General features: G+C 64.4%; 160 protein-coding genes, 1 tRNA gene and 1 pseudogene (1 of these 162 cut by a window edge). 77 read left to right on the top strand and 85 right to left on the bottom strand.

The features are described 5' to 3' along the window. Nucleotides 1-159: 159 nt before the first annotated feature. Entirely contained in the window at nucleotides 160-2391 is a 2232-nt protein-coding gene (locus ABIC03_RS30940; RefSeq protein WP_354063687.1) for a CHASE2 domain-containing protein, read from the bottom strand. Nucleotides 2392-2536: 145 nt separating this feature from the next. Next, complete coding sequence (locus tag ABIC03_RS30935; RefSeq protein WP_354063685.1) at nucleotides 2537-12130, bottom strand: VCBS domain-containing protein; 9594 nt, start codon at nucleotides 12128-12130, stop codon at nucleotides 2537-2539. Nucleotides 12131-12750: 620 nt separating this feature from the next. Here ABIC03_RS30935 and ABIC03_RS30930 point away from each other — a divergent pair. After that, the gene (locus ABIC03_RS30930; RefSeq protein WP_354063683.1) at nucleotides 12751-13482 is read left to right on the top strand and encodes a transglutaminase-like cysteine peptidase; all 732 of its coding nucleotides are present in this window, start codon (nucleotides 12751-12753) and stop codon (nucleotides 13480-13482) included. 214 nt (nucleotides 13483-13696) lie between these two features. Then, complete coding sequence (locus tag ABIC03_RS30925; protein ID WP_354063681.1) at nucleotides 13697-14821, top strand: lysozyme inhibitor LprI family protein; 1125 nt, start codon at nucleotides 13697-13699, stop codon at nucleotides 14819-14821. 160 nt (nucleotides 14822-14981) lie between these two features. Here the strand turns inward: ABIC03_RS30925 and ABIC03_RS30920 are convergent, their stop codons facing one another. The 6 genes from ABIC03_RS30920 to ABIC03_RS30895 form a co-directional block, all read right to left on the bottom strand. Then, complete coding sequence (locus ABIC03_RS30920) at nucleotides 14982-16181, bottom strand: ABC transporter substrate-binding protein (RefSeq protein WP_354063679.1); 1200 nt, start codon at nucleotides 16179-16181, stop codon at nucleotides 14982-14984. A 78-nt stretch (nucleotides 16182-16259) separates the two neighbouring features. Beyond that, nucleotides 16260-18098, bottom strand: a complete 1839-nt coding sequence (locus ABIC03_RS30915) for an AMP-dependent synthetase/ligase (RefSeq protein WP_354063677.1) — start codon at nucleotides 18096-18098, stop codon at nucleotides 16260-16262. A 131-nt stretch (nucleotides 18099-18229) separates the two neighbouring features. Next, nucleotides 18230-19018 (bottom strand): ABC transporter ATP-binding protein, encoded by a 789-nt coding sequence (locus tag ABIC03_RS30910; RefSeq protein ID WP_354063710.1) that lies wholly within the window; start codon nucleotides 19016-19018, stop codon nucleotides 18230-18232. A 4-nt stretch (nucleotides 19019-19022) separates the two neighbouring features. After that, nucleotides 19023-19781, bottom strand: coding sequence for an ABC transporter ATP-binding protein (locus ABIC03_RS30905; protein WP_275170769.1), 759 nt, complete (start codon nucleotides 19779-19781; stop codon nucleotides 19023-19025). Then, nucleotides 19778-20929 carry a branched-chain amino acid ABC transporter permease gene (locus ABIC03_RS30900; protein ID WP_275170767.1) on the bottom strand — a complete coding sequence of 384 codons (1152 nt, stop codon included), beginning with the start codon at nucleotides 20927-20929 and terminating at the stop codon, nucleotides 19778-19780. Before ABIC03_RS30900 ends, ABIC03_RS30905 begins: the two co-directional genes overlap by 4 nt. Before the next feature lie 4 nt (nucleotides 20930-20933). Beyond that, nucleotides 20934-21809, bottom strand: coding sequence for a branched-chain amino acid ABC transporter permease (locus ABIC03_RS30895; protein ID WP_007605146.1), 876 nt, complete (start codon nucleotides 21807-21809; stop codon nucleotides 20934-20936). Between the two features lie 263 nt (nucleotides 21810-22072). Between ABIC03_RS30895 and ABIC03_RS30890 the strand changes: the two genes are divergently transcribed. The 4 genes from ABIC03_RS30890 (at nucleotide 22073) to ABIC03_RS30875 (ending at nucleotide 25884) form a co-directional block, all read left to right on the top strand. After that, nucleotides 22073-22822 (top strand): ABC transporter ATP-binding protein, encoded by a 750-nt coding sequence (locus ABIC03_RS30890; protein WP_354063674.1) that lies wholly within the window; start codon nucleotides 22073-22075, stop codon nucleotides 22820-22822. Continuing rightward, a complete protein-coding gene (locus ABIC03_RS30885) occupies nucleotides 22819-24345 on the top strand; it encodes a permease (protein ID WP_354063672.1) in 1527 nt (508 codons plus the stop codon). The genes ABIC03_RS30890 and ABIC03_RS30885 overlap by 4 nt, the downstream gene beginning before the upstream one ends. A gap of 109 nt (nucleotides 24346-24454) precedes the next feature. Then, nucleotides 24455-25267, top strand: a complete 813-nt coding sequence (locus tag ABIC03_RS30880; RefSeq protein ID WP_354063670.1) for an MBL fold metallo-hydrolase — start codon at nucleotides 24455-24457, stop codon at nucleotides 25265-25267. Nucleotides 25268-25332: 65 nt separating this feature from the next. Then, nucleotides 25333-25884, top strand: coding sequence for a hypothetical protein (locus tag ABIC03_RS30875; RefSeq protein WP_354063668.1), 552 nt, complete (start codon nucleotides 25333-25335; stop codon nucleotides 25882-25884). Here ABIC03_RS30875 and ABIC03_RS30870 read toward each other — a convergent pair. Beyond that, entirely contained in the window at nucleotides 25847-26800 is a 954-nt protein-coding gene (locus ABIC03_RS30870) for a LysR family transcriptional regulator (RefSeq protein WP_354063666.1), read from the bottom strand. The genes ABIC03_RS30875 and ABIC03_RS30870 overlap by 38 nt on opposite strands. Nucleotides 26801-26926: 126 nt before the next feature. On the opposite strand from ABIC03_RS30870, the gene ABIC03_RS30865 reads away from it, so the two are divergent. Continuing rightward, complete coding sequence (locus ABIC03_RS30865; RefSeq protein WP_275170756.1) at nucleotides 26927-27886, top strand: Bug family tripartite tricarboxylate transporter substrate binding protein; 960 nt, start codon at nucleotides 26927-26929, stop codon at nucleotides 27884-27886. 114 nt (nucleotides 27887-28000) lie between these two features. Next, nucleotides 28001-29119 carry an amidohydrolase family protein gene (locus ABIC03_RS30860; protein WP_354063664.1) on the top strand — a complete coding sequence of 373 codons (1119 nt, stop codon included), beginning with the start codon at nucleotides 28001-28003 and terminating at the stop codon, nucleotides 29117-29119. A 13-nt stretch (nucleotides 29120-29132) separates the two neighbouring features. Here ABIC03_RS30860 and ABIC03_RS30855 read toward each other — a convergent pair whose 3' ends face one another. Next, nucleotides 29133-29588, bottom strand: coding sequence for a cupin domain-containing protein (locus ABIC03_RS30855; protein WP_275170752.1), 456 nt, complete (start codon nucleotides 29586-29588; stop codon nucleotides 29133-29135). A 235-nt stretch (nucleotides 29589-29823) separates the two neighbouring features. Between ABIC03_RS30855 and ABIC03_RS30850 the strand changes: the two genes are divergently transcribed. Then, nucleotides 29824-30378, top strand: coding sequence for a hypothetical protein (locus ABIC03_RS30850; protein WP_275170750.1), 555 nt, complete (start codon nucleotides 29824-29826; stop codon nucleotides 30376-30378). On the opposite strand, the gene ABIC03_RS30845 is transcribed toward ABIC03_RS30850, so the two are convergent. Then, on the bottom strand, nucleotides 30379-31635 hold the full coding sequence (locus ABIC03_RS30845; RefSeq protein ID WP_275170748.1) for an aminopeptidase: 1257 nt from the start codon (nucleotides 31633-31635) through the stop codon (nucleotides 30379-30381). Nucleotides 31636-31748: 113 nt separating this feature from the next. After that, on the bottom strand, nucleotides 31749-33110 hold the full coding sequence (locus ABIC03_RS30840; protein ID WP_354063661.1) for a class-II fumarase/aspartase family protein: 1362 nt from the start codon (nucleotides 33108-33110) through the stop codon (nucleotides 31749-31751). Between the two features lie 431 nt (nucleotides 33111-33541). Between ABIC03_RS30840 and ABIC03_RS30835 the strand changes: the two genes are divergently transcribed. Further along, nucleotides 33542-35101, top strand: a complete 1560-nt coding sequence (locus ABIC03_RS30835; RefSeq protein ID WP_275170744.1) for a winged helix-turn-helix domain-containing tetratricopeptide repeat protein — start codon at nucleotides 33542-33544, stop codon at nucleotides 35099-35101. Between the two features lie 43 nt (nucleotides 35102-35144). On the opposite strand, the gene ABIC03_RS30830 is transcribed toward ABIC03_RS30835, so the two are convergent. Beyond that, nucleotides 35145-35567, bottom strand: coding sequence for a GFA family protein (locus tag ABIC03_RS30830; RefSeq protein ID WP_275170742.1), 423 nt, complete (start codon nucleotides 35565-35567; stop codon nucleotides 35145-35147). Between the two features lie 229 nt (nucleotides 35568-35796). Then, complete coding sequence (gene mddA, locus ABIC03_RS30825; RefSeq protein WP_354063658.1) at nucleotides 35797-36582, bottom strand: methanethiol S-methyltransferase; 786 nt, start codon at nucleotides 36580-36582, stop codon at nucleotides 35797-35799. A 134-nt stretch (nucleotides 36583-36716) separates the two neighbouring features. On the opposite strand from mddA, the gene ABIC03_RS30820 reads away from it, so the two are divergent. Beyond that, nucleotides 36717-38267, top strand: a complete 1551-nt coding sequence (locus tag ABIC03_RS30820) for a winged helix-turn-helix domain-containing protein (RefSeq protein ID WP_354063656.1) — start codon at nucleotides 36717-36719, stop codon at nucleotides 38265-38267. Nucleotides 38268-38274: 7 nt separating this feature from the next. On the opposite strand, the gene irrA is transcribed toward ABIC03_RS30820, so the two are convergent. Then, nucleotides 38275-38757, bottom strand: coding sequence for an iron response transcriptional regulator IrrA (gene irrA, locus ABIC03_RS30815; RefSeq protein WP_354063654.1), 483 nt, complete (start codon nucleotides 38755-38757; stop codon nucleotides 38275-38277). 178 nt (nucleotides 38758-38935) lie between these two features. Here irrA and ABIC03_RS30810 point away from each other — a divergent pair, with 178 nt between their 5' ends. The 5 genes from ABIC03_RS30810 (at nucleotide 38936) to ABIC03_RS30790 (ending at nucleotide 44646) form a co-directional block, all read left to right on the top strand. After that, complete coding sequence (locus ABIC03_RS30810) at nucleotides 38936-39247, top strand: hypothetical protein (RefSeq protein WP_354063652.1); 312 nt, start codon at nucleotides 38936-38938, stop codon at nucleotides 39245-39247. Nucleotides 39248-39462: 215 nt separating this feature from the next. Next, nucleotides 39463-41013: an ABC transporter substrate-binding protein gene (locus tag ABIC03_RS30805; RefSeq protein ID WP_354063650.1), complete on the top strand. Its 1551-nt coding sequence runs from the start codon at nucleotides 39463-39465 to the stop codon at nucleotides 41011-41013. Nucleotides 41014-41216: 203 nt separating this feature from the next. Next, nucleotides 41217-42188: an ABC transporter permease gene (locus tag ABIC03_RS30800; RefSeq protein ID WP_354063648.1), complete on the top strand. Its 972-nt coding sequence runs from the start codon at nucleotides 41217-41219 to the stop codon at nucleotides 42186-42188. Further along, nucleotides 42185-43024, top strand: coding sequence for an ABC transporter permease (locus ABIC03_RS30795; protein ID WP_018458168.1), 840 nt, complete (start codon nucleotides 42185-42187; stop codon nucleotides 43022-43024). The genes ABIC03_RS30800 and ABIC03_RS30795 overlap by 4 nt, the downstream gene beginning before the upstream one ends. Before the next feature lie 2 nt (nucleotides 43025-43026). Then, on the top strand, nucleotides 43027-44646 hold the full coding sequence (locus ABIC03_RS30790) for an ABC transporter ATP-binding protein (RefSeq protein ID WP_354063645.1): 1620 nt from the start codon (nucleotides 43027-43029) through the stop codon (nucleotides 44644-44646). A 15-nt stretch (nucleotides 44647-44661) separates the two neighbouring features. Here ABIC03_RS30790 and ABIC03_RS30785 read toward each other — a convergent pair whose 3' ends face one another. After that, nucleotides 44662-44931: a hypothetical protein gene (locus ABIC03_RS30785; protein WP_354063643.1), complete on the bottom strand. Its 270-nt coding sequence runs from the start codon at nucleotides 44929-44931 to the stop codon at nucleotides 44662-44664. A gap of 332 nt (nucleotides 44932-45263) precedes the next feature. On the opposite strand from ABIC03_RS30785, the gene ABIC03_RS30780 reads away from it, so the two are divergent. Both ABIC03_RS30780 and ABIC03_RS30775 read left to right on the top strand, forming a co-directional pair. Further along, entirely contained in the window at nucleotides 45264-45440 is a 177-nt protein-coding gene (locus tag ABIC03_RS30780) for a hypothetical protein (RefSeq protein ID WP_354063712.1), read from the top strand. Continuing rightward, nucleotides 45437-45646, top strand: coding sequence for a hypothetical protein (locus tag ABIC03_RS30775; RefSeq protein WP_007605116.1), 210 nt, complete (start codon nucleotides 45437-45439; stop codon nucleotides 45644-45646). The genes ABIC03_RS30780 and ABIC03_RS30775 overlap by 4 nt, the downstream gene beginning before the upstream one ends. A 132-nt stretch (nucleotides 45647-45778) precedes the next feature. Here the strand turns inward: ABIC03_RS30775 and ABIC03_RS30770 are convergent, their stop codons facing one another. Together ABIC03_RS30770 and ABIC03_RS30765 are read right to left on the bottom strand one after the other, a co-directional pair. After that, entirely contained in the window at nucleotides 45779-46066 is a 288-nt protein-coding gene (locus ABIC03_RS30770) for a hypothetical protein (protein ID WP_354063641.1), read from the bottom strand. A 121-nt stretch (nucleotides 46067-46187) separates the two neighbouring features. After that, nucleotides 46188-46535 (bottom strand): hypothetical protein, encoded by a 348-nt coding sequence (locus tag ABIC03_RS30765; protein WP_354063639.1) that lies wholly within the window; start codon nucleotides 46533-46535, stop codon nucleotides 46188-46190. Between the two features lie 133 nt (nucleotides 46536-46668). On the opposite strand from ABIC03_RS30765, the gene ABIC03_RS30760 reads away from it, so the two are divergent. From ABIC03_RS30760 to ABIC03_RS30725, 8 genes are all read left to right on the top strand, one after another. Continuing rightward, on the top strand, nucleotides 46669-46989 hold the full coding sequence (locus tag ABIC03_RS30760; protein WP_007599476.1) for a hypothetical protein: 321 nt from the start codon (nucleotides 46669-46671) through the stop codon (nucleotides 46987-46989). Nucleotides 46990-47212: 223 nt separating this feature from the next. Further along, nucleotides 47213-47938, top strand: coding sequence for an outer membrane protein (locus tag ABIC03_RS30755; RefSeq protein ID WP_275170719.1), 726 nt, complete (start codon nucleotides 47213-47215; stop codon nucleotides 47936-47938). A 165-nt stretch (nucleotides 47939-48103) separates the two neighbouring features. After that, a complete protein-coding gene (locus ABIC03_RS30750; RefSeq protein ID WP_354063636.1) occupies nucleotides 48104-50257 on the top strand; it encodes a methyl-accepting chemotaxis protein in 2154 nt (717 codons plus the stop codon). A gap of 94 nt (nucleotides 50258-50351) precedes the next feature. Then, the gene (locus ABIC03_RS30745) at nucleotides 50352-51413 is read left to right on the top strand and encodes an MBL fold metallo-hydrolase (protein ID WP_354063634.1); all 1062 of its coding nucleotides are present in this window, start codon (nucleotides 50352-50354) and stop codon (nucleotides 51411-51413) included. 16 nt (nucleotides 51414-51429) lie between these two features. Beyond that, nucleotides 51430-51693, top strand: a complete 264-nt coding sequence (locus ABIC03_RS30740; protein ID WP_354063632.1) for a HEAT repeat domain-containing protein — start codon at nucleotides 51430-51432, stop codon at nucleotides 51691-51693. A 137-nt stretch (nucleotides 51694-51830) separates the two neighbouring features. Beyond that, the gene (locus ABIC03_RS30735; RefSeq protein WP_354063630.1) at nucleotides 51831-52046 is read left to right on the top strand and encodes a HEAT repeat domain-containing protein; all 216 of its coding nucleotides are present in this window, start codon (nucleotides 51831-51833) and stop codon (nucleotides 52044-52046) included. Nucleotides 52047-52236: 190 nt separating this feature from the next. Continuing rightward, nucleotides 52237-53466 carry a 5-aminolevulinate synthase gene (gene hemA, locus ABIC03_RS30730; protein WP_354063628.1) on the top strand — a complete coding sequence of 410 codons (1230 nt, stop codon included), beginning with the start codon at nucleotides 52237-52239 and terminating at the stop codon, nucleotides 53464-53466. Nucleotides 53467-53862: 396 nt separating this feature from the next. Next, a complete protein-coding gene (locus tag ABIC03_RS30725) occupies nucleotides 53863-57372 on the top strand; it encodes a PAS domain-containing hybrid sensor histidine kinase/response regulator (RefSeq protein WP_354063626.1) in 3510 nt (1169 codons plus the stop codon). A gap of 4 nt (nucleotides 57373-57376) precedes the next feature. Here ABIC03_RS30725 and ABIC03_RS30720 read toward each other — a convergent pair whose 3' ends face one another. From ABIC03_RS30720 to ABIC03_RS30705, 4 genes and pseudogenes are all read right to left on the bottom strand, one after another. Next, nucleotides 57377-58408, bottom strand: coding sequence for an alpha/beta fold hydrolase (locus tag ABIC03_RS30720; RefSeq protein ID WP_354063624.1), 1032 nt, complete (start codon nucleotides 58406-58408; stop codon nucleotides 57377-57379). A gap of 969 nt (nucleotides 58409-59377) precedes the next feature. Continuing rightward, nucleotides 59378-59551, bottom strand: a pseudogene (locus tag ABIC03_RS30715) (response regulator transcription factor); the annotation flags it as partial. Between the two features lie 26 nt (nucleotides 59552-59577). Continuing rightward, on the bottom strand, nucleotides 59578-61605 hold the full coding sequence (locus ABIC03_RS30710; protein ID WP_354063622.1) for a DUF3857 domain-containing transglutaminase family protein: 2028 nt from the start codon (nucleotides 61603-61605) through the stop codon (nucleotides 59578-59580). 162 nt (nucleotides 61606-61767) lie between these two features. Further along, nucleotides 61768-62439 carry a response regulator gene (locus tag ABIC03_RS30705; protein ID WP_354063620.1) on the bottom strand — a complete coding sequence of 224 codons (672 nt, stop codon included), beginning with the start codon at nucleotides 62437-62439 and terminating at the stop codon, nucleotides 61768-61770. 343 nt (nucleotides 62440-62782) lie between these two features. Between ABIC03_RS30705 and ABIC03_RS30700 the strand changes: the two genes are divergently transcribed. Then, on the top strand, nucleotides 62783-64408 hold the full coding sequence (locus tag ABIC03_RS30700) for an MFS transporter (protein WP_275174503.1): 1626 nt from the start codon (nucleotides 62783-62785) through the stop codon (nucleotides 64406-64408). An 81-nt stretch (nucleotides 64409-64489) separates the two neighbouring features. Here the strand turns inward: ABIC03_RS30700 and ABIC03_RS30695 are convergent, their stop codons facing one another. The 3 genes from ABIC03_RS30695 to ABIC03_RS30685 all read right to left on the bottom strand — a co-directional run bounded on the left by ABIC03_RS30695 (nucleotide 64490) and on the right by ABIC03_RS30685 (nucleotide 65959). Beyond that, nucleotides 64490-64963 (bottom strand): secondary thiamine-phosphate synthase enzyme YjbQ, encoded by a 474-nt coding sequence (locus tag ABIC03_RS30695; RefSeq protein ID WP_354063617.1) that lies wholly within the window; start codon nucleotides 64961-64963, stop codon nucleotides 64490-64492. A gap of 131 nt (nucleotides 64964-65094) precedes the next feature. Next, nucleotides 65095-65643 (bottom strand): hypothetical protein, encoded by a 549-nt coding sequence (locus ABIC03_RS30690; protein ID WP_354063615.1) that lies wholly within the window; start codon nucleotides 65641-65643, stop codon nucleotides 65095-65097. Nucleotides 65644-65716: 73 nt separating this feature from the next. After that, the gene (locus ABIC03_RS30685) at nucleotides 65717-65959 is read right to left on the bottom strand and encodes a hypothetical protein (protein WP_275174506.1); all 243 of its coding nucleotides are present in this window, start codon (nucleotides 65957-65959) and stop codon (nucleotides 65717-65719) included. Between the two features lie 75 nt (nucleotides 65960-66034). On the opposite strand from ABIC03_RS30685, the gene ABIC03_RS30680 reads away from it, so the two are divergent. From ABIC03_RS30680 to ABIC03_RS30660, 5 genes are all read left to right on the top strand, one after another. Then, nucleotides 66035-66409: an AtpZ/AtpI family protein gene (locus tag ABIC03_RS30680; protein WP_211395574.1), complete on the top strand. Its 375-nt coding sequence runs from the start codon at nucleotides 66035-66037 to the stop codon at nucleotides 66407-66409. A 114-nt stretch (nucleotides 66410-66523) separates the two neighbouring features. Beyond that, nucleotides 66524-67273, top strand: a complete 750-nt coding sequence (locus ABIC03_RS30675; RefSeq protein WP_275174507.1) for a F0F1 ATP synthase subunit A — start codon at nucleotides 66524-66526, stop codon at nucleotides 67271-67273. Nucleotides 67274-67326: 53 nt separating this feature from the next. After that, complete coding sequence (locus ABIC03_RS30670) at nucleotides 67327-67557, top strand: F0F1 ATP synthase subunit C (protein ID WP_007599451.1); 231 nt, start codon at nucleotides 67327-67329, stop codon at nucleotides 67555-67557. 60 nt (nucleotides 67558-67617) lie between these two features. Continuing rightward, nucleotides 67618-68181, top strand: a complete 564-nt coding sequence (locus ABIC03_RS30665) for a F0F1 ATP synthase subunit B family protein (RefSeq protein WP_275174508.1) — start codon at nucleotides 67618-67620, stop codon at nucleotides 68179-68181. A 5-nt stretch (nucleotides 68182-68186) separates the two neighbouring features. Then, nucleotides 68187-68672, top strand: coding sequence for a F0F1 ATP synthase subunit B family protein (locus ABIC03_RS30660; protein WP_027570043.1), 486 nt, complete (start codon nucleotides 68187-68189; stop codon nucleotides 68670-68672). Between the two features lie 182 nt (nucleotides 68673-68854). Here the strand turns inward: ABIC03_RS30660 and ABIC03_RS30655 are convergent, their stop codons facing one another. From ABIC03_RS30655 to ABIC03_RS30630, 6 genes are all read right to left on the bottom strand, one after another. After that, nucleotides 68855-69511 (bottom strand): hypothetical protein, encoded by a 657-nt coding sequence (locus ABIC03_RS30655; protein WP_354063708.1) that lies wholly within the window; start codon nucleotides 69509-69511, stop codon nucleotides 68855-68857. Nucleotides 69512-69633: 122 nt separating this feature from the next. Next, nucleotides 69634-70221 (bottom strand): GNAT family N-acetyltransferase, encoded by a 588-nt coding sequence (locus tag ABIC03_RS30650; protein ID WP_275174509.1) that lies wholly within the window; start codon nucleotides 70219-70221, stop codon nucleotides 69634-69636. 39 nt (nucleotides 70222-70260) lie between these two features. Further along, nucleotides 70261-71550 carry a M16 family metallopeptidase gene (locus ABIC03_RS30645; RefSeq protein WP_007599446.1) on the bottom strand — a complete coding sequence of 430 codons (1290 nt, stop codon included), beginning with the start codon at nucleotides 71548-71550 and terminating at the stop codon, nucleotides 70261-70263. Beyond that, nucleotides 71547-72965, bottom strand: coding sequence for a threonine synthase (gene thrC / locus ABIC03_RS30640; RefSeq protein WP_354063611.1), 1419 nt, complete (start codon nucleotides 72963-72965; stop codon nucleotides 71547-71549). Before thrC ends, ABIC03_RS30645 begins: the two co-directional genes overlap by 4 nt. Next, a complete protein-coding gene (locus tag ABIC03_RS30635) occupies nucleotides 72962-73324 on the bottom strand; it encodes a hypothetical protein (RefSeq protein ID WP_354063609.1) in 363 nt (120 codons plus the stop codon). Before ABIC03_RS30635 ends, thrC begins: the two co-directional genes overlap by 4 nt. A gap of 213 nt (nucleotides 73325-73537) precedes the next feature. Next, nucleotides 73538-74182: a response regulator transcription factor gene (locus ABIC03_RS30630; RefSeq protein ID WP_008541266.1), complete on the bottom strand. Its 645-nt coding sequence runs from the start codon at nucleotides 74180-74182 to the stop codon at nucleotides 73538-73540. Between the two features lie 85 nt (nucleotides 74183-74267). Between ABIC03_RS30630 and ABIC03_RS30625 the strand changes: the two genes are divergently transcribed. After that, nucleotides 74268-75608 carry a histidine kinase gene (locus ABIC03_RS30625; protein ID WP_354063607.1) on the top strand — a complete coding sequence of 447 codons (1341 nt, stop codon included), beginning with the start codon at nucleotides 74268-74270 and terminating at the stop codon, nucleotides 75606-75608. Here ABIC03_RS30625 and ABIC03_RS30620 read toward each other — a convergent pair. From ABIC03_RS30620 to coxB, 9 genes are all read right to left on the bottom strand, one after another. Continuing rightward, nucleotides 75605-75970: a nuclear transport factor 2 family protein gene (locus tag ABIC03_RS30620; RefSeq protein WP_354063605.1), complete on the bottom strand. Its 366-nt coding sequence runs from the start codon at nucleotides 75968-75970 to the stop codon at nucleotides 75605-75607. The genes ABIC03_RS30625 and ABIC03_RS30620 overlap by 4 nt on opposite strands. Before the next feature lie 114 nt (nucleotides 75971-76084). Next, nucleotides 76085-76837: an SURF1 family protein gene (locus ABIC03_RS30615; protein ID WP_354063603.1), complete on the bottom strand. Its 753-nt coding sequence runs from the start codon at nucleotides 76835-76837 to the stop codon at nucleotides 76085-76087. Next, the gene (locus ABIC03_RS30610) at nucleotides 76834-77235 is read right to left on the bottom strand and encodes a DUF983 domain-containing protein (protein ID WP_354063601.1); all 402 of its coding nucleotides are present in this window, start codon (nucleotides 77233-77235) and stop codon (nucleotides 76834-76836) included. The genes ABIC03_RS30615 and ABIC03_RS30610 overlap by 4 nt, the downstream gene beginning before the upstream one ends. Nucleotides 77236-77334: 99 nt before the next feature. Continuing rightward, nucleotides 77335-78231 (bottom strand): cytochrome c oxidase subunit 3, encoded by an 897-nt coding sequence (locus ABIC03_RS30605; RefSeq protein ID WP_275174514.1) that lies wholly within the window; start codon nucleotides 78229-78231, stop codon nucleotides 77335-77337. Nucleotides 78232-78310: 79 nt separating this feature from the next. After that, complete coding sequence (locus ABIC03_RS30600) at nucleotides 78311-78961, bottom strand: cytochrome c oxidase assembly protein (RefSeq protein ID WP_354063599.1); 651 nt, start codon at nucleotides 78959-78961, stop codon at nucleotides 78311-78313. Between the two features lie 5 nt (nucleotides 78962-78966). Then, the gene (locus ABIC03_RS30595; RefSeq protein ID WP_275174516.1) at nucleotides 78967-79143 is read right to left on the bottom strand and encodes a cytochrome c oxidase system small membrane protein; all 177 of its coding nucleotides are present in this window, start codon (nucleotides 79141-79143) and stop codon (nucleotides 78967-78969) included. Beyond that, nucleotides 79140-80084 carry a heme o synthase gene (locus tag ABIC03_RS30590; protein ID WP_354063597.1) on the bottom strand — a complete coding sequence of 315 codons (945 nt, stop codon included), beginning with the start codon at nucleotides 80082-80084 and terminating at the stop codon, nucleotides 79140-79142. Before ABIC03_RS30590 ends, ABIC03_RS30595 begins: the two co-directional genes overlap by 4 nt. Before the next feature lie 60 nt (nucleotides 80085-80144). Beyond that, nucleotides 80145-81770: a cytochrome c oxidase subunit I gene (gene ctaD / locus ABIC03_RS30585; RefSeq protein WP_354063595.1), complete on the bottom strand. Its 1626-nt coding sequence runs from the start codon at nucleotides 81768-81770 to the stop codon at nucleotides 80145-80147. Nucleotides 81771-81857: 87 nt separating this feature from the next. Beyond that, nucleotides 81858-82697, bottom strand: a complete 840-nt coding sequence (coxB, locus tag ABIC03_RS30580) for a cytochrome c oxidase subunit II (protein WP_275174519.1) — start codon at nucleotides 82695-82697, stop codon at nucleotides 81858-81860. Between the two features lie 448 nt (nucleotides 82698-83145). Between coxB and ABIC03_RS30575 the strand changes: the two genes are divergently transcribed. The 5 genes from ABIC03_RS30575 to ABIC03_RS30555 all read left to right on the top strand — a co-directional run bounded on the left by ABIC03_RS30575 (nucleotide 83146) and on the right by ABIC03_RS30555 (nucleotide 86934). After that, on the top strand, nucleotides 83146-83691 hold the full coding sequence (locus ABIC03_RS30575; RefSeq protein ID WP_275174520.1) for an invasion associated locus B family protein: 546 nt from the start codon (nucleotides 83146-83148) through the stop codon (nucleotides 83689-83691). Nucleotides 83692-83801: 110 nt separating this feature from the next. Then, entirely contained in the window at nucleotides 83802-85229 is a 1428-nt protein-coding gene (gene tldD, locus ABIC03_RS30570) for a metalloprotease TldD (protein WP_354063592.1), read from the top strand. Continuing rightward, nucleotides 85226-86002 (top strand): signal peptidase I, encoded by a 777-nt coding sequence (lepB, locus tag ABIC03_RS30565; RefSeq protein ID WP_354063590.1) that lies wholly within the window; start codon nucleotides 85226-85228, stop codon nucleotides 86000-86002. Before tldD ends, lepB begins: the two co-directional genes overlap by 4 nt. Nucleotides 86003-86011: 9 nt before the next feature. Further along, nucleotides 86012-86359 (top strand): MmcQ/YjbR family DNA-binding protein, encoded by a 348-nt coding sequence (locus ABIC03_RS30560; RefSeq protein WP_354063588.1) that lies wholly within the window; start codon nucleotides 86012-86014, stop codon nucleotides 86357-86359. An 8-nt stretch (nucleotides 86360-86367) separates the two neighbouring features. Further along, nucleotides 86368-86934 carry a nucleotidyltransferase family protein gene (locus tag ABIC03_RS30555; RefSeq protein WP_354063586.1) on the top strand — a complete coding sequence of 189 codons (567 nt, stop codon included), beginning with the start codon at nucleotides 86368-86370 and terminating at the stop codon, nucleotides 86932-86934. A gap of 124 nt (nucleotides 86935-87058) precedes the next feature. On the opposite strand, the gene ABIC03_RS30550 is transcribed toward ABIC03_RS30555, so the two are convergent. From ABIC03_RS30550 to ABIC03_RS30540, 3 genes are all read right to left on the bottom strand, one after another. Continuing rightward, complete coding sequence (locus ABIC03_RS30550) at nucleotides 87059-87631, bottom strand: PAN domain-containing protein (protein WP_354063584.1); 573 nt, start codon at nucleotides 87629-87631, stop codon at nucleotides 87059-87061. A gap of 112 nt (nucleotides 87632-87743) precedes the next feature. Further along, a complete protein-coding gene (locus tag ABIC03_RS30545; protein ID WP_354063582.1) occupies nucleotides 87744-89114 on the bottom strand; it encodes a glutamate--cysteine ligase in 1371 nt (456 codons plus the stop codon). Between the two features lie 99 nt (nucleotides 89115-89213). Then, nucleotides 89214-89711, bottom strand: coding sequence for a MarR family winged helix-turn-helix transcriptional regulator (locus ABIC03_RS30540; protein ID WP_354063580.1), 498 nt, complete (start codon nucleotides 89709-89711; stop codon nucleotides 89214-89216). A 126-nt stretch (nucleotides 89712-89837) separates the two neighbouring features. On the opposite strand from ABIC03_RS30540, the gene gstA reads away from it, so the two are divergent. After that, nucleotides 89838-90452 (top strand): glutathione transferase GstA, encoded by a 615-nt coding sequence (gstA, locus tag ABIC03_RS30535; RefSeq protein WP_354063578.1) that lies wholly within the window; start codon nucleotides 89838-89840, stop codon nucleotides 90450-90452. A gap of 74 nt (nucleotides 90453-90526) precedes the next feature. Here the strand turns inward: gstA and ABIC03_RS30530 are convergent, their stop codons facing one another. From ABIC03_RS30530 to ABIC03_RS30515, 4 genes are all read right to left on the bottom strand, one after another. Then, entirely contained in the window at nucleotides 90527-92740 is a 2214-nt protein-coding gene (locus ABIC03_RS30530; protein WP_354063576.1) for an FAD-dependent oxidoreductase, read from the bottom strand. An 18-nt stretch (nucleotides 92741-92758) separates the two neighbouring features. Further along, nucleotides 92759-93967 carry an acetyl-CoA C-acetyltransferase gene (locus tag ABIC03_RS30525; RefSeq protein WP_354063574.1) on the bottom strand — a complete coding sequence of 403 codons (1209 nt, stop codon included), beginning with the start codon at nucleotides 93965-93967 and terminating at the stop codon, nucleotides 92759-92761. A 69-nt stretch (nucleotides 93968-94036) separates the two neighbouring features. Continuing rightward, on the bottom strand, nucleotides 94037-95827 hold the full coding sequence (locus ABIC03_RS30520) for an acyl-CoA dehydrogenase C-terminal domain-containing protein (protein ID WP_354063572.1): 1791 nt from the start codon (nucleotides 95825-95827) through the stop codon (nucleotides 94037-94039). A 38-nt stretch (nucleotides 95828-95865) separates the two neighbouring features. Beyond that, nucleotides 95866-96252 carry a nuclear transport factor 2 family protein gene (locus tag ABIC03_RS30515; protein ID WP_354063570.1) on the bottom strand — a complete coding sequence of 129 codons (387 nt, stop codon included), beginning with the start codon at nucleotides 96250-96252 and terminating at the stop codon, nucleotides 95866-95868. Between the two features lie 216 nt (nucleotides 96253-96468). On the opposite strand from ABIC03_RS30515, the gene ABIC03_RS30510 reads away from it, so the two are divergent. The 4 genes from ABIC03_RS30510 to ABIC03_RS30495 all read left to right on the top strand — a co-directional run bounded on the left by ABIC03_RS30510 (nucleotide 96469) and on the right by ABIC03_RS30495 (nucleotide 102857). Beyond that, nucleotides 96469-97059: a PadR family transcriptional regulator gene (locus ABIC03_RS30510; protein WP_354063568.1), complete on the top strand. Its 591-nt coding sequence runs from the start codon at nucleotides 96469-96471 to the stop codon at nucleotides 97057-97059. Nucleotides 97060-97399: 340 nt separating this feature from the next. Beyond that, entirely contained in the window at nucleotides 97400-100855 is a 3456-nt protein-coding gene (locus ABIC03_RS30505) for a hypothetical protein (protein WP_354063566.1), read from the top strand. Between the two features lie 317 nt (nucleotides 100856-101172). Further along, the gene (locus ABIC03_RS30500) at nucleotides 101173-102090 is read left to right on the top strand and encodes a sulfite exporter TauE/SafE family protein (RefSeq protein ID WP_275174587.1); all 918 of its coding nucleotides are present in this window, start codon (nucleotides 101173-101175) and stop codon (nucleotides 102088-102090) included. Beyond that, nucleotides 102087-102857, top strand: a complete 771-nt coding sequence (locus ABIC03_RS30495) for a TIGR02186 family protein (RefSeq protein WP_354063564.1) — start codon at nucleotides 102087-102089, stop codon at nucleotides 102855-102857. The genes ABIC03_RS30500 and ABIC03_RS30495 overlap by 4 nt, the downstream gene beginning before the upstream one ends. A gap of 144 nt (nucleotides 102858-103001) precedes the next feature. Here ABIC03_RS30495 and ABIC03_RS30490 read toward each other — a convergent pair whose 3' ends face one another. Continuing rightward, nucleotides 103002-103775, bottom strand: a complete 774-nt coding sequence (locus ABIC03_RS30490) for an MBL fold metallo-hydrolase (RefSeq protein ID WP_354063562.1) — start codon at nucleotides 103773-103775, stop codon at nucleotides 103002-103004. A gap of 12 nt (nucleotides 103776-103787) precedes the next feature. Next, on the bottom strand, nucleotides 103788-104699 hold the full coding sequence (locus ABIC03_RS30485; protein WP_354063560.1) for a DMT family transporter: 912 nt from the start codon (nucleotides 104697-104699) through the stop codon (nucleotides 103788-103790). A gap of 98 nt (nucleotides 104700-104797) precedes the next feature. On the opposite strand from ABIC03_RS30485, the gene ABIC03_RS30480 reads away from it, so the two are divergent. Beyond that, nucleotides 104798-105661 (top strand): LysR family transcriptional regulator, encoded by an 864-nt coding sequence (locus ABIC03_RS30480; RefSeq protein WP_354063706.1) that lies wholly within the window; start codon nucleotides 104798-104800, stop codon nucleotides 105659-105661. 113 nt (nucleotides 105662-105774) lie between these two features. Here the strand turns inward: ABIC03_RS30480 and pdeM are convergent, their stop codons facing one another. The 4 genes from pdeM to ABIC03_RS30460 form a co-directional block, all read right to left on the bottom strand. Further along, entirely contained in the window at nucleotides 105775-106485 is a 711-nt protein-coding gene (pdeM, locus tag ABIC03_RS30475; RefSeq protein ID WP_354063558.1) for a ligase-associated DNA damage response endonuclease PdeM, read from the bottom strand. A 14-nt stretch (nucleotides 106486-106499) separates the two neighbouring features. After that, nucleotides 106500-109076 carry a ligase-associated DNA damage response DEXH box helicase gene (locus ABIC03_RS30470; RefSeq protein ID WP_354063556.1) on the bottom strand — a complete coding sequence of 859 codons (2577 nt, stop codon included), beginning with the start codon at nucleotides 109074-109076 and terminating at the stop codon, nucleotides 106500-106502. A 231-nt stretch (nucleotides 109077-109307) separates the two neighbouring features. Next, nucleotides 109308-110537, bottom strand: coding sequence for an ABC transporter substrate-binding protein (locus ABIC03_RS30465; protein WP_354063554.1), 1230 nt, complete (start codon nucleotides 110535-110537; stop codon nucleotides 109308-109310). A 114-nt stretch (nucleotides 110538-110651) separates the two neighbouring features. Continuing rightward, nucleotides 110652-111578, bottom strand: a complete 927-nt coding sequence (locus tag ABIC03_RS30460; protein ID WP_354063552.1) for a methyltransferase domain-containing protein — start codon at nucleotides 111576-111578, stop codon at nucleotides 110652-110654. A 66-nt stretch (nucleotides 111579-111644) separates the two neighbouring features. Here ABIC03_RS30460 and ABIC03_RS30455 point away from each other — a divergent pair, with 66 nt between their 5' ends. From ABIC03_RS30455 to ABIC03_RS30435, 5 genes are all read left to right on the top strand, one after another. Further along, nucleotides 111645-112682 (top strand): ligase-associated DNA damage response exonuclease, encoded by a 1038-nt coding sequence (locus ABIC03_RS30455; RefSeq protein ID WP_354063704.1) that lies wholly within the window; start codon nucleotides 111645-111647, stop codon nucleotides 112680-112682. Continuing rightward, nucleotides 112679-114556: a cisplatin damage response ATP-dependent DNA ligase gene (locus ABIC03_RS30450; RefSeq protein WP_354063550.1), complete on the top strand. Its 1878-nt coding sequence runs from the start codon at nucleotides 112679-112681 to the stop codon at nucleotides 114554-114556. The genes ABIC03_RS30455 and ABIC03_RS30450 overlap by 4 nt, the downstream gene beginning before the upstream one ends. Before the next feature lie 121 nt (nucleotides 114557-114677). Next, nucleotides 114678-114980, top strand: coding sequence for a DUF6460 domain-containing protein (locus ABIC03_RS30445; protein ID WP_275174596.1), 303 nt, complete (start codon nucleotides 114678-114680; stop codon nucleotides 114978-114980). Between the two features lie 78 nt (nucleotides 114981-115058). Beyond that, entirely contained in the window at nucleotides 115059-115793 is a 735-nt protein-coding gene (locus ABIC03_RS30440; protein WP_354063548.1) for an MBL fold metallo-hydrolase, read from the top strand. Between the two features lies 1 nt (nucleotide 115794). Further along, nucleotides 115795-117126 (top strand): MATE family efflux transporter, encoded by a 1332-nt coding sequence (locus ABIC03_RS30435; RefSeq protein ID WP_354063546.1) that lies wholly within the window; start codon nucleotides 115795-115797, stop codon nucleotides 117124-117126. A 99-nt stretch (nucleotides 117127-117225) separates the two neighbouring features. On the opposite strand, the gene ABIC03_RS30430 is transcribed toward ABIC03_RS30435, so the two are convergent. Together ABIC03_RS30430 and ABIC03_RS30425 are read right to left on the bottom strand one after the other, a co-directional pair. Then, nucleotides 117226-118323 (bottom strand): quinone-dependent dihydroorotate dehydrogenase, encoded by a 1098-nt coding sequence (locus ABIC03_RS30430; RefSeq protein ID WP_275174599.1) that lies wholly within the window; start codon nucleotides 118321-118323, stop codon nucleotides 117226-117228. After that, nucleotides 118320-118664 carry a DUF952 domain-containing protein gene (locus ABIC03_RS30425; RefSeq protein WP_275174600.1) on the bottom strand — a complete coding sequence of 115 codons (345 nt, stop codon included), beginning with the start codon at nucleotides 118662-118664 and terminating at the stop codon, nucleotides 118320-118322. The genes ABIC03_RS30430 and ABIC03_RS30425 overlap by 4 nt, the downstream gene beginning before the upstream one ends. Nucleotides 118665-118868: 204 nt before the next feature. On the opposite strand from ABIC03_RS30425, the gene ABIC03_RS30420 reads away from it, so the two are divergent. Next, the gene (locus ABIC03_RS30420; RefSeq protein WP_354063544.1) at nucleotides 118869-119522 is read left to right on the top strand and encodes a S24 family peptidase; all 654 of its coding nucleotides are present in this window, start codon (nucleotides 118869-118871) and stop codon (nucleotides 119520-119522) included. A 93-nt stretch (nucleotides 119523-119615) separates the two neighbouring features. Continuing rightward, nucleotides 119616-120362 (top strand): carbonic anhydrase, encoded by a 747-nt coding sequence (locus ABIC03_RS30415; RefSeq protein WP_275174606.1) that lies wholly within the window; start codon nucleotides 119616-119618, stop codon nucleotides 120360-120362. A 196-nt stretch (nucleotides 120363-120558) separates the two neighbouring features. On the opposite strand, the gene ABIC03_RS30410 is transcribed toward ABIC03_RS30415, so the two are convergent. The 5 genes from ABIC03_RS30410 to ABIC03_RS30390 form a co-directional block, all read right to left on the bottom strand. Then, nucleotides 120559-122202, bottom strand: coding sequence for a lysine--tRNA ligase (locus tag ABIC03_RS30410; RefSeq protein WP_027570003.1), 1644 nt, complete (start codon nucleotides 122200-122202; stop codon nucleotides 120559-120561). 216 nt (nucleotides 122203-122418) lie between these two features. Further along, nucleotides 122419-123354 carry a transporter substrate-binding domain-containing protein gene (locus ABIC03_RS30405; protein WP_354063541.1) on the bottom strand — a complete coding sequence of 312 codons (936 nt, stop codon included), beginning with the start codon at nucleotides 123352-123354 and terminating at the stop codon, nucleotides 122419-122421. Nucleotides 123355-123446: 92 nt separating this feature from the next. Continuing rightward, nucleotides 123447-124037: an SCO family protein gene (locus ABIC03_RS30400; protein ID WP_354063539.1), complete on the bottom strand. Its 591-nt coding sequence runs from the start codon at nucleotides 124035-124037 to the stop codon at nucleotides 123447-123449. A 24-nt stretch (nucleotides 124038-124061) separates the two neighbouring features. Beyond that, the gene (locus tag ABIC03_RS30395) at nucleotides 124062-124256 is read right to left on the bottom strand and encodes a hypothetical protein (protein ID WP_354063537.1); all 195 of its coding nucleotides are present in this window, start codon (nucleotides 124254-124256) and stop codon (nucleotides 124062-124064) included. A gap of 221 nt (nucleotides 124257-124477) precedes the next feature. Next, entirely contained in the window at nucleotides 124478-124948 is a 471-nt protein-coding gene (locus tag ABIC03_RS30390; RefSeq protein ID WP_027515230.1) for a Clp protease/crotonase-like domain-containing protein, read from the bottom strand. A 293-nt stretch (nucleotides 124949-125241) separates the two neighbouring features. Between ABIC03_RS30390 and ABIC03_RS30385 the strand changes: the two genes are divergently transcribed. The 4 genes from ABIC03_RS30385 to ABIC03_RS30370 all read left to right on the top strand — a co-directional run bounded on the left by ABIC03_RS30385 (nucleotide 125242) and on the right by ABIC03_RS30370 (nucleotide 128762). Then, complete coding sequence (locus ABIC03_RS30385) at nucleotides 125242-126900, top strand: FAD-binding dehydrogenase (protein WP_354063702.1); 1659 nt, start codon at nucleotides 125242-125244, stop codon at nucleotides 126898-126900. A 3-nt stretch (nucleotides 126901-126903) separates the two neighbouring features. Continuing rightward, nucleotides 126904-127821, top strand: coding sequence for an extracellular catalytic domain type 1 short-chain-length polyhydroxyalkanoate depolymerase (locus ABIC03_RS30380; RefSeq protein ID WP_354063534.1), 918 nt, complete (start codon nucleotides 126904-126906; stop codon nucleotides 127819-127821). A 115-nt stretch (nucleotides 127822-127936) separates the two neighbouring features. Beyond that, the gene (locus ABIC03_RS30375; protein WP_007599359.1) at nucleotides 127937-128287 is read left to right on the top strand and encodes a RidA family protein; all 351 of its coding nucleotides are present in this window, start codon (nucleotides 127937-127939) and stop codon (nucleotides 128285-128287) included. Nucleotides 128288-128396: 109 nt separating this feature from the next. Further along, nucleotides 128397-128762: a nuclear transport factor 2 family protein gene (locus ABIC03_RS30370; RefSeq protein ID WP_027569996.1), complete on the top strand. Its 366-nt coding sequence runs from the start codon at nucleotides 128397-128399 to the stop codon at nucleotides 128760-128762. Nucleotides 128763-128834: 72 nt separating this feature from the next. Here ABIC03_RS30370 and ABIC03_RS30365 read toward each other — a convergent pair whose 3' ends face one another. Together ABIC03_RS30365 and ABIC03_RS30360 are read right to left on the bottom strand one after the other, a co-directional pair. Beyond that, a complete protein-coding gene (locus tag ABIC03_RS30365) occupies nucleotides 128835-129755 on the bottom strand; it encodes an amino acid ABC transporter substrate-binding protein (protein ID WP_354063531.1) in 921 nt (306 codons plus the stop codon). A 12-nt stretch (nucleotides 129756-129767) separates the two neighbouring features. Continuing rightward, nucleotides 129768-131063 (bottom strand): dicarboxylate/amino acid:cation symporter, encoded by a 1296-nt coding sequence (locus ABIC03_RS30360; RefSeq protein ID WP_354063529.1) that lies wholly within the window; start codon nucleotides 131061-131063, stop codon nucleotides 129768-129770. Nucleotides 131064-131270: 207 nt separating this feature from the next. Between ABIC03_RS30360 and ABIC03_RS30355 the strand changes: the two genes are divergently transcribed. The 4 genes from ABIC03_RS30355 to ABIC03_RS30340 all read left to right on the top strand — a co-directional run bounded on the left by ABIC03_RS30355 (nucleotide 131271) and on the right by ABIC03_RS30340 (nucleotide 136300). Beyond that, nucleotides 131271-132272: an NADP-dependent oxidoreductase gene (locus ABIC03_RS30355; protein WP_354063527.1), complete on the top strand. Its 1002-nt coding sequence runs from the start codon at nucleotides 131271-131273 to the stop codon at nucleotides 132270-132272. A gap of 154 nt (nucleotides 132273-132426) precedes the next feature. Continuing rightward, a complete protein-coding gene (locus ABIC03_RS30350; protein WP_354063525.1) occupies nucleotides 132427-133287 on the top strand; it encodes a cysteine rich repeat-containing protein in 861 nt (286 codons plus the stop codon). A gap of 263 nt (nucleotides 133288-133550) precedes the next feature. Beyond that, nucleotides 133551-134690, top strand: coding sequence for an FAD-dependent monooxygenase (locus tag ABIC03_RS30345; RefSeq protein ID WP_219684556.1), 1140 nt, complete (start codon nucleotides 133551-133553; stop codon nucleotides 134688-134690). Continuing rightward, complete coding sequence (locus ABIC03_RS30340) at nucleotides 134687-136300, top strand: benzoate-CoA ligase family protein (RefSeq protein ID WP_354063523.1); 1614 nt, start codon at nucleotides 134687-134689, stop codon at nucleotides 136298-136300. The genes ABIC03_RS30345 and ABIC03_RS30340 overlap by 4 nt, the downstream gene beginning before the upstream one ends. Nucleotides 136301-136486: 186 nt before the next feature. On the opposite strand, the gene ABIC03_RS30335 is transcribed toward ABIC03_RS30340, so the two are convergent. Together ABIC03_RS30335 and maiA are read right to left on the bottom strand one after the other, a co-directional pair. Continuing rightward, nucleotides 136487-136996, bottom strand: coding sequence for a MarR family winged helix-turn-helix transcriptional regulator (locus ABIC03_RS30335; protein ID WP_354063521.1), 510 nt, complete (start codon nucleotides 136994-136996; stop codon nucleotides 136487-136489). Further along, nucleotides 136986-137618 (bottom strand): maleylacetoacetate isomerase, encoded by a 633-nt coding sequence (maiA, locus tag ABIC03_RS30330; RefSeq protein ID WP_354063519.1) that lies wholly within the window; start codon nucleotides 137616-137618, stop codon nucleotides 136986-136988. Before maiA ends, ABIC03_RS30335 begins: the two co-directional genes overlap by 11 nt. Nucleotides 137619-137796: 178 nt before the next feature. Here maiA and gtdA point away from each other — a divergent pair, with 178 nt between their 5' ends. Then, nucleotides 137797-138837 carry a gentisate 1,2-dioxygenase gene (gene gtdA / locus ABIC03_RS30325; protein WP_354063517.1) on the top strand — a complete coding sequence of 347 codons (1041 nt, stop codon included), beginning with the start codon at nucleotides 137797-137799 and terminating at the stop codon, nucleotides 138835-138837. A 176-nt stretch (nucleotides 138838-139013) separates the two neighbouring features. Here gtdA and ABIC03_RS30320 read toward each other — a convergent pair whose 3' ends face one another. The 4 genes from ABIC03_RS30320 to ABIC03_RS30305 form a co-directional block, all read right to left on the bottom strand. Next, nucleotides 139014-139838, bottom strand: a complete 825-nt coding sequence (locus ABIC03_RS30320) for an ABC transporter permease (RefSeq protein ID WP_354063515.1) — start codon at nucleotides 139836-139838, stop codon at nucleotides 139014-139016. Continuing rightward, a complete protein-coding gene (locus ABIC03_RS30315; RefSeq protein ID WP_354063513.1) occupies nucleotides 139831-140604 on the bottom strand; it encodes an ABC transporter ATP-binding protein in 774 nt (257 codons plus the stop codon). Before ABIC03_RS30315 ends, ABIC03_RS30320 begins: the two co-directional genes overlap by 8 nt. 270 nt (nucleotides 140605-140874) lie before the next feature. After that, a complete protein-coding gene (locus tag ABIC03_RS30310) occupies nucleotides 140875-141879 on the bottom strand; it encodes an ABC transporter substrate-binding protein (RefSeq protein WP_354063511.1) in 1005 nt (334 codons plus the stop codon). 34 nt (nucleotides 141880-141913) lie between these two features. Further along, nucleotides 141914-143278, bottom strand: coding sequence for an FAD-dependent oxidoreductase (locus ABIC03_RS30305; RefSeq protein ID WP_354063509.1), 1365 nt, complete (start codon nucleotides 143276-143278; stop codon nucleotides 141914-141916). Nucleotides 143279-143389: 111 nt separating this feature from the next. On the opposite strand from ABIC03_RS30305, the gene ABIC03_RS30300 reads away from it, so the two are divergent. Further along, nucleotides 143390-144274 carry a LysR family transcriptional regulator gene (locus ABIC03_RS30300; RefSeq protein ID WP_354063507.1) on the top strand — a complete coding sequence of 295 codons (885 nt, stop codon included), beginning with the start codon at nucleotides 143390-143392 and terminating at the stop codon, nucleotides 144272-144274. Between the two features lie 117 nt (nucleotides 144275-144391). Here ABIC03_RS30300 and ABIC03_RS30295 read toward each other — a convergent pair whose 3' ends face one another. After that, nucleotides 144392-145195 (bottom strand): enoyl-CoA hydratase-related protein, encoded by an 804-nt coding sequence (locus ABIC03_RS30295; RefSeq protein WP_354063505.1) that lies wholly within the window; start codon nucleotides 145193-145195, stop codon nucleotides 144392-144394. 154 nt (nucleotides 145196-145349) lie between these two features. Here ABIC03_RS30295 and ABIC03_RS30290 point away from each other — a divergent pair, with 154 nt between their 5' ends. Further along, nucleotides 145350-146324, top strand: coding sequence for a ketopantoate reductase family protein (locus ABIC03_RS30290; protein ID WP_354063503.1), 975 nt, complete (start codon nucleotides 145350-145352; stop codon nucleotides 146322-146324). A 4-nt stretch (nucleotides 146325-146328) separates the two neighbouring features. Here the strand turns inward: ABIC03_RS30290 and ABIC03_RS30285 are convergent, their stop codons facing one another. Then, nucleotides 146329-147006, bottom strand: a complete 678-nt coding sequence (locus ABIC03_RS30285) for an alpha/beta hydrolase family protein (protein ID WP_354063501.1) — start codon at nucleotides 147004-147006, stop codon at nucleotides 146329-146331. A gap of 126 nt (nucleotides 147007-147132) precedes the next feature. Between ABIC03_RS30285 and ABIC03_RS30280 the strand changes: the two genes are divergently transcribed. Next, complete coding sequence (locus tag ABIC03_RS30280) at nucleotides 147133-148278, top strand: acyl-CoA dehydrogenase family protein (protein ID WP_354063499.1); 1146 nt, start codon at nucleotides 147133-147135, stop codon at nucleotides 148276-148278. 40 nt (nucleotides 148279-148318) lie between these two features. Here the strand turns inward: ABIC03_RS30280 and ABIC03_RS30275 are convergent, their stop codons facing one another. The 8 genes from ABIC03_RS30275 to ABIC03_RS30240 all read right to left on the bottom strand — a co-directional run bounded on the left by ABIC03_RS30275 (nucleotide 148319) and on the right by ABIC03_RS30240 (nucleotide 155379). Further along, nucleotides 148319-149458, bottom strand: coding sequence for an amidohydrolase/deacetylase family metallohydrolase (locus ABIC03_RS30275; RefSeq protein ID WP_354063700.1), 1140 nt, complete (start codon nucleotides 149456-149458; stop codon nucleotides 148319-148321). A gap of 249 nt (nucleotides 149459-149707) precedes the next feature. Next, complete coding sequence (locus ABIC03_RS30270; RefSeq protein WP_275172779.1) at nucleotides 149708-150430, bottom strand: DUF2569 family protein; 723 nt, start codon at nucleotides 150428-150430, stop codon at nucleotides 149708-149710. A 118-nt stretch (nucleotides 150431-150548) separates the two neighbouring features. After that, a tRNA-Arg gene (locus ABIC03_RS30265) sits at nucleotides 150549-150625 on the bottom strand. Between the two features lie 97 nt (nucleotides 150626-150722). Then, entirely contained in the window at nucleotides 150723-151679 is a 957-nt protein-coding gene (locus tag ABIC03_RS30260; RefSeq protein ID WP_275172778.1) for a tripartite tricarboxylate transporter substrate-binding protein, read from the bottom strand. Nucleotides 151680-151725: 46 nt separating this feature from the next. Beyond that, on the bottom strand, nucleotides 151726-152097 hold the full coding sequence (locus tag ABIC03_RS30255; RefSeq protein ID WP_354063496.1) for a cupin domain-containing protein: 372 nt from the start codon (nucleotides 152095-152097) through the stop codon (nucleotides 151726-151728). A 20-nt stretch (nucleotides 152098-152117) separates the two neighbouring features. Continuing rightward, nucleotides 152118-153041 (bottom strand): hypothetical protein, encoded by a 924-nt coding sequence (locus ABIC03_RS30250; protein WP_354063494.1) that lies wholly within the window; start codon nucleotides 153039-153041, stop codon nucleotides 152118-152120. A gap of 137 nt (nucleotides 153042-153178) precedes the next feature. Further along, complete coding sequence (locus tag ABIC03_RS30245; RefSeq protein ID WP_354063492.1) at nucleotides 153179-153817, bottom strand: RraA family protein; 639 nt, start codon at nucleotides 153815-153817, stop codon at nucleotides 153179-153181. A 44-nt stretch (nucleotides 153818-153861) separates the two neighbouring features. Then, nucleotides 153862-155379, bottom strand: coding sequence for an AMP-binding protein (locus ABIC03_RS30240; protein WP_354063490.1), 1518 nt, complete (start codon nucleotides 155377-155379; stop codon nucleotides 153862-153864). A 208-nt stretch (nucleotides 155380-155587) separates the two neighbouring features. On the opposite strand from ABIC03_RS30240, the gene ABIC03_RS30235 reads away from it, so the two are divergent. Further along, nucleotides 155588-156220 carry a hypothetical protein gene (locus ABIC03_RS30235; protein ID WP_354063488.1) on the top strand — a complete coding sequence of 211 codons (633 nt, stop codon included), beginning with the start codon at nucleotides 155588-155590 and terminating at the stop codon, nucleotides 156218-156220. A 209-nt stretch (nucleotides 156221-156429) separates the two neighbouring features. Here ABIC03_RS30235 and ABIC03_RS30230 read toward each other — a convergent pair whose 3' ends face one another. Together ABIC03_RS30230 and ABIC03_RS30225 are read right to left on the bottom strand one after the other, a co-directional pair. Beyond that, nucleotides 156430-156645, bottom strand: coding sequence for a hypothetical protein (locus ABIC03_RS30230; RefSeq protein WP_354063486.1), 216 nt, complete (start codon nucleotides 156643-156645; stop codon nucleotides 156430-156432). A gap of 36 nt (nucleotides 156646-156681) precedes the next feature. Continuing rightward, entirely contained in the window at nucleotides 156682-157683 is a 1002-nt protein-coding gene (locus tag ABIC03_RS30225; RefSeq protein ID WP_354063484.1) for a 2-dehydropantoate 2-reductase, read from the bottom strand. 157 nt (nucleotides 157684-157840) lie between these two features. Here ABIC03_RS30225 and ABIC03_RS30220 point away from each other — a divergent pair, with 157 nt between their 5' ends. Together ABIC03_RS30220 and ABIC03_RS30215 are read left to right on the top strand one after the other, a co-directional pair. Then, on the top strand, nucleotides 157841-158422 hold the full coding sequence (locus ABIC03_RS30220; protein ID WP_354063482.1) for a YidB family protein: 582 nt from the start codon (nucleotides 157841-157843) through the stop codon (nucleotides 158420-158422). A gap of 31 nt (nucleotides 158423-158453) precedes the next feature. Further along, on the top strand, nucleotides 158454-158726 hold the full coding sequence (locus ABIC03_RS30215) for a GlsB/YeaQ/YmgE family stress response membrane protein (RefSeq protein WP_196236584.1): 273 nt from the start codon (nucleotides 158454-158456) through the stop codon (nucleotides 158724-158726). 143 nt (nucleotides 158727-158869) lie between these two features. Here the strand turns inward: ABIC03_RS30215 and ABIC03_RS30210 are convergent, their stop codons facing one another. After that, nucleotides 158870-159655 carry an SDR family NAD(P)-dependent oxidoreductase gene (locus ABIC03_RS30210; RefSeq protein ID WP_354063480.1) on the bottom strand — a complete coding sequence of 262 codons (786 nt, stop codon included), beginning with the start codon at nucleotides 159653-159655 and terminating at the stop codon, nucleotides 158870-158872. 236 nt (nucleotides 159656-159891) lie between these two features. Between ABIC03_RS30210 and ABIC03_RS30205 the strand changes: the two genes are divergently transcribed. The 3 genes from ABIC03_RS30205 to ABIC03_RS30195 are packed head-to-tail and all read left to right on the top strand — an operon-like array spanning nucleotide 159892 to nucleotide 162968. Next, entirely contained in the window at nucleotides 159892-160956 is a 1065-nt protein-coding gene (locus ABIC03_RS30205; RefSeq protein ID WP_354063478.1) for an acyl-CoA dehydrogenase family protein, read from the top strand. 17 nt (nucleotides 160957-160973) lie between these two features. Then, entirely contained in the window at nucleotides 160974-162134 is a 1161-nt protein-coding gene (locus ABIC03_RS30200; RefSeq protein WP_354063476.1) for an acyl-CoA dehydrogenase family protein, read from the top strand. 15 nt (nucleotides 162135-162149) lie between these two features. Then, entirely contained in the window at nucleotides 162150-162968 is an 819-nt protein-coding gene (locus tag ABIC03_RS30195; protein ID WP_018452966.1) for an enoyl-CoA hydratase/isomerase family protein, read from the top strand. Nucleotides 162969-163142: 174 nt separating this feature from the next. On the opposite strand, the gene ABIC03_RS30190 is transcribed toward ABIC03_RS30195, so the two are convergent. The 3 genes from ABIC03_RS30190 to ABIC03_RS30180 all read right to left on the bottom strand — a co-directional run bounded on the left by ABIC03_RS30190 (nucleotide 163143) and on the right by ABIC03_RS30180 (nucleotide 166019). Next, a complete protein-coding gene (locus tag ABIC03_RS30190) occupies nucleotides 163143-163895 on the bottom strand; it encodes a VOC family protein (RefSeq protein WP_275172764.1) in 753 nt (250 codons plus the stop codon). A 2-nt stretch (nucleotides 163896-163897) separates the two neighbouring features. Continuing rightward, on the bottom strand, nucleotides 163898-164689 hold the full coding sequence (locus tag ABIC03_RS30185; protein WP_354063474.1) for an enoyl-CoA hydratase: 792 nt from the start codon (nucleotides 164687-164689) through the stop codon (nucleotides 163898-163900). A gap of 124 nt (nucleotides 164690-164813) precedes the next feature. Next, entirely contained in the window at nucleotides 164814-166019 is a 1206-nt protein-coding gene (locus ABIC03_RS30180; RefSeq protein ID WP_354063472.1) for an ABC transporter substrate-binding protein, read from the bottom strand. 208 nt (nucleotides 166020-166227) lie between these two features. On the opposite strand from ABIC03_RS30180, the gene ABIC03_RS30175 reads away from it, so the two are divergent. Further along, nucleotides 166228-167073: a thermonuclease family protein gene (locus ABIC03_RS30175; RefSeq protein ID WP_354063470.1), complete on the top strand. Its 846-nt coding sequence runs from the start codon at nucleotides 166228-166230 to the stop codon at nucleotides 167071-167073. Between the two features lie 134 nt (nucleotides 167074-167207). Further along, the gene (locus ABIC03_RS30170; protein ID WP_275172804.1) at nucleotides 167208-168599 is read left to right on the top strand and encodes a M48 family metalloprotease; all 1392 of its coding nucleotides are present in this window, start codon (nucleotides 167208-167210) and stop codon (nucleotides 168597-168599) included. Nucleotides 168600-168721: 122 nt separating this feature from the next. Here the strand turns inward: ABIC03_RS30170 and ABIC03_RS30165 are convergent, their stop codons facing one another. Beyond that, nucleotides 168722-170047 (bottom strand): MFS transporter, encoded by a 1326-nt coding sequence (locus ABIC03_RS30165; protein ID WP_007599274.1) that lies wholly within the window; start codon nucleotides 170045-170047, stop codon nucleotides 168722-168724. Nucleotides 170048-170229: 182 nt separating this feature from the next. Here ABIC03_RS30165 and cyoA point away from each other — a divergent pair, with 182 nt between their 5' ends. The 6 genes in view from cyoA to ABIC03_RS30135 are tightly spaced (at most 11 nt apart) and all read left to right on the top strand, a layout consistent with a single transcriptional unit that may run on beyond the window. Then, nucleotides 170230-171390: a ubiquinol oxidase subunit II gene (gene cyoA, locus ABIC03_RS30160; RefSeq protein ID WP_354063468.1), complete on the top strand. Its 1161-nt coding sequence runs from the start codon at nucleotides 170230-170232 to the stop codon at nucleotides 171388-171390. Nucleotides 171391-171401: 11 nt separating this feature from the next. Continuing rightward, complete coding sequence (gene cyoB, locus ABIC03_RS30155) at nucleotides 171402-173399, top strand: cytochrome o ubiquinol oxidase subunit I (protein ID WP_354063466.1); 1998 nt, start codon at nucleotides 171402-171404, stop codon at nucleotides 173397-173399. Then, nucleotides 173400-174029, top strand: coding sequence for a cytochrome o ubiquinol oxidase subunit III (gene cyoC, locus ABIC03_RS30150; protein ID WP_354063464.1), 630 nt, complete (start codon nucleotides 173400-173402; stop codon nucleotides 174027-174029). After that, nucleotides 174026-174406 (top strand): cytochrome o ubiquinol oxidase subunit IV, encoded by a 381-nt coding sequence (gene cyoD / locus ABIC03_RS30145; protein WP_354063462.1) that lies wholly within the window; start codon nucleotides 174026-174028, stop codon nucleotides 174404-174406. The genes cyoC and cyoD overlap by 4 nt, the downstream gene beginning before the upstream one ends. Then, nucleotides 174403-175263 carry an SURF1 family protein gene (locus ABIC03_RS30140; protein ID WP_354063460.1) on the top strand — a complete coding sequence of 287 codons (861 nt, stop codon included), beginning with the start codon at nucleotides 174403-174405 and terminating at the stop codon, nucleotides 175261-175263. Before cyoD ends, ABIC03_RS30140 begins: the two co-directional genes overlap by 4 nt. Continuing rightward, nucleotides 175235-176583, top strand: partial view of an ATP-binding protein gene (locus ABIC03_RS30135; RefSeq protein ID WP_354063458.1) — the 5' portion only. Its footprint extends 31 nt past the window's final position; only the first 1349 of its 1380 coding nucleotides appear in the window; it begins with the start codon at nucleotides 175235-175237; its stop codon lies off the right edge, out of view. The genes ABIC03_RS30140 and ABIC03_RS30135 overlap by 29 nt, the downstream gene beginning before the upstream one ends.

Below are 176583 nucleotides of genomic sequence, written 5' to 3'. Positions count from 1 at the left end.
ACTCCCCCCCACCCCCCGACACCCACACACAACCCCCACCCCCCCCCCCCCCCCCCCGCCCCGCCCCCCCCCCCCCGCCCCCCCCCCGCCCCCGCCGCCCCCCCCCCCCCCCCCCCCCCCCCCCCCCCACGGAGGGTTTAGCAATTAGCAAACGCCCCCTCACTTCGTCAGCAGCGCATAGGCTCCGGTCCAACCCTCCGGCGGCGGATTGACCTGGAATTCCTTGATGCGCACTTCATAGAGCTTGAACAGCTTTTCCAGCGTGTCGGCATCCTCGCTCCTGCGCCCGCGTTCGATCGCGTCCAGCGCGCCCTGCCAGTCGCGGCTGCGATAGCAGGCGAGCATTTCGATGGTGACGTTGCGCAGGCGCTGGAAAGCGCCGGAATGCATCACGTCCGCGCGGCCGGCGATGGCGTAGATCACTTCCGGCTCGGTCTTGCCCTTGACCATGATGAAGTCGAGTTCGAGGATCGCGAACTTGTCCTTGGCGGCGAGCGCGGTCCTCGAGCCGACGATAATGGGAAAGCCGTACTCCTTCGACTGGCCTTCCAGGCGCGAGGCCAGGTTCACGCTGTCGCCGAGCACCGAATAGTTCTTCTTCAGGTCGGAGCCCATGTTGCCGACGACGCCGATGCCGGTGTTGAGACCGATACCGACATTGAGCGGGATGTAGACGTGGCCGCCATCAATGGCTTCCTGCTCGCGGTCCTTGTTCACCGCGTCGATCTTCTCCAACATCTGGATCGCCGCTTCACAGGCGTTGACCTCGTGCTCGGCATCGTCGAGCGGCGCGTTCCAGAACGCCATGATGGCGTCGCCCATATATTTGTCGATATAGCCCTTCTGATCGATGATCACGTCGGTCAGCGGGGTCAGGAAGCGGTTCATCAGCGCGATCAGGCCCTGCGGATCGTGCTTGTAGGTTTCCGATATGGTGGTGAAGCCGCGCACGTCGGAGAACATGATCGTCATCTCGCGCTCCTCGCCGCCGAGCACCAGCTTTTCCGGCGACTGCGCGAGCTGCTCGACCAGCACCGGCGACATGTACTGCGCGAACATGCCGCGGATCTGCACGCGCTGCCGCTGCTCGCGCACGAAGCTGGCAAAGATCAGCGTCAGATAGATCGCCGTGGTCGAGAGCAGAGGATAAGTGAAGTCGATCAGATAGCGGTGCTGCGCATAGAAGAACCAGGACACTCCGATCAGGATCGCGGCGAAGGTCGCGCCGGCAAGCACGAGGCGGACCGGTCCGAGGTTCGGCGTGAAGATGATGACGAGCAAGCCGATGACGAGCGCGGCGAGCAGCTCGACGCCGAGCGCATAATTCGGCTGGGAGATCACCGCGCCGCTCAGCACACTCTCCAGCACCTGGGCGTGGATCTCGACGCCTGGCATGGTCGAGGACACCGGCGTGGTCTTGATGTCGTTGAGCCCGACCGCGGAGGTGCCGACCAGCACCAGCTTGCCGGCGATCTTGTTCGGCGCAACGGTGTTGTCGAGCACGTCGGCCGCCGAGACGTAGATCGAGGGATCCTGCCGCGCATAATGCACCCAGAGCTGACCGTTCCTGTCGGTTGGGATCTCCGCGCCCTTGAGACGCACGGCCCGCACGCCGGTCTTGTCGGTCCGAACCAGCAGCGTTGGCGTGCCCGTGACGACGCGCAAAATCTCGAGGCTGAGCGAGGGCATGACCATGCCTTGGGCGCGCATGATCATCGGCACGCGCCGGATCAGGCCGTCGCGCTCGGTCTTTATCGAGAACAGACCGCGGCCGGCCGCGACCTTCTCGATCTCGGGCACGTTGCGCAACAGCCCGGGAAACTCGAACAGGAAGCGCTCAGCACCCTCTTCGCCGACCGTTGCGACGCCAGTAAAGGGCAGCGACTTGTCGACCTCGGACGAAATCGCCCGCTGCCCGGTCTCGCCCAAGATCACGCGCGAGCGCTTGATCGCTTCGGAGAGTATCTGGTCGTTGCTCGGCAGCTCGCGCAGCTTGGCGCGGGTGGCGTCGTCCAGGTAGCGCATCTGGCTCGCGACCAGATCCGGATTGAGCCGGTCGGCCTCCGAGAACACGATGTCGAAGCCGATCGCCACCGCGCCGTGACTGGTGAGATTCTGGATCAGGTCGGCGATCCGCGTCCGTGGCCACGGCCACTGGCCGAGCTTGGCGAGGCTCTTGTCGTCGATGTCGACGATGGTGACCGGCCGCGCCGTCTTGTGACGAGGATCGATCAGCTGAAACATGTCGAAGGTGCGCAGCCGCAGTTCCTGGATCGGCGGCGGATCCCAGAGGCGAGCGCCGGCAAATACGACCAGCAGCGCAAGGCACATCAGCCGCGCAAACCCCAACTTGCGCGCAAACCACCGCCGCAGGATCTTGAGACGTTTCATTTCAGTAGGACTTCCTGCCTCGCATCATGCCGTGCGCCGATCATGGAGCGCCGGCCCGCGATTGGCCATTCCTGAATGCTGAGGATTATGGATTTTTTGCCGCGGTCAAGCCGGGCGCCCGCCTCAGGCAAGACCCGGTCGAAGATCAGGTGATGTGGAAGATGAAATCGCTGCCCTTGAGGTTGGCGGCAATCACGCTCTTCAGCAGCAGCGACTCGTGCTCGGTGATCAGCGCCCCCTCCAGGGGGTTAACCTGCTGCTGCCAGGTGACCAGCGTGTCGTCGGAGTCCTGCTGCTGGATGATGGTGAGATTGTTGACGGAGCTGACACCCGAAAACTGCCGCAGGTCGATCTTGTCGAGGCCCTCGGTGAAGTCCGTGATGGTGTGCGAGAAGTCGGTGACGGGTTGCCCGTTCTCGTCGTACAGCACGCCCGGTGCGAACACGAACTGATCCTTGGCGTCGCCGCCGGTCAGCGTGTCGTTCGTATCGGTGCCGAAGATGACGTCCTTGCCGCTGGTGCCTTGCAGGCTGACGCCCTGGCTGGTGTCGCCGGCCTCGTTGAAGATGAAGTGGACGGTGTCGAACAGGCCCGTGGTCTTGTCCGTCACCGTCAGTGTGATCTGGTCGGTCGCGGGCGGGGTGGCTCCTGGAATGTAGGTGACCCCATCGGCGAGGGCGGAGTTGATATCGTCGAGGTTGCCGCAAGCCGCCCCCGGATCGACACTGCTGTCCGGGTCATGCCCGGTTACGGCCGTCATCTTGAAGTCGTCCGTCGCGGCACCGGAATCGGTGTCGACGACCGAGAGACCGGTGATGGAGTCGGTGTTCAGCTCGTTGCTGTGCGAGACCTGGAAGTGATCGGTGTTGATGACCGGGCCATTGTCGGGAGGCGCCGTCACTTCGGTATCGATAGTGGTGAGGTCGTGCGAGACAGGCGTCGTGCCGCCGGTGCCCGTCGCCGTGAGATCGATCGTCGCGGGCGACGAGGAATCGGTGATTGCACCGATATAGGTGTCGTCGAGGGCATGCACGCCCAACGCATCCGGCGTCCCGGTGAAGCCATCGGCTGGCACGAACCTGATCAGCGTATCCGTGCTCAGCACCAGTGCGCTCGTGTCGCTGACCAAACCGATGTCGACCCATTGATCGGTGCCGTGGAGCTCGTACTGCCAGACGCCCTGCGCAGCAGAGGCCGTGTCCGACGTCACCGCGACCGCGGTGAAGCTTGCACCGGTGTCGACGTCGTGGAATTTGTCCGTGAACAGGCTGACGATCGTAGCTCCGCCCGGATTGCTCTCGTTGCCCGTAACCGAGGCCAGCGTCGTGCTGTCGAGCGTCGGCGCGTCGTTGGTGCCGTTTATGTTAATGGTGACGACGCCGTTGCCGGTGCCGGTCGCCGTGTGCCCGTCGCTCGGCACGATCGTGTATTGCAGCGAGAGTGTCTGGCCGGCCGCGAGGAAGTCGAAGGCATGGCTGCCCGAATTGAATTCCCACGTGAACTGGGCGTGGTTGGCCGTGCCATTCAGGATTTCGCCAGAGGGCACGGTGAAATAGTTCAGCAGGTCCGAGGCCCACAACCCTTCGAACCCGTCCGCCTTTAGATCGCCCTGGAGATAAACGTCGACATGGTCATTGCGCGCGACGCTGACGTGATCGGCGGTGTCGAGATCGGACAGCGTCAGCGTGCCGGTCTTGTCCAGCCCCGCATCGGTCTCGCTCACGGTGGCGACGGCGCTGTCGCCGCTTGCGGCCGTGATCACCGGCGCGTCGTTGGCGCCTGTTACGTTCACCTCGAACGTCGCCGTGCCGACGGCGCCTTGCGCGTCCGTGGTCTTCACCGTGAACGTATCGATATGATTGCCTTCCGAAAGCGCGTTGATCGAAGCCGCGTCGGGAACGTAGGTGTAGGTGCCGTTTTCGTTGACCGTCAGCGAGCCGTACAGGCCAGCCGTCGTCCCGTGACTATCCGCGTTCAGAACGGCATAGGTCAGCCCCGCCGTCTCGCCATGGTCGGCGTCGGTTCCGACCAACGTTCCCGTGATGTCCGAGAAGCTGTCGGCGATCGCCGTATCGACGAGCGGATCCGTGGTGACCGCGGCCAGGGTCGGTGCGTCGTTCTTGCCGGTGACCGTGATCGTGACGTCGGTTGTGGCGGTCTCGCCGTAATCGTCCGTGATTGTGATGGTGGAAACGACCTTCGCGGTCTGGTCCTTGGCGAGGAAGTCCAGCGCTCCGTCGGCGATCGAATAGCTCCAGGTGACGGTGCCATTGTTCAGCCCGGCCTGCGGCAGAAGCGTCAGTCCGCTCTTGAGCGCCGCGATCTCGTCAAGCGTGAGCGACGAGGTGAGATTAGTGCTGTGATCGGCGCCAAGCGAGGTCACGACTTGGCCGGTGATCTGTGCCGTCGGAAGGTCGGTCAGGTCGATGTCGGTGAAGTCGATCGCGCCGGTCGCGGACGTTGACGTATCGGACGTGGCGAAGTCGCCGGTGGCATCCGCCTGCTCGGACACGCCCCCCGCCAGCACGCCGCCGGCGGTGAAGGCCGGCGCGTGGTCATCGGTCATCGTGATCAGCGTGTGGCCGGTGCCGTCGTCACTCCCGGCGAAATGGGCATTGCTGTAGTCGGCGCCGGCCAGGTCCAGGCTGATGTGATTGCCGTCCGCATCGGTTACCGTCAGCACGCCGCCGGTCGCAGGATTGGAATTGGCGACATAGACCGCGCTGGTGCCGAGCCCATATTTGATGGTCGACAGGTCGATTGTGTCGTTCGCGGACAACGCCGCGATCGATCCGCCGAAGGTCGACGCATCGATCTGAAGATGGGCGCCGTCGCCGTCGAGCGTGATCGTTTGCGTGGCCGTCACCGTGCCCTCGAGCTTCAGCCACGCGCCGACATCGACGGTGACCGAGCCGGCACCGGACAGCGAGCCGAACAGCGTCAGCGCCCCATTATGGACCTCGATGCTGCCGGCATTGGCGATGGTGCCCGTGATCGACGCCGTGCCCCAGCTGTCGATGGTCGCGCAATTCTCGACGCTCAGCCCGGTCCCTGAGATCGACGCGCCATGCAGATCGATGGCGCCGTGGTTGACGATGGACGACGCATTGCCGAAGACGCCCGTGCCGGCGACGGTCCAGGTGCCGCCCAGCTCATTGTTGAACGTCGCGGTGGCGACCGAGATATTGCCGTTGATGTGACCGGCATTGTTAATCGTGATGGCGCCGCCGGTCTCGACGATGGCGTAGGTCGCGGCGGTCACGGTCGAGGCGACGGCGGACCCGATCGTTCCGCTGGCAGAATTGTCGATCTGCGCGATGCCGGTCGCGTTCTCCTGGATGAAGATCGCCGCATGGGCGCTCGGGGCCACGATCGATCCGGTATTGATGATATGGGTCGAGCCGGTCGCACCGACTTCGTTCTGCGTCACGCTGATGCCGGCGAGGCTCGTGCTGGTGATAGCACCGTGATTGACGATGGTGACGTCGCCGCTGCCGTTGGCGATGGCAGACACGCCGACCGCGCCGGTAGCGGAGCCATTATTGGTGACGCTGACGTCGCCGCCACCGTGATCGAAGGCGCCGATCGCCGTACCCGCGGCGGCAATCGAGGATGTCGCGCCGGTCGTGACCGTGATGTTGCCGGCGGCCCAGGTGAATGCCTCGATGCCATAGCCCGCATCGGCGATAATCGTTGCATCGCTCGTGACGGTGACGTCGCCCTTGACCGCGCTTGAGAACACGCCGGTGCCGCCCGGCTTATAGCCGGCGATGATCCCGCCCGGAATGGTGCCGTCGTTGTTCGAGGTCGAGCCGGAGTGGATCGTGCCATGCGCCTCGACGGAGATCGTGCTCCCGATCCCGGCAGCGACCGCAGTGGCGTAGTTGACCGCCACGATACCGGTGCTGCCAGACGTGATACTGTCGCCGTTCGCCATGGTGACGCTGATGTCGCCCGCATCGATGCTGTAGGCCCTGATGCCGTAGCTCGTCGCACCCGAGATCGTGACATTCTGGCCGAGCACGACCGTCACGTCGCCGATGCCGCCGCTCAATGCCGCGGCGTTGATGCCGACGCTCTCGGAACCCGACACAGAGATCGTCGTCCCGGCAAAGCTGATCACCGTGACGTCGCCGTTCCCGTAATTATAGGCGTTGATGCCGTGACCGGCCAACGCGGTGATGTTGGCATGGTTGTTGACAACGACCGTGCCGTTGACCGCGGTGTTGGCGTTAGTGCCATTGGTGGCACCGGTGTAGCCGGCCTCGATGCCGCCTGGCGGATTGCCGCCGAGATTCAGGCTGCTGCCGGAATTGATCGTGCCGTAGGCATTGACGGTGATGGTGCTGGCGGATGCCGCGCCGAGCACGTTTGATCGGTTGACGGCGACGATCCCGGAACTGCCCGAGGTGACGACGCTGCCGACCTTGGTCGTGACGGTCTGGTCACCGGCGCCGTAACTGCGCGACCGGATACCATAGATCGAGCTGCCGGTGATCACGCCGCCGGCGTTGATCGTGATGTCGCCGCCGCCCTGCGTAACCGCGTCGATGCCGTATGCGCCACCAACAGCGCCGCCGAGCTGGGTGATCGAAATGCCGCCGGCGCTGGCGCTGTTCAAATTCTCGACAAGAACGCCGACCGAATTCGCGCCGGTGCCGGTCGCCTTGCCGGTGAGATTGTTGACGGTGATATCGCCCGCGCCGGTCGCGCTGTCGCGCAGCCACATGCCGTGGCCGGCGAGGCCCTTGATGTCGCCGGTCGCCGTGAACGAGATATCGCCGGTACCGTTCTGGGTGACCGCGACGCCGTTGGCCGCGCCAGTCAGTGCGCCGGTGGGCGTGAGAACGATGTCGGCGGGCGTTGCCGATGTGCCGCCCGATGCAGTGAAGTCGAGTGCATCGCCGCTCGCTGTCGTGATATCGGCCGCGCCCTTGATCGTGAACGTGCCGGCTTTCGTCGACTGACCGGCAATGGTGCCGGTGAAGCTCTGGCCCGCCACCTTGTCGAGTTGCAGCGTGTCGACGCCACCGGCGAAGGCAATGGTCTGCGCCGTCGCCCCCGCGAGCTCAAGCGTCGCACCATCGTCGATGATCACCGAGCCGACACCACTGAGGCCACCGGCGAGGTTGAGCGTGCCGGTCTGGACTTCGATAGCGCCGGTGTTGGTGACGCCAGCCGTGATCGTATTGAGGCCGGAGACGCTGTAGAGGTTACCCAAATTGCTCAGGCTGCCGCCGTTGATCGAGACATCCGACAGATAAAGCTTCGATGTGCCGTCGACCGCGATCGTTGCGCCGGTGTTGGTGACTGTGGCGGTCGTCAGCTTCAACGCGCCGCCGGTCACCGCCTCGATCAGGCCGTGATTGGTGATGGCGTGGAGAATGCCGGGATCGATCGTCAGCGCGCCGCTGGTGACGGAGATCGTGCCGCTGTTGGTGACATCCGCGCTGTCGACAACGCTCGTGCCGGTCGATTCCAGCGTGCCCGCGATCGTCACCGTACCGCCGTCGATGGTCGCGCCCGACAGGGTCAGGTTTTTGCTCGCATCTACCTTGACGGTGCCACCATTGCTGATCGTGGCTCCCGCAACTGTCGTATCGTCGAGCGTCAGCGTGACGCCGCTCCCGACCGTCACAGCGCCCTGGTTCAGCGTGGCATTGCCGCCGATCTTGCTGTCGCCCGTGACGTCGATCGTACCGCTGTGGTTATTGATGGTGCCGCCTGATACCTCGGTGCCAGACAGCGTCAGCGTCTGGCCGGCGTCGATCTTGACGATGTGGCCGGTGTTGGTGAGGACGTCGTTGAGCAGCGTCGCGGCACCCGCGATCTCGAGCATGCCGTTGTTGGTGATCGCGCCCTTGGATGCCGTCGAGGCACCCTTGATCGTGGCGCCGTCCTTGAGTTTGACGGTGTTATCGAGCGCAATACTGGACTTGTCAGTGATGACCGTGCCGGAGACGGTGACGCCATCCAGAGTCAACTCGGCGTCGGCGGTGACGGCGGCGACGCTGAGGATAGCTCCCCCGTCGATTTTGCTGGCGCCGGTAACATCGATCGTGCCGCCGCCCTTGACGGCACCGCCGCTGATCGTGGCGTCGTCCAGCCTCAGTGCGGCATTGCCATCGACGATGAGGTTGCCGCCGGAATTATCGACTGTCGAGCCCTGATCGATCGTCAAGGCGCCATTGGCAAGCACCTCGATCGTGCCGGTATTGGTGATAGTCTCGCCGTCCAGCGCATTGCCGGTGCCACTGACCTTGAAAGCCGCATTGTTGTTCAGGGTGCCGCCACTCAGCACCGCAGCGCCGGTGAGGTCGATCTCGCCATTGCCGGTGACAGTCCCGGCACCGTTGATCGTGGCCCCGTTCACCGTCAGCTTGCCGTTGGCATCGACCGTGATGTTGCCGGTGTTGGCAACGGTCGAACTCTGGTCGATCGTCAGCGCGCCGTTTGCCAGCACTTCGATCGTGCCAGTGGTCGCATTCGTGATCGTCTCGTGGTGGAGCGCGTTGCCGGTGCCGCTGACCTTGAACACTGCATTGTTGTTCAGGATGCCGCCGCTCAGCACCGCAGCGCCAGTCAGGTCGATCTCGCCGTTGCCGGTGACGGTCCCAGCACCGCTGATGGTGGCGCCGTTGACCGTCAGCTTGCCGCTGGCATCGACCGTGACGTTGCCGGCATTCGCGACGGTCGAACCCTGGTCGATCGTCAGCGCGCCGTTCGCCAGCACTTCGATCGTGCCGGTCGTCGCATTCGTGATGGTCTCATGGTCCAGCGCGTTGCCGGTGCCGCTGACCTTGAAGGCCGCATTGTTGTTCAGAGTGCCGCCACTCAGCACCGCAGCGCCGGTGAGATCAATCTCGCCGTTATCGGTGACCGTGCCGCCGCCGCTGATCGTGGCCCCGTTCACCGTCAGCTTGCCGGTCGCATCGACCGTGACGTTGCCGCTGTTGGCGACTGTCGAGCCCTGGTCGATCGTCAGCCAGCCATTCGCCAGCACCTTGATCGTGCCGCCGGAGGCGTTGGAGACGGTCTCGTGGGCGAACTCCGCTGTGCCCTTGACGTTGACTGCCCCTGAATTGTTCAGCGTGCCGTTCTCGATCAGGCTGGTGCCGTCGAGCTCCAGCGTGCCGAGAATCGTCACGGTGCCACCGTCGACCGTCGCGCTGTCGACAATCAGCGTCGTGCCGGCATCGGCCTTCAGCGTGCCGCCGGCATTGTGGATCGTGGCGAGCGTCGTCAGCGTGCCGCCGAACAGCTCGATCGTGCCGGAATTGGTTATCGTGGTACCGCTGGCGAAATCGCCGCCGCCCTTGAGCGTCAGATAGCCGGCATTGGCGAGGACGCTACTGTCCAGGAACTCGGCCTTGCCACCAACCGAGATCGTACTTGCCGTGAAATTTGTGAGCTTCGAATCGGCCTTGAGGCTGACCTCGCCCGCAATCGTCAACGCACTCTTGTTGATGACTTCCGGCGCCGTGTGGCCGACCGTGGTGTCGTAGTCGTTCATCGTGATCGACTTGGCGTAGGCCGCGGTGTCGATCGTCACCGGATAGGACGGCGTCAGCCCGTGCAACTGATCGGTGATGACGATGACGTCGTCATTGATGGTCGGGACCGTGCCGGTCGCCCAGTTCGCGGCGTCCTTCCAGAAGCCGCCGGAGGGAGCGCCGGGCTTGTCGGTCGCGATCCACACCACGGCGGGAGCATCGGTGCCGGTGATCGTAACGGTGATGGTCTGCTGCGAGGTGGCGCCTTGCGCGTCCCTGAGCGTCACGGTGTAGACCAGCGTCAGCACCTCACCCTTGGGGATGAAGTCGGCGAGATAGACCGGCAGGTCAGCCAGCGACCAGTTGATGGTGCCGGTACCGTCCCCGGTGCTGTCGGCGCCCGCCGCGATCGCGACTGACATCGCGCTCTGGAACGCCGCGAGCGGCCCCGGCGGAACGGTGCCATCCGGCAGGGTCGCGCTGGTCAACGCCACCGACACCGTATGCTTGTCGGTGAGATCGACGTCGTCGAAGCTCAGCGTGCCCGTCGTCGGAACATCGCTGGTGAGCGGGCCACCCGGCACGCTGGTGCCGCCTTCGAAGATGATGACCGGAACGCTGGTGGTGATCACCGGCTTGTCGTTGGTGCCCGTGATCGTGATGGTGATGTCGATGAACGACGTTTCGGGATTGACCGAGAAATTATTGTTGACACGGACCTTGTAGGTCAGCGTCAAAGTTTCGCCCGCCGCGAGGAAGTCGAAGACGTGGTCGGGAATCGTGTAGGTCCAGACCGCCGAGCCGTTGTTGTTGTTACCGGCGGCTGCGGCGACGCTGATCTGGATCTGCGTTGCCGCGATGTCCTGCTTCTGGAGTGCAGAGAGCGCGCCGGTGACATCCTGCTGGCCGGCGTTCTTGTAGACAAAGTTCGGCGCATCGCCGAGGTCTATGCTCACCGTCGGCCGGTCGCCCAGGTTCTGGTCGACGAAGGTGATCAGGCCGGAGATCGTGTCGGAATGAGTTGTGTCGCCGGTCGTGTCCGCGCGCTCGATCAGCTCGAACGCCGTCTTCACATTGCCGTTGAGATCGAGGCTTTGACGAACAGGCGGGCCGGGAATGCGGGTGCTGGTCGACGGATCATGGCCGGACGCCGGCGATGTCGGCTCAGGGAGATGCGTGAAGGTCGCGGTCGCGGTGGCACCGGTGTCCGTCTTGATGAAGACAATGTTGCCGGTCTGCGTGATCGAGTCGGTGAAGTTCTGCGTCAGCTTGGTGTTGCTGTTGTTGTCCGTGAACTTCAGCGTGAACACGTCCGTGATCAGCTTCTGGATGTCCGGTGACATCAGGGCATTGGAGATCGAGACGTTGCCGCCGCTGATCTGGATCATCTGGCCGGCCTGGTTGACCGTCGCGATCGGCAGCAGCGTGACCTTGTCGAACAGGATGTAGGAGCCCGTCGTGCCGTTCGGCTCGACCAGCACCTGGAAGCTCGCCTGCGGCTGCGGATCGCCGCCGCCGGCGGGAACAACGAAGTTGATCTGGGTCAGCACCGCCGTGCCGCGGATGCCCATGGTGGCGACCGGCGTGTCGATCTTCATGTCGCCGTGCTTGGCGGTCTCGCCGGCGACGAAGGTGATGGTGCCGGCGATCAAGCTCAGCAGCGAGGAGTTGCTCGACCCGTTGGGGTCGTAGACCATCTCGTTCAGCACCATCCGCGCATTGGAGGACAGGCCGAACACCGTGCCGTCGATGAACGTGATGCCGAGCGTCGAGTCGCCACCGGTCGAGACCACGTCGCCCTTCTCGACGTTGTCGCCGTTGTTCAGGATGACGGAGACGCCGTTACGGACCGCGGTCGCGCTGCCGGAGAGCTTGGTGACGTGGCCGATGACCTGAGCGGCGGCAATGCCGGAAGCGGCCTGCGCATATTGCACATGACCGGTGAGTGCGTTGATGACGTCCCCGGTGAGGTGCGCACCATCGGGCGAGGCGATCGCCGCGCGCTTGTCGCCCCTGAAATAATCGTGAACGACGAAATCGTGCCCATCATGGGACAGCACGAGATCGAGACCGGCGCGCTTGAAATCGCCGTTGAAGATCAGGTTCGGGTCGGGAACCACGAATGCGCCATCAGGCACGTGGCCGTGTGCCTTCGCGGTAAAGGAATCGACATGGCCATCGGCGGGCGATCGGGAACCCAAGCCGTCCAAGGAAATCGCGGCGTCAAATTTGCCAGCGTAATTCAATCCGGGCACCAAAAAAGGAGTTAAAATCTAAGTAAGTATCGCTCGCCTAAACTTGCATATCATTACCAAGTCCTTAGCGAAACCACCTATTGCTTGTGTGATTTAGCATCACCAAGCGGTCGATGCTCTCAGGCGGCCAGGCATCCGCAGAGAAGCAAAGTAATTTTTGAAATACTCATAAGTAAAGCAGCGTTTATTTCCGCTCATTTCCAGTCACCCTATGTATTCCATTGTAGAAATCCTACAATAGATACTTTTGTCATCTTTTGTTCGTGGTACCCCGGACCACCCTGCGGCAAATACCGAGCCAAATCTGTGATCCAAGTAACAGAACTCGTGAAATAGCGGGGCCGTTAGCCATAAGGCGCAGAATCAGTTCCACGACAACTTATGCATGCAATTGGTCCCTCTTCGCGGCAACCGCCGCCCTCCTAGCCGGCGAATCGTAAAATTTTACGCTATTTGAGCAGGCCCGTTTCAGCCTGTTGCCCGGTTTTGGGATCCCAGCCGGGCGCGTTAAGCAGAACAAAACCGCCTGCCTCGCACTATCTCCCCGAAAGCAACAAAGCCCGGCACGTACAGGTCGAGGGGGACCTGGCGAAGCTGGAAGGGGATGTCAGATGGAGACCGCTGCTCGTTCGCGCGCTTGGCGCGTAATCCTTGTGCTGTGCGGATTGATCCTGCTCGGATCGGCCGCCGAGCTTCGCGCTGGCACGCTGCTGTCGCCGGGAGCCGGCGTCCTCGTGCGCAAATCCGCCGAGCCGTTCGGCGTGTTCGCCTTCGCCATCTCCGCCGGCAGCCTGCAACAGAAATGGCTCGCGCTGAGGTCCAGGCTCGACGATGACATGGTGCAACTCGCGCTGTGCGACGGCGACCGGGACAATTGCGCCTCGCCCGCTGCGCTGAAACTGCTCGCCATCGTCGACCAGGCCCGCAGCCGTGACGGCCGCGCTCTGTTGGGCGAAACCAATCGCGCCATCAACCTCGCCATCCGTGCCGCCGATGACGGTTCTGAGGACGTCTGGAGCTCGCCGCTCGCGACTTTCGCGCGCGGCGCCGGGGATTGCGAGGACTATGCCATTGCCAAGCTCGCCGCCCTTAAGCTCGCGGGCGTCGCCACCGAAGATCTCCGCATCGTCGTGGTGCGCGACGTCAGGGCCGGCGAAGAGCATGCGGTTGTTGCCGCACGGCTCGACGGTCACTGGCTGATGCTCGACAACCGCCGCATGGCAATGGTCGAGGACGACGCTGCACGGAGCTACCAGCCGCTGTTCGTGCTCTACCGGTCGGCCGTGATGAAATATGTCGACGAACCCGTACGGTTCTCGATGATCGCCGTCGACGCGCATTGATTTTCTTGTAGCCCGGATGGAGCCACCGGGTCGGCGCACAGCGCCGCCCGATGACAGGCTCCGCGAAATCCGGGCCGCTGCCGCCTGTCGCACGAATCCCGGGTTGCGCTGCGCTCCATCCAGGCTACCAGCACAAAGTACGCTTACCCACAAAGCCATTCCACAGTGCGATCCGGGACGCTAGCATGGCCGCGGCTATGCGGGGGCGACTGGAATGCGGTTCATCGTGCTGACTGTGCTTGCGCTGCTGGCCTTGCCGGCGGCTCCAGGCTTCGCGCAATCCGGCCCGTCCGACCGCTCCGTCGCCGACAGGCTGCCGCTGTTCGCCAGGAACAACTGCCAGCAGATCCGCGATCCCGGCAATCAATTGTTCTGCGGTGATACCGAGCTTGCCGCCGCCGCCGAGAAGCTGAGCACGGGAATCGAGGCGCGGCTTGCCCGCCTGCCCGATCGCCTGCCCGGGATCGAGGAGAACGCGATCTGGATCCGCCAACGCAACCTCGGTTGCGGTATCGTCGGCCAGACCGCGATCCGCGCAGACGATTTCGACCGGGTGAAGGCATGTCTTCTCAAGGTGACCGATGAGCGCGCAGCGATCGTACGCGATCCGGATTTCGACTGTCTCGCCGCCAACACCGCTGCGGGCGCGCTGATCTGTGCGGACCCGTCGCTGGCGCTTGCCGAGACCGAGTTGAACAGCCATGTCCTCGGCCTGATCGGCAAGCTTGATCCGACCGCGGCGCGCTTTGCCTTCGCCGAATATGGCCGGTGGACGCGGGAGCGCGATCGCAGATGCGATCTGGTCGGCAAGGAGAACGTGCCGCTTGGGGAGCTCGAGTCCGCGGAGGACTGTCTCGCCGGCTATCTGAAGCACAAGGCCGACGAGATTGGCGCGGCGAAAGGCGATCCGAAGAAGGTGTTTGGCCGGCAGGTCGCAGCCCGCGCGCCCGACACCGATGCCGTCGACTTCTGCGCCGCGCGAATCCACGCGGCCAATTCCTGCGGCAACTTCCTCCGCATCAACCGCGTCTACGCGCTCGACAGCCAGGTGGGCGAGCAGGAGGCGCAAGTCACGGGCGAAATCGAGATGGCCGTTCTGGCGCCCTTCGCCACCTGCAGCAAGGTCGCCACGACGTGCACGGGCACCTGCTGGGACGCCAGAACGGGTCGTCCGCAGCCTGGCGTCGGCAACAAGGAGCGCTCCGCAGACTCCTTCAACGTCACACGCCGCCTCAGGATCCAGCGCACATTTGCGTTTGTGAAAGCCGCCGATGGCTGGCGCTGCCGGGAAGATGAACTGGCTCCGGTGAATTCAGGCACCGCGGGCGGGGGATCGTAGGGCTGTGTCCTCTCCCGCTTCCCGTTCTTATGGGGAGAGGGTTGGGGTGAGGGGCTGCTTCAGCGAATCCGGTGATAGTTAGACTCGCGGAGAGCCCCCTCACCCGGAATTTGCTGCGCATATTCCGGCCTCTCCCCGCAAGCGGGGCGAGGCGAAGAAATCAAAACATCAGATTGTCCTTCACCAGAACCCAGCGGCCGCCCTTGACCTGCTGCACCTGGGTGATGGTGCTGGCGAGGTGGTCGGTCTTGGAGAACTTCGTCGGAGGCGAGTTGAAGATGTCGACGAACTTGTCTCCGGATTCCAGCGCGTCGAGCATCTTCTGACCGGTCAGATCATTTCCCGCCTTCTGCGCATAGAAGGCGAAGGTCATGACCGCGTTGTAGCCGATGATGGCCTGAGTGTTGGCGTCCGTGCCGAACATCTTCTTGTAGGTGGCGAGCCAGTCCTTGACCTTTCCTTTGGCGGTGTCCTCGTAAGGAATCTCGAACAGAGCGGCGGCATAGAGGCCTTCCACGGCTTCCTTGCCGAGCATGGGCACCTCCATCACGTTGGTCGGCGTGGCGCCGAGGAAGGTGACGTCCCAGCCGAGCTTCTTGGCTTCCGTCATCGCGCCGATGGGCTCACGGAGCACAGCGCCGAGCACGACGAGGTCGCAGCTGTCGGACTTCATCTTGGCGATCTGCGCGCTGAAGTCGGACGCACCGCGCTTGTAGCTCGTGATCGAGGCCGGCTGGACCTTCATGGCAGTGAGCTGCTGGTTGAAGCCGTCGAGCACGTTCTTCCCGTACTCGTCATCCTGATGCATGATGCAGGGCTTCTTGAAGTTCTTCCACTCCATCATGTATTTCAGCGCCGCCCGCGTGCTCTCGACATAGGGCAGCAGATTGTTGAACTTCAGCCGCTCCTGCGGCTTGGCGGGGTCGAACTTGAACGTGAACTCCGCCGCCGTCAGCGGGAAGAGCTGAAGCACGCCGGCGTCGAGCAGGATATCCTGCGCCGCCAGGACAGTCGGCGAGCCCATTGCCCCCACCATCGCGAAGATCTTGTCGCGCTCGATCAGCTTCTGCGATGCGAGCACGGCCTTCTTCGGATCGTAGCCGCTGTCCTCGACGACAAGCCGAATCTTTCGTCCCTGGACGCCGCCGGCGGCGTTGATCTCCTCGACCGCCATCTTCATGCCGTTCGAGACTGGCACGCCCCAGCCCTTGATCGGCCCCGACAGATCCTGATGGGTGCCGATGACGATCTCGGAGGCCGAGATGCCCTCATTGGTGACCTTGGTCTGCGCCGAGGCGGGCAAACAGGTGAGCACCACCGCGCCTGCCGCAAAGCCGAACGTTCTCAACGATCTCGACATTGACGTCTCCTCTCTTGGGGCCCCTATGATGCGAAGGGTGGGGCCATCACTCCTTCGCTGTTATTCAAACAAGATTTTTCAAGCCACCGCCCGCGTCGGATACATCGCGTCGATCTCGGCGGCATAACGCTTGTTCACGAAGCCGCGCTTCAGCTTCATGGTCGGCGTCAGCTCCTCGTCCTCCGGAGTGAGCTGGCGTTCGATCAGATAGAACCTCTTGATGGTCTCGACGCGGGCGAAATTGGCATTCACCGCTTCGATCTCGCGCCAGATCAGGTCCTGGATCTCCGTCGCGCGGCACAGGCTGGCATAATTGGTGAAGGGAATGTCGTGGTCCTGCGCGAATTTCTCGACGTTCTCCTGGTCGATCATCACGAGGCAGGTGAGGTATGGCCGCTTGTCACCGATCACCACGGAATCCGAGATGTAGGGCGAGAATTTCAGCTGGTTTTCGATCTCGGACGGCGTGACGTTCTTGCCGCCGGAGGTGATGATGATATCCTTCATCCGGTCGGTGATGCGGACGAAGCCTTCATTGTCGATGGTGCCGACGTCGCCGGTATGCAGCCAGCCGCGATGGTCGATGGTCTCAGCTGTCCTCTCCGGCTGGTTCAGATAGCCCATGAACAGGAAGTCGCCCCTGATCAGGATCTCCCCGTCGGGCGACAGCGCCACTTCACCCCACGACACCGCCTTGCCGACCGAGCCGAGCTTGATCCGCTCCGCCGGCATCATGGTGGCGACACCGCAATTTTCGGTCTGGCCGTAGACCTCGTGAATGTCGATGCCGAGCGCGAGAAACCAGCGGATCAGCTCCGGTGCGATCGGCGCCGCGCCGGTGAAGGCGATGCTGCAACGGTCGAGCCCGATCATGCGGCGAATGTTGCGGAATGCGAGCCGATAAGCGATGCCGTTCGCGATACGCAACGACAGCGGCGGCGGTTTCCCTTCGATCCTGCAATCGACCATCCGATAGCCGATATCGATGGCGCGCCGGTAGACCCATCGCTGCAGCGGGGTCGCGTCCTTCAGCGCGATGGTGATGGCGGAATAGAATTTTTCCCAGATGCGCGGCACCGCAAGGAAGATGGTCGGCTGCACCTCGCGCAGGTTGTCCGGCACGGTCTCCGGACTCTCGGCAAAGTTCATCACCGAGCCGAGCGCGACCGAGATGTAATAGCCGCCGATCCGTTCGGCGACATGGCAGAGCGGCAGGAAGATGAGCCGGTCCTCATCCTCGCGCGCCGGAATGAAATCGTTGGCGTGCCGCATCTGGTGCGTGACGCTGCGATTGGCGTGCATGGCGCCCTTGGGCGGGCCCGTGGTGCCGGATGTATAGACGAGGACAGCGAGATCGCTCGCGCCGCGACTGTCGACCATCTCCTGCCACAGCGCCTCACGACCGGCCATGTGGTTGCGCCCGAGCGCACGGAACTCGTCGAGCGACATCACCATGTCGTCGGAGAAGCCGCTGAGGCCCTCCATGTCGAACACGATGACCTTTCGCAGAGACGGACAGCGCGCGCGGCAGGCCAGGATCTTGTCGAGTTGCTCCTCGTCCTCGGCGAAGATCACTTTCGTCCGGGAATCGTTGACGAGATATTCGACCTGGGATGAGGCATCGGTCGGATAGATGCCGGAAGAGACACCGCCGGCGCACAGAATGCCCATGTCGACATGGACCCATTCCGGCACGGCGTTCGCGATGATGGAAGCGACGTCGCCGGGCCTGAAGTCGATGGCGTGCAGCGCGTAGGCGACCTCCTTCGAGATCTCCAGCCATTCGCGCCAGCTGGTCGGCTGCCAGATCCCGAATTTCTTCTCGCGTATAGCCGGCCTGTCGCCCCGCGTTTCCGCGGCGCGCAAAAAGCTTTTCGCGATCGTGTCAGCGACCGTCAGCACCGCCGGTCGGGCCATGCACGTCTCCTCCTTGTCGCGTTCCCCTCCGCTGCCTGCCTTGCCGGCGGTCTATTTGGCGGATGGACTCTGGTATTTAAGGCTTCCTCTGACGCCAAATCTTAACGCCAAGTCTTCTAACGCCAAGTCTCCTAACGCCAGGTCTTCTTCTTTTTCCAGCGCCGCTCGCCTCGTGCGCCCGCTTCCTTGGCGCCAAGGTAGAATTCCTGGATGTCCTTCGAATGCATCAAGCGGTCGCAGCTGTCGTTCATCACGATCCGGCCGATCTCCAGCACATAGCCATAGTGGGCCGTCTCCAACGCCACCTTGGCGTTCTGCTCGACCAGCAGAATCGACATGCCCTGCTCCTCATTGACGCGACGAATGATGGCGAAGATCTCCTTCACCAGGATCGGCGACAGCCCGAGCGAGGGCTCGTCCAGCAGCAACAGCGTCGGCCGGTTCATCAGCGCGCGGCCGATCGCGAGCATCTGCTGCTCGCCGCCGGAGAGCTGTCCGGCCGGCTGGTTGATGCGCTCCTTCAGCCGCGGGAAATAGCCGTAGACGCGCTCCAGATCTTCCGCGATGCCGTTACGATCGTTGCGCGGATAGGCCCCCATCATCAGGTTCTCGCGCACGGAGAGGAACGGGAACACCTCGCGTCCCTCCGGCACATGGCTGAGGCCCAGCCGCACGATCCTGTCCGCCTCCATGCGCTGGATCGACTTGCCCATGAACTCGATGGCGCCCTTCTGCGGATCGAGAATGCCCGAGATCGTCTTCAGCACCGTGGTCTTGCCGGCGCCGTTGGCGCCCAGCAGCGTGACGATGCGGCCGCGCGGCACTTCGAGCGAGATGCCGCGGATCGCCATGATCGGCCCGTAATAGCTCTCGATGTTGGAGAGTTTCAGGATGATGTCTGGTGTCGCCACGGCATCCATTGCGTCAGGCTCCCAGATAGGCGGCGACAACATCGGGATGCTCTTGCACTTCGGCGGGCGAGCCCATGGCCAGCACCCGGCCGTAGTTCAGGGCAATGACGCGGTCGGAGACGCGGTTGACCAGCGCCATGTCGTGCTCGACCATGAGCACGGTGACGCCGAGCTCGCTCTTCAAGTCGCGGATCCAGAACGACATGTCGTCGGTCTCCTCCACGTTGAGGCCCGAGGACGGCTCATCGAGCAGGATCAGCTTCGGCTCCGAGCATAGTGCGCGCGCCAGCTCGATCACCTTGCGCACGCCGTAGGGCAGACCCGAGATCAGCTTGTCGCGGTAGGGCTCGAGATCGAGGAATTCGATGACCTGCTCGACCCTGCGGCGATGCACCTTCTCGTCGGCCCGTACGCCCGGCAGGAACAACAGCTCCTGCCAAAGCTGCGTTGTCGAATGCCGGTGGCGGCCGACCAACAGGTTCGACAACACCGTCGCATTCTCGAACAGCTCGATGTTCTGGAACGTGCGGGCGATGCCGAGCCTTGCGATGTCATGGGGCGGCTGCTCCGTGATGTCCTGATCCTCGAAAAAGATGCGACCCGAGGTCGGCCGGTAGATCCGCGAAATCAGGTTGAAAATCGAGCTCTTGCCGGCGCCGTTGGGCCCGATGATCGAGAGGATCTCGCCCTTTTCGACCGCGAACGACACCGCATCGACGGCCTTCAACCCGCCGAAATGCAGCGACAAGCTCTCGGCGCGAAAATAGCTCATCGGTTGCGCTCCGACTTCACGTAGATCTTCTGCCGCTTGAAGGTAGCGCGCTTGTAGAGCGGGAACAGCTGGAAGAAGAGTTTGATCTTCAGCCAGCGGCCGTAAAGCCCGAGCGGCTCGAAAAGTACGAACAATACGATGATGATGCCGTAGATCGCGCCTTTCAGGCCGTTGAGCGAGGCAAAAGCCGCAACCTTGGACTGGACGTTGGCGGCGGCTTGCGTGCCCGCTCCGAAGGTCGCTGCAATGCCGGCGATGATGCCGGGCATATCGTCCTTGAGGTAGGTCAGGAACGGATCGATCATCACAATGAAGATCGCCCCCAGCACCGCGCCGTGCAGGCTGAAGGTGCCGCCGATCAGGATCACGATGATGAACTCGATCGAGAGCTGGAGCGTGAACATCTCCGGCGAGATGAAGGAGAGCTTGTGGGCGAACAACACGCCGGCGAAGCCGGTGATCGCCGCGGAGATCGCAAAGGACTTCACCTTGTACAGCGCGACATTGACGCCCATGCTGCGCGCCGCGGTCTCGCTGTCGCGGATCGCGACGAAGGCGCGCCCGGTCGGCGAGCGCAGCAGGTTGAGCGTGCCGACGATAGTCAGCACCAGCACCGCGAGGCAGAGGAAATAGAAAGTGGGGCTGTCGCGCGAGACTGCGACCCCAAACAGCGACACCGCCTTGACCCGCATGCCCTCGTTGCCGTTGGTGACGCTCTCCCATCGCGCCAGGATCTCCTCGACGATGAAGGCGAAGGAGATGGTGGCGATGACGAGATAAATGCCTTGCAGCCGCAGCGCGGGGAAGCCGACCAGCGCACCGATCAGCCCGGTCAGGAGCCCGGCGGCGAGAAAGTAGACCGGGAACGGCACACCATATTTCTGCAAATAGGCCGCCGTATACGCACCGATCGCGAGAAACGCCGCATGCCCGAGCGAGGCCTGCCCGGTGAAACCCGTCAAGATCAGCAGCGCCACGCCGACGGTCGCGTAGATGCAGACGAAGACGAGCTGGCTCATCAGATAGCTGGAGAGCACATAGGGCGCGATCAGCAGCACGGCCAGCAGAAGACCGTATGAGACGTAATAGCCCGAATGCGGAAACAGCCGGATGTCGTCCTCGTAGTCGGTCTTGAACAGGAAGCGCATGCGTTCAGACCTTCTTGCGGACGTGAAGGCCGAACAGGCCTTCGGGCTTGAGCAAGAGCACGGCGAGCAGCACGATGTAGGGCGCGACGTCCTTCCAGCCCTCGGCCAGATAGAAGCCGGCCATGCTCTCGATGACGCCGATCAGGACGCCGCCGACGACGGCACCGGGGATCGAGCCGAAGCCGCCGAGTACGGCGGCCGGAAACGCTTTCAGCCCAAGCACCAGACCGACATTGGAATGGATGAAGGTGATCGGCGCCAGCAGCACGCCGGCGCAGGTCGCAACCGCCGCGCTGATCGCCCAGACGATCGAGACCACGCGCTTGACCGGGATGCCCATGTAATAGGCCGCCAGCATGTTCTCGGAACTGGCGCGCATCGCGGTGCCGAGCGTGGTCTTGTTGAAGAACAGCCAGAGCAACGCGCAGAGGATGACCGTCGCCGCGATCACCGAGAGCTTGTCATGGGCGAGCACCAGCGAACCGATCCGCAGCACGCCCTGACTGAATGGCGTGTCGATCTTGAAATCGTCGGTGCCCCAGATCATGCCGGAGACCGAGCGCAGGAAATAGCCGAGCCCGATGGTGGCCATGATGATGGAGAATTGCGGATAGCCGAGGATCGGCCGCACCACCACGCGCTCGGCCAGCATGCCGAACAGCGCCATCGCCGCCACCGCGCCGGCAAAGCCGACCCAGTAGTTCAGCCCCATCATGCCGATGAAGGTGAAGGCAAAGAAGCCGCCCAGCATCATCAAATCGCCCTGGGCGAAATTGACGACCTCGGTGGCCTTGTAGACGAGTACGAAGCCGAGCGCGATCAGGCCGTAGACGCAGCCGAGCGCAACACCGCTGACCAGCTGCTGAACGAAATCCAGCATCGTCGCGCATCCTCCCGATACAACCGGCGGTTCTTCCAGACCGCCTTGCCGCATCTTGTGTTCAGTCGCTACGCAGTCGTTTCGCTGCGTTCGCGCTATTCGTCCCTTCGCCAATTCAGCCTGAACCGCCAAGCGCTGTCAACAAACGGTGACTTGCCATTAGTCCAATCCGGATGACGGAATTTGCGGCAGCGCGATTCACCGTGCCGAAACATCTTCGGGGCATGGTCGCGAGCGATGCAAAACCGCAAGGTGTGGCCGTGATGAAGCGGGACGACTCGGCGCTCGAAGTCATGGGGTTAACGAAGCGTTTTGACCGTCTGGCGGTCGATAACCTCGATCTCACCATCCATGCCGGCGAATTCTATGCGCTGGTCGGCCCCAACGGCGCCGGCAAGACCACCACTTTGCGCATGGTTGCAGGCCTTTTGCGGCCCGATGCCGGCGCGGTCTCCATCTTCGGCATCGATGCGCTCGAAAACCCCGTCGCCGCCAAGCAGGTGATGGCGTGGGTCTCCGACGAGCCCATGATCTACGACAAGCTCACGCCGCTCGAATATCTCGAATTCGTGGCCGGTCTGTGGGGCATCGCACCATCGGCCTCGGAACCGGTCGCCGCCGAGCTCCTGAACTCGCTCGGGCTCGAGCCGCACCGGCACGAACGCTGCGAGGGTTTTTCCAAGGGCATGCGCCAGAAGGTCGCGCTCGCCGGCGCACTGGTGCACGATCCCCGCCTCATCATCCTCGACGAGCCGCTGACGGGACTGGACGCCGTCTCCGCCCGCCATGTCAAGGGACTCCTGAGCGAGCGCGTCCGCGCCGGCTGCACCGTCATCATGACCACGCATATCCTCGAGGTCGCCGAACGCATGGCCGACCGCATCGGCGTGATCGCAGCCGGCCGCCTGGTTGCCGAAGGCACGTTGACCGAGCTGCGCCAGCAAAACGGGCACGCCGATACCAGCCTGGAAGATCTGTTCATCGCGCTGGTGACGCTGCAGGAAGCCGCATGAGCTCGGCCACTGCGCTGTCCTGGTTCGCCCGCCACGAGCTCCGGCTCGCCTGGCGCGAATGGCTCGCCATGATGACCGGTGGGCGGCGCAAACGAACGCGCGCCGCGGTGATCGGCCTGCTGTGTTTCGCGGCGCTGCTGCACGTACCGGCCTGGGCGGTGATCGGCCGCTTCGCCGACCTGCAATTGCCGCTCGACAAATCCTCGCTGATCGTGATTTCGGCGACGATTTTTCTCGCCTGGACGTTGATGCTGTCACAGGCGATCGAATCGGTGACGCGGGTGTTTTACGCACGCGCCGATCTCGACCTCATCATGTCCTCACCTGCGACGCTGGCCAATCTGTTCTCGGTGCGCATCGCCGCGATCGCGCTCACCGTCACGGTGATGGCGCTGCTGTTCTCGACACCCTTCATCGACGTGCTGGTGTTCGGGGGCGGCGCGCGCTGGCTTGCAGCGTTCGGCGTCGTCGTTGCCATGGGCCTGTCGGCCGCAGCGATCGCGATCGCCGTCACGATCCTGCTGTTTCGCTTGATCGGTCCGGCGCGGACACGGTTCGTCGCACAGATCCTCGCCGCGATCATCGGCGCCGGCTTCGTGATCGCGCTCCAGGTCGCGGCGATCATGTCCTATGGGACGCTGTCGCGCTTCACCATCCTGACCTCGGGTAGCTTGGCCACTTATGCGCCCGATGCCGACAGCATCTGGTGGTGGCCGGCGCGGGCGGCGATGGGGGACGCCGAAGCACTGATGCTGCTCCTGGCGCTCGGGCTCGTGCTGCTCGGAAGCGTCATGGCGATCTTCTCGGGCCGCTTTGCAGATACGGCGATCGATGCCGCCGCCTATGGCACGTCCGGCCGTCGCAGCGCGAAGGAGCGCCCGTTCCGCGGCGGATCGCGGCAGCATGCCCTGCGGCGCAAGGAATTTTCGCTGCTCTGGCGCGATCCCTGGCTGATCTCGCAGACGCTGATGCAGCTGCTCTATCTGGTGCCGCCGGCGCTGCTGCTCTGGCGCAACTTTGCCGACAGCTCCGCGGCGCTGACGCTGATCACGCCGGTCATCGTCATGGCGGCGGGTCAACTCGCCGGCGGGCTTGCCTGGCTGACGATCTCGGGCGAGGACGCGCCCGACCTGGTTGCAACCGCGCCGCTGACGCCGTCCAGCGTCATCCGCGCCAAGATCGAGGTGGTGCTGATCGCGATCGCCGTCATCTTCTGCCCGCTGATCGCGGCGCTCGCGTTCGCCTCGCTGTTCCAGGCCGCGGTCAGCGCCGGTGCGGTCATCGTCAGCGCGGCCTCCGCCACCGCCATCCAGCTCTGGTTCCGGGTGCAGGCCCGGCGCAGCCAATTCCGCCGCCGCCAGACCTCGTCGCGGCTTGCGACCGTCGCCGAGGCGTTCTCCTCGATCGGCTGGGCTGCCAGCGCCGCGCTGGTGCTCACGCTCCCCATCGTCGGTCTCGTCAGCGGCCTGATCACCGCGAGCCTCGTCGCCATCACCTGGAAGTTCAGCCCGCGGCGGGAGTAAGAATGGGCGGCGTGAGGGTGCGACACTGGCGCGCTGTTGATCGCGCGCTGTTGGCCACGCGCTGCATTGCACGCTAGACTTTCCCCTGAAATTCATCGGGGATGGATACATGCGGCGACTGGTTTCGGCGGTTCTGGCGCTGTTCGGCGCATTCCTCTCACCTGCTCTCGCCCAGCAGCCCCAGCGCAGCGAATGCCTAGCGATGGCGAATGCGGCACCCCGCGTGACGGCGGTGGCGTTCCGGCAGGCCGCAGCCCCGGCTGAAGTCCAGATTACCTATGCGGGCCATTCGACCTATTTCATCGACACGCCCGGCGGCTTGCGCATCGCCACCGACTATAGCGGGGCCTACCAGGTGGGACGGCTGCCCGATGTTGTCACCATGAACCGGGCCCATAGCACGCATTACTCTTTATATCCCGACAAGCGCATTCCTCGTGTGCTGCATGGCTGGGGCGAGGACGGCAAGCCGGCGATCGTGTCGGAGCGCATCGGCGACACCTTCATCCGAAACGTCACCACCGACATCCGCCGCTATTTCGGCGACGATTCCGGCTCCGACATGATCCGTGACGGCAACTCTATCTTCATCTTCGAGGTCGCGGGTCTCTGCATCGGCCATCTCGGCCATCTTCACCACAAGCTCGACGACAGCCACTTTGCCCAGATCGGGCGGCTCGACATCGTGATGGTACCGATCGACGGCACCTACACCATGTCGCTCGACGGTGTCTCCGAGATCACCAAGCGGCTGCGGGCCTCGGTCGTGCTGCCGATGCACCGCTTCGCCACCCCGCTCGACGAGTTCATGCGCCTCATTGGCCAGCAGTTCGAGATCGACCAGCGCATAGAGCGAAGTTTCCGGATGTCCCGGGATGCGTTGCCGTCGAAGCCGACCGTGATCATCCTCGACGGGGTGTGACGCGCAATTTTCTCCAAGTCGGCTGCCGCCCGGTCGTGCTGATCTCCTGAGCATAGGAGATCGACATGACCGACTTTGCGAGATTATTGCACGCGGACGGACCGAACCCCGAGCACGCGGCGGCGCTCCAGCTTTATGGCCGCTTCGTCGGCGATTGGGATGCCGAGATCACCGCCCATGAACCCGATGGAACGAAACACTCCGCGCCCGGCGAAATCCATTTCGGCTGGGTGCTGGAGGGCCGCGCCGTGCAGGACGTCTGGATCATTCCGCGCCCGGCCGGCAGCCCGGCCTTGCCGATCGCTGGCAATTGGTACGGCACGACGCTGCGGGTCTACGATCCGACCATCGATGCATGGCGGATTTCCTGGTTCGATCCCGGCCGCTGCATATTCCGCCAGCAGATCGGCCGTCCACGCGATGCCGACATCGTGCAGGAAGGCACGACCGAAGCCGGCGACCTGACGCGCTGGAGTTTTACGGAGATCACCGAGGATTTCTTCCACTGGCTCGGCGAGGTCAAGCCGGCCACCGCAACCGATTGGCGGCTGGTGGTGGACGTGAGAGCGAAACGGCGGACTACTTGCGAACGGACCGCGATACTCGATTGGGCTTGATGCTCTGCACAACAGGCGCAACCGACTGTGCGAACAGCTGGGCCACCGGACTGAGCGACCGATCCTTCAGAGCGATCAGGCCGATTGCGCCGCGCGTGGTCGGCAGCCGGACATCAACGGCGGTCAATTGCGGGTGCTCGTTCGGTGTCGTCAACATCGCGCCGGGATGAATGCCGAGAAAATTGCCGTTGCCGACGAGGACGCTCAGTGAATAGGTGCACGCCGTCGTCACAGTCGCCCGCGGAAACTCCAGGCCTTGCTCCTCGAAGGCACTGCGCATGATTCCGGTGAGAAAGCCCGCCGGGGGCGGAAACACCCACGGTTCGTGGATGAGATCGGCCAAGGCAACGTTGCGCCGCCGAGCCCATTTGCTGCGTTTGCTGCAGAGGACAACCAGCTCGTCGTGGAACAGCGTTTCAACCCTGAGATCGTCGTTGCCGACCATCGATGCGAGCCGGCTGATGACGATCTCTACATCGCGCTGGCGCAGTTGGCGTAGCAGAACGTCGGTCGGGCCGACCGTCAGCTCGAATCTCATGCGAGGATAGCGCTGCACGAGCCGGTTAAACACGGCGGATGCAACTGCCGACATCGGCGGCGTCGTGCCGATCCGCAACTCACCCACTTCGGGATCTGCGAGTGATGCGATCTCGCTTATGCCGTGCCGCAGCTCGTTGAACACGACGGCGCTGCGCTCGAGCAGCGCCCGGCCGTAGACCGTCGGCGTCACACCTTGCGAAGACCGATCCAGCAGCGGCACGCCGACAACATGCTCGAGTTCCGAAATCGCGTACGAAACCGCAGGCTGGGTTATCGCCAGATGCGCGGCCGCCTTGGCCATGCTGCCGGTCTCGGCAGCCGCCTGAAACACGTGAAGGTCCCGCAGCTTGATCCGCTTGTCGGTGGTCCGGTCCACGCAAGACCCCCATCAATAGATTTTATTGCGTCATAAGGAGAACCAGAGTTCATTTATGCACCATTCTGGCGGACGGTCTATGGGGCAAGGCACCAAGCCAGCATCTCCATCAACCGGTGGCACTCCATGCGTGTAGTCCAAATTGCATTGGCAGCAGCTCTCAGCCTGATCCTGCCCAATGCCAACGCGCAAAACGGTGAGTCCACAATCAAGATTGTCTTGCCGTATCCGGCCGGAGGCGTGGGCGACGCAGCCGCAAGGATGATCGCCGAGTCCATGCGCACACGGCTCAATCGGCCGGTGATCGTTGAGAACAAGCCGGGCGCGGCGGGGCGCCTCGGCGTGCAATTGGTCAAAAATGCTCCTGCCGACGGTAGCGTCCTGCTGTTCACGCCGATTGCACCAATGGCCATTTTCCCTCACGTTTATGACCAGCTCGCTTACGATCCCGAGCGGGATTTCGAGCCTGTCTCCCAGGTCGCGACTTATGATCTCGCCATAGCGATTGGCGCGAACGTGCCTGCCAAAAGTCTCAAGGAGCTGGTTCAGTGGTTGAGGGGGCATCCTGATCAAGCCGCCTACGGAACTCCGGCCGCAGGATCATTGCCGCACTTCTTTGCCCTGCTGTTTGCAGGCCACACCGGCCTCGATCTTCGTCACGTCGTCTACAAGGGCAATCCGCAAGCGATCACCGATTTGATTGGAGGTCACTTGCCGATGTTCTTCACTTCGACGCAAGATCTCGTCGAGGCTCACAAGGCCGGGCGCATCACTGTTCTCGCTACGTCCGGCCGCGCACGTTCGACGGCCCTGCCCGACGTGCCTACGTTTTCGGAAAGCGGATATAGCATCCGAGGGGAGGGCTGGTACGGCATCTATGCACCTTCAAGGACGCCCCCTGAGGTCATCGCACGGCTGAATGGAGCGGTGGTCGAAGCTGTACGTTCTCCAGAGTTTAGCAAGGGGCTAACGCCTCTTGGGATCCAGCCCACCGGCACTTCGGCTCAGGAATTCTCGCGGATCCAAAAATCCGACTCCGACTTGTGGAGCCCCGTGATCAGGGCCTCGGGTTTCAAGCCGGAGTAGAAGTTCCAAGCCGCGCGCGTGGCTTCGGGAAGCGCGTTGCACGGAACGCGCTGCTGCGTGTGACAACCGGTGCTAAGCTCCTTGCACCAAAGCCAATGAGGGGAGCGCACGTCGATGGCTGCAAGCGGTCTGCTCGCCAACACGAGCGGGCTATTCGCCGAGCCGCGCGAGGACTGGCTCGCGTTGCATCAGGAGGAGATCATCGATCCCTTACGGCCGATCGTCGATCCCCATCACCATCTCTGGAATCGCGGGCACCGCTATCTGATCGAGGAGATGGCGGCCGATATCGCCTCCGGCCACAACGTCACCGCCACCGTCTATGTCGACTGCCGCTCGATGTATCGTGCGCACGGGCCCGAGGCGTTCCGGCCGGTCGGCGAGGTCGAGTTCGCCAATGGCGTCGCTGCGATGAGCGCGAGCGGCGGTTACGGCAAGGCCGCGATCTGCGCCGGCATCGTCAGCCACGTCAATCTGCTGCTCGGCGATGCCGCAAAACCGGTGCTGGAGGCCGAGATCGCGGCAGGCAACGGTCGCTTCCGCGGCATCCGGCATTCGTCGGCCTGGGACCAGGATCCTGCTGTCGCCGGCATGTATGCGAGCCGACCGCAGGGATTGCTGCAGGACCCGACCTTCCGCAAAGGCTTCGCCTGTCTGGCGCCGCTGAACCTGAGCTTCGACGCCTGGCTGTTCCATCCGCAGATCGGGGAGCTGACCGAGCTCGCCCGCGCATTTCCCGGCACCAGGATCGTGCTCGACCATTGCGGCGGCCCGGCCGGAATCGGCCGCTTTGCCGGGCGACGCGAGGAGGTGTTTCCGCAATGGCGCGCCTCGATCCAGGAGATCGCCAAATGCGAGAACGTGGTGGTGAAGCTCGGCGGGCTTGCGATGTGCCTGCTCGGCTACGACTTCCATTTGCGCGAGAGGCCGCCTTCATCCGAGGAGCTTGCCGCGGCCTGGCGGCCTTATGTCGAAACCTGCATCGAGGCGTTTGGACCCAAGCGCGCGATGTTCGAGAGCAATTTCCCGCCGGACAAAGGCCAGTGCAGCTACCAGGTGATCTTCAACGCCTTCAAGCGTATCGCGGCGCCGTTGAGCGAGACCGAGAAAACGGCGTTGTTCTCGCAGACCGCGACCGATGTCTACCGGCTCGAATGCCGTCATGACGAGAACAGGGGCCGGGATGTTGATCCCGGCCCCTGTTCCATCGTGACCGCTGGGAAGCGTCCTTGAAACTGATTGAACTCTAACCGGCCCCCATCAGCGAGGCCGGACGGCGCTCGCCGGTGGAGACGAAGATCTTCTTGAGCTTGTTGACGACCCGGATCAGGAAGCCGATCATCACGGGATTGGTCTTGCGGCAGAAGGCGATCTTCTTGACGTGGCCTTCGACATGCCATTTGGCATGCGCGCCGTCGCGGAAGAAGATGACGTCGCCCGGGCCGTAGCGCTTCGGCGGCATGCCGTCGCTTTCGAGCACGATCGATCCTTCCATGATCATGATCGTCTCGTCGATATCGTAGTACCAGTTGAAGCGCCCTTCGGTGCAAGCCCAGATGATGGTCGAAGCGGTGCCGTCGGCGCTGGTGGACAGGATGTGCGAGCGCGACACCGGATTGCCTTCGATAATCCAGGACGGCTCGATCGGCCGCAGCTCAAGCTCTACATTGCAACTACTGATTTCAATCAATGTGCGCGACATCTGTTTCCTTAGGGGATAAAATATGGCCTGCCCGGGTCTCGGCCCGGATTGTTCAAAGATGGCGGGAACGCTAGTAGCCGGTTTTTAATTCTTTCTTACGCGGGGCCAGACAATCAGCCGCAAGTTGCAGACGCGAAACGGTTAACGTCCCAATTTCCCTGCGATTTCGCGCACATGAACCCTTCTTTTCCGGGGTGCGACAAAGTGCGCGAAGCACCTGAAAGGAGTCATGCCGATGCCCCTCACCCCGGAGGTTCTCGCAACCCAAGGCGAGGTCGTCGCCTGGCTCGGCAGTCTCGATGTCTCCTTCGCAACCGACGAGGAGCCCTGGTTCACCGTCGACGGCATCGAGAGCCCCCGGCAGATCGGCAGTGACGGCTCCGGCGGCGCGTTCGTGCTGCTGCCTTCTCAGAATGTGCTCTACGTCTCATCGGAAGGCCGCGCGGGAATTATCGCGGAGAGTTTCGAGGCCTTCGTCAGGCTCGTCGTGGCGCGCCCCTACTGGCTCGACATCCTGAAATTTTCCGCCGGCGGTGACCTCCATGAGATGCGGCGGGCGGCCGACGCGCTGGAGGCGACACTCGAGGACGAGGACGACGTCAACGAGGCACGCGAGGAAATCCGCGGGGGTCTCGACCTGTCCGAGGCGAATGATCCGGTCGGTGCGCTCTACGACGCGGTTGCGGCCTCCGACGCCATCGTGCGAGCCACCGACGGCAGCCCGTTCACGACGCTGTTCAACCGCTTCAGCATCGACAACAGCCCGATGCTGCGCAACGCGGCGGCGTAGTTACTTCGCCCATTCGCCCTTGCGAAACACCGGCACTTTGCTGCCGTCGGCCAGAATGCCGTCGATGTCGGTCTCGGCCGAGCCGATCATCCAGTCGATATGGATCAGGCTCTGGTTGCCGCCTTGCGCTGCGATCTGCTGCGGCGTGAGCTGCGCGCCGTTGACGAAGCACTTCGAATAGCACTGGCCGAGAGCGATGTGCGACGCAGCGTTCTCGTCGAACAGCGTGTTGTAGAACAACAGCCCGCTCTGCGAGATTGGCGAGGAATGCGGCACCAGCGCCACTTCGCCGAGACGCCGCGCGCCCTCGTCGGTATCCAGCACCTTGTTCAGCACCTCCGCGCCGCGCGAGGCCTTGGCGTCGACGATCCTGCCGTCCTCGAAACGCACTGCGATGTTGTCGATCAGCGTGCCCTGATAGGACAGCGGCTTCGAGCTCACGACATGGCCGTAGACCCGCCGGCAATGCGGCGTGGTGAAGACCTCTTCGGTCGGGATATTGGCGTTGCAGCTGATGCCGTTCTTGGATAGCGAGGCGCCTCCCTCCCATTCATGGCCGTCGGCAAGCCCGATCGTGAGGTCGGTCCCCGGCCCTGAATACTGGAGCGCGCGGAAACGCTGGCCGTTGAGCCAGTTGGTGCGCTCGCGCAGCACCGCGTTGTGGCTCGCCCAATTGGCCGGCGAGTCGTCGCGATCGACGCGGGACGCCGCGAAGATCGCGTCCGCGAGCTTGCCGATCGCGACCTCTTCAGGATCGTTCGGAAAGACTTGCTTCGCCCAGGACGGGCTCGGATAGGCAATGATGTTCCAGTTGGTGTCGAAATTGACGATCTTTTCCAGCGCCGGCTGATAGGCCATGGAATTGGCCTTGCTGGCGCGCGCGACCTTGGAAGCATCTTCGCCCGACAGCAGCATCGGATTGTCGCCGACGATGGCAAGACGGGCGGTGTTGTTCGAGAACGCCTTGGCCATGCCCTCGTAGAGCCAGTTAGCGGCACGATCGAAGCTGTCGTCGTGGCCGTGGCGGTAGCGCGCCAGCGTCATCTCTTCGTCGGAGAGAATGGGCGTCACGATGCCGGCGCCGGCCTTGTAGGCATGCACGGCGATCCGCCGCACCAGCGGCAACGCGATCGCAGGTGCCGTCAAGAGCAGATCCTGGCCCGGCCGCAAGCCCAGGCCCACCTTCACCGCCACCTCGGCCAGCCGGTCGAGCTTCACGGGATCGATGGGAGTGGAGGTGATGCGTTGATCAGTCATGCCGGATCCTCTGCCGAACGTCTTTCGCTCAATTTAAGTCTAGCATCGCGAGACACAAGTGCGCGAGTGCCTTGCGACACCCCAAAGATACGGAGTTTCACGCATTTTGGTTTTCAACGTGTTGCCGATTTCAGCACCCGGTCGACCATGGCGGGAGCAAGGCCGAGGTAATTTTTCGGTGATGTCAGCGCCTCGATCGTGGCGCGGTCGATTCTGGCAGAGACGCGGGCGTCAGACGACAGCGCGTCCGCCAGTGTAAGACCATTCTCATTGGCGAGCCGGCAGGCGTCATAGACCACGTCGTGCGCCTCCTGCCGCCCGATCTGCGGCGCGAGCCCCATCATAACGGCTTCGGCCACGATCAGACCGCGGCTGACGGCGAGATTCTCGTTCATCTTGCTTTCGTCGACGATAAGGCCGGCGAGCGCGAACTTCGCCTGGTGCAACGCGCCGGCGGTCAGCACGAAGCTCTCGGGGATCGCCATCCATTCGGCGTGCCAGGGCCCGGTGGCGCGCTCGAAATCCTGCACCATGGCATCCAGCATGAGGCCGGCGTGCTGGCGCACCGCCTTGGACGCCGCGAGCATCAGTTCCGAGGAGATCGGGTTGCGCTTCTGAGGCATGGTCGAGGAAGCGCCGCGTCCCTTGACGAAGGGCTCGTAGACCTCGGCGAATTCGGTCGAGGCCATGATCATGATGTCGAGCGCGATCTTGCCGAGCGAGCCGGTGACGAGCGCCAGGAAATTCACGGCCTCGGCAAAACCGTCGCGTGCGACGTGCCAGGTCGAGGCGGGAACGCCGAGCCTCAGTTCGGCGCAGAGCGCCTCCTGCACCTCGAAGCCCTTGTTGCCGAGCGAGGCCAGCGTGCCGGCGGCGCCGGCGAACTGGCCGACCAGGACGCGCGGCTTCAACTCACTGATCCGCTCGGCGTGGCGGTCGAACATCGCGAGCCAGATCGCGGTCTTGTAGCCGAAGGTGACCGGCAGCGCCTGCTGGAGATGGGTGCGGCCCGCCATCGGCGTTTCGCGGTAGCGCCTGGAGAGGTCGGCGAGAACCCCGCGCAGTGCGGCGATGTCCTGCTCGACAATCTCGAGCCCGGCGCGCAGTTGCAGCACCACGGCGGTGTCCATGATGTCCTGCGTGGTCGCACCCCAATGCACATAGCGGCCGGCATCGCCGCATTGCTTCACCATCTGATGCACGAGCGGCAGGATCGGATAGCCGACGACATCAGTCTCCTGCCGTAACAGATCGAAATCGAGCGCGGCAACGTCGGTCCGCGCCGCGATCTGATCGGCGGCATCCTGCGGAATCACCCCGCACTTCGCTTCCGCCTTCGCCAATGCCACCTCGACCTCGGCATAGCGCGCGACAGTCGCGACATCGGAAAATACCTCCCGCATCTGCGGCGTGCCGAAGGCATCGCGGAACAGCATGGAATCGAGCACGGTGGTCGAGGCATGAAAAGCGGGCATGGGCGTTTCTTCGTGGTTTGTGTCGTGTGAAGGTCGCAGCTTACGCACACGGAGCTGTTCGGCAAATGGACATTCACCGCTCATCACACATTCGATGCCGTCGCGAAGGCCATGACAACGTGGGAAGCTGCCGCACGCCATTGCCTCAACACCGTCATTGCGAGGAGCCCTCGCGACGAAGCAATCCACGCTGTCTCCGCGGCGACAGGCTGGATTGCCTCGCTGCGCTCGCAATGACGTGAGGAGACCGCGACAATCCGGCCGAAACCGCCACATTCTAACCCAGGTTGCATTCCTCCCCGTAAATCGCATGGCTGCCATCACGCGATCGTGGTGAACCGGACAGGCCTCTCGGCGGACTTATAGAGATCAGCCGAAATCCATTTTGATTTCATCATTGCCCGATGTCGTCTTGAGGCCTGAGTTTCGACGTGCAGTTTCTGTTCCGGGATCACCTACTCGATACCGACTTGCGCGAGCTGAGCCGCGAGCAGGTTCCCGTTGCCGTGGAGCCGCAGGTTTTCGATCTCGTCGTCCACCTCATGGAGAACCGCGACCGGGTGGTCAGCAAGGACGAGCTGATCGACAAGATCTGGCACGGGCGCAGCGTCTCCGAATCCACCCTGACCAGCCGGATCAATGCGGCACGCAAGGCGGTCGGCGACAGCGGCGCGAGCCAGGCGCTGATCCGCACCATCTCGCGCAAGGGTTTTCGTTTTGTCGGCGACGTCGAGACCAAGCGTGGGGCGACCGCGCCGGAATCCGGTTTTGGAGCGAAGCTTCTGCAGGCCCCGCTGCCGCTACCGGACCGGCCGGCGATCGCGGTGCTGCCCTTCACCAACATGAGCGGCGACCGCGAGCAGGATTATTTCTCCGACGGGATCAGCGAAGACATCATCACCGCGCTGTCGAAGCTGCGCTGGTTCTTCGTCGTCGCGCGCAACTCCTCCTTCGTCTACAAGGGCCGCGCGGTGCTCATGAACGAGGTCGCGCGAGAGCTCGGCGTGCGCTACGTGCTCGAAGGCAGCGTGCGGCGGAGCGGCGATCGCGTGCGTATCTCCGCACAGCTCAACGACGTCTCGACCGGCAGCCATCTCTGGGCTGAACGCTACGACCGCGAGCTTGCCGACATCTTCGCTGTGCAGGACGAGATCACCGAGGCGATCGTCGCCGCGATCGAGCCGCAGCTCTATACCGCCGAGAGTTTTCGCGCCCAGCAGAAGCCGCCGGGAAGCCTGGATGCCTGGGACCTCGTAATGCGCGCATTGTCGCATTACTGGCGCATCACCCGCGACGACAACGCCGCCGCGCAGGGACTGCTCGAAAAGGCCGTCGCGCTCGATCCCGCCTATGGCAAGGCGCTCGGCCTGCTCGCGACCAGCCACATCTTCGGCGCGCATATGGGCTGGTCCGACATGGCCCCGACCGTGCCGGTCGCCGAGCGCGCCGCGCTCGCGGCCGTGGAGGCCGATCGGGAGGATGCCTGGGCCCATCATGGCCTCGCTTATACCTATCTATTCCGCCGCCGCTTCGACGATGCGTTGGCGGAATTCGAACTGGCGCTGAACCTCAATCCGAACTTCGCGATGGCGCACGCCTTCTACGGCGTGACGCTGTGCTACGCCGGACGATGGCAGAACGGCGATGTCGCCGCGCGCCGCGCGCTACGGCTGAGCCCCCGCGACCCGCTCGCGGCGATCTATTGCGGCGTCGCGGCCTATGCCCGGTTCATCGGCCGCGATTACGAAGGAGCCGCACAGATGGCGCGCGAGTCGATGCGGCAGCGCGCCGATTTCGTCGGCGCGCATCGCGTGCTGACCGCCGCCGCCGGCATGTCGGGGGATCCCGCGCGCGCGGCTTGCGCCCTGGAAGGCTTGCGCCGCGCCCAACCGGGCATCTCGCTCGCTTGGATCACGCGCGAGCTGCCGATGCTGCGGGACGAGGATCGCGAGCATTACCTCGAGGGATTGCGGCGCGCGGGGATGAGATAGCGAATTTCTCATCTCCCGCTTGCGGGAGAGGAGAAGAGGGTCGCTACTCCTGCATCATCTCGCCGCTGCCGCCGAACTCCGCCGGAAAATCCTTGAGCTTGGGCAGGCCATCGCGCATCGGCAGCACCGTCTCGGCGTAATTGACGTGGACGCCGGGCGCGAAGGCGAGCGTGGGGATGGTGGCGGTGAAGACGTCGACCAGGCCAAGCGGCGGATGGTTGGTCATGAGATGGCCACCGCACTTCTTGCAATATTTGCGCTGGCTGAGCGGCGTCTTGGTAAAGGTCTCGACATTCTCTGCACCTTCGGTGATGCGCACGGCTTCGGGCTTCCACAGGCTGAACGCGTTCACCGGACCGCCCGACCACGAGCGGCACGAGCGGCAATGGCAATAGCCCATCGCCTCCGGCGCGCCTGTGGCCTCGATCGTGACCGCGCCACAGAAGCAGTTTCCGACATGTTTCATTGGGTCGTCTCCGTTGATGAAGGTTTGAATTTCTCTCTCCCTGCGCCCGTTTGCCGATAGCTCGGCAAAACGGATTCGGGGGCGCGACGAGCTTCGCTCGCAAGGATAGCGTCGGGGTGAGGGGGATTCACCCCGAGATACGTTGCAGGCCGGGTCGGCAAGCTCCGATACGCGGCTCGGCGCCGCCGCGCGTCCTCCTTTCGGCGGACGCGACGGAAAGACGCGCAAGCTATACCGACTTGCGCCAGGGAATAAGCATCGAGACCCGTTGTTTGTACTGCCGGTACTCGTCGCCGAAGAGATCGATGAGGTCGTGCTCCTCCAGCGCGATGCCGACGAAGATGTAGAGCGTGGTCACGGCGGCGAACAGCAGATGGCCAGCGGTCATGACCGGCGCCGCCCAGAACGCGATGATGAAGCCGAGATAGATCGGATGACGGACGAACTTGTAGAGCAGCGGCGTCTTGAAGCGCGGCGGCGACGCTTCCTTGCCGACGAGATGATTGGTGACCTGATGCAATCCGAACAACTCGAAATGATTGATGATGAAGGTCGAGGTGAACACCAGGACCCAGCCCACCAACGACAGCGTGACGATCGTCACAGCAAGATCCGGGTTCGCGACCTCCCATATGACCGTGGGCAGCGGACGCCACTGCCAGAACAGGAGGAGCAATGACAGGCTCGCAAACAGCACATAGGTGCTGCGCTCGACCGGCTTGGGGACGTACTGCGTCCACCATACCTTGAACTGCCGGCGCGCCATCACGCTGTGCTGGACCGCAAACAGGGCCATCAGGAGCAGATTGATGATGACGGCCTCGGCGACGGGCGTGTCGGTCCCGGTGTCGATGGTCTTCGGCACCACCAGCCCCATGACGAAGCCGATGGCGTAGAGAATGGTGACGAAAAACACGAGATACGCCGCAATTCCGTACAGAAATGCGATGAACTTGAAAATGCGTGAGCCCGCAACCGGGCCGATAGGATGAACCTGATGATCAATTTGGGTCATAAACAGCTCCGTTGTGCCAAAACGCCGGCACTTCATTGGTCGCTGCACCATGCCGCACCGGAGGTCCCAAGACTTTCGCGGACGGTTGATTTTCGCCTGAGACGACTTTGATTTTTGCTTGAGACGAAAGAAACGTGCGATTTCGCTTTGAAAACAACGTGCTCGACGGCGACCTGCGGGAACTCACCTGCAGCGGGGCAGCCGTGCCGTTGCAGCCGCAGGTGTTCGATCTCCTGCTTTATCTGGTGGCGCAGCGCACGCGTGTGGTCAGCAAGGATGACCTGATCAGCCAGATCTGGAGCGATCGGATCATCTCGGATTCCGCCCTGAACAGCCGGATCAACGCCGCCCGCAAGGCGCTCGGCGACGACGGTGCGAGCCAGCGGCTGATCAAGACCATTCCGCGCAAGGGCTTTCGTTTCGTCGGCGAGGTCCGGGAAGAAGTGGCAGCCGCGACCGCCCCCACGCAACCCGTCGCTGCCCTGCCGCGCGCCCTGGCGGACCGTCCGGCGGTCGCGGTGCTCGCTTTCGAGAACATGAGCGGCGATCCCGCACAGGACTATTTCGGCGACGGCATCAGCGAGGACATCCTCACCGCGCTGTCGAAGCAGCGCTGGTTCATGGTGATCGCCCGCAACTCGTCCTTCACTTACAAGGGACGCGCGGTCCACATCCGGCAGATCGCCGAGGAACTCGGCGTCCGCTACATCGTCGAAGGCAGCGTGCGCAAGTCGGACAACAGGGTGCGAATCACCGCACAGCTCAACGACGCCACAACCGGCAGCCATCTCTGGGCCGAGCGCTACGACCGCGAGCTGATCGACGTGTTCGCCGTGCAGGACGAAATCACCAACGCGATCGCCGCGGCGATCGAGCCGCAGATTCATGCGGCGGAAAGTTTTCGCGCCCATCGCAAGCCGCCTGCTAGCCTGGATGCCTGGGATCTCCTGATGCGGGCGCTGTCACATTACTGGCGCGTGACGAGGCGGGATCACGAGACCGCACGGACGCTGCTGGAACGCGCGGTCGGCATCGACCCGAACTACGGCCAGGCGCTGTCGGTGCTCGCGGCGAACCACATGTTCGGCGTGCATCTCGGCTGGGCCGAGCTGGCCGTGGTGGCGCCGGTGGCTGAAGCCGCCGCGCTCGCCGCGGTGCGCTGCGACCATGAGGATGCCTGGGCGCACGCCGCGCTCGGCAGCGTCTACTTCTCCACGCGAAGGCTGGCGGATGCACTGTCCGAGTTCGAACAGGCGCTCGCGCTCAATCCGAACTTCTCGCTGGCGCAGGGCTATTACGCACTGGCACTGTCCTACGCCGGGCGGCCGAAGGATTCATTCGAGGCAGCGCAGAGGGCAATGCGGCTCTCGCCGCGCGATCCATCCCTGGCGATCTATCACGGCATCGCCGGCTATGCCCGCTTCACCGAGCGGCGCTATGGCGAAGCCATCGCGCTCGCGCGCGAGGCGATCCGCCACCGCGGCGATCTCACCGGCGCCTACCGCGTGCTGGCGGTTTCTGCCGGCATGACCGGCGATGGCGTGCTTGCGGAGATGGCGCTGGGCGAGCTCCGCCGCACCCAGCCCAACATCTCGCTGCACTGGATCGGGACACAATTGCCATGGGCCAACGAGGCCGACCGCGAGCACTATCTGGAAGGATTCCGGCGAGCGGGCTTGCGCTAGACGATCGTCACGCCGGGTCTGCGTCGCGTTTGCGGCGCAGATGGACGACGACGTCGAGCCGCGCGATCTCATGGCCCGGAAGCGCCTCGGGCATCCTGGTGAAGGTCAGGCCGTCGGTGACGTCGACCAGCACATCCTCGCCTTCGAGGTAGAAATGCGGATGCACGGACGTGTCGGTGTCGAAGAACGATTTGATGCCGTCGGCTGCGATCCGGCGCAACAGGCCGGCTTCGGTGAACTGGTTCAGCGTGTTGTAGACGGTCGCAAGCGACAGCCGCAGATTGGCAGCCGTCGCTTCTTCATAAAGCCCCTCCGCTGTCACATGACGATGGGGGCAGAGGAACAGTATTTGGCCGAGCGCCAGGCGGTGGCGCGTCAGCCTGAGGTCGGCGTCGCCGAGCAATTGCGCGCAACGTGCCGACGCCTCATCCGCGAGTGAGATGGCGATATCGTCTGAATCCGCTTCGGGTGGGGTAGAATGGACGTTCATCGTCGATGCACTCGCATTTGACCGGTCACGCGGAGCCTCACCGTGTCCTGCCATCAGATCGCAGAAGGGGCAGCCCGGCTTTGATCCCGATCAAATCCAGAACGAGCCCGCCCCTGACCTATCTCAAGTCGGCCGAGTTTATTCCCGGCCAGAATAGCCCCGCACAAATGAGGCTCACATGTCCAAGCCGGTTCCCGACAAGGCAGAGATCGCGCTCGAATATCCCGACAAGTTCTATGTCGGCACCTTCGGGCATTCATCGCGTTTCGAGGCGCGACTCGACGGCAGCGGCGTTGCGCTGGTGCTGCAGCAACCGGGCACGGCGGACGAACGCAAATCGGTGCACCTGCACCTCAATTTCGGCCTGCTCGCCGGGATCCTGCGCGAGCTCGCGGACAGTGTCGCGGCCATCCCCAAGGACGACATCGCGCACCGGGAGCAACTCGCGGATGCGATTGCCGAGTTGCAACGGGTGCTGCGGCCCTCCTGAAGCCGTGTGGCGCGGTGGCGCTGGCTAGGCCGCCAAACGCCATCACGGGACGCGCTGTACATTTTTTGGGCGAACACTGTCGAGACTTTCATCTTGCGGCGCCGAACGAGACTGTGTGAGCCTCGATCCCGGATGGGGACTGGGATGGGCTGGCCATAGCTTTGCGCGCCACGTGCGAAGCGTTTGCGGCTGGTCTCGCTTGAGAAAGATACGACATGTCAAAACGAGTGTTGCTTGGCGTCCTCCTGGCTTGCGGCCTCGCGGCCCCGGCGCTGGCGCAAGAGCCGAAAGCGGGTGGAGCGATCAATGCCGTGATTCAGCCCGAGCCGCCCGGCCTGATGCTGGCGATGGTCCAGAACGGCCCGGTGCAGATGGTGTCGGGCAACATTTTCGAAGGCCTGCTTCGCTACAACCCCAAGCTCGAACCACAGCCGGAGCTCGCCGAGAGCTGGAGCGTCAGCGAGGACGCAAAAACCTACACATTCAAGCTCAGGAAGGGCGTGACCTGGCACGACGGCAAGCCCTTCACCGCCGCCGACGTGCTATTCTCGCTGGATATGTTGAAGCAGACGCATGCGCGCGCTCGCAACAATCTCGCGCAGGTCGACAAGGTCGAGGCGCCCGACGACTACACCGTGGTGTTCACGCTGAAGCAGCCGTTCGGCCCGTTCCTCGGCATCTTCGAGGTCGGCTCGATGCCGATGGTACCGAAGCATCTCTATGAAGGCACCGACTGGAAGACCAATCCCTACAACAACGCCCCGGTCGGCACCGGCCCCTTCATGTTCAAGGAATGGCAGAAGGGCTCTTTCATCCGCCTGGTCAAGAACCCGAACTATTACGAGAAGGGCAAGCCCTATCTCGACGAGATCTACTGGCAGATCATTCCCGATGCCGCGGCCCGCTCGGTGGCATATGAGACCGGCAAGGTCGATGTGCTGCCCGGCGGCTCGGTCGAGAATTTCGACGTGCCGCGGCTCTCCAAGCTGAAGGACACCTGCGTCACCGGCGCCGGCTGGGAGTTCTTCTCGCCGCTGGCCTGGCTGTGGCTCAACAACCGCCAGGGTCCGCTCGCCGACAAGCGGGTGCGGCAGGCGGTCATGTTTGCGATCGACCGCGACTTCGCCAAGGACGTGATCTGGAACGGGCTCGGCAAGGTCGCGACCGGCCCGTCCGCATCGACCATCAAGTACTACACCGCCGACGTGCCGAAATACCCTTACGATCCCGCCAAGGCCAAGGCGCTGTTGAAGGAAGCCGGCTACAAGGGCGAGAAGATCCGCCTTCTGCCGCTCGCCTATGGCGAGACCTGGCAGCGCTGGGGTGAAGCCGTGAAGCAGAACCTCCAGGATGTCGGCATGAACATCGAGACCATCGCCACCGACGTTGCCGGCGGCAACCAGAAGATCGGCGACTGGGACTACGACATCGCCTTCACCTACCTCTACCAGTACGGCGATCCGGCCCTCGGCGTCGGCCGCAACTACGTTTCCAGCGCCATCGCCAAGGGCCAGGTGTTCAACAACGTCGAGGGTTACTCCAACCCGGAAATCGACAAGCTGTTCGCCGACGGCGCGGTGGCGACGCCCGACTCCAAGCGCAAGGAGATCTACGAGAAGGCGCAGAAAATCCTGGTCGAGGACGTGCCGGTGGCCTGGATGCTCGAGCTGCAATTCCCGACCATCATGCGCTGCAAGGTCAAGAACCTGATCACCACCGGGATCGGGGTGAATGACGGCTTCAAGGACGCATGGCTCGACAAGTGAGGGCGCGCCTTCCTTCACCTCTCCCCGCTTGCAGGGAGAGGTCGACGCGCTCGCAGAGCGCGGCGGGTGAGGGGGTACAGATCCATCGGCATTCTCGCGCGTGGAAAGAGGCCCCTCACCCCAACCCTCTCCCCGCAAGAGCGGGGCGAGGGAGCACACTGCCTCGGTGGATTCAGGTCACGCTACAAGATATGACCCTCTAGATGCTCTCTTTCGTCGCTCAGCGTATCATGAAGGGCGTGATCGTCCTGCTTGCGATCGTCGTCCTCAATTTCTTCCTGATCCGGCTCGCGCCCGGCGATCCCGCGGTCGTGATGGCGGGCGAGGCCGGCGCCAGCGACCAGATCTTCGTCCAGCAGCTCCGGGAGAAGTTCGGCCTGGACAAGCCGCTGCCCGAGCAGCTCTTCGTCTACGTCAAGGGCGTCGTGACGCTCGACCTCGGCTTCTCCTTCCGCCAGCAGGCGCCGGTGTCGAAGCTGATCCTGGAACGGCTGCCGGCGACGCTTCTACTCACGCTGACGGCGTTCGCGATCTCACTAGTGCTCGGCATCCTGTTCGGCACCTTCGCGGCGCGCTTCGCGGGGACTTGGCTCGACACCGCCATCACGATCTTCGCGCTGATCTTCTACGCCATGCCGATCTTCTGGGTGGCGCTGATGGGCATCCTGTTGTTCTCGGTCACTGTCGATTGGCTGCCGAGCTTCGGCTACGAGACGGTCGGCGCCAACCTCTTCGGCCCTGCCCATGTGGTCGACGTCGCAAGGCACCTGATCATGCCAGCGATGACGCTCGGCCTGTTCTTCATGGCGACCTACACCCGCATGACGCGCGCCTCGATGCTGGAGGTGAAACGTCTCGACTTCGTCAAGACAGCGCGCGCCAAAGGCCTGTCCGATGCCGTGATCCAGCGCCGACACGTCCTGCGCAACGCGCTCCTGCCAGTCGTGACGCTCGCCGGCGTCCACTCCGGCACCCTGATCGGCGGCGCCGTCATCACCGAGACCGTGTTCGCCTGGCCCGGCATCGGACGCCTGATGTACGACGCCCTGCTCCAGCGCGACTACAATCTGCTGCTCGGCGTCTTCGTGATCTGTTCCGCCATGGTCCTGACCTTCAACCTTATCACCGACCTGGTCTATCGCCTGGTCGACCCGCGCATCGAATTCACCACATGAAACAGTTCTGGAAATCGATGCTGAGGAGCCCGAGCGGCGTCATCGGGCTGATCATCCTGTTGCTTGCTATCTCGGTCGCCCTGTTCGGTCCGATGCTGTTCCCGAACTCGCCCTGGCGCATGGTGCAGCGGCCGTTCCTGCCGCCGTTCACGCTCGCAACCGTACCGCTCGGCACCGACGCGCTCGGCCGCGACGTGTTCGCCGGCATGATCTTTGGCGCACGCGTCTCGCTGCTCGTCGGCATGGTCTCCACCCTGGTGGCGCTGGTCGTGGGCGTGCCGATCGGCGCCATGGCCGGCTATTTCGGCGGCAGGGTCGACGACGCGCTGATGCGCTTCACCGAGTTCTTCCAGACCATTCCGAGCTTTGCGCTCGCGATCGTGCTGGTCGCGATCCTGCAGCCCTCGATCTATTCGATCGTCGCCTCGATCGCGTTGGTGAGCTGGCCGCCGGTAGCGCGCCTCGTCCGCGGCGAGGTGCTGTCGTTGCGCACGCGGGAGTACGTCCAGGCCGCGGTGGTCACGGGCCAGAGCAACACCTGGATCATCCTGCGCGAAATCCTGCCGAACACGCTGTCGCCGGTGATCGTGCTGGCCTCGCTGATGGTCGCGACCGCGATCCTGCTGGAATCCTCGCTGGCGTTCCTCGGCCTCGGCGATCCCAATCTGATCTCCTGGGGTTACATGGTCGGCGCCGGCCGCACCGTGATCCGCCAGGCCTGGTGGATTACCGTGTTTCCCGGCGTCGCGATCCTGATTTCGGTGCTCGGCCTCAATTTGATCGGCGAAGGCCTCAACGACGCGCTCAATCCGCGGCTGTCGCGGGAGGGCCGCTGATCATGACCGCCCCGCCCGCCGTCTCCATCAAGAATCTGCGGATCGCGCTGCCCAAGGGGGCGGAACGGCCGTTCGCGGTCGACGGCGTCTCGCTCGATTTGCGGCCCGGCAAGATCGTCTGCGTCGTCGGCGAATCCGGCTCCGGCAAATCGATGTGCGCGCATGCGCTGATGGGACTGTTGCCTGACACGGTCACCGTCACCTCCGGCGAGATCCAGTTCGAAGGCCGCGACGTGCTCAAACTCGACGACGATGGCTGGCGCGATCTGCGCGGCCGCCGGCTCGCGATGATCTTTCAGGAGCCGATGACCGCGCTCAATCCGTTGATGCGGATCGGCGATCAGATGGGAGAGATGTTCGAGGCGCACGGGCTGCTCACGCCGAAGGAGCGGCGCGCCAAGGCGCTGTCGCTGGCGCGCGAGGTCGGCCTCCCCGACCCCGAGCGCATCGTGCGCGCCTATCCGCACCAGCTATCCGGCGGCCAGCGCCAGCGCGCCATGATCGCGATGGCGCTCGCGCTCGAACCGGCGGTGCTGGTCGCGGACGAGCCGACCACCGCGCTCGACGTCACCACGCAAGCGCAGATCCTGAAGCTGATCCGCAACCTCCAGCGCAATCGCAACATGGCGGTGATGTTCATCACCCATGATTTCGGCGTCGTCGCCGACATCGCCGACCAGGTCGTCGTGTTGCGCCATGGCAAGGTGGTCGAGGAAGGCCCCGCCTCGGCCGTCTTCAACGCGCCGCAGCACGACTACACCAAGGCACTGCTCGCCGCCGTGCCCTCGATGGACCCGCCCGCTCGCAGCCCCCTCGACGACCAGGCCAAGGCGGTCGAGGTGATCGGACTGGACAAGACCTACGTCACCTCGGGCGGCTGGTTTCGCGAGGACCGCCGCGTCGATGCCGCGCGCGAAGTCAACTTCACGATTCTCAAGGGCGAGACGCTCGGCCTGGTCGGCGAATCCGGTTCCGGCAAATCGTCGGTGGCCCGGCTGGTGATGCGGCTGATCGAGGCCGACCGCGGCACCGTGCGGATCGGCGAGACCGATCTCACAAAGCTCGCAGGCAAGGCGCTACGCGCCGAGCGCCATCGCATCCAGATGATCTTCCAGGATCCGTTCGCTTCGCTCAATCCGCGCCGCAAGGTCGGTCACATCATTGCCGACGGCCCGATCGCGGCCGGCACCGATCCCAAAGTCGCGTTGGACCGCGCTCGCGATCTCCTCAAGATGGTCGGGCTCGATGCCGGCGCGCTCGAGCGCTATCCGCATGAATTCTCCGGCGGCCAGCGCCAGCGCATCGGCATTGCGCGCGCGCTCGCGCTCGAGCCCGAGATCATCGTCGCGGACGAGGCCGTCTCCGCGCTCGACGTCTCCGTGCAGGCGCAGGTCCTGAGGTTGCTCGAAGACCTCAAGGCTCGCCTCGGCCTCTCGATGCTGTTCATCACCCACGATCTGCGGGTTGCGGCGCAAATCTGCGACCGCATCGCCGTGATGCAGCGCGGCGCCATCGTCGAGCTGAAGCCCACCGCGCAGCTGTTCGCCGCGCCCGAGCATGCCTATACGCGCGAGCTACTCGCGGCGGTGCCGGGGCAGAGAGAGCGCGCACCGGCGGCGTAGGTCACCCGATCGCGGCTACTTCGTTCGAGGATTCGTGTTGTTCCAGGTGGGGACTGAGTTTGTTACGCCGACGGAGGGCTGGTTGGAGGTCCCGACCGACGGCGCTGTCACGGTCCCGACAGTCTGCCCGGAACTTCCAATAGTCCCTTGCTGTACCGGTGCTCCGGAGCGTCCGCTCGTGCCGCTTGGTGTCTTTGTCCCCGACGTTTGAGCGTTTACAGCGAGTGGCGCTGCGGCCAATCCGAGAGCGATAAGTGCGGCAGTGGAGCGTTTCGTTGTTGTCATGGCTGATCCTTTCGGGCGCGGTCCTTCGATCGCAATGCCGCTTGTCAGGCGCCCGTGCACTGAGTGACCTTACAACTCGATGCGCGAGAAAATGTGCCGCAATGCCATCACGCCGCCGGGCTCAACACTTCATCACGATGCTGCGAAGCGGGTCCGGCCGAACGGATGCGCCGTAAGTCGGCGTATCGCTGAAGGTATCACGCTCCACCTCAGGAACGGAATACTCACGGGCTTTTTATCCCTCGTGACCGCCCGCGGGGCTGCAAAGCCGAAGCCGGCACCCCACATCCGCATGGAATGATTCCCATCATGTGATGATGGATCGAGGATCTATGGGAGCCGACATGGGCCAGATTATTCAGTTTGTCTCGAAATCCGAGCGCGAGCGCATTCGCCTCATCCAGGAAGCGCGCGCGATCTACGACAGCATCTTCCCGCCGGCTGATCCGGTGAGCGAACGATCGGGCGGAGCCTCTGCGCATCGCAGCGACGGAGGCAACCTCGCGTGATCAAGATCATCGCCGTGCTCTGCAACCTCGCCTCTCCAGCGAACTGTCATGAGCAAACCGTCACCACATCCGACTTCGCCGACGTCTCGATGCAATCGTGCCTGATGGGTGCGCCGCAGCTCGCCGAATGGATGAACCAGCATCCAGCCGAGCGCCTCGCCGGATGGCGCTGCGTGATCGGCCAACAGGCCGGCCGGGGAATTTAGGATCGCGCGCGCGCTGTCCCTGAACGATCCGAAATGCCTGGTCCGCCACCATGACCATTGCTGGTCGCGCTCTATCTGCTGGCGTTGCGACCGGCACAGGGTGACCGGCATTGGCACGCAGTACAGGCGCGCCTACCTGACGGGCGGGTTGGTGTTGCTCCAGGTCGGGACTGCGTTGGTCACGCCGACCGACGGCCAATTATACGCGCCGATCGACGGCGCCGTGACCGTCCCGACCGACTGTCCAGACGACCCGTAGGCTCTGGGCTGCGCTGCCAACGATCCTGCGCTTCCATAGCCCGGAGCGACCACGCCGGTGCTGTAGGATCGGTTTGACCGGTGCTTTTTTGCTTCAGCCGCGAACGGCGCGGCAAGCAGCCCGATGGTGACAAGGGCGGCAACGGCGGATTTGATGCTCATGACAGATCCCTTCATTCTGCGGCCCCCTTGGCATCTGTTCATTCAACGGCGGATTTCCATAGGCACCCGTTCATAACTCCGTGCGCGGGCGAAGGTGCCGCGGAGCGGTCGCACGGCATGATCAGCGCCGCCGCGGACGACAGGCTTTGCGGTTGTGGCGCTCCTTGACGGTCGCGACCGAGTGCATCAGCTCCTTGAAAGCCGCGATGGCCTTGTCGTCGCCGAGTGCGCTGTCACCGAGCGCTTCCAGATGCTCAATGACCACGAGCAGCGCATCCGCGACCTGGCCGATCTGCTTGCCGTAACTGCCGACATCCGACAGCAGGTCCTTCTCGACGTCGGGCGCCGAGGATTGGCCCACCGTGATGTTCACGAGACCGAACTGGCCGCCGGCCGGACTGAAGAACGACGTGATCGGGTTGATGGATTGCACGACGTCCCCCGACAGTGGCAGCTTGAACACCGGCATGCGGTTATCCTTTCCTGGCTGAGCCCGGCGGGCGCGAGACTAGCACGCCCGCCCGCTACGCGTGCCTCGCCTTCGGATGGACCCGAATCAGCTCTAATGCATTCACCTCATCGACTTCGCGTATTGAGGCGACATGACCGGTCCCGAACTGAAGCAACTCCGCAACGATCTCTCGGACGTCCTCGAGCGCAAGCTCACCGCGGCCGACATGGCCCGGCTTTGCGGATTGCCGGAGAAGGGCGGCGCCGACACCATCCGGCGCTGGGAAGTGAGCGGCCCGACACCGTCCGCGACCAAGGTGCTACGCGTGCTCGCGATGGCGAGCGAGCGCTATCCGATCCTGGAGAAGTTCGACGTCTTCGATCGTCATGACGTTCGCGAGGAAGACCGGCCCGCGAAGCGCGCTGCATTCCGCGAACAGATGCGCGATGAGGCGCGGCGCCGTCTTGGTTAATGGGATGCGCGCGCAAGTTACCCTGATAGCGCCGAGTTAAGCCTTCCTTCACCACTTCTTAAGCCGACATTAAGCACGAAAATCATTTACAGCCCAATAAGTTAGGTTGGCTGCCGCTGTGCCACGGATGTGACAGCATTTTCGTCAAAAGCGAGCTATCTGCAAAACCAACGACGGCGCGGAAAGCGCGCCTGCCGGGGACCTAAGTGCTGGAGTTTGGACGATGAAGAAGATTCTGTTTGCGACCGTCGCGCTGCTCGTGGTGGGCGCTGCCGCGCCGGCGGTCGGTGCCGATCTCGGTAACCGCAACTACTACAAGACGCCCGCGCCCGCCTATGCCGCGCCGATCTACAACTGGACCGGCTTCTATATCGGCGGCCATGTCGGCGGCGCGTTCTCCAGCGACAACAATTTCAGCGGCCTCTCCACCGGCAATAACGGCAACGGCCGTTTCCTCGGCGGCCTGCAGGCCGGTGCGGACTGGCAGTTCAACCCGAACTTCGTGGTCGGCGTCGAAGGCCAGTATTCCTGGCTCTCCGGCAGCGTCGGCGCGGTGTTCCCGGGCGGCGTCGCCTACACCAACGACCAGCGCGGTCTCGGCTCGATCACCGGCCGCGTCGGCTACACCTGGGGTCCGGGCCTGCTCTACGTGAAGGGCGGCTACGCCTATTCGGACAACAACGAGAAGGTGACCGTCGGCGGCGTGCCGACCGGCTTCATCATCAGCGGTGACCACCGCAACGGCTACACCGTCGGCGCCGGCCTCGAATACATGTTCGCGCCGAACTGGTCGGCCAAGGCCGAGTACCAGTACTACAATTTCGGCGACGCGCACTTCACCGCGGGCCCGCTGGCGGGAACCGGCAACTTCACCACCGACGACCACACCATCAAGGCGGGCGTCAACTACCGCTTCAACTGGGCCAACTCGGCGGTTGCGCGCTACTGAACGGTTACCAAGACCTTATCGTGATGGAAGGGCCGGCATCGTTGCCGGCCCTTCTTTTTTCGCTGTGCGGAACGCACTCAACCGATTGAGCAACTTGCGATTTTTTAACCTGGCCCGAGGATACTGCGCGGCGAAAACATAAAGATCACGCGTGGGGGAATTTCGATGGCGATCCGTCTGGGCCTTGGCCGTCTGCTTGGTCGTATCCGGCCTCGTTTCAAAATGCCGACATGGGGCGTGCGCGGCAGCCTGTTCACGGCCTTCGCAGTCATCGCGGGCATGGGCCTCGTGATTGCAGCTGGCGCCGGCTTCGTCTTCAACCATCTCGGCAGCACCATGATGGACCTGAGCGGCCGCGACATCCCGCGTCTTTCCGCCAGCCTTCAACTCGCATCGCAAAGCGCAACGCTCGCGGCACAGGGGCCGGGCCTCCTGGCGTCGCCGTCCGACGAGGCGCTGAACGAACGCACCAAGAAGGTGCAGGAGATCCAGCAGCTCGCCATGGCCAAGCTCGGCGAGATCATCGAGCTCGGCGCCGACAAGCAGATCGCAACCGCGTTGCGCGACACCGCCAAGAGCATCGACGAGGCGACGCAGAGCCTGGTGTCGGCCGCGCGAGAGCGGCTCGATACCGGCGCGCTGCATGACAAGCAATATGAAGCACTCCGCAAGGCGCAGCTCACCTTCGTCGGTGCGGCCGGTCCTGCCATGCTGGATGCGCAAACGCGCCTGAACGCGATCCTCGGCGCGGCGGAAGTTTCCGCCGACGATGCCACCGAAGCCGCCCGCACCGTCTCCCAGGTCGCGACCATCTCCGCCAATGGCAATCTGATGGCCGCCGACATGATGGCGGCGCTGTCGGCCAACAACAGCGATACGCTGGAGGCGATCGAGAAGGAGTTCAAGACGACGCGCGACCGCGTCAAGTCGAACCTCGAGGACCTGCCGAACATGGCCTCGATGCAAGCGGTGCGCGACACCGTGCAAAAGCTGTTCGCCTTCGGTGAGGGCAAGACCGGCGTGTTCAAGATCCGCCAGAAGGAGCTCGACGCCATCGACTACGGCCAGACCATCCTGGACGAGACCCGCAAGCTCAATGTCGGCCTCGGCATCAGCGTGCAGCAGCTGGTCGAGGGTGTGCAGAAGGAGACCAATGCGTCCACCTTCCAGGCGCGGCATGAGATCTCGCTCGCGACCACCGCGATGCTGGCGCTCGGCGCACTGATGCTGGTCGGCTCGGCGCTGTTCGTCTGGCTCTATGTCGGCCGCAACATCCTGCGCCGCATTCGCGAGCTTCAACGCGCCATGCAGTTGCTCTCTGCCGGCGACCTCGACACCGAGATCGTCCGCTCCCGGCAGAACGACGAGATCGGCGCGATGAAGGAAACGCTGACGGTGTTCCGCGACAGCATGATCGAAGCCCGGGCGCTTGCGAGCGAGCAGGACAGGGATCGTGTTGCCAAGGCCGAGCGTGCGGCGCAGATGGAGGCGAAGATTGCAGACTTCGAGGGCGCGGTCCGCTCCGCACTCGACAATCTCGCGCAGTCAGCCAATTCGATGCAATCGACCGCGCAGAGCATGTCGAACACGGCAGACCAGTCCAATGCGCTGGTGAACGCAGTTGCATCCGCAGCCGAAGAGACCTCGGTCAACGTGCAGACCGTATCGTCAGGCACCGAGCAGCTCTCGTCCTCGATCGAGGAGATCAGCAAGCAGGTCGTCACCTCGGCCGCGATCGCCAGGAAGGCGGTCGACGAAGCCGGCGCGACCGACGCTACGGTGCAGAGCCTCGCCGACAGCGCGAGCCGCATCAGCGTGGTGGTCGACCTGATCCAGACCATTGCCTCGCAAACCAATCTGCTGGCGCTCAACGCCACCATCGAGGCGGCGCGCGCGGGCGAAGCCGGCCGCGGCTTCGCGGTGGTCGCCTCCGAGGTGAAGAGCCTCGCGAGCCAGACCGCCAAAGCGACGGAGGAGATCCGCAGCCAGATCGCCAGCATGCAGTCAGTGACGACTTCGGCGGTCGGCGCCATCCAGGGCATCGGCCGGATCATCGGCGAGATCAACGACGTCACCACGACGATCGCCGCCGCGGTCGAGGAACAGGGCGCGGCGACACGCGAGATCGCCCGCAACATCCAGCATGCAGCCGGCGGCACCAGCGAGGTCTCCAGCAACATCGTCGGCGTCTCCACGGCTTCGGCGGAAGCCGGCGCAGCGGCGAACGAAGTGCTCGGCGCCTCCGACGCGCTCCGCCGCGAGGCCGACATGCTGCGCGGAGAGATCGACGCGTTCCTCAACAACATGCGGGCGGCGTAGGCGCCGTTCCGTAACCCGGAATGACCGCTATGCGGGCCGCGCCAGCGTTCTTTTTCGGCTGGCGCGCCGTGACGAGCGGGTTTAAGCCGGTAGCATGAACGCAAAGACCGACACCGTGCAGTCCTCCGCCGACGCCCTGCGCTATCCCTGGGAACAGCATCCCGGCCCCGAACAGGTCGTCGAGGTGAAGCCCGGCGTGTTGTGGGCGCGGCTGACGCTGCCGTTCCGCCTCAACCATGTGAACATCTACCTGCTCGCCGATGGCGACGGCTATGCCATGATCGATGCCGGCTTCGGCAATGAGGAGACGATCGAGGCCTGGACGAAGTTGTTCGACGGGCCGCTGAAGGGCGTCAACATCACGCGCCTGATCGTGACCCATTCCCATCCCGATCATGTCGGTCTGGCCGGGTGGATCGTCGAGCGGTTCAACTGCCCGCTGGTGATGTCGCAGGTCGAATATCTGCAATCGGTCTATCACCAGAACCGCGGCACGGAGGAGCGGCAGGAGGCGCAGCGGCTGTTCTTCCGCCGCCACGGCATGGACGAGTCGCTCACGGAAAAGCTGCTCGGCCGCGGCCAGGACTATCTCAAGCGCGTCTCGGTGCTGCCGCCGTCCTACCGCCGCATCTCGCATGGCGAGGACGTCGTGATCGGCACCCGCCGCTTCAAGGTGATCACCGGCGGCGGTCACGCGCTCGACCAGGTGATGCTGTATTGCGCCGACGACAAGCTGTTCCTCTCGGCCGACCAGGTGCTGAGCAAGATCTCGCCGAACGTCAGCGTGTGGGCGGTCGAACCCGACCAGAACTCGCTCGGCGAATATCTGGCCTCGCTCGCCAGCCTCACCACGACTCTCCCCTATGACGTGCTGGTACTGCCGGGCCACGGCGTGCCGTTCTACGGGCTGAAGACCCGCATCAAGCAGCTCGCCGATCACCACGAGGAGCGCTGCCGCCTGATCGCGGAAGCCTGCCGCGAGGTACCGCAGACCTCGCGCGCATTGGTGCCCGTGGTGTTCAACAAGCACGTGCTGGACGAACACCAGATGGGTTTCGCCGCCGGCGAACTGGTCGCCCACGTCAACTACATGATCGTCGAGGGCCGGCTGACGGCGGAGATGAAAGACGGCGTGCTTCAGTTCAGGACGACGTGAGTTTCAGGGGCCGCCGATGACCCATGAGGCCATCCGCAACCTGCTAGCACGGGACGACGACGAAGCGCTGGGCGAGCTTCGGACACTGTCAACGGCGAGCGATGCCTTTGTGCGGCGAACCGCAATCGAGGTCATCGGACAACACAAGCGGGGGCATGAACTCCGCACGATTATTGCCGCTGCCTTTTCCGACACGTCAGATTACGTCAGGCGCACCGCCTGCGGCATCGTCGAGCAATGGAAGCTTGCCGAAGCTCATGATCTCGTGCTGCCCTTTTGAGGGCGCCCGAAGCATCGACGCGGGAGTGCGCGCTTCGCGCTCTCGCGGCGATCTGGCATGAGGCGGATTTCCATTCGATCTTTGATCTCTACAGGCGCGATCCGGAAATCGGAGTTCGGAAGGAAGCCTCGCGGACCTTGCGGCGAGGCGCCGCCGCGGGCAATTGGCGGCTGCTGTTCGATGCTTTTTCCAGGGATGAGCTTCCCCGGCATCGATTGTGGGCCTGCGAGATCGCCGAGACTTTCGGCGATCCGGACGTCCTACCCGCGCTGACCCCGCTGCTGAACGATGACGACGGACATGTGCGCAAGTCCGCCGCGCACGCACATCAGGCGATCGGGGCGCGCAGATAGCCCGGGCGCAATGGTGCAGAGCAACATTACGTCTCGCGCCAACTTGATCGGGATCAAGTTTCAAATCGCACGATAGGGCATTTTGCCCAAATGCCCCGCAGGTCCAAATGTGGGATAGCGCATAGACATTGGAGCTGGAATAGCTCTAAGGATATGCGGGTCTTTGGTCGGTTCCGCTGCAGGTTTGACGATGGATTACGCCCAGTTCTTCAATTCCGCTCTTGATCGTCTCCACACCGAGCGGCGCTACCGCGTGTTCGCCGATCTCGAGCGCATTGCCGGCCGGTTCCCGCATGCGCTCTGGCACTCGCCCAAGGGCAAGCGCGACGTCGTGATCTGGTGCTCCAACGATTATCTCGGCATGGGCCAGCACCCGAAGGTGGTGGGCGCGATGGTCGAGACCGCGACCCGCGTCGGCACCGGCGCCGGCGGCACCCGCAACATCGCCGGCACGCATCATCCGCTGGTACAGCTAGAGGCCGAGCTCGCCGATCTCCACGGCAAAGAAGCCTCGCTGCTCTTCACGTCCGGCTACGTCTCGAACCAGACCGGCATCGCGACCATCGCGAAGCTGATCCCGAACTGCCTCATCCTGTCCGACGAGCTCAACCACAATTCGATGATCGAGGGCATCCGCCAGTCCGGCTGCGAGCGGGTCGTGTTCCGCCACAACGACCTCGCCGATCTCGAAGCGCTGTTGAAGGCTGCGGGCCCGAGCCGACCCAAGCTGATCGCCTGCGAGAGCCTTTATTCGATGGACGGCGACATCGCCCCGCTCGCCAAGATCTGCGACCTCGCCGAGAGATACGGCGCGATGACCTATGTCGACGAGGTCCATGCCGTCGGCATGTACGGCCCGCGCGGCGGCGGCATCGCCGAGCGCGACGGCGTGATGCATCGCATCGACATACTCGAAGGCACGCTCGCCAAGGCGTTCGGCTGCCTCGGCGGCTACATCGCCGCCAACGGCCAGATCATCGACGCCGTGCGCTCCTATGCGCCGGGCTTCATCTTCACCACCGCGCTGCCGCCGGCGATCTGCTCGGCCGCGACCGCCGCCATCAAGCATCTGAAGACCTCGAGCTGGGAGCGCGAGCGTCACCAGGACCGCGCCGCCCGGGTCAAGGCGATACTCAACGCCGCCGGCCTGCCGGTGATGTCGAGCGACACCCACATTGTCCCGTTGTTCATCGGCGATGCCGAGAAGTGCAAGCAGGCCTCCGACCTTCTGCTTGAACAGCACGGCATCTACATCCAGCCGATCAACTATCCGACGGTCGCCAAGGGCTCCGAACGCCTGCGCATCACGCCCTCGCCCTATCACGACGACGGCCTGATCGATCAGCTCGCCGAAGCCCTGCTGCAAGTGTGGGACCGCCTCGGTCTGCCGCTTCGCGAGAAGTCGCTGGCGGCGGAGTAGGCTTCTTCGCCTTCTCTTCGATCTAAGTTTCACCGTCCCCGGAGCTACCCCCCTCCCCACCCTCCCCCACAAGGGGGGAGGGAGCGAGAGAGTTTCGCCTCCCTTACGTCGGGAGCCGCACAGTGTAAGGGTCGGTCTCGATTTCCTGCAACGCGGACGCTCTGTCCGTTCCCTCCCCCCTTGTGGGGGAGGGTCAGGGAGGGGGGTACCACGGGGGGCTCTCTCGGTGAGCCCGACGCAGCGCAGCATTTGGGGCAGCACACCGGGTAACGACAACCACAGTTCCCGCGCCCACACGGCATTTCGCTGTCGCCTGCGACGGTCCAACGCGCTAGATTTACAGGGAAAATGAGATCGGGCGCGGCCAGCGCGCGCCCCGGGAGAAGCACGCTCGCCATGCTGCACGATTGGGGCGTGATCGCCGCCGCCTTCGGCTATATCGGCTTTCTGTTCCTGGTGGCGAGCCATGGCGACCGCCGCTCGCCGGCTGGGCGCGGCCGCGCCTCGGGGCTGATCTATCCGCTGTCGCTGGCGATCTACTGCACTTCCTGGACCTTCTTCGGCTCGGTCGGCTTCGCCACCCGCACCTCCACCGACTTCCTCGCGATCTATGTCGGCCCGATCCTGATGATCGGGTTAGGGGCCGGCGTTCTCCGCCGCGTGATCCAGCTCGCCAAGGCCCACAACATCACCTCGATCGCCGACTTCATCGGCGCGCGCTACGGCAAGAGCCAGGCGGTGGCGGCAACCGTCGCGCTGATCGCGATCATCGGCTCGGTGCCCTACATCGCGCTCCAGCTCAAGGCGGTCGCCTCCTCGCTCGAAACCATCCTGAGCGAAGACCAGGCCTTCTCCCACATCCCGATCGTCGGCGACGTGGCGCTGATGGTGACGCTGGCGATGGCGGCCTTCGCGGTGCTGTTCGGCACGCGGCAGACGGACGCCACCGAGCACCAGCACGGCCTGATGCTGGCGGTCGCGACCGAATCGATCATCAAGCTGGTCGCCTTCCTCGCCGCGGGCATCTTCGTCACGTTCTGGATGTTCTCGCCGCACGAGCTGATCGAGCGCGCGATGAAGACGCCGGAGGCGGTGCGCGCCATCAACTATTCGCCCTCGATCGGCAACTTCCTGACCATGACGCTGCTGTCGCTGTGCGCGATCATGCTGCTGCCGCGCCAGTTCCACGTCAGCGTGGTGGAGAATTCCTCGGACGCCGAGGTCGGCCGCGCGCGCTGGCTGTTCCCGCTCTATCTCGTCGCCATCAATCTGTTCGTGATCCCGATCGCGCTCGCCGGCCTCGTCAGCTTCCCGTTCGGCGCCGCCGATCCGGATATGTACGTGCTGGCGCTGCCGATGGAGGGCGGCGCGGATCTGCTCAGCGTCGCCGTCTTCGTCGGTGGCCTGTCGGCGGCGACCGCGATGGTAATCGTCGAATGCGTCGCGCTCTCCATCATGGTCTCGAACGATCTCGTGGTGCCCCTGGTGCTGCAACGACGGCCCGAAGGGCGAACCGGCGGCGCCGATTTCAGCGACTTCCTGTTGCGCTCGCGCCGGCTCGCGATCTTCGCCATCATGGTGATGGCCTATTTCTACTACCGCGCGCTCGGCAACACCCAGCTCGCGGCGATCGGCCTGCTCTCTTTTGCCGCCATCGCCCAGCTTGCACCAAGCTTCTTCGGTGGACTGCTGTGGCGGCGCGCGACCGCGCGCGGCGCGATCGGCGGCATGCTGGTCGGCTTCGCGGTGTGGCTCTACACGCTGTTCATCCCGAGCTTCATGGACACTTCGACGGCGGGCATCCTGCTGCTCCAGCACGGCCCGTTCGGGATCGAGGCGCTGCGGCCGCAGGCGTTGTTCGGCGCCGATTTGCCGCCGCTGATGCATGGCGTCGTCTGGTCGCTGGCGCTCAACATCCTCACCTACGTGCTGCTGTCGCTGGCGCGCCGGCCGTCGTCGATCGAGCTGGTGCAGGCCGATCTGTTCGTCCCCAACACGCTGGCGCCGATCTCCCCGAACTTCCGCCGCTGGCGCACCACCGTCACGGTGCAGGACATCCAGACCACGGTGGCGCAATATCTCGGGCCTGACCGCGCGCGACATTCGTTCGAGGCATTCTCCGCGCGGCGCAACGTGCGGCTGGAGTCCGGGGCGCCCGCCGATTTCGAGCTGCTGCAGCACGCCGAGCACCTGATCGCCTCCTCGATCGGCGCGGCCTCCTCGCGTCTCGTGATGTCGCTGCTGCTGCGCAAGCGGACGGTCTCCGCCAAGGCTGCGCTAAAACTGCTCGACGATTCCCATGCGGCGCTGCATTTCAACCGCGAGATCCTCCAGACCGCGCTCAACCATGTGCGCCAGGGCATCGCGGTGTTCGATGCCGATCTGCAACTGATCTGCTCCAACCGGCAGTTCGGCGATCTCCTCAACGTTCCCCCGCATTTCATCCAGTTCGGCACGCCGCTGCGTGAAATCCTGGAATTCATGGGCGTGAGCGAGCCGGCCGATCCGATCGAGCGCGAGGCCATGCTGGAGCGCCGGCTGGTGGCTTACACCACCGACGGCGAGCCTTATCTCGAGCGCCTGCCCGACCGCCACATGGTGATCGAGATCTTGACCAACCGCATGCCCGGCGGCGGCTTCGTCATCACCTTCACCGACGTCACGCCCAGTTTCGAGGCGGCCGAAGCGCTGGAACGCGCCAATGCGACGCTGGAAAAGCGGGTGCGCGACCGCACCGAGGAGCTGACCCGGCTGAATTCCGAGCTGGCACTGGCCAAGAGCGCGGCCGAAGACGCCAGCATCTCCAAGACGCGCTTTCTCGCCGCCGCCAGCCACGACATTCTCCAGCCGCTGAACGCGGCGCGGCTCTATGTCACGAGCCTGGTCGAGCGCCAGCACAGCGGCGAGGAGACACGGCTGGTCGAGAACATCGACGAATCGCTCCAGGCGATCGAGGAGATCCTCGGCGCGCTGCTCGACATTTCCAGGCTCGACGCCGGCGCGATGACGACTTCGATCTCGAGCTTCAAGATGGCCGATCTGATGCGCTCGCTGGAGATCGAGTTCGCGCCGATCGCACGCGCCAAGAATCTGGCGCTCGTGTTCGTGCCGTGCTCGCTGCCCGTCGAATCGGATCGGCTCCTGCTGCGCCGGCTGCTGCAGAACCTGATCTCCAACGCGATCAAATATACCCCGCGCGGGCGCGTGCTGGTCGGCTGCCGCCGCCGCGGCGCCTCGCTCAAAATCTGCGTCTACGACACCGGCGTCGGCATCCCGACGGTCAAGCGCGGCGAGATCTTCAAGGAATTCCACCGCCTCGAGCAGGGCGCGCGGATCGCCCGCGGCCTCGGCCTTGGCCTGTCGATCGTGGAGCGGTTGGCGCGCGTGCTCAACCACGGCATCGCCATCGATTCCAATGTCGGCGGCGGCTCGGTGTTTTCCGTGACGGTGCCGACGGCGAAAGCGATCACCCACACCGCGGCCGTGACCAGCGCGACCCCGCTCGCACGCACCTCGATCTCGGGGACCCTGATCGTCTGCATCGAGAACGACGCCGCGATTCTCGACGGCATGCGCACGCTGCTGAAGGCTTGGGACGCCGAGGTGATCGCGGTCGCCGATCCCGAGGGCGCGATCGCCGCGATCGAAACTGCCGGCCGCCGCGTCACCGGCCTGCTGGTCGACTACCATCTCGACCGCGGCAACGGCATCGCTGCAATCCGCGACATCCGCCGCCGCTTCGGTGACGGCATCCCTGCGATCCTGATCACCGCCGACCGCAGCCCCGCCGTGCAAATGGCTGCGCGCGACGAAAAGGTCGCGGTGCTCAACAAGCCGGTCAAGCCGGCTTCGCTCCGCGCCCTCCTCGGTCAGTGGCGCACGCAGCAGATGGTTGCGGCGGAGTAGCGGGTCAGGCGCCGCCGTCGGCGTCGATGACGGCCTTGGCAAAGGCTTGCGGTGCTTCCTGCGGCAGATTGTGACCGACACCCCCGGTAATCAGGCGAAACTCGTAGCGGCCCGAGAACTTTTTGGCATAGGCGCTCGGGTCGGGATGCGGGGCGCCGTTGGCGTCGCCTTCCATCGTGATGGTCGGCACGTCGATGACCGGACCCGCGGCGAGCTTCTTTTCGAGATGTTCGTACTTCACTTCGCCCTGGGCAAGCCCGAGCCGCCAGCGGTAATTGTGAATGGTGATCGCGACGTGATCCTTGTTGTCCAGCGCCGCCGCGCTGCGGTCGAAGGTGGCGTCGTCGAACTTCCACTGCGGCGAGGCCAGCTTCCAGATCAGTTTTGCGAAATCATGCGTGTACTTCTCGTATCCGGCGCGGCCGCGCTCGGTCGAGAAATAGAACTGGTACCACCAGAGCAGCTCGGCCGACGGCGGCAGCGGTGCATTGCCCGCGGCCTGACTGGATATCAGATAGCCGCTGACCGACACCAGCGCGCGGCAGCGCTCCGGCCACAGCGCAGCGATGATGTCGGCGGTGCGCGCGCCCCAATCGAAACCGGCGACGACCGCCTTCTTGATGTCGAGCTTGTCCATCAGCGCGATGATGTCGGCGGCCATTGCTGCCGGCTCGCCGTTGCGCGGCGTTTCGGCGGAGAGGAAGTGCGTCGAGCCGTAGCCACGCAGGTAAGGGATGATGACGCGATAGCCGGCCTTTGCCAGGATCGGCGCGACGTCGACGAAGGCGTGAATGTCGTAGGGCCAGCCGTGCAGCAGGATCGCGACGGGACCGTTCGCAGGACCGGCCTCCACGTAGCCGACGTTGAGGACGCCGGCATCGATCTGCTTGATCGCGCCGAACGACGCGTTCGCCGCGGAGGAGCGCGGCGCTTCCGATTCGGCGCGGGCGAGGCCAATCACGCCGAGGCCCGCGGCGACAGTTCCCGCGGCGACGCCAAAAAACTGGCGCCGGTGCTGATCGATGATCTGTTTCATGGTGTTGCTTCCTCGTTGATCGGTCCTGCACTGACTAGCAGCGGCGACCGCGAGACACCCGTTTGGAGTTGTGAGAAGTTGTGAGGTTCCGGTTCCAGCATCTGCGGCCCAATCGCCGGGACACGAGAACGGAGTGTGGCGCACATTCTCTCCACATCGTCATTGCGAGCGTAGCGAAGCAATCCAGAATCTTTCCGCGGCGACAGACTGGATTGCTTCGCTGCGCTCGCAATGACGGAGCAAGGGCCAGCATCACCATCCTCCAATGCAGATTTCAAGTTGCAGACACGCCTTCGCATCCTCGCGGCGCGTTTCGCCCGAGCTTTGCTGCGTCGCTCCACCCTCTTATCCAAGAGGGCACAGGGAAGGCCGGGTGCCGGCTGGCACCCGCGGTCCGCTGCGCGAAAAGCACACGCAGAAAAACCGCACAGCAGCATACAGGTGTAGCCAATCACTCGGCCTTCCCTGCGCGATGGTTGGACGGCTTATGCCGTGCTCTCCCGGGAGCCGAGTTCCTGCTGGCCTCCCTCACTCTCACAGAAGTTGCCGACATCGCGCCGGTTGACGCGCATGCCGCATCCGCAAGAGCTTGACCGTAGCAACGACGGCCAGGACCACACGGTTTTGCCGTACGCACGGCTCGCCATTTCGCCACCGGTTTCGACGACGTTGTGCACGTTGCCGCCGACCTGATGACGAGACGAAGCCTGACAGCGCCGCTCGTCGGAACGAAGCCTTGGGCTCACGGAGAGCAATCCGCCCTGCCCACGCCTCTCGCACCCGAACGCTGCCGCGTCCCCCGCAAGCCCGGCTCGCGAACGTGACGACCACAAGATCGCCCCTCAAGAATGAGCCGGGATGAGCGACACATACGCCATCTCCGAATTTCGGTAAAGTGGAATATTTTTGCGCGCGCGGATTGACAGAGGGGCGACACAGGCGCGGTCGCGTAGCTCGCTCGCTACGGACTCACCCCGTTGGGGTGCCCTGCTTCCACTGGCCGCCGGCGATCTTTGCGGCGGCGGTCACGGCTTGGGTCCGGCTTTCGACGCCGAGCTTCTGCAGGATCGTCGAGACATGCGCCTTGATAGTGGCCTCGGAGACGCCGAGCTCATAGGCGATCTGGTTGTTGAGCAGCCCTTCTCACGACGCGTAACTGCATCCAACGATCACCGCCGCGCAAACAAGATGCTGATCAGGAAGATCAGCACCCAACCACCCCACGCGGCATACCAAATGACGCGCAGAGCCGACAGGAAACGCGCTTTCCAATTCAACCATTGACGAATTCTGCCGAACTGCTGGCGACCTGTGAGGATGAACAGGTTTTCCTGAAGCTTCTTCGCGATGTCGTTGTAGGCCTGTCGCTCGGCGGCGGCGAGCGACCAAGCATCGATCACCAGTTCCTGGGATGCCGTGACCGTTCGGCCATTGACCAACGATCGGTCGACGAAACTGACACCGGATGCTTGGAGGCGATACAACCAGCCATTGCCGCGCCAACGGCTCGGCATGTTCAACTGGAGGAATCCTGTCATCTTGCGAGGGCGGCCGAGCCCGATGTCGGTCTCACGGCGTTCGCCCGGAAGAGGCTGCAACTCCCCACTCACCCCACGGGCAACCACAAGCTTCAGCTGAGATTTGTCATCGTCGGCCTTCCAGCAGTCGCGAACCTGATAGTTCAAACTCAACGTGATCGTGTTGCGATCTTTGTCGTCCTGAACCACCATTGGAGCGGTCTCGACGGCGCCGGGCCAAACGTTCTGCAACTCCCGCAGCATTGCCTGGGCAAATACGCTTGGACCATCGTTGGCGAAGCGGCTCCGTATCGCGTCGGCGGCCCAGAAGGAATAATCGATCTTCCGCCTCATGATCGCCGGCGAGGTCACTTTCGGTCCGACCGTGACCTCGTCCTCCCAATGCAGGATGTGGAGAGCTGCGCCGCCCCCGAGTTCTTCCAGCCCGACCGTCTCCTGCGACAACACGAGCCCCCATCCGATATGGGTCTGGAAGACGTGCTTAAGACTGCCCGACTGCACGCTGGCTGTTGGGTCGAGCCAATAGCTCCTTTCATCAAATCGCACTCGAACGATGCAGTGATCGAACACGGCCGAGCTCGGGAGAAACCGGTTCAGCGAGTTACCATGCGTCGTCGAAACCAGCGCGGCGCAAGCGTCCAGCCCCATCCGCCGGGCCCCGGCAACATAAAGGATTGCCGCATCCTTGCAGTCACCGAAGCGCGTGCTCCAGATCGTATCCAGGGTGCGCGGCGTCAGTCCTCCCTCACCCAGAGAAAAGGCAAAATAGCGCAGTTCCCGTTGCACAAACCGCAGCCACTCGACGGCACGCTGATCAGGTTGTGAATACGCCGCCGCAAGGCGGTCGACCTCCTCAGCAAGCGCACGCGGAAGTTCACCCCCCTCATAGTACGGCGTAAGAAGAGTCGCGACATCGTTCCAGCTGTCGAACTCGCTGAACTGTAGTGTTGGCCGGAGCAGCACCCAAGAGGGCGTCAGCCCCTCGACGGTGCGACGCTCCTGCCCGGTCACCTGCCAGCGAACATCCTCCGTTTGTCCGGCGATGGCAACGAGTGGCGCAGGCGGATCGTTGTAGGCCTTGGCGACAATATTCCGCCCGAGCGGCCGCAAAAGCCTGTGCCGGTGCTCGAACCACGGATTGAAAGAATCGAAGACCACCCAGGCCGTGTGTCGCCGCTTCAGGACCGGAACGTTGCCATAGACGGTGACCGCGAGATCGACGATATCGCCGATCCGCACATCCGGAATCAGCAGCGACGCGGTCAAGCGCCCGTCGAAGACGAGCCGTTCCAGATTGGTCTCGCGCCGGAGCAATTGGAAAGCATCGGCATTGGCATGCTCGGCGACCTCGACACCACGCAGGACTCGCACATGGTGTACGTCGACGCGCTGATAGCCGGGATCGAATTCGACGACCACATGCGCGGCGCGTTCGGCGCCCTCCCGCGTCAGGACCCGCTGGACGGTGCGGTGGCACCAAGCCTGCTCGGAACTGCGCAGATCAATCTGTGAATCATAGAGCAGTCGGCAAAGGCCGCCGGAAACGCAGGAAACCTCCGTGTCAGGTATCGCGCTTTGGTAGGGCTGGTGATCAATCCAGTCGGGGGGCGGGACACAGCGGACGAGATCTTGCGCGGTCCGTTCTAACCTCAGATCCATGCCCCGAGAGTATCCTTGCAATCGACCACGCCAAGGTTGTAGCAAAAGGACTTCACTGTGCAAACCGCACAGGACGAAGGATTTGCGGCGGGGCGGCTGATCCAAAATTCCCGCCCGATGCTGACAGTCCTTCAAGGGGCGCGCAGCGCAGACCGCTGCGCCTCACACCGTTGGGGTGCCCTGCTTCCACTGGCCGCCGGCGATCTTTGCGGCGGCGATCACGGCTTGGGTCCGGCTTTCGACGCCGAGCTTCTGCAGGATCGCCGAGACATGCGCCTTGATGGTGGCCTCGGAGACGCCGAGCTCGTAGGCGATCTGCTTGTTGAGCAATCCCTCCGACAGCATCATCAGAACCCGGACCTGCTGCGGCGTCAGCGTCACCAGCCGGTCGCGCAGGCGCGTCATGTCGGGGTCCGCGACCGCCGACAGATCAGTGTCGGCGGGAACCCAGACCTCGCCCTCCATGACCTTGAGGATGGCGTCGCGCAGGGTCTCGACGCCGAAGCGCTTCGGAATGAAACCGGAAGCGCCGAAATCCAGCGAACGGCGAATCGTGGCGCTGTCGTCGGAGGCGGAGACGATCACCACCGGGATCGCCGGATATTGCGCGCGCAGATAGATCAGGCCTGAAAAGCCGGAGATCCCGGGCATCGAGAGGTCGAGCAGGATCAGGTCGACGTCGGAGGTCTGTTCCAAAAGCTTGGTCAGATCCTCGAACGATCCAGCCTCGTCGATCCTGGCCGAGCTCAGGACGCCCGCCACCGCCTGCCGCAGCGCGTCGCGGAACAGCGGGTGGTCATCGGCAATGACGAGATGGGTGGAGGGAGCGTTCATCGTTCTCTTGCTGGCAGTCGCACCGGGCCAGTAAGCCGGCGCAGGGCCTTGGTCAATTCTTTCCCGACCAGCCGTGGCATGCAAGTGGACATTATCCCTTTGCGCCAACGGGGTTAATCCACAGGCCGGCACTATGTTGCCGAATGGAACGCCCGCGGCGTCAGGTGAGCGTCAGTGCGAAAGGCCGAAAGTCGTATTGGGGCGGGTTTCACGCCAATGTTACCTTGGGGGTAAGGCTTGGGTTGATCCGGCAGGGCCGGGCATCCAGGGCGCGAGGAAACGATTTTTCGGGGAGCGACTCAACATGTCGACAATGGCTGTGTCTCAAGCAGGCGCGGGAGGGATGACGAAGGACGAACGGTTCGTCATTCTCGCCTCCTCGCTCGGTACCGTTTTCGAGTGGTACGATTTCTATCTCTACGGTTCGCTGGCCGGCATCATCGGCGCGCAGTTCTTCTCGGCCTATCCGCCGGCAACCCGCGACATCTTCGCGCTGCTGGCCTTCGCCGCGGGCTTCCTGGTGCGCCCCTTCGGCGCGATCGTGTTCGGCCGTGTCGGCGACATCGTCGGTCGCAAATACACCTTCCTCGTCACCATCCTGATCATGGGTCTGTCGACCTTCATCGTCGGCCTGCTGCCCAACGCTGCGACCATCGGCATCGCGGCCCCGATCATCCTGATCGCGCTGCGTCTCGCCCAGGGCCTCGCGCTCGGCGGTGAGTATGGCGGTGCGGCGACCTACGTCGCGGAGCATGCCCCGAACGGCAAGCGCGGCTACTACACCTCCTTCATCCAGACCACGGCGACGCTCGGACTGTTCCTGTCGCTGCTGGTGATCCTGTTCACGCGCTCCGCGCTCGGTGAACCCGACTTCGCGGCCTGGGGCTGGCGCATTCCGTTCCTGGTCTCCGTGCTGCTGCTCGGCGTCTCGGTCTGGATCCGGCTTCGCCTCAACGAATCCCCGATCTTCCAGAAGATGAAGGACGAGGGGAAGAGCTCGAAGGCCCCGCTGACGGAAGCCTTCGGCAACTGGCAGAACGGCAAGCTCGTGCTGCTGGCGCTGCTTGGCGGCGTGATGGGCCAGGGCGTGGTCTGGTACACCGGCCAGTTCTACGCGCTGTTCTTCCTGCAATCGATCCTCAAGGTCGACGGCTACACCGCCAACCTGCTGATCGCCTGGTCGCTCCTGCTCGGGACCGGCTTCTTCATCGTGTTCGGCATGCTCTCCGACAAGATCGGCCGCAAGCCGATCATCCTCGGCGGCTGTCTGATCGCGGCGCTGACCTTCTTCCCGATCTTCAAGATGATCACCACCAACGCCAACCCGGCGCTGGAAAAGGCGATCGAGTCGGTCAAGGTCGACGTGGTGGCGGATCCCGCAGGTTGCGGCGACCTGTTCAACCCGGTCGGCACCCGCGTCTTCACGTCGCCTTGCGACACCGCGCGTGCCTACCTGTCGCAGTCGTCGGTCAAGTACTCGACCACGCCGGGTGCGGCGGGCTCCGGCGTGAAGGTGGTGGTCAACGGCAAGGAAGTTCCCTACGCCAACGCCAAGGACGGCAATCCGGCGCTCCTCGCTGCCGCGCAGGCGGCCGGCTATCCGAAGCCCGGCGATGCAGGCATCGTGAAGATGGCGCATCCGTTCGACATCTTCCGTCCGCAGGTCGCTGCGGTTGTCGGGCTGCTATTCGTCCTGGTGCTCTTCGTCACCATGGTCTACGGCCCGATCGCCGCGATGCTGGTCGAACTGTTCCCGACCCGCATCCGCTACACCTCGATGTCGCTGCCCTACCACATCGGTAACGGCTGGTTTGGCGGCCTGCTGCCGGCGACCGCCTTCGCCATCGTGGCCTCGACCGGCGATATCTATGCGGGCCTCTGGTATCCGGTCATCTTCGCATCGATTACCGTTGTGATCGGCTTGTTCTTCCTGCCGGAGACCAAGGACGTCGATATCAAGTCGAACTGATCGACGGCAGATCCGGATCAACACCAACCGGCCGCGGTCTCCGCGGCCGGTTTTGTTTTATCCACTTCGCTAGAAACCGCTCTACTGATTGCCGCCGACGAATTGCAGCACGATTTCGCGCCGGTGCGGGCGCTTGCGGTGCTCGATCAGGTAGATCGCCTGCCAGGTGCCGAGCGCGAGCTTGCCGCTCAGGACCGGCACATGAATCGAAGTCTGGGTCAGCATGGTCTTGACGTGCGCCGGCATGTCGTCGGGTCCCTCGGCATCATGCGTCCAGCCGGCGTTCTCCGGTGCGAGCCGGGACAGCGCCGTGGTGAGATCCACGAGCACGGAAGGATCGGCGTTCTCCTGGATCGTCAGCGATGCCGAGGTGTGACGAACGAACAGCGTCAACGCGCCGTCTCGCGCGCCTGCCTCGGCGACGAACTTCGCAGCTTCGCCGGTGAGATCGGTGAAGCCGCGGCCCGGCGTCTGCACGGTCAGCAGCGACGATGCAAAGGTGGTGGCCTGCACCGACGATAGGGCCGAGCGTGAAATGGATTTGCCTGACGTCATGAAAGTCTCGCCTGATCGAAAGCTGCCGTAGGGTGGGCAAAGCGAAGCGTGCCCACCATTCGCCCTGCATAGTTGGAAGATTGGTGGGCACGCGTCGCGCCTTTGCCCACCCTACGGCACCTCGCCATGCGCTAAATCTTCCCCGACACGTCCTTCTGCACGCGGTTGGCCATGTCGATCAGCCGACGCCAGGCCTTTTCCAGGAACGACATCACGCGATCGACGTCCTGGTCGCTCGGCAGCGGGATCTCGATCCTGCGATCACCCTCGGCGGCCTTTGGTTCTCGTGCTTGCGGCTCCGCCTTCTTGAACGGGTCGGATTTCGGCAGCGCCTCGTCGATTTTGCCCGACACGGTCGGCCCCGCCGCAAGTCGTCCCTTCAGCGTCTCGACTTCGGCCTGGAGCCTGCCGATCTCGGCGTCGAGCGCGGCACGTTCATCGGGCACCGCGTAGCAGGCCCAGCCGGCGCCGCTCCGGGTGCAGGTCGACACCGTGCCGGTGCGGCTGTCGAGCCGCAGCACGCCCTCGGGGATGGGGGTCATGCTGTAGCGGCCGTTTTCGCTGTCGGGCGCGGATTGCGCGGCGAGGCCGCCAGCGCTGACCGCCATCGCCGCGGCGAACGCCGCCGCTGCAAGCCATGATGCTGTGGATGATGCTGTAGATGAATTCGCTGGTCTCATCGCGTTCTCCGCCACGAGGCGCCCGTAGCACTTCCAAACATGGCGCTCATAAAGGTGGCATTTCTCGCAAATTCTACACCCCGGCGAGGCGATCCGCCGCCCAAAACGCGCCTTTGACATGAACGATCGCGGCACCCCCTTTGATCCCGGCAGCCGGGTGAAATGGCGACTGCATCCGCCGATCAAGCGGAGACCTGCTGCGGTGCGGCGTCACGCTGTGTGCAGCGCTGCCGCTCGCGTCGATATTTTCAAATAAATCAGATACATAACGGGAATGGACGCAATCGTGACTTGGCTTGACTTGATTATGGGCCATCAGTATGGTCCGCGCGGCTTTTGAGGGTGGCGGGCGCAATTTCCATTCAGCCGCGGCGTTTCGGGTCTTCGTTGCATGACACAGGGCACGGGACACGGCGAGAATGGAGATCGCGATAGATCGCCCGAGGAAGCTGCGCTTTCCGAACGGCTCGGAAATCTTGATCAGCGGTTGTCCGAATTTCGCGGCCGCCACATCAAGACCGAGCAACCCGCAGGTGACGGTGAAGACAGAGCGGCCAGAGCCTCGGCGATGGCGCTTGGTTTCCGGTTATCCTCCGAGTTGGTCGCCGGGGTCGTTGTCGGAGCGGGGATTGGCTGGGGTTTCGACCGCTTGCTGTCGACGTCGCCTTTCGGATTTATCGTGTTCCTGCTCCTGGGCTTCGTCGCCGGCGTGGTGAATGTGGTGAGAACGGCAGGCGCGGGTCAGAACAGGCGCGGTGGTTCTTAAGCGATCCACTCCAGGAGAGGAATGATCGTGCCGGCTCGCGCCGGTACGGGCCGGGCCCGACCGGCAGACCGAGACCCGCCGGCATCGCCCGGCAGACCAAGAGATGCCGCGCTGATGAAAATCGATCCGATCCACCAGTTCAACATCGAGCCTCTCTTCACCCTGGGCCATATCGGCAACCACACGATCGCCTTCACCAATTCGTCGCTCTACATGCTGGTGGCGGTCGCGATCATCTCGATCCTGATGCTCGCCAGCGGCACGCAGTTGGTTCCCGGACGCCTGCAGTCGGTCGCCGAGATTTCCTACGAGTTCGTGGCCTCGACGATCCGCTCGACGGCCGGCGCGGAAGGCATGAAGTTCTTCCCGCTGATCTTCTCGCTGTTCATGTTCATCTGCGTTTCGAACCTGGTCGGCATCATCCCCTACACCTTCACGATCTCGAGCCATCTGATCGTCACCGCCGCGCTCGCGCTGCTGGTCTTCTTCACGGTCCTGATCTACGGCATTGCCAAGAACGGCATGAAATTCTTCTCGATCTTCGTGCCCCACGGCGTCCCCGGCTACATCCTGCCGCTGGTGATGTTCATCGAGATCCTGTCGTTCTTCCTGCGGCCGGTCTCCCACAGCGTCCGTCTGTTCGCCAACATGCTGGCCGGCCACATCGCGCTGAAGGTGTTCGCGGGCTTCGTCGCCATGCTCGGCTTCTCGCTCGGCGCCCTCGGCTGGGTCGGCGGCGTGCTGCCGCTGGCGCTCACGGTCGCGCTGTACGCTCTCGAGATTCTGGTCGCGTTCCTGCAAGCCTATGTGTTTGCGATCCTGACCTGCATCTACCTCAACGACGCCATTCATCCGGGACACTGAGCGGTCCGGGGAATTTCCACCCAAAACCCAATCTTTCTTCCAAGGAGTCTAAAATGGATCCGGCAGCAGCAAAACTTATCGGCGCGGGCATCGCATGCATCGGCATGGGCGGCGCGGGCGTCGGCGTCGGCGTGATCTTCGGCAACTACCTCGCCGCAGCCGTTCGCAACCCCTCGGCCGCTCAGGGCCAGTTCGGCAATCTGATCTTCGGCTTCGCCGTGACCGAAGCGCTCGGCATTTTCTCGCTGCTGATTGCGCTGCTGCTGCTGTTCGTTCCGCTCTGAGGACGATTTTTCGCGCCGCTTCGACCGAAGCGACGCGCATGGCTGCAACAGGAGTAATCCATGGCTGAAAGTCATGGCGGGGCGAAAAGTCCGGCGGCGGGCGCCCACACCGGGTCCGAAGGCGGACACGGTGGCGGTTTTCCGCCGTTCGAGAGCGGCACCTATGCTTCGCAGCTGGTGTCGCTCGCGATCTTCTTCGTCGCGCTTTACGTGATCGTGTCCAAGCTCGCTTTGCCGCGCGTCGGCGGTGCGATCGAGGCGCGCCAGAACAAGATCGAGGGCGACCTCGCCGAAGCGCAGAAGCTGAAGGACCAGTCCGAAGCGGCGTTGAAAGCCTATGAAAGCGAGCTTGCTTCGGCACGCTCGCGCGCGCAGGCCATCGGCAACGAATCCCGCGACAAGGCGAATGCGCAGGCGGACGCCGAGCGCAAGGCGCTGGAAGAGCAATTGGCGGCCAAGCTTGCCGAGGCGGAGAAGACCATCGCCTCGACCCGTGCGACCGCCATGAGCAACGTCCGCGGCATCGCGGCCGATGCGGCAGGCACCATCGTGCAGCAGCTCACCGGTGTGGTTCCGGACGCGGCATTGGTCAATGCCGCCGTTGATGCGTCCTTGAAGGGTTAATCGATATGTTCTTCGATCCTGAAACCTGGGTCGCCATCGCCTTCGTGATCCTGATGGTCGTGTTCGGCTATCTCGGGGTCTTCAAGAAGGCCATGACTGCGCTCGACCATCGCGCCGATCGCATCAAGGCCGAGCTCGACGACGCGACGCGCCTCAAGCAGGAAGCCGCCAAGGTGCTCGCCGACTACAAGGCGCGCACCGCCTCGGCCGAACGCGAGGCCGCCGACATCATCGCCAACGCGAAGAGCGAAGCCGAACGCATCGCAATCGAGGCCAAGGCCAAGGTGGAAGATTTCGTCGCTCGCCGCACCAAGACCGCGGAAGGCAAGATCGCGCTCGCAGAGGCCCAGGCGGTCGCCGATGTTCGCGCCGCAGCCGCGGAAGCCGCCGTCCAGGCCGCCTCCACGATCCTGTCGCAGTCGGTCAGGGGCCAGGTCGCCGACGATCTGCTCGCCAAGGGCATCACCGAGGTTCGGCAGAAGCTGAACTGAGGGGTCTCGCCTTCACCCATCAAAAAGCCGGCGCGATCAGCGCCGGCTTTTTTGTTTGATAGTTTGCTTTCTCGTCGTCATGGCCGGGCTTGTCCCGGCCATCCACGTTCTATTCAGGCGGAGCGAAGGACGTGGATGCCCAGGACAAGCCCGGGCATGACGGTCACTTGCAAAATCATTCGCTACTTCTTCTTCGCGCGCGACTTCGGCTCGGGTGACAGCGCCTGCGGATCGAAGCCGACATAGAAGATGTAGCTATCGGCGTCCTTGGCCGAAGGCATCGGATAGACCAGATCCTCGGCCACGAAGGTGAACGGCACGCTGCCGCCCTCCGACATTCCGACCGTGGTCCGGTAGGCCTTGGAAGCGATCACCTTCTCGCCGACGCCGCCCTGCACCACGGCGACGCGCAGCGGCACCTCGACGGTCGCAGGCGCGCCGGCGGGGCCGGCAATGACGCGGCCCTGGATGCCGATCCGGGCCGTGATATCGCCGCCATTGCGGGCGCATTCGCGCGCCATCTTGGTGATGGTGGCCTGGAAACGGATCTCATTGCCGACGGCCGGCTTGCCGGTGGCACCGACCGCATAGGTGGAGGCTCCGGCACGCACCGTGACCTGCGGGCAATCAAGATCGTCATCAGCCGCCGGCTGGCCTGGTGCAGGCGCCGGCTTGGGTTGGGCCGGCTCGTCCGACTTGCCGCCGAACAGGCCCTTGAATCGATCGGTCAGCGACTGCGCCGCGACCGGCGAGACGGAGACGAGCGCAACTGACAACGCCAGCGCGGCCGCTGCCCCCCGCCGCAACGTAGTCCGCGATGACCGAAGCTCCTGCACCATCAACACCCATACTCCATGACGACATCACGGCCGATCACCGGCCGGGTTGCGCCGTTATATCGTCAAAACCGGCGAACCCAAGGCAGGCACACAGGAGACTTTGGTCACATGAATGAACGGGCTCAGCCGCGGAAATCCTCGTGCAGCAGGCCGAACAGCAAATGGTCCTGCCAGACCCCGTTGATGCAGAGATAGCGGCGCGCCAGGCCCTCGCGGGAGAAACCGCACTTCTCCAGCACCCGGATCGAGGGCGCATTGGTCGGGATGCAGGCGGCCTCGACCCGGTGCAGATTGAGCTCGCCGAACAGCGTCGGCAGCAGCACCCGCAGCGCGGCCGTCATGTAGCCGCGCTGGGCGTGAGGCTTCCCGACCCAATAGCCGATGGTGCCGGCCTGGACGATGCCGCGACGGACATTGGCGAGCGTGATGCCGCCGACCAGGGCGCCGTCGAGCTCCCGGAAGATCAGAAAGGGATAGGACCGGTCCGCGGCGATGTCTTCGGAATAGCGGCGCAGGCGACGGCGGAAGCCGGAGCGGGTGAGATCGTCCGACGGCCAGATCGGCTCCCAGGGCGTCAGGTAATCGCGGCTGGACTCGCGCAGATGGGCCCACTGCAGGAAGTCCGACATCTGCGGCGCGCGTAGCAACAGGCCGTTGCCGCGCGGCGCGAGAGCGGCGGGTCCACTGGATGGCAGGCGAAAGAGGGCCATGGTGATGCTTCCCGGGGCGGTTCAACCCGTGCGCGGCTCCTAATGCAGCCGCGCCTTGGCGCGTGCCCGGGTCAATCCTTCCGCAAAAGACACCGCCGTGTCCAGACCCCTGCCACTGCCCAATGCGACAACCGCAGGGCGGCTGCGCGAAAGCAGCGCACGCGCCGCATCACGGGTCGATTCGACGCTGACGGCGTCGATCCGGGCCACCAGCTCCTCGGCCGTCTGGGGCCGGCCATAGGCCAGCACGTGGCGGGCGAGTTGCTCGGCGCGGGACGAGCAGCTCTCCAGCGCCATCAGCAGCCCCGCCTTCATCTGCGCCTTGGCCCGCGCGATCTCGACCTCGGTCAGGGTCTCGACCGAATCATTCATGATGTCGACCACGACCTCCATCATCTCGGGCGCATCGGCCGGATCGGTGCCGGTGTAGAGGCCGAAGAAGCCGGTGTCGGTATAGGGGGCGTGGAACGAGTAGATCGAGTAACAGAGGCCGCGCTTCTCGCGCACCTCCTGGAACAGCCGCGACGACATCCCGCCGCCGAGGATGTTGGTGAAGACCTGGAGCGAGAACAGCGACAGATCGGTCTGCGGCACGCCCTCCAGCGCCAGCGTCAGATGGGCCTGCTCGAGCTCGCGATGCACCACTTTGGTGCCGCCCTTGCCGAACTGTGCGGGTTGCGGCTTGGGACCCGCTGTCCCTTCAAAACTCGCAAAGCGCTGCTCGACCTCGGCGACCACCTGCTTGTGATCGACCGCCCCGGCTGCCGCCACCACCATGTCCGGCCCGCGGTAATGCGTCGACAGATAGTCGCGCAGCGAGTCGCGGCTGAAGGCACGCAAGGTCTTCGCGGTGCCGAGTAGCGAGCGGCCCATCGGCTGGTCGGGATAGCAGAGCTCGTTGAGATGCTCGAACACGACGTCGTCAGGCGTGTCCTGCGCCGCGCCGATCTCCTGCACGATGACGTTCTTCTCGCGCTCGAGCTCGTCGGGCTCGAAGGCCGGGTTGGCCAGGATGTCGGCGAGCACGTCGAGCGCGAGCGGCACGTCGGCCTTCAGCACCCGCGCATAATAGGACGTGGTCTCGGTCGAGGTGCCGGCGTTGAGGTCGCCGCCGACCGCCTCGATCTCCTCGACGATCTCGCGCGAGGAGCGCTTCGTCGTGCCCTTGAACGCCATATGTTCCAGAAGATGCGAGATCCCGTGCTCGTTGGGCTTCTCGTCGCGCCCGCCGACGCCGGCCCAGACGCCGAGCGCCGCGGTCTCGAGATGGGGCATCTTGTCGGTGACGACAGTCAGGCCGGACGCAAGCTTGGAAATCTCGACGCTCATCCGGCAACTCCCTGTTTCGCGGCGCGGCTGACCGACAGCACGAACCGCTCGACCTCGGCCTGGTCGTTCTTCATCACCTTCATGTGTTCGGATTTGGTCATCAGACCATCGAGCCAGGCCGGCAGTTGCGGCCGCTGGCCGCAGGCCGCTTCGACCGCATCGGGGAATTTGGCCGGATGGGCAGTGGACAGCACGATGCTGGGGACCGTCCTGTCCGTGGTGTCGCGGTCGGCGACCGCGAGCGCGACCGCGGTGTGGGGATCGACCAGCTCGCCCGCCTCGCGCCAGGCGGCGCGGATCGCGGCGGCGGTCTCGGTCTCGTCGGCCCGGCCTGCATCGAATCCCTCGCGGATCGCGGCCAGCGTCGCATCGGGCAGCACGAAGCGCCCCGACTGCTTCAGCGAATCCATCAGACGGCGCACGCCGGCGGCATCGCGCCCGCCAGCCTCGAACAGCAGCCGCTCGAAATTCGAGGAGATCTGGATGTCCATCGACGGCGACGCCGTCGCGTGGACCTCGCGCACCTCGTAGATCCCGGTCTTCAGCGTGCGCGCCAGGATGTCGTTGACGTTGGCGGCGATGCCCAGGGTCCGCACGGGAAGACCCATGCGCTTGGCGACATAGCCGGCAAAGATGTCGCCGAAATTGCCGGTCGGCACGACGAAGTCCACCGCGCGCGCGGGTGCGCCAGCGGCAACCGCGGAGGTGAAATAGTAGACCACTTGGGCGACGATGCGCGCCCAATTGATGGAATTGACGCCGGACAGCGACGTCGCATCGCGGAAGCGGTGGTTGTTGAACATCGCCTTCACGATGGCCTGGCAATCGTCGAAATTGCCCTCGACGGCGAGCGCATGGACGTTGGCCGCGCCTGTCGTCGTCATCATCCGCCGCTGCACCTCGGAGATGCGGCCATGCGGGAACAGCACGATGAGATCGACATTTTCGAGCCCTGCGAACGCGTCGACCGCAGCACCGCCGGTGTCGCCCGAGGTCGCGACCACGATCGTGGTGCGCTGGCCGCGCTTGGCGAGAACGTGGTCCATCAGCCGCGAGATCAGCTGCATCGCCACGTCCTTGAAGGCGAGCGTCGGACCGTGGAACAGCTCCAGCACGAACTGATGCGGCGCCATCTGGCGCAGCGGCACCACCGCCGGATGGCGGAAGGTGGCGTAGGCCTCGTTCGCCATGCGGCCGAGCTCGGCGTCCGAGATCTCGCCGGCGACGAAGGGGCGGATCACCTCGACCGCGACCTCCCAATAGGGGCGACCGAAGAAGGCGGCGATGGCGTCAGTCGAGAGTTGCGGCCAGATGGCCGGCACATACAGGCCGCCGTCGCGGGCGAGCCCGGTCAGCATCACGTCGCAGAAGCCGAGTTCGGGGGCCTCGCCCCGGGTCGAGATATAACGAGTCAAACTGCCCTCCAAAGGCCGGCCGAGCCTAAGCTCGATCCGCAAGCCTTTGATTTTACGAAATTACTTGTTAACAGCCAGAGGCTTTGAGCCACCATAAAGTGTTTTGCGGCATCGGGAAACCGCTTCGCAACTTGGGCCATTGAACGAAAAGCACTGCCAACGAAATGCGCTGCCAACGAAAAGGGCTGCGGCAATGCCGCAGCCCTCTCTTGGAAGGTCTGTCGTTGTGTGCAGACCGGTTTTGCCTCTTTGGGGTCACCGACCCGCAAAAACTGTTCGCGCAAGCTTTCATCGCCTGTCACGCGATCGTCAAGGTCAAAACTGGATGCGCGAGAAAATGTTCCTATTTTTCCCGACACGTTTCGGCGCTAGCAAACGTTCTTGAGCGGTCTCGCATCACGCATTGCCATTAATTCCCGGACGGCCGGACAGTTCGGGAACGAACGACGGCTCAGCCCATTGTGTCGGCGGATGGTGTCGGCGCTTTCCATGCATTGCCCGGCTGAGCGCCGAGACCGGTCCGCCCGCCGGACCGGCAGCATCCTGGAGCAGCTGGTTCGGCGCCCGGGGCGTCAGTTCATCCCGATTTCCACCGCGATCCGGATCAGGTCGGAATGGTTCTTGGCACCGAGCTTCTGCTTGAGCAGGGAAGTGGTGTTGGCGACGGTCTTGTAGGAGATACCGAGCGCCTCGGCGACCTCGACGATCTTGTCGCCTCGCCCCAGCAGGCGAAGAATCTCGAGCTCCCGCGGAGTCATCTGCGAGGCGGGATTGGCCTTGATCGCCGCGCCGGAAAACGTCACGGCTTCGGCGAGCTGCGGTGAGATGAAATTGTCGCCCGCAACCACCTTGCGCACCGCCTTGAGCAGGATCCGGGGATCATCGCCCTTGGAGACGTAGCCCTGCGCCCCAAGCTCGACCGCCCGCACCACGAAGGCCGGATCGTCGTTCATGCTGAACATGATGATCTTGGCGTCGGGATCGTCCTTGCGAATGCGTCGCATCAGTTCAAAGCCGGAGACGTCCGGCAGGCTGATGTCGATCACAGTGACGTCGGGTCGCTTGCTGACATAGGCGCGATGCCCGGATTTGGCGTCGGTCGCCTCGTCGATCCGGATCGAATGGTCGGAGGCGAACAGGGTGCGGCAACCGGACAGCACCACGGGATGGTCGTCGACAATCAGGACGCGGGTCGCCGGCTTGGCAGTATCTTGCATCGCAATTCTCTAGTTTTTCGACTCATAAACCGACGGGAACAAATGGAAAGAGCAAATCGGACCGATGCGCGTTAGAATTGACCTAATGTGGCAACGCTTCTCGTTCAGGACCCAACTGTTTCTGCCGCTCGGCATCAGCTTCCTCGCCGCGCTGATCATGGGCGGCGTGCTGCTCCAAACCTTCGCGACCGACCAATTGGCGGACGAGAACGAGCCGGGGCGGCGTTTGATCCAGACCGTTGCCGCCGCGCTCAACAACACCCTGCGCACCTCGAACAATCCGCGGCAGACGCTCGACGCCTTTGTCCATTCTCTGGACACTTCCTCCGATATCCAATTCCGTGCCGTGGAGACGGGTCCCGCGTCCTCAGCGAGGGGCAGCCTGCGCAAGCCGCATGGCGTACCGCAATGGTTTGTCGACCTGCTCACCGTTCCGGTCATGGACGCGGCAGCGCCGGTGACGATCGACGGCCAGCGTGTCGGCGATCTCGTCTTCCTGCCGGACCTGTCGGCCGATCTGTTCGAGAAGTGGATCGGCTTTCTCGCGCTGACCATCCTCGTTGCCGCGCTGATGGTGCTCACCGGTACCATTGCCTATGTTTTCGCGGGATCGGCCCTGCGCCCGCTGCAAGATCTCGGCGAAGGGCTCACGCGGATGCGGCGCGGCGACTACGCAACGCCGATCCCGGTCGGAGGACCGCCGGAAATCCGGCAAAGCTGCGAGGAGGCCAACGCGCTGGCCGAAACGCTGGCGCAGTTGAGCCAGGACAATCGCGACCTGCTGCACCGCCTGGTGTCGCTCCAGGACGACGAGCGGCGCGATCTCGCGCGCGAACTGCACGACGAACTCGGTCCGCTGCTGTTCAGCATCCGCGCCGGCACGATCGCATTGGCCGACGCCTCGCCCCCGGCGGGAAATCCCGGCAGTTCGGCGCAGGATGTGTTGCAATCGGTCGAGGCGCTCCAGCAGACCAACCGCCGCATCCTCGACCGGTTGCGACCGCTCTACATCGAGGAATTGGGCCTGGAGACCAGTGTGCAGACGCTGCTCCGGAATTTTCGCAAGCAGGCGCCGTCCGTCAACCTGACGGACACGGTTGATCCGGATCTCAACGGGATCGACGGGCCGCTGGCTCAGACCGTCTATCGCGTGATTCAGGAGGCGCTGACCAACGTGCTGCGCCACGCCGGCGCCAGCAATGCCCATGTGCAGGCGACCTTCGCCAGCGAGACGGTCGTCATCGAGGTTTCCGACGACGGCGGCGGCTTTCCCGAAGGCAATGTGTTCGGCCGCGGCCTGACCGGCATGCATGAGCGCGTGCGCGCACTCAGCGGATCGCTGTCACTGCTGCGCGTGGACGACAGGACCTATGTGCGCTGCCGCCTTCCCGCCGCACCGGCACGCGAGGCGCTCATCGACGATTAGCACGCACAGCCAAGCTGCGCGTTCTGTCGCGCCGGCTCGCACAGCGTGGTGCGGATCTTGCCGTCCAGGCTGAAGCAAAACGAGGCGCGAATGCGCAGCGCGCCGCCGACGGAATATTCGAGATCGACGCCGTGGGGCGCAGGATGGATTTCCTCCAGCCCGAAACCTGCCGACGAGAAAGCGCTGAGCCGCGGCTGCCAATAGGCTTCGAGCTCACTCCGGCCGCGATAGCGCTGCGCGCCGTTGCACGTGCATTCGACCTGGGCGTCGTCTGCATAGAGATCGAGGAGCGTCGCGAGGTCGCCCTTCCTGCAGGCATCGACCCAGTCGACGACAATTCCCATCTGGTCGAAATCGCTCACGCTGCAATCCTGTCTGCTGCGGAAAAACGATGGCGGCTTAGGACCACACTCGTGAATGTGCGCTGAATGGTAAACCCCGGGCGATACCGGGTTCCCGGGAGGGATCTAAGCAGCTCAGCTCCGCCGCCGCCCTCTTGCCCATACGGCGAAGGCGATGAGCACGGCGCCTGCAAGCGTGAACCAGGTGATGGCGTATTGCAGGTGATCGTCCTTGAGATGCACGTCGAGCGGCCCCGGCCGCGGAATGCCGTTCTCGGGCACCGGCTGCTCGAGGTCGACATAGAACGGCGCAACCGCACCCCAGCCCAGCGTGCTCGCGATCGCCACGTGATCGCGCACGAACCACAGCCGCTTGTCGCGGTTCTCCCCCGGGGTCAGCCAGCCAGGTGCCTCGGGGAAGCGCAGATAGCCGGTGAACGAGACCATCTGCCCCGTGACGAGCTTCTTGACCGCGCGATCCTCGACGCTGCGGTCCTGCATGGTGTTTTCGACGAAGCCCGCATCGATCGCCACCGTCTCGCCGCTCGGCAGCCGTGCCGGCAGGAATGCCCAGGTGCCGGGGCCCGACGCGTCCTTGCGCACGGCGGATCCGGGGGAATAGACCATCGCGTCGGGCAATGGCGCATAGGTCGCGGTAAAGCTGACACGGCGGAATTCATCGCGCGCGGGGCTTAGCGCGGCCCATCGTGCCGGCGGCGGCAGAGCGACCGGTGCCTCCGCGAGACGCTCGGTGAGTGCGGCGATCAGCTCGTGCTTGGCGAGGCGGCGCTGCAATTGCCAGACACCGAGCACGACACAGACCGCGGTCAGCAATAGCGTGAACAGCGCGAAGCCGGCCACGCGGGGCTTGCGCGCGGTCTCGTTCATTTCGCGCGGTCGACCAGCCGGCCCGGCGCCGCCTTATGGTGGAATTGCAGCGCTATCAGCAGCGACTTCATGGTGCGCAACGGCAGCAGGGTGGTCGCGAGAATCAGCGGCAGCCACAACACCGCGTGCAGCCAATACGGCGGCTGGTACTTGACCTCGACGACGAGCGCGCAGCCGACCACGATCGCGCCGGCCAGCATGATGATGAAGATCGCCGGACCGTCACCGGAATCGATGAAGGCGTAGTCGAGGCCGCAACGGTCGCAGGACGGCGCAAGCGTCAGGAAGCCCGCATAGAGCTTGCCCTGACCGCAGCGCGGGCATTTGCAGGCCAGCCCGCGCAGCGCGCTTTGCAGGACGGTGGCTTGCGACTCGGACGTGTCGTCGGCTTTGTTCATGATGACAGGGTCTATCACAGTTTCTGCCGAAACCCCTGCGCGCAAAAAAGCAAAAGGGCGGCCCCGGGGCCGCCCTTTCTCGATCCGAAGTCAGCCCGCTCAGTGCGCGCCGTGGGCCATGGTCTCGGCGCCGTGTCCCCAGACATAGATGCAGAGGAACAGGAACAGCCAGACCACGTCGACGAAGTGCCAGTACCAGGCGGCAAACTCGAAGCCGAGATGCTGGGTCGGCGTGAAGTGGCCGGCATAGGCGCGGAACAGGCACACCAGCAGGAAGATGGTGCCGACCAGCACATGGAAGCCGTGGAAGCCGGTCGCCATGAAGAAGGTTGCGCCGTAGACGTTGCCGCCGAAGGAGAATGCCGCGTGGCTGTACTCATAGGCCTGCACGCAGGTGAACAGCGCGCCGAGCACGACGGTCAGGATCAGGCCATACTTCAGGCCCTGGCGATCGTTCTCGAGCAGCGCATGGTGGGCCCAGGTCACCGTGGTGCCGGAGGTGAGCAGGATCAGCGTGTTCAAGAGCGGCAGATGCCAGGGATCGAAGGTCTCGATGCCGTGCGGCGGCCAGGTGCCCGGCACGGCGCAGGCGCCGGCCGCGGTCCCGAGACCACAGCCGAACACCGCATCGCGGGTGGCGTGGACGGCGTCGGCGGGGAATAGCGCCGCGTTGAAATAGGCCCAGAACCAGGCGACGAAGAACATCACCTCCGAGGCGATGAACAGGATCATGCCGTAGCGGTGATGCAGCTGCACGACGCGGGTGTGGTCGCCCTTGTACTGGGCTTCCCTGATCACGTCGGCCCACCAGCTCGCCATGGTGTAGAGCACACCGACGGTGCCGACACCGAAGATGATCGGCGCAGCCGAGAACATGTGGTGCATCCAGGTGATCGCGCCGACCGCCATGATGAAGGCCGAGATGGAGCCGACGACGGGCCATGGCGAGGGATCGACCAGGTGGTAGTCGTGATGCTTGGTGTGCGCCGTTGCCATTTGCGGTCTCGCTCCTCAATCCCGTGCCTGTCCGGCACTTATCCCCTTGTTTCCAACCCCCCGGACGTGAGCCCGGCGGTCAGAGATTTCCCTTGCGTTTGTCGTTCTCACCAGATGCCAGCGGCTTCACCACCGGATCCTTCACCGGATAGAACGTGTAGGATAGCGTGATGGTGTTCAGCCCGTCGTTCTCGTGGTCGTCGGCGATCGACGGATCGACGTAGAACACGACCGGCATCTCGCGCTTCTCGCCGGGCGCCATGGTCTGCTCGGTGAAGCAGAAGCAGTTGATCTTCTGGAAATAGGATCCGACCGTCAGCGGCGCGACATTGTAGGCGGCCTGGCCTGCGGTGGTCCGCGCGGCCTGGTTGGTCACCGTGTAAAAGACGGTCACGACCTGGCCGATATTGACCTCGATCTCGCTCTGCTCGGGCTCGAACTTCCAGGGCAGGCCGGGCGCGACGTTGGAATCGAAGCGCACCGCGATCTTGCGTGCGATCGGGCCGCTGGCCGGCGCCGAGGTCGCGACCTGGGTCGTGCCGTTGAATCCGGTGGCGCGGCAGAACCAGTTGTAGAACGGCACCGCCGCGTAGGAGGCGCCGACCATCAGCGCGACCACGCCGCCGCAGATCGAGGCGACCACCACGTCGCGGCCAAGCCCCTTGGAAGGCTTATGCGCCTTGGTGGCCGTCCGGCTCTGATCCCGCGATATGGTCGGCTTCTGATCCATGTTTCCTACATCGGCCGGACGAGCACGGCCGGCCCCTTGACCATGGTCACGGCGAAGAACAGCACCACGAGCACGCCGAGCGCGAGTGCGATCGCGACCGAGCGCTGCCGACGGCTCTTCTTCTGCGCCTCGGTGAGGACGATTCCATCTATCTCGGGTTTGTCGGCCATCCCTGTGATCATGCGCCCCCTACCATCGGCGCAAGCGCCCGGAACACGACCTCGGCCAGCAACGTCGCAAACAGCGTGAACAGATAAAGGATGGAGAACGCAAACAGCTTGCGGGTCGCGCGCAGCGATTGGCTTCGCTCGCGGCGGATATAGACGTTGACGGCGAACGCCAGCATGCCGGCGCCGAGGATCAGCGAGACGATGCCGTAGATGGCGTCGAAATAGCCGAGCGCCCAGGGCGCAGCTGCGACCGCGATCAGCACGATGGTGTAGAGCAGGATCTGAAGCCGCGTCGCGTCGGGACCGGCGACGTTGGGCAGCATCGGAATGCCGGCGCGGGCGTAATCGTCGGAGCGGAACAGCGCCAGCGCCCAGAAGTGCGGCGGCGTCCAGAAGAAGATGATGGCGAACAGCAGCAGCGGCTCGACGTCGACCGTGCCTGTGACCGCGGCCCAGGCCACCACCGGCGGCAGCGCGCCGGCGGCACCGCCGATCACGATATTCTGCGCGGTCCAGCGCTTCAGGCCGATCGTGTAGATCACGACGTAGAAGAAGATGGTGAAGGCGAGCAGCGCGCCCGCGATCCAGTTGACGAGGATGCCGAGCGTCATCACCGAGAAGAAGGCGAGCGTCATGCCGAAGGTCATCGCCTCGGGGCGGGTGATGCGCCCGCGCGGAATCGGCCGGTTCGCCGTGCGCGACATCTTGGCGTCGATGTCGCCTTCCAGCGCCATGTTGAGCGCGCCCGACGCGCCGGCGCCGACGGCGATGCAGAGCAGCGAGGTGATGGCCAGCACCGGGTGGAAATGCCCGGGCGCCAACGCCATTCCGACCAGCGCGGTGAAGATCACCAGCGACATCACCCGCGGCTTCAGGAGCGCGATGTAATCGCCAACCTCCGCTTCGGAGATACGGGGATTGATGTCGATGGCGTTGTGGTCGAGGACGGACACTAGACTGACTCGCTTCGTTGTCGAGCCGCGGCGCCCGTCACGGGCGCCGCGAGCATTGGCTTACTGCACGCGGGGCAGCACTTCGAACTGGTGGAACGGCGGGGGCGAGGGCAGCGTCCATTCCAGCGTGGTCGCACCTGCACCCCACGGATTGTCGCCAGCCGGCACCTTCTTCGCGAAGGCGTCGATCACGCAGTAGAGGAAGATCAGCACGCCGAAGCCGGAGATGTAGGAGCCGACCGACGAGACCAAATTCCAGCCAGCGAACGCGTCGGGGTAATCGACGTAGCGGCGCGGCATGCCCGACAGGCCCAGGAAGTGCTGCGGGAAGAACACCAGGTTCACGCCGATGAAGGTGACCCAGAAGTGCGCCTTGGCAAGCCCTTCATTGTACATGTAGCCCGACATCTTGGGGAACCAGTAGTACCAGCCGGCGAAGATTCCGAACACCGCACCGAGCGACAGCACGTAGTGGAAGTGCGCGACGACGTAGTAGGTCTCCTGGAGCACGCGATCGACGCCAGCATTCGCCAGCACCACACCGGTGACGCCGCCGACGGTGAACAGGAAGATGAATCCCACCGCCCAGATCATCGGCGCGCGGAACTCGATCGAGCCGCCCCACATCGTGGCGATCCATGAGAAGATCTTCACGCCGGTCGGGACCGCGATGACCATCGTAGCGGCGACGAAATAAGCCTGCGTCGCCGAGGACATGCCGACCGTGTACATATGGTGCGCCCACACCACGAAGCCGATGCCGCCGATCGCGACCATGGCGTAGGCCATGCCGAGATAGCCGAACACGGGCTTGCGCGAGAAGGTCGAGACGATCTGGCTGACCATGCCGAAGGCGGGCAGGATCAGGATGTACACTTCGGGGTGACCGAAGAACCAGAACAGATGCTGGAATAGCACGGGATCGCCGCCGCCTTCAGGGTTGAAGAACGTCGTGCCGAAATTGCGGTCGGTGAGCAGCATCGTGATCGCACCGGCGAGCACCGGCAGCGACAACAGCAGCAGGAACACCGTCACCAGGATCGACCACACGAACAGCGGCATCTTGTGCAGGGTCATGCCCGGCGCGCGCATGTTGAAGATGGTGGTGATGAAGTTGATGGCGCCGAGGATCGAGGAGGCGCCCGCCAGATGCAGCGACAGGATCGCGAAGTCGACGGCCGGACCCGGATGGCCGGAGCTCGACAGCGGCACGTACATGGTCCAGCCGGCGCCGACCCCGTTGGCGCCCGGCTCGCCCTCGACGAAGGTCGACATCAGCAGCAGCGCGAAGGAGGCCGGCAGCAGCCAGAACGAGATGTTGTTCATGCGCGGGAACGCCATGTCGGGCGCGCCGATCATCAGCGGCACGAACCAGTTGCCGAAGCCGCCGATCATCGCGGGCATGACCATGAAGAAGATCATGATCAGGCCGTGGGAGGTCACGAACACATTGTAGGTGTGCGTCTCGTGGAAGATCTGCACGCCCGGATACATCAACTCGGCGCGGATCGCGATCGACATCGCGGCGCCGATGACGCCGGCGATCACCGCGAAGATCAGGTACATCGTGCCGATGTCCTTGTGGTTGGTCGAATAGACGTAGCGCCGCCATCCGGTCGGATGGGCATGCTCGTCATGTCCGTGGTCTTGCGCGTGATCGCCGTGTGTCGCTGCGCTCGTTGCCATTTTCTAATCCTGCCTTGCGTCCCGATCGGACCTCTGGAGGTCCCGCCTTATGTCGCTTTCAGTTTCCTCGAACCCTTCGCCCGGCGCTCACTGCGTCGGGCCGGCCGTGGAGGCGTAGGTGCTGGTGCCGCCGCTCGCGTATTTCTTCTTCGCCGTCTCGACCCAGGAGGCGAACTCCTGATCGTTCACCACGCGGATGGCGATCGGCATGAAGGCGTGGTCCTTGCCGCACAATTCCGAGCACTGGCCGTAGAACATGCCGGTCGTGGTGGCCTTGAACCAGGTCTCGTTCAGGCGGCCCGGAATGGCGTCGATCTTGACGCCAAAGGCCGGCAGCGCAAAGGCATGAATCACGTCGGCGCCGGTCACCTGAACCCGGACCACCTTGTTGACGGGCACCACCATCTCGTTGTCGACGCCGAGCAGGCGGGGCTGCTTGTCCTGGGCCATCAGCGAGTCGAACTCGAACTTGCCGTTATCCGGGTAGGCGTAGGACCAGTACCACTGCTTGCCGGTGGCCTTGATGGTCAGATCCGCCTTCGGCACGTCGAGCTCGAGGAACAGGAGGCGGAACGACGGCACCGAGATTCCGACCAGAATCAGCACCGGAACCAGCGTCCACGCCACCTCGATCAGCGTGTTGTGCGTGGTCCGCGACGGCACCGGGTTGGCCCTCGCGTTGAACTTGACGACCACGATCACGAGCAGCGCCAGAACGAACAGCGTGATCAGCGTGATCAGCACGAACAGGAAATTGTGGAACCAGACGATGTTGTCCATCACCGGGGAAGCGGACTGCTGAAGCGTCCACTCCCACGCAGCCGGTTGCCCGAGCTCGGCAAATGCCGCACCGCCCGTCGCCAGCGTCAGACCCGCCACGGCCAATCCCAGCAAGTGCCGGCCCACCGGGCCCATCGACATCTTCATGCCGTTCGCGCTCCCCTAACGAAATCACCCCAAGTGCATTCCCGTATTTTCGGGAAACGCTTTATTCGATCCCCCCGTCTGACAAACCGCCGCGCAAGAATACCTCTAAGAGGAATTGGGGCCAGATCGCTAGAACGCCGAAATCAAGCCTCTCAAACCATAATTCTTGATCTATCGCAATGCAGTCTTGAGCCTCGCCTGTCAGCCATCACCCGCAAGATATTTCCTAGTAACATCAAACAAAAATACCGTTTCCCGGGATGCTGCGCCTTGACAGCGGAATTGCCCGCGGTAGGCACTGGCGGACAGCCGCACCGGAACCTGATTCGTGCGGGCGACGGCGACCGTGGCGGCGTGGAATTTGCTTGCGAATCGCCTTCAAGACGCCGTCATTCCCGTATCAGTCCGCCGGGTGCGAGCGACCCAGGCGAGCAGAGGGACCGACCCGATGGGGTTTTCGAGATCCATGGCAAGGCGGGCTAGAAGCCAGGCTGGCGGCCTCACGATGCTGGCTGCCCTGCTGGCGGCCCTCGTCGTCCTAGCGCTTCCGGGCCTCGCCCATGCGCAGGGCGCGGTGCGCTCCGTCCATGGCGACTGGCAGATCCGCTGCGATACCCCGCCGGGCGCCCAGTCCGAGCAATGTGCCCTGATCCAGAGCGTGGTGGCCGAAGACCGCTCCAACGCCGGCCTGACCGTGATCGTTCTCAAGACCGCCGACCAGAAGAGCCGCCTGATGCGGGTCGTTGCCCCCCTCGGCGTTCTCCTGCCCTCCGGGCTCGGCCTCAAGCTCGACAACCAGGATGTCGGCCGTGCCGGCTTTGTTCGCTGCCTGCCCAATGGCTGCGTCGCCGAGGTCGTCATGGACGACAAGCTGCTCGGCCAGCTCCGCACCGCCAAGACCGCGACCTTCATCATCTTCGAAACCCCGGAAGAAGGCATTGGCTTCCCGCTCAGCCTGAACGGGCTCGGCGAGGGTTATGACAAGCTGCCGTAGGCGGTCAGACCCGCGAGCCCTATTGTTTCCGTAATGTGAGACTTGGCGCCCTCGCGGAACCGCCGGGAAACCATTATCTTGCCTCACATCCCCCGATAATGGACGGACGCATGACCAACCCTGCCACAACTTCCCTGCTCGACCGCGCCAATCTCGACCGCGACCAAGTTCGCAACGAGCTCGCGCGCGGGCTTGCCGGTGCCGACGACGGCGAATTGTTCCTGGAATACAGCCAGACCGAAGCGCTGATGTTCGACAATGGGCGGCTGAAGCAGGCGACCTACGACACCTCGCAGGGCTTTGGCCTGCGCGCCGTCAAGGACGACGCGGTCGGCTACGCGCATTCCTCCGACGTGTCGCTGCCGGCGCTGATTCGCGCGGCGGACGCGGTCGCGGCCGTGCGCGGCGGTTATTCCGGCAGCTTAGCGGCGCCTCCGCCGCATACCAATGTACGGCTCTACGCCGACGACAATCCGCTCGATGCCCCCGGCTTCGAGACCAAGGTCAAACTGCTCGCCGAGATCGACGCCTATCTGCGCGACAAGGATCCGCGGGTGCGGCAGGTCAGCGTCAGTCTGGGCGCGACCTGGCAGGTGGTCGAGATCCTGCGGCCCGACGGCGAAAGCTATCGCGACATCCGCCCGCTCGTGCGCGTCAACGTCTCCGTCGTCGCCGGTCAGGGCGACCGCCAGGAGAGCGGCAGCAAGGGCTATGGCGGCCGCGCCGGCTACGCCGAATTCATCGAAGCTAAGTCCTGGCGCGACGCCGCCGACGGCGCGCTGCGCGAGGCCCTCGTCAATCTGGAATCGATTCCCGCCCCCGCCGGCGAGATGGACGTCGTGCTCGGGGCCGGCTGGCCTGGCGTAATGCTGCATGAGGCGGTCGGCCATGGGCTCGAGGGTGACTTCAACCGCAAGAAGACGTCGGCATTTGCCGGCCTGATGGGCCAGCAGGTCGCGGCAAAGGGCGTGACCGTAGTCGACGACGGCACCATTGTCTCGCGCCGCGGTTCGCTGTCGATCGACGACGAGGGCACGCCGACCAACCGCACCGTGCTGATCGAGGACGGCGTCTTGGTCGGCTACATGCAGGACCGTCAGAATGCGCGCCTGATGAACATGAAGCCGACCGGCAACGGCCGCCGCCAGGGCTATGCCCACGTGCCGATGCCGCGCATGACCAACACCTACATGCTCGCGGGCGACCGCGATCCGGCCGAGATCCTCGCCTCGGTGAAGAACGGCGTCTTCGCCGCGAATTTCGGTGGCGGCCAGGTCGACATCACCTCGGGCAAATACGTGTTTCAGTGCACCGAGGCCTACAAGATCGAGAACGGCAAGATCGGTGCGCCCCTGAAGGGCGCCATGCTGATCGGCAACGGGCCGACCGACCTGCATCGCATCCGCATGATCGGCAACGACCTCGCGCTCGATACCGGCATCGGTACCTGCGGCAAGAACGGTCAGGGCGTGCCGGTCGGCGTCGGCCAGCCGTCGCTGTTGATGGAACGCATTACGGTGGGTGGAACAGGCGGATGAGCGTCGAGAAGATAACTGTCACCACCAAGCGGAAGAGCAGCGGCTGGGCTGGCCAGCTGATGCAGCTCGCCGGCATCGTCGCGGCGGTGTTCATCGCCAAGGGCGCGCTGGCCGAGCCGTTCTACGTGCCATCCGGCTCGATGGAGCCGACGCTGTTAATCGGCGACGCATTGATCGCCTCGAAATTTCCCTACGGCTACGGCACCTCGTCGCTGCCGATCCAGATCAACCTGCCCGAGAGCGGCCGCGTGTTCGCGGAGACGCCGAAGCAGGGCGACGTCGTGGTGTTCCGCTGGCCCGGCGACCGCTCGCAGGCCTGGGTCAAGCGCGTCGTCGGTCTGCCCGGCGACCGCATCCAGTTGCGCCAGGGCCAGCTCTTCGTCAACGACCGCCCCGCCGAGCTGAAGCCGGACGGCGTTGGCGCCGCCGAGGACGACAATGGCGGCAGCGAACCCGCCTATCGCTATGTCGAGACGCTACCGAACGGCGTGTCGCATCTGATCTTCAAGATGCGCGACAACGGTCCGCTCGACAACACGCAGGAAGTGACGGTGCCGGCGGGCCATCTCTTCGTGCTCGGCGACAACCGCGACAACTCCGCCGACAGCCGCGTGCCGTTGCGCTCCGGCGGCGTTGGCATGTTGCCGATCGACAATCTGGTCGGCCGCGCGGATGCCGTGCTCGGATCCTGGGATCTCGGCATCCGGGGCCAGCCGGTGTGGACCTGGCTGTCCGGATTTCGCATGGCGCGGTTTTTCACCGCCGTGCATTGAACCGATCTCATGACCTTCGACGACGTCAGAAAATTCGCACTGACGTGGCCGGAGGTCGAGGACGGCACCTCCTACGGCACGCCTGCACTGAAGGTGCGGAAGAAGATGCTGGCGCGTCTGAAGGAAGATGGCGACAGCCTGGTGATGCCGGACGTCCCGATCGACGAGCGCGCGATGCTGGTCGAGAGCCAGCCGGAAACCTTCTATTTCAGCGATCACTACGCCGATTATCCGATAGTGCTGATCCGCCTGTCCAAGGCAAAGCGCGCGATCGTGGAGCCGCTGCTGCGGCGGCGTTGGCGCACGCTGGCTTCGAAGGCGGCGCGAGCGGATTATGATGCACGCGTGAGCGCGTGAAGACTGCCATGGATGAGGCCCGCTTCCTCGCGCTGGCGCTGAAGAACCCGATCAACGTCGCGATCCTCGATGAGCTCCACCAGCTCGCCCTGCCCGATGCGTGGCTGGTCTCGGGATGTCTCGTGCAATTGGTCTGGAACGTGCTCACCGGCCGCGCGATCGATCACGGCATTGCCGATTACGACGTCTTCTACTTCGACCCTGACACCTCCTGGGACGCGGAGGACGTCGTGATCCGCAAGCTTCAAGCGCGCCTCGATCATCTCGGCGTCAAGATCGAGACCCGCAACCAGGCACGCGTGCATCTGTGGTACCCGGCCAAGCACGGCCTGCCCTATCCGCCGCTGTCGTGCTCGACTGACGGTATCGACCGTTTCCTCACACAGAACACGCAAGTGGGCGTGCGGCGCACGGACGACGGTTTCGACGTTTATGCGCCACACGGGTTCGACGATGTCGCGAAGCTGATCGTGCGACCCAATCGGGGGCCGAATTTTTCCGCCGCCAGTTACGCGGCGAAGGCGGCACGCTCGAAGACGCTGTGGCCCGAGATCACGGTGATCGCGGCCGAGTGAGATGCCGGCTTTACCCTCCTCGTCATTGCGAGGAGCGAAGCGACGAAGCAATCCAGACTGCCGCCGCGGAAGCAATTATGAATTGCTTCGCTACGCTCGCAATGACGGTGGTGAGAGCTGCATGCTATCTCACGACGCCCGACGTGAACCCTGCCTTCCGCCGCGGCGGCTTGATTTCCTTTTTCAGGAAGCAGCGCGCTTCGCGTCCGGTGTAGCCGGGGCGCGCATAGGTGAAGGCGCGGCATTTGTTGTCGGCGGTGCAGGCGGCCTTGCAGGCTTCTTCGCCTTCGCCGTCCTTCATCTCGAAATTGCGCAAATCGCCGCCGGGGCGGTCGATCGAGGTCTCCACGCCTTCGACACGCGGCTCGATCACGCCAGCGCCGCGCACCCCGGAGATGCAGCAGCTTCCCGGCACGCGCGCAGGCACCGTGTTCTTCAGCCAGCACACCGCCGAGCCGCCTTCGACGTCCGGATAGCTGAAGCTCCACGAGCGGCAACGGCGGTCGCGCTCGCACAGCAGCGCGCAATCCTCGGGATCGCCCGACGTGACCGGGGTGCTGAAATAGTCTCCACCAGGCCGGTCGAACGCCGTCTGGGCGCGCGCAGGCCAGCTCGCAAACGCGAGCGAAAGCAGCGCGGCGCAGGCCACGATGCTTGCCAGGACGCGTGCCATGACGGCCAGGCGGCCCTTCCCCATCGGAACAGCTTTCGAGTTATTGACGACGCTCGGGTTTTTCAGCCGGCCATTTGATCGCCGCAAACCTGTACGGGCGATGAACGGCTCGAGTCCCGATCGTTGGGCCTTGGGTCTAGAACGCGTATTCCGCGTAGGCTGGTTCCACCGAGCCGTTCCAGGGACCGTTGAACTTGTCGAGCATCTCCTCGGCCGGCGTGCGGCCGGAATCGATGATGCGATCGAGCGGCTCAAGATGCCTGGTCTCGTCGCGGCCGAGCTGGTCGATCCGGCCGCGCCGGCGCAAGCCGGCATGTGCCAGAACGAGGCACTCCTTGGCGATCTCGAACAGATAGCGGTCCTTGATCCGCGACTTGAAGCCGAAGCGCGGCACGTCGTCGCGCAGGGCCTGACGCTCATGCGCGCTCCAGTGCTTCACAAGGTCCCAGGCGGAATCCAGCGACACATCGTCGTAGAGCAGCCCGGCCCAGAACGCCGATAGCGCCGGCAATCGACCCCACGGTCCACCATCGGAGCCGCGCATCTCGAGATAGCGCTTGAGCCGCACCTCCGGGAAAATCGTCGAAAGATGGTTGGCCCAGTCCGACAGCGTCGGACGTTCGCCGGGCAAATTGTTGTTGCGGCCATCGAAGAAGGCGCGGAACGAGGAGCCGGAGACGTCGATGTAATCCTCGTCGCGCTTAACGAAATACATGGGCACGTCGAGCGCATAGTCGACATAGCGCTCGAAGCCCATGCCGTCCTCGAATGCCCACGGCATCATGCCGGCGCGCGCGTTGTCGGTGTCGCGCCAGATCTCGGACCGGAAGGAGAGGAAGCCGTTCGGCTTGCCCTCGGTAAACGGCGAGTTGGCGAACAAGGCGGTTGCGACCGGCTGGAGCGCGAGCGAGACACGCAGCTTCTTGACCATGTCGGCTTCGGAGGAGAAGTCGAGATTGGTCTGTACCGTGCAGGTCCGGTACATCATGTCGAGGCCGTACTGGCCGACCTTCGGCATGTAATTGGTCATGATCTTGTAGCGGCCCTTGGGCATCACCGGGATGTCGGCGCGCGACCAGGACGGGGTCATGCCGAGCCCGAGGAAGCCGATGCCGAGCGGCGTTGCGATCTCGCGCACCTGCGCCAGATGCGCCATCAGCTCGCTCTGGGTCTGGTGCACGTTCTCGACGGGAGCACCCGAAAGCTCGAACTGCCCGCCGGGCTCGAGCGAGATCGCGCCGCCGCCGGTGACGTCGTAGAGGCCGATGATGTTGCCCTTCTCCATGATCGGCTCCCAGCCGAGCAGGAGCTTCATGCCTTCGAGCAGCGCGCCGATACCGCGCGGGCCTTCGTAGGGCACCGGGCGGTGGCCTTCGAGCGTGAAGGGCGTCTTCTCATGCTCGGTGCCCATGCGGAATTCGGACGGGTCCTTGCAGCCTTCCTCGAACCACTTGACGAGCTCGTCGCGCGATTGCAACGGCGTCATATCGATCTGGTCTCGCGCCATATCAAACTCTAATCAAAAGGCGCTTCGACCGAACGCGCGCGGGTGACGGGATGGTCCGCGAACCCATCGGGTGCACGGACGAGCTGGTGTGCCGCGCGCTCATCGCGACGGCGTGGTTTCGTTGGCGTGGACGACGGGCGGCAGTTTCATCTCGCCGCACGAGCAGCCCAGACGGTCGAGCAGACCGCTGAGCTTGACGGCATCCGCATCGGACAGTTTCGAACCGACATATTTCTCGATCGCGGCCGAATAGGCGCCCCACATCCGCTTCTGCAATTCGCGGCCGGCTTCCGTGATCTCCACGAACTGGCCGCGCTTGTCGATCTTGCATTCACGCCGCGAGGCGAGGCCTTCGTCGACCAGGCGGTCGATCAGCCGCGACGTCGAATATTGCGGGATCAGCATCTGCCGTTCGAGCTCGACCGGCCGGAGTTCGCCCGAAGGCGCCCGTGACAGTTCGAGCAGCGCGTCATACCATGCAAGCGGCGGGAAGCCGGCCTTCTTCAGGTCCTGCTCGACACAATTGAGCACGCGGCTCTGCACCCGCATCAAGCGGATCCAGGCGGAAGTCGCCTCGGTCGATGGTTTGCGTTTCATGGTCCCGCTCAAGCTCGTCGCCCGCCTCTTACCCTATTCGATGCACCTGCATCAATCTTGACTATTTCAAGCAGATGCATGTAGTCGTTCTTTCGCCTGAACCAAGCAACAAGAGGAGGAAATTCCATGAAATTGTATTATTCGCCCGGTGCCTGCTCGCTATCCCCCCATATCGCGCTCCTGGAAGCCGGCCTGCCCTATGAACTGGTCAAGGTCGATATCCGGGCCAAGAAGCTCGAAAACGGTGAGGATTATCTGAAGCTGAACCCCAAGGGCCAGGTCCCTGCGCTGGGCCTCGATAGCGGAGAGATCGTGACCGAAGGCCCGGTGATTGTCCAGATGATCGCCGATCAGGCCTCAGCCAAGGCGCTGGCGCCGGCCCACGGCAGCTTCGAGCGCTACAAGCTGCTCGAATGGCTGAACTTCCTCACCTCGGAGGTCCACAAGAGCTTCGGCCCGATGTTCGCGCCGGCGCTGAACGACGAGGCCAAGGCCTTCTTCAAGGACCGCGTCATGGGCAAGCTGAAATACATCGACAGCCAGCTCGCCGGCCGCGACTACCTCATGGGCAAACAGTTCACGGTCGCTGACGGTTATCTCTTCACGATGCTGACCTGGGGCGACCGGATGAAGTTCGACCTCTCGGCGATGCCGAACCTTGCCGCCTACAAAACCCGCGTCGCGGCGCGGCCGCAGGTGCAGGAAGCGATGAAGAAGGAAGGGCTGATTCAGGCCGCCTGAGGAGGCGCACATGCGAAAGGCCGGATCGAGAATCCGGCCTTTCGTATCTTTCATCCCGGCTACGATTCAGAGAATCACGCCGCCGCCTTCTTCGGAGCGAAGCGGCCGTAGAAGGTTTCTCCCTTCGCGGCCATCTCCTCGAGGAGTTTCGGCGGGGTGAAGCGCGAGCCGTATTTCGCTTCCAGCTTGTGGCAAAGTTCGACGAACTTCTTGGGGCCCATGAAGTCGATATAGGACAGCGTGCCACCGGTGAACGGCGCAAAGCCGAAGCCGAGGATCGAGCCGACGTCTGCTTCACGCGGATCGGTGATGACGTGGTCCTCCACCGTGCGCGCGGCTTCCACCGCCTGCACCACCAGGAAGCGCTGCTTCAACTCCTCGACGTCGAGCGTATCAGGGTCGAGCTGCTTGGGCTGCAGCGCGGACAAGCCCGGCCACAGGCTCTTCTGACCCTTGCCCTTCTCGGGATAGTCGTAGAAGCCTTTGCTGTTCTTGCGGCCCAGACGGCCCTGCTTCTCGACCATTTCCACCATCAGCTTCTTCTGATCGGGATTGATGGCGTTGGGGCCAAGGTCGGCTTCCGTCGCCTTCATGATCTTGAGCCCGAGGTCGAGCGCGACCTCGTCCGATAGCGAGAGCGGGCCGACCGGCATGCCGGCCATCTTGGCGCAATTCTCGATCATCGCGGGCGGCACGCCTTCGAGGAACATCTCGTTGCCTTCGGCGACGTAGCGGCCGACGCAGCGATTGGCGAAGAAGCCGCGGCTGTCGTTGACGACGATCGGCGTCTTGCCGATCTGCCTGACGTAGTCGAGCGCGGTCGCGATCGCGAGATCGCCGGTGTTCTTGCCCTGAATGATCTCGACCAGCATCATCTTCTCGACCGGCGAGAAGAAGTGGATGCCGACGAACCGGCCCTGGTCCTTGAAGGATTCCGCCAGCGAGGTGATCGGAAGCGTCGAGGTGTTGGACGCGAAGATCACGTCCGGCTTCATATGCTCCTGCGCCTTGGCAAAGGTATCAGCCTTGACCTTGCGGTCCTCGAACACGGCCTCGATGACGAGATCGACGTCCTTCAGCGCGGAATAGTCCGCGGTCGGCGTGATGCGCGCGAGCAGGGCTTCTGCGTCGCCGGGCTTGGCGCGGCCCTTCTTGATCTGCTCCTCGATCACCTTTTGCGCATGCGCCTTGCCCTTGTCGGCGCTCTCCTGGTCGCGATCGATCAGGACGACGTCGAGGCCGGCACGGGCCGAAACATAGCCGACGCTAGCGCCCATGAAGCCGGCGCCGATCACGGCGATCTTCTTCACCTTGGTCGGCGGCACGTCCTTCGGACGGCGCGCGCCCTTGTTGAGCTCCTGCATCGACAGGAACAGGCTGCGGATCATCGCGGCCGCTTCCTTCGAGCGCAGTACCGAGGTGAAGTAGCGCGATTCCACGCGCAGCGCGGCGTCGATCGGCAACTGCAGGCCCTCGTAGACGCAGCTCATGATCGCGCGCGCGGCCGGATAATTGTCGTAGGTCTCGCGGCGATAGATCGCATTGCCGGCCGGGAACATCATCATGCCGGCCTTGGAGAACACCGGACCGCCCGGCAGCTTGAAGCCCTTCTCGTCCCAAGGCGCGACAGCCTTGCCGCCGCCCTTGATCCAGTCCTTTGCCGCCTTGATGAGATCGGCGGCGGGAACGACGGCGTGAATCAGATTCAGCGCCTTGGCTTTCTCGACCGTGACCGGATCGCCCTTGAGCAGGATCGTCATCGCGTCCTGCGGCGGCACCAGGCGCGGCACGCGCTGCGTTCCGCCAGCGCCGGGGAACAGGCCGACCTTGACCTCGGGCAGGCCGAGGCGGGTCTTCGGATTCTCCGCCGCCACGCGATAGTGGCAGCACAGCGTGATCTCGAAACCGCCGCCGAGCGCGAGGCCGTTGATCGCCGCAGCCCACGGCTTGCCGGAGGTCTCGATCGAGCGCAGCACCTGCGAGAAGCGCCGGCTCTGCTCGAACAGCATCTGGTTCGCCGCGGTCTCGCCCTGTTCCTTGAACACTTTTGCGTAGGCCTGGTTCATGCCCTCGAGCATGGACAGGTCCGCGCCGGCGCAGAACGCCTCCTTGGCAGAGGTGATGACGACACCCTTCACCGCGGCGTCGGCCGTGGTCGCCTTGACGATCGCATCGAGCTCGCTGGTCGAGGTCTCGTCGAGCACGTTCATCGAACGGCCCGGAATGTCCCAGGTGACCAGCGCGATGCCGTCGGAATCGGTCTCAACCTTGAAGTTCTTGTAAGCCATGCTGGTTGCTCCCTACCCTTAGACGCGTTCGATGATGGTCGCGGTGCCCATGCCGCCGCCGATGCACAGCGTTACCAATGCGGTCGACTTGTTGGTGCGCTCGAGTTCGTCGAGCACGGTGCCGAGGATCATCGCGCCGGTTGCGCCCAGCGGATGGCCGAGCGCGATCGCACCGCCATTGACGTTGATCTTGGCATTGTCGATGTCGAATGCCTGGATGTAGCGCAGCACGACGGAGGCGAAGGCCTCGTTGAGCTCGAACAGGTCGATGTCGGACTTCTTCATGCCGGAGCGCGCGAACAGCTTTTCGGTGACGTCGACCGGGCCGGTCAGCATCATCGCGGGCTCGGAGCCGATATTGGCGAAGGCGCGGATCTTTGCGCGCGGCTTCAGGCCGTACTTGCCGCCGGCTTCCTTGCTGCCGAGCAGAACGGCGCCGGCACCATCGACGATGCCCGACGAATTGCCGGCGTGGTGCACGTAATTGACGCGCTCGATTTCCGGATGCGACTGCACCGCGACGCCGTCGAAGCCGCCCATCTGCGCCATCATCGTGAACGCCGGCTGCAGCTGCGCCAGCGACTGCATCGTCGTCGAAGGGCGCATATGCTCGTCCTTGGCGAGAATGGTGAGGCCGTTGATGTCCTTTACCGGGACGACCGACTTGTCAAAGCGGCCTTCTTCCCAGGACTTCGCCGCTCGCTGCTGGCTCTGCACCGCATAGGCGTCGACGTCGTCGCGCGAGAAGCCGTATTTGGTCGCGATCAGATCGGCCGAGACACCCTGCGGCATGAAATAGGCCGGCACCGCCATCGACGGGTCCATCGGCCAGGCGCCGCCGGAGGCGCCGATGCCGACGCGGCTCATCGATTCGGCGCCGCCGCCGATCACGAGCTCGTGCTGGCCGCTCATCACCTGGGCTGCGGCAAAATTCACGGCATCGAGGCCGGAGGCGCAGAAGCGGCTGATCTGCACGCCCGGCACCGCTTCGCCGAGGCCCGCCTTCAGCGCGGCAAAGCGCGCGATGTCGGAACCGGCTTCGCCGACGGGATCGACCACGCCGAGAATGACGTCATCGACCGAATCTTCCGGCAGGTTATTGCGGTCCTTGAGCGCCTTGAGCGGCACGGTCGCGAGCGCGAGCGCGGTGACTTCGTGCAGCGCGCCGTCCGCCTTGCCGCGGCCGCGCGGGGTGCGGACGTGGTCGTAAATATAGGCATCTGCCATGGGAGCCTCCTGATTGCGGTTATTGGTCGCGACCGCCGCGCGGTCGCTATTATTGGTGGGGCGGAATCCTCAGAACGCTTCCGCCGGCAGTTCCATGATGGTGGCGCAGCCGGCCTGGATGCGCGCAAGATTGGCGGCGGTCTCCGGCAGCATCCGCTCCATGAAGAAGCGGCCGGTGACGAGCTTGGTCGAGAGATAGGGGGTTGCCCCGCTCTCGGCAATCTTCACCTGCGTCACTTTCGCCATCTTCGCCCACATGTAGCCGAGCGCGACGAAACCGAAGAGATTCAGGTAATCGGTCGCGGCGGCACCGGCATTGTCGGGCTTCGCCATCGCGTTCTGCATCAGCCACGTCGTGGCCTGCTGGAGATGGCCAAGCGAAGCCGACAGCGGAGTGATGTAGGGCTTCATCGCTTCGTCGCCGCCGTTCTCCTTGGCGAAGGCCATGACCTCGCCGAAGAACGCCATGATGGCGCGGCCGCCGTCGCGGGGCAGCTTGCGGCCGACGAGGTCGAGCGCCTGGATGCCGTTGGCGCCTTCGTAGATCATGGCGATGCGGGCATCGCGCACGAACTGCTCCATGCCCTGCTCGGCGATGTAGCCGTGGCCGCCATACATCTGCTGCGCCTGCACCGCGTTGGCGAAGCCGTAATCGGTGAGAAAGCCTTTCAGCACGGGCGTCATGAGGCCCATGTGATCGTCGGCGGCCTGGCGATCCTTGGGATCCTCGGAGCGATGGGCGACATCGCTCTTCAGCGCGGTCCACATCACGAAGGCGCGCGCGGCCTCGTTGAAGGCGCGGATCGACAGCAGCGTGCGGCGCACGTCGGGATGGACGATGATTGGATCGGCCGGCTTGTCCGGCGCCTTGGCACCGGTGAGGGAGCGGCCCTGGATGCGATCCCGGGCATAGGCGACCGCGTTCTGATAGGCCACTTCCGACTGCGCGAGACCCTGCACGGCGACGCCGAGGCGGGCCTCGTTCATCATCACGAACATGCCCTGCATGCCCTTGTTCTCTTCGCCGATCAGCCAGCCCACGGCGTTGTCGTAGTTCATCACGCAGGTGGAATTGCCGTGGATGCCCATCTTGTGCTCGATCGAGCCGCAGACCACGCCGTTGCGTGCGCCGACCGAACCGTCGGGATTGACCAGGAATTTCGGCACCACGAACAGCGACACGCCCTTGATGCCGGCGGGCGCGCCCTCGATGCGGGCCAGCACGAGGTGGATGATGTTGGGCGCGAGGTCATGCTCGCCGGCCGAGATGAAGATCTTCGTGCCCGTGATCTTGAAGCTGCCGTCGGCCTGGCGCACCGCCTTGGTGCGGAGCATGCCGAGGTCGGTGCCGCAATGCGGCTCGGTCAGGTTCATGGTGCCGGTCCACTCGCCCGCCACCATCTTCGGCACGTAGGTCTGCTTCTGCTCCGGCGTGCCGTGGACGATCAGCGCCGCGGTCGCGCCCATGGTGAGGCCACCATACATCGAGAACGCCATGTTGGCGGAAATCTGGAATTCATTGACGGCCTGGCTCAGCGTCACCGGCAGACCCTGGCCGCCGAACTCGGTCGGCGCCGACAGGCCGAGCCAGCCGCCTTCGGCGACCTGCTTGAACGCGTCCTTGAAGCCCTTCGGCGTGGTGACGCTGCCGTCATCGGCGCGCTTGCAACCTTCGAGATCGCCGACGCGATTGAGCGGCTGGAGCACTTCTTCGGCAAGCTTGGCAGCTTCGCCGAGAATGGCTTCGCGCACGTCGCTCGACGCATCGGAGAAGCCGGCCAGATTGTCATAGCGGTCGATCTGGAAGACGTCGTTGAGCAGGAAGTTCACGTCTTCGACGGGGGCTTTGTAGATCGGCATGGTGGTCTCCCGGCAGGCCTTGAAGTGATGATGCTGGCTTAGGATTGAGCGGCGGCAAGCTGTTCCGCCATCAGGCGATGCAGCATGTTGATCGCCTTGAGCGGCCGCACCATCACCTTGAAATGCGTGATGCGTCCGTCGCCGTCGAAACTGATGATGTCGACGCCGTTGATCTCGATGCCGTCGATGATGGTCTTGAATTCGAGCACGGCGCCGCTCTCACTCTTCCATTCGCCTACGTAGGTGAAGCCGGGACCGCCGAGCACCTTCTCGGCGCTGGCCAGATATTTGAAGGTGATGTCGCGTCCACGCTGCGGCGAGTGCACGACGGGGCTTTCGAAGATGGCGTCGGGATGCAGCAGGTCCCAGAGCGCTGCCCGGTCATGCGACTTCATGTAGCCGTACCAGGAATCGAGGCCGGTCATTCTCGGGTGCCTCCCTAAAGGCCAGGGCAACTAAAGGCTTTCTACAAAAAGCGCGAAAACAACCCCATGCACAGTAGCGCGAAGGTTGATTCCATGGGGTTTTTGGGGCGGTGTTTGCCCTCGTTCTTGGATTACCTCATATGCACATTGACGCATATGCGCCGATGCGCATAAAGTCAAGCCAATTGGTTAAGGTCGAGAACAGGAGGACCGGTCATGGCCTTGGGCGACGCAATCCTCGCATGCCTGACGGAACGTCCGATGACGGGCTACGAGCTCGCCAAGACATTCGATTCCTCGATCGGCTTCTTTTGGAAGGCCGACCACCAGCAGATCTACCGCGAGCTGTCCAAGCTGCGCGACCGCGGCTACATCCAGGGCCGCGAGGTCGTGCAGTCAGGCAAACCCAATAAACTGATCTATACGCTCACTCCGGAGGGCCGAACAGCGCTGCGGCACTGGGCCGCGCGGCCAAGCACGCCCCCCTCCATCAAGGACGACCTCCTGGTGCGGCTGCATGCGCTGGACAGCATCGGCCTCGAGCCGATGCGCACCGACCTGATGGCCCGGCTCGAGCACCACCGCGACCGCCACGAGAACTACGAGCGCATCCTGAAGAAGCGCTTTCCGGAAGGGGCGGCGTCCGGCGTGCTCGACCTCGGTAACCTGCTGCTGCTTCAGCTCGGCGCCCGGCACGAGCAGATGGTAGCCGATTTCTGCGAAGAGGCGCTCGAGGCCCTGTCGGCGATGAGCTCAAGCGGCACCGTGGTGCCGCTTGAGGACGGCAAGCGCGAGGGCAAGGGCTAGACCGGCTTCGGCGGTGCTCGTCGCCTCTCCCGCTTGCGGGAGAGGTCGCGCCGAAGGCGCGGGTGAGGGCTCTCTCATCTCGGGGGTTCTCGATTGTGGAAGCACCCTCTCCCCAACCCTCCCCCGCAAGCGGGGAGGGAGCGCACCTGCTCTCGTCCTGGAAGGCCGCCCAACTTTAAGACACCCTCAACGGGTTCCTTAACCCGTTATTTACCGTAACAGACAAAAGTCGGTTTTCGAGGCAGACGACCCGCGCCAAATCCGATTGTCTTTGCAACCGGCACGCGAGGGAAGACTGGAGGCGCCGGGTGGGGCGCCGGAGTCGGAACCGGACAGAGTCATGAATTCGCGCGTATCGTGGAGTGTTGACGGCATCGATCCATCCGTCCGGGAGCGGGCCGAAGCTGCTGCGCGTCGCGCCGGCATGTCACTCAACGATTGGCTGAACTCCACGCTCGGCGAGACCGCCCCGCCGAACTTTCGCGGACTTTACGACCAGCGTCCGCAAGCCCAGCACGTTCCGAGCCAAGTCCCGAGTCACGTACCAAGTCACGTGTCGAGCCAGGAAAGCCGCGAAGTCGCCGACATCCACCAGCGGCTCGACGCCATCACCCAGCAGATCGAACGAATTTCAAAGCCCGCGCCACGGCAAGATTCTTCGCGACAGGATGCTCCGCGGCAAGACGTCTCGCGCGAGCAGGGCGTTGCGCGCCAGCTCAACGACGCGATCTCGCGGCTCGATGCAAGGCTGTCGCAGATTTCGAAGCCGCAGCAGGCTCCGGCACCGCGACAGGCCCCCGTCGAAACGCGCCAGCGCCAGGCCGATGCGGTCGAGCGCGCGGCAGCACAGGTCTATCGCAGCTCACCGCCCCTGAGCCCCGCTTCGTTCGACGTCGCAGTCGCCGAGATCACGGCACGGCAGAGCGAGCTCGACGGCTTTACGCCCAGGCAGATGCCGCCGCGCGCCGCGCCGCCGATCGCGCCTGCGGCAGCTCCTTACGCGCCCCCGATGGCGCCGCCCGCGCCTGCCTACGCTCCGCCGTCACCGCAGCCGGGGCCGGATTTCTCTGCGCTCGAGCGCCATCTGCTCAAGATCACGAGCCAGATCGAATCGCTCCAGCGCCCCGACAATACCGAGCAGGCGATCAACACCTTCCGCAGCGAGCTTGCGGAGATCCGCAACGCCATCACCGAGGCGATGCCGCGCCGCGCGATCGAATCGATCGAGAACGAGATCCGCTCGCTGCATCGGCGCATCGACGAGACCCGCTCCAACGGCACCGACGGTCAGGTCCTGTCCGGCATCGAGCACGCGCTGTCCGAAATCAAGCAGGTGCTCCGCACGCTGACGCCGGCCGAGCAGCTCACCGGCTATGACGAGGCGATCCGCAATCTCGGCGCCAAGCTCGATCTGATCCTGCGCGCCAATGACGATCCCTCGACGGTCCGCCAGCTCGAGGGCGCGATCTCGGCGCTACGCGGCATCGTCTCCAACGTCGCCTCCAACGAAGCGCTGGCACGGCTCTCGGACGATGTGCAGCTGCTCTCGTCCAAGGTCGACCAGGTTACCCGTGCGTCCGGCCAAGGCGACAGTTTTGCGGTGCTGGAGCAGCGCATCGCGGCGCTCACCGCGGCTTTGGAGACGCGCGAGCGCCCCCAGCCATCCGAAAGCAGCGAGCATCTCGAAAGCGCGATCCGCGCCCTGTCCGACCGTTTCGATCGCATGCAGGTCGGCAACGACTCGGCTTCGACCTTTGCTCATCTTGAACAGCGGGTCTCGTATCTGCTGGAGCGGCTCGAGGCCGCCTCCGATCCGCGCAACGGCAATTTCAGCCGCGTCGAGGACGGGTTGCACGACATTCTGCGGCACCTGGAGCGGCAGCAGGCGACCTATTCCGCGCTGGCCGAGAGCCGCAACTCCACGCCGCCCGCCGAGTCCGGCATGGTCGATCTCGTCAAGCGCGAGCTCTCCGACATCCGCTTCAGCCAGGCCGAGACCAACCGGACCACCCAGGATTCGCTGGAGGCCGTCCACAACGCACTTGGCCACGTCGTCGATCGTCTCTCGATGATCGAGGGCGATCTTCGCAATGTGCGCACCGCGCCGCCCGCCCCCGCGCCGCAGCCGATGCCGATGCCGATGGCCGCTCCCATGGCTCCCGCGCCGATGGCGCACGAGCCGCGGCCGCAGCAACAGCAGCACCCGAAATACGATCCGAAGCCCGAGTTGCCCAATCCGGCCGCCGCGCAGGCGGCGCAAGCCGCCTTCGCCGCCGCGCCGCGCGAATTCCATGCCGCCGCGCCCGCAGCGCCGCCGCCGATGCCGATGCCGATGGCACCGCCGGTTCCGCCACGCGCGATCAGCGAAATCCTGGAGCCGCATACGGCGTCCACGCGCGCCGCGCTTGCGCCCGAACTGCCGCCGGATCATCCGCTCGAGCCGGGCACAAGGCCGGGTGCACGTATCGCCACGCCGTCCGAGCGCATTGCTGCGTCCGAAAGTGCAATCAGCGAGATCCCGGCCGCGCCCAAGGAGCCGGTGTCGTCGTCGAGCTTCATTGCTGCCGCTCGCCGCGCCGCCCAGGCCGCCGCCGCGCAGCCGCCTGAGAAGCCGGCCCGTGGTGCCAAGGCTGCAATCGCTCGCGCCAAGGACAAGGGCCAGGAAGGTGGCTCGACCATCACCTCGAAGATCCGCTCGCTGCTGGTTGGCGCGAGCGTGGTCGTGATCGTGCTCGGCACCTTCAAAATGGCGATGAACCTGCTCGATGGCAGCAGCGCGCCGCCGGCGCCGCAGGCGATGGAGAATACGTCGAGCGAGCCCGCGCCGCGAGCCCCGCCGCCGGTTGAGAACAAGCCCGCCGCGCCAGAGCAGGTCACGCCCTCGATGACCTCGCCGACGCCGATCGGAAAGCAGTCGCAGAACAATGCCGCGCCGGGGTCCGTGACGGGCCCGAGCGGCACCGCTTCGGTCGAAATCCCGCAAACCGCGGCGCCAACCCCGCCTGCGGCCTCCAGCGACGTCACCGGCGCGCTGTCGGGCACGAGCCGCGCGAAACTCGCGACAATCCAGGTGCCGCCGAGCGAAAAGCTGCCTGACGGCATCGGTGGCCCCGGCTTGCGCTCCGCCGCGATGAAGGGCGATGCGACCGCGGCCTACGAGATCGGTGTGCGCTTTGCCGAGGGCAAGGGCGTGGCCGCGAATTACGACGAAGCCGCCAAATGGTACGACCGCGCGGCGCAGGCCGGTGTGGTGCCCGCGACCTTCCGCCTCGGGACACTCTACGAGAAGGGTCTCGGCGTGAAGAAGGACGCGGATATCGCCCGCCGCTACTACACGCAAGCAGCCGAGCGCGGCAACGCCAAGGCGATGCACAATCTCGCGGTGCTCGACGCCGACGGCGGCGGACGCGGCGCCAACTACAAGAGCGCGGCACTGTGGTTCCGGAAGGCCGCCGATCGCGGCGTCGCCGACAGCCAGTTCAACCTCGGCATCCTCTATGCCCGCGGCATCGGCGTGGAGCAGAATCTCGCCGAGTCCTACAAATGGTTCACCCTCGCCGCCGCCCAGGGTGATGCGGACGCCGCAACCAAGCGCGACGACGTCGCCAAACGGCTCGACCCGCAATCGCTCGCCGCCGCCAAGCTCGCGATCCAGACCTTCAGCGCCGAGCCGCAGCCCGACGACGCCGTCAATGTTGCGGCCCCGAACGGCGGCTGGGACAGCGCGCCGCAGGCCAACGCGAAGCCCGCGCCGAAGCCGGTCGCCGCCAAGCGCGCGGCGTCGGCGGTGCGCTGAGCGGTTTAGTACGCTTTCTCCTCTTGTCGTCGCCCGGCTTGACCGGGCGACCCAGTATTCCAGAGACGCCGGTTGGATACGGAGAAGCTGCGGCGTACTGGATGCCCCGGTCAAGCCGGGGCATGACGGCGGAGAAGGTGGCGGAATGCTCGGCTCGCAGCGAAGCCGTGATCTGATCTCTCTTGCCCATTCACCACGCCCGAAATTCCTGGTCCCGCCCGCCACCGAATTCCGCTATTGAGAGGCGCGGCAATCGTTCTGCCCTCCTGCGAGCATTCCGCGCAATCGATCCGTCTCGCCGGAATCGTGGTCCCTCGATGCAGCTCTATCTCCCGATCGCCGATCTTCCGGTCAACGTCTTCCTCGTGCTGGCGATGGGCGCGGCGGTCGGCTTCGTCTCCGGCATGTTCGGGATCGGCGGCGGCTTCCTGATGACGCCGCTTTTGATCTTCATCGGCATCACGCCGGCGGTCGCGGTCGCCTCGGTCGCGAGCCACATCGCCGCCTCGTCCTTTTCCGGCGCGCTCGCCTATTGGCGGCGACGCGCGATCGACCCGGCGCTGGCGAGCGTGCTGTTGTGCGGCGGCGTGACCGGGACGGCGCTGGGCGTGTGGACCTTCACGCAGCTACGCGCGCTCGGTCAGCTCGATCTGATGATCGCACTGTCCTACGTCGTGCTGCTCACCACCGTCGGCAGCCTGATGTTCTCCGAGGGCCTGCGCGCCCTGATGCGGACCCGGCGCGGCGCGGTGCCGCCACGACGTACCCATAACTGGATCCATGGCCTGCCGCTGAAGATGCGGTTCAAGCGTTCGAAGATCTATCTCTCGGTCATTCCGGTCGTGATCGTCGGCATCCTGATCGGCTTCATCGGCGCCATCATGGGCATCGGCGGCGGCTTCATCCTGGTGCCGATCATGATCTATCTGCTGCGGGTGCCGACCTCGACCGTGATCGGCACCTCCATGGTCCTGACGCTGGTCACGATGCTGTTTGCGACCTTGCTGCATGCGGTGACCAATCATTTGGTCGACGCCGTGCTGGCGCTGATCCTGATGGTCGGCGGCGTCACCGGCGCCCAATTCGGCGCCCGCGCCGGCCAGAAGATCCGCGGCGAGCAGTTGCGGCTGCTGCTCGGCCTCTTGATCCTGTCAGTCGGTGTTCGCTTCGCGATTGAGCTGGTGATCAGGCCCGAAGACCTCTTCACCATCCGCGAGCTGGGGGTGAACGGATGATGCGCACAGCTCTCGCAATCCTGATCGTCCTGCTGCTCGGCTCCGTCGCACGCGCCGAGCGGCTGATCGTGTCGGTCTCCAACCACCGCGTCACGGTGACGCCGAACTATTCCGGCGAGGAGCTGGTGCTGTTCGGCTCGGTCGAGAAGGACGGCTCCACGCCCGTCGAGCGCAAGACCTACGATCTCGTCGTCACCGTGATGGGCCCGCGCGCCGACATGGTGACGCGACGCAAGGAGCGCACTTTCGGGATCTGGATCAACACCGATTACCGCCAGTTCCTGGAGGTGCCGAGCTATCTCGCGCTGTTCGCCAACCGCTCTTTCTCGGCGATCACCTCGCCCGAGATCGCGCGGCGCCAGCAGATCGGGCTCAACAACGTGCTGCTGACCCAGCGTGTCAGCGGCGACTATGCCGACGTGGTCCCGAACGACGCGTTCCGCTCCGCCTTCATCCGCCTGCGCACCCAGCGCGGTCTCTACCGCGAGGATCCGAGCGCGGTGACGTTCCTGACACCGACATTGTTCCGCACCGGCATTCCACTGCCGGCGGAGGTGCCGATCGGCACCTATGAGGTGGAGATCAAGCTGTTTGCCGACGGCGCGTTCATCGGCAAGACCGAGACCGCGTTCGAGATCGTCAAGGTCGGCTTCGAGCAGTTCGTCGCGACGACGGCGCGGCAGAACGGGCTGATCTACGGCCTCGTCACCGCCGCGATGGCGCTGATGACGGGCTGGATGGCCTCGATCGTGTTTCGGAAGGATTGAGGGGGCTACGCCCTCTCCTCTCGTCGTCGCCCGGCTTGACCGGGCGACCCAGTATTCCAGAGGCCTGCGTTAGGCAGCTCGCTCTCACAATTACCGCCGCGGCGTACTGGATGCCCCGGTCAAGCCGGGGCATGACAGTTGGGGCTACGGCGCCTGCACCACCGTCGGCACGCCGGGCTCCAGCAATCGCAACCGGGTCCCGAAGCCGAGCACATCAAATGTCTTGCGCAGGTCCTCGCTGTTCTGGCGGAAATGTGCCCAACCTTCCGTATGCACCGGCACGATCATCGCATCGGGGAAGGCGCGTGCGGTCTCGATGGTGTCGTTGGTGTCCATGGTGAGATGGAACGGCCCGCGCGTTTGCGCGGCGCCGGCGAACGGCATCACCACGCCGCATTTGAAGCGGCGCGCGACCTCGGCGACGCCGTCGAACCAGGTGGTGTCGCCGCTGATATAGACCGAGGTTGTATCCTTACGGCTCGACGACACCACGAAGCCGATGACGTCGCCTGACAGCGGCTCGATGCCGGCCGGGCCGTGACGCGCGGGCGTGGCGGTGATCGTCAGCGAGTTGCCGTCACGATCTTTCAGATGCGCCGTGCCCCAGGGCGCAAGGCCCTCGACGTGGCCGCCCAGGCGCTTGGCGCCGGCCTCAGTCGTCAGCGCGCGCTTCGCTTTGAGCAGATAGTCGCGGCCGGAATTGTCGAGATTGTCCGAATGCTGGTCATGGCTGAGCAGGACCGCATCGACCGGGCCGATCGCATCGGCCTTCAGCGCGGGTCCAATCGTCTTCTCCAGCTTTACGTGCGGCAGTTGATAGGCGCCCGGCGCATCGAAGGTCGGGTCGGTGAGCAGGCGAAAGCCATCGATCTCGATCAGCGCAGTGGGACCGCCGATCAGGGTGATGGAAATGGGCATGATGGACTCCTGTTACGAGACAGATTTGGCGGGCCGCGTCACCAGATAGATGCCGAGTGCGACCGGGATGATGCCGAGCAGATCGCGCGCCTCGACATGCTCGCCGAGCACGAGGTACGCGAACAGCATGCCGAGCGGCGGCATCAGAAAATGATAGGCACTGGCAGCCGTCGCGCCACACACTTTCAGGAGATGAAACCAGAGCCAGTACGCCATGATCGAGCCGCCGAGCACGAGGAAGGCGAAGGCGCCGACCAGGCCCGGCGTGAAGTCGATGGCATGAAAATCGGCGAAGGTCAGCGCCACAGGCGTCAGCACGATGCCGGCGGCGAGATTCTGCACGCCATTGCCGATCCACAGCGAGCCTTTCGGGGCGAGCAACTTGAACAAAATGGTGCCGGCGACGAGGGAGGCGAGCGAGACCAGCGTGAACACGATACCGTGCAGCGAGTCGGTGCCGACCGACAGCCGGTGCCAGACGATCAAGGTCACGCCGATGATGCCGAGCAGGAGGCCGCTCGCCTTGCGCCACGTCATGCCTTCGCCGAGCAGCAGCGCGGCGAGGCCCGCCGTGAACACCGGATTGGCCGATACGATCAGGCCGCCGAGGCCGGCGGAGACCGATTGCAGACCGGTGTAGCCAAGCCCGAGATAGAGCGCGTTGTTGGCGACGCCGAGCATGGCGAAGATCGCGGCATCGCGCCACGACAGCGACCAGTCGTCACCGCGGACCAGCGTGGCACCGAGGATCAAGATGCCGGCGAGCGAGAAGCGCGCGGCGAGCAGGATCAGCGGCGGGCAATGGGTCACGCCGATCTTGCCGGCGACGAAGGCGTAGCTCCAGAGCAGGCAGAACAGGCCGATCGCAAGCGGAAGCGTGTTGAAGCGGCTGCGCGGAACGGCAAGCGAGGGGGCGAGCGACATGAGGGCATTCTCCTGAGCCCTCGATCTAGGGAGCCGGCTTGTCATTTGGAAATTAAATGATTAACTTCTAATCAGTGGATTTTCGAATGGAGAAGCCCATGCTCGATCTGGAGCTCCTGCGCAGCTTCGTCTCGGTGGTCGATGCCGGCGGCTTCACCCGCGCGGGCGAGCGCGTCCATCGCACCCAATCGACCGTCAGCCAGCAGATCAAGCGGCTGGAGGAGGATGTCGGCCAGGTGCTGCTACATCGCGACGGCAAGGATGTTCGCCCGACCGAAGCCGGCGAGCGGCTGCTGTCCTATGCGCGGCGGCTGTTGTCGCTCGCGGAGGAGGCGCGTGACGTGCTGCGCCAGCCCGACGGCGAAGGCGCGATCCGGCTCGGCATCCCCGAGGATTTCGCGGCGTACCGGCTGGCGAAACTGCTCGGCGCCTTCTCGCGCTCGCATCCGGGCCTGCGGCTCGATGTGCGCGCCGACCAGAGCAAGCATCTCGCCCGCGACCTCGATCGCGGCGAGCTCGACCTCGCATTGTTCAAGCGCGCGGCCGGTGAGAAGGGCGCAATTGCGGTGTGGCCGGAGCAGGTGCACTGGGTGACCAGCAAAAGCCATCCGATCCACGCCGATGTCGCTTCGGTCCCGCTGATCGGCTTTCCGCTCGGCTGCCTCTACCGCGCCGGCGCCATCCACGCGCTGGAAAGCGCGGGCCGGCCTTGGCACATGTCCTATACGTCATCGAGCCTCGCCGGCATCCAGGCCGCGGTCGCGGCCGGCATGGGCTTGAGCATCCTGTCGGAGATGGCGATCCAGGCCGATCACCGCGTGCTGACCGCGAAGGACGGCTTTGCGCCGATCAACCGGACCGAGGTGGCATTGATGGCCGCGCCGGGCGCAAGTCCCGCGACGGTGCGGCTCGCCGATCGGTTGGCGGAGTTTTGCGACGACGTGCAGGCGAAGGCGGCGTGATCTTGCCGGATGCGTAGGGTGGATTAGCCGAAGGCGTAATCCACCGCTTCTGCCTTAGCGGAAATTAAAGAGGTGGGTTACGCTTCGCTAACCCACCCTACGAAGCGTGAGCCCTAATAACACCGCGACGCTGCAATCGCATGGACGCGGCGGTCGCCGAGCAGGTGCGCGACAAAACCGTTCTTTGGAAAGATCTTTGCAAACGCAACATCGCGGATGCTGAGGCCGCCGGCATAGGCGCCGAAGGCGGGCATCACGGCGCGCTCGCCGTCACAGGCGAAACAGCGGCGCTCCATCGAACGGCCGCGCGCGGAGACGCGGGCCTTGGGATGCAGATGGCCGGCGATCTCGCCGCCCGCGCCGGTCGGCTCATGGCGGAACGTGATCGGACCGATCGCGACTTCGTCGGCGACGGTGCCGCCGAGATCACGCGGCAGCGCCGGATCGTGATTGCCCGAGATCCATATCCAGTCGCGGCCGGCCTGCAAGGCGGCGACTGCGTCGCGATCCTCCGCCGAGAGGCGTCCATGCGCCGTGCGATCATGAAAACTGTCGCCGAGCGCGATGACCACGCGCGGATTATGGCGGGAGATGACAGCAGCGAGCCGACCAAGCGTCGCGATGGTGTCGTAAGGCGGCAGCAGCACGCCACGCATGGCGAAGCTGGAACCTTTTTCCAGATGCAGGTCGGAGACGACGAGGAGGCGTTGCTCGTCCCAGAACAGGGCGCCGGAGAGATCGGCCGCGAACGTCACGCTGCTGATGCTGACATTCGAAACGCGCACGTCCTCGATATCCTCTGAAACCAGCGCGCCTGCCGTCACGTCAAAACCTGCTGTTATCCCATCGCCTCTTTGACGAGCTCGTCGGCGGCCTCCGCCAACAGCTCGTCTCCCGCTTCGCCATAGACTGACTCGCGGCCGATTTCCAGCATCACGGGAACGGCGAGCGGCGAGACGCGGTCGAGTTCCCGATGCGTGATGCGGCCTTGGATGCGGGTGAGCATGTCGCTGAGACGGCGCAGATCGAGCAGGCCGGTGGCGGCATCGGCCCGCGCGGCACGCAACAGCACGTGGTCGGCCTGGTGTTTTCGCAGGACGTCGTAGACCAGATCGGTCGAGAACAGCACCTGCCGGCGGCTCTTCTCCTCGCCGGTGTGCCGGCGCGCGATCAGGCCGGAGATGATCGCGCAATTGCGGAACGTGCGCTTCATCAGCGCGGATTCGGCAAGCCAAGCTTCGAGATCGTCGCCGAGCATGTCGGGATCGAACAGCGTGTCGAGGTCGATCCTACCATCCCGGATCATGAAGGACAGGTCGCCGAGCGCCCAGACCGCGATCGCATATTCGTTGGCGACGAAGCCGAGCGGCCGGGCGCGGGCACGCTCCAGCCGGCGCGTCAACAGCATGCCGAGCGTCTGATGCGCGAGGCGACCTTCGAAGGGATAGCAGACGATGTAATGCTTGTTGGCCCGCGGAAAACTCTCGACCAGCAGCTCGCGCACGGCCGGTACGCGCGAGACGTCCTTTTGCAGCGACAGCCAGTCGCGAACCTGCTCCGGGAGGGCGACCCACGCGCGCCCGTCATCGAGCAGGCGGCGGACCCGTTCGGCAAGATAGGTCGAGAGCGGAAACTTGCCGCCCATATAGGACGGCACTTTCGGGTCCTTGTCGTTGGCGCGCGAGACGTAGACCTGGTCCTCGACCAGGGTTTCGTAGCGCACCACCTCGCCTGAGAACACGAAGGTGTCGCCGGGCGAGAGGCCCTCGATGAAGGCTTCCTCGATCTCGCCGAGCAGCCTGCCACCGCGCGCGATCACGCCTGTCGACCCGCCTGCTTTTCCTTGACCACCGCCGCGCGAGCGAACCAGCCGCACCTTCAGCATGTCGTCCTCGACGATGGTGCCGACATTCATGCGGTAGCTCTGCCGCACCTTCGGATTGGCGACGCGCCAGCGCCCTTCCTGGTCCTGCTTGATGCGCGCGAAGCGCTCATAGGTCTTCAGCGCGTAGCCGCCGGAGGCGACGAAATCGACCACGTCGTCGAAATCCTGCCGCGTGAGGTCGGCGTAGGGCGCGGCGGTGCGCACTTCGTCGTAGAGCTCGTCGGAAAAAAACGGCTCGCCGCAGGCGCAGCCGAGCACGTGCTGGGCCAGCACGTCGAGTGCACCGATCCGCAGCGGCGGCGTGTCCTGCGCATTCTCCGCGATGGCGTCGATCGCGACGCGGCACTCCAGCACCTCGAAGCGGTTTGCCGGCACCAGCACCGCGCGCGAGGCCTCGTCGAGGCGGTGATTGGCGCGGCCGATGCGTTGCATCAGGCGCGAGGAGCCCTTGGGCGCGCCGATATTGACGACGAGGTCGACGTCGCCCCAGTCGACGCCGAGGTCGAGCGAGGAGGTGCAGACCACGCCGCGCAGTTTGCCCGCCGACATCGCGTCCTCGACCTTGCGGCGTTGTGCGACGTCGAGCGAGCCATGATGCAGCGCGATGGCAAGATTGTCGTCGTTCATGCTCCAGAGGCTCTGGAACAGCATCTCGGCCTGACTGCGGGTGTTGACGAAAACAAGCGTGGTCTTGTTCGCCTTGATCAGCTCGTAGATCTCGGGAAGCGCATGGCGCGCACTGTGGCCGGCCCAAGGCAGGCGCTCGCGCGTGTCCATCATTTCGACCAGCGGCGGCGCGGCACCGCCGGCAATGACGATGTCGGCCGCCGCTTCCTTGCCGCCGGGCTGCGGCACCAGGAAGCGCGCCAGCGATTCAGGCTCGGCCACGGTCGCCGACAGGCCGATGGCGCGCATCTGCGGCGCCAATCGCCACAGCCGCGCGAGCCCAAGGGAGAGAAGATCGCCGCGCTTGGACGTCACCAGCGCATGCAGCTCGTCGAGCACGATGCGCTTCAGCGACGAGAACAGGAACGGCGCGTCGTCGGAGGACAGCAGCAGCGCGAGTTGTTCCGGCGTCGTCAGCAAAATGTCCGGCGGATAGCGCCGCTGCCGCTGCCGCCGCGATGTTGGTGTATCGCCGGTGCGGGTCTCGATCTTGATCGGCAGCGCCATCTCGGCGACGGGACGCTCGAGGTTGCGCGCGATATCGACCGCGAGCGCCTTGAGCGGCGAGATGTAGAGGGTGTGCAGGCCACCGGTGCGTTGCAGGCTGCGGCCGGTGGAGATCACGGATTCAGCCGAAGCTTTGGGCGCAGAACTCAGCTCCACCAGCGTCGGCAGAAATCCCGCCAGCGTCTTGCCGGCGCCGGTGGGCGCGATCAGCAATGCGGAACGGTCCTCGCGCGCCTTCTCCAGCAGCGCCAATTGATGCGCGCGCGGCGACCAGCCGCGGGCCGCGAACCACGCCTGGAAGTGGTCGGGCAGCAGCGCGGCAGGCGTGGCCGGGATTTTGCGGATGCGGGGCGGCACGGCATCACAGGTAAGCCGTGGGGGTGGGTTCGTCGAGGGGGTTACGCGAACGATGAGCGAGATACCGCCGTTCCCTCTCCCCTTGTGGGAGAGGGTGGATCGCCGCGAAGCGGCGAGACGGGTGAGGGGTATCTCTCCGCGAAAGAGCATCGTTCGAGTACGCGGAGAAGGACCCCTCATCCGGCGCTTCGCGCCACCTTCTCCCACAAGGGGAGAAGGACGAAAGCGACCCTACTCCGACATCGGCTTGTCGGAGATGTCCCAGTCCTTGCCGGTGAAGGTGGAGATGAAGAGCGTCTTCATCGGCGTGTAGTCGTCCGGCGTGTAGTCGTATGTGACGCCGTCCAGGAAATAGGGCGAGTGGAAGCCCTTGAGGTTGGAGGCCTGCTTCAGCACGTTGGCGCGGGTGAGCTCGTCGCCGCAGCGGCGCAGGATCTCGCCCATGGTGACGGCCTGGCCGTAGCCGGCGAAGGCGATGGTGTTGTCCTGATCGATCGCGGGAGTGTACTTCTTGCGCAGCTCCTCGAACGCCATCACGTCGGGGTCCTTCTCCCATTTGGGCAGGCCGACCTCCTTGTTGTAGCGGATCGCGACGATGCCGGCGGCATTCTCCAGGCCCGCGGCATTGAGGATCGAGCGGCCGGTCGAGCCGGCCGACAACAGCTGCAGCGGCTTCCAGCCGAGCTCGGCCACTTTCCGGATCGACTGCGACGACGCCTTGCCGGTGGAGATGTTGTAGAAGACGTCCGCACCCGACTTCGAGAGGTTGATGAGCTGGGAATCGACCGTCGGATCGGTCAGATCGTAGGTCTGCTCCATGATCACCTTTGCGGTGCCGCCGGAATCTTCCAGAACCTTCTTGAAGGGGCCGAGGAAGTCGCGGCCGAAATCGTCATTCTGGTAGAGGATGCCGACCTTCGCGTTCGGCTTCACGCTGACGACGTGCCGCGCCAGGATGCGCGCCTCGGTCGGATAGAGCGGCAGGCCCGCCATCGTCCATTTGAACTCTTTCGGGTTATTCCACTTCGACGCGCCGGTGTTGAGCAGCAGCTGCGGCACGCCCTTGGAGTTCAGGTATTTGTGCACGGCGGTCTGCGGCGCGGTGCCGAGCGAGCCATAGAGCGCGAGCACTTCCTCCTGCTCGACCAGGCGCCGCGTCGCCTCGACGCATTTCGGCGCGCTGTAGGCATCGTCCATGGTGAGGAATTTGACCTTGCGTCCGTTGATGCCGCCCTTTTCGTTCAGCATCTGGAAATAGGCTTCGCCGACGCGCCCGAGCACGCCGTAGAGCGAGCCGGGGCCGGAATGCGGCACGGTCTGCCCGATCTTGATCTCGGTGTCGCTGGCGCCGGCATCGTATTTCTTCTCCGCGGCCCAGACGGAGGGCGCGGGCAAGGTGGATGCCGCGATGGTCGCGAGCGCGGCGGCGCTGAAATCGCGCCGCGATGGATTCCTGGTCATTGTTTGTTTCTCCCTAGCCAGGACATTGTGCTGGCATCGCGGCACGTGTCGCAAGTGGGAAGTCGCCGCTTTGCGACGCAATGACGCTTAATGCGCCGCGTATAGCGCCTAAACTCAAGTTTTCTCGGCGACAACGACGAGGCCGCGCACCGGCTCGTTGTTCTCGATGCGTGGCGAGGCCTGCTCCAACGTGAGGAGCTTGAGGCCGGCCTGTGCCATCGCATCGCGCACATATTCCGCCGAATGGGCATAGCGCAGGCCTTCGCCGAGAACGATGCCGCTGCCGTTATGGGTCTCCAGCGTGAACGCAAGAACGCCACCGGGCGCGAGCACGCGCCCGGCTTCGCCGAGCACCGGCGTGAGATCGGGGAGATAAACGAACGCATCGGCAGCAACGACAAGGTTTGCGCTCGCATCGCTCCTGCTGCGCAGGCCTTCGATCATGTCGGCGACTTCGAGCTCGGCATAGAGGCCGGTTGCGCGCGCCTCCTTGACCATGCCGGGCGACAGATCGATGCCGATGAACTGGTCGACCTGTTTTGCGAAGGCGGCGGCCGCCAGCCCCGTACCGCAGCCGAGATCGATGGCGCGCTTGAACAGGGCGGGCTTTTTCGCGGCGACGCGGGCAGCCACCACCGCCTTGAAGATCAACGACGGCGCTCGATAGCCGAGATCGTTGATCAGCACGTGCTCGAAGCGCGGCGCGTATTGATCGAACAAGGCCTGCACATAGGCCTTGGGCATCTCGGACAATTGCGCGTCGCCGAGGCGTATCAGATGCAAATGGGCGCCATGCTGATCGCTCGGGTCGGCCTCGCGCGATTTGCGAAAGGCCGCAATGGCCTTGTCGCGCTCGCCGAGTTGCGCGCGGATTTCGCCGAGCGTGAACCAGGCCGAGGTGAAATTCGGCGCAAGCTCGATGGTCTGCTCCAGCAGGTCGGCGGCGGCCGCCAGATCGCCCTTGAGCTGGAGATCGCGCGCGAACTCGAAGCGGCGGTCGGCCATGAGATCGCCGGAGGTCAGGAACAGGCGCAGGGGCATTGTGGGGAACCAGGGAACGAAGCGATGATGACTCGAAGATGCGGGGTCGCAACCTATATAACAGGCATGCGTCCGCAAGACATCCTGCTGCCAGTTGCCGCCGGCCTATGCTGCAAGCCGGGCGGCTTCCATATCGACCCTGTCCGCCCGGTCGAGCGGGCCGTGATCACCCACGGCCATTCCGACCATGCCCGCGCCGGCCACGGCGCGGTGCTGGCGACGCAGGAAACGCTCGACATGATGCGGCTGCGCTATGGCGAGAATTTTGCCGGCTCGACGCAGGCGATCCGCTATGGCGAGGAGATCCGGCTCGGCGATGTCCGCGTGAAGTTTCATCCGGCCGGCCATGTGCTCGGTTCGGCGCAGGTCGCGGTCACCTGCAAGGACACCTGCATCGTCGCCTCCGGCGACTACAAGGATGCGCCCGACCCGACCTGCACGCCGTTCGAGCTCGTGCCCTGCGACGTCTTCATCACCGAGGCGACGTTCGGCCTGCCGGTGTTTCGCCATGGCGGCGCGGCCGACGAGGTCAAGAAGCTGCTGGCGTCGGTGGCGCTGTTTCCGGAGCGCGCGCATCTCGTCGGGGCCTATTCGCTCGGCAAGGCGCAGCGCGTGATCGCGCTGCTGCGCCAAGCCGGTTACGACGCGCCGATCTATCTGCATGGCGCGATGGAGAAGATCACGCATTACTATCAGAGCCGCGGGATCGAGCTCGGCGAGTTGCGGCCGGTGAAGGGTGTGAAGAAGGCGGCGCTCGCCGGCACCATCACGCTGGCGCCGCCCTCTGCGACATCCGATCTCTGGACCCGCCGGTTTCCCGATCCCGTCACGGCCTTCGCCTCCGGCTGGATGCGGGTGCGCGCCCGCGCGCGGCAACGCGGCATCGAGCTGCCGCTGGTGATCTCGGATCACGCCGATTGGGACGGCCTCACCGCCACGATCGCGGCGACCGGTGCCGGCGAGATCTGGGTCACCCACGGCCAGGAAGACGCGCTGGTGCATTGGTGCCAAAGCAAGGGTTTGCAGGCCCGGCCGCTCGATCTGGTCGGCTATGGCGACGAGGAGGAGACCGAGACCCCGCTCGCTGACGAGGCCGAAGCATGAACCGCTTCGCCGAACTGCTCGACCGCCTCGCCTACGAGCCCGGCCGCAACAACAAGCTGCGCCTGATCACCAGCTATTTTCGCGAGGTCGCCGATCCCGACCGCGGCTACGCGCTGGCCGCGCTGACCGGCGCGCTGAGCTTCAAGCACGCCAAGCCCGCGCTGATCCGCGACCTCATCGCCTCGCGCACCGATCCGGTGCTGTTCGGGCTGTCGTACGACTATGTTGGCGATCTCTCGGAGACGGTGGCGCTGATGTGGCCGAAGCGGAGCGCAAGCAACGACGAGTCTTTTCCGAGCCACCCCTCTCCCCCGCCCTCCCCCACAAGGGGGGAGGGAGCCCAGTTGCGCGCGCCGCTGTCAGTGAGCGCGACAACTGACAGCCATTTCCAAAGTGATGGACGCACGGCTCTCTCCGTTCCCTCCCCCCTTGTGGGGGAGGGTCAGGGAGGGGGGTACCGCGGGCGAGATGCCAGCGATGCTCTCCATCCGAGCAACCACAACAACCCACCTCCCCCAACCCTCACCGAGGTCGTCACCACGCTGCGCACGCTCGGCAAGACCGATCTGCCGAAGCAGCTCGAGCGCTGGCTCGACGAGCTGGATGAGACCGGCCGCTGGGCGCTGTTGAAGCTCGTCACCGGGGCGTTGCGCATCGGCATCTCCGCGCGCCTTGCAAAGACCGCGGCCGCAGCACTCGGCGACAAGGACCCGCATGAGGTCGAGCTGATCTGGCCCGGTCTCGCGCCGCCCTATCTGGACCTGTTCGCCTGGCTGGAAGGTCGCGGCGACAAGCCGGTCAATCGCGATCCCGCGCCGTTCCGTCCCGTCATGCTGGCGCACGCGATCGAGGACACCGATTTCGCCGCGCTCGATCCTGCCGACTACATCGCCGAATGGAAATGGGACGGCATCCGCGTGCAGGCGGTGGCCGGCCGCGATGAGCATGGCCACATCACCGCGCGGCTCTATTCGCGCACCGGCGAGGACATCACGGGAAGCTTTCCGGACCTCGTGCCATCGTTGCGGCTACTCGGCGCCATCGACGGCGAGCTCCTGATTCTGCGCGAAGGGCGTGTGCAGAGTTTCAACGTTCTGCAACAGCGGCTCAACCGCAAGGTCGTGTCTCCGAAGCTGATCAAAGAGTTTCCGATTCACCTGCGCGCCTACGATCTGCTCGGCGACGAGGAGAACGATCTGCGCGAATTGCCGTTCGCGGAGCGTCGCGAGCGGCTGGAGATTTTCATCGGCAAGCTTGATGATCCCCGCATCGATCTCTCGCCCACCGTGCCCTTCGCAACCTGGGAGGCCTTGACCGCCGCACGCGCCGATCCTGCCAGCGCCGGTGCGGGCGAAGACGCGGACGCCGTCGAAGGCGTGATGCTGAAGCGGCGCGATGCCCCCTATCTGCCGGGACGGCCGAAGGGACAGTGGTGGAAGTGGAAGCGCGATCCGCACATCATCGACGCCGTGCTGATGTACGCGCAGCGCGGCCATGGCAAGCGCTCGTCCTTCTATTCCGACTACACCTTTGGCGTCTGGACTGAAGGCGACAACGGCGACGAGCTGGTGCCGGTCGGAAAAGCCTATTTCGGCTTCACTGACGAGGAGCTGCTCCAGATCGACCGCTTCGTGCGTCGCAATACCACCGAAAAATTCGGCCCCGTCCGCCACGTCGTGCACGAGGGCGATAAGGGGCTGGTGCTGGAGGTCGCCTTCGAGGGGCTGCAGCGCTCGCCGCGGCACAAATCCGGCGTCGCGATGCGCTTTCCCCGGATCAGCCGGCTGCGCTGGGACAAGCCGCCGCGGGAGGCCGACCGGCTGGAAACGCTGGAAAAGATGCTGAAAGCGGAGGCGGCGGAGATTGAGGCTTAAGAAGCCTTGGGCATGCGCTTGCCCGCATTAAAATCCCGTAAGCCGATTGACGCGCCGCTGCGGGTTCCCCATGTCCCCCGCCTTGCCCTATGATAGGGTCGAATCCGCTGAGGAGTTTGAGATGGCCCACGACGTCAGAGATTTGCCGGCCGGCCGCACTGACGGCCTGAACCGCTTTCTCGGCGGCTCGCCGCTGGCGGTCGCGTTTCGCCTGGTGCTGCTCTCGATCCTCGTCGGCGTCGTGCTGGCGGCGATCGGCTTCGATCCCTGGAATATTCTCTACAGCATTCGTCTCTTGTTTCAGCGGCTGTGGGATCTCGGCTTCGACACCGTGAACTGGCTGTGGCGCTACTTCCTGCTCGGCGCTGTCATCGTGATTCCGATCTGGCTGCTGATGCGCGTTTTCGGCGCGCCCCGCAGGTAAGTCGTTACTTTTGAGCATGATCTTGTCGGAAAACCGCTTCACACTTTTCCGGATCATGCTCTAGGGAGCTGGCGGCCGATGCAATTGCGCTTTGTCGGCTGCGGCGACGCCTTCGGATCCGGCGGCAGGCTCAACACCTGCTTCCACGTCTCGGGGCGCGAGGCCAACTTCCTGATCGATTGCGGCGCGTCGGCTTTGCCGGCGCTGAAGCGGCTCGAGATCGACTGCAATGAGATCGATCTCATCCTGATCACGCATTTCCACGGCGACCATTTTGCCGGGCTGCCGTTTGTCCTGCTCGACGCGCAATTCTCGCGGCGAACGCGGCCGCTCACGATCGCCGGCCCCAAAGGCATCGAGACCCGGCTGCGTGCGGTGATGGAGGCTCTGTTCGAGCATTCATCCAAGACGGAACAGCGTTTCGAGCTGTCGGTCGTCGAGCTCGCGCCGGAGCAGAGCCAAAGCTTCGGCGCGGTGACGGTGACGCCCTACCCCGTCGTGCACGGTGAATCCGGCGGACCGTTCCTCGCCTATCGCATCGAAGCGGAAGGCCGCACGCTGGCCTACAGCGCCGATACCGAATGGACGGAGACGCTCATTCCGCTGGCGCATGGCACCGACCTTTTCATCGCCGAAGCCTATATGTACGAGAAGGTGGTCAAGAATCACCTCGGCCTGAAGACCTTGGAACAGCATCTTCCCGAAATCGGCGCGAAACGCCTCGTCCTCACCCATATGAGCGAAGACGTGCTGTCGCGCCTCGACGACATCGCCCATCTCGCCGCCGAAGACGGCATGGTGCTCGTGTTCTGACATGCACGCACCCGTTCACTTGAAGATCGGTTCCCGTCAGGTCTTCGCCATCGCAGGCCCCGCGATGGTCGCGAACCTCACCACGCCGCTGATCGGCGTGGTCTCGACCACCGCGATCGGACGGCTGGACGACGCCGCTCTGCTCGGCGGTGTCGCCATCGCGTCCGTCATCTTCGATTGCCTGTTCTGGCTGTTCGGCTTCCTGCGCATGAGCACACTCGCTTTCACGGCGCAGGCGCTCGGCGCCGGCGAGACGCGCGAGCTGACCGCGATCCTGGTGCGCGGCTTCATCGTCGCCGGCCTGATCGGCATGGCCCTGATCGCGCTCCAACTGCCGCTGGCCGCCGTGCTGTTCGACCTGATGGGCGGCAGCGAAGGCGTCACGCGCGCGGCAAAAACCTACTTCGTGATTCGGATCTGGTCGGCGCCGCTGGCGCTCGCCAATTACGTCATCCTCGGCTGGCTGGTCGGCCAGGCGCGCGCCAATCCGGCGCTCGCGCTCCAGGTTGTCATCAATCTCGTCAACGCGGCGGCGACGATCCTGCTGGTGCTGGTCTACGACACCGGCATCGCGGGCGCTGCGATCGCGGCGCTGCTGTCTGAAGCGGCCGGATTCGGGCTCGGCGTGATGGTCTGCCGCCGTTATGCGGACGGCGGGTTCGCGGTGCCATACGCAGAGCTGTTCGACCGGGCCAAGCTGATGCGGCTCTTGGCGGTGAATTCCGACATCCTGATCCGCACCGCGGCGCTGATCGCCGTGTTTCTGTTTTTCACCGCCAAGGGCGCGCGGGCCGGCGACGTCACGCTGGCCGCCAATTCCGTGCTCAACAATTTTCTGCTGGTCAGCGCCTTCTTCCTCGATGGTCTTGCCAACGCAGCCCAGCAGCTTTGCGGCCGTACGCTCGGCGCCCGCGACGCCAGGGGATTTGCGGATTCGACCCGGCTGGTGCTGCTATGGGGGCTGGGCTTCGCGCTGGTCGTGTCCGCGCTGTTCGCGCTGTTTGGGCCGAACTTGATCGATTTCATGACGGCGAGCGAAGCCGTCCGTCGCGGCGCGCGGGAATTCCTGCCGTTCGTCGTGCTCGCGCCCATTCCCGGCGTGTTCGCCTTCGGCTTCGACGGCATCTATATCGGTGCGACCTGGGCGCGCGAGATGCGCAATCTGATGCTGGCCTCGCTCGCGATCTTCCTCGCCACATGGTGGGCGCTGCAATCGTTTGGCAATGCCGGGCTGTGGAGCGCGCTGATCGCCTCCTACGTCTCGCGCGGCGGCTTGCAGGCCGCGCGCTATCCGGCGCTGTACAGGAAGACGTTTTTGAAGCAGTCGCTGTAACTCGTAGCCCGGATGGAGCGAAAGCGTAATCCGGGGCCTTCGCGTCCGCGGATAGAATCCCGGCTTGCGCTTCGCTCCATCCGGGCTACGCGCGAAGAGCTACATCCCCGGCCAGGCTTCCGCCGTCAAAGTGGCTGCGTCAGAGCCGACGATCTCGGAGAGAGAATCCCGCCCGGTGCGCAATAGGGTCGAGGTGAGGTCGCGCTTGATTTCGTCGACGAGGCCGAGGCCCTTGTAGACGAGCGACGAATAGAGCTGGATCAGGCTCGCGCCGGCGCGGATTTTCGTCAGCGCGGCGCCGCCCGAATCCACGCCGCCGACGCCGATCAGGGGGAATGCGCCCTCGACGCGCACATAGGTCTCGGCGACCATCCGCGTCGACAGCCGGAACAGCGGCCGGCCGGACAGGCCGCCCTGCTCCTTCGCGCGCATCTCCTCGCGCAGCGTGCTCGGCCGCGCGATCGTCGTGTTCGACACGATCATGCCGTCGACCCGGCGCGAGCGCGCGACCTGCACGACGTCATCGAGCTGGGCGAGGCTCAAATCCGGCGCGATCTTGAGCAGCACCGGCGTATCGCCGGCGCTCTCGCGCACCCGCTCGCGCGCGTCGATCACCCTGGCGAGGAGATCGTCGAGCAGCGCGCCTTCCTGCAGATTACGCAGGCCCGGCGTGTTCGGCGAGGACACGTTGACGGTGAAATAGCTCGCGACCGGCGCAAAGGTCTCGATCAGCTTAACGTAATCATTGACCCGATCGGGCGAATCCTTGTTGGCGCCGACATTGACGCCGACGATGCCGCCGTGCTGCGCGCGCGCCGCGAGCCGGCGCAGGGCTGTCTCCGCGCCGTCATTGTTGAAGCCCATGCGGTTGATCACGGCCTCGTCGCGCTCGAGGCGAAACAGCCGCGGTCGCGGATTGCCGCTTTGCGGCTTCGGCGTCACCGAGCCGATCTCGACGAAGCCGAAGCCGAGCCGCAGCAGCGCATCCGGCACTTCGGCACTCTTGTCGAAACCCGCGGCCATGCCGATCGGATTGGGGAAGTTGAGCCCGAACGCACGCACCGCAAGCTTGGGATCATCAGCGTGCGGCTTGCCCGGCGGCAGGAAGCGCAGGCCCTGGATCGCGAGGCGATGCGCATCCTCGGGATCGAGCCAGCGCAACACCGGCAGTGAGAGAGCGTCGAAGGCGCGGATCACGGGGCAAGCTCCGGAACGTCGTGGCCGCCGTCGGAGCGCGTGTTGAGGTTCATCACGGCAATCACCGCGCCGAGATCGAGCTCGCCATAGAGATGCGGAAACAGCTCCTCATTGCGCGAACGCTCCCAGCGCAATGCGCTGCCGAGCGCATCGCCGTCGACCTCGACCAGGAACAGCGCGCGCTGCCCGACATAATGCTTCTGCAGGGTCTCGGGAACCTGGGCAGCGGTGGAGAAATGGATGAATCCGTCGCGCGAATCGTCCGCGCTGCCGCGGTAGACACCCTGCCGTTCCGCCTCGCGCCAGGCCGAGGCCGGACAGATTTTGTAGATCTTGACCACCGCTTACGCAGCCCTGTTTGCCCGTGGAGACAGCTCTTTGAGTCTCTTGGGGATTTTCGTCTCTCGTGGGTCTTTAAATCCCGGGCGGGACCGTAAAGGCCACCCCTGCCGAACTCAAGACTTAGACGCCGCCTCTTGCACGAAAAGCGGAAAACCGGTTGATTTGAGGATAGTTTTCCTGAGTTGCGACGGGCTGGACCTTCCATGGTCAAGCAGGCCAAAGCGCAGAGGATGCTCACCCACGACCAGATCTGGGGTGCACTGGATCGGCTGGCGGAGCGTGCCGGGCTGTCGCCGTCCGGCCTAGCCAAGCGCGCCGGGCTCGATCCCACCACCTTCAACAAGTCCAAGCGCGTCACCTCCGACGGCCGCGAGCGCTGGCCGTCGACCGAATCGATCGCGAAAGCGCTGGCGGCGGCAGATTCCTCGATCAACACCTTTGCCAGGCTGGTCGGCGACGACGCCGGCGGCGGCCGCTCGGTGCCGCTGCTCGGCTTCGCGCTGGCAGGCGCGAGCGGCGCCTTCGACGAGTCCGGCTTTCCCGTCGGCAAGGGCTGGACCGAATTTGCCCTTCCCGCCGCCGAGGGCAACCACAACTTCGCGCTGCAGATTACCGGCGAAGCGCTTGCACCCGCCTATCGCGACGGCGACATCATCCTGGTCGCGCCCGGCGCGCCGATCCACAAAGGGGATCGCGTAGTGGTGAAGACTAGGGCGGGCGAGGTGACGGTGGCGACGCTGAAGCGCCGCACGGCAAAGGCTCTGGATTTGCAGCCGCTCGATACCTCCCAGACCGAGCGGACGATGGCAGCGAGCGAGGTCGGCTGGATCGCGCGGATCGTGTGGGCAAGCCAGTGATCGCGTCTCGCCTGGCAGCCTTGCGACTCAGCATCTCTCTCGCATAGGTTGCCGCCACTCATTGCCGAGCAAATTCATGTTAGGGGGAATATGATGAATCGCCGTCACGCATTGAAGGCCCTCGCGGGTCTTGCGCTTTGTCCGCTCTGCAAGCCGGCCTTCGCCGCCGAAGGTGCGCATTGGAGCTATGAAGGCGCCGGCGCCAAATGGGGCGAGCTCGACGCGGCCAACAAGGCCTGCGCGGTCGGCCTGCAACAATCGCCGATCGACATCGAGGCGACGGTCAAATCGCAATTGCCCGCGCTGAAGCTGAACTGGGGCAAGAGCGCCGACACCATCGTCAACAACGGGCACACGATCCAGCTCAACTTCAGCGAGGGCAGCACGCTCACGCTGGGCGACGTCAAATACAAGTTGCTCCAGGTGCATTTCCACCGCCCGAGCGAGCACATGATCGGCGGCAAGAATTTTCCGATGGAGGCGCATTTCGTCCACCGCAACGAGGCCGGCGGGCTCGCCGTGGTCGGCGTGCTGATGGCCGAGGGCAAGCCGAACCCGGCCTTCGGCAAGATCGTCAAGACCATGCCGGCCGCGGAAGGCCCCGCCGTGAAGGCGGATACGACCATCGATCCCCACGCCATGCTGCCCACGAGGCTCAGCTACTTCCGCTATCCCGGCTCGCTGACGACGCCGCCCTGTTCGGAAGTGGTCGAATGGCTGCTGCTGACCAACCCGATCCAGGTGTCGGCCACCGACGTCGCCGCGTTCGCAAAGCTCTATCCGATGAACGCGCGCCCGGTGCAGAAGGACAACCGCCGCTACGTGCTGCGCTCGATCTGAGCGGGGGCTGAAGGTCCGAACCCAACCAAATTGTCGTCCCGGCGAAGGCCGGGACCCATAACCACAGGGAGAAGTTGGGCGGAGGATCGAAGTTGCGCTTCGGTACGACGACCGTCGCTACCCGACAGATCACGCGGTATGGGTCCCGGCCTTCGCCGGGACGACGTGGTAGAAACATCCCGTTCCTACAACACCGCTACGCACTCCGGGCCAGCGCGCCGTCGATCATGTTCACCGCATTCTGCACGCCATACACCGCGACGAAGGAGCCGAAGCGCGGGCCCTTTTCCTGGCCGAGCAGCACCTGGTAGAGCATGTTGAACCAGTCGAGTGTCACGCCGGGACGGCCGTCCTTGCCCTTCTTGACCTGATCGAGGAACGGCTCGCGGCGGCCGATCTCGTAGACGACGTTCTGGATGTCCTCGGCCGAAGCGTCCTGCGGAAGCTGCGATAATGCATCCCGCAAATCCTGCAGCGCCGCGCGCTCGGTCTCGGTCGGTTCGCGGAAGGTCTTCGTCGGCGCGACGAAGTCGCGATAATAATTGATGGCATAGCCGACCATTGCGTCGAGCTTGGGATGCGTCTGCGGGCTCACGCCGGGCCGATAGCGGCCAATGAAACCCCACAGCGTCTCGGCATTCTCCGCATTCGACGACGACACCAGCGTCAGCAAGAGCTGGAACGTGACGGGCATGTCGAACTTCGGCGGATGGCCGCTATGGACGTGCCAGACCGGATTGCCGAGCTGCTGCTTGGCGTCCTGCTTGGCAAAACCGTCGATGAACTGCTGGTAGTCGTCGACGTTGCGCGGGATGACGTCGAAATACAGCCGCTTGGCCGCCTTCGGCTCGCGATACATGAACAGCGACAGCGATTCCGGCGAGGCGTAACGCAGCCATTCGTCGATGGTGAGGCCGTTGCCCTTCGACTTCGAGATCTTCTGGCCCTTGTCGTCGAGGAAGAGCTCGTAGTTGAAACCTTCCGGCGGCGTGGCGCCGAGCGCCCTCGCGATCGCGCCGGAGAGTTTGACCGAGTCGATCAGATCCTTGCCGGCCATCTCGTAATCGACGCCGAGCGCGACCCAGCGCATCGCCCAGTCGGCCTTCCATTGGCACTTGACGTTGCCGCCGGTGACGGGCGTCTCGACTTCCTGGTTGGTATCGGGATCGAGATAGGTCACCGTGCCGGCTGCAACGTCGCGGCGGATCATCGGCACCTGGAGCACGACACCCGTGGTCTTGCTGATCGGCAGAAACGGCGAATAGGTCGCGCGGCGGTCGGGTCCGAGCGTGGGCAGGATGATCGCCATCACCTTGTCGTAGGCAGCTAACATCTTGAGCAGCGTCGCGTCGAAACGGCCGGACGTATAATAGTCGGTCGAGCTCGCGAATTCGTAGTCGAAGCCGAAATGATCGAGGAAGGCGCGCAGCCGCGCATTGTTGTGGTGCCCGAACGACGGGTACTCGTTGGAGAACGGATCCGGCACGCGCGTCAGCGGCTTGCCGAGATGCGCGGCCAGCATCTCCTTGTTCGGCACGTTGTCGGGCACTTTCCGAAACCCGTCCATGTCGTCGGAGAACGCGAGCAGGCGCGTCTTGATCTTGTTCTCGGTCAGCACATGAAAAGCGTGCCGCACCATCGAGGTGCGCGCCACCTCGCCGAAGGTGCCGATATGCGGCAGGCCTGATGGCCCGTAGCCGGTCTCGAACAGCACCTCGTCCTTCGGGCTTTTCTTCAGCCGCGCGACAATGGCCTTCGCCTGCTCGAACGGCCAGGCGTTGGATTGTTCGGCGAGCGCACGCAGATCGCTCGGGTTCGCGGCAAGATCGATAACGGACATCTAAGGGGCCTCCGGGCCGCGGAAAATAGCGATTTCCGGGCAGAATGCAATTTTGCGGGGCGGGCAACCGCACCCACCGTCATTGCGAGCCACCGGGTCCGCGCAAAGCGCGGCCCGATGACAGGCTCCGCGAAGCAATCCAGAATCTTTCCGCAGAAACAGCCTGGATTGCTTCGTCGCTGCGCTCCTCGCAATGACGACGAGGAGCCAGCGAAGCTAAAACGGGCTCACCGAGAAATACCGCAGCCACAAATCCGTGTAGCGGCCCTTTTCCCAGACGCGAAACATCGCCCAGTTCAGGGCCTGACGCAGCACGTCGTTGCCCTTGCGCACGGCGATGCCGATGCCTTCGCCGAAGAAACGGCTCTCGACGAAGGGACCGCCGGAGAAGGCGCAGCAATCGCCGGAATCGGTGCCGTTGATCCAGAACGCGAGCGCGATGGCATCGCCGAAGATGAAATCGACCTCGCCCTTGCGCAAGGCGGCGCGCACGGCATCGTCGTTGGGATAGGAGTGCAGTTCGGCGTCCGTGAACATCGCCTTGAGATAGGCTTCATGCGCGGAGCCGGCGATGACGCCGACCTTCTTGCCTTCGAGATATTCGGGCCTGATCTCCGGCATCACTGCGTCCTTGCGCGAAGCGAAGCGCGCCGGCACGCGATAATAGGGATCGGTGAAGTCGACCCGGGCGCGGAGCTGCGGGCTCACCGCCATCGAGGCGATGATGGCGTCGCCGCGGTTGGAGGCGAGTGCATCCACCAGCGTCTCGAAGCGGCGCATTTGCACCGTGCAGGTGACCTTGATCTCCTCGCAGAGAGCGCGGGCGAAGTCGACGTTGAAGCCGGCGGGATTGCCGTCGGCGCCGGTATAGTTGAACGGCGGATAGTCGGTCTCGGTCAGGAAACGGATCACGGTCAGGCGCGACAAATCCGGCCGCTCCGGCCGCCGCCGCGGGTCCCAGAAGCCCGGCACGGCCTGCGGCGCCGCCTGGGGCGCGACCTGAGGTGAGGCTTGCGGCGCCGCTGGGGGCTGCTTGGCCGGGGCCTGCGCCTGCGCGCATGGCGCAGCAGCGAGCAGGCAGACGCCGGCGACCAGCCCGGTCAGCAAGCCACGGGCGGATTTGGACGATTTCGCCTGTTGCGATGGAGCCATCGGCTGAAAATGAACGAATTTCGTTGGGATCGGAGGGCCTTATAGCCCATCCGGCCGGGAACGCGAGCGCGGATTGCAGCTAATAGGGGAGCCTACAGATACCGCTTCAACTCCACCGCGGCCTCTTCCGGCGTGCGCTTCAGGTTGAACGGCGAGACGAAGCGGCCGTCGCGGTCCATCAGATAGATCAGCGCGGTGTGGTCCATGGTGTAGTCGCCGTCCTTGGTCGGGACCTTCTTGGCATAGACCCGGTAGGAGGTGATCACCTTGGCGGTCTCGGCAGGATCGCCGCTGAGGCCTTCGAGGTGCGGGTCGAAGCTCGACAGATAATCCTTCATCGCCGCTGGCGTATCGCGCTCGGGATCGACCGAGATGAAGACGGCATTGACCTTGTCGGCGTCCCTGCCCATCGCGCGCAGCACTTCCGAGATCTCGAACAACGAGGTCGGGCAGACGTCGGGGCAATGGGTGTAGCCGAAGAAGATCAGGGTCGGCTTGCCCTTGAGGTTCTTGTCGGTGACGGCCTTGCCGTTCTGGTCGGTCAGCTGGAACGGGCCGCCGATCGCGGCCGGCTGCACCACCTTGCCGACCCCGCCCATGGCCCAGAATACGATCAGGAGGCCGAGGACGAGGCTTGCGGCGAAGGCGGTCGCGATCACCAGCGGACGGGCGGCGGAGCTCATGGGCGAAAAACTTCCTGTCGCGGGTCAGAAGCAGGCGGCGAAACCGGTCCTGATCATTTCGAAGAACACCTGGCTGCCGTAGTGGAACCAGAGCGCGAGGGCGCCGAGCACGACCAGGCCGCCGACGCCAGCCCCCGCCAACAGCAGCACGACCGGCATCCGGCCGGCAGTGGGCGAATTGTCCGATACGGGATGGGCGGGGTGCAGTGGTTGAGCCATGACAACGATCGGGTGAAGGGTTCCCTGCCGTTCAAATAGGCGCTGGGGCGGGGCCGGGCAAGCGCGGTGGGCGGGCGGTCGTATGGTGGGGAGGATCTCCGTCATGCCCGGGCTTATCCCGGGCATCCAGGCACTTCTCGCCGGCCCAAAAACGTGGATGGCCGGGACAGGCCCGGCCATCACGAAAATTCAGGTTAGACGAAGCGAGCGCCTGCCGCGGTCTATCTTGGCGACGGCTTGTTGGCCGAGGCCTGCGCGTCGAGGTAGCAGGGCTTGTACATGGCCTGGAGCTGCCTGCCCTTCAGAAAGAGCATATGCGGGGTGAGGCCGCCGCGCTGATTGATCCAGCGCTTCACCTGCGAGGGATACATCGCATAGAGCATCTGGGTCGCTTCGGTATTGGTGACGGCGCGGCCGTTGCTGCCGAAATCCCACGCTGCGTGGAAACCCAGTGTCGCGTGTGAGGTCACGCAAATGCGGTCAGGCGGGATGGCGCCGAGGACGATGGTGCAGGCAGAGGCGCAGAGACCGTCGATGATGACCGTATCGCCCGACTGTCGCAGGTCCTGGTATTTGTCGACGTAGGTTCCGATCCGGCCGCCGCGGTCATCCGCGATCCGAACCACTGCCTGAGAAGCGCCCATGCTCGCGATCAGGAGAACCGCCGCAAGCAACCCCGTCAGAAACTTCATTGGCCCCCGCCCCAGTCGAATTCGAATCTGTGTGTCAGGTGGTGATGCCCTGCTAGGGTCTGTCGTAACCGCGGTTTTGTCTAGGCATGCCGGCTCGTTCAAAACAAATTCAAATCCAGTGTTGCGCCGGCGCTGCACTCGGGCGCTCTTTTTCCCGAAGTGGAACAAGTTAACGATGTCTTACGCGCCACACTCTTGATCTCAGTTGCAACCGCCGGCTTCAATCCGGGCAACTACAGGGGGGAACCTGTGGAGGGGGAAACACATGCAGGGGAAAACACATGGCCGAACGAATGACTGAAGAGACTGACGTCATCGTTGTCGGCGCCGGACTGTCGGGCCTCGTGGCCGCAACCGAGATTGCGGATGCCGGCAAGCGCGTGATCGTGGTCGACCAGGAGGGCGAGCAGTCGCTCGGCGGCCAGGCGTTCTGGTCGTTCGGCGGTTTGTTCCTGGTCGATTCGCCGGAGCAGCGCCGGCTCGGCATCAAGGACTCCTTCGACCTTGCGATGCAGGACTGGCTCGGCACCGCCGGCTTCGACCGTGACGAGGATTTCTGGCCGCGGCAATGGGCCGAGGCCTATGTGGCGTTCGCGGCCGGCGAGAAGCGTGCCTGGCTGCGCGCGATGGGCCATCGCATCTTTCCCGTGGTCGGATGGGCCGAGCGCGGCGGCTATGACGCGATGGGCCACGGCAATTCAGTGCCGCGCTTTCATGTCACCTGGGGCACCGGGCCCGGCATCGTCGAGCCGTTCGAGCGCCGCGCGCGCGAGGCCGTCAAAAGCGGTCGGCTGACCTTTCGGTTCCGCCATCGCGTCGATGCGCTCTCGATCACCAACGGCACGGTGGATGGCGTCGGCGGCGCCATTCTCGCCCCCGACAATGTCGAGCGCGGCAAGAGCTCATCGCGCAACGTCGTCGGCGAGTTTGCGTTGAAGGCGCAAGCCGTGATCGTCGCCTCGGGCGGCATTGGCGGCAATCACGAGTTGGTGCGGCAGAACTGGCCGAAGCGGCTCGGCGCGCCGCCGAAATTCATGATCTCCGGCGTGCCCGAGCATGTCGACGGCCGCATGATCGGCATCACCGAGACATCGGGCGCGCGGCTGATCAACCGCGACCGCATGTGGCATTATGTCGAAGGCATCCAGAACTGGTCACCGATCTGGCCGCGCCACGGCATCCGCATCCTGCCCGGCCCCTCCTCGATGTGGTTCGACGCCACCGGCACGCGCTTGCCGGCGCCGTTGTTTCCCGGCTCCGACACCCTCGGCCAGCTCCAATACATCATGTCCACCGGGTACGAATATTCCTGGTTCATCCTGACCCAGAGCATCATCAAGAAGGAGTTCGCGCTGTCGGGCTCGGAGCAGAATCCCGATCTCACCGGCAAAAGCTGGCGCATGACGATCAAGCGCGCCACCAACAAGGGCGCGCCGGCGCCAGTGGAAGCGTTCAAAAGCCATGGTGTCGACTTCATCGTGCGCGACAAGATCGAGGATCTCGTTGCGGCCATGAACAAGCTGGCCGGTAGCGACCTCCTCAAGCTCGAGCATATCAAGATGCAGATCGAGGCGCGCGACCGTGAAATCGCCAATCCTTACGTCAAGGATGCGCAGGTGATGAACATCCACAATGCGCGGCGCTATATCGGCGACAGGCTGATCCGCACCGCCTCCCCTCACCGCATCCTCGATCCCGCGCAAGGGCCGCTGATCGCGGTCAAGCTCAACATCCTCACCCGCAAGACGCTGGGCGGTTTCGAGACCGACCTCTCTTCGCGTGTGTTCGGCGATGAGGGCAGCGTCATCCCCGGCCTCTATGCAGTGGGCGAAGCCGCCGGCTTCGGCGGCGGTGGCGTGCACGGCTATCGCTCGCTGGAAGGCACGTTCCTCGGCGGCTGCCTGTTCTCGGGCCGCAATGCGGGCCGCGCCGCGGCGCAGGCCGTGGGCTAGACCATGCGGGGGCGGATGCGCATCGCGGCGTTTGTTGCGGCATTGGCCGCCGCCCCGGCTGCGTCCGCCGATACGATCGACATCGACGGCGTGAAGCGGTCCTACGCTGTGCAATTGCCGGCGAAGCGGCTCGTGCCACTCGTGGTCGTGCTGCATGGCAAGACCCAGCGCGGCGCCGACATGATGACTCGGACGGCGTGGCCTCAGGTCGCAAAGCGCGAAGGGTTCGCCGTGGTCTTTCCTGATGGCCTCAACCACGCATGGGCCGATGCGAGGACCAAGGCGGGACCGGCGCTCCGTGGCCCGCCCGCGGGCACCGACGACGTCGCTTTCATCGCAAAACTCGTCGAGAAGCTGGTGGCGAACGGCACCGCCGATCCTCGCCGCGTCTATGTCGCCGGGATCTCCAATGGCGGCGCCATGGCGATGACACTGGTCTGCGCCCGCGCCGATCTGTTCGCTGCCGGTGCGAGCGTGAGCATGAATCTCACCGATGAGGCCGCGGTCACGTGCCATCCGTCGCGGCCGCTGCCGATGCTGCTGATGAACGGCACGGCCGATCCGCTGGTCCCCTACGAGGGCGGTCGCGGATCGAGCTATTATGCCGCAGACGGTTTCTGGTCCACCGACGAGACGCTTGCGTTCTGGCGCAAGCTCAACGGCTGCGAGACCGACAATTCCGATATGACCGATCTGCCCGACAGGGCGCCCACAGACCAGTCCACGGTGACACGGATCTCCTCGCGCTGCCCTGAGGGGCACGACGTCGTGCTTTATCGCATCAATCAAGGCGGTCACCGCATGCCCGGATTTTCTCCGGATGCCCGCTTCCCGAAGGTCGCCGCCAGCTTGCTCGGATCGCAGAACGGCGACATCGACGCCGCCGAGACGATCTGGACGTTCTTCGGCCAGTTTCCTTGAAGTGCGACGCATGCATGGCCGACGACGCATGCGTGCCTGGCAACGCATGCGTGCCTGGGGTGGCACGGGACAAGCCGCTGCGCTAGACAGGGCCGCCATTCAAAGGAGACCCCCAATGAGCATTCAGCGTCTTGAAACCGGCCCGCGCATGAGCCAGGTCGTCGTGCACGGCAACACCGTCTATCTCGCCGGTGTCGTCGCCAACAACGCCGCCGGCGAAAGCGTGACGAAGCAGACCCAGGACATCCTGGCGACCATCGACAGCCATCTCGCCAAGGCCGGCACCGACAAGTCGAAACTGCTCTCGGCCACGATCTACATTACCGACATGAAGACGTTTGGCGAGATGAACGCGGTGTGGGACGCCTGGGTCTCGCCCGGCAACACGCCGGCACGCGCCACCGTCGAAGCCAAGCTCGCCGCAGCACAATACACCGTCGAAATCATGGTCACGGCGGCGAAGTAACTGCGGAAAATTCACGCGCGCTGATGACCTCAGAGGTAATCGATCAGCGCGCGTGAACCTTCGATAGTCAGGTCAGCCGAACGACACGGCGCCATCGAAGGAGACGACAATGACCGACCCCATCACCATCGCCCGCCGCTATATCGATCTCTGGAACGAGCGTGCAGCGGGCCGCCGTCGCGAACTGCTGAGCCAGAACTGGACAGCGGATGCGAGCTATGTCGATCCCCTGATGAAGGGTGACGGCCATGACGGCGTCGACGCGCTGATTGCAGGCGTGCAGCAACGCTTTCCCGACTTCAAGTTCAAGCTGATCGGCGAGCCCAACGGCTACGGCGACCATGTCCGCTTCAGTTGGGGTCTTGGTCCTGATGGCATCGACAGCCCGATCAAGGGGACGGATTTCGCCGTGCTGAAGGACGGCCGCATCAGGAGCATCACGGGATTTCTGGACCAGGTCCCCGCGGGCGCGTGAGCGCGCACTGATCGTTGCTAGACCCTCTCCCCTTCTAGGGGAGAGGGCGAACTTTCGCTCGTCGCATAGGCGCTAGTTATTCGCGCTCGCGGAATCGTCCATCGCCTTGAAGGCTTCCTCCAGCTGCAGCGAGATCGGCACGTTCAGCCGTTCGCCGGTCGGAAGCCGTGCGGTGAACCATTTGTTGTAGAGCGGAACGAGGTCGTGGTTGGAGCCGAGCTTGCGGAAGGTGCGATCGACCACCGCCGCCAGTTGCAGCTCGCCCTTGCGGAACATGATGCCGTAGGGGTCGTAGGACAGGTAATCGCCGGTGACGCGGAATTTGTCCTGTGCCTTGTGGCGCACGATCAGGCTGGACAGCAGGATATCGTCGGTCGCGAACGCGTCGGCCTTGCCGTCGACGAGCATCTGGTACGACTGCTCGTGATCTGCGCCGACAACGATGGTCAGTCCCAGCGAGGACTTCTTGTCGGCCGCCTGGATCGCCTGCTCGTTGGTGGTGCCCTTCGTCACCACGATAGTCTTACCCTTCAGATCAGTCAGTGACTGGACGCTGGACGCCTTCGGCACCATCAGCTTGGTGCCGGCGACGAACATCAGCGGCGAGAAGGCAACGCGCTTGCCGCGCTCGGCATTGGCCGTGGTCGAGCCGCATTCCAGGTCGATCTTGTTCTGGAGCACGGCGTCGATGCGGTCATCCGAGGTGACCTTGACGTAGGCAATCTTCAGATTGGGATCGTCGACCTCGACGCCGATCTCCTCGACGATAGCCTCGCAGAGTTCGAGGCTGTAGCCGATCGGCCGGTTGGCCTGGTCGAGGAAGGAGAACGGCGGCGAGCTCTCGCGATAGCCGAGCCGTACGGTGTGCGCGGTCTTGATCGCTGACAGTGTCGGGCTAAGCCCTTCGCTGCCACCGGTCTGGGCGGAGGCACCCGTTGCCAGCAGGCACGCTGCCAGCAGCAGGCCGCCCGGTATCGCCATTGAAAGGCGCATGATGCACTCCGATCAATGGCCAGCCATCGCGGGCACTTCGCCGGGGATCATGTCCCCCGGCACGGCATCGCCCGGTCCAAGCTCGTGCTCGGGCCCGAGCTCGCCTTCCCACTTGGCCACCACCGAGGTCGCGAGCGTGTTGCCGATCACGTTGGTGGCGCTGCGGCCCATGTCGAGGAAGGTATCGATGCCCATGATCATCAACAGCCCCGCCTCGGGGATGCCGAACTGCGACAGCGTCGAGGCGATGACCACGAGGGAGGCGCGCGGCACGCCGGCAACGCCCTTGGAGGTGATCATCAGGGTCGCCAGCATCGCGAGCTGGGTGCCGAGCGGCATGTCGATGTGGTAGCTCTGCGCGATGAAGACGCTCGCGAAGGTGCAGTACATCATCGTGCCGTCGAGATTGAAGGAATAGCCGAGCGGCAGCACGAAGCTCGATATCCGCGACGAGGCGCCGAACTTGTTCAGCCCCTCCAGCGTCTTCGGATAGGCCGCTTCGGAGCTCGCGGTGGAGAACGCGATCATCAGCGGCTCGCGGATGAGCTTCAGCAGATGGGCGTAGCGCGGCCCGATCACGATGAAGCCCACGACCACCAGGATGCCCCACAGGATCGCGAGCGAGAGATAGAAGCCGCCCATGAAGACGATGAGCTTCCAGAGCACCAGCAAGCCGTTCTTGGCCACCGTCGCGGTGATGGCGGCCCAGACAGCGAACGGCGCGAACAGCATCACATAGCCGGTGACCTTGAGCATGATGTGGCCGATGTCGTCGATCAGCGCCAGGATCGGCTTGGAGCGCTCGGGCATCGAGCCCATCGCCACCGAGAAGAACACGGCGAAGATCACGATCTGCAGGATCTCGTTCTGCGCCATCGCATCCGCGATCGAGGTCGGGATCAGATGGGTCAGGAATTTTTCGATCGAGAAGGCGGAAACCGGCAGGCCGGTCGACTGCGCCTTGTCAGGCAGCGTACCGGGGAAATTCGCGCCGGGCTGGAGCAGATTGACCATCACGAGGCCGAGCATCAGCGAGACGAAAGAGGCGCTGACGAACCAGCCCATGGTCTTGGCGAAGATGCGGCCGAGCTTGGAGCCCGAGCCCATATGAGCAATGCCGCCGACCAGGGTCGCAAACACCAGCGGCGCGATGATCATCTTGATCAGGCGCAGGAAAATCACGGCGATCAGGTTGATGGACGAGGCCCAATCGCTCCGTGTGTCGGGCAGGAAATTGTAGATCGCCGCGCCCATGATGATGCCGAGCACCATCGCCACCAGAATGAATTGCGTAAACCTGTTCGACATTGAACACCCCCGCTACACCGACCGCTTCATGATGTCGCAGATATGACGACTGCGCAACACGCTTGGCGTGCGGTCGCCGGGGCGGATGTTCCCGTTGCGAAGCTGGCGCCCGCGATCTAGCTTCATGCAGCGCACAACGAATGCGGCTTGCACGTTTTTCTTGCGGCAGCTGCATCAATAATCGTCAAACGACCTAGGGGAAACATCATGAGCGGCAGCGTCAATCGTCAGATTCTTCTGGTGGAAAAGCCCAGCGGCAAGCTCGGCCCCGAGCACTTCAAGATGGTCGAAGGTGCGATGCCTGAGCCGAAGGACGGCGAGGCCTTGCTGCGCGTACGATACATCTCGCTCGACGCCGCCAACCGCGCCTGGATGCACGGCGCGACCTATCGTTCAGCAGTCGAAGCCAACAGCGTGATGGCCGGCGGCGCCATCGCCGAGGTCATCAGCTCAAAGGCGCCGGGGCTTGCGCCGGGCGACATCGTGTTCGGCGACACTGGCTGGCAGGAGTTGGCGGCAGTGCCCGCCAAGCATCTCACCAAGATGCCGAAGCTCGAGCCGATGACGCATCTGCTCAGCGTTTTCGGCATCGCCGGCCTCACCGCCTATTTCGGCCTGCTGGAGATCGGCAAGCCCAAGGGGGGCGAGACGGTCGTGGTCTCCGCGGCCGCGGGCTCGGTCGGCTCGATCGTCGGGCAGATCGCAAAGATCAAAGGATGCCGCGTCATCGGCATCGCCGGCGGCGCCGACAAGTGCAGCTGGCTGACCTCCGAGCTCGGCTTCGATGCCGCCGTCGACTACAAGGACGGCGCGGTGTTCAAGGCGTTGCGCGCGGCGGCGCCGAAGGGCATCGACGTCTATTTCGACAATGTCGGCGGCGACATTCTCGAAGCCTGCCTGCCGCAGATGAACAATTACGGCCGCATCGCCTGCTGCGGCGCGATCTCGCAATATGACGGCGCGCCGTCGGCACACGGCCCGCGCGGCGTGCCCGGCCTGATCGTGGTGAAGCGGCTCGTCATGCAGGGCTTCATCGTGATGGACTACATGAAGGAAAGCCAGCGTGCGCTCGCCGACCTCCAGGCCTGGGTCACATCCGGCAAGCTGAAGGTGCAGGAGGACATCATTGACGGCCTCGAGAACACGCCGAAGGCGCTGATCGGATTGCTCGCGGGCGAGAACCGCGGCAAGCGCATGGTCAAGCTCTGACGACGTAGTTACGTCGCAATTTCGCGGGCATATCTACTTGCGGTGGCAGCCAAAGCGGCCAAAGATATCGCTCGCGAGGCATCACTCGCGATGATTGCGTTTGCATCAGATTTGTAAAACTTCGGCGTTACCGACAGGGCAGGAATTCACTCAGATGTTCAACACGTTGAAACATGCGTCGGCACGCGGGGCGTTGCTGGCGGCGGCTCTCTTCGCAACTGCAGCAGGCGCATTCGCGCAAGCACCGACCGAGGCGCAGAAGAGCGCGATCCGCTCCGCATGCCGCTCGGACTTCATGGCGCACTGCGCGAGCGTCACGCCCGGCGGCGTGGAAGCCTATCAATGCCTGCAGAAGAACATGTCCGGCCTGTCCTCGGGGTGCCAAACCGCGGTTCGCGCCGTCGAGCCTGCTGCGGCGCCGAAGACCGAAGCCGCGCCGAAGACCGAGGCTGCACCCAAGGCGGCTGCACCCAAGGCGGAGTCCGCGCCTGCCGCGCCGAAGGCTGAAACCGCTCCCGCCGCAAAGCCGGCCGCCGCAGCCGCGCCCAAGGCCGCTGCAGCCCCCACTGCAGCGAAACAGCCGAGCAGCGCGCAGGTCGCTGCCGTCAAGAGCGCGTGCCGTGCCGATTATCCCAAGGTGTGTGCCAGCGTGCCGCCGGGCGGCGCGCCCGCACTCGAATGCCTGGAGAAGAACAGGGCAAAGGTTTCGCCGGCCTGCGAGAAGGCCGTGAGCGCCGCGGCAGGCGGCGGTGGCGCGGCAGCAACGGCGGCACCTGCGGGCGCTGCTCCTGCGGCGGCAACCGCACCGGCAGCCGCACCTGCCGTGATCGTGCTGCGCCCGCTGCGGCCGCGCGAAGAGCTGTTCATCGTCCAGTCCGCATGTCGCGAGGATGTCCGCACGCTATGCGGCAGCGTGGCGCCAGGCGGCGGTCGCATCATCCAATGCGTTGCCAACAATGCCGCTTCGCTGTCGCCCGCCTGCAAGGACGTGCTGGCGCCGTTCGCTGCACGCTAGAGAAGCGAGCCATCCGGCGGTCTGCTGCACCGTGCTTGTAAATGGTGTCTGGGTGAAGCGCTGTGTCTGACGTGCGGATGGCCAAGCCGGCGCGGTTTGGCTATGCTTCGCACGCCACTGCTTCGGACACGCGCCAAACGCGCATCCGGGCACGAGCTTCGGCGTGCCGCGCGCTTTGCCGATAATTCCGCTAGCGCAAGAAGCCGGAGCACATTAGTCTACCCCTAGATAGTAAGTATACTGTCAATCAGGGAGGGCAGACGTTGCGGATCGCCGTGATTGGCGGGGGGCCCGGTGGGCTCTACTTCGCCTATCTCTGGAAGAAGCGTCACCCCGAGGATCAGGTCGACCTGTTCGAACAGAACCCGGCCGACGCGACCTGGGGCTTTGGCGTGGTGTTTTCTGACCAGGCGCTCGAATTCCTGCGTGCCGACGACCCCGAGACGGTCGACGCGATCGCGCCGCACATGGAGAGCTGGGAGAACATCACGCTGAACCTGAGCGGCGACAGCGTCGCCATCGACGGCGTCGGCTTCTCCTCGATCGGCCGGCTCGAGCTCTTGCGATTCCTGCAGCAGCGCGCGCTCGATGCCGGCGTCACCCCGCGCTTCGACACGCCAATTCATGCGATCGATCAGCTCAACGGCCACGATCTGATTGTCGCCGCCGACGGGCTGAACTCGCTGGTGCGCCGCGCCTTCGAGGGCGATTTCGGCACCTCGCTGTCTTACTCCTCCAACAAGTTCGTCTGGTACGGCACCTCAAAGCGTTTCGACACGCTGTCGCAGACCTTCGTGAAGACCGACCGCGGCGCCTTCAACGCCCATCACTACCGCTATTCGCCGACCATGAGCACGTTCCTGGTCGAATGCGATCATGCGACGTGGCAGGCCTATGGCTTCGCCTACAAGGACGTGGAGCAGTCCAAGGGTGTCTGCGAGGAGGTGTTCGCCGACACGCTCGGCGGCCGCTCGCTGGTCTCCAACAAATCGGTCTGGCGCAACTTCCCCTGGGTCTGGAACGAGCACTGGTCGTTCAAGAACATGGTGCTGCTCGGCGACGCGCTGCACTCGGCGCATTTCTCGATCGGCTCGGGCACGCGGCTCGCGATCGAGGACGCCATTGCGCTGGTCAAGGCGCTGGAATCGGATGCCCATCTCTCGACCGCGCTGCATCGCTACCAGGCCGCACGAAAACCGGTGGTGCAGAAGCTCGTCAACGCCGCGCGGACGAGCGCTTTCTGGTACGAACACTTTGCCCAGCACATGCAGCAGGGCCTGATGGACTTTGCCTACAGCTACATCACCCGTTCAGGCCGCATCGACGATTCCCGCCTGCGCGCGATGTCGCCGGCCTTCATGGCGCGCTACGAAGCCGCCAAGAACGGTGGGGACGAGGCATGAGCGCCCAGATTCACGACCAGGTGCCCGCCGACTGCGCGGGCGCGCGCGAGATCGGCTTTTCCGTTCCGCAGGTCTACAATGCCAGCCACGTGCTGTTCGACAATCTCGGCAAAGGCCGTGGCGACAAGCTCGCGCTCATTGGCCCCGCGGGCACGCGCACCTATGCCGAGCTCTGCGCGGACGCCGGACGCTGGGGCAACGGCTTCGCCTCGCTCGGCCTCAAGCGCGGCGATCGCGTGCTGCTGTTCCTCGACGATACCCCGGCCTATCCGGCCGCGTTCTTCGGCGCGGGGCGTGCCGGCTTCGTGCCGCTGCTGATCAACACGCTGACGCCGCCGGATCTGCTGCAATTCTATCTCGCCGATTCCGGCGCTTCTGTTGCGGTGGCGGACGCCGAGTTCTGTGCACGTTTCAACGCCGCGGCCTGCAAGGACACGGCCCTGCACACCCTGGTCGTCGTCAACGGCGCTGTGGGCGATCACGCCGCACCGAACGCCGTTTCTGCCGCCGGCTGGCTCCCGCAATTTCCGGCCGAACTCGCGGAAGCCGATACGCATCGCAACGAGATGGCGTTCTGGATGTACTCTTCCGGATCGACCGGCCGTCCCAAGGGCATCGTGCATCTCCAGCACGACATGGCCTACAGCGAGCTCGCCTTCGCCCGGAACGTGCTGAAGCTGGCGCCCGGCGACATCTGCTTCTCGGTGCCGAAAATCTTCTTCGCCTATGGCTTTGGCAACGCGATCACCTTCCCGTTCTCGGCAGGCGCGACGACGCTGCTGTTGCCGGGCCAGCCGAAGCCCGCGGCGATCTTCACGGCGATCGAGCAGTACAAGCCGACGGTCTTTTTCGGCCTGCCGACGCTCTATACATCACTGACCAAGGCCGAGGGTGCCGACAGGACCGACTTCTCGTCGCTGCGCATGGCGCTCTCGGCCGCCGAGGTGCTCTCGGCCGACGTCTTCAACGGCTGGAAGACGCTCACCGGTCTCGAGATCGTCGAAGGCCTCGGCTCGACCGAGGTGCTGCACATCTATCTCTCCAATCGCCCCGAGCGGAAGAAGCTCGGCGCCGCCGGCCTGCGCGTGCCCGGCTACGAGGTCGCGCTGCGCGACAAGGACGGCCGCGATGTCGCCGACGACGAGGAAGGCATCTTGTGGGTGCGCGGCGATTCCAACACGCCGCTATACTGGAACCGGCCGTACAAATCCGCCGAAACCATTCGCGAGGGCGGCTGGATCTATACCGGCGACCGCTTCGTCCGCGATGCCGACGGCTTTCACTTCTTCCGTGGCCGCGCCGACGATCTCATCAAGATCTCAGGCCAGTGGGTCTATCCGCTCGAGGTCGAGCTGTGCCTCGCCGACCACCCCGACATCCGCGAATGCGCGGTGTTCGCCGCCGAGCTGCCGGACCGGCGCATGACGCTGAAGGCGGTCGTGGTGATGAACAGCCGCGCGGCTGATCAAAGCGAAGCGACCCGCCGGCTGCAGGATTACGTGAAGGGCAAGCTGCTTCCCTACAAATATCCGCGCGAGGTGATCTTCATCGACGAGCTGCCGAAGACAGGCACGGGGAAGATCGACCGGCAGGCGCTGCTGCGGATGTGAGGGCAACAAGGCAGCTTCATATTCGCTGTCGTCCCGGCGAAGGCCGGGACCCATAACCACCGAGTTTGGTTTGGCGAAGACAGGCACTGACCTTCTCGCGCTATCACAGGTGCCTCGGCGTATGGGTCCCGGCCTTCGCCGGGACGACACCGAGGATGAGGCGCCGCTATCGTCACAAACTCGCGCTCACCCCGCCTTCCCCATATGCTCCAGCGCGTCCTCCGCCCGGAGCGGCACCCGCGACGCCTCGTTGTTGAGATCGACGAGCTGCACCAGGAGCCCCATCAGCGCCTTGCGATCCGCCGGCTTGAGGGGCTCCAGCATCCGCATCTGGGCACGTTCGACGGCGGGTATGATGTCACGCAGGATCGCCGCGCCCGACTTGGTCAAATAGAGCAGCTTGATTCGCTTGTCTTCCGGCGCCGGCCTGCGCTCGACGAAATCCTTGGCCTGAAGCCGCTCGATTACGCTGCCGAGCGTGGAGCGGTCGAAGGCGATCACCGCGGACAGCCGCGTCGCGTCGATGCCGGGATGGGTATGGATCGCGATCAGCGCCGCGTATTGCACCGGCGTAAGGTCGAACGCCTTGCATTCCTCCATGAAGATCGAGACCGCGATCTGCTGCATGCGCCGGAACAGATAGCCCGGCGCGGCATAGACCGCGTCGATCGTGATCGGAGGCGGCTTACTCGGCATCGGGCTGGTTCTCTGGCGCGGCGTTGACGAACGCCGGCAACGCCTTGGCGGCGGCTTCCGCCTTAAGCAGACGCGGATAGGCGGAGACGTCGACGCCGAAGCGGCGGGCATTGGCGAGTTGCGGCACCAGGCAGAGATCGGCGAGCGTCGGTGCTTCACCGAAGCAGAACGGGCCCGGCTCGGCCCTGATCAGGATTTCGCAGGCTGCGAGCCCCTCGCGGTTGACCCAGGCCGCCCAGTCCTGAACCTTGTCCTCGGCAAGCCCGAGCTCGCGTAGCCGCGCCAGCACCTTCAGATTCTGCACGGGGTGAGTGTCGCAGGCGATCGCCAGCGCGAATGCCCTCACCTTGGCACGCTGCAAACTATCCTTCGGCAGCAGCGGCGGGTTGGGATGGGTTTCGTCGAGCCATTCGATGATGGCGACCGATTGGGTCAGCACTGCGCCCGCATCGTCCTCCAGCGCGGGCACCAGGCCCTGCGGATTGATGGCGAGATAGGCGGGCGCGCATTGCTCGCCTTTGCGAAGGTGATGCGGCAGGTGCTCGGCACCGAGGCCCTTGAGGTTCAGCGCGATCCGTACCCGGTAGGCGGCGCTGGAGCGGAAATAACCGTGCAGCTTCATCGGAACCCTCCCTTTTGTCTGTCATTCCAGGGCGATGCGTTAGCATCGAACCCGGAATCTCGAGATTCCGGGTTCGCCCTTCGCGCCCCGGAATGACGACCTGGACTGTCATTCGCCACGTTGACGCTACCTAGATCGTAAGTATACTGTCAATCAGCAAAACGACGGGAGCCGCACCATGGAAGCCGTGACCAAGACGCCGGAACGCGAGGCGTTCTACAAGAAGATCGACGGCGAGAATCTCACCGCGCTCTGGACGGTCATGAGCGATTTGATCACGCCGGAGCCGAAGAGCGCCTGCCGGCCGCATCTGTGGAAGTTCGACATCATCCGCGACTACATGACCGAAGCCGGCAAGCTGATCACGGCGAAAGAAGCCGAGCGGCGCGTGCTGGTGCTGGAAAATCCCGGCCTGCGCGGGCAGTCGAAAATCACCACGTCGCTCTATGCCGGCGTGCAGATGGTGGTGCCCGGCGACGTCGCGCCCGCCCACCGGCACAGCCAATCGGCGCTGCGCTTCGTGCTCGAAGGCAAGGGCGCCCACACCGCGGTCGACGGCGAGCGCACCGCGATGGAGCCCGGCGACTTCATCATCACGCCGTCGATGACCTGGCACGATCACTCCAACGAGACCGACCAGCCGATGTTCTGGCTCGACGGTCTCGACATTCCGCTGGTGCAGTTCTTCGACTGCTCCTTCGCGGAAAGCTCCAACGAGGACCAGCAGAAGATTACAAGGCCGGCCGGCGACAGCTTCGCGCGCTACGGCCACAATCTGCTACCGGTCGACGTGAAGCGGAGCTCGAAGACGTCGCCGATCTTCAGCTACCCCTATGCCTACACGCGCGAGGCACTGGAGAAAGCCCGCGCGAGCCAGGAGTGGGACGCCTGTCACGGGCTGAAGCTGAAATTCAGCAACCCCGAGACCGGCGACTTTGCGATGCCGACCATCGGCACGTTCATCCAGTTGCTGCCGAAGGGCTTCAAGACCGCACGCTATCGCGCGACGGACGCGACGGTGTTCTGTCCGATCGAAGGCCACGGCCGTACCCGCATCGGGGAAGCGACCTTCGAATGGGGTCCGCGTGACCTGTTCGTGGTGCCGAGCTGGCAATGGGTCACGCACGAGGCTGACATGGATGCGGTGCTGTTCAGCTTCTCGGATCGACCCGTGCAGCAGAAGCTGGATTTGTTCCGGGAGGATCGCGGGAATGCGTGAGGTGCGAATGTTAGCCGCACTCTCCGCCGTCGTCCCGGCGAAGGCCGGGACCCATAACCACAGGGAGATGTTTGGCGAAGACTCTTATAGTTGTTCTTCGGTACGAACACCGCGCTCCCTCGATAGATCACGCGGTATGGGTCCCGGCCTTCGCCGGGACGACGGCGGGGTAAGCCTCACCGCCAGTGCAGCAGCCGTATCTCCAGCCAGTTGATCACCCGCCCCACCATCAACCCGAACACCGATAAAATCACCACGCCCGCGAGCAGCTGATCCGTCTGCATCAAATTGCCGGCCTGCAACACGAACGCGCCGATGCCGTATTGCGCGCCGATCATCTCGGCGCTGACGACGAGCAGCAGCGCCACCGACGACGTGATGCGGAAGCCAGCGAGGATCGCGGGCAGCGCGCCCGGCCACACCACCTTGCGGACGATGGTGGCGAACGGCACATTGAAGCTCTGCGCCATGCGGATGAGATTGCGCGGCACCGCGTCGACGCCGCTATAGACCGAGATCGCGGTCGAGAAGAACACCCCGAGCGCAATGGTCGCGATCTTCGGCTCTTCACCGATGCCGAGCCAGAGGATCAACAGCGGCAGCAGCGCGATCTTCGGAATCGGGAACAGCGCCGAGATGAAGGTGATGCCGACGCTGCGCGCCAGCCGCGACAGGCCGATGGCAAAGCCGACCGCGACACCCGCCGCCGTGCCGAGCAGCCAGCCGACACCGATACGCAGGAGTGACGCGGAAAGGTGCTGCCACAGCGCGCCCGAGATCGCGAGCTGGTAGATCGCCCGCGCGATCGCCGAGGGCGGCGGCAGGAACAGCGGATTGACCAGGCCGGTGCTGCCGGCCGCCTGCCAGATCGCAATGACCAGCGCGAGTGCGATCCAGCCGCCGAAACGGCTGCTCGCCGGCACGAAGCCGGCGCCGCGAAAGAGGACGCGCCGGACCGCTTCATCCTTCGCAGATGTTCCCGCCGGAGCGCGATCAAGCATGCTGAACCTCGCGCTCGGCATCGATCGCCTCGTTGCGGATCAGCGACCAGATCTGGTTCTGGAGCGCGAGCAGCTTTTCACGGGCTGCAATGTCACCGCGCTCAGTGCGCGTCATCGGCACGTTCACGACTTCGCGAATGCGGCCAGGACGCCGCGACAGCACCACGATGCGGTCGGCAAGCCGCGCCGCCTCTTCGAGATTATGCGTGACATAGACCGCGCCCATGCCGCCATCGGCGAGCAGCCGGACGAAATCCTCCATCAGCAGTTCGCGGGTCTGCGAATCCAGCGCCGACAGCGGCTCGTCCATCAGGAGAATGGCCGGCCTGACCGCGAGCGCGCGCGAAATGCCGACGCGCTGGCGCATGCCGCCGGAAAGCTGCTTTGGATAGGTCTTGCGAAAATCGGTCAGGCCGGTGCGGCGCAAGGCATCGTCGACCAGCGCGCGGCGCTGCACGGCCGAGAGCTGGGTGTGCAGCAGCGGGAATTCGACGTTCTCCTCGACATTGGCCCAGGGCAGCAGCGCGAAATCCTGGAACACGAAGGTGAGCGGATTGAGACTGTCCGCCGGCGGCGATCCACGCAGCTCGGGCGCGCCCGAGGTCGGCAGCAATAGGCCACCGAGGATCGACAGCAACGTGCTCTTGCCGCATCCCGAGGGGCCCACGATCGCCACCACCTCGCCCGCGCCGACGGTGAACGAGACGTCGTCGAGCACGGCGAGTTCGCCGAAGCGATGGGTGATGTGGTTGGCGATCAGGTCCATGTCATGGCCTCAGTGTCGTCCCGGCGAACGCCGGGACCCATAACCACCGAATTGAATTTGGCGAAGACAGGCAATGACTACTCTGCGCCACAACTTCCACTCGGCGTATGGGTCCCGGCCTTCGCCGGGACGACACTGAGGGCTTGGCAACAGTAACGGCCCTGCTGCATCCGGGCCGTGCATCCTTCGAGGCTCGCTTCGCGAGCACCTCCAGCGACAACGGCTTTGCCGTTGCGCGGGGATGACGGAGATGGAGAGGAGCGCGCAGCATCAATCCGCCTTCACAAATTCCTTTGCGATGATCGCATTCGCGTCGAAGCCCTTGTCGGCAAAACCCTGCTCCTGGAGCCATTTGATCTGGTTGTCGACGTTCTTCACATCCAGTTTGCCGTCGGGATCGATATAGGCGCAATTGCCGACCACCTGCTCGACCGGGAGGTTGGTATATTTTGCGATGATCTCCAGCAGCGGCTTTGTCTTGTCATTGATCGGCGCGACGCCGTCCTTCATCGCGGCAAGGATGATGTCGTGATATTCGCGGTCGGCCTTTGCCAAAGCGCCGAGCAGTTTCGTCACCAGCACCTTGTTGGTCAGCGTCTTCGGCGAGGCGAACACCGCGCCCAATTGCCAGGGTGTCTCGTCGCCGACCCAGCCGAGAAACTTCGCACCGCCGTCGTCCATCAGCTTTCGCGCGGTGGAGATCGGCAGCAGCGCCGCATCCACGGTTTCACCCTTCAGCGCGGCCGCCGCATTCGACAGCGATTGCAGGGGCACGATCTTCACGTCGGCGAGCTTGAAGCCGTATTTGTCGGCAAGCAGGCCGAGCGAGTAGTGAAAGGAGGAGCCGACCTGCGTCATCGCCACGCGCTTGCCCGCGAGATCCTTCGGCGTCTTCAGACCGCTCGCATAGGCGTTGTTGCTGGCAAAATAGCCGATCAGGGGATAGCCGGCCTTCTCGCGGCTCATGCCGCCGATCACCTTGAGCACGCCCTTGCCGGCGAGATTGTAGAGGCCCGCGGTAAAGGCGGTGACGCCGAAATCGACATCGCCGGAGGTGGTGGCCACCGCGATCGGCTGCGCCGCATCGAAGAATTTCAGCTCGACGTCGAGGCCGGCCTCGCGGAAATAGCCCTTGTCCTGCGCGATGAAGACGGGCGCGGAGGAGGATAGCCTGAGCACGCCGATCTTGGCCTTCGGCGCGTCCTCGGCTCGGGCCGTGCCCATCGCCGTGATCGCCATCAGGCCAGCTAGCGCGAGCCGCACAGTCCCGATCATTTCGTTTCCCTCCGGCGTCGTTATCATGCAGTCGTTACAGGCCCTCGGGCACGGGCTGGTCCCGTCCGACGAAGGCGCCCTGTTGTTTCAACGTTTCCTGCAATTTTTCAATGGGGATGTCGCGTGGAATGCGGTTTCCGGAGAGCGCCAGCGCGGCGGCGGAACCGGCGGCCTCCCCCATCACGAAACAGGCACCGGAGACCCGGGCCGCCGACTGGCCCTCATGGGTCATCGAGGCGCAGCGGCCCGCGACCAGCAGATTGTCGACGCGTTCGGGCACCAGCATGCGGTAAGGCAGCTCGTTATAGCCGCGCGATTCCGGGATCGGGGGGAAGGTGAACACGACGTCGCCAGGGACATGGGCCTCGATCGGCCAGCCATTGACCCCGATGGAATCCTCGAACGAGGCGCAGCCGAGCACGTCCTCGCCGCTGAGCTGGTAGCCGCCCGTGATGCGGCGGGTCTCGCGGATGCCGAGCTGCGGCGGCAGGTCGACGATGTAGGATCTTTCAAAGCCCGGCACGGTGCGCAGGAATTCGAACGCGGCGAGCGCCTGCTTGCGGCCCTCGATCTCGCCGCGGGTGAGATCGTCAGGCTCGATGCCGTTGATGGCATGGCCGTCCTCGCGCGCCACTTGCGTAAAGTTCACCCGCCATTCGATGCCGGACTTCTGCGGCCGCACGATCGCGCTCTTGCGTGGGAATGTGTGGGTGCCGGCGGCGATGGCTTGCTCCATCAATTGCGGGATGGTGCGCCAGGCCTCGCCCGCCTTCGCCGGATCGATGCCGTTGAGACGGAGCATCATCGAGGGATACATCGGATGGCCGTGCTCGTCGCCCAATTCGAACGGCACGCCGGCCCAGACCGCAAGATCGCCGTCGCCGGAGCAATCGATGAAAATCTCCGATCGCACCGCCTGCCGGCCGGCCTTGGTCTCGACCATCAGCGCATCGATGCGGCTGTTATCGCCCATCACGACGCCGGCACCAAGCGCGTGGAAAAGGATGTGCACCTTGTGACTGGCGAGCAGTTGGTCGGCCGCGATCTTGTAGGCGGCGGTGTCGTAGGCCTGGGCAAAGACCTTGCCGAGAATGAGATGCGGCGCGTTGAGGCCGTTCAAATGGTCGATCCGCGCCAGCAGCTCGGACGCCATGCCCTGCACCAGCCGGTGGGCCTCGCCGTACACATTCCCGTGCAGGCCGCAGAAATTAGTGACGCCGGCAGCGGTCCCCATGCCGCCAAGGAAGCCGTAGCGCTCGATCAGAAGCGTCTTCCGCCCAGCGCGCGCGCTTGAGGCCGCCGCCACGATGCCGGCCGGTCCGCCGCCGAGCACGACGACTTCATATTCGCCGTAGAGCGGCACCTGGCGCGCCGGTTCTTCGATCGTGGTGGCCTGCATGGCGCGTCCTGCTCCCAAATCTCTTGCTTGGACCGGACTATGAATTAACGCGCGCCGAGCTACAATCCACCAAAATATGCGATCAGCTTTCACGAATCGAGAAAGGTCGACATGGACGTCCTCGTGAACCTCCAGGCCTTCCTCGCCACCGCGGATGCGGCGGGCTTCTCCGCCGCCGCGCGAAAACTCAATGTCTCGACCTCGGTCGTGGCCAAGCGCGTGACGCAATTGGAGGCACGCATCGGGACGTCGCTGTTTCACCGCTCGACGCGGCAATTGCGGCTGACGGAAGCCGGCCAGCGCTACGTGCATCGCGCCCGCGGCGTCGTCACCGACGCCACCGACCTGCTCTCGCGCATGGGAGAGAAGGGCCATGATCTCGTCGATCACCTGCGCATCAAGGCGCCGACCTCGCTGACGGTGGCGCGGCTTGCGGACGCCTTCAGCGCGTTCCAAACGCAGAACCCGCGGCTCAAGCTCGAGATCGTGCTGATCGACCGCCCCGTCGATCCCGTGGCCGAAGGCTTTGACATCGCCATCGGCGCCTTCCCGCATTCCTTCGGCGGCGTGGTCGACGAGCCGCTCTGCGCGTTGAAGCGATTGCTCTGCGCTTCACCCGCTTATCTGAAGAAACACGGCACGCCGAAGCATCCGCGCGATCTCGTCGAGCACCGCTGCCTTAGTTTTCTGCCGACCGGCCCCGAATGGATCTTTGACGGGCCGCGCGGCCGCATCAGCATCCAGGTCAGCCCGCTGCTCTCCTCCAACGAGGGACATGTGCTGGCGCGCAGCGCCATCGCCGGCAACGGCATTGCTTTGATCTCGCATTATCTCGTCGCCGATGCCTTGCGCGACGGCACGCTCAAGCCGGTGCTGCGCGACTTTCCGATTCCGGAATTGTGGGTGAAGGCCGCTATCCCCGAGCGGCGGCGCAATGCGGCCGCGGTGCAGGCGCTGCTCACACTGCTGAAAACGTCACTCGCGGCGTCGCTGTAAAGGCCCGTAGCCCGGACGGAGCGCAAGCGTCATCCGGGTTCGTGCCACGCGGCGCAATCGGGAGGTTCGGTTGGTCCGTTCCCGGATTGCGCTTCGCTCCATCCGGGCTACTCGCGTTCAGCTTTTAGCACCTCCCCAATTCGCCGCACGCTTCTCCGCGAACGACGCCAGACCCTCCGCGGCTTCCGCGCTCTGTCGCTTCAGCGAATGCAGCTGCACGAGGCGGTCATAAGCCGCATCGTCCACCGCCATTGCGCCGAACGAGCTCTCCAGCGCCAGTCGCTTGGTCTCGGCCATCGCCTCCGGTCCGTTGGCGAGCAACTGCTCGACCACCCTGCTGCCTGCGGCGTCGAGATCGGCGAGCGGCACCACCTCGTGGACGAGGCCGATGCGACGGGCGTCCTCGGCGCCGAAACGTTCACCTGTCAGCGCGTAGCGGCGGACTTGCCGTACACCGATGGCATCGCAAAGCTGCGGGATGATGATCGCGGCCGTCAGGCCCCAACGCACTTCGGTGATCGAGAACAGGGCGTTGTCGGCGGCAATGACGACGTCGCAGGCCGCGATCACGCCGGTGCCGCCGCCAAAGCAGCCGCCCTGCACCAGCGCGACCGTCGGAATGGGCAGCGTGTTGAGCCGCTGCACGGCCTCGAACGTCGCCCGCGACGCCGCCTCGTTCGCATCAGTCGATTGTGGCCGCACGCCGTTGATCCATTTGAGATCGGCGCCGGCCTGGAAATGCTTGCCGTTGCCCTTGAGCACCACGACGCGCAGGTTGGGCTTGCTGCCGAGATCGTCCATGGCCGCCAGCACGCCCGCGATCAATGCGCCGTCATAGGCGTTGTTGACCTCCGGCCGGTTCAACGTGACGGTCGCAACCCCACGCGCATCCAGGGTCCACAGGACGGGGCTGTCGGTCATCGGTGTTCCTCCGCTCGTTTGTTTGGCGCGCACTATGACCGAGGCTCCGCGCCCTGATCCATATCTTTCGAGCGTAGGGCGGCCGCGTCCATCGCATGGCGGCTTGTGTCATGCTGCCGCGGGGCGGCATCAAGGGATCAGGGACAGACATCACATGCGCATCTGCATTTTCGGCGCGGGCGCCGTCGGCAGCCATATTGCGGTTAGGCTGGCCCGCGCCGGCCACGAGGTCTCGTGCGTGATGCGCGGCGCCCATCTGGAGGCGGTCCGCGCCAACGGCCTCAAGCTGCGCGTCGGCGATTCCGAGGTCTCCGCCAAGGTGAACGCCTCCGGCGATCCAGCCCAGCTCGGCCCCCAGGACGTCGTGATCAGCACCTTGAAGGCAACCGCGTTGACCGGGCTGGTCTCCAGTCTCAAGCCACTGCTGCAGGACGACACCGCCATCGTGTTCGCGCAGAACGGCATTCCCTGGTGGTACGGGATCGGCCTGCCGCCGCGACACCCGACACCACCCGACATCTCCTTCCTCGACCCGGGCGGGCGCTTGCGCGCCTGCATCCCGAAGGAACGGATCGTCGGCGGCGTGGTCTTCTCCTCCAACGAGGTGATCGCTCCCGGCGTGGTGCAGAACCTGACGCCGGACCGCAACCGCCTGCTGATCGGCGAATGCGACGATCGCAATTGCGAGCGCATCACGACGCTCCGCGGCGTCTTCACCGACGCGCGGCTGGAATCGCCGCCGGTCGCCGAGATCCGCGAGGCGATCTGGTCAAAGCTGCTGACCAACATGTCTCTGTCGGTGCTGTGCCTGCTTACCGGCCAGACCGCGCGCGGCGTCCGCGACGATCCTGCATTCGCCGAGGTCATTCCGCGGATGCTGAACGAGGCCAACGAGATCGCCCAGCACTTCATCCCCGAGGTCAAGCGCGTGTCACGCAGCGGCCCCGCCCCCAACCACAAGCCGTCGCTGCTGCAGGATTACGAGCTCGGCCGCGCCATGGAGATCGACGTCCTGGTGAAGGCGCCCCAGGCCTTCGCGCGCACCGCCGGCCTGTCGACGCCGACGCTCGATCTCATTGCCGCACTCGCGATCCAGAAGGCGCGCGACAAGGGGCTATATTCGGCGTGAGGTTTCAGGCGAGTTTGTCGATCCAGGCCGCGAGCACATCAAGTACCTCCGCAAGCGCCTCTTCATTGCTGCGACCGGACTTCTTCAGCACCGCGAAGGAGTGATCGCCGCCTTCGACCTCATGCAGCGTCGCCTTCGGGGCAAGAGCGGCGATGACCTGCTTGAGGAGGCCGAGATCGGCGAGCCCGTCGCGGGTACCTTGCAGGAACAGCATCGGGATCTCGACATGGGCGAGATGCTCGGCGCGCTCCGTCGACGGCTTCTTGTCGGCGTGCAGGGGAAAACTAAGGAAGGCGAGCCCTTTGACATTAGGCAGTGGAGTCTTGGACTGCGCCTGCGACGTCATGCGCCCGCCGAAGGATTTTCCACCCGCAACGAGCATCACACCGGGGCAGAGCCGCGCGGCTTGCTCGACTGCCGCACGGATCGTGGCGTGGGCGACCGCCGGCTGGTCGGGACGGCCCTGCTTGTTTTCCATGTAGGGAAAATTGAATCGGAAGGTCGCGATGCCGCGAGCAGCGAGCCCCTCCGCAATCTTGTCCATCGATACGTGCCGCATCCCTGCGCCGGCACCGTGCGCCAGAACGTAGCAGGCGCGCGCATCATCCGACTGCATCAGGATCGCGGAGACCGTGCCGATGCGCGCGATGTCGAGCTTGAGCTCTTGAGTTTTGACAGCCACAATCAACGATCCCGATAGACGCTGCTCCGGCCGCCTTGGTAGCGTCACCGGCGCAGCCTGAAAACACAATAATTGCCGCCAAACCCTGGCCTACTAAGCCGGAACGCCGCATTGACCGAGGTGACCATGTCCTACCGTTCCTCCTGGATGACCGAAGAGCTCGAAATCTTCCGCGACCAGTTCCGGAAATATCTCGCCAAGGATCTGGCCCCGCATGCCGAAAAATGGCGCGAGCAGAAGATGGTCGAACGCTTTGCCTGGCGCGGGCTCGGTGAGATGGGCGCGCTGCTGGCGAGCGTGCCGGAGGAATACGGCGGCCTCGGTGCGACCTTCGCCTATGATGCCGCCGTGCTCGACGATCTCGAAAGCACGGTGCCGGAGCTGACGACCGGTGTGTCCGTGCACAGCGCCATCGTCGCGCACTACATCCTCAACTACGGCTCCGAGGAGCAGAAGAAGCGCTGGCTGCCGAAGATGGCCTCAGGCGAGATGGTCGGCGCCATCGCCATGACCGAGCCCGGCACCGGCTCGGATTTGCAGGCCGTCAAGACCACCGCCAGGAAGCAGGGTAATTCCTACGTCATCAACGGACAGAAGACCTTCATCACCAACGGCCAGGCCGCCGATCTCGTCATCGTGGTCGCGCGCACCGGAGATGTCGGCGCCAAGGGCATTTCGCTGATCGTGGTCGAAACCTCAGGCGCGGATGGATACAAGCGCGGGCGCAACCTCGACAAGATCGGCCTGCATGCCTCCGACACGTCCGAGCTGTTCTTCGACAACGTCACGGTTCCGCCGGACAATTTGCTCGGCGGCGAGGAAGGCCAGGGCTTCGTGCAGCTGATGCAGCAACTGCCGCAGGAGCGCCTCGCGCTCGCGGTCGGCGCGGTCGCCGCGATGGAGCGCGCGATAAAGCTCACCACCGACTACACCAAGGAGCGGAAAGCGTTCGGCAAGCCGCTGATGGATTTTCAGAACACCGCCTTCAAGCTCGCCGAGCGCAAGACCGAAGCGATGATCGCGCGCGTGTTCGTCGACTGGTGCATCGAGCGGCTGGTCGCCAAGGACCTCGACACCGTCACGGCATCGATGGCGAAATACTGGTGCTCGGAGAAGCAGGTCGAGACCGCCGACGAATGCCTTCAGCTGTTCGGCGGCTACGGCTACATGCAGGAATATCCGATCTCGCGCATCTTCATCGATTCCCGCATCCAGAAGATCTATGGCGGGACCAACGAGATCATGAAGCTGTTGATCGCCAGATCGCTGTAATCAAGTCGCTGTAATCAGGTCGGCGTGAGCGGCCTGCCACTCAATTCGGATGCCACCAGCGGCCGCCGATGACGACACCCTCGGAGACGATCTTGCGATCTCCGATCAGGTGCTCGCCGACGACGTCCTCATAGTCGAACTGGCCTTCCCTCACCGAGATCAGCGTGGCGTCGCCGACGCTGCCCGGCTTGAGGCTGCCGAGCTCGGGCCGGCGCAGCGCCATCGCGGCGTTGACAGTCGAGGTTGCGATGACGTCGGACAGCGGCATGCCCATGCACAGGAATTTCGACAGGGTCGTCACCTGATCGAAGGCCGGGCCGTCGATGCAGAGCTGATGAATGTCGGACGAGATGGTGTCCGGATAGAAGCCGTTGGCGAGCATGGCGCGCGCGGTCTTGAAAGCGAACGAGCCCTTGCCGTGACCGATGTCGAACAGCACGCCGCGCTCGCGAGCGTCGAGCACCGCCCGCTTCACCGTGCCCTGCGCGGTCGCGGGCGTGTTGGGGAAAGGCCGGAACGCATGGGTGAGCACGTCGCCGGGGCGCAGGCGCCCCAGTACCTCCTCGTAGCTCGGCGGCGGATGATCGATATGCGCCATCAGGGGCATGCCGACCTCGTTCGCGACCTCGAGCGCGATGTCGAGCGGCACGATCCCCGACGTGCCCGAGGAGTGCAGCCCCACGCGCACCTTGATGCCGACGATGAGATCGCGGTTGGCATCGGCCACCTTGGCCGCCTCGATCGGATTCATCAGCCGCAACTCCTCGCTCTCGCCGACCATGATCCGGTGCGAGAAGCCGAAGATGCCGGCGTGCGAGACGTGCAGATAAGCGAGAATGCGGACCTGGCTCGGCTCAATCACGTGCTTGCGGAAGCCCGCGAAATTGCCAGGCCCCGCACTGCCGGTATCGACCGCAGTGGTGACGCCGGAGAGGCGGCAGAATTCCTCGGCGTCGATGCCGAGCGACGTGCCGCCCCAATAGACATGGGTGTGGAGATCGATCAGTCCCGGCGTCACGATGAACTGCGAGACGTCGCGCACGTCAGTGCCCGGATCAGCCTTGAGCCCGGCGCCGATCGCAGCGACCTTGCCGCCGGCAAAGGCGACATCGGTCACGGCATCGAGCTTCTGGGACGGGTCGACCACACGGCCGCCGCGCAGGATCAAGTCGAAGGGCATCATCGTCTCCGGATATGGCAGCGAGGCGGGAAACAAACCAGGAAGGCAGAGTTCCAGCCTGGTCACCCCTGTAGCAATTTTCGCGCCGCCGAAGCAAATCGGCCGCGGTCCGTGCCCGTTGGACTTGCGATCCGCGCGCGGCGCCTGATCCTTCAGCCGCTCCAATGCATCCGGCATCATGCGGCCGAACATCGAGCTCAGCATCGCGGTCGGGATCAGGCCCCACGCAACGCGGACCACAAACGCGGCTTATTTCGTGAACGTATTCGCGACTCTGCGGGAGCGAAGCACGTACGTTATCCAAACCGCGGCACTCATCACACCGACAACCGTTTGTCCGATCTGTCGCATTTCAATGATGAAAAAATCGCTGAAAGGTCGGTTCAGCGCGGCGGAAAAAACCGATGCGACGCAGAAGAGATCGACGAGCGGCATCAGCACAGCGCAGATCATTTGCACGATGAAAAAGGCGGGAAATCTGTGGGAGTGTCTGAACAGGAGCACCGTTGTCCAGATCGAGAAGCCTATCATGGCGGCATTTATCAGCATTTCGCTCCAGATCACCGTCGGAAAGTAAGTCCAGATTTCGTCGGTGATCGACTGCACGTATTGTCCGACGTTGAAGATCAGGCGCAGAATGCCCATCACTTGGCCGAACGCGAGTAGCGCGAGCCAACCGCTAATACCGGTCATCTCGGGTTGGACGTCCTTGAAGGCAGCAGCGTCTTCTGCGGGAACGGACGGCTCCCGCGTGGCGTCGACCGGCGGCAGTGCCGGCATCGACGACTGCGTTCGAAAGAGGTGCTCCGTGATCTCACGCACCTCCGCGACCGGCTTCCAGCTCTCCCAGCCCTCCCGCCGGACCAGCACGCGCGGTGAATCTGCGATGCGAGCCAGTAGCGGAAGGAGCTCCGATATCGGCATCGGACCGCGTTTCTGCCCACCTTCCGCGTAGAACCACGAATCCGCCATGCGAACGCCCCCTGCACCCGCCGTATACTAGCCGGCGATCGGCACACGTCACGATAGAAAGCAATTGGAGGGGCTACCAGCACCGCTGGCCGTCGCGGCGCTTAGCTCACTGAAAAACTGGCGATCCCGGGAAGACTCGAACTTCCGACCTACGGTTTAGGAAACCGTCGCTCTATCCGGCTGAGCTACGGGACCGCGGAACCCGCAGAGCGGGTTACCGGGGCTTCATATCAAAGCGGAGGCGGGATCGGAAGCCCTCCGCATTGCTCAATGCGGAGGGCTGCCGGTCATCTCACGCCCGGATATTGTTGTCCTTCACCACCTTGCCCCAAGTGGCGACCTGCTTGTCGAAGAAGGTCTTGAAGGCGGGAGCGTCCTCGAGCAGCAGCGTCATCTGCTGCGTCTCCTTGAGCTGGGCGGCGGTGGCGGGCTCGCTCAGGATCTCCTTGGACGCCGTCGCGAGGCCTGCGACGATGTCCGGCGGCGTGCCCGTGGGCGCGAAGATGCCCCACCAGGCCAGCGTCTCGAAATCCGGGAAGCCCGCCTCGATCGCGGTCGGCGTATCCGGCAGGCCGGGCAGCCGCTCGCGGCCGAGCTGCAGGATCGGACGCAGCATGTTGGTGCCGAGCTGGGCTGCGACCAGGGCCGCCGATCCCGCGATCAGATCGACATGGCCGCCGAGCACGTCGTTCATCGCGGGGCCGCCGCCGCGATAGGGCACGTGCATGATCTCGACGCCCGCCTTGTTGCCGAGCACGGTCATGGCGAGATGGCCGAGCGTGCCGATGCCGACGGAGGCATATTTCACCGCGCCGGGCGTCACCTTGCAGGCAGCCACCACGTCGGCGAAGCTCTTGTAGGGACGGCCCGCACCGGCCGCGATCACATATGGCGCGGTGCCGACCAGCAACACCGGCATCAGCTCGCGCTCGACATCGACGGGCGGCTTGTCGAGGATGGAGGGGATCACCGCGTGGGAATCGAAGGTGACCAGGAACGTCGAGCCATCAGGCGGGCTCTTGGCGACCTGCGCCGCGCCCAGCGCGCCGGCGGCGCCCGACTTGTTCTCGACAATGACGATGCGGTTGAGCTTGGCCTGCAGATGGCTCTGGAGCAGCCGCGCCATCGCATCGGTCGATCCGCCCGGCGGAAACGGCACCACCAGCGTGATTTTTGAAGCCTGCGCCAACGCCGGCGTCATTGCGAGAATAGCCGGCGCTGCCAGCAGCGTGCGTCGTGTGATCGTCATGTTATCCCTCCCTGTTTTCTCGCGCTCTGCTTTTGCTCTTGGCGCTTTAAGTCGTTCCGAAACCGGATCCCGCTTTTCTGTATTCTGGCCGCGGCGGACTGAAGATGTCCAGCACGCGGGCGCCGTCGGGGCCGGCGCGCATGGTGTGCGGCACATTACCCGGCGTACGCCAGAAATCGCCCTTCTTTACGGGAATCTCCTCATCACCCTGGACACGGATGGCGGAGCCGTCGAGCAGCACGCCCCATTGCTCCTCGGGATGATGATGCAGCGTGCCTTGCGCATGCGGCGCCAGCGTCACCACCGACAGCATCGCCTGCTCGCCTGAGAAGATGCGCGTGGTCACGCCTGCCGCGAGCTCGCGAAACAATCCGTCGGCTGTGTCGTCGAGATTGTGGAATTCGTCCTTCTGGCTCACGCCATCCTCCCTTTTACGCTTTATTTTGCAGCAGACTGGCTCACGGCGGCCAGAAGGCGGTCCTTGAACTCACCCTTCACGGTAACATACACGCTCGACCAATGCCGGCTCTTGAACTCGCAGCTGCCTCGTGGGCAATATTCTTTGTCGTGATAGTCTCCATTGAGGACGCAGAACAGAGCCGTTCGACCGTCCAACAGACGAAACAAAGCGCTACCTGATGCCCCTACTGTGAACTCGCAGCTCGTTTCGAATATCGACCAGTCCCTTACGTCGCGTATCTGGCACTCCTGAATCGTCTTGTTGAAGGGGCCGTACCTGTCCCTCTTTCCCGTGGCTTCGATGTCGTAACCGACAACCGCCAGGACACGCTCCAACTCGACCACACTTTCAGTCCGCTCATTGATCTCGTAAGGCGTCACTTCCGCGGCAGATTCGAGCTTTGCGACTGCCCAATCGCTGACAATCGCCTTGGGCGCACTCTCAACGCATGTGCCCATCCATAGGGTTGCTGACAGAGGAATGGTACGCCTCTCGGCTCCGAGATAGTACTCGAATATACACTTGTCAGGTGCCGTATGGGGTTTGCAAAGGTCCCGAAACGCGTGAGCCGCCGTGGTAATCACGTCGCGCACACCAGTCACTTGAGCGCTGCTATCTCCACCAGGACATCGCAGGACTCCACTTGCCGCAAAGCGCTTTTTTACCTCACCTGGAGGGAGACCGTTGGCTTTTGCGTAAACCCCTTCAGTTAGTCGTCGCTCTGTATCGGTCGAAGCGGCCTTGACTGCCAGATGACTATCAGTGACGCGATCGCGATTGAAAATGGGCGCTGCCCCGCGGCCGGAGCCAAAAGGCGGCATGTTCTGCGAACCAACCTCGTTGCTTCCAGAGACCAACAGAACGAAGAAGCTAGGCAGGACGATCGCGTAATTCCTCGTCACTTGAAGTATCCCCAGCAGCAAAAAGCACGAAGGAAGTCTGACCGAAACAAAGTTGTGAAATCACTTTCGAAAGAGGCAATGGCCAACGTCGACGTGCGATCGATTCGACCATTGCTTTGACCTAAGCCTCGCGCTGTTCAGGATTTGCCATACGAGCCCTGATAACGGCCCTCGCGGATCGCCTTCAGCGTCTCCTCCTCGCGCGCGACCTGGGCGCGCACGGCGTCCAGCAGCGCTGCAGCGCCTGCGGCGGCAAACGACACCACGCCGTCCTCGTCGCCGACGACGATGTCGCCGGGCGAGATCACGCTGCCGCCGATGGTCACAGGCACGTTGATCTCGCCGGGGCCGTTCTTGTAGGGGCCGCGGTGGATCACTGCGCGGGCATAACATGGAAAATCATCGGCCGCGAACGCCGCTACGTCGCGGATCGCGCCGTCGATGACGTAGCCTTCGGCTTTGCGCCACTGCGCGATGTTCTTCATGATCTCGCCGACGAGCGCGCGGGTCTCATCGCCGCCGCCATCGACCACGATGACGTCGCCGGGGCCCACCAGCTCGAGCGCGCGGTGGATGGCGAGATTGTCGCCGGGACGAGTGCGGACCGTGAAGGCCGTGCCCACCAGCTTGGTGCCGCGGTGATACGGCTTGAGCCCCACCGCACCCGGCAGCCGGCCGAGATTGTCCGAAATGACCGAGGTCGGCGCACCGCGAAAGCCCTCGATGATCTCGGCCTGTGGCTTCGGCACAGCGTTCGCAGCAATGGTGATGGTCATAATCTCAGTCCTTCCCGTGAATTCTCTTAATCGGCGTGCGCCCTTTACTCTGCGCCCGCCCTCGCCTTCGCCGGCCAAATCCGGAAGGCGCGCCCCTCCTTCATCCATGTTGCGCGCTCATCGCGCAACAGCGTGCGGCGAACTTTACCGGAATCATCGCGCGGCGGGGCAGCGACGACCTCGAAACTCTCCGGATGCTTGTAGCGGCTGAGCCGGTCCTTCAAAAAATCCGCCATGCCGTCGGCGATGGCCTGACCGTCCGCATCGCCCTCCGGCTCGATGATGGCGTGGACGCGCTGGCCCAGCTCCGGATCGGGCAATCCCACCACCACGCAGGAGCGCACGCCCGGACAGGCGGAGACGGCGGCTTCGACCTCGGCGGGATAGATGTTGGCGCCGCCGCGCAGCACCATGTCGGCGAGGCGGTCACCGAGATAAAGGTAGCCGTCCGCATCCAGCCTGCCGATATCGCCGAGCGATTCCCAGCCGTCGGCGCGGCGCTTCGGCTCGGCGCCGAGATAGTGATAGGTGGCATCCTTGCCGTCATTGTTGAGGAAATAGATCTCGCCGGTCTCGCCCGGCGCGACGTCGTTGCCGTCCTCGCCGATGATGCGCAAACGCGCCATCTCGCCGATCTTGCCGACCGAGCCCTTGTGCGTCAGCCATTCCGTGCCGGAGATGATGCAGGAGCCTTGTCTCTCGGTGCCGCCATAGAGCTCCCAGATCCGCTCAGGCCCGAGCCAGGCGATCCAGTTCTCCTTCAGCCAGGGTGGCATCGGAGCGGCCATGTGGAAGACGGTCTGCAGGCTCGACACGTCATAGGCGTTGCGCACGTGCTCCGGAAGCGCCCAGATCCGGTGCATCATGGTGGGCACGAAATTGACCCATTGCACGCGCTCGCGCGCGATCTGCCGCAGCGCCTCCTCGGCGTCGAACTTGACGAGGCCGGTGAGCTGGCCGCCGGTGAACAGCGCGTAGTGCGACACGATGAACGGCGCGTTGTGATAGAGCGGCCCGGGATTGAGCAGCGAGACCCCGAAGGGGATATTGAGCGGCGGCGTGGCGACCGTGTCGATCACTGCCGGCTGGTGATCGAGGATCACCTTCGGGCGGCCGGTCGAACCGCCGCTGGTCATCGCCTTCCAATAACGCGCTACCGGTGCGGTGAGCGGCTCGTCCGAAAACCCTTCCGGCACGAAATCCGCGGGCAGACGGTTCGGCGCGTTCCAATCGGCTTCGCCGCCGACCACCAGCGCCGGCTTCAGGATGTCGAGCACCGCGGCGGCTTCGCCGCGCGGCAGCCGCCATGACAGCGAGGTCGGCGTCGCCCCGCATTTCCACACCGCAAAGGAAGTCTCGAAGAACGCATTGCCGTTGGGCAAACCGATCGCGACGAAGTCGCCGGGCTTGACGCCCTTGGCCACGAACGCCCGCGCTCGCCGATTGGCGCCGCGTTCGAGCGCGTCCCATGTCAGCGTATCCTGCCCGTGACGGACGGCGATCGTGCCTTGCGGTTTGCGCTCGGCGTACCAGCGCGGCACGTCGGACAGGGGCAGCAGCATCAGGCGTTTCCACTTCGTTTTCTTGGCGTCGCCGACGAGGCGAGCGCAGGATGAAGTGACGCTGTGACTCCTGCGCCACGTCAAGCAAAAAATGTCAGCATCGCAGCCATGAATTTCCCGAGTTCCATGGGTGACAAGCCGGCCATAAAGGGGCAAAAATCAGCCCGACTCAGTTCGGGTTGAGTTTTGCAAGGAATGCTCTCGTAGAATGTCGAACGTAGTTGCATGGCGTCGTGCGGCGCTTGTCGTAGCCGCAGCAGGATTTTTCCTGCTGGCGCCGTCGCATGTCCAGGCACAATGGTGGAAGCGCGCCCCTGTTGACTTCGAGGCCTGCGCCGATGCCGCCGAGAAAGCCACGACCAAGTCCGAGAAGACGGCTGCGCTTGCCGACTGCAACGCCAAATTCGCCGGCCGGCGCAAGGCAGGCGGCGGCTATTCCTATTACGACTTCCTCCAGGACCGCACCTTCGACATCGCCGGCCCCAATCCGACGCCGGAGGAGCAGAAGAAGATCGACGAAGCCTACACCGCCTATCTCGCCAATCAGCGCCGCAGCAATGAAGCCGCTCAGGCCACCGCGCGTCAGCAGCGCGAGCAGCAGGAACAACAGGTGCAGCAGCTCCAGCAGGTCGCGTTGCGAACCGAGGTCGAGCGCGTGCCCGTGCCGGTCGAGCGGCCGAAAGTCCAGCAGGCCGCCATCGGCGACGCGCGGCCGCGGCCGAAGAGCGCGCCCTGCACCAAGGGCTCGTTCTCCTGCGAATGGCCGCGGCTGTCGGATGGATTGAACGATATCAAGAAGCTGTTCAGCCCTACGCCGAGCAAGCCGGCGAAGAAGGGCTGAGCTTCTTTGGTGTCATTCCGGCAGAGCTACACCCTCCGCCGTCGTCCCGGCGAAGGCCGGGACCCATAACCACAGGAAGTAGTTTGGCACGAGACTCGTAACCGCGAGTCTTCGCACAACAACTCCCTGTGGTTATGGGTCCCGGATCGGCGCGCGCTTCGGGCGCGCTTGTCCGGGACGACGGCGGAGGATGTGGCGCCGCCTGCACCTCAGTTCGGAGGCTTCTTCTTGCTGCGCTTCGGTTGAGCTACCGGCGCGGTCGCCGGGGCCGTTGTTGTCGGTGAACTACCTAATTGCGACCTGCTCTCCTGCAATCGCCTGTCATAGCCGGGAGAGTTCATGACCGTCGGCGGCCGGGCCTCCGCGACCGAGGACGCAACGCAGAGCAAAGACAGCGCGAACCCGATCATCAGACGACGCTTCATCGTTGCTCCTCGCTTCGCCCAGCCTGAACTCATGCGTTACCCGCGAACCTGCTGCGGCGTCAGCCGCGGTGGACCTTTGCCCGCGGCCTCAGCCTCCTTGATCAGCGCAACAATGCGGCGCGACAGCGGCACGTCGACATTGTTTTGTTCGGCGAGCGCGATGATCGCGCCCTGGAGATAATCGATCTCGGTCTTGCGGCCCTGCTTCAAATCCTGCCACATCGAGGAACGCGCCTCGGGATCGATCTTCATGGTCCTTCCCAGGATCAGCTTGAAAATCGGATCAGGCAGCCTCAGCAAGGTGGGCGTCCAGGACGACGGGATCGGCGTCGCCGAAACCGGCGTGATGCCGGCGGCCCTCATCGCCGCCAGCCCCTCCGCCATCTGGTCGGCGAACAGCCTTCGCCAGTCGCGGTTCGCCAATTGCGCGGCGAGCGGCATGTCGGACAAGGCGCTGAGCGCGTTATTCAAATTGATGATCAGCTTGCCCCATTGCACGCCGGTGATGTCGCCGCTCGCGCGCATAGTGAGCCCCGGCACCGACAGCGCTGCGGCCGTGTTCGCATCGTCTTCGCCAACATGAATGTCGCCGGAGGTCGAGCGGTGAAAGCGGCCCTCGCCCATCCCGACCACGTTGAAAGGCACCATGCCGGCGAGCACACGGCGGTCGCCGAGGCGCTCGCGCAGCACCGCGACATTGCCGACGCCGTTTTGCAGCGAGACGATGACGGCGTCCTGCGGCGCATGCTGCGCGATCTGATCCGCGACAGCGGCCGTGTCGGCGCTCTTCACTGTGACCAGCACGATGCCGGCGCTGTGGAAGATCGCGGGATCGTCCGACAGCGCGAGTTGGCCCGCGCTGAGCTTCTTCTCCGAGCCGTCGAAATCGGTCAGAAGCAGGTCGAACCGCTCGATCTCGGACTTCACCCGCGGCCGCACCAGGAGCGCGACGCGGCGGCCGGCAGCGGCCAGGGTGCCGCCGACGAAACATCCGATGGCGCCTGCGCCGGCCACCACGATCGGTCGATCCGTAACCACCTTGGCTTGCCCCCTCAACGATCTGCCCTCGATAGCAGAGGCTGTGCCTGCTGCCCATTCCCGCAGTTGCGGCGCAATCGCCTTGTAACCATCATGACAGCCTCATATGTTTTCGAGCGGGGCTTGTTACGGCAAGAAAGCGCCAAAGGAGAACGCCATGGGTTTGCTCGACGTCCTCAACGGCATGCAGAACGGCCCGCGCGGCCCAAGCACGCCGAGTTCACAATCCTCATCCAGCGGCGGCATGTCGCCCATGACCATGGCGCTCCTTGGCCTGCTCGCCTGGAAGGCATTCAAGCATTTGAGCGGCAACCAGACCGGCAGCGCGCCGCAGCCGTCCCCGGCACCGACGCCGACGCATCTCCCCCCACCGGTGAATGCGGGCGCTGGCGGCGGCCTCGGTGACCTGTTGAAGGGTGGCCTTGGCGGCCTGCTCGCGGGCGGCGCGGCCGGCAGCGTGCTCAGCGGCGGGCTCGGCGATCTCCTCAACCAGCTCCAGCAGAGCGGCCATGGCGACGCCGCCAATACCTGGGTCGGCAAGGGCGAGAACAAGGCGATCGCACCAGGCGATCTCGCCAATGCGCTCGGCGCCGACCAGATCGAGAGCCTGTCCGCCCAGAGCGGCCTGTCGCGTGACGAGCTGCTCTCGGGCCTCAGCCAGTATCTGCCGCAGGTGGTTGACCATCTGACGCCGGACGGACGGCTGCCGACCGAGCAAGAGATCGCGGGCAGAGTCTGATTCAGTTAGTCAAAGCGAGGGAAGCACGGACATGAGCATGGGCGGTTTGTTGTGGATCATCGTCGTCGGCTTCGTCGCCGGCCTCATCGCGCGTTGGCTGGCGCCGGGACCGAACAATCCGAGCGGCTTCATCCTCACCACCATCCTCGGCATCGCCGGCGCATTTCTCGCGACCTTCATCGGCCAGGCCATCGGGCACTACAGTCCCGACCAGGGCGCGGGATTCATCATGGCCACGATCGGCGCCGTGGTGGTGCTGTTCATCTGGCACCGTCTGGTGGCGAGCGGCGTGATCAAGGGGTGACGCTTCAAAGCGTCGAAAGCGGCACACCGCCACCTCATCGTCATGCCCGGGCTTGACCCGGGCATCCACGTCTTTTGATCCGCGCGGGAACGCGTGGATGGCCGGGTCAAGCCCGGCCATGACGTGGAGAGAGTTTGGCGACCTCACGTCACCAAATGCATGCCCGCATCCATGCGCACGACCTCGCCGGTCATGTTGCTGGAGGCCGGCATCGCCAGGAAGCAGACGAGCTGCGCGATGTCTTCCGCCGATGATGCGACCTTCAGCGGCACCTTCGCCACGACGCTGTCGCGCACCTGCTTGGCGCCGGCCTCGCCGCGGCCCTTGGTGAACCAGGGCGTATCGATATAGCCGGGACACACCGTGTTGACGCGGATCAGCGGCGCCAGCGCGCGCGACAGCGACAGCGTCATGGTGTTGAGCGCGCCCTTGCTCGCGGCGTACGCGATCGACGATCCGACGCCACTGATGCCGGCGACCGAGGAGATGTTGACCACGGCGGACGGCCGCCCAGAGGCCTTGGCGCCGGCCTCCAGCAGGCTGCGCGCCGCGCGCACCATCTGGAATGGGCCGATGGTGTTGACGCCGTACAGGCGCTGGAAATCTTCCGCCGACAATCCGTCGAGATCGGCATGGGCGACATGCTTGGTGGTGCCGGCATTGTTGACGAGCATGTCGAGCCGGTCCCAGCCACCAGCTGCCGCAACGATCTTGCGGCAATCGTCATCTTTCGAGACGTCGCCCTGCGCGACCAGAACTTCCGGTGAGCCCGCCTTGCGGCAAAGCTCCGCGGTCGCCTCGGCTTCCTTCTGGCTCGAGGAATAGTTGATGACGAGCCGCGCCCCGCTCCGTGCGAGAATTTCCGCGGTCGCAGCACCCAAGCCGGAGGCGGACCCCGTCACGATTGCGCACAAACTGTCCTTTGCCATCCGGATTTCCTTCCCCTTGATTGACTATCGACGTTCTGTTTAGCGAGTTTGCCGCGCCCTGCAAATCGAGCAAACTCCGCTAAGCGGAATTAGCTCATCGCCCATGCCCGCGCCGCAGGTTGACCTGCGATCAACGCTTGTCAGGGCCATGGCTTTTTTGGATCATCGGGCGCAAGAAGAACCTGCGCGCCCGCCCACGGGGCCGGACGCGCCAATGGCAAAACACGGGGAACGCTGTGGCGGAGAGTGACAATATCGTCGTCGAGACTGCGGAGAAAATCTTCGCCGATCTCGCCGATCCGCAGACCGTCAACAACGACAAGAAGGATACGTGGCAGGCGCCGCTATGGCAGGCGCTGAGCGAAGCCGGCTTGCCATTGTCCTGGGTGCCCGACGATCTCGGCGGCTCTGGTGCGAGCCTTGCCGACGGCTTTGCGCTGCTGAACGCCGCCGGCCGTTTCGCAGTCGCGGTTCCCCTGGCCGAAACCATGCTGGCGGGCTGGCTGCTGGCGCAGGCGAAGATCGCATCTCCCGAGGGCGAGATGACGCTGCTGCCGGCATCCCCGAAGGATCGGATCACGCGCGATGCCGATGGTGCGCTCTCCGGCCGCGCCCGCGGCGTGCCCTTCGCGAAGGCGGCAAAGCACTTCGCAGTGCTGGTCCACGGCAAGGACGGCGCCTCGATCGCGCTGGTCGACGCGAGCAAGGGTCGGATCGAGACCGGGCTCAATGTCGGCTACGACCACAGCGACACCGTCACGCTCGACAAGGTCCAGCCCATCACCGTCAAGCCCGCCCCGAGCGGCTTTGACCAGACCACAATGATGCTGATGGGCGGCGTCGCGCGCAGCCTTCAGATCGCGGGCGCGCTGGAAGCGATGCTCGACATCTCCGTGCGCTATTCCAACGAGCGCGTCGCCTTCGAGAAGAAGATCTCCAAATTCCAGGCGGTGCAGCACAATCTCGCCCGCCTCGCCGGCGAGTCGGCTGCTGCCCTTGCCGCGGCGACCTCCGCGGCCGATGCCATCGCCAACGCAAAGTCCTTCGATGACGCGGTCTACCTCGAAGCCGCCTCCGCAAAGATCCGCTGTGCGGAAGCCGCGGAAAAGGGCGGGGCCATCGCGCATCAGGTCCATGGCGCGATCGGCTTCACCCTGGAGCATATCCTGCACCGCTATTCGCTGCGGGCGCTGGCCTGGCGCGACGATTTCGGTTCGGAAAGCCACTGGGCCGTCGAGCTCGGCAAGCTGGTTGCAAACCGCGGCGCCGACGAATTGTGGCCGCTCGTGGCTTCGCGCTGATCAGGGACGAGACAACAATGACCGCTGCCCTCCGTTTCGATCCGATCCGCCTGCCCGAGAAATGCGAGCAACTGCGCAAGGAAGTGCGCGCCTTCCTCGCGGAGGAAATCGCCGCCGGCACCTTCGATCCGCACAAGCCCAACCGCGAAGACACCGACGCGCCGGAATTTTCCCGCCGGGTCGGCGCCAAGGGTTGGCTCGGCATGACATGGCCGAAGAAATATGGCGGCCAGGAGCGCTCGTTCCTCGAACGTTACGTGGTGACGGAGGAGATGCGCGTCGCCAACGCGCCGACGCGGCGGTTCTTCGTCGCCGACCGCCAGAGCGGACCGGTGCTGATCAAGTACGCGCCCGAGCACATCAAGATGGACATCCTACCGCGTATCTGCCGCGGCGAGATATGCTTCGCGATCGGCATGAGCGAGCCGAACTCCGGCTCGGACCTGTTCGCCGCGAAGACCCGCGCGACCAAGACCGACGGCGGCTATCTCATCAACGGCACCAAGATCTGGACCTCGTCAGCGCATATCGCCGACTACATGATCGCGATCTTTCGGACGTCGCAGCCGACCAAGGAGAACCGCCGTCACGGCCTGACGCAGTTCCTAGTCAAGATGAAGCAGCCGGGCATCCAGGTGAACCCGATCGGCCAGATCACCGGCCAGTACGAGTTCAACGAGGTCGTCTTCACCGATTTCTTCGTGCCCGACGATCACGTGCTCGGCGAAGTCGACGGCGCCTGGAAGCAGGCGACCAGCGAGCTCGCTTATGAACGTTCGGGCCCCGAGCGCTTTCTGGAGACCTATTACGTGCTGACCGAGCTGGTTCGCGCGGTTGGTCCCAATCCTGATACCCGCAGTGCCGAAGGGGTCGGCCGGCTGGTGGCGCAGCTTCACACCATGCGGCGCATGTCGGTCTCGGTCGCGGGCATGCTGCAGGCGGGCAAGGAGCCGGTCGTCGAAGCGTCCATCGTCAAGGACATCGGCACGGTGTGGGAGCAGCAGCTGCCGCACCGCGTGCGCGATCTCGCCGCCTTCGTCGAGGAGACTGCGACCAATCGCGAGACGCTGGAGCGGCAGCTCGACTTCGCCATCAAGACCGCGCCGAAACTCACCATCCAGGGCGGCACCACCGAGGTGCTGCGCGGCATCATCGCCCGCGGCCTTGGTTTGCGCTAATCATTCGAGGACATCATGAGCACTTATAAAGATATCGGCGTCGAAAAAGTTGGTCACGTCGGCACCATCGAGATCCGCCGCCCGCCGCTCAACTTCTTCGACATTTCGCTGATCAACCAGATCGCGGATGCGCTCGACGAGTTCGACCGCGACATCGAGATTCGCGCCTCGGTGCTGTCGGCGCAGGGCAAGGCATTCTGCGCCGGCGCGAATTTCCAGGACCCGGCCCGCCAGGCCCAAGAGGCGCGCGAAGCCGACAAGACGGCCAAGGGCGATCCGGCCGACAGTCTCGGGGCGATCAATCACCTCTACATTCAGGCCGTGCGCATCTTCCGCGCCAAGAAGCCGATCGTCGCGGCCGTGCAGGGCGCTGCCATCGGCGGCGGATTGGGCCTCGCGGTCTCGGCGGACTTCCGGGTCACCTGCCCCGAAGCGCGCTTCTCCGCGAACTTTACCAAGCTCGGCTTCCATCCCGGCTTCGGCCTGACCGTGACGCTGCCCGAGCTGATCGGAAAAAACAACGCCGAGCTGATGTTCTACACCAGCCGCCGCGTCACCGGCGAAGAGGCCTTCAAATGGGGCCTCGCTAACGAGTTGGTGCCGCAGGATCAGGTCAAGGCGGCCGCACTGAAGCTCGCCGGCGAAATCGCCGAATGCTCCCCGCTCGGCCTCGTCTCCACCCGCGCCACGATGCGCGCCGGGTTGGCCGACCGCGTGATGGCCGCGACCAATCACGAACTCGAGGAGCAGACCCGGCTGCGCGCGACGGAAGATTTCAAGGAAGGCGTGAAGGCCACGGAAGAACGGCGGGTGGCGAATTTCAGGGGGCGGTAGCTTTCAACTTTGGCCGGAGGGAGAGTTTGGCGAAGACTCTTAGTCGTTCTTCGGTATGAACACTGTGCTCCCTCGATAGATCACGCGGTATGGGTCCCGGCCCCCGTGCGCAATTGCGCACTAGGCCGGGACGACGGCGTTGATTGTGACAACTACTTCCGCCCCACCAAGCGATCAAGCAACAAGCCGGAACGTCACCCCGCCCAGCAGGAACTCATCGCCCGCGACCGCAAGACCCTTTGCCCTGGCGGCGTGCAACACGCGCGCCGTATCCGCCACCCGAAACTCCAGCGCGCTCATGATTTCGCTGGCGCCCTTCACGAAACGGAAGGTCGCGTTGGGCAGCGCCAGTTCAGCATCGCCACTCGGCGCAACGCCGATGAGCTTGCCCCAATGCTCGGCCAGCCCTTTCGGGTCCGGGCTCTGCATTTCCACGCTCGTCAACGCCTGCGTCACGTCCTTGCGGATGAATTTCTGCCAGTCCGGCCCCGCCGGCGGATAAGGCCCTAAAATGTCGTCGCTGCCTTCGGTGTGGTTGAACTCGATGAAGGCGCCGCGGCAGTCGCGGGGATGGAGCTGCACGCCGTGATAGGGCGCGTGGTCGATGACGTTGGCGGTGCGCACGCCGAGCGCGTTGGCATTGCGACCGCGCTCGTCGGGATCGTTGCAGCAGAAGATCGCCATGTAGCCGCCGCGCCCGCCGCTCTTCTCGATGAAGCGGCCGGCGGTGGTGCCGTCCTTGAACGGCGCAACCACCTCCAGCATGATCGTGTCGACCGGCAGCAGCGCGTTCTCCAGGCCGTATTTCGCGACGTTGCCGTCGCGGTAGCAGACAGCGAGGCCCATGATATCAGCGATGTCAGTGATCACGGGCGCGAGCTGCGGCGCGACCAGGCAGATCTGTCGCAACCGCATATAGGGCGCCATCGTCATGCGCCCTTGAAGGTCGGCTTGCGCTTCTCGACGAACGCCTTTGCGGCCTCCTTGTGATCCTCGGTATCGCTGCAGCGGGTATGGTGGATCGCCTCGCCATCGAAGCAATCCTCCAGCGCCAGATGCTCGGCATTGTTGATGTTGCGCTTGATGAAGCCGAGCGCGATCGACGGCCCCTGCGCCAGCGACAGCGCGAGCTCGTGCGCGGCCGCATCGATCTCGGCGTCGGGGACGACCTTCGTCACCATGCCGATCGCATGCGCTTCCTTCGCGGAAAGCACCGGCGAGGTCAGATAGAGCTCGCGCGCCCGCGCGCTACCGAGGAGTTGGGTGAGAAAATAGGTGCCGCCGTAATCGCCGGAGAAGCCGACTTTTGCGAAGGCGGTGGTGATCTTGCAGGATTCGGAGGCGACGCGGAGGTCACACGACAGCGCCATCGACAGACCCGCGCCGGCGGCCGCGCCGTCGAGCTGTGCCACCACAGGCTTTGGCATCTGGTGCAGGATGCGCGACACCTCCATGCCGCGGCGCAGGTTCGCCATCTTCACTTCGAACGGAAGCGGCGCCCGGCCCTCCGCCATCGACTTGACGTCGCCGCCGACGCAGAAGCTGCCACCCGCGCCCTTGAACAAGACCGCGCGCACCTCCGGATCATCCGCCGCGCGCCGCGCCGCCACGACCAGCCCGGCGACCATGTCCGGGTTGAGCGCGTTCTTCCGCTCGGGCCGGTTCATGGTGATGGTGAGCAGCCCGCCTTCGAGCTTTTGCAGGACCATGTCGTTACTCATGGGGCGTCTCCCTTGTTGTTGTTTTGTATCTCCGTCGTTCCGGGGCTCGCGAAGCGAACCCGGAACCTCGAGATCCCGGGTTCGCTTCGCGCCCCGGGATGACGTCGTGACTGACGTCACGCCGTCACTTCTTCACCAGCGGACAGCGCGACTGCTCCAGCGACTGGAACGCCTCGCTGCCGGGCACGGTGGCGAGCAGCTTGTAGTCATCCCAGCGGCCCTTGGATTCCGACGGCTTCTTGACCTCGAACAGGTACATGTCGTGCAGCATGCGGCCGTCCTCGCGGATCTTGCCGTTCTTGGCGAAGAAGTCGTTGATCGGCGTCTCCTTCATCACTTTCATCACCGTCGCAGCGTCGGTCGTGCCGGCCGCCTTCACCGCTTTCAGGTAGTGCGTCACGGACGAATAGACGCCAGCCTGCGCCGAGGTCGGCGGCCGCTTCATGCGTTCCTGGAAGCGCTTCGAGAACGCGCGGGTGTCGTCGTTGAGATCCCAGTAGAAGGCCTCCGCAAGCAACAGGCCCTGCGCGGTCTCGAGCCCGATCGAGTCGATGTCAGTCACGAAGGCGAGCAGCGGCGAGACCTTCTGGCCGCCCTTGGTGATGCCGAACTCGGCCGCCTGCTTGATGGCGTTGACGGTATCGCCGCCGGCGTTCGCAAGCCCGATCACCTTGGCTTTCGAAGCCTGCGCCTGGAGCAGGAACGACGAGAAATCCGACGTGTTTAGCGGATGGCGCACGCTGCCGAGCACCTTGCCGCCGGTCTTGGTCACGACGGCGCTGGTGTCCTTCTCCAGATCCTGGCCGAAGGCGTAGTCGGCAGTGAGAAAGTACCAGGTGTCGAGGCCTGACTTCACGGCCGCAAGGCCGGTCACGTTGGCTTGGCCGTAGGTGTCGAACACGTAGTGAATGGTATAGGGACCGCAGGCCTCGTTGGTGAGACGGATCGAGCCCGGGCCGTTGAACATGATGATCTTGTTGCGCGCTTTCGCGATCTCTCCGGCGGCGAGCGCGGTCGCGGAGGCCGCGACGTCGTAGATCATCTCGACGCCCTGATTGTCGAGCATGTCGCGGGCGATGTTGGCGGAGAGATCGGCCTTGTTCTGATGGTCGGCGGCCAGCACCTGGACCTTGCGGCCGAGCACCTCACCGCCAAAGTCCTCCACGGCCATCTTGGCCGCGGTCTCGCTGCCGGGGCCGGTGATGTCGGCATACAGGCTCGACATGTCGAGGATGCCGCCGATCTTGAGTGGCGGCTTGTCCTGAGCCTGCACGGCGCTTGCGCTCAGCGCCAGCGCAGCAGCAAAAATGCCCGACAAAACATGCTTCATCGAAAAAGACCTCCCTTATCGCGCCGTACTCTGATGGCGGCTTGGTTGTTGCTCTTGGTTAAAGCTGTTGCCGCAATCATGCCGCATGCACAAGAGCGCAGCAAGCGAAGCTACGCTACGAGGACATGATTGGCGCGCATGTTTTCCGCAAAGCGGAATGGCGAAGTACAGACAACTGCTTCCACCTCGTTGCTTCGCTGCGCTCGCAATGACGGAGCCTGACGAAGCCTCTTCGCGACACGCCACGCTTGAGTTAAGACTGGCACGCAACGCAACCTCACCGGGCAACGTGACGCAACGGCTTCGCCTGATCGCAATCCTTCTCGTCGCGAGTCAGAGCGCATTCGCGAGCCCGTGCCAGTTCGAGTCCCAAGGCGAAGGCCGCGTCACCGCGATCGATGCGCGCAGTCTGCGGCTCGATGACGGCCGGGAAATCCGCCTGACCGGCATCGAGCCGACCGCGACCACGAGGCAGGCGCTGACCGCGCTGCTCGTCGGGCGCGACGTGATCCTGCGCAGCGCCGACGACACGCCGGACCGCTATGGCCGCCAGGGCGCGCTGGTCTTTGTCGGCGAGAGTGACGTATCCGTGCAGGCGACGCTCCTCGCCCAGGGCGACGCCATCGTCTCCGCCGAGATCGCCGATAAGGACTGCGCAGCCGCCTTGATGGCGTCGGAGGCCGAGGCGAGGCGCCAAAAAAAGGGCAACTGGGCTGACCCGTTGGCCTTAAAAAACGCGGAAAGTCGGGACGATATTTTGGCGGGGATCGGGCGTTTTGTGGTGGTCGAGGGCAAAGTCCTGTCGGTCCGGCAAGCTGGGGCGATGACCTACCTCAACTTCGGACGAAACTGGACACGCGGCTTCGCCGTGACTATTTCAAAGCGCATGGTACCCGCGTTCGAAGGCGCCGGGATAGCTCTTAAGTCTCTGGAAAATAAACGTATTCGTGTCCGGGGCTGGGCTGAGGGGAATACGGGGCCGCGTATCGCTGTACGCCTCGTGGGACAGATCGAGTTGCTGGGCGCAAACGAGCCGACAGGGGTAAGGCCCTAAAAGGGGCCAGGCACGGGTTAAGCGACGTGAATGGGGTGCTAGGACGGCACGGACAAGGTGAACGCCGCCGCCTGCGGGCAGCGCCGGCTGCGCTATGCCTCGTGCTGGGTTCAGCCCTTGCCGGTTGCGGCGATATGGGCCGCTTCCAGACCGCGGCGGCGCCGCCGACCGTCGCGATGCCCAAGCCGAAGCCCGCCGTCGCGCAGACCCCCGCCACCGAGAAGGAGCACGAGCGCATCCTGGCGAGCTATGGCGGCACCTATGACGACCCAAGGCTCGAATCGCTCGTCAGCAAGACCGTCGACCGGCTGGTCGCGGCGTCCGACCGCCCCGACCAGGGTTACAGGGTCACGATTCTCAATTCCGGCGCGGTGAACGCCTTCGCGCTGCCGAACGGCCAGCTCTATGTCACGCGCGGTCTGCTTGCGCTCGCAAGCGACACGTCGGAATTGTCCTCCGTGCTCAGCCACGAGATGGCGCATGTGCTGTCCAAGCACGCCGCGATGCGTGAGGACCAGGCCCGCCAGGCCGCGATCGTCACCCGCGTCGTCACCGACATGAGCAACGATCCCGATCTCACCGCGCTCGCGCTCGCCAAGACCAAGCTGACCATGGCGAGCTTTTCGCGCAATCAGGAGTTCGAGGCCGACGGTGTCGGCGTCGGGATTTCCGCCAAGGCCCGTTTCGACCCTTATGGTGCCGCACGCTTTCTCTCGGCGATGGAGCGCAATGCCGAGCTGAAGGTCGGCAAGACCTCGCTCGATCCGCGCGCGCAGGATTTCACCTCGTCGCATCCGGCAACGCCCGAGCGCGTGCAGAACGCGCAGACCATCGCGCGGCAATACGCCGCGCCAGAGGGCGGCGAGCGCGACCGCGAGACCTATCTCGCCGCGATCGACAACCTCGTCTACGGCGAAGATCCCAGCGAAGGTTTTGTCCGCGGCCGGCGCTTCCTGCATCCGAAGCTCGGCTTCACCTTCCAGGCGCCGGACAATTTTACGCTGGACAATACTGCGCAGGCCGTGATCGGCGTGCGCGACGGCGGCTCGCAGGCGATGCGTTTCGACGTCGTGCGGGTGCCGGCCGAACAGTCGCTCGGCGATTACCTGAATTCCGGCTGGATGGAGGGTGTCGAGAAGGCCTCCACCGAGGACATCACCATCAACGGTTTTCCGGCTGCGTCCGCCACCGCCAAGGGCGACCAGTGGCAGTTCAAGGTCTATGCGCTGCGCTTCGGCAGCGACGTCTACCGCTTCATCTTCGCGGCGCGCCAGAAGTCGACCGAGAGCGAGCGCAATGCGCGCGAGACCGTCGGTTCATTCCGCCGCCTGACGCTCGACGAGATCCAGGCCGCGCGCCCGCTGCGCATCAAGGTCATCACCGTGCAGCCCGGCGACACCGTGGAATCGCTCTCCCACCGCATGGCAGGCGTCGATCACCCGGCCGAGCGTTTTCGCGTCCTCAACGGCCTCGATCGCAACGCACAGGTAAAGGTGCGCGATCGCGTGAAGGTTGTGGCGGATTGATGTACGCTAAACTGCCGTAGGGTGGGCAAAGCGAAGCGTGCCCACCATTCCCGATCAGGATTGTTGAAAGATGGTGGGCACGGCGCTTACGCGCCTTTGCCCACCCTACAAGCTCCGCCCGATCAGCGCCCCGCGTCCATATCGCCGGCCTCGCGCTGGCCGCTGAGCCAGAGCGCGAGCAAGGTCCAGAACGCGCCCGACAGCAGGTACGCACCCGAGGCAATGACGCCGAGATTGGTCGCAAGCAACAGGGCGACGAGCGGTGCAAAGCCGGCGCCGAACAGCCAGGCCATGTCGGAGGTCAGCGCCGAGGCCGTGTAGCGATACGCCTGCTTGAAATTCGAGGCGATCGCACCCGACGACTGGCCGAACGACAGACCGAGCAGGATGAAGCCGATCACCATGTAGATGGTCTCTCCGAACGCGCCGGCATCGAGCAGCTGCGGGGCAAAGCCGCTGTAGATCGCGATCGCGATCGCCGACCCCATCAGCAGCGACTTGCGGCCGACGCGGTCGGCGATGACACCGGAGAGCACGATCGCGCCGACGCCGAACACGGCGGCGACGATCTCGATGATCAGGAAGCGCACCGGGCTTTCGCGGGTGAACAGGAACACCCAGGACAGCGGAAACACCGTGACCATGTGGAACAGAGCGAAGCTTGCCAGCGGCGCAAACGCACCGAGCATGATGTTCTGGCCTTCGCGCGCCACGGTCTCGGAGATGCGCGAGGGCTGCAATTCGCGGGTCTCGAACAGCGAGGCATATTCTTCCGTCGTCACCATGCGCAGCCGCGCGAACAGCGCCACGACGTTGATGGCAAAGGCGACGAAGAACGGATAGCGCCAGCCCCAATCGAAGAAATCGTCGGCCGAAAGATTCCCGGCGAAATAGGCGAACAGCCCGCTCGCCACGATCAGACCGAGCGGCGCGCCAAGCTGCGGCACCATCGCGTACCAGCCGCGCTTCGAAGGCGGCGCGTTCAGCGCCAGCAGCGAGGCCATGCCGTCCCAGGCGCCGCCCCAGGCCAGACCCTGTGCGATGCGCGCCAGCGCCAGCAGCCAGATCGCGGCAACGCCGATCTCGTGATAGCCGGGCAGGAACGCGATCGCGACAGTGGCGGTGCCGAGCAGGAACAGCGCCGAGATCAGCTTGGCCGTCTTGCCGTACTCGCGATCGACCGTCATGAAAATCACGGTGCCGATCGGCCGGGCCATGAAGGCCAGCGCGAAGATCATGAAGGAATAAAGGGTGCCGGTCAGTTCGCTCGTGAACGGAAATACCAGGCGCGGGAAGACGATCACCGAGGCGATCGCGAAGACGAAGAAGTCGAAGAATTCCGAGGTGCGGCCGATGATGACGCCGATGGCGATCTCGCCGGGACTGGCCTGGTCGTGGCCGTGCTCGCCCGAGTGGTCTGCCATTGCGGGGGTCTGTGCCATCGCCATTCGTGCGCCCTTAACGTCCTGAAAACCAAAGCCGACCGCCCGGCGAGGCGCCAGGCAATCCAAGCCTGTCTGGCGCAACATCCCGCACTGCAACATTGGACAAATTGTCCAATGTCCGGATTGCTGCGCCGCAGCTACCCCTTGGGCCCGCAAAGGAAACTCATTCTCATAAGGCTCGGCCCGTGTCCCGTTTCAAGATTCTGGCGCTGCTACCCCTGGCGGTTGCGCTCAGCGGCTGCAACTACGTCGTGCTGGCGCCGGCCGGCGATATCGCGGCGCAACAGCGCGACCTCGTCATCATCTCCACCGTCCTGATGCTCTTGATTGTCGTGCCCGTGATGGCGCTGACGGTGCTGTTCGCCTGGCGCTACCGCCAGTCCAACACCGACGCCCGGTACGAGCCGGAATGGGACCACTCGACCAGCCTCGAGCTGGTGATCTGGTCGGCGCCGCTCTTGATCATCGTCTGCCTGGGCGCGCTGACCTGGATGGGCACGCATCTGCTCGACCCCTATCGCACGCTCGGCCGCATCCATGCCGACCGCGCCGTGGACCAGTCCAAGGCCCCGCTCGAGGTCGACGTCGTGGCGCTCGACTGGAAGTGGCTCTTTATCTATCCGGACTACGGCATCGCCACCGTCAACGATCTGGCAGCTCCGGTCGATCGTCCCATCAACTTCCGCATCACCGCGTCCTCGGTGATGAACTCGTTCTACATCCCCGCGCTGGCCGGCCAGATCTACGCGATGCCCGGCATGGAGACCAAGCTCCACGCCGTCGTGAACCACGCCGGCACCTACCGGGGCTTTTCGGCGAACTACAGCGGGGCCGGCTTCTCCGGCATGCACTTCAACTTCCAGGGCCTCGACGACAAGGGCTTTGACGCCTGGATCGCCAGCGCCAAGTCCGGCGGCGGTTCGCTCGGCCGCGCCGAATATCTCCAGCTCGAAAAGCCCAGCCAGAACGAGCCGGTGCGGCGCTACGGCACGATCGATTCCGATCTCTACCGCCTGATCCTCAACATGTGCGTCGAGACCGGCAAGATGTGCCAGAGCGAGATGATGGCGATCGACGCCAAGGGGGGCCTCGGCCATGAGGGCCTGAACAACACGCTGCCGCTGGCCTACGACAAGTACGCCCGCCGCGGCACGGCGCTTGGGCCGGAGCCGACCTTCGTCGCCGGCACCTGCACGCCCGAGGCGCCGCAGGGCAGGACCACCGCCTCCATCACGGCACCTGTCGACACCGCGCCGCTGCTCGGCGCCGGCCTGAAGCGGCCGACTTTCACGCCGCTGAAGTCCTCGTCCTTCTTCCTCGGACAACGTCCGAAGTCAGATTCGTAAAGAGATCCCGCATGTCTCCTGATCTTCTCAAGCTCATCTTCGGCCGGCTCACCTTCGAATCGCTGCCGCTGCACGAGCCGATCGTCGTCGGCACCTTTGCCGTGGTCGCGACCGGCGGCCTCATCATGGTCGCCGGCCTGACCTATTTCCGCGTCTGGGGTTATCTCTGGAGCGAGTGGTTCACCAGCGTCGACCACAAGCGCATCGGCATCATGTACATGATCCTCGGCATCGTGATGCTGCTGCGCGGCTTCGCCGACGCGCTGATGATGCGGTTGCAGCAGGCGCTCGCCTTCGGCGGCTCGGAGGGCTATCTCAACTCGCATCACTACGACCAGGTCTTCACCGCCCACGGCGTGATCATGATCTTCTTCGTGGCGATGCCGCTGGTCACCGGCCTGATGAACTTCGTCGTGCCGCTCCAGATCGGTGCGCGCGACGTGTCGTTCCCATTCCTGAACAATTTCAGCTTCTGGATGACGGTCGGCGGCGCTGTGCTGGTGATGGCCTCGCTGTTCATCGGCGAATTCGCCCGTACCGGCTGGCTGGCTTATCCGCCACTATCGAACATCGGCTACAGTCCGGATGTCGGCGTCGACTATTACATATGGGGATTGCAGGTCGCGGGCGTCGGAACGACGCTGTCCGGCATCAACCTGATCTGCACCATCGTCAAGCTGCGGTGCCCCGGCATGACCATGATGCGGATGCCGGTGTTCACCTGGACCGCGCTCTGCACCAACGTGCTGATCGTCGCCTCCTTCCCGGTTCTGACCGTCGTGCTCGCGCTGCTCTCGCTCGACCGCTACGTCGGCACCAACTTCTTCACGAACGATTTCGGCGGCAGCCCGATGATGTACGTGAACCTGATCTGGATCTGGGGTCATCCCGAGGTCTACATCCTGGTTCTCCCCGCCTTCGGCATCTTCTCGGAAGTGACCTCGACCTTCTCGGGCAAGCGGCTGTTCGGCTACACCTCGATGGTCTACGCCACGGTGGTCATCACCATCCTGTCGTACCTGGTCTGGCTGCACCACTTCTTCACGATGGGGTCGGGCGCCAGCGTCAACTCCTTCTTCGGCATCACCACGATGATCATCTCGATCCCGACGGGCGCGAAGATGTTCAACTGGCTGTTCACGATGTATCGCGGCCGCATCCGCTTCGAGCTGCCGATGATGTGGACGATCGCGTTCATGCTGACCTTCGTGCTCGGCGGCATGACCGGCGTGCTGCTCGCGGTGCCGCCGGCCGACTTCGTCCTGCACAACAGCCTGTTCCTGATCGCGCACTTCCACAACGTGATCATCGGCGGCGTCGTGTTCGGCGCGTTCGCCGGCATCGGCTACTGGTTCCCGAAGGCGTTCGGCTTCAAGCTCGACCCGTTCTGGGGCAAGCTGTCATTCTGGTTCTGGGTCACGGGCTTCTACCTCGCCTTCATGCCGCTCTATGTGCTCGGCCTGATGGGCGTGACCCGCCGGCTCCGTGTGTTCGACGACCCGAGCCTGCAGATCTGGTTCATCGTGGCCGGCATCGGCGCTTTCCTGGTCTTCCTCGGCATCCTCTCGATGCTGATGCAGTTCGCGGTCAGCTTCCTCAGGCGCGATCAGCTCAAGGACGTCACCGGCGATCCCTGGGATGCGCGCACGCTGGAATGGGCGACTTCCTCGCCGCCGCCGGCCTACAACTTCGCCTTCACCCCCGTCGTTCACGACAATGACGCGTGGTGGGACATGAAGAAGCGCGGCTATCAGCGCCCGCTCCTTGGGTTCAAGCCGATCCACATGCCCAGCAGCACCGGCACCGGCATCATCCTTGCCGGCCTTGCCACCGCGATGGGCTTCGGCCTGATTTGGTACATCTGGTGGCTGGCGGCCGCGAGCTTCATCGCGATGCTCGCCGTCGGCATCGGTCACACCTTCAACTATCACCGCGATTTCGACATTCCGGCCCACGACGTCATCCGGGCCGAAGACGCGCGCACCAAACTGCTCGCCGGAGCCAAGTAAATGACTGTCGCTGTCAATCCCACGCAAACCGGCGAACCGGTGTTCTACCTCGCCGACGAACACCCGCATCCGGAAGGCTACAGCACCTCGCTGGGCTTCTGGATCTATCTGATGAGCGACTGTCTCATCTTCGCGATCCTGTTCGCCACCTTCGGCGTGCTCGGCGGCAATTACGCCGCCGGGCCGGCGCCGAAAGATCTGTTCGAGCTGCCGCTGGTCGCGGTGAACACCTCGATGCTGCTGCTGTCGTCGATCACGTATGGCTTTGCGATGCTGACGATGCAGCAGAACAAGGTCGCGCAGACCCAGATGTGGCTGGCGATCACCGGGCTGTTCGGCGCCGCCTTCATCGGCATCGAGCTGTCGGAGTTCGCCCACATGATCCATGAAGGCGCGACGCCGCAGCGCAGCGCCTTCCTGTCCGCCTTCTTCACCCTGGTCGGCACCCACGGCCTGCACGTCTCCTGCGGCCTGATCTGGCTGGTGACCCTGATGGTTCAGGTCTGGAAGTTCGGCCTGATCGAGGCCAACCGCCGCCGCCTGATGTGCCTGTCGATGTTCTGGCACTTCCTGGACGTGGTCTGGATCGGCGTCTTCACCTTCGTCTATCTCCTGGGAGTTCTGCGATGAACACCGTTACTCACGCCGCCCACGCGGACGATCACCACCATGGCGATGGCCACGCTCACGGCTCGTTCTCGACCTACATGCTCGGCTTCGTGCTCTCGGTCGTGCTCACCGCGATCCCGTTCTGGCTGGTGATGAGCGGCGCGCTTCCGAGCAAGCAGATCACCGCGCTCGTCATCATGGCCTTCGCGGTGGTGCAGATCGTCGTGCACATGATCTACTTCCTGCACATGAACACGACGTCCGAAAACGGCTGGAGCATGATGGCGCTGATCTTCACCATCGTCATGGTGGTGATCGCGCTGTCCGGTTCGCTGTGGGTGATGAACCACCTCAACAGCAACATGATGCCGATCCACCAGATGACCGGGATGAAATGAACGAGACTAGGGCCGTGGCAAGCAAGACAGACGGGGCTCGCGGAAAGGCCGCGCGCCCGTCCTGGTGGCTCGCGGTCCTCTCGCTCGCGGCTATTGCGCTTCTGATCGCGCTCGGCGTCTGGCAGATCGAGCGCCGAGCCTGGAAGCTGGCGCTGATCGATCGCGTCGAGCAGCGCGTTCATGCTCAGGCCCAGCCGATCCCCTCGCCGGCGGCATGGCCGACCGTCTCCGCCGCAAGCGACGAATACAGGCACGTCAGCGTCAGCGGCCGTTTCCTGCATGACCGCGAGACGCTGGTTCAGGCCGTCACCGAAGAAGGCCCGGGCTATTGGGTGTTGACACCGCTCAGGCGCGACGACGGCACGCTGATCCTGGTCAACCGCGGCTTCGTGCCCTCCGACCGGCGCGACGCCTCGACGCGCCGGGACGGCAATCCGCAAGGCCCGGTCGAGATCACCGGCCTCTTTCGCGTGACGGAGCCAAAGGGCGGATTCCTCAGAACCAACGTGCCTGAACACAATCGGTGGTACTCGCGGGATGTCGCCGCGATTGCGGCGGCACGCGGCCTCGACCATTTCGCGCCCTTTTTCATCGATGCCGACGCTCGATCACAATCCGGCAGCGGCCCAATCGGCGGATTGACCGTGATCAGCTTTCCCAATAACCACCTGATCTACGCGGTGACGTGGTTTGCCCTGGCTTTCATGCTGGCCGGCAGACTTATCGTCACGTTCGGCGGCGGGCTGTTCCGCCGCAAGAAGCCCTGGAGCGGCTTCGTCCACGAAGCGGCCCGCGGCTCCGATGCTGTCGCCCGCAGGACGGGATCAGATGCTGGAACGATCGTCGAGCCCACCTGACGACGGAAGAACGCATGGCGCCGTCACGCTGCAATCGCAGGCGGACGCGCGCAGCGAGCTGATCGGCGCTGCGCCGACCGACGACGAGACCAACCGCAAGAACATGGCGCTGCTGATCCAGCTGCGCTGGACTGCAGTGGTCGGCCAGATCGTGACCATCGGCGGCGTGCATGTCTGGCTCGGCATTCCCCTGCCCCTCACCCGCATGGGCGCGGTGATCGGCGCACTGATATTTCTCAACATCTCCAGCCTCGTCTGGGTGCGCCATCGCGCCGCGATCACCAACAACGAGCTGCTGGTCGCCCTGATGCTGGACGTCGCCGCGCTGACCGCGCAGCTTTACCTCAGCGGCGGCGCTACCAATCCTTTCACCTCGCTGTTCCTGCTCCAGGTGACGCTGGGCGCGGTGCTGCTCGATGGCCGCTCGACCTGGTCGCTGGTCGCGTTGACCTGCGCGAGCTTCGTCTGGCTGACCGTCGCCTACCGGCCGCTCGATCTGCCGCCGAACCCGCTGAGCGAGACCTACACGCTCACGGTGGCCGGCATGCTGCTGGGTTTCGTGCTCAATGCCGTGCTGCTGGTGGTGTTCGTCACCCGCATCAACAGGAATTTGCGCGAGCGCGACGCGCATCTGGCGGCGCTGCGCCAGCATGCCGCCGAGCAGGATCATATCGTGCGCATGGGTCTGCTCGCCTCCGGCGCGGCTCACGAGCTCGGCACGCCGCTCGCCTCGCTCTCGGTCATCCTCGGCGACTGGCGCCGCATGCCCGACCTCGCCGCCGATCAGGAGCTGGCTGAGGACCTGGCGGAGATGGAGACCTCGCTGCAACGTTGCAAGTCGATCGTGACAGGCATCCTGGTGTCGGCGGGCGAAGCCCGCGGCGAAGGATCGTCGCCGACGACGGTGGCGGCTTTCGTCACCGCGCTGGTGGAAGAGTGGCGCGACGCGCGCTCGGCGCGCACGCTATATTTCGTCAACACCTTCGGCGAGGACGTAGCGATCGTCTCGGACGTCGCGCTGAAGCAGGTGATCTTCAACGTGCTCGACAACGCCTACGAGGTCTCGCGCGACTGGGTCGAGCTCGTTGCCGGGCGCGAGGGCGATCATCTCGTGCTGTCGATCAGCGATCGCGGCCCCGGCTTTGCGCCGGAGATGCTGGCACAGATCGGAAAGCCCTATCAGTCGAGCAAGGGCCGCGCCGGCGGCGGGCTCGGCCTGTTCCTGGTGGTAAACGTCGTGCGCAAGTTAGGGGGCAGCGTGACCGCCGAGAACCACAGGAAACGCGGCGCCACGGTCCGCCTTACGCTGCCGCTCGCCAC

Origin of the sequence: Bradyrhizobium sp. RT6a, assembly GCF_040547675.1 — a bacterium.
Classification (GTDB): domain Bacteria; phylum Pseudomonadota; class Alphaproteobacteria; order Rhizobiales; family Xanthobacteraceae; genus Bradyrhizobium.
The sequence above is the reverse complement of the archived record's forward strand: the minus strand, read 5'-3'. Positions and strand labels throughout refer to the sequence as shown.

Coding starts and splice junctions, on each gene's coding strand:
- ABIC03_RS30625 (WP_354063607.1), top strand. CDS start 74,268: ATGTGGCAACGCTTCTCGTTCAGGACCCAACTGTTTCTGCCGCTCGGC.
- ABIC03_RS30675 (WP_275174507.1), top strand. CDS start 66,524: ATGAAAATCGATCCGATCCACCAGTTCAACATCGAGCCTCTCTTCACC.
- ABIC03_RS30690 (WP_354063615.1), bottom strand. CDS start 65,643: ATGAGACCAGCGAATTCATCTACAGCATCATCCACAGCATCATGGCTT.
- ABIC03_RS30595 (WP_275174516.1), bottom strand. CDS start 79,143: ATGATCACAGGGATGGCCGACAAACCCGAGATAGATGGAATCGTCCTC.
- ABIC03_RS30695 (WP_354063617.1), bottom strand. CDS start 64,963: ATGACGTCAGGCAAATCCATTTCACGCTCGGCCCTATCGTCGGTGCAG.
- ABIC03_RS30360 (WP_354063529.1), bottom strand. CDS start 131,063: ATGTCGAACAGGTTTACGCAATTCATTCTGGTGGCGATGGTGCTCGGC.
- ABIC03_RS30930 (WP_354063683.1), top strand. CDS start 12,751: ATGGAGACCGCTGCTCGTTCGCGCGCTTGGCGCGTAATCCTTGTGCTG.
- ABIC03_RS30370 (WP_027569996.1), top strand. CDS start 128,397: ATGACCGACCCCATCACCATCGCCCGCCGCTATATCGATCTCTGGAAC.
- mddA (WP_354063658.1), bottom strand. CDS start 36,582: ATGACCCAAATTGATCATCAGGTTCATCCTATCGGCCCGGTTGCGGGC.
- ABIC03_RS30465 (WP_354063554.1), bottom strand. CDS start 110,537: ATGACCAGGAATCCATCGCGGCGCGATTTCAGCGCCGCCGCGCTCGCG.
- gstA (WP_354063578.1), top strand. CDS start 89,838: ATGAAATTGTATTATTCGCCCGGTGCCTGCTCGCTATCCCCCCATATC.
- ABIC03_RS30760 (WP_007599476.1), top strand. CDS start 46,669: ATGACCGGTCCCGAACTGAAGCAACTCCGCAACGATCTCTCGGACGTC.
- ABIC03_RS30295 (WP_354063505.1), bottom strand. CDS start 145,195: ATGACCGACAGCCCCGTCCTGTGGACCCTGGATGCGCGTGGGGTTGCG.
- ABIC03_RS30550 (WP_354063584.1), bottom strand. CDS start 87,631: ATGGGGAAGGGCCGCCTGGCCGTCATGGCACGCGTCCTGGCAAGCATC.
- ABIC03_RS30450 (WP_354063550.1), top strand. CDS start 112,679: ATGAACCGCTTCGCCGAACTGCTCGACCGCCTCGCCTACGAGCCCGGC.
- ABIC03_RS30495 (WP_354063564.1), top strand. CDS start 102,087: ATGATGCGCACAGCTCTCGCAATCCTGATCGTCCTGCTGCTCGGCTCC.
- maiA (WP_354063519.1), bottom strand. CDS start 137,618: ATGAAGCTGCACGGTTATTTCCGCTCCAGCGCCGCCTACCGGGTACGG.
- ABIC03_RS30940 (WP_354063687.1), bottom strand. CDS start 2,391: ATGAAACGTCTCAAGATCCTGCGGCGGTGGTTTGCGCGCAAGTTGGGG.
- ABIC03_RS30720 (WP_354063624.1), bottom strand. CDS start 58,408: ATGAAACAGATCATCGATCAGCACCGGCGCCAGTTTTTTGGCGTCGCC.
- ABIC03_RS30650 (WP_275174509.1), bottom strand. CDS start 70,221: ATGGCCCTCTTTCGCCTGCCATCCAGTGGACCCGCCGCTCTCGCGCCG.
- ABIC03_RS30510 (WP_354063568.1), top strand. CDS start 96,469: ATGGCCTTGGGCGACGCAATCCTCGCATGCCTGACGGAACGTCCGATG.
- cyoD (WP_354063462.1), top strand. CDS start 174,026: ATGAACACCGTTACTCACGCCGCCCACGCGGACGATCACCACCATGGC.
- ABIC03_RS30210 (WP_354063480.1), bottom strand. CDS start 159,655: ATGGCAAAGGACAGTTTGTGCGCAATCGTGACGGGGTCCGCCTCCGGC.
- ABIC03_RS30670 (WP_007599451.1), top strand. CDS start 67,327: ATGGATCCGGCAGCAGCAAAACTTATCGGCGCGGGCATCGCATGCATC.
- ABIC03_RS30200 (WP_354063476.1), top strand. CDS start 160,974: ATGACCGCTGCCCTCCGTTTCGATCCGATCCGCCTGCCCGAGAAATGC.
- ABIC03_RS30790 (WP_354063645.1), top strand. CDS start 43,027: ATGACCGCCCCGCCCGCCGTCTCCATCAAGAATCTGCGGATCGCGCTG.
- ABIC03_RS30655 (WP_354063708.1), bottom strand. CDS start 69,511: ATGGTGCAGGAGCTTCGGTCATCGCGGACTACGTTGCGGCGGGGGGCA.
- ABIC03_RS30180 (WP_354063472.1), bottom strand. CDS start 166,019: ATGAAGCATGTTTTGTCGGGCATTTTTGCTGCTGCGCTGGCGCTGAGC.
- ABIC03_RS30680 (WP_211395574.1), top strand. CDS start 66,035: ATGACACAGGGCACGGGACACGGCGAGAATGGAGATCGCGATAGATCG.
- ABIC03_RS30410 (WP_027570003.1), bottom strand. CDS start 122,202: ATGTCCGTTATCGATCTTGCCGCGAACCCGAGCGATCTGCGTGCGCTC.
- ABIC03_RS30740 (WP_354063632.1), top strand. CDS start 51,430: ATGACCCATGAGGCCATCCGCAACCTGCTAGCACGGGACGACGACGAA.
- ABIC03_RS30350 (WP_354063525.1), top strand. CDS start 132,427: ATGTTCAACACGTTGAAACATGCGTCGGCACGCGGGGCGTTGCTGGCG.
- ABIC03_RS30710 (WP_354063622.1), bottom strand. CDS start 61,605: ATGGATCTGAGGTTAGAACGGACCGCGCAAGATCTCGTCCGCTGTGTC.
- ABIC03_RS30515 (WP_354063570.1), bottom strand. CDS start 96,252: ATGACCGGCCTCGATTCCTGGTACGGCTACATGAAGTCGCATGACCGG.
- ABIC03_RS30765 (WP_354063639.1), bottom strand. CDS start 46,535: ATGCCGGTGTTCAAGCTGCCACTGTCGGGGGACGTCGTGCAATCCATC.
- irrA (WP_354063654.1), bottom strand. CDS start 38,757: ATGAACGTCCATTCTACCCCACCCGAAGCGGATTCAGACGATATCGCC.
- ABIC03_RS30615 (WP_354063603.1), bottom strand. CDS start 76,837: ATGAACGAGACCGCGCGCAAGCCCCGCGTGGCCGGCTTCGCGCTGTTC.
- ABIC03_RS30315 (WP_354063513.1), bottom strand. CDS start 140,604: ATGGACCTGATCGCCAACCACATCACCCATCGCTTCGGCGAACTCGCC.
- ABIC03_RS30310 (WP_354063511.1), bottom strand. CDS start 141,879: ATGATCGGGACTGTGCGGCTCGCGCTAGCTGGCCTGATGGCGATCACG.
- ABIC03_RS30530 (WP_354063576.1), bottom strand. CDS start 92,740: ATGGCTTACAAGAACTTCAAGGTTGAGACCGATTCCGACGGCATCGCG.
- ABIC03_RS30480 (WP_354063706.1), top strand. CDS start 104,798: ATGCTCGATCTGGAGCTCCTGCGCAGCTTCGTCTCGGTGGTCGATGCC.
- ABIC03_RS30415 (WP_275174606.1), top strand. CDS start 119,616: ATGAATCGCCGTCACGCATTGAAGGCCCTCGCGGGTCTTGCGCTTTGT.
- ABIC03_RS30780 (WP_354063712.1), top strand. CDS start 45,264: ATGGGAGCCGACATGGGCCAGATTATTCAGTTTGTCTCGAAATCCGAG.
- ABIC03_RS30365 (WP_354063531.1), bottom strand. CDS start 129,755: ATGCGCCTTTCAATGGCGATACCGGGCGGCCTGCTGCTGGCAGCGTGC.
- ABIC03_RS30890 (WP_354063674.1), top strand. CDS start 22,073: ATGAAGCGGGACGACTCGGCGCTCGAAGTCATGGGGTTAACGAAGCGT.
- gtdA (WP_354063517.1), top strand. CDS start 137,797: ATGGAAGCCGTGACCAAGACGCCGGAACGCGAGGCGTTCTACAAGAAG.
- hemA (WP_354063628.1), top strand. CDS start 52,237: ATGGATTACGCCCAGTTCTTCAATTCCGCTCTTGATCGTCTCCACACC.
- ABIC03_RS30905 (WP_275170769.1), bottom strand. CDS start 19,781: ATGAGCTATTTTCGCGCCGAGAGCTTGTCGCTGCATTTCGGCGGGTTG.
- ABIC03_RS30260 (WP_275172778.1), bottom strand. CDS start 151,679: ATGACGATCACACGACGCACGCTGCTGGCAGCGCCGGCTATTCTCGCA.
- ABIC03_RS30290 (WP_354063503.1), top strand. CDS start 145,350: ATGCGCATCTGCATTTTCGGCGCGGGCGCCGTCGGCAGCCATATTGCG.
- ABIC03_RS30270 (WP_275172779.1), bottom strand. CDS start 150,430: ATGGCGGATTCGTGGTTCTACGCGGAAGGTGGGCAGAAACGCGGTCCG.
- ABIC03_RS30235 (WP_354063488.1), top strand. CDS start 155,588: ATGTCGAACGTAGTTGCATGGCGTCGTGCGGCGCTTGTCGTAGCCGCA.
- ABIC03_RS30785 (WP_354063643.1), bottom strand. CDS start 44,931: ATGACAACAACGAAACGCTCCACTGCCGCACTTATCGCTCTCGGATTG.
- ABIC03_RS30665 (WP_275174508.1), top strand. CDS start 67,618: ATGGCTGAAAGTCATGGCGGGGCGAAAAGTCCGGCGGCGGGCGCCCAC.
- ABIC03_RS30490 (WP_354063562.1), bottom strand. CDS start 103,775: ATGCCCATTTCCATCACCCTGATCGGCGGTCCCACTGCGCTGATCGAG.
- coxB (WP_275174519.1), bottom strand. CDS start 82,697: ATGAAGATGTCGATGGGCCCGGTGGGCCGGCACTTGCTGGGATTGGCC.
- ABIC03_RS30860 (WP_354063664.1), top strand. CDS start 28,001: ATGGCTGCAAGCGGTCTGCTCGCCAACACGAGCGGGCTATTCGCCGAG.
- ABIC03_RS30705 (WP_354063620.1), bottom strand. CDS start 62,439: ATGAACGCTCCCTCCACCCATCTCGTCATTGCCGATGACCACCCGCTG.
- ABIC03_RS30920 (WP_354063679.1), bottom strand. CDS start 16,181: ATGTCGAGATCGTTGAGAACGTTCGGCTTTGCGGCAGGCGCGGTGGTG.
- ABIC03_RS30275 (WP_354063700.1), bottom strand. CDS start 149,458: ATGCCCTTCGACTTGATCCTGCGCGGCGGCCGTGTGGTCGACCCGTCC.
- ABIC03_RS30685 (WP_275174506.1), bottom strand. CDS start 65,959: ATGGCCCATAATCAAGTCAAGCCAAGTCACGATTGCGTCCATTCCCGT.
- ABIC03_RS30915 (WP_354063677.1), bottom strand. CDS start 18,098: ATGGCCCGACCGGCGGTGCTGACGGTCGCTGACACGATCGCGAAAAGC.
- ABIC03_RS30485 (WP_354063560.1), bottom strand. CDS start 104,699: ATGTCGCTCGCCCCCTCGCTTGCCGTTCCGCGCAGCCGCTTCAACACG.
- ABIC03_RS30400 (WP_354063539.1), bottom strand. CDS start 124,037: ATGAGCTCCGCCGCCCGTCCGCTGGTGATCGCGACCGCCTTCGCCGCA.
- ABIC03_RS30560 (WP_354063588.1), top strand. CDS start 86,012: ATGACCTTCGACGACGTCAGAAAATTCGCACTGACGTGGCCGGAGGTC.
- ABIC03_RS30230 (WP_354063486.1), bottom strand. CDS start 156,645: ATGAAGCGTCGTCTGATGATCGGGTTCGCGCTGTCTTTGCTCTGCGTT.
- ABIC03_RS30185 (WP_354063474.1), bottom strand. CDS start 164,689: ATGAGTAACGACATGGTCCTGCAAAAGCTCGAAGGCGGGCTGCTCACC.
- ABIC03_RS30195 (WP_018452966.1), top strand. CDS start 162,150: ATGAGCACTTATAAAGATATCGGCGTCGAAAAAGTTGGTCACGTCGGC.
- ABIC03_RS30355 (WP_354063527.1), top strand. CDS start 131,271: ATGAGCGGCAGCGTCAATCGTCAGATTCTTCTGGTGGAAAAGCCCAGC.
- ABIC03_RS30910 (WP_354063710.1), bottom strand. CDS start 19,018: ATGGATGCCGTGGCGACACCAGACATCATCCTGAAACTCTCCAACATC.
- ABIC03_RS30405 (WP_354063541.1), bottom strand. CDS start 123,354: ATGGCTCCATCGCAACAGGCGAAATCGTCCAAATCCGCCCGTGGCTTG.
- ABIC03_RS30320 (WP_354063515.1), bottom strand. CDS start 139,838: ATGCTTGATCGCGCTCCGGCGGGAACATCTGCGAAGGATGAAGCGGTC.
- cyoB (WP_354063466.1), top strand. CDS start 171,402: ATGTCTCCTGATCTTCTCAAGCTCATCTTCGGCCGGCTCACCTTCGAA.
- ABIC03_RS30190 (WP_275172764.1), bottom strand. CDS start 163,895: ATGGCGCCCTATATGCGGTTGCGACAGATCTGCCTGGTCGCGCCGCAG.
- ABIC03_RS30455 (WP_354063704.1), top strand. CDS start 111,645: ATGCGTCCGCAAGACATCCTGCTGCCAGTTGCCGCCGGCCTATGCTGC.
- ABIC03_RS30375 (WP_007599359.1), top strand. CDS start 127,937: ATGAGCATTCAGCGTCTTGAAACCGGCCCGCGCATGAGCCAGGTCGTC.
- ABIC03_RS30300 (WP_354063507.1), top strand. CDS start 143,390: ATGGACGTCCTCGTGAACCTCCAGGCCTTCCTCGCCACCGCGGATGCG.
- ABIC03_RS30750 (WP_354063636.1), top strand. CDS start 48,104: ATGGCGATCCGTCTGGGCCTTGGCCGTCTGCTTGGTCGTATCCGGCCT.
- ABIC03_RS30865 (WP_275170756.1), top strand. CDS start 26,927: ATGCGTGTAGTCCAAATTGCATTGGCAGCAGCTCTCAGCCTGATCCTG.
- ABIC03_RS30420 (WP_354063544.1), top strand. CDS start 118,869: ATGGTCAAGCAGGCCAAAGCGCAGAGGATGCTCACCCACGACCAGATC.
- ABIC03_RS30335 (WP_354063521.1), bottom strand. CDS start 136,996: ATGCCGAGTAAGCCGCCTCCGATCACGATCGACGCGGTCTATGCCGCG.
- ABIC03_RS30725 (WP_354063626.1), top strand. CDS start 53,863: ATGCTGCACGATTGGGGCGTGATCGCCGCCGCCTTCGGCTATATCGGC.
- ABIC03_RS30520 (WP_354063572.1), bottom strand. CDS start 95,827: ATGCCGATCTACAAAGCCCCCGTCGAAGACGTGAACTTCCTGCTCAAC.
- ABIC03_RS30240 (WP_354063490.1), bottom strand. CDS start 155,379: ATGCTGCTGCCCCTGTCCGACGTGCCGCGCTGGTACGCCGAGCGCAAA.
- ABIC03_RS30440 (WP_354063548.1), top strand. CDS start 115,059: ATGCAATTGCGCTTTGTCGGCTGCGGCGACGCCTTCGGATCCGGCGGC.
- ABIC03_RS30280 (WP_354063499.1), top strand. CDS start 147,133: ATGTCCTACCGTTCCTCCTGGATGACCGAAGAGCTCGAAATCTTCCGC.
- ABIC03_RS30875 (WP_354063668.1), top strand. CDS start 25,333: ATGACCGACTTTGCGAGATTATTGCACGCGGACGGACCGAACCCCGAG.
- ctaD (WP_354063595.1), bottom strand. CDS start 81,770: ATGGCAACGAGCGCAGCGACACACGGCGATCACGCGCAAGACCACGGA.
- ABIC03_RS30170 (WP_275172804.1), top strand. CDS start 167,208: ATGGGCCGCTTCCAGACCGCGGCGGCGCCGCCGACCGTCGCGATGCCC.
- ABIC03_RS30645 (WP_007599446.1), bottom strand. CDS start 71,550: ATGAGCGTCGAGATTTCCAAGCTTGCGTCCGGCCTGACTGTCGTCACC.
- ABIC03_RS30165 (WP_007599274.1), bottom strand. CDS start 170,047: ATGGCGATGGCACAGACCCCCGCAATGGCAGACCACTCGGGCGAGCAC.
- ABIC03_RS30460 (WP_354063552.1), bottom strand. CDS start 111,578: ATGCCCCTGCGCCTGTTCCTGACCTCCGGCGATCTCATGGCCGACCGC.
- ABIC03_RS30600 (WP_354063599.1), bottom strand. CDS start 78,961: ATGGATCAGAAGCCGACCATATCGCGGGATCAGAGCCGGACGGCCACC.
- ABIC03_RS30605 (WP_275174514.1), bottom strand. CDS start 78,231: ATGGCAACGGCGCACACCAAGCATCACGACTACCACCTGGTCGATCCC.
- ABIC03_RS30540 (WP_354063580.1), bottom strand. CDS start 89,711: ATGAAACGCAAACCATCGACCGAGGCGACTTCCGCCTGGATCCGCTTG.
- ABIC03_RS30880 (WP_354063670.1), top strand. CDS start 24,455: ATGCGGCGACTGGTTTCGGCGGTTCTGGCGCTGTTCGGCGCATTCCTC.
- ABIC03_RS30435 (WP_354063546.1), top strand. CDS start 115,795: ATGCACGCACCCGTTCACTTGAAGATCGGTTCCCGTCAGGTCTTCGCC.
- ABIC03_RS30755 (WP_275170719.1), top strand. CDS start 47,213: ATGAAGAAGATTCTGTTTGCGACCGTCGCGCTGCTCGTGGTGGGCGCT.
- ABIC03_RS30845 (WP_275170748.1), bottom strand. CDS start 31,635: ATGACTGATCAACGCATCACCTCCACTCCCATCGATCCCGTGAAGCTC.
- ABIC03_RS30800 (WP_354063648.1), top strand. CDS start 41,217: ATGCTCTCTTTCGTCGCTCAGCGTATCATGAAGGGCGTGATCGTCCTG.
- ABIC03_RS30770 (WP_354063641.1), bottom strand. CDS start 46,066: ATGAGCATCAAATCCGCCGTTGCCGCCCTTGTCACCATCGGGCTGCTT.
- ABIC03_RS30885 (WP_354063672.1), top strand. CDS start 22,819: ATGAGCTCGGCCACTGCGCTGTCCTGGTTCGCCCGCCACGAGCTCCGG.
- ABIC03_RS30385 (WP_354063702.1), top strand. CDS start 125,242: ATGACTGAAGAGACTGACGTCATCGTTGTCGGCGCCGGACTGTCGGGC.
- ABIC03_RS30215 (WP_196236584.1), top strand. CDS start 158,454: ATGAGCATGGGCGGTTTGTTGTGGATCATCGTCGTCGGCTTCGTCGCC.
- ABIC03_RS30850 (WP_275170750.1), top strand. CDS start 29,824: ATGCCCCTCACCCCGGAGGTTCTCGCAACCCAAGGCGAGGTCGTCGCC.
- ABIC03_RS30140 (WP_354063460.1), top strand. CDS start 174,403: ATGAACGAGACTAGGGCCGTGGCAAGCAAGACAGACGGGGCTCGCGGA.
- cyoC (WP_354063464.1), top strand. CDS start 173,400: ATGACTGTCGCTGTCAATCCCACGCAAACCGGCGAACCGGTGTTCTAC.
- lepB (WP_354063590.1), top strand. CDS start 85,226: ATGAGCGTCGAGAAGATAACTGTCACCACCAAGCGGAAGAGCAGCGGC.
- ABIC03_RS30340 (WP_354063523.1), top strand. CDS start 134,687: ATGAGCGCCCAGATTCACGACCAGGTGCCCGCCGACTGCGCGGGCGCG.
- ABIC03_RS30395 (WP_354063537.1), bottom strand. CDS start 124,256: ATGGCTCAACCACTGCACCCCGCCCATCCCGTATCGGACAATTCGCCC.
- ABIC03_RS30445 (WP_275174596.1), top strand. CDS start 114,678: ATGGCCCACGACGTCAGAGATTTGCCGGCCGGCCGCACTGACGGCCTG.
- tldD (WP_354063592.1), top strand. CDS start 83,802: ATGACCAACCCTGCCACAACTTCCCTGCTCGACCGCGCCAATCTCGAC.
- ABIC03_RS30555 (WP_354063586.1), top strand. CDS start 86,368: ATGGATGAGGCCCGCTTCCTCGCGCTGGCGCTGAAGAACCCGATCAAC.
- ABIC03_RS30900 (WP_275170767.1), bottom strand. CDS start 20,929: ATGCGCTTCCTGTTCAAGACCGACTACGAGGACGACATCCGGCTGTTT.
- ABIC03_RS30630 (WP_008541266.1), bottom strand. CDS start 74,182: ATGCAAGATACTGCCAAGCCGGCGACCCGCGTCCTGATTGTCGACGAC.
- ABIC03_RS30220 (WP_354063482.1), top strand. CDS start 157,841: ATGGGTTTGCTCGACGTCCTCAACGGCATGCAGAACGGCCCGCGCGGC.
- ABIC03_RS30245 (WP_354063492.1), bottom strand. CDS start 153,817: ATGACCATCACCATTGCTGCGAACGCTGTGCCGAAGCCACAGGCCGAG.
- ABIC03_RS30505 (WP_354063566.1), top strand. CDS start 97,400: ATGAATTCGCGCGTATCGTGGAGTGTTGACGGCATCGATCCATCCGTC.
- ABIC03_RS30895 (WP_007605146.1), bottom strand. CDS start 21,809: ATGCTGGATTTCGTTCAGCAGCTGGTCAGCGGTGTTGCGCTCGGCTGC.
- ABIC03_RS30610 (WP_354063601.1), bottom strand. CDS start 77,235: ATGAACAAAGCCGACGACACGTCCGAGTCGCAAGCCACCGTCCTGCAA.
- ABIC03_RS30810 (WP_354063652.1), top strand. CDS start 38,936: ATGTCCAAGCCGGTTCCCGACAAGGCAGAGATCGCGCTCGAATATCCC.
- ABIC03_RS30795 (WP_018458168.1), top strand. CDS start 42,185: ATGAAACAGTTCTGGAAATCGATGCTGAGGAGCCCGAGCGGCGTCATC.
- ABIC03_RS30305 (WP_354063509.1), bottom strand. CDS start 143,278: ATGCAGGCCACCACGATCGAAGAACCGGCGCGCCAGGTGCCGCTCTAC.
- ABIC03_RS30805 (WP_354063650.1), top strand. CDS start 39,463: ATGTCAAAACGAGTGTTGCTTGGCGTCCTCCTGGCTTGCGGCCTCGCG.
- ABIC03_RS30660 (WP_027570043.1), top strand. CDS start 68,187: ATGTTCTTCGATCCTGAAACCTGGGTCGCCATCGCCTTCGTGATCCTG.
- ABIC03_RS30840 (WP_354063661.1), bottom strand. CDS start 33,110: ATGCCCGCTTTTCATGCCTCGACCACCGTGCTCGATTCCATGCTGTTC.
- ABIC03_RS30855 (WP_275170752.1), bottom strand. CDS start 29,588: ATGTCGCGCACATTGATTGAAATCAGTAGTTGCAATGTAGAGCTTGAG.
- ABIC03_RS30380 (WP_354063534.1), top strand. CDS start 126,904: ATGCGGGGGCGGATGCGCATCGCGGCGTTTGTTGCGGCATTGGCCGCC.
- ABIC03_RS30390 (WP_027515230.1), bottom strand. CDS start 124,948: ATGAAGTTTCTGACGGGGTTGCTTGCGGCGGTTCTCCTGATCGCGAGC.
- ABIC03_RS30525 (WP_354063574.1), bottom strand. CDS start 93,967: ATGGCAGATGCCTATATTTACGACCACGTCCGCACCCCGCGCGGCCGC.
- ABIC03_RS30500 (WP_275174587.1), top strand. CDS start 101,173: ATGCAGCTCTATCTCCCGATCGCCGATCTTCCGGTCAACGTCTTCCTC.
- ABIC03_RS30830 (WP_275170742.1), bottom strand. CDS start 35,567: ATGAAACATGTCGGAAACTGCTTCTGTGGCGCGGTCACGATCGAGGCC.
- ABIC03_RS30545 (WP_354063582.1), bottom strand. CDS start 89,114: ATGGCGCGAGACCAGATCGATATGACGCCGTTGCAATCGCGCGACGAG.
- ABIC03_RS30700 (WP_275174503.1), top strand. CDS start 62,783: ATGACGAAGGACGAACGGTTCGTCATTCTCGCCTCCTCGCTCGGTACC.
- ABIC03_RS30575 (WP_275174520.1), top strand. CDS start 83,146: ATGGGGTTTTCGAGATCCATGGCAAGGCGGGCTAGAAGCCAGGCTGGC.
- ABIC03_RS30925 (WP_354063681.1), top strand. CDS start 13,697: ATGCGGTTCATCGTGCTGACTGTGCTTGCGCTGCTGGCCTTGCCGGCG.
- ABIC03_RS30745 (WP_354063634.1), top strand. CDS start 50,352: ATGAACGCAAAGACCGACACCGTGCAGTCCTCCGCCGACGCCCTGCGC.
- ABIC03_RS30175 (WP_354063470.1), top strand. CDS start 166,228: ATGACGGAGCCTGACGAAGCCTCTTCGCGACACGCCACGCTTGAGTTA.